This is a genomic window from Amycolatopsis sp. NPDC049252 (assembly GCF_043197175.1).
Taxonomy (GTDB): Bacteria; Actinomycetota; Actinomycetes; order Mycobacteriales; family Pseudonocardiaceae; genus Amycolatopsis.
On record NZ_JBICSQ010000003.1, the window covers coordinates 1 to 168,991 of the forward strand.

Genomic DNA, 168,991 nt, shown 5'->3' on the forward strand with positions numbered 1-168,991 from the left:
CCCAGCACACCCGTCGCCCCGATCACCATCACCCGCATGTCCCTGACTCCTCTCGTCAGGGCCTGGACGAGACGGCGCCCGGGAGTGTGACTAGCCCGTGAGCTTCCCCACCTGATCCGGCGACGGGGCCTGGACGTCGACCGGGCCGCCCCACTCCGTGTAGCGGGTGGTGATCTTCGCGCCCGAGCCCGCGAGGATCGGCGAAAGGTCGAGGACGATCTGCAGCGGCCGGTGCGCGTCGTCGAGCCAGAGCTCGACCGGGAACTTGCCGCCCAGCTGCCCTACCTCGTCCGCGGACAGGCCTGCGGGCAGGTCGGCGCCGAGCTTCGCCAGGTCGAGGTCGACGCGGTAGTGCTCCGCGGCCGTGCCGCCGAGGTCGGTGCGCTCGGCCGAGATGATCGTGCCCGCCGTCCGCACCTCGCCGAGCGTGTGCGCCGGGTCGTTCTGCGCCGCCAGCTGCCCGAGGCTGCCGCCGAGCACCTGGGAGAACGGGTCCGTGCCGTCCGGGGCCACCTCGGCCCACGGCTTCCCGGCGCCGACCTGGTCGCGTGAGCCCTCCGGCACCTTCGCGTACAGCTTCCCGGCCACCAGCCGCAGCTCCATCGGCTCGCCGATGAAGTCGGTCGTCATCACCTGGGACGTCCCGCCGGCGCCGAACCGCGCCTGGCCCTGGCCCTTCGACCGGACCGAGCCGACGGCGACGTCCGTGGCGAACTTCGCCGACCCGCCGCTCGTGGTGGCCGCCGTGGCGGCGTCGGCCAAAGCCCGCGCGTCGGTGAACGCGGGCGGAGGTGAAGCGGAGCTGTCGCACGCGCCGGCGAGCAGGGCGAGCAGCAGCACGACGGCGGCTTTGCGCATGCGCCCACAAAAACACAGCGGCTCCCCCGAACCCGTTCGGGGGAGCCGCTGCTACGCACAGTCGCTGTCAGCGGCCGCCCTTGAGCAGCTCGCCGAGGTCGGCCACCTGGTCGGCGGGCGGGGCCACGACGTCGACCTGGGTGCCCCAGTCGGTGTACTTCATCGTGAACTTCGAGCTGTCCGCGCCGGGCACGCCCATGGCCTGCATCAGCGGGCCCTGGTCCATCGTGACCTGTACCGGCAGGTTGTCCTTGTCGAGCCAAAACTCGGCCGGGATCTTGACGTCCTTGCCCTTGAGCGTCTCCGCGACCTTCGCGCGGGTGGCCTCCGGCATCGACTTCGTGAACTCGTCGACCGACTTGGCGACGTCCATCTCGACGACGTAGTGGTTGACCTTCTGGCCGTTCAGCTCGGTCTGGTCCGACGAGACGATCCGGCCGGTCTTCGAGACCTGGTCGAGGATCTTGCTAGGGTCGCTCTGCTCCGCGGACTGCGAGCTGCTCCCCAGCATCTGCGAAAACGGGTCGTCGCCGCCCGGCGCGAACTTGATCCACTGCTTGCCCGAACCGAGCTGCTTGGCCTGCTCGGCCGGCATCTTGATGTAGAACGCGCCGTCGAGGATGCGGATCTCGGTCTCCTGGCCGGCCGCGCTCGACGTCATCGACATCTTGGTGTTCGCGCCGTCGAAGCTCATCGCGCCCGAGGCGGTCATCGACTGGCCGCCGACCGAGCTCTCCATGGTGAACTTCGCGGACTTGGACTTCTCGGTGCCCTGCTTCGACGCCGACGCGAGCTTGATGGCGTCGGTGAACGGCGAGGCGAGGCCGCTGCCGCCGTCCGCCTGCGACTGGCCGTTCGCACCGGCGGGCTGGGCCGTGCCGGTGGCGGCGTTGCCGCTGCACGCGGTCAGCGTGAGCACCAGCGCGGCGCCCGCGGCGACCAGGGTGGTCTTGCGCATTCGAATCCCCTCAGAGTCGGATCTTCCGCTCGGCATATCGCCTGATCGGGTGATTGGTTACCGATGTGACGATGACGGCGCCGCGCCGGTTCCGGTTGTCTCAGTCCTCGGTGGGGCGGGTCACATCGAGGCCGCCGCGTGACGCCAGCAGCCGCCGCAGCGACCCGAGGCGCTCGGCGCCCGCGCGGCCCTCGGTGACGACGTCGTCGAGCGCGCAGTCCGGGTCCTCCGGCGGGCCCAGGTGCCCGCAGCCCGACGGGCACTCCTCGGCGGCTGCGGCGAACTCCTCGAAGGCGTCGACGATGTCGTCCGCCGTGACGTGCGCCAGCCCGAACGACCGGACGCCGGGGGTGTCGATCACCCAGCCGCCGTCGGGCAGCGGCAGCGCCACCGCGGCGACGGACGTGTGCCGCCCCTTCCCGACCCCGCTCACCACGCCGACCGCCAGGTCGGCGTCCGGCACCAGGCGGTTGACCAGCGTGGACTTGCCGACGCCGGAGTGCCCGACCAGAGCGGTCACGCGGTCCTTGAGCATCTCGGCGAGACCTTCGGGCGTTTCGTCGTACCGGGAGACGATCGCCGGGATGTCGAGGCCCGCGTAGCCCGCCAGGAGCTCGTCGGGGCTGGCCAGGTCGGCCTTCGTCAGGCACAGCACCGGCTCGACGCCGCCCGCGTAGCAGGCGACGATGCAGCGGTCGATGAACCCGGTCCGCGGCGGCGGGTCGGCGAGCGCGGTGACGATCAGCAGCCGTTCGGCGTTCGCGACGACCAGCCGCTCGAACGGGTCGGTGTCGTCGGCCGTGCGCAGCAGGGAGCTGCTGCGGTCGTCGACGCGGATGATCCGGGCGAGGGTGTCCGGCTTGCCCGAGACGTCGCCGACGATGCCGACCCGGTCGCCGACCACCACCGGCGTCCGGCCCATCTCGCGGGCCCGCATCGCGGTGATCACCTGGCCGGGGTCGGCGTCGATCGCGCAGGTCCAGCGGCCGCGGTCCTTGCCGATGACCATCGCGGAGACGGCGTCGGCGTGCTCGGGACGGCGCTTGCTGCGGGGGCGGGTGCCCTTGCCGGGGCGTACGCGGACGTCGGACTCGTCCAGCTTGCTCCAGTCGTTCCGCGCCAAACCGTCCGCCTCCTGTGCACCGGTGCCACCCGAATGATCCCATGCCGCTCGCCAGGGCCCTGGCCTGCGTGTAACGATGGCGTCCCATCCGGTACGAGGAGGTTGGCGATGTGCGGCCGCTACGCCGCCACGAAGGACCCGGCGAAACTGATCGAGGAGTTCGAGGCGATCGACCTCACCGAAGGCCGCGCCCGGATCGACCACAACGTCGCGCCGACGAAGAACGTGGTCACCGTCGTGCAGCGGCACCCGCGTGACGACGAGGGTCAGGTCCTCGAGGACGAGCCCGCCGAGCGCTCGCTGCGGCTGATGAAGTGGGGCCTGGTGCCGTTCTGGGCCAAGGACCCGTCCGTCGGCTCGCGGATGATCAACACCCGCGCCGAGACGGCCGCCGAGAAGCCGGCCTTCCGCCGCGCGCTGGTGTCCCGCCGCTGCCTGGTGCCCGCCGACGGCTGGTTCGAGTGGCGCCGCACCGGCAAGGAGAAGGAGCCGTTCTACATGACCGGCCCCGGCGACGAGTCGCTCTCGTTCGGCGGGATCTGGGAGAGCTGGCACCCGAAGGACGACAAGGACGCGTCCCCGCTGATCACGTTCTCGATCATCACGACCGACGCCGCCGGGCAGCTCACCGACATCCACCACCGGATGCCGCTGATCGTGCCCCGGTCCCACTGGGACGGCTGGTTGGATCCGGACCGCGACGACGTCACCGACCTGCTGGTGCCCACGCCCGACGACATCGTCGCGTCGCTGGAGCTGCGGCCGGTGTCGAGCCAGGTCAACAACGTCCGCAACAACGGCCCGGAGCTGCTGGACCGCGTCGACCCGCAGCACGAAGCCGCTCTGTTCGATCCGCCGAAGTCATGACGGCCCTGCCGATCGAGACCGCGTACGGCCCGGCCCGGGTCTACCTGCACTGCGCCGAGGAAGGCGTGGCCGTGCTGATGCTGGGCCACGGCGCGGGTGGCGGCATCGGCGCGAAGGACCTGGTCGCGGTGACGCGCGCGGCGACCGCGGCCGGGGTGCACGTGGCGCTGGTCGAGCAGCCGTACCGGGTGGCGGGCCGTCGCGCCCCGGCCCCGGCGAACCAGCTGGACGCGGCCTGGCTGACGATCGCCGACGAGCTGTCGGAGCGCTTCGACGGCCTCCCGTTCGTCTTCGGCGGCCGCTCGTCGGGGGCCCGCGTGGCCTGCCGGACGGCGTCCGCCGGGCAGGCGGTGGCGGTGCTGTGCCTGGCCTTCCCCGAGCACCCGCCGGGCCGCCCGGAGAAGACCCGGCAGCCGGAGTTCGACGCGGTGGAGGTGCCGACGCTGGTGATCCAGGGGGAGCGCGACCCGTTCGGCCGTCCGAAGCCGGGCCCGCACCAGGAGCTGGTCCTGGTGGACGGCGACCACAGCCTGGGCAAGGACCTGGAAGCGATCTCCCGGGCGGCGACGGAGTGGCTGTCCCGGGTGCTGCGCCCGCTGGCCTGAGCGCGTTCTCGTGGAGGAAATTCCGCTGACCGGCGGGAACATGAACGCCGGTGTCGTCCGGGTCGGCGACACCGTGCGCCGGCCCGCGGGTTCGTGGACGCCGTCCGTGCACGCCCTGCTCGCGCACCTGCACTCGGTGGGCTTCCGCGGCGCGCCCCGGCCGCTGGGCCTGGACGAGCGCGGCCGGGAGGTCCTCGAGTTCATCTCCGGCGAGGTGACCTGGCCCGGCCGGACCGACCTGCTGGAACCCGATGCGACGATGATCGCGGTCGGCCGCCTGGTCCGGGACTTCCACGACGCGGTCGCCGGTTTCGTGCCGCCGCCGGGGGCATCGTGGCAGGTGCTGATCCCCGCGGACGGAGCCGAGATCATCGCCCACCACGACCTCGCGCCGTGGAACCTCGTGGTGGACGGGCCGCGCTGGGCGTTCATCGACTGGGACACCGCGGCGCCCGGCACCCGGCTGTGGGACCTCGCGTACACCGCGCAGACCTTCGCGCTGCTCCCGGAAAGGGTGCTGCCGACCCAGGCCGCCCGCCTGCGGCTGCTGATCGACGCCTACGGCCTGGACGAACGGCAACGTCGCGAACTGCTGCGCCTGCTCGCCCCGCGCACCCGCTCGATGCGCGACTTCCTGGCCGTTCAGGCCGAGGCCGGGACCGAACCCTGGACGACGCTCTGGAACGAAGGCCACGGCGACGACTGGCAGGCCCAGGCCGACCACCTCGAACGGCACCACGAGACCTGGGAACGCGCGCTGCTCACCTGAGAGCCGAGTTGTCCACAACGCCCTCGGCTGTCCACAGATTTGCCGACGAGGCCTTTCGCGCGCCGAATCCGGATACGCTGGACAGGGGCCGCCCCCCGGGACGGGTGGGGGCTGCCCGGCGGCGGGCGTGATCGCATTTGTGCAGGTCAGGCCGCGATCGGGGCCACCACCGCGCCGGTCAGCCGGATCAGGTCGCCCGGTGCCAGCTCCACTTCCAGCCCCCGCCGGCCGGCCGAGCAGAACACCGTGTCGAACTTCTCCGCGGAGGCGTCGATCATCACCGGAAGCCGGCTTCGGTGGCCCAACGGTGAAATCCCGCCCAGCACGTACCCCGTGGCCCGCTGGGCTGCCGCCGGGTCCGCCATCTTCGCCTTCTTGCCGCCCGCGGCGGCCGCCAGGCCCTTCAGGTCCAGCTGGCCGGTGACCGGGACCACGCCCACCGTCAACCGGCCGTCGACGTCCGCGACCAGGGTCTTGAACACCCGGGCGCGGTCCAGGCCGAGGGCCTCCACCGCCTCCAGGCCGTACGACTCCGCGCGCGGGTCGTGGTCGTACGCGTGCAGCGTGTGCGCCACCTTCTGCTTCGTCAGGAGCGCGGTCGCCGGGGTGCCCTTGCCAGCCATGGCACGGAAGTCTAGGGAATGCCCGCGTAGTCCGATCGGTTGTACCGGACGTGACCACAACCCTCGCCACCACGCGCTCTCGCAGCAGCCGCCGCCCTGAGGCACCGGCGACCCGCGGCGTGCCCGGCCCCCGCGTAAACTCGACGTCGCCGTATGCGTACACGCGCATCGACGCCGAGCGGGAAGGGAACGGTTTGCCGAGCACGCAGAACTCAGCGCCGGAAGAAGCGACCGAGGCGGAGCGCGCGGAGCGCTTCGAACGGGACGCCATGCCCCTGCTCGACCAGCTGTACTCGGCCGCGATGCGGATGACCCGCAACCCCGCCGACGCCGAGGACCTGGTCCAGGAGACCTACCTGAAGGCGTACGCCGCCTTCGCGTCGTTCAAGGCCGGCACGAACCTCAAGGCCTGGATGTACCGCATCCTGACCAACACCTACATCAACGGCTACCGCAAGCGGCAGCGGCAGCCGGTCCAGCAGCCCACCGAGGAGATCACGGACTGGCAGATCGCCAAGGCCGAGGCCCACACCTCGAGCGGGCTGCGGTCGGCCGAGGTCGAGGCGATGGACAACCTGCCCGACACCGACGTCAAGGCCGCCCTGCAGAAGCTGCCCGAGGAGTTCCGGCTGGCCGTCTACCTGGCCGACGTCGAGGGCTTCGCCTACAAGGAGATCGCCGAGATCATGGACACCCCCATCGGCACCGTGATGTCCCGCCTGCACCGCGGGCGCGCCCAGCTGCGTGACCTGCTCGCCGACGTCGCTCGCGAGCGCGGGTTCATCCGGGGAGCCAAGGAAGAGGTGGCCGGGCGATGAACGACATGTGCGAAGGCGCGTCCGACAAGGTCCGCTGCGAAGAGGCGCTCGCCGACATCTACCTGCTCCTCGACCGCGAGTGCAGCCCGGAGCGGGACGCCGCGCTCCGCCAGCACATCGACGACTGCCCGCCGTGCCTCGAGGAGTACGGCATCGACGAGCACATCAAGCAGCTGCTGCACCGCAAGTGCGGGGGAGATCTGGCCCCGGACGAGCTGAAGACCCGGCTGCGCGCGTCGATCCGCCAGACCGTCGCGTCCCGCGGCGGGGTGACGGTCGAGCGCACCGAGATCAGCATCGAGCAGCGCTCAGAGTAGCGCCCGAGCACGACGAAGGCCCCCGCGCGAGAGTGCGGGGGCCTTTTGCGTGCCGACGCCGGGATTCAGGAGTTGGGCTTACCGCCGTGGTTCGCGCTGTTCTTCTTCCGGCTGCGACGCTTGCGGGCGCGCTTCGACATGATTACTCCTCGTCGTGAAAAGTGGCCACGGCCGCGGCGCTGGCGCCTGCCGGGCTGGGGTCAACCTCTCAAGTGTGTCATGGTGCGTGGTTCTGGTTGGATGGGGTGGTCCGGGCGAAGCGCGAGGAGGGTGTCGATGGCCGAGATCAGGGCCGAAATGGTCGGCACCGTGCTCCAGGTCGTCGCGGAGCCGGGCGCCGCGCTGGCCGCCGGCGACACCGTGGTGATCCTGGAGTCGATGAAGATGGAGCTGCCCGCGGTGAGCGAAAAGGCGGGCACGCTGACCAGCCTCGCCGTGGCGAAGGGTGACCGCGTCCAACAGGGCGACGTCCTCGGGACGGTCGAGTAACGGTGTCGACGCTCGCCGAACTGCTCGCCGACAACACCGGACTGCCCGGGGAGGCGGCGGACCACCTCCAGACCGTCGTCGCCGAATGGCAGCTGCTGGCCGACCTGTCCTTCGCGGACTTCCTGCTCTGGGTCCCGGTGAGCGAGGAGCTGCAGCCCGACGGCGGTGACTTCGTCTGCGTCGCGCACGCCCGCCCGACGACCGCGCCGACCGCGCACCCCGAGGACGTCGTCGGCACGCGGTTCACGGTCCAGGAGCACCCGCAGCTGGCGAAGGCCATGCGCGAGGTGCGGATCTGCCGCGAAGAGGACCCGCACTGGTACCGCGACCTGCCGATGCGCCGCGAGGCGATCCCCGTGCGCTTCCACGACGACGTCGTCGCCGTGATGAGCCGCGAGACGAACCTGGCCGCGCCGCGGGTGCCGTCGCCGCTGGAGATCGCGTACCTGGGCAGCGCCGGCGACCTGTGCCAGATGATCGTCGACGGCACGTTCCCGCCGAGCGGCACCAACGCCACCGACACCCACACGTCGCCGCGGGTGGGTGACGGCCTGATCCGCCTCGACTCGAGCGGCACGGTCGTGTTCGCCAGCCCGAACGGCCTGTCCGCCTACCACCGGATGGGGCACGAGTCCGACCTGGTCGGCACGCGCCTGGCGCCGCTGACGCGCTCCCTGATCCGCGACCCGTTCGACGCGACCGAGGTGTCGCACCGGATCATCGAAGCCCTCGACGGGAAGCCGTCGAGCCGCACCGAGGCCGATTCGCGGCGCGGCGCCGTGGTGCTGTTCCGGGCGCTGCCGTTGCGCCCGGCCGGGCAGGCGGCGGGTGCCCTGGTGCTCGTCCGCGACGTCACCGAGGTGAAACGGCGTGACCGCGCGCTGCTGTCGAAGGACGCGACGATCCGCGAGATCCACCACCGGGTGAAGAACAACCTGCAGACGGTGGCGGCATTGCTGCGCCTGCAGTCCCGGCGGACGTCGTCGGAGGAGGCGCGGCTCGCGCTCGCCGAGTCGGTGCGGCGCGTGACGTCGATCGCGCTGGTCCACGAGGCGCTGTCGATCTCGGTCGACGAGCGCGTCGACCTCGACAAGCTGCTCGACAACGTGCTGCCGATGGTCGGCGAGGTCGCCACGGCGGAGTCGCAGGTCGGGCTGTCGCGCAAGGGCTCGTTCGGGGTGGTGGTCGCGGAGATCGCGACGCCGCTGGTGATGGTGCTGGCCGAGCTGGTGCAGAACGCGATCGAGCACGCCTTCCCGGCCGGCCGGTCGGGCAAGGTCGAGCTGATCGTCGAACGTTCGGCGCGCTGGCTGGACGTCGTCATCCGCGACAACGGCCGCGGCCTGCCGTCGGGGTTCTCGCTGGAGCGGTCCGACGGCCTGGGCCTGCAGATCGTCCGGACCCTGGTGGAGTCGGAGCTGCGCGGCTCGCTTTCCCTGCGGAAGGTGCGCGTGGAGGAGTCGTCGACCCGGGTGACCGGGACGGAAGCCGCGCTGCGGATCCCCCTTTCGCGGCGCTTGTAGACCCGTCGCGTTTGGACTTGATCAACGCCGGGGTACTCCGGACACGATGAAGGCCCGGCACCTGGGTGCAGGTGCCGGGCCGTTCAGCGTCTCGCGGGAGGACTTGAAGTCCTGGTGAGGTTTCAGCACACCCGTCGCCAGGTGGTTTCGACTCACTTGTTAAACTTGAGCTGGGTAGGTATCACCCCAGAGGGCCTGGACACAACAGTGCCAGCCCGGGCGAATTGCCTACGGTGCTCAGGTGTAGCTTTACTTGTACGTCAGGCGTTGGTACGCGTGCCGATGTGCGTGCGGCGGCGCTTGACTGCGCGTCGCTCGTCCTCGCTCATGCCGCCCCACACGCCGGCGTCCTGACCGCTGGCCAGAGCCCAGGCCAAGCAGTCGGAAGCGACGGTGCAGCGGTGGCACACGGCCTTCGCCTGAGCTACCTGCGACAGAGCAGGACCGCTGGTTCCCACCGGGAAGAACAGCTCGGGGTCCTCGTCTCGGCAGGCCGCGTCGTGGCGCCAGTCCATGTTCGTGAGCTCCTTCATATGGCGCGGGAGAGAGCCGCGCCACAGTCGTCATGGCGGTCGTGTTCTTGGGTGCTTGTGAATGCTTTCACGAAGCACTGCGTTCGACAAGTGTTTCTTGAAGATCGGTGAGTCAGCTCACCCGGCTGAGCGACACGTCTGACCTGCGGTTTCTCTCCGAAACAGCCACCCGAAGGGAAGGCTGATGCGGTGAGTGGAGCTTCTGTGTCGACGAACGGCAGGTTGCACTTTGCCGCAGGCGATCAGCGGTCCGGTCGTCACACGATCACTGTGAGTGCATCCGGGACGCTGAAGAACTCGACTCTGGTCCGCTGGCCGACGAGGTCGCCGTCCACCTGGAAGTTTACCGGTTCAGCTGCGTCGATGCGGATCATCGGCAGGTCGTCGTGACGCACGAGACGTTTGCCCTTTTGGTTGCTCTTCGTAGCCAAAGCACGGCGTACATGCTTGAACACCGTGGGCAACCCCAGACCGTTCAACGCGAACAGACCCAATCCCGTCTCGAACGAGCAACCCGGGTTGAGGTGGACCGGACGCTCGCCCAGGTAGCTCCACGGATCGGTGTTGGACACGAAAGCGGTCAGCGCTTCGGCGGGTTCCGCACCCGGGATGCGGATCGTGAGGGCCGGCCGGCCCAGCGGCGGCCGGAAGTAGGAGCGGATCGCGGCTCTCATGTAGAGGCCCGCGGTCGTCTGCTTGCCCCGGCGCTTGGCGACCCGGCCGACGACGTCGGCGTCCCAGCCGAGGCCGGAGTTGAAGGTGAACCAGTGCCCGTCGGCCAGGCCGAGCCCGACCCGGCGGGAGCGGTCGTTCTCCAGTGCGTTGAGCAGCTGGTGGGTGGCCTCGACGGGATCGGCCGAAATGCCGAGGGCGCGGGCGAACACGTTGGCCGAGCCGCCGGGCACGACACCCAGGGCGGGAACGCGCCCGATCTGGGTGGGATCACCGTCGGCGTCGGCCAGCAGGCCGTTGACGACCTCGTTGACCGTGCCGTCGCCGCCGTGGGCCACGACCAGGTCGATGCCGTCGCGCGCGGCCGAGCGCGCCACGGCCATCGCGTGGCCGCGGTAGTCCGTCTCGACCACGTCGAGCTTGACCTGGCTGGCGAGGGCGTGCGCCAGGACGTCCCGGCCACCGGCGGTGGTCGAGGTGGCCTGGGGGTTCACGACGAGGATTGCGCGCACTACCGCAGGGTAGGTGACGCTCACCGCCCCGAGAACCTCTCGACGGCCCAAGGTGACCGGAAGCACCGGTCGCGGCGACCCATTCGAACAGCACCGGTAACCCTGTGGCGGGCGGCCCTCCTTCACGTGGCGAGTGTCCGCTCGTCGTGACAAGTGCACCCGGGCCGACCGCCCGCTCATCGACGACACCTGAATTCTCAGCGCCCGGGCGGTCCTGCGAAAACGGCCGACCGGGTGGCATACGATCGAATCAGCTCACGCACGGTGACTCGCCCTGGTGGAGTCCACTGTGCTCACGCAAAGCACCTCGGCAATCACCTCTGGAAGGTCCCCGCTGTGAAGCTCTCGCCCGCTCCCCGTGAGGTCCGGCTGGCCGGCGTGGTCACCGCGGTGCCGTCGCTGGCGCTGCTGGTGTTCGGGGTGGTCGTGCTGGTCAACGGCCTGGGGTCACCGGCGCAGCCGGGCAACAACGTCTACGTCGAGTCCGGCACGTTCATCGTGGTGGCGCTGGCGTTCCTCGCCGCGTCGGCCGGGCTGGTCCTCGGCCAGACGTGGGCGCGCTCGCCGGGCGTGGTGATCGCGCTGATCGTGGTCGGCCTCGGCTGGTACCTGCTCGGCCCGTCCGGCGAGCCGGCCTGGGGCGTGCCGATCGCCCTGTTCGGCATCGCGACGCTGGTGCTGCTGTTCCGGGCCCCGTCCCGCGCCTGGGCCCTGGGCCTGCGCGAGGGCGAGACGGAGACGGAAGCCGCCGAGCGAGGCGGCCTCGCCGGCCGGCGCGCGGAGCGCGAAGGCCAAGACGAAGACTGACCCCCGGGCTGCCGCTGCCGAGAAGCCGTGAAGGCCTCCTTCCCGGCTGTAAGGGCCGGTAAGGAGGCCTTCACGGCTTTGGGTCAGGGGGTGCGGGCGTCAGGCTTGGGCGGCGAGGGTGTGGAGGGGCGCGTCCGTGAGGCGGTTGACCGTCCATTCGTCCATCGGGACCGCGCCGAGGGCCTTGTAGAACTCCGTGGCCGGGTTCCAGTCCAGGACCGACCACTCCAGCCGGCCGTAGCCGTTCGCGACGCACTCCGCCGCGAGCGCCGCCAGCAGGGCCTTGCCCAGGCCCGAGCCGCGGTGGGCGGGCAGGACGAACAGGTCCTCCAGGTAGATGCCGTGCACCCCGCGCCAGGTCGAGAAGTTCAGGAACCAGACCGTGAAGCCGGCGATCTCGCCGTCCACTTCGGCCACGTGGCCGAACAGCTTGGGTGCCTCGCCGAACAGGGCCTCGTGCAGCTGGGACGCCGTCAGGTGACACTCGTCCGGCGCGCGCTCGTACTCCGCGAGGGCGTACGCCAGGGCGACGGCGGCCTCGACGTCCTCGGGCCGGATGCGGCGGATGCGGTCGTCGGGCACGTCAGTCCTCCAGCGATGGCGGCAGGTTGAGGTGTTCGATCTGCGGTTCGCCGCGCTCGTCGCCGAGCACCGCGATGCCGGCGGCGTCCAGTCCGAAGTGGACGCCGGACGTGGCGGGCAGGTCCAGCCAGCGGGCCACCATGACCCGGCTGAAGTGCCCGTGACCGACCAGGATCACGTCGCCGGCCTCGATGTCGCGCCGTGCTCGCGCGAGCACGCGGTCCGCGCGGGCGCTGACCTGTTCGACGCTTTCCCCGCCGGGCACGGGGTGCGTCCAGACCGTCCAGCCCGGCACGGTTTCGCGGATCTGGGGCGTGGTGATGCCTTCGTAGTCGCCGTAGTCCCACTCGGCGAGGTCCTCGGTGACTTCGTCGACGCGCAGGCCGGCCAGCGCGGCCGTCCGCAGCGCGCGCTTGCGCGGGCTCGAGAGCACCAGCGACGGCCCGCCGAGCAGGCTCCGGAGGGTGCCACCCGCCGCGAGGGCCTGGCCTTCGCCCGCCGGGGTCAGCGGGATGTCCGTGCGCCCGGTGTGCCGCCCGTCGACCGACCATTCGGTCTGGCCGTGGCGGAGGAGGAACAGCCGATTTGCCACGGGCCGACTATATGCGGCGGTTTGCGCCCCGGCCGGGCGCCTGGTTGGCTACTCGCCAGTAGGCAAGCCGAGGGAGACGCATGACCGAGACGCCGACGTTCGCGATGTGGCGCAAGCTGGCCGGCAAGCCGGGCGGGAAACGGCTGTTCAGCGCCGCGATGTGCCTGCGTGTGCCCTACTTCGGCACGGTGCTGCCGTCGGTGCGCGAACTGCGTCCCGGCCACTGCGAGGTGAGCGCCCCGAAGTGGTGGGGTGTGCACAACCACATCCGCACGTTCCACGCGATCGCGGCCTGCAACCTCGCCGAGATCGCGATGGGCATGCTCGCCGAGGCGACGGTCCCGCCGACGCACCGCTGGCTGCCGAAGGGCATGAACGTCCAGTACGTCGCGAAGGCCGAGACGGGCCTGCGCGCGGTGGCGTCGCTGCCCGAACTGCCGGAGTTCGGCGACGAGGGGTTCGAGCTCCCGGTCCCGGTGACCATTTCCGACCGGCGTGGCCGGCCGGTGGTCACCGGGACGATCACCATCTGGGTGACCCCGAAGCGTTAGAGCGGCTTGTACTGCACGTACGACGCCTGCTGGAACGTGTTCTCGCCGGACGGCGACGGCAGGCCCAGCTTCCGGTCGACGAGCCTGCCGAGCGGGCCGCAGCCGTGCGTCGCCGGCAGCGCCAGGTCGGCGTCGATGACGCCGCGGTAGGCCGTCACCGGGTTCTGGGAAATCACCTTGGGCGGGATCGCCGGGTCGTCGTGGACGACGGTGTGCAACGGCTTCGCCGCGGTGCCGATGCTGCAGTCCTTGCCCAGCAAGGGATGGCGGAGCACGGCGTAGACGTCCAGCTCGCCCCGGCGCTCGTCGTTGCTCTGGAAGTCCGAGAACCCGCCGTAGCGCAGCTGGATCGTGGTGCCGGCCAGGCCGGGGACGCGCACCGGATTGTGCCGCAGCGCGCCGAACTCCTGGGCGTACTGGCCGTTCACCTGGCCTTCGCTGAAGGTCAGCCGCACTTCGCCGAGCGGGATCTCCTGTCCGCCGATGGTGAGTTTTCCTTGGGAGACAAAGGCTTCGCAGCGCCACGTGCCCGGGTCGGCGTTCGCGGGCGGTGCCGGGCAGTCGGCGAAGTCGAACGTCGGCAGTTCGTCGGCGTGGGCCGGCGAGGCGAACGCGAGCGTGGACCCCAGTGCGGCCGCGGCGACCCCGGCCGCGGCCAGAACGAGAAGTTTCATGGCGTCAGCCTGGCGAGGACGTCCGCCGAGGACATCCGGGATCGCCCCCAGGGGAAGGCCCGAGATTTCGCTCGACCGGGTGAAACAAAGTCCATTTAGTTAACACTGTTCACTCGATCCGTCACGATCGTGATCATGTCCCCCTTCACCCGCCGCCGCTTTCTCGGCCTCTCCGCGCTCAGCTCCGCCGCCGCCCTCGGGCTGACCAGCGTCTCGACGCGGTCCGCGAGCGCCACGCCGCTGCCCGGGTACGTCCCGGCCGTGGTGATCGGCACCGGCTACGGCGCCGCCGTGACGGCGTTGCGGCTCGGCGAGGCCGGCGTGCCCACTCTGATGCTCGAGATGGGCAAGCTTTGGACCACGCCGGGCGCCGACGGCAAGGTCTTCTGCCCGATGCTCACCCCGGACGAACGGTCGATGTGGTTCAAAAACCGCACCGAAGCGCCGCTCGCGTCGTTCCTCTGGCTCGACCTCGCCAACCGCGACATCAAGCGCTACGCCGGAGTGCTGGACAGGGTGAGCTACGGCGACATGGCCGTGTACCTCGGCCGCGGCGTCGGTGGCGGTTCCCTGGTCAACGGCGCGATGGCGGTGACGCCGAAGCGGTCCTACTTCGAGGAGATCCTGCCGCGGGTCGACGCCGAAGAGATGTACGGCAAGTACTTCCCGCGCGCCCGGGCCGGGCTCGGCGTCAACGTCGTCGACCCGCGGTGGTTCGAGACGTGCCGGTCCTACCAGTACGCCCGCGTCTCGCGGAAAGCCGCGCGCAAGGCCGGGTTCGGCACGGTGTTCGTGCCGAGCGTGTACGACATGGACTACCTGCGCCGCGAAGAGGCGGGCACCGTGCCGCGCTCGGCCGACGCGTCCGAGGTCATCTACGGCAACAACCACGGCAAGCGCTCGCTCGACAAGTCCTACCTCGCCGCCGCGCTCGGCACCGGCCACGTGACCATCCAGACGCTGCACGAGGTCCGCGAGATCATCCACCAGCCCGGCGGCGCGTACACCCTGGTCGTGCGTGAGATCGACGAGCACGGCACGGTGCTCGCCACCAAGCACGTCACCACGAAGCACCTGTTCCTCGGCGCGGGCAGCCTCGGCTCGACCGAGCTGCTGGTGCGCGCCCGCGACACCGGACGGCTCCCGGCGCTCGACGAGCGGGTCGGGCAGGGCTGGGGTACCAACGGCAACGTCATGCTCGGGCGCGCCAACCACCTCTGGGACACCACCGGCAGCCTGCAGGCCGGGATGCCCGCGCTCGGCATCGACAACTGGGCCGACCCGGTGCACCCGGCGTTCGCCGAGATCGCGCCGGTGCCGGCCGGCATCGAGACCTGGGTGAGCCTCTACCTGGCGATCACCAAGAACCCCGAGCGCGGCCACTTCACCTACGACGCCGCGAGCGACTCGGCCAAGCTGCGCTGGACGGCGTCGCAGGGGCAGCCGTCGATCGACGCCGCGAAGGCGTTGTTCGACCAGATCAACCGGGCGAACCGGACGATCTACCGGTACGACCTGTTCGGCGACACGCGGCCGTTCGAGAACCGCTTCACCTATCACCCGCTGGGCGGGCTGGTGCTGGGTGAGGCGACCGACGACTACGGCCGGGTCCGGGGCTACCGGAACCTGTACGTCACCGACGGCTCGCTGATCCCGGGCAGCACCGGTGTCAACCCGTTCGTGACGATCACGGCGCTGGCCGAACGCAACATCGAGCGCGTCCTCGCCGAGGACGTCAAGGGCTGAGCTTCGCCAGTGAGTCGGTGAACTCACTGCCGACGCCGTCGAAGAACGACGCGTCGGCGGCCTCGACGTCTTTCAGCGCCTTCGCGACCAGCTCCAGGCCCGGCGCGGTGATCCGGAGCCGCTTCGCGCGGGCGTCGGCCGGGTCGTCCGCACGCTCCAGCAGCCCGCGTTCGGCGAGCTTGCGGACGACCTGGCTGGTCATCATCGTGTCGGTGCCGGCCTGCTCGGCCAGCTGCCGCTGGGTCGGTGCCTCACCGGAGCGGGTGAGCCACCACGTGGTGGTCAGCAGCACGAACTGGACGTGCGTGAGGTCGTGCGGGGCCAGCGCGGCCCGCATCGCCCGCTGCCAGGCCAGCGTCACGCGCCACAGCAGGAAGCCGGGGCTGCGGTCGGGGCCGGGCAGACGGGACTCGGGGGCGGTCATACCCGCGATGCTTCAGCAAGTCGGGCCAGCGCGCGCATCGCGTCCGGGGTGTCTTCGGTGACCTGCGGACCCAGCTCTTCCGGGCCGTCGATGGTGACGCGGTAGGTGATCTCCGTGCCGCCGCCGACCTCGGTGAGGACGTGCTCGAACCGCAGCAGCGCGTCCGGCAGGCGGGTCTCGTCGGTGAAGCTCCGGCCGCCGGTGACCTCGGTCAGGGTGAACGGGATGGGCGGCATGCCGTCCATCGTCATGGTGCCGCTGACGCCGGCCTCGAACGGACCGTCGAGGACGACCGAGCGGACGCCGGCGTCCCACTCCGGCCAGCGGGCGGTGTCGGCCCAGAGCGGCCAGATGGCGGCGGCGGGGGCGGTGGACGTCTCGGTGTGGGTGTACTCGTAAAGTGCCATGCGGGCAGACTATATGTGCGCATACTAAATCCGCAAGGTCTCCGCCCGAGGCGGCGCGAACGCGGTCAGCGGGCCGAGCGCAGCTTGTCGTAGTACGCGACGCAGTCGTCGTACGCCGGGAGCAGTCCCTGCTCCTGCGCCTCGGCCAGCGTCGGGGCGTTGCGGTCCTTCTCGGACAGGACGTGCGCGACGTCCGACGGCCACGGCAGGTCCAGCGCCGGATCGAGCGGGGTGATCCCGTGTTCGCCGCCCGGGTTGTAGGGCTCGGAGCAGAGGTAGGCCATCGCGGTGCCGTCCTCGAGCGCGATGAAGCCGTGTCCGAGGCCTTCGGCGAGGTACACGGCGTTGTACCGGTCGGCGTCGAGCCGCACGGCGTCCCACTGGCCGAACGTCGGCGAGCCCGCCCGTACGTCGACGATGACGTCGAGCAGCGAGCCGTTGGCGCAGTAGACGTACTTCGCCTGGCCCGGCGGGGTGTCGGCGAAGTGGACGCCGCGGATCGTGCCGCGGCGGGACACGCTGTGGTTGGACTGGCCGAGCCGGAGCGGGTGGCCGGCCGCCTCGCGGAAGGCGTCTTCCTGGAAGGGGGCGGTGAACAGGCCCCGGTCGTCGGGGAACGCCCGGGGGGTGAACTCGAAGGCGTCCGGGACGCGCAGCCGGCGGAATTGCATGGCTTCACCTTATCGGGCGCCAAGAAAACCGGACGGACGTCTTGGGAATTGGGGAAACCGGGGAATGTGTGACGTCAACCGCACCGAGGGGTCACCGGTGGCCGGGCTCCTGTCACAATGACGGGACCGCCGCGTCCGCGGCCATCGCCACACCCACGGCACCGATGGCCGACGAGACGCTTCGCCGACAGGCCGGCGCTACCGCGCTGGGCTGCCGTGCCGGAGGAGAACACCAGGTAGACAGGTGTTTCTTCGCCTGCTGCCTGGTCCCCCCGCTCGCAGGCCCAGGAGAATTCCAGTGACCCACGTTCGAACCGCGAGTTCCGTCATTCCCACTGAGGGAATGACGGAAACGACGACAGGAAACCCCATGAACGACCCCTCCGGCACCGTTGCGCCGGTCACCGACGAAGAGATCTTCACCGGGCACGAGGGCGGCAAGCTCTCGGTGGCGGCCACCCGCCCGATTTCCAGCCCGCGTGACCTTTCGATCGCCTACACCCCCGGTGTGGCGAAGGTGAGCCGCGCGATCGCCGAGGACGCGGCCAAGGCCAAGCGGTACACGTGGGCGGACCGGCTGGTCGTCGTGGTGAGCGACGGCACGGCGGTGCTCGGGCTCGGCGACATCGGCGCCAGCGCGTCGCTGCCGGTCATGGAAGGCAAGTCGGTCCTGTTCAAGACGTTCGGCGGACTCGACTCGATCCCGCTGGTGCTGGACACCACCGACGTCGACGAAATCGTCGAAACCCTGGTGCGGCTCCGCCCGTCGTTCGGCGCCGTCAACCTCGAAGACGTCTCCGCGCCGCGCTGCTTCGAGCTGGAGGACAAGCTCAAGGAGGCGCTCGACTGCCCGGTCATGCACGACGACCAGCACGGCACGGCGATCGTCACGCTGGCCGCGCTGCGCGGGGCGAACCTGGTGCTGGACCGGGCGATCGCCGACCAGCGCGTGGTCATCTCCGGGGCCGGCGCGGCGGGGGTGGCCTGCGCGCGGATCCTGCAGGAGGCCGGCATCGGCGACGTCACCGTGCTCGACTCGCGCGGCGTCCTCCACACCGGCCGCGACGGCCTGAACCCGATCAAGGCGCACCTGGCGCGGACGACGAACAAGGCCGGGATCCAGGGCGGCCTGGCGGACGCACTCGAAGGCGCGGACGTCTTCCTCGGCCTGTCCGGCGCGACGATCGACGAGACGCTGCTGGGCCGCATGGCGGGCGGCGGCATCGTGTTCGCACTGTCCAATCCGGACCCGGAGGTCCACCCGGACGTCGCGGCGCGCTACGCGTCGATCGTGGCGACGGGCCGCAGCGACTTCCCGAACCAGATCAACAACGTGCTGGCGTTCCCGGGTGTCTTCCGCGGCGCGCTGGACTCCGGCGCGCGGGCGATCACCGAGAACATGAAGCTCGCGGCCGCCGAGGCGATCGTCTCGGTCGCGATGGACGACCTGGGCCCGGACCGCATCGTCCCGAGCCCGCTCGACCCGCGCGTGGCCCCCGAGGTGGCGGCCGCGGTGGCGAAGGCCGCGGAAGCGGACGGCGTCACCGCCTGACGTTCGCGCTCGAAGGCGGCACTTTCCCGGGAAAGTGCCGCCTTCGGCGCGTTCAGAGGCCGAGCAGGGCGGGGAGGCGGTGGCGGGGGACGTCGACCAGGCGCAGGTCCTGCAGGTCTTCGGGGACGTCGAGGGAGACGTTCGCCAGGCGGGCGTGGGCTCGGGTCAGCACCTCGCTCTGGTGCTCCACCGCGTCCGCGACCACCACCGCGTGCCGGTTGTCCGGCGTGCTCCGCAGGTACCGCAGCGTGTACTTGCCCGCGACCAGCGCCGAAAGGGCCGTCTGGGACGCCTGGTCCGCCAGGTCCGGGTGCGCGTTCGGCAGCAGCATCGCGAGCCGCCGGGCGTTCGTGCCCAGGAGGGTGCGCAGCAGCCACGGGCCCGGGTCGGCCGAGAGGTCCATCGCGACCGCGTCCCCCTCGGGCCCGGAGATCGACCAGTCCACCGGGCGCGACTCGAACGACAGCCCGCCCGCGACGGCGATCTCCTTCAGCTTCTCCAGCAGCGCCGGTTTCGTCCCGGCCGCTTCGACCGATTGCGGTCCGTGCGTGTAGATCGCCTTGCCACTGCGGACTTTCTTGGCCTTCGCGGTCGGCTGGCAGACGTACAGGTCCGCCGCGCTGCCGATCGCCTGCGCGCCGAAGTAGCTGTTGAAGCCCGGCAGGATCGCCTCGAACGTCAGCCCGAGCGTCGCCAGCGAGCGCTGCACCTGCGCGCCCAGCGCCGGGTGCCGCGGGCTGTAGCCGTACGCGAACAGCAGCCGCCCCTCGCTCGGCTCCCGCAGCGCCTGCACCCCGCGCGCGGCGAACAGGCCCATGCCCTCCGGCGTGTACGGCGGGTCGCTGAACACCAGGTCGGCGCGGCCGGCCACGGCGGGCGGCAGGCCCACGCGCAGGTCCGCGTGCGCGGTCCTGATCTCCCCGGCGCCGCGGTCGTCCAGGTAGGCGAGCACGCGCTCGTCGAGGTCCACGACGGTCAGCGTCGCCGACGGGCAAACCGCCCGCACCGCCAGCGACGTCAGGTCGTGGTCGCCGAGGAACAGCAGGTTCGCCGACGCCAGGTCGTAGCGCGCGTCCAGCCACAGCGCGCGGCGCAGCACCGTTTCCGGGGTGGCCTGCACGTGGTCGAGCGCGGCCAGCGGCGGCGGCACCTCGGCCACCCACTCGGCGATCTTCGGCAGCAACTCGTGCGTGGCCACGGCTTCGTCGAGCGGGTCGGCGTAGCGGGGCGCGCTGTACCGCAGGTACGACGCGGCGACCCCCGGGGACAGGCGCAGCCGGTCGCCGCTGCGGTCGAGGTCGTCGCCCAACGCCGCGAGGACGTCCTCCACGCTGCGCCGCGGCGCGGCGCTCAGCCGGACCAGCTCACCGAGGTCGTGGTCGCCGGTGCGCAACAGGTCGATGACGCGGTACAACGGGCGGACGCCGACGCCGTGCGCGGCGAGGACGTCGTCGAGTGCCTTCACGGGCCACGAGCTTAGGCGCCCGCTCGCCACCTGCCGGAACAGCGTGCCAACCACCGCCGACTCGGCTACGGTCGATTGGACCTGACACGGGGAGTGGGCAAGTGACGATCGAATTCCGCGACGTGACCAAGCAGTATCCCGATGGGACGGTCGCCGTCGACAAGCTGAACCTGACGGTCGAGGACGGCACGATCACCGTGTTCGTCGGCCCGTCCGGCTGCGGCAAGACGACGTCGCTGCGGATGATCAACCGGATGATCGAGCCCACCGGCGGCCAGGTGCTGCTGGACGGCAAGGACGTCGCCGAGGGCGACCCGGCCCTGCTGCGCCGCGGGATCGGCTACGTCATCCAGCACGCCGGTCTCTTTCCACACAGGACGGTCCTGGACAACATCGCCACCGTGCCCCTGCTGTCCGGCTGGGACAAGGCGAAGGCGCGCAAGCGCGCGGCCGAGCTGCTCGAGACCATCGGCCTGCCGGTCGAGGTCGGCAAACGCTACCCGGCGCAGCTCTCCGGCGGCCAGCAGCAGCGTGTCGGCGTCGCCCGCGCGCTCGCCGCGGACTCGCCGGTGCTGCTGATGGACGAGCCGTTCTCCGCGGTCGACCCGGTGGTGCGCGAGGGCCTGCAGGACGAGCTGCTGCGGCTGCAGTCGCAGCTGGGCAAGACGATCGTGTTCGTCACGCACGACATCGACGAGGCCGTCCGGCTCGGCGACAAGGTCGCGGTGCTGCGGGTCGGCGGCGTGCTCGCCCAGTACGGCACCCCCGCCGACGTCCTGCGCCACCCGGTGGACGACTTCGTCGCGTCGTTCGTCGGCCGCGACCGCGGCTACCGCGGGCTGTCGTTCCTCTCCGCCGACGGCGTCGAGATCAAGGACCTCGAGCTGGTCGAGATCGGCTCCACGGTGTCCGCGAGCGACAGCTGGCGGCTCGTCGTCAACGCCGACAAGCAGCCGCGCGGCTGGCTGCCCCCGAACTCCACAGTGGACGGTGCGGTGTCCGAAGACGACCTCGTCGCCGGCGGCTCGCTGTGGATCCGCGGCACCCCGATCCGCGGCGCGCTCGACGCCGCGCTGTCGTCGCCCGCCAGCCTCGGCGTGGTCGTCGACGAAGACCACCGCGTGCTCGGCGGGGTGCTCGCTCGTCAAGTGCTCGACGTGATCGAGGCGACCCCGCAGGCGTCATGAGCTTCTTCGACGAGCTCGGGCGGTACCTGGGCAGCGGCAACAACCGCGAGCAGATCCTCGGCGACCTCGGCGACCACATCTACCTCGCGCTGCTCCCGCTGGTCGTCGGCATCGTGCTGGCGATCGCGGCCGGCTGGCTCGGGCACCGCTGGGCGCCGGCGCGGTCGGTGCTCATGGTGCTGGCCAACCTGCTCTACACGATCCCGTCGCTCGCGCTGTTCGTCGTCATCCCCGGCCTGATCGGGTCGAAGATCCTGGACAGCATCAACGTCGTCGTCGCGCTGACGATCTACACCACCGCGCTGCTGGTGCGCCCGGTGCTCGACGCGCTGGACGCGGTGCCGCCGTCGGTGACCGCCGCGGCCACCGCCGTCGGGTACAAGCCGGTGCGCAAGTTCTTCGCCGTCGAGCTGCCGCTGTCGGTCCCGGTCCTCGCGGCCGGCGTGCGGGTGGCGTCGGTCAGCAACATCAGCCTGGTCAGCGTCGGCGCGCTGATCGGCACCGGCGGGCTCGGCGTGCTGTTCACCGACGGCTTCCAGCGTGAGTACTTCTCGCCGATCGTCGTCGGCATCGTGCTGACCCTGGTGCTGGCCCTGGTCGTCGACCTGGTCCTGGTGGGGATCCGGAACCTGCTGACACCCTGGGAACGCGCCGGGAACACGGGGGTGGCCGTCGCATGATCACCGATCTCTTCCACTGGTTCGGCGATCCGGCGCACTGGTCCGGTCCGGACGGCATCCCGCAGCGGCTGCTGGAGCACCTCGGTTACACCTTGCTGGCACTGGTGATCGCCTTGGTGATCGCCGTCCCGCTGGGACTGTTCGTCGGCCACACGGGACGCGGCGGGGTCGCCTTGGTGAGTGCCGGCAACGCGATCCGCGCGCTGCCGACGCTGGGGCTCGTCACGTTCCTGTTCCTGCTCTTCACCGAGAGCGTCACCTCGACGATCATCGGCCTGGTCGTGCTGGCCGTGCCGCCGATCCTGGCCGGCACGTACGCCGGGCTGCAGGCGACCGACCACGGTGTCGTCGACGCCGCCCAGGGCATCGGGATGACCGGCTGGCAACGGCTCTGGAAGGTCGAGGTGCCGATCTCGCTGCCGCTGGTGCTGGGTGGCATCCGCAACGCCGTGCTGCAGCTCGTGGCGACCGCCGCGGTGGCCGCGTACGTCGGACTCGGTGGCCTGGGCCGGTTCCTGCTCGACGGACTGGCCATTTTGGACTATTCGGAGGTGATCGCCGGTGCGTTGCTGACCACGCTGCTGGCGATCGTGCTCGACGTCCTGTTCGCGCTGCTGAACCGCGCGCTGGTCCCCAAGGGGGTCCGGCTGGCGACGGCCGCGGCGACCGGCAAGAAGGTGGCGGCATGAAACGGCTGGCCGGTTTGATCGCCGTCGCGGTGCTGGTCGCGGGCTGCGGTAATCCGCTGGCGGGCGGGGGTGAGGGCGGCTCGAACGGCGACATCATCATCGGCGCGTCCGACGTCGGGGAAAGCCTGCTGCTGGCGCAGATCTACGCCGGGGCGCTGAAGAACGCGGGCGCGGAGAACGTCACCGTGCGGCCGCCAGTGGGCAGCCGGGAGGTCGTTGTCAAGGCGCTGCAGGACAAGTCGCTGTCGGTGGTGCCCGACTACAGCGGGAACCTGTTGCGGTACTTCGACAAGGACACCCAGGCGACCACGCCGCAGGACGTCTACGCGCAGCTGAAGCAGAAGGTGCCGGCCGGGTTCGAGGTGCTGGACCAGGCGCCCGCCGAAGACAAGGACCTGCTGGTCGTCGGGCCGCAGCTGGCGTCTTCCGGCGTCAAGACGTTCTCCGACCTGGGAAAGCGCTACCAGGACCTGGTGTTCGGCGGCCCGGGCCAGTGGAGCAGCCGCTGGAAGGACAAGATCAAGACGCTCTACGGCTGCGAGTTCAAGGAGATCCGGACCACCGACACCGGCGGACCGGTGACGGTGGCGGCGCTCAAGTCCGGCGACGTCCAGGTGGCGGACCTGTTCAGCACGTCGTCCACCATCAAGGCGAACGGCTTCGTCCCGCTCACCGACGACAAGAACATGTTCCCGGCGCAGAACATCGTGCCGCTCGTCGCGAAGGGAACGCTCTCCCCGGCGGAGGTGGCCGCGCTCAACCGCGTCTCGGCGGCGCTGACCACCGACCAGCTCACCCAGCTGAACGTGGAGTTCACCGAGGAGAAGCGCAACCCCCTCGACATCGCCGAGGACTTCCTGGCCCGCAACAACCTCAAGGCCTAGCGAACGCCGCTTCGTGCACGTCGTGGAGGTGCACGAGCAGGTCGTAGGACCGCGCGAGCGCGATGTCCGCCGGATCGACGGGGAACGCCGTCCCGATGTCGTAGGTCGGCCGGGCGACGTCCAGCCACGCACGGGCCGCGGCCGGCGCGGACCGCATGTCGAGGTAGTAGTCCTGGTACCGGACCTGGTCGAGGGTGTCCTCGTTCGATCCGGGGCCGGCGGCGCCGACCGTGAACTTCTGCCAGGTACCGGCTTCGTCCTGTGACAGGAACGAGCCGCGGTCGAAGGTGAAGCCCGTGGCGACGTAGTTCGTGCCCAGCGTGTCGCGCAGGAACGAACCCTGCGTCTTGGGGTACCGGGCGGGATCGCCGGAGACGTAGCCGACGTGGCCGTTGTGCGCGGACAGCAGGATCTTGTCCCCGGTGTGGCGCTGCCACCAGACGACGTTCTGCGCCATGACCTCGTCGCGGAAGCGCTGGGACGTCGCCACCGAAGCCGGATCGGCGAGGTCGATCGTGAGGAACTTAGCGGTCTGGGCGATGGACCGGGCGTCCTGTGCCACCCAGTCGTCACCGAAGCTCTGCACGAGTTCGAGGGCCTCTTGGGCCTGGGCCGCGAGCCGCTGCCGCTCCGCGAGCGGCTTGGCGAGGTAGGCGAAGACGTCGTCGATCGGGCGCAGGCCGGTGTAGAGCTCGTTCAGCCGGGCCAGTGACTCGGGGTGGGTCCGCTGGACGTAGCCGGTCACCCGGCCGAAGAACGCGTCGTCCACCGTCGGGGCACTGAGGTCGTCGCCGAGGAAGTGGACGGGCCGGGCGGGGTGGTGGCGGTTGTAGTCGCGCATCCACTCGACGAGGTGGACGAACTCCTCGCGGTCCCACGGCGAGCCGGCGAGCGCGGCCTTGGTGACCGTGCGCGCGTCACCGGTGCCGGTCTGGAGGAACTCGTCGATCCGGAGTCCCGCGGACCAGCTCATTTCGAGCGCGAAGGTGGTGAAGCCCTTCTGCTCGACGAGGTAGCGGAAGAGCCGCTCCTTCATGGCGAAGAACTCGTGGGAGCCGTGGGTCGCCTCGCCGAGGCCGGTCACCTGGGCGTCGCCGATCATCGCGCCGAGGGCCCGCAGGTCGGCGGTGTCCCGGCCGGGTTCGGTGGTGCGCAGGGGGTGCGCCGCCTGCGTCAGGGCGCGGACGGGGCCGGGCTGGGTCGCGTCGGCGGTCGCGGGGGCGAGGAGCGTGACGATGGCCGCGGCGGCGAGGACGGCGGTGGTTTTCCTGGTCATGACACGGATCCTGGCCGGGGCCCGGGCTCCGCACCCTGGGGCGGGCCGCCGGTTCGGGGGTAGCGCAGGCGCTACCCCCGGGTCAGTGGTCGAGGGCCAGCCGGACGCCGAGGCCGATGAAGACGCCGCCGGTGGTGACCTCGAGGCGCTGGCGGGCCCTGCGTTTGCGGCGCAGCCAGCCGCCGATGCGGCCGGCCAGGACGCCGACGGCGCCGTCGACGAGGAACTCGAACACGATCATGATCGCGCCGAGGATCGCGAACTGCAGCCATACGCGCCCGAGCGCCGGGTCGACGAACTGCGGGAGGAAGGCGATCGTGAAGGTGACCATCTTCGGGTTCAGCAGGTTGGTGAGCAGCCCCGAGAGGTAGGCGCGCTGGGTGCCGGGAGTGGTGTCGTCGGGGACGGCGTTGCGCTTCCGGATGGTCTGCACGCCGAGGTGGACGAGGTAGGCCGCGCCGACGACCCGCACGACGGTGAAGGCGACGGGCACGGCGGCGAACAGCGCGGCGAGCCCGGCCGCGGCGACCGCGACGTGGATCGCCTCGCTGGTGGCGACCCCCGCGGTGGCGAGCAGCCCGGCACGCGGGCCGCCGCGCATGCCGCAGCCGAGGACGAACAGCATGTCCGGCCCCGGCACGACCATCGCGACGATGGTGGTGAGGACGAAGGCCAGCAGCAGGTGCGGATCGACGGGCATGACCCGATCCTGACACGCGGCCCGCGCCCGGCGAACCGCTTTTCAGCCGGTCACGCCAAGGTCGATGACGACTTTGCCGTTTACATGTCGGCCGCCTGGAGTGCGGCTGTGTGGCGGAGGTCAATGGTGATGGTGCCGGGTATGCGTCGGCTGGTCTGCAGTTCGGTGGCGCGGCGGGTCTGTTCGATCGGGGCGTTCGCCGCCTACAAGTCGATGGTGATGGTGCTGGGTATGCGTCGGCCGGCCTGGAGCTCCGCGGCGCGGCGGATCTGTTCGATCGGGGCGTTCGCCGACTACAGGTCGATGACGACTTTGCCGTGTACGTGCCGGCCCGCCTGCAGCTCGGCCGCGGTGCGGATCTGCTCGATCGGGAAGCTCGCCGCGATGGGCACCCGGAGCCGGCCCGCCGCGACCAGGCCGGCTATCTCCTCCAGGGCGCCGGGAGCGGCGTTCGCGCCGTTGGCCCCCGAGACGCCGTCGATCTGCGCGGCGACCGTGCAGATGCGGCTGTCCGGGATGCCGAGTTCCCGTGCGGTGTGTGCGGTCTCCGTCCCGTGCAGGTCGATGGCGGCGGTGACCCCGCCGGGCGCGAGGGCCCGGACCCGGTCGGCCAGGCCGTCGCCGTAGGCCACCGGCTCGGCTCCGAGGTCACGCAGGAAATCGGCCGACGACGCCGATCCCGTGCCGATCACGCGCGCGCCCGCGATCCGGGCCAGCTGGACGGCGAACACGCCGACCCCGCCCGCCGCGCCGCCGATCAGCACCGTGTCGTCCGGGCCGGGGTCGATCACGGCGAGGGCGGCGGACGCCGTGCGGCCGGCGATCGCGAGGGTGGCGGCGGTGCGGTCGTCGACGCCGTCGGGGGTGTGGTGGGCCTCGTTCGCCGCGATCGCCCCGGCCGGGTCGATCACCACGAAATCGGCGACGGCACGGGACAACGCGCCCCCGAAGACCCGGTCACCGGGCGCGAAGCCGGTCACCCCGTCGCCGACCTGGTCGACCACTCCCGCGTAGTCGGTCCCGAACCCGGCCGGGAGGCTCAGGCCGAACCGGGCGGCCGTGTCCGCGTCGGCGGTCATGATCCAGTCCATCGGGTTCAGCCCGGCCGCGGTGACCCGCACGCGGACCTGTCCCGGCCCGGCCTGCGGAGCGGGAACCTCACGAACGTCCAGGACTTCGGGGCCGCCGAACGCGTCGAGCCGGACCGCCCTGCTCTGTTCCTGCATGTAGACCTGTCTCCTTGGCACCGAGAGAACATGAAACGGACTATGCTCCGTTTACCTGATCCACTTTAACACAACCGGAGCGTGATCCGTTTTGGCTGAGCCGGAGACGCGCGCGCCACGGGCGGACGCGACCCGCAACCGCGACCAGCTGCTCGCGGTGGCGACCCGCATGTTCGCGGCGGCCGACGCCGAGCCGTCGATGCGGGCGATCGCCCGCGAGGCCGGGGTCGGCATCGCCACGCTCTACCGGCACTTCCCGACCCGCGAGTCGCTGGTCGACGCGGTCTACCGCGACCAGGTCGTGCGGCTGACGACCGGCGCCCGCGACCTGCTCGGCCAGGTGTCCCCGGCGGCGGCGATGCGGCGCTGGATGGACCTGTTCGGGGACTGGATCGCGACGAAGAACGGCATGCTCGACACGCTGCTCGCGATGATCGAGTCCGGCGAGATCGCCCACGCGCGGACCCGGACCGAGCTGCTGACGGCCATCACCACGATCCTCGACGCCGGTAGCGCGGCCGGCGACCTCCGCTCCGACGTCACCGCCGACGACATCGCCGCGTCCCTCGTCGGCATCTTCACCGTGGCGCCCCGGCCCGAGCGGGAAGCCAAGGCCGCTCGCCTGCTGAACCTCCTGATGGACGGCCTCCGCCCGGCTGCGCCCTAGCGCAGAGCGGCCGCCACCCGGCCCGCGTCCTCGATGCCTCGCTCCGGCGGTTCCTCCGGCAGGGGCAGCAGCACCACCGAGCCGCTGCCGGCTTCGTGCAGCGCCCGGACCCGGGCCACACACGACGCCAGGTCGCCGCAGACAGCCAGCTGCTCGATCCACTCCGGGCGCAGCCCCGCCGCCAGCTCGTCCACTGTGGACGCCGAGTCGACCAGCTCGAGCAGCTCCGAAGCGAACGGCAACCCCTCGACCTGGACCCGCGCGCCCGGCGTCAGCGATTCCGCCACCGTCAACCGGGCCCGTTCCGGATCGCCCAGGGCGAGCCAGTTGTACGTCACGACGGTGTGGCTCGCCGGGGCGCCCGCCACCGAACGCCCGGGTTCGATGGCCGCGAGCGCCCAGCGGACGTACTCCGGGGGTGACGGCTCGGCGAGGATCGTGCCGTCCGCCGTCGCGCCCGCGATCGCCAGGGACTTCGGGCGCCGGACGCCCGCCACCAGCGGCGGCGCCTCGGCCGGCGGGAACACCAGCTCCACCTCGTCGAGCGAGACGTGCCGCCCGGACACCGAAACCCGGTCACCCGCCAGCAGGCGCCGGACCGCGACGAGCGTCTCCTCCAGGGCCGCCAGCGGGGACGCCGGGTACGCGCCGATCTGCTTCATCCACGACGGCACGCCGTGGCCGAACCCGGCGATCAGCCGACCCGGGTGCAGCTCCGCCAGCGCCGCGAGCTCCATCGCCGCGATCGCCGGGTTGCGCGCCACCACCGGCAGCACCCCGATGCCGACCTTGATCGTCGACGTCGTCTCCAGGGCCGTGGCGATCGTCGCGATCCCGGCCGCCCAGAAGCAGTCCTCGACCAGCCACAGCTCGTCGAGCCCGGCCGCCTCGGCCTGCCGGGCCAGCTCACGCAGCCGCGACGGCGGCTGCTCGCGGTTGATCCGGACACCGACCGACGAGCGGGGTTCGTACATGCGCGGGCTCCTGTTCAGATCCGGGAAAAGGCCGGCGCGTATTCGAACGCGCCTCGGTGCGCGGGCTGGTACGCCGTGAGCGTGCGCGCCTGGAAGTGCCGAGCCCACGCCGGATCCGGCGGCGTGACGCCGAGCGCGGACGTGAGGACGAACCCGAAACGCGAGTAGTAGCCCGGGTCGCCGAGGAGCACGACGAGGCCGTAGCCCAGGGCGTCCGCCGCGCCGAGAACCGTGTGCACCAGCGCGGAACCGACGCCGGTGCGGTGGTGCGCGGGCAGCACGCCGAGCGGGCCGAGGCCGACCGCGACGCCCGGGTCGTCGCCGAGCCGCGCCGTGCTGCAGCAGACGTGCCCGACGACCCCGCCGTCGCGGATCGCGACGAACGACAGCGCGCTGATCAGGTCCCCCTCGGCCCGAAGCTCGTCGACGAGCGGGGCCTCGACGGGCGTCACGCCCGCCTCACGGCGGAAGGCTTCGGCGTGGACGGTGTGGACGGCGGCGTGGTCGTCGGGCGACTCGCGGCGGATGAGCATGGGCGTCAGCATGCCCGCCCGCGCCGTCGTCCGAAACCGGATAACGCGCGAAGGCCCCCGCACCTCGAGGTGCGGGGGCCTTCGCCGTGGTCAAGCGATCAGTCGAACGCCTTCGAGATCAGCGCCTTCTGCTCCACCTCGTGGACCTTCGACGAGCCCGCCGACGGCGCCGCCATCGGACGCCGCGAGACGACCTGCAGGCCCGAGAGCACCTCCGGGAACTTCCGGGGCAGGTTCAGGCCGAAGAACGGCCACGCACCCTGGTTCTCCGGCTCCTCCTGGACCCACGCGACCTGCGTCGCGTTGGTGTAGCGCTCCAGCGCCGCCAGCAGCTTCTTCTTCGGCAGCGGGTAGTACTGCTCGATCCGCACGATCGCGACGTCGTCCGCCTCGCGCTTCGTCCGCTCGGCCACCAGCTCCCAGTACAGCTTCCCGGAGGTCAGCAGCACCTTGCGGATCTTCGCCGGGTCCGGCGTCACGTCGTCGATGACCGACATGAACCGGGACTGGCCGGTGAAGTCGCTGGTCGCCGACGTCGCGGCCTTGTTGCGCAGCATCGACTTCGGCGTGAAGACGACCAGCGGGCGCTGGATGCCGTCGAGGGCGTGGCGGCGCAGCAGGTGGAAGTAGTTCGCCGGGGTGGAGGGCACCGCGACGGTCATCGAGCCTTCGGCGCACAGCGCCAGGAAGCGCTCGATGCGGCCGGAGGTGTGGTCCGGGCCCTGGCCCTCGTGGCCGTGCGGCAGCAGCAGCACGACGTCGGAGCGCTGGCCCCACTTGGCCTCGCCCGAGGAGATGTACTCGTCGATGACGGTCTGCGCGCCGTTGACGAAGTCACCGAACTGCGCTTCCCACATCACGAGCGCCTCGGAGTTCGCCACCGAGTAGCCGTACTCGAAGCCGACGGCCGCGTACTCCGACAGCGCCGAGTCGTAGATCATCACGCGGCCCTGGCCGTCGGCCAGGTTCTGCAGCGGCGAGTACTCCTGGCCGGTCTTGCGGTCGATGAACACCGAGTGCCGCTGGGTGAACGTGCCGCGCCGCGAGTCCTGGCCGGACAGCCGGATGAGCCGGCCTTCCAGCGCGAGCGACCCGAACGCCAGCAGCTCGCCGAACGCCCAGTCGATGTCGCCTTCGCGGGACATCTTGTGGCGGCGCTCCATGACCGGCTTGACGCGCGGGTGCGGCGTGAAGCCCTCCGGCACGTTCACGAACGCGTCGCCGATGTGCTCCAGCGTCTCGCTCGAGATCGACGTCGTCACCTTCGCCGGGACCTGCTGCTCCTCCTCGACCGAGGGGCTCGCCTTCGCCGGGTGCTTCTCCAGCTCGCGGACCTCGTTGAAGACGTGCTCCAGCTGGCTCGAGAAGTCGCGCAGCGCGGCCTCGGCCTCCTCGACGGAGATGTCACCGCGGCCGATCAGCGATTCGGTGTAGCCCTTACGGACCGAGCGCTTCGTGTCGATGATGTCGTACATCGCCGGCTGCGTCATCGAGGGGTCGTCACCCTCGTTGTGGCCGCGGCGGCGGTAGCAGATCAGGTCGATCACGACGTCCTTGTGGAACGCCTGCCGGTATTCGACGGCCAGCTTGGCCACCCAGTGCGCGGCCTCGGGGTCGTCACCGTTCACGTGGAAGATCGGCGAGCCGATCATCTTCGCGACGTCCGTGGCGTACTGGCTGGAGCGCGAGTGCTCCGGCGCGGTCGTGAAGCCGACCTGGTTGTTGACGATCACGTGCACGGTGCCGCCGGTGCGGTACCCGCGCAGCAGCGAGAGGTTCAGCGTCTCGGCGACGACGCCCTGGCCCGCGAAGGCCGCGTCGCCGTGCATCAGGACCGGCAGCACGGTGTAGCCCTCGCCGCCCTTGTCCAGGAGGTCCTGCTTCGCGCGGACGATGCCCTCGAGCACCGGGTCCACGGTCTCCAGGTGCGACGGGTTGGCAGTCAGCGAGACCTTCGTCTCGCCGTCGCCGAACATCCGGAAGTACTTGCCCTCGGCGCCGAGGTGGTACTTCACGTCACCGGATCCGTGCGCCTGGCCCGGGTCGAGGTTGCCCTCGAACTCCTGGAAGATCTGCGAGATCGGCTTGCCGACGATGTTGGCCAGCACGTTCAGCCGGCCGCGGTGCGGCATGCCGATGACGACCTCGTCGAGCTCGTGCTCGGCGGCCTTGTCGAGCAGCGTGTCGAGCAGCGGGATCGCCGTCTCGCCGCCTTCGAGGCTGAACCGCTTCTGGCCGACGTACTTGGTCTGCAGGAACGTCTCGAACGCCTCGGCGGCGTTCAGCTTCGAGAGCACGTACTTCTGGACCGCGGGGTCCGGCTTCTCGTGCGGGATCTCGACGCGTTCCTGGATCCAGCGGCGCTCCTCGGGGTCGAGGATGTGCGTGTACTCGATGCCGACCGTGCGGCAGTACGAGTTGCGCAGCACGCCGAGGATGTCGCGCAGCTTCATCCGCTCCTGGCCGGCGAAGCCGCCGACCGGGAACTCGCGGTCCAGGTCCCAGAGCGTCAGGCCGTGGGACAGGACGTCCAGGTCGGCGTGGCTGCGCTGGCGGTAGTTCAGCGGGTCGGTGTCGGCCATCAGGTGGCCGCGCATCCGGAACGCGTCGATCAGCTCGATCACGCGGGCGGTCTTGTCGACCGGGCCCTCGGGGATGTCGGCGACCCAGCGGATCGGCTCGTACGGCAGGCGCAGGCTGGTGAAGACGTCGTCGTAGAAGCCGTCTTCGCCGAGCAGCAGCTGGTGGATGCGCTTGAGGAACTCGCCGGACTCCGCACCCTGGATGATGCGGTGGTCGTAGGTCGAGGTCAGCGTCATGATCTTGCTGATGCCGAGGTCGACCAGCGTCTTCTCGCTGGTGCCCTCGAACGCCGCCGGGTACTGCATGGCGCCGACGCCGATGATGGCGCCCTGGCCGGCCTGCAGGCGCGGCACCGAGTGGTTGGTGCCGATGCCGCCGGGGTTGGTCAGCGAGATCGTGGTGCCGGAGAAGTCGTCCGCGGTGAGCTTGTTGTTGCGGGCCTTCTTGACGATGTCCTCGTACGCCTGCCAGAACTGCAGGAACGACATGTCCTCGACGGACTTGACCGAGGCGACGACGAGGTTGCGGGACCCGTCCTTGCCCTTCATGTCGATGGCGAGACCGAAGTTGACGTGCTCCGGCGTGATCGCAAACGGCTTGCCGTCGATCTGCTGGTAGTGCCGGTTCATGTTCGGGTAGTTCTTCAGCGCCCGCACCATGGCGTAGCCGATGAGGTGCGTGAAGGAGATCTTGCCGCCGCGGGTGCGCTTCAGGTGGTTGTTGATGACGATGCGGTTGTCCGCCATCAGCTTCGCCGGCACCGCGCGCACGCTGGTCGCGGTCGGGACGGACAGCGACGCGTCCATGTTCTTGGCGATCGCCGCCGCGGCGCCCCGGAGCTGCTTCGACTCCGGCTCGTCCTTGGCCTGCGGCTTCGCTTCGGTCTTGGTGTCCGTCTTGGCGTCGGTCCGCGGGGCGGCCTTCGCGGCGGGCTTGGGAGCCGGCTTCGCGGGCGCGGCGGCCTTGGCGGCCGGCGACGACGTCTGCTTGGCGGCGGACTCGGCGTTCTGCACCGCCTTCGACGACGGCGCCGCTGCCTGGCCGTTGCTGGCGGGCTTGGCGTCGGCCTGCTTCTGCCGGGCGTTGTCCGCCTTGGCCTGAGCGTTCTGCGTCGGCTTGAAGTCCGCGAAGAAGTCGTGCCACGCGGCATCGACTGAACTGGGGTCTGCGAGGAACTGGTCGTACATCTCTTCGACCAGCCACTCGTTGGGGCCGAACTGTGACGCAGGGCTGCTGCTGGACACGGCTTGGGCTCGCCTCTATCCGTCTCGATCTCGATCTTGAATCCGTTGATGCGCCTACCAGGCTAACCCCCTCGGTGAGCGCGATGTGATGGAACCGGCCTGTGTGAGGCGTGGCGCACTAGGGCATCGGTCACTGACACGATCAAGATGTGCTAAGGGAACCTTAAGTCCTGGACCCGGTACAGGGTTTTCGCGGGGTTGTCCGGTTTGTCGCCGGGCGCTCCACGGCCGTTCACCCGGGTCGGTTCTCCTGGGTGGATGTGGCTGGTGGAATGTCCCTCGTTCTGGGACCAGGGCCTGGTCAGGCCGCTGGTGACCGAGTCCGGCGCGATCGTGCTGCGGTGCGATTCGTGCGAGGCCGTCTGGCCGACGCTCGCCGATTTCGAGGAGCAGGAGCACGTCGAGCCCGACGAGCCGGACTGGCTGGTCGGCGCCGGCGTGCACGTCCGGCCGGGGACGTTCCGCTGGGCGGGGCGCCCGGACGTCGAGGCGGCGGGACTGGGCGCGCTGCGGTGGCGGGCGCTCCCCTAACCGTCGGCGTCGATGGCCCGCGCGAGGTCTTCGGGGAGCTCGTACGGCGGCTCGTGCGGGACGAGTTTCACGGCCTTGTGCAGCTCGTGGTCCCGCAGGTGCCCGTGGATCTGCCGCATCACCGGCGTGACGTCGGTGATGGCCGTGATCCACTCGTCGACGTAGCGGTCGACGGCTTCGCCGCTCAGCCCGACCTGGATCGCGCGGAAGTTCAGCGCCTGGTGGTCGAGGTCACGTTCGGGGTCCCACTGGATCCGCACCGGACTGGTCTTGACCTGCTGTTCCCAGGCCTTCTTGTCCTGGTCACGGCGGGGATGGCTCAGCGCGGCGTGCGCCAGGGCCCACTCGAAGCCGTCGCGGGTGATGTCGATCGCCAGGACGACCTCCTGGCCGGGCTTGGTCCCGTAACCGCACCGGTAGGCCATCCACCGGAACGACGGCTTGATCCACGTCATCCGCTCCCGCTTGAACGGCGCGACGAAGGTCTGCTTCGCCAGCGCCGGCTCGGCGATCTCGGGTGAATAGGCCTGGTAGACCCGGACGGTGGTCTCGGTCTGCGCGGCGCGGATCTGCCGGTCGGGCGCCCGCTGTTGTTCGAACATCCCGCCATGCTCCCGCGCCCCGGCGGCCCCGGCGAGTCCTTTCCCGGCGGGCGAACCCGCACCTCGCGTGATTCCCGACGTAAGTCGGGTGATTCGAGCCGCAACTCACGTGATCGGGGCCGGAGCCGACTCTCCGGGTACGTGAGGCGACCGTTGCGGTACGGGTCAGCCGAGGGACCAGAGGCGGGCGTAGTGGCCGCCGGCCGCCAGGAGCTCGGTGTGGGTTCCGGTTTCGACGATGCGGCCGTGGTCGAGGACCACGATGCGGTCGGCGCGGGCCGCCGTGGCCAGGCGGTGGGCGACCACGAACGTCGTGCGGCGGCGGGCCAGGTGTTCCGTCGCGCGCAGGACCGCGGCCTCCGTCGACGGGTCGAGCGCCGCCGTCGCCTCGTCGAGCAGCAGGACGTCCGGGTCCACCAGCTCCGCCCGGGCCAGCGCCACCAGCTGGCGCTGGCCCGCCGACAGCGACCGCCCGCGTTCGCCCACCGGCTGCAGGAACCCGGCCGACAGGGCCGCGACGCCGTCGAACGCGCCCACCGCGCGGACCGCCTCCTCGACCTCGGCGTCGGTCGCCGCCGGGCGGCCGTACCGGACGTTGTCCGCCACCGTGCCCGAGAACAGGTGCGCCTCCTGCGGCACGACGCCCATCCGCTGGCGCAGCCCGGCGAGCTCGTACTCGCGGACGTCGGTGCCGTCGATCCGGACCGTGCCGCCCGTGGCGTCGTAGAAACGCGCGACCAGCTTCACCGCCGTCGACTTGCCCGCGCCGGTCGCGCCGACCAGCGCGATCGTCTCCCCGGCCGTGACGTCCAGCGTGAACTGCGCCAGCGCCTTCGCCTCCGCGCCGGCGTAGGCGAAGTCGACCTCCTTGAAGCTCACCTCGCCGCGCAGCCGCTCCGGGATCGCCAGCGGGTGGTCGGCCGCCGGGACGGACGTCGGCGTGCGCAGCAGGTCGCCGATCCGGTTCAGGCCGACGCGGGCCTGCTGGTACCCGTCGAACACCGACGACAGCTGCTGGATCGGCGAGAAGAACTGCTGCAGGTACAGCAGGAACCCGAGCAGCACACCGGCGGACAGCGTGCCCGCCGACACCCGGTTCGCGCCCGCGACCAGCACCGTCGTCGTCGCCAGGTCGGACATCAGCGCGACGAGCGGGAAGTACGTCGCCACGTACCGCTGCGCCCGCAGCCGCGAGCGGCGGTAGTCGTCGCTGCGCGAAGCGAACGCCGCGGCGGAGCGGTCTTCGCGGGTGTAGGCCTGGGCGACGCGCAGGCCGCTCATGTTCTCCTGCATGTCCGCGTTGACCAGGCTGACGCGTTCGCGGGCCTCGTTGTAGGCCTTCGACGCCGCCCGCCGGAAGATCACCGTCGCGACGGCCAGCACCGGCACCATCGCCAGCGCGTACAGCGCCAGCCCGGCGTCGGTGACCAGCAGCGCCACCGTGATCCCGGCCAGCGTCAGCGCGCTGACGACCGCGGTGGCCAGCCCGGTCTGCAGGAACGTCGACAGCGCGTCGACGTCCGTCGTCATCCGGGTCATGATCTTCCCGGACAGCTCCCGCTCGTAGTAGTCGAGCCCGAGCCGCTGCAGGTGCGCGTAACTGCGGACGCGCAGCGCGTACAGCACGGTCTCGCCGACCCTCGACGTCAGCCGGGTCTGCGCGAACACCACCACCCAGTCGGCCGCGATCACCGCGGCGCCGATGCCGGCGGCGAGCCAGATCATCCACTCCACGCCCGTGCGGACGCCGTGGTCGACGCCGAACTGGTAGAGCGCGGGCAGCGCGATCGAGGCCAGCGCGTCCGCCGCGACCAGGCCGATCACCACGGCCAGCGGCCAGCGGACCGGCCGCAGCAGCCCGGCCAGCCGGAACCGCGGGTCCGGCGCGGTGACGTCCACATCGGACAGCCGGGGCTCGTCCGTGGCGGGCGGCAGCTTCCGCACGCCCTCGATCAGCTCCGGTGTCGGCGGCACGTCGAGACCGGCACCGCCGCCGCCCCCGCCCCCGCCGACGAACCCGCTGCTGTTCGGGTTGGCGCTGCGCTGCTGCGCGGCCTCGGCCAGCGCGTCGACGTCGTCCTTGCTCTCGTCACGCGGCCAGAGCGCCGGGGTGACCCCCGCCGGGTTGCGGTCGAGGCCCTCGCAGCGGACCTTCTCTTCGACGTCGTCACCCGGGCCCGCGATCAGCTCGCGGAACAGCGGGCAGCGGGCCGTCAGCTCGGCCTCGGTGCCGACGTCGATCACCTTGCCGTCGTCGAGCACCGCGATCCGGTCGGCCAGCGCGAGCGTGGAGCGCCGGTGCGCGATCAGCAGGGTCGTGCGGCCGGCCGTGACCGAGCGCAGGGTGTCGTAGATCGCCGCCTCGGTGACGGTGTCGATCGCCGACGTCGCGTCGTCGAGGACCAGGATCCGCGGGTCGGTGATCAGCGCCCGGGCCAGCCCGAGCCGCTGCCGCTGGCCGCCCGAGAGGGTCAGCCCGCGCTCGCCGACCAGGGTGTCGTAACCGTCCGGCAGGTCGCGGATGAACTCGTCGGCCTCCGCCGCGCGCGCCGCCGCGAAGATCTCGTCGTCACTCGCGTCCGGCCTGCCGTAGGCGATGTTGTCGCGGATCGAGGTGGAGAAGAGGAACGCCTCCTCGAAGACGACGCCGATCGCCTGGCGCAGCTGCCGCAGCGGCACGACCCGGACGTCGAGGCCGCCGACGCGCACCGCGCCCGCGTGCACGTCGTAGAAGCGGGGCAGCAGCAGCGAGATCGTCGACTTCCCGGACCCGGCGGTGCCGACCAGCGCGAGCGTCTCGCCTGGCCGGGCCTCCACCGACAGCCCGTCGAGCACCGGCTCGCTGCGGGTGTAGCCGAACCGGACGTCGCTCAGCTCGACGCCGAGCGGTCCGCTCGGCAGCGGCCGCGCGTCCGGTGCGTCGACGACCTCCGACTGCGCGTCGATCAGCTCGTAGACGCGCTCCGCGCCGGCGCGGGTCAGCTGGGCCTGCACGACCAGCCCGGACAGCATCCGGGCCGGGCCGATCAGCGTGGCGAGGTAGGTCGCGAAGGCGAGGAAGGTGCCGAGCGTGATGGAGCCGTTCAGGGCGAGCACGCCGCCGATGCCGAGCACCGCGACCTGACCCGCGGCGGGCAGCGCCGCCGTGGTCGCCGTCGGTACCGCGGCCAGCTTCGCCGCGCGAAGGCGTTCGCCGAACAGCTTGCGCGCCGTCCGCTCCAGGCGGCCGACCTCACGCGACTCCTGGCCGAACCCCTTCACGACGCGCACGCCGGTGACGGTCTCCTCGACCTGCTGCGCGACGTCCGCCGCGCGTTGCTGCGCCGACCACGTGGCCGGGAACAGCCGCTTCCGGCTGCGGGTCACGACGATGCCGACCGCGGGCGTGACGACCAGCGCGATCAGCGTCAGCACCGGCGACATCCAGAGCATCGCGCCGAACGACAGCACCGCGAAGATCACCGAGCCGAACGACAACGGGATCTGCATCAGGATTCCGACGACCAGCTGCAGGTCCGAGATCGCGCGTGAGACGACCTGGCCGGTTCGCAGGGCGTCCTGCTTGCCGCCGTCGAGCCGGGACACCGCGTTGAACACCCGCTGCCGCAGGTCGTGCTGGACATCGAGGGCGAGCTTGCCGCCGAAGTACCGGCGCAGGAACGCCGTGGCGAACGCGACCAGCTGCAACGCCACCAGGAAGACCGCGATCCCGGGCAACGCCCCGGTCTGCCCGGCCACCGCGTCGTCCACCGCCGCGCGCACCAGCAGCGGGCTGGCGGCCTGCACGCCGACGCTGAACACGGCGGCGACCAGCGACAACACGACGGTCGCGCGGTGCTCCCACGCCGCGGCGGACAGCCTGCGGACCCAGCCGACGGTCTCGGCTGGTGGGAGCTCTTGACGGGGACGAGGCGGAGCGATGGTCACGTAGCAACACTAAGCGCCGCCACCGACAGAATATTTCCTCCAGCGCCGAGAGGGCCCCTTCCCGACGTCGGGAAGGGGCCCTCTCGGGATCGCTCGATCAGGTGATGTCGCGCTTCTGGTTGCCCAGCCAGCCGAAGCCGAAGAAGAGCATCGTCCACGCGAAGAAGATCAGCGCCGACGCCCACCACGAGAGCACGCCGGGCGCCGCCGCGGTGTACTGCAGCAGCAACTGCGCCCCCGTGTTGACGTCGGCGGGCAGGTTGAGCGAGTTGAACCCGAACGCGTCCGCGGCGATGCCGCCGACGATGCCGTTCGCGGTGCCGTTCGGCAGGATCCCGCCCAGGAGTGTCGTCTGGCCCCAGAACAGGATCACCACGACGTTCTCCACGATCAGGAACCACACCAGGAACAGCACCACCGCGAGCGGCACGTTGCGCAGCACCGCGCCGAACCCGATGCCGAACAACGTCACCAGTACCGCGGCCAGCACCGTCCCGCCGAGCGCGGCCAGCCACTGGCCCGCCGACGGCCAGCGGCCCGAGTCCACCGACGACATGACGGCGACCGCCGAGACACCGAAGCTGACCAGGCCGTAGATCGCGCCCCACCCGACGTAGGTGAGCATCTTCGCGGTCAGCGCCGAGAGCCGGTTCGGTGCGGTCAGGAACGTCGTCGTGATCGTCTTGCTGCGGTACTCGCCGGCCAGCGCGAAGATGCCGAACAGCCCGGGGACGAGCTGCGCGATGTTCACGCCGTGCGCCAGCGCGAGCAGCCCCACCGGCACCTGGTTCGGGTCCAGGCCGATCAACGTGGTGACCTGCCTGGCGTCACGGTCCGAGCCCAGGAAGTCCGCGAAGTCGTTGGTGATCTTGCCCCACGCGAACGTCAGCCAGAACGCCACCAGCGCCAGCGGGATGAGCAGCACCCACCACGTGTTCAGCGAGAGCGTCTTGCGGAACTCCGCCTTGACCAGGTTCCCCATCACTGCTGCGGACCTCCCCAGCCCTGCGGCGGACCTTGTTGGTACTGCTGCTGTTGCGGCCCGGACGGCGGGCCCTGCTGGTACTGCTGCTGTGGCGGCCCGGAAGGCGGGTAGCCGGGCGGCGGCGGGCCCTGCTGGTACGGCGGCTGCGGGGGATACCCCGGCGGCGGGCCCTGCGGCGGCATGCCCGGCGCACCGGCGAACTGACCCTGCGTCAGCTGGAAGAACATCCGCTCCAGGTCGGCGTGCTCCTCCTGCATCCCGTACACCGCGATCCCGGCCTTCGCGGCCAGGTCACCGATCTGCTGCACCGACGAGCCCGCGACGGCGACCCGGCCGTCCGGCGTCGGCGACACCTGCTGGATGCCGTTCTCCTGCAACGCCTTCACCAGTCCCGCCGGGTCCGCCGGCTGCACGAGCACCCGGGACTGCTGGCCCTTGCGCAGCTGGTCCAGCGACCCGTTGTAGCGCGTCACGCCCTGGCTGATGATGACCACCTGGTCGATCAGCTGCTCGACCTCGTTGAGCAGGTGGCTCGACACCAGCACCGTGCGGCGCTGCTCCCGGGCGTAGGCCCGCAGGAAGTTGCGCAGCCAGAGGATGCCCTCCGGGTCGAGGCCGTTCGTCGGCTCGTCGAGCACCAGCACCTGCGGGTCGCCCAGCAACGCCGTCGCGAGCGCCAGCCGCTGCCGCATGCCGAGGGAGAACCCGCCCGCCTTCCGGTCGGCGGCACTGCCCAGCCCGACCAGGCCCAGCACCTCGTCCGCGCGGGCGTCGGGCACGCCGATCGCCGCCGCGTAGACGCGCAGGTGGTTGCGCGCCGTCCGGCCCGGGTGGAAGCCCTCGTTCTCGAGCACCGAGCCCACCACCCGCGCCGGGTTGCCCAGCTGCGAGTGCGGCCTCCCGTTGATCGTCGCCGACCCCGAGGTCGGCGTCACCAGCCCGAGCAACATGCGGAGCGTCGTCGTCTTCCCGGCACCGTTCGGGCCGAGGAAGCCCGTCACAGAACCGGCTTCGACCGTGAAACTCAGGTTCTGCACGGCGTTCACCGTGCCGAACTGCTTGCTCAGGTTCTGCACCACAATCCGGCCACTGCCGTCGTGCATACCGTCCCCTTACGTTCCCGCTGATGGGCCGCATCCTGCCCTACCCGGGCGCCCCGCGCGCACGGAACGGGTGAACCGGCCGGGAGCGACTTTCGTCACGTTCCGCAACCGGTTCCGGCGACTGCCCGTAGTGGAGGCAGGCGTCTGACCAGAGGGTTTGTGGTGGGGGCCGGGGCGAGTTGATAAAGAATTTGCCAGACTTGCCGACCCGGTGCAGCAAAGTCGCTCGGAGCCCTCTAAGCTAGGTCTCGGCGGCCCGCTCCCAATGACCCCCAGGTTGGTTGAGCGGGCCGCCGCTTACGTTCACGCTCCCAGCGCGTCCCCGCGATCCCTGTGGCATCTTGGCTCGATGCGGATCTTGCTCGTCGAGGACGAGCGGCGGTTGGCCGAGGCCCTGCGGGCCGGGCTCAGTGCCGAGGGGTATGCCGTCGACGTCGCGCACAACGGGCGGGACGCTCTGTGGTTCGCCGGCGAACACCCCTACTCGGCCATCGTTCTCGACATCATGCTGCCCGGCCTCAACGGCTACCGCGTTTGCCGCCGGCTGCGGGACCAGGGTGACAGCACGCCCATCCTCATGCTCACCGCCAAGGACGGCGAGGACGACGAGATCGAGGCCCTCGACACCGGTGCCGACGACTTCCTGCCCAAGCCCTTCTCCTACGGTGTCCTGCTCTCCCGGCTGCGCGCTCTCATCCGCCGCGGCGGCGCCACCCGGCCGGGCGTCCTCAGGCTGGGTGATCTCGAACTGGACCTGGCGAGCCACACCTGCCGGCGTGGGGACGCCGGCATCACGCTCACCGGCAAGGAGTTCGCACTGCTCGCCTACCTCGCGCAGCGACCCGGGCAGGTCGTCACCAAGGCCGAGCTGCTCGACAACTTGTGGGACTTCGCCTCCGCGGCCACCGCCAACCTCGTCGAGGTGCACGTCAGCGCGCTGCGCCGGAAGCTCGGGAGCAAAACCATCCGGACCGTCCGCGGGGCGGGCTACCTCGTGGTGACGCCCGGTGCGTAGGTTCTTCCGCTCGACCCGCTTCCGCGTCGCGTTAACGGCCTTCGCGACCTCCGCCGTCGCGCTCGGGGCGGTGTCCGTTTGGTTCGTGGTGCAGTCCCAGAGCCGCCTCGAAAACGCCGCCCAGCAGCTCGCCGTGGCCCACGCGGAAGCGGTCGTCCAGCTGCTCAACACGGGCGCCAAGCCCGATGACCTGCGGCTCGTCCGGGATTCGATCTACGAGGTCACCGACCGGTCGGGGAACCGGCTGGCGTCCTGCCCGGTACTGCGCGGCGCGACGTTGGCCGCGTACGACGCCGACGTCACCGTGGGGCCCGGCGAGATCGACCGGGCCGACCAGGCGTCCGTCGGCTGCGCGCCCGAACTGGGCGGGCTCGACGACGACCTGACCGTGCACGTCATCCACGAGGTCAGCGGCGACAGCAAGTACGACGTCTACGCCGGGGTCCGGATCGACCCCGAGGGGCAGGCGGCGGTCGACTCGGCCCGCACCACGCTCACCGCCGGCGTCCCCGCCGTCGCGGTGCTCATCGGCGTGATCGCGTGGTTCGCCGTCAGCCGGTCGCTGCGGCCGGTCGAGGCGATCCGCGCCGAGGTCGCCGAGATCGGCGCGCACGACCTCGGCCGCCGCGTCCCTGCGCCGGGCAGCGCCGACGAGATCGCGCGCCTCGCCGAGACGATGAACTCGATGCTCGCCCGGCTCGACAACGCTGTCACGCGCCAGAGCCGGTTCACCTCCGACGCGTCGCACGAGCTGCGCACCCCGCTCGCCTCGATGCGGACGCAACTGGAGGTGCTGCTCGCGCACCCGGACCGGCTCGACTGGCGGGCCGCCTGCGAGAACGCGCTGCTCGACGTCACCCGGCTGCAGGACCTCGTCGCCGACCTCGTGCTGCTCGGCAAGCTGGACGCCGGGCCGGACCGCCTCGAACCCGTGGCACTGGCCGACGTGGTCGAGGCCGGGGTGGACGGCCGCGACGTCCACGTCGAGATCAGCGGGGCGCCCGTCGTGCGCGGCCACCGGTCACGGCTGGAGCGGCTGGTCCGCAACCTCGTCGACAACGCCGTCCGGCACGCGGCCTCCCGCGTCACGGTCGAAGTGTCCGTTGTGGACGGACAGGCCGTGCTCGCGGTCGGCGACGACGGGCCCGGCATCGCCGAGGCGGACCGCGAGCGCGTCTTCGACCGCTTCGTCCGGCTGGACGACGGCCGCGCCCGCGACGACGGCGGCGCGGGACTGGGGCTGGCCATCGTTGCCGACATCGCCCGCGCCCACGGCGGCACGGCCGAGGTCGAGCACGGGAGCCGGTTCGTTGTCCGGATCCCGGAGCTGAAGACGTCTTAAGGTCGCTTCAGCTCCGGTTCAGCGTCCGCGCCCGACGCTGCGACCATGATCGCTTCCTCCTGGTGGCGGCCGATCGGCCACGCCGAATACCGGGCGTCGTCGTGGTTCCCGGGCCTGACCGGCCTGCGTGCGCTCGCCGCCCTCGCCGTCGTGTTCTTCCACTACGGCGGCCCGGTCGTCGACCGGCTGCAGGGCTGGATCGCCGTGCAGCTGTTCTTCGTGCTGTCCGGTTTCCTCATCACGACGCTGGCCCTGCGCGAGGAAGACCGCACGGGCCGGATCTCCCTGCGCGACTTCTACGTCCGCCGGGTCTTCCGGATCATGCCGGTGTACTTCCTGCTGCTCGGGTTGACGGCGCTGGCCGTGACGCTCGCCGGGACCTACCACGCCAGCCGGCTCGCCGACGCGATGCCGTTCTACCTGACCTTCTTCAACGAGGTCGTCGACTACAACACGCCGTACCCGACGTCGTGGTCGCTGGGCGTGGAGGAGAAGTTCTACCTCGTCTGGCCCGCGCTGCTCGTGCTGACGTCGTTCGCGCGCAGCGGGAAAACCGCGCTGCGCCTGATGTTCGGTGCGGGCGTGGTGGTCGCCGTCCTCACGGTCCTGCCGCTGGCGCCGTCGGCGCAGTGGGCGAGCCTGAGCGTGCACTACGGCTCGCTCGTCATCGGCTGCCTGCTGGGGCTGGCGCTGCACCACCCGCGCGGGTTCGCCGTCTTCCGGCCGCTGACCAGCCCGGCCGCGGCGGTGCTGGTGGCCGCCGGGTTCGTCGTGCTGCAGCTCTCGGTCAAGCCGCTGGGGCAGCTGCTCGGCGGGCACTGGCAGTACGTCGTCCCGATCTACGCCGCCGGGTCGGCGCTCCTGCTCGTCGCGGTGATCGCGCGGAGTCCGGTCCGGCGGCTGCTGGCGAGCCGTCCGGTCACGTTCGTCGGGGACCGGTCGTACGCGCTGTACCTCGCGCAGACCGGCGCCGCGGGTGTCACCGGCCTCCTGCTGCCGACCGGGCTCGCCAAGGCCGCCGCGACGTCGGCCGTCGCGCTGCTCTTCGCGTGCGGGCTGCGCCGCTGGGTCGAGCTGCCGGCCATCGTGTACGGGCGGCAGCTGCTGGCCAAAGGAGAGCGGGCCCCTGCCGTAGAACGACAGGAGCCCGCTCGGGTGGGGTGATGGTCAGGCGAGGACGGTGGCCAGCGGGGTGTGCGGCAGGTCGTGGGCCAGCGCGACCGGGGCGTTGGTCAGGGCGCCGGCGTGGGTGTTGAGGCCCTTCGCCAGTGCCGCGTCCGCCTGCAGCGCCGTCTTCCAGCCGTGCTCGGCCAGCTGGACCGCGTAGGGCAGCGTGACGTTCGTGAGGCCGTAGGTCGACGTGCGGGGCACCGCGCCCGGCATGTTCGCGACGCAGTAGAAGACCGACTCGTGCACGGTGTACGTCGGGTCGTCGTGGGTGGTCGGCCGGGAGTCGGCGAAGCAGCCGCCCTGGTCGATCGCGATGTCGACGAGCACGCTGCCCGCCTTCATCCGCGAGACGAGCTCGTTCGAGACCAGCTTCGGCGCCTTCGCGCCCGGCACCAGCACCGCGCCGACGACCATGTCGGCCTGCAGCACGGCCTCTTCGACCGACAGCCGGTTCGACGTCACCGTGCGGATGCGGCCGCCGAAGTCGTTGTCGATCTGGCGGAGGCGGTCGACGTTGGTGTCCAGGATCTCGACGTCCGAGCCCAGGCCGAGGGCGACGCGGGCGGCGTTCAGGCCGGCGACACCGCCGCCGATGACGACGACGCGCGCCGGGTGCACGCCGGGGATGCCGCCGGGCAGCACACCGCGGCCGCCGCTCGGCTTCATCAGGGAGAACGCGCCGACCTGCGGGGCCAGCCGGCCCGCGACCTCGGACATCGGGGCGAGCAGCGGCAGCGCGCCGGTGGCGGTCTGGACGGTCTCGTAGGCGATCGCGGTGGTGCCCGCGGCCAGCAGCGCGTCGGTCAGCGGCCGGTCGGCGGCGATGTGCAGGTAGGTGAACAGCACCTGGTCGCGCCGGAGACGTCCGTACTCCTCGGCGATCGGCTCCTTGACCTTGAGCACGAGCTCGCCCTGGGCCCAGGTCTCGTCCGCGGTGGCGAGGATCTTCGCGCCGGCGGCGACGTACTCCTCGTCGGTGATCGAGGAACCGACACCGGCACCGGTCTCGACGAACACGTCGTGCCCGCGGCCGACCAGCTCGTGCACGCCCGCCGGGGTCAGCGCGACCCGGTACTCGTGCTTCTTGATCTCACGGGGAACGGCGATACGCACGGTCGGCCTCCTGGGTCGGTCTGCGTCCGGATTCGGTGCGGTGGTTCCCCTCACGGTGAACCACCCGGACGGCGGTGTCATCGTGCTGAGCGGACAGTTCTTCGACGCTTTCATGGTGCTCCGCCGACAGGCCGTTGACCTCGACCGGACTCGAAGTTGCAGCCTGTGCCGCATGCGCGTGGTGTGGATGAAGGAGTTCGGCGGTCCGGAAGTGCTCGTCCCGGGGGAGGCCCCGGACCCGGTCCCGGGGCACGGCCAGGTCGTGGTCGAGGTGGCGTTCGTGAACACCACGTTCGTCGAGACGCAGATGCGGTCGGGCGGCCCCGGGCCGTTCCGTCCCGAGCTGCCGATCGTGCCCGGCAACGGCGTCGGCGGCGTGATCAGCGCGGTCGGCGCGGGGGTGGACCCGGACCTCGCCGGGCAGCGGGTGGTGACCTCGACCGGGGGATCCGGCGGGTACGCCCAGCGCGTCGCGGTGGCCGCGTCGGCGGTGTTCCCGGTGCCGGACGGCTTGGCGCTCGACGCGGCGGTCGCGCTGCTCGCCGACGGGCGCACCGCGACCGCGTTGGTCCATGCGACCAGTGTCCGTCCGGGCGATCGAGTGCTGGTCGAAGCGGCGGCGGGCGGGGTCGGCGGCCTGCTGGTCCAGCTGACGAAGGCGGCGGGCGCGGTGGTGGTGGGCGCCGCGGGCGGTCCGGCGAAGGTTTCCCAGGTGCTCGGCGCCGACGTGGTCGTCGACTACCTGGCGCCGGACTGGACGTCTTCAGCGGGCGAAGTCGACGTGGTCTTCGACGGCGTGGGCGGCGAAATCGGCACGGCGGCGTTCGGCCTGCTGCGCCGCGGCGGCCGGATGGCGAGCTACGGCCTGGCGGGTGGGTCGTGGTCGGAAGTGTCCGAAGAGGACGCCGCGGCGCGGGGCGTCACGCTGGTCCGTTCGCTCGGCGGACCCGAGGACATGCGCACGTTCACGAAGTCGGCGTTGACGGAGGCGGCGGAAGGCCGCCTGGTCCCGCTGATCGGCCAACGCTTCCCGCTGGCCCAAGCGTCCGACGCCCACACGGCGATGGAATCCCGCACCACGGTGGGCAAAACCCTCCTGGTCCCGTGAAAAGCCGTGAATGGCACATTGAGGGACTCAGAGTCCCTCAATGTGCCATTCACGGCTTTGCGGGTCAGGCGCGGTAGGCCGACCAGGAGCTGGTCATCCGGGTGCCCTGGCCCGCGGTGAACTCGTACATGCAGCTGTCGTAGCTGTAGTCCATGAAGTTGTGGATCGGGTCGTTGCCCGCGGCCGAGCAGGTGTTCTTGCTCGCCGGGCAGCCGGACGTCGCCGTCGCTTCGGCCGGGGTGTCCGAGACGTAGTCGCCCGAACCGGAGCAGCCGCCCTGGAACGTGTGGTACAGCCCCATCCAGTGGCCGACCTCGTGGGTGGCCGTGTCGCCCTCGTTGTAGTTGGTCGCCGAGCGGCCCGGGAGGGACTCGTCGAGGATGACGACGCCGTCCAGCTTCGGCTGCGAGTTGTAGTTCCACGGGAACGTCGCCCAGCCGAGCAGGTCGTCGCCGAGGTTGGCGGTGTAGATGTTCAGCGCGTTCTTGCCGCCCTTGCGCAGCGCGTTCTTCATGTTGCGCTCGGCGGACGTGCCGTCGGTGATGCCGTTGTACCAGGTGGAGTTGTTCGTGTAGTCCGTGCTCACCAGGCTGAACGTGAAGCCCTTGCTCGAGTACGCGCCGTTCAGCACCGAGATCTGCTTGGTGATCGTGGCGGCCGGCAGGTTGCCGGTCGAACCGCTCGTGATCACGTGGAAGTACACCGGGATCGACACCGCCGCGGGCGCCAGCGCGGCGCGCCGGCCGGCCAGCTTGCTCTGCATGTCGGCCTCGACGCGGGCGGCTTCGGCCGGCGACAGGCTGTCGGCGTGGCCATCCTTGCTGCGGTCCGCGGACTGCGTCGGCGTGAAGCAGTCGCCGCTCGGCGCCGCGACGGTGCTGCCGGCCGTGGCGCTCGGGACGGCCAGGGAAACCAGGGAGAGCGCGGACACCGCGCCCAGCTTCAGGGCCCTGCGAAAACTCATGGACGACTCCTCTGCGACGACCCGGCCACCCCGGGTGGTGCAGCGAAAATGCGCCGCGAATCCCCCGGAATCCACCTTCTTTCGGCGGGAAAGGACATTCCGTACGTTCGGCGCGATCCATGCGGACCAGTGCATAAGCCAGAACGGCTCAGCTCCAGCGCAACGCCACCAGCTGGGTGATCAGGGCGAGCCGGACGTCGGGGTCGTCGAGGTCCAGCGGGACGAGCTCCAGCAGCTTCCGCATCCGGTAGCGCAGGGTGTTGGGGTGGATCCGCAGCTCCCGGGCCGCCGCCCGCGGGTCGCCGGGGTGCCGCAGCCACTCGTACAGCGTGTCGGCGTAGCCGGCCTTGCTCGTCTCGTCGTGGGCGCGCAGCGCGCCGAGCGGGCCGAGTTCCGCGACCTTCGCCGCGGCCGCCGCCGTCGCCCCGCGGTGCAGGGCCAGCGACGTCCAGGCCTCGTCGAAGGTGATCACGCGCTCGTCGAGGATTTCCGCGCGCAGCAGGCCGAGGGCTTCGTCGGCCTGGGCGCGCGACAGCGAGAGGTCGCCGATCTCGCCGGGGGAGCCCGCGGCGGCCCGCGGGGCGCCACCGCGCTTGGACGCCGGCTGCGTCACGAGCGCCTCGCGCAGCTCGGCCCAGCCGCCGGACCCGGCGCGGTCCGGGACCACCGCGTACAGCAGCCCGCCCAGCTCGGTCGCCACCGGACGGCGGCCGATGCCCTGGGAAAGCCGTTCCAGCAACGCGAGCCGCAGGCCTTCGGCGTCCCGGCCGTCGCCGCCGGTGACCTCGATGACGACCACGCGGTGCGGCTCGTCGGACAGGTCCAGCTCCGCCATCGCCTTGCGCGGGTTGGCCCGGCCTTCGAGCACTCCCCGCAGCAGTTCGGCGGACGCGCGGCGCTGCGCGTCGGTGTAGGCCCGCCGCCGCAGCAGGTGCAGCGCGACGACCGGGGCGGCGTCGGCGAAGGCGGCCGCGCGCTCGTCGGACACCGGCCCGGCGACCACCGCCCACATCGAGCCGAGCAGCTCGCCGCCCATCCGGATCGGCACGATCAGCCGCGGCAGCGTGCCGTCGCGCTGGGCGGGCACGAAGATCGTCTGCCGTCCGCGCGACAGTTCGCGGAAGACACCGCGCGAGCGGAACCGCGCGAGGACGTCGTCCGGGATGCGGCGGCCCATGATCGTGGCGACGCGCGCGGGGTCGGTGAGGTCCTGGCGGGCGGAGTAGGCGAGCACGCGCGAGTTGGTGTCCTCGATGGTCACCGGAGCGTCCACAACGGACGCGACGGCGTCGGCCAGCCGGAAGAGATCGCCGGAGCCGATGTCGTTCTCGAGGTTCTCGGACTCGTCGGCGAGCGCGTCGAGGACGGTCCGCAGCAGCCACACGAGCTGCGCCCACGACGTCGCGGCGTGCACCTGGATCAGCGCGATCCCGGCGGCCTTCGCGGCCCGCTTCACGGACGTCTTCCCCGCGACGGGCGGCTTGAGCAGCACCGCGGCGGCGCCCTGCCCGGCGCTCAGTTTCACCAGCTCGGCGGCGTCTTCGGGCCCGGTCGTGGCGACGCCGAGCACCAGATCACCCGCGGCCAGGGTGACGGCCCCGCCGGGCTCGGCGATGACGACGTCGGCGACGGCGGGCGAGTCTTCGGGCACCTGGAGCGCGTGGAGCAGCGTCGGCCCCACCCGGTCGACCACGCTGCGCACCGACACCACCGGCTCATTCTCGCCGAAAACGGATCGCCCGGCTCGCTAGGGTCGGAAGGGTGCGCGAACCCCGGGAGATCGTCGAATCCGGCTACGACAGCTCGGCGGAGCGCTACCTCGCGTGGAGCGCGCGGATCGCCGACGACCCGCGGCGGCGCTTCCTGGGGGAGCTGACCGACCGGCTCGACGACGGCGCCGCGGTGCTCGACCTCGGCTGCGGCGCGGGCGTCCCGTGCACGGCGCTGCTCGCCGAACGCCACGACGTCCTCGGCGTCGACCTCTCCGCGGCACAACTCGACCTGGCGCGGCGGAACGTCCCCGGTGCGCGGTTCGAGAAGGCCGACATGGCGGAGGTGTCGTTCCCGGGCGAGAGTTTCGACGCCGTCACCGCGTTCTACTCGGTGCTGCACGTGCCCCGCGAGCACCAGGGTGACCTCTTCGGGCGCATCGCCGGCTGGCTCCGGCCCGGCGGCTGGTTCCTGGCCGCGCTGGGCTGCAGCGAGGCGAACGGCGTCGAAGCGGACTGGCTCGGCACACCGATGTTCTTCAGCTCCCACAACGTGGCGGAGAACCGGCGGCTCCTCGAAGCCGCCGGTTTCACGCTGGTCGTCGACGAGCCGGTGACGATGCACGAGCCGGAAGGCCCGGCGACCTTCCACTGGGTGCTGGGGCAGCGTTAACGCGACAGAACCGCATCCAGGACCCGCTTCAGCTCGGCCGCCGGGTCCGCCAGCGGTTCCTTCGCGCGCCACGCGACGATGCCGTCCGGGCGGACCAGGGACGCGCCTCCCGGGGCCAGCCCGTACTTCGCCGCGAACTCTTCACCCTCGATGGCGTGACAGTCGACGTCGGCGGCGGACGTCCAGGCCGAACTGTCTCCGGCGCACAGCAGCACCCACGAGTGACCCAGTAAGTCCACTGTGGACGCCATGCCGGGCGCGCGGAACCCGGGCCGCCCGGTCGGCGCGTGGACGTCCTCGACCCGGGAACCGTCGTCGGGCTCCTCGGTGAGCACCGCCGTCGAGCGGTAGCGGAAGCCGAGGACGGCGGCCAGCGGGTCCTCGGCCTCGGTCAGTCCGGAGACGTCCAGGTCGGGGTGCATGCGCTGCTTGAGGTTGTGCAGCGACATGTCGACAATCATCCGGGCGATGGGTTTGCGTTCGGCCTCGTAGGTGTCCAGCAGTGCCTCGCCCGCGTCGCCGCGAAGGACCGCGGCGAGCTTCCACGCGATGTCCGCGCCGTCGCCGATCGCCGTGTTGCCGCCCTGCCCGCCCGACGGCGGTGTCACCTTCGCCGCGTCACCGGCCAGGAAGACGCGCCCGGACCGGAACCGCTCCGCGATCCGGGCGGCGATCTCCCACGAGCCGGTCCAAACGATCTTCGGGTCGAGGTCGGGCAGGTCGGTGGCGGTGCGGATCATCGCGACCAGCCGGTCGTGGCCGAAGTCGTCCGGGCTTTCGCCGCGTTCCGGGTGGTAGTCCGGGGCGAAGACGTACCGGCTGGCGACGTCGGTGTTCGACAACCCGGCCGTGAACTCCGGGTGCCGCAGGTAGAACAGGTCGGTCACGCCCGCTTTGACGCGGTCGCCGAGGTCGGCGTCGAACACCACGCCGAGGCAGTGGCTCAGCCCGTCCAGGCCCTCGGCCGGGATGCCCAGCAGCCGCCGGATCCCGCTGCGCCCGCCGTCGGCCGCGACGACGTAGTCCGCGCGCACCACCGTCTCCTCGCCGGAGTCGCGGTGCCGCAGCGTCGCGGTGACGCCGTCGTCGTCCTGCGCCAGCTCGGTCAGTTCGGTGCGGAACCGGACGTGCGCGCCCGCCTTCTCCGCGGCGGCCAGCATGATCGGCTCGACGACCTCCTGGCCGGCCATGCCGTGCGGCATCGTGGTCGTGGCCGAGACGTCGAACTCGCTGCCGTCTTCGGCGAGCCGGTGGAAAACCTGCCCGGCCAGGCTGGTCGCCACCGTGATCCGCAGGCCCTGTGACGCTCTCGGGCTCGCGTTCAGCACGTCGTCGTCGATGCCCGCCCAGTGGAACAGCTCCATCGTCCGCCAGTTCTGCCCGGCGGCCCGCGAGTGGACCGACGTTCCCGCGTGCCGCTCGACGGTCAGCACGTCCACTCCGTCCTGCGCCAGGAACATCGACGCCGACAACCCGCTCAGCCCGGCCCCCACGACCAGCACCTGCACCCGTTCCACGTTGTCTCCCTCAGTAGAAGTACCCCTGTAAAAAGTATCTTAGTTGCCGAGAGATTGAGTTTGCAAGACAGTTCTTGGCGGTAACCCCGCGTACCGTGTCTCCCAGGACGTGGGAACGGTTGGGTACTCCGTTCGGCCCAAGTAGCTTCGGACGAGCAGCCCTCCAGAACACCTTGAGCCGCAAGGAGAACCGATGAGCGCGGACGACACCTCGGCGTGGTCCTTCGAGACCAGGCAGATCCACGCGGGCGCCGCGCCGGATCCGGCGACGGGCGCCCGGGCGACGCCGATCTACCAGACGACGTCGTACGTCTTCCGCGACAGCCAGCACGGCGCCGACCTGTTCAGCCTCGCCGAGCCGGGCAACATCTACACGCGGATCATGAACCCGACCCAGGACGTCCTGGAGCAGCGGCTCGCGTCGCTCGAAGGCGGTGTCGCGGCGCTGGCGTTCGCCTCCGGCTCGGCCGCCACCACGGCGGCGATCCTCAACCTGGCCAACGCCGGTGACCACTTCGTCTCCAGCCCGTCGCTCTACGGCGGCACGTACAACCTCTTCCACTACACGCTGCCGAAGCTGGGCATCGAGGTCTCGTTCGTCGAGGACCAGGACGACCTCGAGCAGTGGCGCGCGGCCGTCCGCCCGAACACCAAGCTGTTCTTCGGCGAGACGCTGGCCAACCCGGGCAGCAACGTCCTCGACATCCGGGGCGTCGCCGACGTCGCGCACGAGGTCGGCGTGCCGCTGGTCGTCGACAACACCGTGCCGACGCCGTTCCTGCTGCGGCCGATCGAGCACGGCGCCGACGTCGTCGTCCACTCGGCGACGAAGTACCTCGGCGGCCACGGCACCACGGTGGCCGGCGTGCTCGTCGACGCGGGTACGTTCGACTTCGGCAAGGACCCGGCGAAGTTCCCGGGCTTCAACGAGCCGGACCCGAGCTACCACGGCCTCAAGTACTGGGAGGCGCTCGGCCCGGGCGCGTACGCGGCGAAGGCGCGCGTCCAGATCCTGCGTGACACCGGCGCGGCGATCTCGCCGCTGAACAGTTTCCTGATCCTGCAGGGCATCGAGACGCTGTCGCTGCGCATCGAGCGGCACGTCTCGAACGCGCAGGGGCTCGCCGAGTGGCTCGAGCAGCGCGACGAGGTCGAGAAGGTCTACTACGCCGGACTGCCGTCCAGCCCGTTCTACTCCGCGGCGCAGAAGTACCTGCCGCGCGGCGCGGGCGCGGTGCTCTCGTTCGACCTGCGCGGTGGGGTCGAGGCGGGCCGGAAGTTCGTCGACGGCACCGAACTGCACAGCCAGCTGGTCAACATCGGCGACGTCCGCAGCCTGATCGTGCACCCGGCGTCGACCACGCACAGTCAGCTTTCGCCGGAGGAGCAGCTGGCCAGCGGCGTGACGCCGGGCCTGGTCCGGCTCGCCGTCGGGCTGGAGGGCATCGAGGACCTCAAGGCCGACCTGGAAGCCGGATTCCGGGCGGCCAAGGCGGATCTGTGACGGCTGAGCCCGTCACCGGGGCCTGGCGGATCGGTGATCCGCCAGGCCGCCGCCGGTTCGTCACCGGCCCCGGGCTCGCGCTCGAGGCCGGTGGTGTGCTGCCCGGCTACACCCTGGCGTACGAGACGTGGGGGACGCTGAACTCCGACGCGTCCAACGCGATCCTCGTCGAGCACGCGCTGACCGGCGACAGCCACGCCGCCGGCCCGGCCGAGCCCGGGCACCCCAGCGCGGGCTGGTGGGACGGGCTGATCGGGCCCGGGAAAGCCTTGGACACCACGGAGTTCTTCGTCGTGGTCCCGAACGTCCTCGGCGGCTGCCAGGGATCGACCGGGCCGTCGTCACCCGATCCCGAGGGGACGCCTTGGGGCAGCCGCTTCCCGGTCGTGACGGTCCGGGACCAGGTCACGACCGAGGCCGTGCTGGCGGACGCGCTCGGGATCGCCCGCTGGGCGGCCGTGGTCGGCGGGTCGATGGGCGGGATGCGTGCGCTGGAGTGGGCGGTTTCGCTGCCTTCACGAGTGGCGACGGTGCTGGTGCTGGCGTCGACGGCACGCGCGTCCGCCGAGCAGATCGCCTGGGCGTCCCCGCAGCTGCACGCGATCCGCAGCGACCCGGACTTCCACGGTGGTGACTACTACTCGGCGCCGGCCGGGCCGTCCCGCGGTCTCGGCATCGCGCGGCGGATCGCGCACGTGACCTACCGCAGCGAGCCGGAGCTGGCCGAGCGGTTCGGCCGGACGTACCAGGGTGCCGAGGATCCGTTGCGGGGTGGGCGGTTCGCCGTCGAGTCCTATTTGGACCACCACGCGGAGAAGCTGGCCGGCCGGTTCGACGCGAACAGCTACCTGGTGCTGACGGAGTCGATGAACACCCACGACGTCGGCCGCGACCGCGGCGGTGTCGCGGCGGCACTGGGCCGGGTGACGGCTCGCGCGGTGATCGGCGGCGTCGACAGCGACCGGCTCTACCCGCTCTACCAGTCGGCGGAGATCGCCGCCGGGATCTCCGGCGGTCTGGAGCCCGCGGTGGTGTCGTCGCCGTACGGCCACGACTCGTTCCTCATCGAGACCGGCCAGATCGCGGCCCTCGTGAAGGCGCTGCTGGGCTAGCGACCCGTTCTCCCAGTCGTACCAGGCGTTCTGCCACCCGGCGGGACGCGCCCGCCGCGACGTCGCCCAAGCGTTCCGCCGCCTTGTCGGACAGCTTGGCCACCCGCCAGGCGACGTCGTCGGCGCGCTCGCCGGCCTCGTCGCCGGCGGTGCTGATCCGGTCGGCCAGCCGGCCGGTGCCGTTCGCGAGCAGATCCCTGATAGCCATGACTTCCCCTCGTTTCAGAGCATTCCGGCGCGGCGCCAGAGCACCGCGCTCGGCCCGCCGATCAGGTCGTTCTCCCGCAGGAACCGCACGAGCTTGCGGGCGCCGAAGGCAAGCGTCTCCCGCCGGTGCGCACTCGAGCGCGCGGCCGCGACCGCCGCCGCCGGGTCGATCCCGGCGCGCTGGTACTGCCGCGGCCGGGAGAGCAGTTGCGACATCAGCAGCGCCCCCGCGGCGACCACGACTCGTGCGAACTCCTTGCGCCACCACGGCGCGTGCGCCAGTTCGCGGACCAGGTCGTCCCGCGCGTACCGGACGTGCCGGGCCTCCTCGGTGACGTGGATCCGCATCACCGCGCGCACCACCGGCTGCACCGACTCGTCGTCGAGGTGCTCGCGCTGCAGCGCGTCGAAGATCTCTTCGCCGATCAGCGTCGCCACCCACATCGCGGGCCCGTGCAGGATCGACGGCAGCGCCTGCGCCGAGAGCTGCAGCCAGCGGTTGTTGCGGTACGGCCGGCCGCCGACGCGCTCGATCAGCGTCGCGAACATCGTGGAGTGCCGGCATTCGTCGGCGATCTCGGTCAGCGCGTAGTGCACGTGCCGCGTCGTCGGGTCCTGCCGGTAGGACGCGCGCAGCAGCATCTGCATCAGGATGATCTCGAACCAGATGCCGACGCTGACGGTGTTGACCAGCTCTTGGCGCGACAGCTCGATCCGCTGCTCGCGCGTCAGCGTGTCCCACAACGGCGTGCCGTACAGCGAAACCAGCCGTTCGGGGATGAAGAACTGGTCCTCGTTCAGCGGCGCGGCCCAGTGGACGTCGACGCCGGGGTCGTAGGAGAGCCGGGCGCTCGACCTGAGCAACCGTTCCGCCGTGGCTTCGCGATCGGCCATTCCGTGCCTCCCTGTGTCATGCAACACTAGAACGCATGAAACATTTCTCGTCAAGTTGTAAAGGCGCCTAGGGTCATCCCATGCGCAACCTCCTGCAGCACGCGCTCGACACCGAGCTGCCCGGTGACGAGACGTCCGAACGGATCATGGGCGCGGCGCTGACCCAGGCCGAGGACTTCGGGCTGCGCCGGTTCACCGTGGACGACGTCGCGCGCCGCGTCGGGTTGTCCCGGGTGACGATCTACCGGTACTTCCCGAAGAAGGACCAGCTGCTCAACGCGCTGATCCTGCGGGAGATGAAGCGGTTCCTGACGAAGGTCGACGCCGTCGTCGAGGCCCAGGACTCCCCGGAGGAGAAGCTCATCGAGGGGTTGAGCTTCTCCCTGGGGTACCTGCGCGGCCACCGGCTGCTCACCCGCCTGCTGCGCACGGAACCCGAGCTGATCCTGCCGCACCTGACCGTCCAGGCCGGCGGCCTCTTCGCGGCCGCGCGGGCGCGGATCGCGGAGCACTTCCGCGCGGAGATCGCCGCGGGGCGGCTGAGCCTGCCGGACGAGGACATCGACGGCATGGCCGAGCTGCTCATCCGGATCGTGGTCTCCCTGGTGCTCACGCCGGAGACGGTGCTCCCGGTGGACGACGACGTCGAACGCCGTCGCGTCGCGGAGCTGTACCTGACCCCGATCGTGCGATCCCTGCGGCCGCTCTAGTCCGAAACGGCTTCCGAGATCCAGGGCGCCACCGGCAGGTCGCGGTCCAGGCACTCCACCGACAGCCGGATCGTCCAGCGCAGGGCCTGCAGGACCAGGCTGTCGACCTCGTCCGGCGCCGCGTTGGCGAGCGCGATCTCGACCTGCTCCTGCGCGGCCGCCGTATTGCCGTGCACCTCGGCGAGCAGCGTCCGTACCGCGGTCCGCACCGGCGGGTCGGCCTGGTCGATCGACACCTCTTCGCCGTCCTCGTCGAAGACCTGGACCTTGACCGGCGCGCTGCCGCCGTCCCCGAGGGTGGAGACCATCGCGCTGCATTCGCCGAACAGCAGCAGCATCAGCGCTTTGGTCTCGTCCGCGCGGGCCTGCGGTTCGGCGGCCGTCGGAGCGACCTCGACGAGGGCCTCGGCGTCGTCGCCGACGCTCAGCGCGGTCAACGCGCGCTGGGCCTTCTCGACGAGCAGCTCGTTCCAGTCCGGGTCCACGTGCCCCATCAAACACCAGCGACGGCGCTCGTGGGGATACCTTGATCCGGGTCGGTCATCCGGCCGCGCGCAGAGCACCCAACGCGAGCCGGGAGAGCAGTTCGGCGAGTTCGCCGTCACCGAGATGGCGGTTGTACGGGGTCGAGTTGATCAGTCCGAACACGGCGTGTGCCGCCGAACGCGCCTGCCGTTCGCCCAGCTCCGGCATGGCTTCGCGAATCGCTCGCACCCACACTTCGACGTACTGGCGCTGCAGCGCGCGCACCTGCTTGCGGTCGGCGTCGGTGAGGTTCGCGAGGTTGCGCTCCTGGACGGTGATCAGCGCCGGGTGGTTGAGCGCGAAGCCGACGTGGAACGCGACGAGCCCGGCCAGTGTGTCGTCCGGGGTGCCGGGCCTGCCCGCCCACGTCGTGCCGCCGTCGAGCAGGTAGCGGCTGATCGAGTTCAGCATCTCGCCGAGGATCGCGTCCTTGCTCCGGAAGTGGCGGTAGAGCGCCGGGCCGGAGATGCCGACCGCGGCGCCGATGTCGTCGATGCCGACGCCGTGGAAGCCGTGGTGGGCGAACAGCTCGGCGGCCGCGGCCAAGATCTGTTCGCGTCTGTTCGCCTTCTCGCCGTTCACGAGTGGCGTCGGGTTCGCGGCCATCCGGCCATATTAGGGGCGACAGGTTAGCGAGCGCTAACAAGCAGGTCCGGGGTAACGGTTAGTGAACGTTAACCACCCGCCCGTCTTAAGTCGTGGGCCAAGAGAGTTACTTGCTGGTAGTCGCTCTTCCTTGTGAGGCCTTCACCTGGTGTGCTTTTCAGGTCGGTTCTGTCACAAAGGAGTGGCCCATGGGGGTTCCGATCCGCCTGTCCCGGCGATTCTTCCAGCGATCGATCACGGCTCTCGGCGCCGTCGTCCTGTCCACTCTCGGTGTCACGGGCCTCGCCCAGGCCGCCGGGACCGTCTACGCAGCGGTCGGTGACTCCTACTCTTCGGGAGTCGGCGCCGGCAGCTACGGCAGTTCCGGGAGCTGCTACCGCAGCTCCAACGCCTACCCGCAGCTGTGGGCCAACGCGCACAGCGGCACGTCGCTCACCTTCCTGGCCTGTTCCGGCGCCCGGACGGGTGACGTCATCAGCCAGGCCAACTCCATCCCCTCCAACGCGACTCTGGTCACGGTCACCGTGGGCGGCAACGACGCCGGCTTCAGCGACGTGATCCAGACCTGCACGCTCGGCAGCGACGCGGACTGCACCAACCGCGTCAACACCGCGAAGACCTACGTCAACAACACGCTCCCGGCGTTGCTGACGAACACCTACAACGCGATCAAGGCCAAGGCGCCGGGCGCACGCCTCGTCGTCCTGTCCTACCCGCGCTTCTACACCGTGCCCGGCTCCTGCTGGGTCGGGCTGAGCGACACCAAGCGCACGGCGATCAACTCCGGGGCCGACACCCTGGCGTCGGTCACCCAGTCCCGCGCGGCGTCGGCCGGCGCGACGTTCGTCGACGTCCGGCCGTCGTTCGTCGGGCACAACATCTGCTCCTCGGCCGGCGACTACCTGCACAGCCTCACGTGGCCGGTCATCGAGTCCTACCACCCGACCGTGGCCGGCCAGTCCGGCGGTTACTACGCCCCGCTGCGGGCGGCCATCGGCTGAACCCGGTCCCCTCCGGTCCGTGAAGGCCATCCCGGTGCGTCCGGGGTGGCCTTCACGGCATTCCGGAGACTGGACAGCCAGGTTAGCGGTCGCTAACATCGGATCGGAGGTTAACGACCGCTAACTTCGAGGGAGCCCATGGACACGCCGGCACTGGGGACGTCTGCTGCCCCGGACAGCGAGGCCTACGCCCGCAACGCGACATCGCATGCGGAGCTGGTCGAGGACCTCCGCAAACGTTTGGCGAGCACCCGGCTCGGCGGGCCGGAGAAGTCGCGGGTCCGGCACGTCGAGCGCGGCAAGCTGCTCCCGCGCGACCGCGTCGACACCCTGCTGGACCCGGGTTCGCCGTTCCTCGAGCTGTCGCCGCTGGCCGCGACCGGACTCTACGACGACGAAGCGCCGGCCGCGGGCATCATCACCGGGATCGGGCGCGTCTCCGGGCGCGAGTGCGTGGTCGTCGCCAACGACGCCACCGTCAAGGGCGGCACGTACTACCCGATGACGGTGAAGAAGCACCTGCGCGCCCAGGAGGTCGCGCTGCACAACAACCTGCCGTGCGTCTACCTGGTGGACTCCGGCGGCGCGTTCCTGCCCAGGCAGGACGAGGTCTTCCCGGATCGTGAACACTTCGGCCGGATCTTCTACAACCAGGCGACGATGTCGGCGCGCGGCATCCCGCAGATCGCCGCGGTGCTCGGCTCCTGCACCGCGGGCGGCGCGTACGTCCCGGCGATGAGCGACGAGGCCGTGATCGTCCGGAACCAGGGCACGATCTTCCTCGGCGGGCCGCCGCTGGTCAAGGCGGCGACCGGCGAGGTCGTCACGGCGGAGGAGCTGGGCGGCGGCGACGTCCACTCGCGCCAGTCCGGCGTTACCGACCACCTGGCCGACGACGACGCGCACGCCCTGCGGATCGTCCGCTCGATCGTCTCGACGCTCGGGCCGCGCACGCCACGCCCGTGGGACGTGCTCCCGGCCGAGGCACCGGCCGTCGACCCGGCCGAGCTGTACGGCGTCGTGCCGACCGACCCGCGCACCCCCTACGACGTGCGCGAGGTGATCGCGCGGATCGTCGACGGCAGCCGGTTCGGCGAGTTCAAGAAGGAGTACGGCTCGACGCTGGTCACCGGGTTCGCCCGGATCCACGGCCACCCGGTCGGCATCGTCGCGAACAACGGCGTCCTGTTCGCCGAGTCCGCGATGAAGGGCGCGCACTTCATCGAGCTGTGCGACAAGCGTTCGATCCCGCTGCTGTTCCTGCAGAACATCACCGGCTTCATGGTCGGCAAGGCGTACGAGGCCGGCGGCATCGCCAAGCACGGCGCGAAGATGGTCACCGCGGTCGCCTGCGCGCGGGTGCCGAAGTTAACGGTCGTTATCGGCGGCTCGTTCGGCGCCGGCAACTACTCGATGTGCGGCCGGGCGTACTCGCCGCGGTTCCTGTGGATGTGGCCGAACGCGCGGATCTCGGTGATGGGCGGCGAGCAGGCGGCGTCGGTGCTCTCGACGGTCCGCCGCGACTCGATCGAGGCCCGCGGCGGCGAATGGTCCACGGCGGACGAAGAGGCGTTCAAGGACCCGATCCGCGAGCAGTACGAGGCGCAGGGCAGCCCGTACTACTCCACCGCGCGGCTGTGGGACGACGGCGTCATCGACCCGGCCGACACCCGCACGGTGCTCGGCCTCGCGCTCTCGACCGCGGCGAACGCGCCCCTTTCCGATGTCAACTACGGCGTCTTCCGGATGTGATGATGTTCGACTCAGTGTTGGTCGCCAACCGCGGCGAGATCGCGGTGCGGGTCATCCGCACCTTGCGTGACCTCGGCATCCGCGCCGTCGCCGTCTACAGCGACGCCGACGCCGACGCGCGGCACGTCCACGAGGCGGACACCGCCGTCCGGATCGGACCCGCCGAAGCCTCGAAGAGCTACCTGTCCATTCCGGCCATCGTGGACGCCGCCGTGTCGTCGGGCGCGCAGGCCGTGCACCCGGGGTACGGCTTCCTGGCCGAGAACGCCGAGTTCGCGCGGGCCTGCGAGGTCGCCGGGCTCGTGTTCATCGGGCCGCCGGTCGACGCCATCGACGCCATGGGCGACAAGATCCGCGCCAAGGCGACCGTGTCGAAGGCCGGGGTCCCGGTCGTGCCCGGCGCGTCCGATGTGGACATTCCCGCCGGCGGGTTCGCCGCCGCCGCGGCGGGCGTCGGGTACCCGTTGCTGATCAAGCCGTCTGCCGGTGGTGGCGGCAAGGGCATGCGGCTGGTGCACGCCGAGTCCGAATTGGCCGAGGCCATCGAGTCCGCGCGACGCGAGGCCAAGAGTTCCTTCGGGGACGACACCCTGCTGATCGAGCGGTTCGTCACGACCCCGCGGCACATCGAGATCCAGGTCATGGCCGACCAGCACGGCCACGTCATCCACCTCGGTGAGCGGGAGTGCAGCCTGCAGCGGCGGCACCAGAAGATCATCGAGGAAGCGCCGTCGGTGCTGCTCGACGAGGCCACCCGAGACAAGATGGGCACGGCGGCCGCCGAGGCGGCGCGTTCGGTCGGGTACGTCGGCGCGGGCACCGTCGAGTTCATCATGTCGGCGCACAACCCGGACGAGTTCTTCTTCATGGAGATGAACACCCGGCTGCAGGTCGAGCACCCGGTCACCGAGCTGGTCACCGGCCTCGACCTCGTCGAGTGGCAGGTCCGCGTCGCGGCGGGGGAGCACCTTTCCGTCAAGCAGCCGGACGTGGTCTTGAACGGCCACGCCGTCGAGGCGCGGGTGTACGCCGAGGACCCGGCGCGCGGCTTCATCCCGACCGGCGGCACGGTGCTGGCGGTGCACGAGCCGTCCGGCGACGGTGTGCGCGTCGACTCGTGGATGACGCCCGGCGCGGTGATCGGCTCGAACTACGACCCAATGCTGGCCAAGGTCATCGCCTGGGGTCCGGACCGCGCGGCCGCGCTGCACCGGCTCGACCGGGCGCTGGCCGACACGGCGCTGCTGGGCGTCGGCACGAACACGGCGTTCCTGCGCGGGCTGCTGGCCGACGCCGACGTGCGTGCCGGCCGTCTCGACACCGAACTGGTCGACCGCCGGCTGTCCGAGTTGGTCTCTTCGGAGGTGCCCGCGGAGTTCTTCGTCGCGGCGGCTCTCGACCGTCTGCTGGAACTACAGCCGTCGGGGTCCATTGTGGACCCTTGGGACGTTCCGGACGGCTGGCGGATGGGCGCGTCCGGCGGAGTGGTGTTCCGGCTGAAGTCGGGTCAGACGTCGGCCGTGGTCCGGGTGGAAGGAACGCCTTCTTCCGCGAACGTTTTCGTCGATGACGCGGAGCCGGTGCACGTCTCGGCTCGGCGTGCCGGTTCCGTGCTGGAAGTCCGGCACGCCGGCCGGTTCGACCGCTACCGGCACGCGTCCGGTCCTGACCGGACGGTCTGGCTGGCCCGCGACGGCCTGAGCTTTCCCTTCGGGGAGCAGGAGTTCGTGCTGTCCGCGCGGGGCGAGGCCGCCGGGGCCGGCCCGGTCACCAGCCCGATGCCGGGCACGGTCCTCGTGGTGAAGGTCGCCGCGGGCGACGTCGTCCGCGCCGGGACGCCGTTGCTAGTGGTCGAAGCGATGAAGATGGAGCACACGGTCACCGCGCCGATCGACGGTGTGGTCAGCGAACTTCCCGTCCGGGCCGGCCAACAGGTCGCGCTGGACGAAACCCTTGCCGTAGTGACGCCCCAAGAGGAGCAGCAGTGATCGACTTCCGCCTGGACGAGGAGTACGAGGCCCTCCGCAAGACCGTCGAAGACTTCGCGCACGCCGAAGTGGCGCCGGTGATCGGCGACCTCTACGAGAAGGAAGAATTCCCGTACGCGATCGTCGCGAAGATGGGCGAGATGGGCCTGTTCGGCCTGCCGTTCCCCGAGGAGTTCGGCGGCATGGGCGGCGACTACTTCGCGCTGTGCCTGGCGCTGGAAGAACTCGCGCGCGTCGACTCGTCGGTCGCGATCACCCTCGAGGCGGGCGTTTCCCTCGGTGCGATGCCGATCTACCGCTTCGGCACGCAGGAGCAGAAGGAGCACTGGCTCCCGTCGCTCTGCGAAGGCACGGCGCTGGGCGGGTTCGGCCTGACCGAGCCAGGCGGCGGTTCGGACGCGGGCGCCACCCGCACGCGCGCCGCGCTCGACGGTGACGAGTGGGTCGTCAACGGCTGCAAGGCGTTCATCACGAACTCGGGCACGGACATCACGCGCCTGGTCACGGTCACCGCCGTCACGGACGTGATGGAGAACGGCCGCAAGGAGATCTCGGCGATCCTCATCCCTTCGGGCACTCCGGGTTTCGAGGTCGCTCCGAAGTACTCGAAGGTCGGCTGGAACTGCTCGGACACGCACGAGCTGTCCTTTTCGGACGTCCGTGTCCCGGTGGAGAACCTGGTCGGCGTGCGCGGCCGCGGTTACGCCCAGTTCCTGTCCATTTTGGACGAAGGCCGCATCGCCATCGCCGCGCTGTCGGCGGGCCTGGCCCAGGGCTGCGTCGACGAATGCCTGCAGTACGTCAAGGACCGCGTCGCGTTCGGCAAGCGCATCGGCGAATACCAGGCGATCCAGTTCAAGATCGCCGACATGGAGGTCCGCACGCACACGGCCCGCCTGGCCTATTACCAGGCGGCGTCCAAGATGCTGCGCGGCGAGCCGTTCAAGAAGGAAGCGTCGATCGCCAAGCTGGTGGCCTCGAACGCGGCCATGGACAACGCCCGCGACGCAACCCAGATCTTCGGCGGCTACGGCTTCATGAACGAGTACCCGGTGAGCCGGTTTTATCGTGACGCGAAGATCCTGGAGATAGGCGAGGGCACGAGCGAGGTCCAGAAGATGCTGATCTCCCGCCACCTCGGCGTGGGCTGACGTAACGCGCGACCGCGGCGGTCACCCTGGCCCGCCCAGCCCCGCGCCGACGACCTTCCCGGTCGGCCACCCCAAGGTGGTCCCGACGGGTTCGCTCCCGGCTCGGTTGCGGGAGAGGCACCGCGCCGACGGCGCGACCGAAGCCGTCCAGCTCGCCCCGGGCGTGTGGTCACCGGTCCAGGCGAGCGCGGCCCTCGTGGCAACCCCGCGTCCTCGACGGCTGCTGCGCTTCGGTCGAGGAGTTCGAGCGGCAGTACCGGGCCGGGCTCGAGTATCCCGGCACCTGCTGGTGACCCGCCGGCCTCGGGAAAGCGCGCCCACGCGTCCGCCTGGTCCGGTAAACAGGGGGCATGGACAACACCGTCATCCGATCGGGTGACCCCGGGGACGCCGACATACTGCTGCGCTTCTTCGACGAGGCCGTCGAGTGGCTGGTCGCCCGCGGCAGCTCCGGGCAGTGGGGCACCGAGCCGTGGAGCAACGTTCCGAAGCGCGTCGAGCGGGTCAACGGCATGGTCGCCGACCCCGGGCTGCGCATCGCGATGGTCGGCGGCGAGCCCGCCGGTGCCCTGATCGTCTCCGAGGAGCACGACCCGCACGTGCCGGCGGTCGACGAGCGTGAGCTGTATGTCCGATTGCTGATCACGTCGCGGCGGTTCACCGGGCAGCGCGTCGGCGGGCGGCTCGTCGAGTACGCGCTCGACGAGGCGCGGCGCCGGGGCATCGACCTCGTGCGCGTCGACTGCTGGGCCGGTGGTGACGGCGAGCTGCAGCGCTACTACGAGAGCCAGGGCTTCAGGCCGACCGTGCGGTTCACCGTCGACACCTGGGTCGGGCAGGTCCTCGAGCAACGCGTGGGGTAGCGCGATCGCGGCCGAAGAGTGACACTGTTGACGCGTTGCCAACAGACGAAGGAGTCGCCGTGGCCGAGAATCTCGCGGGCAAGGTCGTCGTCATCACCGGGGGCGGGCAGGGGATCGGCGCGGCGACCGCGTCGGCGCTGTCCCGGCTGGGCGCGCGGGTGGTGATCGGCGACCTCGACCACGTCCGGGCCGAGAAAACCGCCGGCGAGCTGGGCGCCGACGCGCTGCCGCTGGACGTCACCGACACCCGCGGCTTCACCGAATTCCTCGACGAGGTCGAACGCCGCCACGGCCGGATCGACGTGCTGGTCAACAACGCCGGGATCATGCCGCTCGCCGCCCTCGAGGAGGAGAGTGACGCGACGACCCGGCGCCAGCTGGAGATCAACCTGCACGCCGTCATCCACGGCACCCGCGAGGCCGTGAAACGGATGCGCCCGCGCCGCTCCGGCCACATCGTCAACATCGCTTCCTTCGCGGGCAAGGCCGGCTTCCCCGGCGCGGCGACGTACTGCGCGACCAAGCACGCCGTCGTCGGGCTGTCCGAAGCGGTGCACCTGGAACTGCACGGCAGCGGCGTCCACGTCTCGTGCGTGATGCCGGGCATCGTGCGCACCGAGCTCGCGAGCGGTCTCGGCGAGGCGAAGATGTTCAAGTCCGTGCGCCCCGAGGACGTCGCCGACGCCATCGTGAGCACCTTGCGCAAGCCGCGGTTCGACGTCTTCGTGCCCCGGTCGCTGGGCACTATGGGCAAGCTCACCCGGCTGCTCCCGCGCAAGGCGGGCGAAACGCTCGCGCGGGCGCTGAGGGCGGACCGGCTTTTGGCTTCGGCGGCCCATTCCCCGGCCCGCGCGCGGTACGAAGCGCGGGCCGCGGAGAGCGCTCCCGGGGCGGGCGCGGAGTAACTCGGACGGCCTAGCGACTGTCCGAATTGGACGTGCTTGCCGGGTGCTTGCAGGTGTGCCGATGTTGAGTCGCGTGCGCCCGCACTGGCAAGATTGCCTGGAGTTCGCCGGGAACCCCCAGGAGGCAGCAGAAATGGTTTCACCGCCCGCACGGCTGGCCGCCGCGGCGTCGAACGTGGTCGGCAAGGTGCTGCACGGCGGTGTCGCCGATCTCCGCCCGATGCCCCGGGTGCTGGTCGACCAGGGCCCCAACCGCTCGCTGTACCGCATGACGCACCGCGGCGGCGCGGTGTCCGGGCCGCCGGTGCTGCTGGTGCCGCCGCTGGCCGCGCCGGCGATCTGCTTCGACCTGCGCCGCGGCTGCAGCCTCCTCGAGCACCTCGTCGACGGCGGCCGCAACGCCTACCTCGTCGATTACGGCATGGTCGCGTTCTCCGACCGGCGCCTGGGCATCGAGCACTGGATCGACGAGGTGCTGCCGCGGGCGATCCGCAAGGTCAGCGCCGAAAACGGCGGACAGGCCGTGCACCTGGTGTCATGGTCGCTGGGCGGGATCTTCTCGCTGCTGGTGAACGCCGACCAGCCGGACCTCCCGATCGCGTCGATCACGGCGATCGGCTCCCCGGTGGACTTCACGGCGATCCCGATCGTCGCGCCGTTCCGCCCCCTGGTCGACCTGACGGGCGGCCACCTGCTGACACCGATCTACCGCGCGTTCGGCGGCGCACCGTCCTATTTGGTCAGCCGCGTCTTCCGCGCGACGGGTATCAGCAAGGAGATCACGAAGCCGATCGCGATCCTCTCGCACCTCGACGACCGCGACTACCTCGCGCAGATCGAGGCGGTGGACCACTTCATGAGCAACATGTACGCCTACCCCGGGCGCACGTTCGGCCAGCTGTACCACCGCCTGTTCCGCACGAACGACCTGGCGGAGGGCAAGGTGGACCTCAACGGCCGCGTCATCTCGCTGTCATCGGTCCGCGTCCCGACGTTGGTGGTGGCGGGCGAGAACGACACCATCGCGCCGCGGGCTTCGGTGGAGCGCGTGGTGGAACTGCTGGACAACGCCCCCGAAGTCCGCTTCAAGACGGCGCCGGGCGGTCACCTGGGCGTCCTGACCGGCCGCAAGGCGCGCGGGACGACGTGGCGCTACCTGGACGAGTTCCTCGACGACCAGATCTCTTGAACGCACTGAGGGCCGCCCCTCGCGCGGGACGGCCCTCAGCACGTCTTACTTCAGTTCGGCGGACGACTTCCCGAGGATCCGGCGAGCCACGATGAGCTGCTGGATCTGCTGCGTCCCTTCGAAGATGTCCAGAATCTTCGCGTCCCGAGCCCACTTCTCGAGCAACGACTCCTCGCCGTAAGCCCCGGTCAGCTCGACGCACTTCAGCGCGATGTCCACCACCGAACGCCCGGCCTTGGCCTTGGCCATCGACGCCTGCAGGGAGTTCGGCTTGCGGTTGTCGGCCATCCACGCCGACTCCAGCGTCAGCAAGTACGCCGACTCGTAGTCCGCCTCCAGGCGAAGGAACTCCGCCGCCGCCGCGTGCTGGGAGTTCGCCGGGCGGTCGTAGTCGATGGTGACGCCGGCTTCGGTGAGAATGCGGCGAGTCTCCTCCAGGGCCGCCCGCGCGACGCCGATCGCCATCGCCGCCACCAGGGGACGCGTGTTGTCGAACGTCTGCATGACGCCCGCGAAACCCTTTTTGGTGTCGATCTCCGGCGAACCCAGGAGATTCTCCTTCGGGACGCGGCAGTTCTCGAAGCGCAGCACCGCCGTGTCCGAAGCGCGGATGCCGAGCTTGTGCTCGGTGCGCACCACCTCGAATCCCGGCGTGCCCTTCTCCACCACGAACGACTTGATCGCCGCGCGGCCCTTGGACTTGTCGAGCGTCGCCCACACGACCACCGCGTCCGCGCGCTCGCCCGACGTCACGAAGATCTTCTCGCCGTTGAGGACGTAGTGGTCGCCGTCGAGGCGGGCCGTCGTGCTGACCGCCGCGGAGTCCGAGCCGAACGACGGCTCGGTGATCGCCATCGCCGCCCACATGCCGGAGAAGCGCTCCAGCTGTTCGTCCGTCGCGACGGAGCCGATCGCCGCGTTGCCGAGGCCCTGGCGCGGCATCGACAGCAGCAGGCCGACGTCACCCCAGCACATCTCGATCGTGCCGAGCACGACGTTCAGGTTCGCGCCGTTGCGGTTGCCCTTCTTGTCGTCCTCGGAGCCGGAGCGGCGGACGCCGGCCGCGCCCGCGCCGCCCTCGCCGGAGGAGTTGAGGCCGTCCAGCAGCGCCGCGAACATGTCCAGCTCGGCCGGGTAGGTGTGCTCCGCGCGGTCGTACTTGCGCGAGATCGGCCGGAACACCTCGGCCGCGGCCTGGTACGCCTGGTTGATCAGCGCGCCGGCCTTCTTGGGAGCTTCCAGGTTAATCATCGTTAACGCCTTTCACGAAAGCCTAGAGAAGGACGGCGCCTTCCATGACGCCGATGGCACGCAGGTCCCGGTACCAGCGCTCGACCGGGTGCTCCTTGACGAAGCCGTGCCCGCCGAGCAGCTGCACGCCCGCGTTGCCGATCTGCATGCCCTTGTCCACGGCCAGCTTCCGGGCCAGCGCGACCTCGCGGGCGTAGGGCTTGCCCTGCTCGGCGCGGGACGCGGCGCGCAGCGTGACCAGCCGCAGGCCTTCCAGCTCGATCGCGATGTCGGCGACGGAGAACGCCACGGCCTGCCGGTGGCTGATCGGCTCGCCGAACGCGACGCGCTCGTTGACGTAGGGGACGACGTAGTCGAGGACGGCTTTCGCGGTGCCGGCGGCCAGCGCCGCCCAGCCCAGCCGCGATAGCCGGACGAGCTCGGTGAAGACGTCGAGCTTGCCGCCGCCGAGCAGCGCGCCCGCGGGCAGGTTCACGTGCTCCAAATGCAGCTTGCCGGTCGCGGCGCCGCGCAGGCCCATCGCCGGCTCGGCCTCGATCGTCACCCCGGCGGTCGACGACTCGACGAGGAACAGCGCCGGGCCGCGGCCTTCGAGGTCGGCCGACACGATGAACAGCTCGGCCTGCGCCGCGCGCGGGACCAGCGACTTGACGCCGTCGAGCTGGTAGCCCTTGGGCGTGCGGCGGGCCTTCGTCGCGGGCTTGAACGGGTCGTACAGCGCCCGCTGCTCCTGCAGCGCGAGCGCCGCGGCGGGCACGTTCTCGCCGACGAACGCCGGCAGGTAGTCCGCCTGCTGCTGCTCGTCACCCCAGCTGACCAGCGCGGTGCTGACCGCGGACGGCGCGAGCACCGCCACGGCGAGTCCGAGGTCGCCGTGCGCGAGGGCCTCGGCGACCAGGGCGTTGGTGACGATCGAACGTTCGGTGCCGACGCCGCCCAGCTCCTCGGGGATGCCGACCAGGCTGATGCCCAGCTCGGCGGCCCGGCTGAGCAGGCCCTCCGGGGCTTCGAGCTTGGCGTCGGCGTCCGCGGCGGCCGGGCGCAGCTGCTCGGCGGCGAACTCCGTCACCGTCTCGACGATGAGCTGCTGGTCCTCACTCGGGGTGAGATCGAACAGCCCGGTGTCGGACGTCGGCGCGAGCCGGGCGGGCTTGCCCAGCTTCTGCACCGACTTGAACGACCGGGTGGCCGCGCCCGCGGCGCGGAAGCCGTTGCGCGTCCCCGCGGTGACCAGGCCTTCGATGGGCTTGCGCAGCCCGGCCCGATCCACGACTTTGCTCCCGGCCAGCCGGGTCAGCGCGGACAGGCCCCAGCCCATCGCGTCCCGTTTCCTTGGCGCAGCCATTGTGGCCCTCCATCCGCGTTACCTACTCGTGAGTAGGTTAACCCGGTATCCGCCGCGGCGCCAGTGTGGGGTCACTTACGAGTGGTCGGCGTGCACCTGCTTCCGCCATTCCGCGAACTGGAGGCGTTCGAAGGTGATGAGTCCGAGCACCGCGACGGCGACGACGAGGACCAGCACGGCGGCGGGTACGTGTTCCAGCAACGGCGTCGCGGCGAGCACCACAACGGCCAGGACCAGCCGCTGGTAGTTCCAGCTGCCGAGGTTGCGCTTGCGCAGGGAGCTCAGCGCGACCAGGTAGAGCGCGAGCCCGCCGGTCAGCGTCCAGACCGGCACGCCGTGCAGCGCCTCTCCGGGGACGTGGTGGTCGGTGTCGGCGACGTACAGCAGGGCCTTCTTGAGTCCGAGGGCGACCAGCACGATCCCGGCGATCAACGGCAGGTGCAGGAACGTGTAGGAGTCGGTGGCGAGCTTCGCGCGCTCACGCCCGGTGGCCCGCGTCAACCGGTGCTCGGACACCCGCGCGACGACGTCGAAGTAGGTCCACCACATCCCCGCGGCCAGCGCGAGCCCGCACACGGCCGCCCCCGCGACCGGCCACGACATCGGCAGCGCCCCGATCCCGATCCCGATCGCCACGATCGACTCCCCGAGCGCGATGATCACGATCAGCCCGAACCGCTCGGCGAAGTGCGCGGGCGAGTTCAGCCGCCAGCCGTCAGGCCCGGTGAGGTAGACGTTGAGGTAGTCGATGAGCAGCGCGACCACCCACAGCCCCAGCTGCCAGGGCCCGGTCAGCATTGTGCTCACAGCAAGCAGCACCACACTCGGCAGCAACCCGACGAACATGCGCAGCAGCACCCGCCTGAGCCCCGGATCGTGCCGCGCGGCCCCCAGGTAGGCGACGAGGTGCAGCAACCGCACGAGCGCGTAGCAGGCAACGAATAGCACAGGCGCGAACAGCCCGCCGGGGTGATCGACGAAGGCCTCGGGAATGGTGAGGGAGACGAGGAACATCACGGCCATCGCCCCGAACATCGCCAGCCGCGCGACCCCGTGGTCGACGTGGATGGTCGTCCCGAGCCAGGCGTAGGAGCACCAGCACCACCACAGGACGGCGAGCATGGCCAGCCCCTGCCCGACCCCGAGCAGGCTCAGGTGGTCGGCCATCAGCTGAGTGGTCTGGGTGATGGCGTAGACGAAGACCAGGTCGAAGAAGAGCTCGATGGTGGAGACGCGGTGGTCCTCATCCGCGCTCACCAGGTGCAGGCGTCTCGTTGGCACGCCGAATTATGGCCGCCGCACCACCGCCGGCGTCGCGTTTCGGAGTAACGCCCTGCGCGAACATGGCCGAGCGTGCATACGTCTGGGACAATGAGCCCGGGACGTGGGGAGGTGGGCCGTGCATTCCTATCCGGCCGCGCTGCACAAGACGATCATGGCCGTGGACATCGCCGGCTACAACAACCCGAGCCGAACCATGGCCCACCTGCGCGAGGTGCACGAGGGCCTGTGGCGGGTACTGCGCACATCATTTGCGGAGACCGGTATCCCCTGGGACGCCTGTTTCGTCGAGAACACCGGCGACGGCGCGATGATCTTGCTGCCGCCGGAAATCGCGAAGGCGGACTTGGTCGCCGAGCTCCCCAACCGGGTGCGCGACGAGCTGCGGCGCTACAACTACGTCCGCTCGGCGGAGGCGCAGGTCCGGCTCCGGATGGCCTTGCACGCCGGCGAAGTCGCCCAAGGCAGTCACGGCTCGATCAGCCCGGCCGTGAGCTTCACGTTCCGCATCCTCGAAGCACCAGAGGCCAAGGCGGCGCAGAAGGAGGCGAAGGCCGACCTCGCTCTCATCGCTTCGGAGTTGATCTACCGCGACGTCGTGGACCACGACCCAGCAGCCGATCCGGTGTCTTACCGCCGGATCCCGGTGAAGGTCAAAACCGGCGAGCGCCCCGCTTGGGCCTGGCTGCGTCTGCTGGGTGCGGTGAACGGAACGCACGTCGCCGCGCCGAAGGCGGTGAAGCTCGAGGGGTTCCCGGCGTTGGTCGAAGCGCTGCTCGCGGTGCCGTGCGTGCGTCGGGCCGAAAGCCGTCGGTTGCTGCTGGACTTGTTCCCCAGACGGGAAATCGCCGACGTGGTTCCCTATCATGCCGAAGACCGCCTGCACGTCATCGCGCTGGCGCGCACGTGCCAGCGCTTCGACGGTGGTCTCGGCGACCTCCTCGGCGCGGTTCGGACCATTGAACCGGAATCACCGCAAGTCACGGCCCTGGCCGCGATCATCGACGACTGGCACGAGGGAAGGACGTCCTGACCCTCGTTCGCGCCGGAGGTTTGCCGACCGTGTCAAGTTTCTGCCCTTTTGCGATTACGCCGAACAGGTAAACTCACGATCTTCGGTGCGCTTCTCAGGGCGGGGGAGGTAGTGCTTCAGGTGGTGAGGCAGCGGCAGTCCGGCCCGGGAATCGCGGTCCGCAAAGCTGTAGTGGACGTGCTGGTGGTGGCCGGTTTTGCCGACGACAAATCGATCCGGAACCTTATGGTGACGGAACTGCGGGAAGCGCTCGACCATCCGTTCAGCTTTCCGGATCAGCTGACCGGGCGTGATCAGCTGATCGAGATCGTTTCCGCGTGCAGCCGCCTCGCCGACGGCCTGGACGTGCTGGCCCGGGTGATTGAATTCCTCCGGCCCGGCAGCAAGGAATACGCCGAGGTGCGCACCCTCGTGTCCTCGGTGCGGATGCACGAGGTCGTGCCGGAATCCGAACAGGAAAAACTGCGCGAGCGGCTGATCGGATTCGCGCCGCCGGGGCTCGACCTGGCCGTTCGCCGCGCGGCGAGGTACGTTTCGCCGCCTCCGCGCTACGAGGACGCTTCGGAGGCGTTCTCCGGCCTCGCTGATTTCAACGCCGGTCCCGGCGAGCTTCCTCCCTTGCTGATCTTCGTCGAATTGATCGCCGCGGAATTCGACAACCGACTCGCCGCGGAGCTGCGCGCGTGGTCGGACGGGCAGGTCCGGCGGCTTCGGCTGGGGGACGCGCTGGACCAGTTGCGGCAGGAGCTGACTCCGCCGAGCCCGCCCGGCACTCCGGGCCACCCGTCTCCGGCCCGGCAGCCGCAGGCGAAGTTGTACCTCTTGATCGTCGTGCGGCCGGACTCCATCGACGACGACCTGTACGAAGTGTCCTGCTGGCGGCAGGACGACCCGCGGGACTGGCCGCCCGCCAGGGGTGAACCCGCGCTGGTTCGGGAAAGCGACCTCGAAGACCACGTCGACGTGCTGGTCGCCGAAGCCGAAAGGGCGTGGTCCGGGGCGTCCGTCGACGCGGTCGTCGAATTCGTCCTGCCGCGTGCGCTGCTGAGCCTGCCGGTGCACTCGTGGGCGACCGAGCGCGCCTCCGGCGTACCCAAGCCGCTCTACCTCAGCTACCCGACGGTCGTGCGCTCACTGGAACGGATGAGCTCCCCGCGCTGGCACCGGGTCTGGCGCCGGCGGTGGGAGTCGTGGATTGGCGACCCTTCGATCGAACGGGTGTATTTCTGCCGTTCCGGCGATGGTGCGGATCGGAACCGGCTCGAGGCGATATTGTGCGACGATCAATGGGCGATGACGGTGCTGACCGAATCACCGCCGGTCAGCGCGATTCCGGGCCAGGACGAGCTTTTGCCCGCATTGCGAACCGGGGTACCCGTTATCGTCTGGAACCCCAATGCCCCTTCGGAAGTCGTTCGCGAAGTGGTAGCCTGGCTAGCTGAAAGCAGGGGTGGATTGGGGGATTTGCCCGCGCTGGCCAGGGAGTCTCGGCTGGACGTACTTCGGAAACCGCCGTCGTCGGGTGAAGGCGGCGCACTCACGGACCTGGTGGTGCTATGGGACGACCCCAACCGGTTGCTTCCCCTGACCGAAACCGGGATCATCGGGCACCCCGAAGGAGGTGCCGAGCGTGACTGAGCTTCCTGACAGCCGGGTCGGTGGCCCGCGGCACCCGGACAGTCCTCCCGACTGGTGGATCTACCGTGGTACCGGCAGGCCGCTGCACGACGTCCGGTTGGCCGACCGGCTACCGGACCCGCCGCCGTGGCGCACGTTTCGGGGCGCCACGCTCCCGGAGCGCGACACGTTCCCCCCCGACGACGGGGAAATCGAGCGCAAGCTCGGGACCGAATTGAGTTATTCGGCCCGCGACGTCGACGAACACGAAGTCGAGATGGTCAACGCGGCGCTGTACCTGCGACGACCCCTGCTGGTGACGGGCCGTCCGGGAAGCGGCAAGTCGAGCCTGGCCTACCGCGTTTCGCGGGAACTGGGGCTCGGCCGGGTACTGCGCTGGGCCATCACTTCCCAGACGACGCTCAAGTCGGGGCTGTACGACTACGACGCGATTGGCCGCGTGCAGGCCGCTGCCACCGGGAAGGAGTTCGCCCGCGCCTCCACCGGCGCGGGAGCGCCGGTGGAGGCCCCGATCGGCGAGTTCGTCCGGCTGGGTGAACTGGGTACGGCCTTCCTTCCGCGTCGGCTGCCGCGGGTCCTCCTGGTCGACGAACTGGACAAGTCCGAGTCGGACCTGCCGCATGACCTGCTGGGCTTGTTCGAAGACGGCGAGTTCGTCATTCCCGAGCTGGCCCGCGATGCGCGTCGCTCGGCCTCGGCCGAGGTGTTCACGGCGGACCCCGGCTACACCGCCGAGGTCGAGCATGGCCGGGTCCGCTGCGCAGCGTTCCCCTTCGTCGTCATCACCAGCAACGGCGAACGGGAATTCCCGCCCGCCTTCCTCCGGCGGTGCCTTCGCCTGGAAACCCGCGAGCCGGATGCCGAGCAACTCGCCGCGATGGTCGCGGCGCACGCCTTGGATCCGCGGAGCGAGCAGTCCGGGCTGATCGAGGAGTTCGTCGCGCGCAGCGCCGCCGTCGGTGGACTGCCCGCGGACAAGCTGCTCGACGCGATCTTCCTGGCCACCTCCGGTGGGTACCGGCCCGAAGGCGAAGCCTGGTCAAGGATGGTTGATTCCTTGTGGCGCCAGCTCAACCAGCAGGTGTCGTGACATGCCGGAGCGGCCTGACCCCACCGCGGGTGACAACGACCTGACGTGGTCCGAGTTCGGCGACGGCCTGTGGCTGATGGCGGCCATCGACGGCACCGCGGCACCGGCTTCCCGTCCACCGCAACCGCCGGCCCGGCCGGAACGCCAGCGGCCGACGGATACGCCAAGCCGGCGGGAAAGCGGGAGACCGGCGCCGCGCGACGCCCCGGTACCGCCGGCTGCCCACGCAGAGGACGGGAGTGAGCCGGATCGCGATCCACCGCCGGGCGATCGATCCGTGTTCACCGAACGGACCAACGGAGCCGGTGGCCTGCTCACCTCCACGCCGGAAGACGACCGGCCGGACGTGGACCTCACTGAGGCCGCGGCCGTTCCGATCCTGCCCGGCGCAGTCGGGCTGGTCCGTGCATTGCGCCCGTTCAAGCGGAAAGTCGTCTCGAGCGCGGCCGACGTGGAGCTCGACGAGGACCGCACGGCGGAGGAAGCGGCCCAGACGGGGGTGTGGCTGCCGCTCACCCGCCGGCGGCGTGGCCGCTGGCTCGATCTGACACTCGTCATCGACGCCACGCCGTCGATGGCGCTGTGGACCCCGACGGTCAGCGCCTTCGTCCGGCTGGTGGAATGCCTGGGTGCCTTCCGGTCCGTTCGCGTCCGGCTGCTGGAGACCGGCAAGACCGGGCCCGCCGAAGGGGGAGAGGTGCTCGGCCCGACCCTGCGCGGCGGGACGGCAGACGCCCCGGCGAGGGGCGCCGGCGAGCTGATCGGTTCGGCCGGCCGGAGCCTGCTCCTGCTGGTGACCGACGGCGTGAGCGACGCGTGGCACCGGGACCTGGTCTCCCCGATGCTCGCCCGTTGGGGCCGAGCCATGCCGGTCGCGATCGTGCACCTGCTGCCCCAGCGGCTCTGGCCGCGGGGCGGGATGGATATCCACCAGACGGAACTGACCCCGCCGGGACCGCTGCGCCCCAACGGAACCTACGACGTGCGCTCGGCGGACGTGCTGCTGAACGCGGCCGAAGCGGCGGAGGTCACCGCGGGCGCGGTGCCGATCCCGGTCATCGAGCTGCAGGACCGCTGGTTCGGCTGGTGGGCGTCGCTGGTCACGGGGGTGGGCGGCACCGCGCGGAAGGCCGCCGTCGTGCTCGCCCGCGATGAACCGCGGCCGCCCGACCACGAGGCCGGTCCCGCGATCGAACGGTCCGCGGGGGAAAAGGTGAAGCATTTCCACAGTTCGGCGTCGCCGTCGGCGTTCCGCCTGGCAACGCTCCTGGCCGCGGTGCCGGTGGACGTGGGGGTCGCCCGCGCTTTGCAGGCCGAACTCGTTCCGGGATCGGGCCCCGACCACCTCGCCGAGGTCTTCACCAGCGGGTTGCTCGAGGGTGTCCGAGACGGAACCCCTTGGGACCGGGCACAATGGGACTTCGCCGGACACGTGCGGCAGTTGCTCTTGCGCGGTGCCCGGCGCTCGGACACGGCGCACGCCGTGATCAGCGCTTCGAGGCGATTCGGCGACCGGAAACCGGTGCTCGTGCGACTGCAGGCCGCGCTGGCCGCGCCGGACGCCACACCGGATCCCGTTCTGCCGGCCGCGACGCCGGCTGAGATAGCGTTGGAACGTGACTTGATGCGGGCGTTGTCCGGTCCATATTTGTCACGTGCGGACAGATTGGAAAGCAGACTCGCCGGTATTGGTCAACTTCAGGAGGCTCTGGCGATGTCCGCGCGCGAGAGTAGGATAGGGGCTGGGCAGTCGCTGGATCGACCCACTACCATCCCGGCGGTGAGCGAGACTATGTCGCAGGAACTCAAGCCGATGGGTTCCGCAAGCGAACCTGCAGCCGGCGTCCACTCCGATGACGGTACCGCCGGTGATTCCCCCTTACCAGGCGAGGCGGTAGCGGCCTCGCAGACGAGAGTCGTCCGTGAAGTGGCCGACTCGACGATCCGGAGTGAACGCCGTACAGGCGACGAAGCACCACCCGTCTGGGGTACCGTTCCGCCCAAGAATCCGAATTTCACCGGAAGGCGTGAACTGCTCGATCAATTGGGTGAACGCCTTGGTGCGGGAACGACCGCTGTGCTGCCTGCGGCATTGCACGGAATGGGTGGGATCGGCAAAACGCAGATGGCGGTGGAATACATCTACCGGCACCTGAAGGATTACGACATCGTCTGGTGGATCCAGGCCACCCGGGACACGCAGATCCGAAAATCGCTCACCGAACTCGCCCAGCACTTGCGGCTGCCCGGCGCCGATGAGGCCATCACCGCCGTGCCTGCGGTCCGCGAGGCGCTGCGGCTGGGTCGCCCCTACAAGCGCTGGCTGCTGGTCTTCGACTCCGCCGAGGACCCGGCCATGGTCCGCCCGTTCTTCCCGGTGGACGGGCCGGGGCAGATCCTCGTCACCTCGCGCAACGCCGGCTGGGCCGGCATAGCGCGGCCGCTGGAGGTCGCGGTCTTCCAGCGCGACGAAAGCAAGAACCTGCTCAGCCTGCGTCGTTCGGAACTCGCCGACGCCGACGCCGACCTGATCGCCGAGAAACTCGGCGACCTGCCGCTGGCCATCGAGCAGGCGGCCGCCTGGCTGGCCGAGACCGGCATGCCGGCGCGGGACTACCTGCAGCTCTTCGACAACAAGGTGACCGAAATCCTCGACACCTCCGCCCCGAGCGACTACGAGGTGTCCGTCGCCGCGGCGTGGAACGTCTCCTTCGACGAGCTGAGCAACCGCAGTCCGGCAGCTCACCAGCTGCTTCAGGTTTGCGCCTTCTTCGCGCCCGAACCGATCTCGCGCAGCCTGTTCACCGGGGTGCGGGAGGTTTCCATCGCTCCGGAGCTTGACGCGGCGCTGCGCGACCCCATGCGGCTGGGCCGGGCGATCCGCGACGTCAACCGCTACAGCCTGGCGAAGATCGACCACCGCAGCAACACGCTGCTGCTGCACCGCCTCGTCCAATTGGTGCTGCGCGAGCGAATGGGCGAGCAGCACCGGCTCGAAATGCGCCACGGCGCTCATCTTCTGCTGGCGAAACTGGACCCGAACGACCCGGCATCACCGCAGACCTGGTCGCGGTACCAGGAGATCCTGCCGCACATTTATGACGCTGAGCTGACCGAATGCACCGATTCCTGGGCACGCCAGCTGGTGGTCAACCTGTTCTCGTTCCTCTACCACTGGGGTGACCACGAGGGCGCGCTCTCCCTCGCCGAGCGGGCGGTCAAGACCTGGGCGGCCGACCGGGAGGAGCGGTTGGTGCGCGGCGAGGAACTGGCCGAGGATCCGCCGCTGCTGGAACTGGGCGCTGCCGAGCGGCTGGCTTTCTTCTACTGGGTGGTGGGGCGTTACCAGGAGGCGGCCGACGTCGCGAAGGAGATGCTGAGGCGCTACACGGAAGCCCTGGGTCCCGACCGCGAGGAAACGTTGAACGCGCAGCTCACCTATGCGCTCGTTCTGAAGGCGCGAGGCGACTTCTCCGACGCCCGGCGTCGCAACGGGGAAATCTACGTCAACGCCCGTGGCCTGTTCGGCCACGACGACCCGATCACCCTCGGGGCCGCACACGACTTCATCGTCGCACTGCTGCTGACCGGAGAATACGAAGAAGCCCGTGAGCTGGCGGAAAAGACCTACTCACGTCGGGTCGAAATTTTCGGCTTCGACAACGTCAACACCATCGGCACGCAGGTGTTGTTCGTGCTCGCGCGTCGCGAACTCGGGCACTATCCGTGGGCACGCATCGAAATGGAACGCATCGCGGAGCGGGCCGAGCAACTCTACGGCAGTGACAGCGTCGGCACGCTCCGGCGCCGCTATTTCCAGTCGGTGTCGTGTCGCAAGGACGGTGACCACGACACCGCGCTCGAACTGTCGAACGACGCGCTGCGGAAGTTGCGCGCACGCTACGGCAGCAGTCACCCGAACGCCATGGCCTGTGCGCTCGGACATTCCATCGACCTCCGGCATGCGCGGAAGTTCACCGACGCTCGCGAGCTCGGTGAAGAGGTGTTCAACCTCTACCGCGAAAACCTCGGGGAAAGCCACCCGCACACGTTGTCCGCCGCACTGGACCTCGGTGTGACCCTGAGGCTCAGCGGAGACCCGTCGAGCGCCCGCGTGATCGACGAACGGTCGCTGGAGCAGTTCCGCGAGAAGCTCGGCGAAGACCACCCGCACACGATCGTGTGCGGGATCGACGTGGCGAGCGACTTGTTCGCGCTGGACCGGGTGACCGAGGCTGCGGCGCTGGACGCCGACTTGCTGGACCGGGCTCGTCGGGTCCTCGGTGAGGACCACCCGACGACGCTGGCCGCGCAGCTCAACCGTTCGCTCGACCTCCGGGCACTCGGCGAGACCGCCGAGGCGGATGGGTTGTACGAAGACGTGGTGACGCGGTATCGCCTGGTGCTCGGGGAGAACCACCCGGGAACCGAGTCGGCGGCGCGGGGCGTCCGCGCGGACTGCGACATCGACCCGATGCCGTTGTAGGCAGCTCTCGCTAGTTGTTCAGTGGGTGAACCGGCCCAGCCAACCGGCGACCGCTTCCACGGAGGGGGTCGTTCGCGGCTCGTCGCGCAGAAGCCGATGCACCGCCCGGACCAGTTCCGGGCGGTGCAGCAGCGCTCGGGACGCTGGTCCGGTGCTCCGGACGGCGAGGGCGAGACCCAGGCCGGCCAGCGCCGCCGGGTCGTCCGGGTTCGCGGTCAGCGCGCGCCGGTAGACAGCCGCCGCCTCCAGTGGTCTTCCGGCCACGAACTGCAGGTCGGCCTCGGTCGCGCCGGGTACCGAAGCGCCGTGCCCGGCGAACCGCTCGGCACCGTCCGGACCGAGGCGGAGCCGGATCAGGTCGGTGCGGGCATCCTGCCAGTCCCCATCCGGTACCGGGGTCACCGTCTGCGGCACTGCTGAAGCCGTCAACGCGGATCGCGGCCGGGAGGCCCCCGCTCGCCAGGCCGCCGCCAGTTCCCCGACCGTGCTCGGGTCAGGCCGCAAGTGCCGAGCCCTCCAGACCGCGTAGTGGTCTTCGGCCGCGAAACGAGCCCACACGCGGGAGCTGGAGGCGACCGGCTCGTGTTGCCACGGCTGGATTTTCGCGCCGATGCCGTCGAGGAACCGGCGTCCGGCCGGTGTGAGGCTCCCGTCGGCGCGGATCGCGGTGAGGGTGTGCCACACCTGCCCACGCCACAGCGCGAATTCGAAGGCGGCGAGCTCGTGATCCGGTTCAGCCACGGCGAGTGCGCGCCAGAAGGACGTCACGCCGAAGAAGGCATAGATACCGTGCACCACTCCGCCGACAGGTCGTGGGTCCGGGCGCCAAGGTGCGTACAGCCGCTCCCGGGGGTCGTCCTCGCTGAGCCGAGCGAGATGGAGCAAGCCGCCCAGCTGGATGTGCTGGAACTCGTGGACGAGAGCGGCCGCCAGCGTAGCCGGATCTTCGCCGTACGCCACGATCGCGCTGCCGAAAGCTTCACCGGTCGACGCGCTCGGCAGCCGGAACGGAACCGCGGGTTCGGGAACCAGCGAGTCCAGTCCGACGGGAAGGGCTTCCGCGACCGCGGGCAGGTGTCTGGTGAGCAGTTGCCAGGCGCCGTCCAGCACCGTCCGCCACGATTCGACTTCGACGGGCTCCAGGCGCTCCGGCGGAATCGGCTCGTACAGGCCGCGGTACGGGTCGACGTCGTCGAGCCGGACGGCGAGCCGCCGATCACCTGACCAGCAGACGACTTCCCTGATCCCGGACCAGCCCGGTGCGTCCGCGGACAGGAGAGTGGGCAGGCGAACGGCCGAGTGCGGATTGCGGATCTCGACGACGCCGTCTCCGCTCCGGATCGTGGCAACGGAAAACGGTGCTTCGGCTCGCAGGCGCGCCAGCCCGAGCGTCGGGAGGGCGACTTTGCCTTGCCAGACCGGAATCTCCGCCTCGAACGGGATTCCGGCACGCACGGCGGCAGCAGCGGCCAAGCAGTGCACGTGCCCCACGTGGACCCACAATGGGCAGACGCCGGTGACGTCCTGCCGGTACAGCCGCGTCGTGTACCCGACCCAGGTTCCAGTGTACGGATGGGCAAGAATCGCCTCGAGTGCCTCCGGTGCCGCTCGTTCGACCCGAGACAGCAATTGCCACGCTGTTTCGGGCGAGGGCAGCGGGTGGTAGAGGTCCGCCGATTTGGTGACCACCTCGACGAGGCTCCGCATGAGCAGCAGCCGTCGGCTTCGCTCAGCTGATCGCAGTTTGCGCAGCTGGTCAGGATCTCCTTCGCTGCGGGCCAGTGCGTCGAAGTCTGACCAGAGCAGCTGATGCCGGCGCAACTCCGCGGCCAAGTCGTCGGTTTCGGGCGAAGCCATGATCAGTCGATTCGCTTCGCCCCTTGGGTTCCACTCGCGGTTACTTGCACGTGCGCGGCCCGTTCGACCACATGCCGCAGCGCTTTACGCATTTCGCTGCTGTCCAAGGTGCGCAACCTGGTGAGGGACACGCTGCCGAGGTCGAGGAGTTCGGATTCGATTCCGCCTTCTGCTCCGGAACGAGCTGCCTGCATCGCGCTTTTCCCCTTTCGCAGGGAGCGGACCCCATCGGCCCAGAAACATTGTCTCGCATTCCCGCCGATTGCGACAGGGACCGACGCAGTGCGCCGATCAGGCGATGCCGAGCACGATGTGCAACAACGTCGTCAGCTCGGCCTCGAAGGTCGGTCGGGCCGCCACCCTGCGCGTGCGGGCCAGGTCGTTCGCGATGGTCAGCGCCGCGTGGACCGTGATCTTCGCTTCTCGCGCAGGCAACTCCGGACGCACCGCCGAAAGCAGCGTCGCCCACTGGGCGACGTAATCTCGCTGCACGCGCAGGAGTCCGGCCTTGTCCCGGTCCGGCATCGTCACGCGGTCCGCCGAGAACGACACCAGCAATTCCGGCGTGTGCAGGATCGTGTGCACGTACGACGCTGCCAACCGGCGCAAGGCGGAAAGCTCGTCCGACGTCTGCATCGCCCGCTCGGCCGCCAGCGCCAGCCGGTCTGCCGCCCGGTGGCCGATGGCCACCATCAGTGCCGCCTTGCTCGGGAAGTGGCGGTACACGCTCGGGCCCGCTATGCCCGCCGCCGCTCCGATGTCCTCCATGCTCACGTCGTGGAAGCCTCGCTGGGCGAACAGCCCCGTTGCCGCCGCCAGGACCTGCTCGCGGCGGGATGGCGTGCCGAGGCTCACCGTCGGCGCGGAAGGCGGCGACGAGGGCGTCGGCAGTGTGGCGTTCAGCACACCGTCGGCCAGTTCGACCAGCAACGCGGCGAAGCGACGGCGCGCTACCGACGTGTGGTGGACCGACACGCTGCCGAACACCGACAGCGCTGCCCAGCACAGCAACTCGGCGTCCTCGGCGGGCAGTTCCGGCCGCTGGACGAGCAGCGCCTTCGACCACGACGCCAGTGCCAGCGCCGATCGGCGGGCGATCTCCCGCTGGTCTTCCTTCGGGAGGTGACGGCCTTCCCAGCGCCACAGCGCCGCGATCTCCCGGCGCTCGACGGCTTGGGCCGCGAGACGGGTGAGCAGGGCTTCCAGCTGGTCGGCGGGCGGAACGGAGTCGGACAGGGCCTCCGCCGTCGCCGCCTCCAGGTCCTCGAAACCGCCGAGGACGACGTACGCGAGGATCGCCTGCTTGTCCGCGAAGTGCCGGTACAGCGCCGGGCCGGTGACGCCCGCCGCGTCCGCGATGTCCTTGATGCCGACGCCCGGGAAGCCGCGCGCACGGAACAGCTCCGCGGCGACCGCGGCCAGCTGGGCCTTGCGGTCGCGCGGTCGCGCAGAGCGCACGGAGTCGGTCATGGTGAGTCGACGATAGCGGTTAACGGCACACCTGCAACCCATTGACACCATGGGGTTATCCGGCGATATGTTAATGGCCATTAGCCCTACTGGCCGGTATCGTCGGCCACGGAACGACGACGTCCACCGCTCGCGAGGAGAGGTTCTGTGAGTAGCGAGGCCTACATCTACGAGGCGATCCGCACGCCTCGCGGCAAGAACAAGGGCGGTGCCCTGCACGGCACCAAGCCGGTCGACCTGGTGGTCGGCCTGATCAACGAACTCAAGGTCCGTCACCCGAACCTCGACCCCGCCGTGATCGACGACGTCGTGCTCGGCGTCGTCTCGCCGGTCGGCGAGCAGGGCGCGGTCATCGCGCGCACCGCCGCGCTGAACGCCGGTCTGCCCGAGACCGTCGCCGGTGTGCAGCTCAACCGCTTCTGCGCCTCCGGCCTGGAAGCCACCAACACCGCCGCGCAGAAGATCCGTTCCGGCTGGGACAACCTGATCATCGCCGGCGGTGTCGAGTCGATGTCGCGCGTGCCGATGGGCTCCGACGGCGGCGCGCTGTTCATGGACCCGGCCACCGCGTACGACAACTACATCGTCCCGCAGGGCACCGGCGCCGACCTGATCGCGACCATCGAGGGCTTCTCGCGCGAAGACGTCGATGCGTGGGCCGTGCGCTCGCAGGAGAAGGCCGAGGCGGCCTGGTCCGGCGGCTACTTCGCCAAGTCCGTCGTCCCGGTCAAGGACATCAACGGCGTGACCGTCCTGGACCACGACGAGCACCGCCGTCCCGGCTCCACCGTCGAGGGCCTCGGCAAGCTCAAGCCGGCCTTCGCGGGCATCGGCGAGCTGGGCGGCTTCGACGCCGTCGCGCTGCAGAAGTACCACTCGGTCGAGAAGATCAACCACGTCCACACCGGCGGCAACTCCTCCGGCATCGTCGACGGCGCCGCGCTGGTGCTGGTCGGTTCCGAGCAGATCGGCAAGACCTTCGGGCTGACGCCGCGCGCCCGGATCGTGGCGACCGCGTCGATCGGCTCCGAGCCGACGATCATGCTCACCGGCCCGACCCCGGCCACCGAGAAGGTCCTGAAGACCGCGGGCCTCAAGCCCGAGGACATCGACCTGTGGGAGCTCAACGAGGCGTTCGCGTCCGTCGTGCTCAAGTGGATCAAGGACCTGCACCTCGACGAGGAGAAGGTCAACGTCAACGGCGGCGCGATCGCCATGGGTCACCCGCTCGGCGCCACCGGCGCGATGCTGGTCGGCACCGTGGTCGACGAGCTCGAACGCCGCCAGGCGCGTCGCGCCCTGGTGACCCTGTGCATCGGCGGCGGCATGGGCGTCGCCACCATCATCGAGCGGGTGTGAGGACACTAATGGCTGAGAGCAAGACCATCCGCTGGGAGCAGGACGAAGACGGCATCGTCACCCTGACCCTCGACGACCCGAAGCAGTCGGCGAACACGATGAACGCCGACTTCCGCGAGTCGCTCGGCGTGACCGTCGACCGCCTGGAGGCCGAGAAGGACTCCATCACCGGCGTCGTCATCACCTCCGCGAAGAAGACCTTCTTCGCCGGCGGCGACCTGAACGACCTCATCCAGGCCAAGCCCGAGAACGCGGTCGAGTTCACCGAGTCGTCCGGCCTGATGAAGGGCCAGATGCGGCGGATCGAGCAGCTGGGCAAGCCGGTCGTCGCGGCGATCAACGGCGCCGCGCTCGGCGGCGGTCTGGAGATCGCGCTGGCGACGCACCACCGCATCGCGGCCGACGCCAAGGGCAGCCAGATCGGCCTGCCCGAGGTGACGCTGGGCCTGCTGCCCGGCGGCGGTGGCGTTGTGCGCACTGTCCGATTGCTGGGTATCCAGAGCGCGCTGCTGAACGTTCTGCTGCAGGGTCAGCGCCACCGTCCGCGCAAGGCGCTGGAGCTGGGCCTGGTCCACGAGGTCGTCGACACCGTCGAGGAACTCGTCCCCGCCGCTAAGGCGTGGATCAAGGCCAACCCCGAAGGCGGCGTCCAGCCCTGGGACGTCAAGGGCTACAAGATCCCGGGCGGCACGCCGTCCAACCCGAGCTTCGCGGCGAACCTGCCCGCGTTCCCGGCGAACCTGCGCAAGCAGATCAAGGGCGCGAACATGCCGGCGCCGCGGGCGATCCTGGCCGCCGCCATCGAGGGCTCGCAGGTCGACTTCGACACCGCGATCACCATCGAGACGCGCTACTTCATCAGCCTCGCCACCGGCCAGGTCTCGAAGAACATGACGAAGGCGTTCTTCTTCGACCTGCAGACGATCAACTCCGGTGGCTCGCGGCCGGATGGCTTCGAGAAGTACACGGCCAAGAAGGTCGGTGTGCTCGGTGCCGGGATGATGGGCGCCGCGATCGCGTATGTGTCGGCGAAGGCCGGCATCGACGTCGTCCTCAAGGACGTCTCGCTCGAGGCGGCCGAAAAGGGCAAGGGTTACGCGGCCAAGATCGAGCAGAAGGCCCTTTCGCGCGGCAAGACCACGCAGGAGAAGTCGGACGCGCTGCTGGCGAAGATCAAGCCGACCGCCGACCCGGCCGACTTCGCGGGCGTCGACTTCGTGATCGAGGCCGTGTTCGAGAGCGTCGAGCTGAAGCACAAGGTGTTCGGCGAGATCGAGAGCGTCGTCAACGCCGACGCGGTGCTGGGTTCCAACACCTCGACCCTGCCGATCACCACGCTCGCCGAGGGCGTGCAGCGGACCGAGGACTTCATCGGGATCCACTTCTTCTCGCCGGTGGACAAGATGCCGCTGGTCGAGATCATCTGCGGGGAGAAGACGTCGCCGGCGACGCTGGCGAAGGTCTTCGACTACACGCTGCAGATCAAGAAGACCCCGATCGTCGTCAACGACAGCCGCGGCTTCTTCACCTCGCGCGTCATCGGCACTTTCATCAACGAGGCCGTCGCCGCGCTGGGCGAGGGTGTCGAGCCGGCGTCGATCGAGCAGGCGGGTTCGCAGGCCGGGTACCCGGCGCCGCCGCTGCAGCTGATGGACGAGCTGACGCTGACCCTGCCTCGCAAGATCCGCAAGGAGACCCGCGAGGCCGTCGAAGCCGCGGGCGGCGTGTGGAAGGCGCACGCGTCGGAAGGCGTGATCGACCGCATGGTGGAGGAGTTCGACCGCAAGGGCCGCTCGACGGGCGCGGGCTTCTACGAGTACGGCGAGGACGGCAAGCGCACCGGTCTGTGGCCGGGCCTGCGTGATGCCTTCAAGTCCGGTTCCGCCGAGGTGCCGTTCGAGGACCTCAAGGAGCGGATGCTGTTCGCCGAGGCGCTCGAGACGGTCAAGTGCTTCGACGAGGGCGTGCTGACGTCGGTCGCGGACGCCAACATCGGCTCCATCTTCGGCATCGGCTTCCCGGCGTGGACGGGTGGCGTCATCCAGTACATCAACCAGTACGAGGGTGGCCTGCAGGGCTTCGTCGACCGTTCGCGCGAGCTGGCCGCTCGCTACGGCGACCACTTCGAGCCGCCGGCTTCGCTGGTGGAGAAGGCCGCCAAGGGCGAGATCTACGAATAAGCGCTGACGTCGGAGGCCGTCACCGGGAGTTCTCCGGTGGCGGCCTTCGGCGTGTCCGCCTGTTTGTCCGCTCCAGTTCGCCCAAAGGCCATCGGACGCGGTTAATCTCCGCCCATGCGCCGTCCTGTCACGGTGGTACTCGCCGCCGTCCTGTTCGCCTCGAGTCTGACAACGATGTCAGCCGCCTCCGGGCTGAGTCCTGCCGACTTCGTCGATCCCCTCATCGGCTCCGCCGGGGACGGCAACACCTACCCCGGCGCCACCGCGCCGTTCGGGATGCTCGCCTGGAGTCCGACCAGTACGCGCGGGGACCAGACCAGTACCGGCGCCGCCAACGGCTACCAGTACGACACCACCCGGATCCGTGGCCTGAGCCTGACCCACGTCAACGGCGCGGGCTGCAACCCGGGCGCCGCGGGGGACGTGCCGATCCTGCCGTTCGCCGGCGACGTCACCTCGTCGCCGACCGCCGACACCACCGACGCGATCTACGCGAGCAACTTCAGCCACGCCGACGAATCGGCGACGCCGGGTCGCTACAAGCTTGGTCTCGCGAACGGCGTCACGACCGACGTCGCCGCGACCGAACGCACCGCGATCGGCGCCCTGCAGTACCCGGCGGGCAAGCCCGCCAGCCTGCTCTTCCGGACGTCGAACTCGCTCAACGGCAGCGAAGACGCCGAGACGCACCTCGATCCGGCCAACCGCAAGGTCACCGGGTCCGTGCTCACCGGCGCGTTCTGCGGCCGCCGGGCGAACGGTGGGGTCAACAACCGCAAGTCCTACTACCGCCTGTACTTCACCGCGCAGTTCGACCAGCCGTTCGCGGGCACCGGGACGTGGAAGGACGCGACGCTGCAGCCGGGCGGCCTCGACCAGACCGGCGGCGAGGGGTACGCGACCGGCGCCGACCGTGCCGGCCGGGGTTCCGGCGGGTACGTCACCTTCGCGCCCGGCAGCAAGGTCACCATGCGGATCGCGATCTCGTACGTCTCCCTCGACGGCGCGGAGCGCAACCTGCGGGCCGAGCAGCCGCCGACGTCCACGGTGGACAGCGTCGCGGCCGCGACGAAGAAAGCGTGGAACACCGAGCTGAGCCGCGTGGACGTCAGCGGCGGCACCGCCAACCAGCAGATCACCTTCTACACCGCGCTCTACCACGGCCTGCAGCAGCCGAACCTCGTGAGCGACATCGATGGCCAGTACCTCGGGATGGATCAGAAACCCCACCGCCTCGCCCGCGGTCAGGACGCGCAGTACTCCAACTTCTCCGGCTGGGACCAGTACCGCGCGCAGGTGCAGCTCCTAGCGCTGCTCGAACCCCGCGTCGCCGGGAACTTCGCGCAGTCGCTCTACAACTACGCGCAGCAGAACGACGGCGTCTGGGACCGCTGGGTGCACGTCAACGGCGCGACCCACGTGATGACCGGCGACCCGACGGCGGCGACGCTCGCGACGTTCTACGCGATGGGCGTCCGCAACTTCGACTACCGCGGTGTGTTCGACTCGCTGTACAAGCAGGCGACCGTGCCGCGCCCGGAGGGACTGCAGGACGGCGGTTGCCCGGGGCAGTGCGTCGGCCAGCGGCCGAACCTCGCGCAGTACCTGACGTCGCACTACGCGCCCAACGACGTCTGCCACTGCTGGGGCGGCGCCGCGGAGACGCTCGAGGACGCGGTCGCGGACTTCGCAATCGGACATTTCGCGGAGCTGCTGGGTCGTACTCGCGAAGCCGCGGAGCTGCATGCCCGGGGTGCTTACTGGCGCAACGTGTACAACCCGGAGACCGGCTACATGCAGGCCCGCAACGTCGACGGCGGCTGGGTGACGCCGTTCGACCCGGCCAGCGACCGTGGTTTCGCCCAGGGCAGCGCGGCGGCGTACACGTGGATGGTCCCGCAGGACGTCTCCGGCCTCGCCGACGCGATGGGCGGCAAGGCGAACGCCGTCACCCGCCTTGACGGCTTCTTCCACGACGCGAACGGGAACTGGCAGCTCAAGGGCGGCGGCCCGCTCAAGTACGACCCGACGAACGAGCCCGACATCCACGCGCCGTGGTTGTACAACGAACTCGGCCAGCCGTGGAAGACGCAGGAAACCGTCCGGCAGCTGGTGAACTCGGTGTACGGGACCGGACCGTCGGGCCTGCCCGGCAACGACGACCTCGGCACCATGTCCGCCTGGTACGTCTTCGCCGCGCTCGGCATCTACCCGCGCACGCCGGGATCGGGCGAGCTGCTGCTGTCGAGCCCGCTGTTCCCGAGCGCCGTGATCCGCCCGGCGGCCGGGGCACCGATCCGGATCACGACGTCGGGCAGCGGCAAGTACGTCGCGGACGTCCGGCGCGGTGGACGTCCGCAGCGGGACTGGAAGCTCGACGCGTCCTTCCTGCGCACCGGCAGCTCCCTGGATGTCCGATTGTCGGAAACGCCCACGTTGTGGGGGACTTAGGGTTCCAGCGCGACGTGCGGGAGGCGGCGGTCCAGCCAGTTGGGCAGCCACCACGCCCGCGCGCCGAGCAGGCGCATGATCGCCGGGACGAGCAGGCAGCGGATCACCAGTGCGTCCAGCAGCACCGCCACCGCCAGGCCGAGCCCGAACTGCGTCAGCATCCGCGACGGGTCGAGGAGGAACGCGCCGAACACCAGCACCATGATCGCGCCGGCGGCGGTGATCACGCCGCCGGTCGCGGCCAGGCCTTCGCGCACCGCGAGCCGCGTGTCGCCGGTGCGCCGCCACTCCTCGTGCATCCGCGACACGAGGAACACCTCGTAGTCCATGGACAGTCCGAACACGATGGCGAAGATCATCACCGGCACGAACGCCTCGATCGGGCCCGGCTGCGCGCCGAACCAGCCGTCGCCGAACACGAGCGTCATCACGCCCAGCGAGGCGCCGATGCTCAGGAGGTTCAGCAGCGCCGCCTTGAGCGGGATCAGGACCGACCGGAAGACGACCATCAGCAGCAACGCCGACAGCCCGACGACCACCAGCACGAACAACGGCAGCCGGTCGGCGACGGCGTCGGCGAAGTCCGTCGCGGCCGCGACCGAACCCCCGACCAGGTAGCGGCCGGGCAGTGACGGCAGGACTTCGGTGCGCAGGCGCGTCACCAGTTCGGCGGTCGCCCCGTCCTGCGGTGACGTCGTCGGGAATGCGAGCACCGTCGGGCCCTTCGGCGGCAATGCGCGGGCGATCCCGGGTGTGGACGCAAGTCGTTGCTGCAGCGCGACAGGATCACCGTCTTCGGTGACGACGGCGAGCGGTCCGCTGAAACCCGGGCCGAACCCTTCGGCCATGAGGTCGTACGCCTTGCGCGTCGTCGACCCCACAGGGTCGGTGCTCGAATCGGCGAACCCGAGCCGCATGCCCCCCGCCGGTATGGCCAGTCCGACGAGAACGATCAGCCCGATCGCCAGCGGCGCGAGCGGCCGACGCTGGACGCCGTCCGCGAGCCGTCGCCAGGCCTTGCCGTGCTCGCGCTTGATCGCGTGCTTCCGGATTCCGCGTTCCAGCCGCTTGCCGAACAGGGACAGCAGCGCGGGGAGCAGCGTCACCGAGGCGAGCATCGTCATGAGGACGGTGAGCGCGACGGCCAGCGCGACGCCCTGCAGTCCGCCGAGCCCGAGGGCGAGCAGGCCGAGCAGCGCGATGATCACCGTCGTTCCGGCGAACAGCACCGAGCGCCCGGCGGTGTCGAGCGCGCGCCGCGCCGCCGTGTCGCGGTCGTGGCCGTCGAGGATCTCGCCGCGGTAGCGGGAGAAGATGAGCAGCGCGTAGTCGACGCCGACACCGAACCCGACCAGCATCATCAGGGGCGATGTGTAGCTCGCGATGTCGACGTAGTGCGAGACGATCGTGATCGCGCCGAGCGTGCTGCCGACCGCGAACACCGCGGTGATGACCGGCAGGCCCGCCGCGAGCAGCGAGCGGAACAGGAACACGAGCACGACCAGGGCGCCCAGCAGCCCGACGCCTTCCGCAGGCCCGCCGCCCTTCGAGATGCGCTCGATCGGGTCGCCGGCCAACGCCACTTCGACCGGTCCGGCCTGTTTCGCGGCGGCGGCGAACTTGACGATGTCGTCGTACGGAAGATCGGCCGAGGCCGCGTCGAAGGTGACGGTCGCGTAGCCGATCCGGCCTTCGGGCGACAGCGTCTCGAAGGGCCCGGTCACCGCCCGCACGTGGGGCTGCAATCGGACATTTCCCAGAACTTCGTCGACTGCAGCTCGCTGCGTGGCAAGCCCGGGTTCGGCCTTCAGGACGATCTGTGCGGTCGCTCCGGACTGCGCGGTGTTCTTCAGGAGGTCGACGACCTGCTGCGACTCGGTGCCCGGGGGGGGGGGGGGGGGGGCTTTGTCGTCGTGGAAGGCGCTCCCGGTGAGCCGGGAGGTGAATGTGACGGCGAGGAGGACCAGGGCCCAGAGGGCGACGGCGAGCCACCGGTGGCGTTGCGCCCAGCCGGCCAGGCGCGCCAGCCGTCCGCCGGAGATGAGAGTGATGGTGTCCATGGCGGACAAGAATCCGCGAGAGCTGCACTACTCCGCGTCGCGCTCCGGAGGGCACTTCGGGTGCTCCCAGCGGTGTCCCTTAAGGCCTTTCCCGTACTCCCGCGGGGGTAGGGCTCAGGGGGTGAGCCAGCGCGGCGTCACCGCGCCGGACTCGTACGCGAGCACGACGAGCTGGGCGCGGTCGTGGGCGCCGGTCTTCGTCATGATGCGGCTGACGTGCGTCTTCGCCGTCGCCGGGCTGAGCGTGAGTTCGCGGGCGATCTCTGCGTTCGACAGCCCGGCCGCGACCAGGGACAGCACCTCGCGTTCGCGATCGGTGAGCCGGTCCAACGCCGGCGACGGCGCAGGGCGGGTGACGCGCGCGGCGAATTCGGAGATCAGCCGCCGCGTGATGGACGGCGCCAGCAGCGCATCGCCACGCGAGACGACGCGCACGGCGTGGATCAGCTCCATGGGCTCGGTGTCCTTGACCAGGAACCCGCTGGCGCCGGCGCGCAGCGCGCCGTAGACGTCTTCGTCGAGGTCGAACGTGGTGAGGATGACGACCTTCGTGCCGGCCGTCGTCGGGTCTTCGAGGAGGTAACGGGTGGCGGCCAGGCCGTCGAGCACCGGCATCCGGATGTCCATCAGCACGACGTCCGGCCTGTGCTCGCGAGCGGCCTGCAGAGCTTCGCGCCCGTCCGCGGCTTCGGCAACGACGTCGATGTCGGCTTCACCGTCCAAAATGGACCGGAAGCCGGCGCGGACCAGCCGCTGGTCGTCGACGAGCAGGACGCGGATCATCGGCCCATCATCGCACCGGCAGCCGGGCACGCACCCGGAAACCGCCGCTTTCGCGCGGTGCGGCAGTCACTTCGCCGCCGAGCGCACGCGCGCGTTCGGTCATACCGCGGATCCCGTTGCCCGCCGGGGCAGAGCCGCCCCGTCCGTCGTCGTCGACCTGCACCGACAGCTCGGTTTCGCCGTATCCCAGCCGGACGACGACGGTCTCCGCGGCGGCGTGCTTCGCGACGTTCGTCAGAGCTTCCTGCACGACCCGGAACGCGGCGTGCTCGACGTCCGGCGGCAGGTCCCGGGCGACGCCGTCGATCTCGGTGCGCACGGTCAGCCCGGACGCGCCGGCCGATTCAGCCAGCTCCGCGACGCGGGAGAGCGCGGGCGCTCCGGTCCGGCGCAGCATGCCGAGGGTCGCGCGCAACTCCTGGAGTGCGGTCTTGCTCGCGTCCTTGATCGCCCCGAGTGCTTCCTCCGCCTGCTCCGGGTCACGGCGATGCAGTGCAGCTCCGGCCTGCACGTTGATCAGCGCGAGGTGGTGACCCAGCGCGTCGTGCAGCTCTCGCGCGATGCGGAGACGTTCGTCGGCCCGCGCTTCGGCTGCTTTGGTGCGCTCGGCCGCAGCGCGGAAATGCACGACCGCGCCGCCCGCGACGAGCGCGACGAACCAGCCGGTCATCAGGAAGAACGCGAAGTTGTCGACGTGCCGCCCGGTCCGCGAGCTGATTTCGCCGACCACGACACCCGCCATCGCCGCGACGACCAGCAGCGCGGCGCCGCGGATCCGGCCGGCCGCGGCGGCGGTGTAGAGCGTGTAGGCGAAGGCGAGCAGCACCAGCCCGTCCGGATCGGTCAGCGGGTAGTAGAGCGCGCAGCAGACCAGCGCGAACCCGGCGACGGCCAGTGGATACCGGCGGCGCAGGAACAGCGCGGCGCAGCAGGCGACCGTCAGGACCCAGCCGAGCACGACGTGGTTCCCGGGTTCGGCGGTGTCGCTCAGGACGGCGAACAGCGAACCCGCGAGCACGGCGACGGTGACCGCGAGTTCCGCGGCGTACGGCCGTAACCAGGACATACGGCGAGTCTAGGACGCCACGCGCGGGTGGATGGCGCGACGGGACGGGATTTGCCCACAATGCACTGGGTTCCGACCGCGATTTTCCTTTGTAACAAACGATTTCCGGTCACCGACTAGGCGGCATTGGTTCGCTTGGCTAAGGAGTGGTCGTGGGTAAGAAGCTCGGGTTGATCCTGGCGGCAGGCCTGCTGGTCGCGGGCTGTGGTGTCGGTTCGCCCCAGGTCAAGGAAGCCGGCAACGTCGGTGTCGTCGAATCGCCGTCGTCGACGTATTCGACGCCCGCGTATTCCGTTCCGGTCACGACCGCGGCGCCCACCACGTCCGAAGTGCCGGTCGCCACGACGGTTCCGGCCGCGCCGCAGACGACCGCACCCAAGGCTGTCGCACCCAACGCCGTCACGCCGAAGACGACCGCGGCGAAAGCTCAGGCGCCGAAGACCACGGCCAAGCCCGCGCCGCAACCGGCCGCGTGCGGTGCCGACTACTACCGGAACTCGGACGGCACCTGCGTGCACCGGCCGAGCACCAACCCGTCCGGCGCGACCGCCCTCTGCAACGACGGCAGCTACAGCTACAGCCAGCACCGTTCCGGCACCTGCTCGGGGCACGGCGGAGTGCGCACCTGGCTGTGAGATGTGCGGCATCAAGCACGATTCGATCGGAAACCCCCATCGCGTAGGTACAGTGCATGAAGTTGCATGATGCGTACTAAATACACACTGGGGGTGTGGTGTCCCGTCCCGAAGGGGCCAGCCGCGCGATCGTCGTCGTCCTCGCTTCGTGCGGCCTGGTGGCGTCGTTCATGCAGACCCTGGTCGTGCCGCTGATCCCGGTGTTCCCGAGGCTGCTGCACGCCTCGGCCGCCGACGCGTCGTGGGTGGTCACCGTGACGCTGCTCGCCGCGGCGGTGATCACCCCGGTCAGCGGGCGGCTCGGCGACCTCTACGGCAAACGGCGGATGATCCTCGTCAGCCTCGCCGTGCTCATCGTGGGTTCCGTCGTTTCCGCGACGACCAGCGCGCTCGCGTTCCAGATCCTCGGCCGCGGCCTCCAGGGCTGCGCGATGGGCGTCATCCCGCTCGGCATCAGCATCATGCGCGACGAACTCCCGCCCGAACGCGTCGGCGGCGCGATCTCCCTGATGAGCGCGACGCTCGGGGTGGGCGGCGCGATCGGCCTGCCGGTCGCGGCCATCGTCGCCGAGAACGCCGACTGGCACGTCCTGTTCTGGACGGCCGCCGGGCTCGGGCTGGCCTGCGCGCTGCTGATCCTCACCGTGGTGCCGGAGTCGCCGGTACGCACGCCCGCACCGTTCGACTACTTCGGCGCGTTCGGCCTCGCTGCGGGGCTGCTCTGCCTGCTGATCCCGGTGGTGAAGGGCGGCACGTGGGGCTGGGCCAGCCTGCCGACGCTCGGGCTGGCCGCGCTGGCCGTCGTCATCCTGCTCGGCTGGGGCGCCTACCAGCTGCGCAGGCACGATCCGCTGGTCGACCTGCGCGTCTCCTCCCGCCGTCCGGTGCTGTTCACGAACCTGGCGTCGATCATGGTCGGCTTCGCGTTGTACGCCATGGCGTTGTCGTTCCCGCAGCTGCTGCAGGCGCCGTCGTCGACCGGCTACGGCCTCGGTCAGTCGATGGTCGAATCCGGGCTCACGCTCGCGCCGAACGGCCTGGTGATGATGCTGCTCTCGCCGGTTTCGGCGCGGCTCATCAACCGGTTCGGCCCGCGTCCGACGCTGATGACCGGCGCGCTGGTGATCGCGGTCGGGTACACGTTCGCGATCGTCCTGATGGACAACGCGCTCGAGCTCATCACGGCGTCGGTGATCATCGGCGCCGGCGTGGGGATCGCGTACGCGGCGATGCCCGCGCTGATCATGGGCTCGGTGCCGGTCACCGAAACCGCGTCCGCGAACGGCCTGAACGCGCTGATGCGGTCGGTCGGCACGGCGGTCTCGAGCGCGGTGATGGCGGCGATGCTGGCGCAGCTGACGATCAGCGTCGGCGGCCTGGCGGTGCCGTCACTGGCCGGCTTCCGTGCGACGTTCGCGGTGGCCGCGTGTGCAGCTCTGGCCGGTGTCGCACTGGCCGCGTTGGTGCCGAAGCGACGCCCGGCGCCGGCCCTGGTCGGCGTCGTGTAACCGCGTCTGCGTGTGAAGGGGCCGTCAGTTCTTACGCGCCACCAGGGCCAGACCGCCGCACGCCGACGGGTCCGCCGGCACGTCCTCGGGCGAGTCCGGGCGCCACTCCGGGATGAACACGATCCCGGGGTCGACGATCTCGAAGCCGTCGACCAGGGCGCGGAGCTCGTCCGCCGAGCGCGGGATGACCGGGTTGGAGCTCTTCTTGTACATCGCCACCGCGCGCGCCGTCTCGTCGCTCTGCCGCTCGTGCGTGGCGGACGACAGCGCCAGGTAACTGCCGGGCGCGAGCGCGTCGCGGTAGGCCCCCAGCAGCCGGGCGGGGTCGCGCTCGTCCGGGATGAAGTGCACGAACAGCGCCATCACCACCATCACCGGCTGGTCCAGGTCCAGCATCATCTCGGTGGTGTCGTGCTCGAGGACGTCGTCCGGGAACTCGGCGTCGGCGAACACCATCGCCGCGTTCTCGTTGTCCTCCAGCACGATCTCGCTGTGCGCCACGGCGACCGGCTCGTTGTCGACGTAGACGACCCGGGACGTCGGGTCGGCGGCTTGCGCCACCTCGTGCACGTGCCCGACCGTCGGCATGCCCGAGCCGATGTCGAGGAACTGCCGGATGCCCTGGTCCATCCCGAACCGGATGGCGCGGCGCAGCCACTGCCGGTTGAGCTGCGCCCGCTCCCGCGCGTTCGGCTGCGCCGTCAGCACCTGCTCGGCGAACATCCGGTCGACGGCGTAGTTCAGTTCGCCGCCGAGGATGTAGTCGTACACGCGCGCCGCGTTCGGCTTGTCGAGGTCGATGCCGCGCCTAGCGAGTTCGTCTTCGGTCATCCGCCGCTCCCGGGCTGAGGTGTGAGGCGAGAATAGCCGGACACCCGGTCAGGCCTTGCGAGCGACCAGGGCCAGCTGGCTGGCCAGCTCCGGGTGCTCGCCGACCTCGTCGGGGTCGTCCGGTCGCCACTGCGGCGTGAACACGATGCCCGGCTCGACGAGCTCGAAGCCGCCGAGGAGCGCACTCAGCTCGTCACGGGACCGCGCGACCACGTTCGTGCCGTTCTTCTGGTACAGCTCGGCCGCGCGGCGCACCTCTTCACCCTGCCCCTCGAACGTGCCCGACGACAAGGCCAGGTAGCTGCCGGGCGCCAGCGCGTCCCGGTAGGCGGCGATCAGGCCGGCGGGGTCGCGCTCGTCCGGGATGAAGTGCACGAACGCGGCCATGATCAGCATCACCGGCTGGTCGAAGTCCAGCATCATCTCGGTGGTGTCGTGCTCGAGGACGCGGTCCGGGAACTCGGCGTCCGCCTGCACCATCACCGCGTTCTCGACGTCCTGCAGCACGATCTCGCTGTGCGCGACGGCGACCGGCTCGTTGTCGACGTAGACCACCCGCGACTTCGGGTCGATCGCCTGGACGACCTCGTGGACGTGCCCGACGGTCGGCATGCCCGAGCCGATGTCCAGGAACTGCCGGATCCCCTGCTCGGCGCCGAACCGGACGGCGCGCCGCAGCCACTTCCGGTTCATCAGGGCCAGGTCCTTGGACTCCGGCCGCACCGCGAGGATCTTGTCCGCGAACATCCGGTCGATGGCGTAGTTGAGCTTGCCGCCGATCAGGTAGTCGTACACGCGCGCCGCGTTCGGCTGGTCGAAGTCGATGCCGCGCTGCGCGTGCTGGTCGGTCATGGCCGCTCCTCGCCGTCGATGTGACGGCGAGGATAGCCGGATTCACAGCAACGGCGGCACCACGGCATCGATGAGGTGCGGCCCGGGTTCGGCGAACGCGCGCTGCAGCTGTTCGGCGAGTTCCTCGGCGGTCGTCGCGCGGGTCGCGGGTACGCCCATGCCCTCCGCGATCTTCACGAAGTCCATGTCCGGGCGCGAGAGGTCGAGCAGCTCGTTCGCCTTCGGGCCGCCCTGCGCCCCGACGCGCTGCAGCTCCAGCCGCAGGATCGCGTACGCGCGGTTGTTGAGCAGCACCGTCGTGACGTTCAGATTCTCCCGCGCCTGCGTCCAGAGCGCGGAGATCGTGTAGAGCGCGCTGCCGTCGGACTGCAGGTTCAGGACGGGACGGTCCGGCGCCGCCACGGCCGCGCCGGTCGCCACCGGCATGCCGTAGCCGATCGCTCCGCCGGTCAGCGTCAGGACGTCGTGGCGCGGCGCGCCCGCCGTCGCCGCCGGCAGCATCAGGCCGGACGTGTTGGCCTCGTCGGCGATGATCGCGTTGTCCGGCAGCGTCGCGCCGATGACGTCGACCCAGTTCTGCGGGGTCAGCGGGCCGCTCGGCAGTGCGGGCCGGGACGCCTGCTGCAGCGCCGGCTCGGTGTCCGCGGCGACGAGCTCGGCGACCTCGTTCAGCGCGCGCGTGACGTCCTGCCCGACCGACGCAAGCGTGTGCACCTGGGCACCTTCCGGCACCAGGTCGCTCGGCTTGCCCGGGTAGGCGAAGAACGACACCGGCGCCTTCGTGCCGGCGATGACGATGTGCTTGATCCCGCCGAGCTGGTAGGTGACCTGCTCGGCGAGGTACCCGAGCCGCTCGATCGTCGGCAGGCCCTCGCCGCGCTCGAGCCGGGACGGGAAGGTCTCGACGAACGCCTTCGCGCCGGTCGCGGCCGCGATCCGGCTGGCCGCGCGCAGTCCTTCTTCGCGGCACGCGCCGCCGCCGATCAGGAGCGCGACCGGTTCGCCGGTGCCGAACACCGCGGCGACGTCCTTGACGGTGGTCGCGTCGACGGCCTGCGGCACGCGCGGCGGAATCGGCGCGCACGTCTCGCCGCCTTCGCCCCACGAAGCGTCGGCGGGGAGGATCAGCGTCGCGACCCGGCCGGGCGCGTCCTGCGCGGCGGCGACCGCGGCGGCGGCGTCCGCGCCGACGTCCTTGGTGTGCTCGGAGCGGCGCACCCAGCCTTCGAGCGAGCTCGCGATCGACTCGATGTCCGACTCGAGCGGCGCGTCGTACTGCTTGTGGTAGGTCGCGTGGTCGCCGACGACGTTGACGATCGGCGTGTTCGCGCGGCGCGCGTTGTGCAGGTTCGCCAGGCCGTTGCCAAGCCCGGGGCCGAGGTGCAGCAGCGTCGCGGCGGGCTTGCCGGCGATGCGCGCGTATCCGTCTGCAGCTCCGGTGACGACGCCTTCGAACAGCGCCAGCACGCCCCGCATCTCCGGGACGGTGTCCAGCGCGGCGACGAAGTGCATCTCCGACGTGCCGGGGTTGGCGAAGCACACTTCGACGTCGGCGTCGACCAGGGTGCGGATCAGGGACTGGGCGCCGTTCAGCTCGCTCATGCGGTTCCTTCGGTGAAGAGAACGCCGGGGTTGAGGATCCCGGCGGGGTCGAAGCTCTGCTTGATCCGGCGCATCAGCTCGATCTTCGCCGGGTCTTCGAGTTCCTGGTAGTAGGCCGCCTTGGTGCGGCCGAGGCCGTGCTCACCGGAGATCGCGCCGCCCAGCTGCATCGCGTGGGCAAAGATGTCGGTGAGCAGCTGCTTGCGCTTGTCCGTGTCCTTGCAGAAGATCCCGAGGTGCACGTTGCCGTCGCCGGCGTGCCCGCAGCCGATCGCGCCGCCGCCCGCGGCCATCGCGAGCTCTCGCGCCTTCCTGATGAACTCCGGCATCGCGGTGCGCGGCACGACGACGTCGATCACGTCGTCGGCGCCGGCCGCCTTCGCGGTCCAGAAGGCCTTCTCGCGGGCTTCGATGAGCTTGCGCGCGGCACCTCCGTCGAGGACGTAGACATCGGTCGCGCCGAGCTCGCCGAGCAGTTCGCCGACGGTCTCGACGTCCTGCTCCAGCCGCTCGCCCTCACGGTTCTCCAGCGCCACGACGAGGTAGGCCTCGGTCGCCTCGCGGATCTTGTCCGGGACACCCAGCTCGAGCTTCTCGTTGTAGACGATCGCCGCCATCGTCAAGTTGTCGATGTACTCGAGGATGTGCGGCGCGAGCCCGCTGGAGACGATCGCCGGCACGGCGGCCATCACCTGGTCGAAGTCACCGAACGGGGCGAGCACGGTGGCGCCGTGGGTGAGCCTCGGGTGCAGCTTGACGATGATCTCGGTGGCCAGCGCGAGGGTGCCCTCGGAGCCGATGATCAGCTGGGTGAGGTCGTAGCCGGTCGACACCTTGGACGTCTTGCCGCCGGTGCGGACGACCTCGCCGGTCGGCAGCACGGCCTGCAGGCCGAGGACGTTGTTGCGGGTGACGCCGTACTTCACCGCGCGCATCCCGCCGGCGTTGGTGCCGACGTTCCCGCCGACGCTCGCGCTCAGCTCGCCGGGATAGACGGTGTAGCTGAGCCCGGCTTCGGCCGTCTTGACGTCGAGTTCGGCGAGCGTCACCCCGGGCTGCACGACGGCGACGTGGTTGCCGGTGTCGACCTCGAGCACGGCATTCATGCGCTCGAAGGAGATGACGAGCCCGTCTGCACGCGGCCGCGCAGCGCCGGACAGACCGCTGCCAGAACCGCGCGCCGTCACCGGGACGCTGTGCTCTGAAGCGGCCTTCAGCAACTCCGCGACTTCTTCGGCCGTAGCCGGCTTCGCGACGTACGCGGGCATCTGCGGCTCCGCGGTCAGCGCTTCGTCGTGCGCGTAGTCCTCGGAGATCGCCTCGCCCGTGAGCAGGTTCTTGTCCCCGACGATCTCGGCCAGCCGTGCCGCCACGTCGCCCATCGAGAGTCTCTCCTCCGCGCCGTTGCTGTGGTGACCGCAGCGTAGTACGTACCGCCAGTACGCCGCCATGAAGATGTTTCACATTTGGCGGGCGAATCAGGATTTAGCTCAGGCTAAATCTCTGGCGGGTGACGGCGGCCGGGGTGAGGCTTCCGGCATGACATCGACGTACACCTTCGAAGACGGCTTTTCCGTGCGCCGCCTGGGGTTCGGCGCCATGCGGCTGACCGAGTGGGACCACGTTCCGCCCGGAGCTGCGGCCGTCGCGCGCCGGGCCGCCGAGCTCGGCGTCACCTTCTTCGACACCGCCGACGCCTACGACCTGGGCCTGAACGAGGAGCTGCTCGCGGAGGCGCTCCACCCGTATCCGGAGCTGCTCGTGGCGACGAAGTGCGGGCATGCGCGCCCGAGCCGCGGCGAGTGGGTCCCGCTCGGCCGGCCCGAGTACCTCCGGCAGCAGGCGGAGCTCTCGCTGCGACGCCTGCGCGTCGACCGCCTCGACCTGCTGCAGCTGCACCGGCTCGACCCGCAGGTGCCGCTAGCGGAGCAGGTCGGCGCGCTTGTCCGATTGCGGGAGGAGGGCAAGGTCGCGCGGATCGGGCTGTCCGAGGTCAGCGTCGCGCAGCTCGAAGAAGCGCGGACGGTCGCGCCCATCGCGAGCGTGCAGAACCGCTACAACCTGACCGACCGGGCGTCCGACGACGTCCTTGATCACTGCGAGCGCGAGGGGATCGCGTTCATCCCGTGGCTGCCGATCGCGAACGGTGGTCACGCGACGGCCGGTGGCGTGCTCGGAAAGGTCGCGGCCGATCTCGGCGCGACACCCGCTCAGGTGTCCCTCGCGTGGCTGCTGCGCCGTTCGCCGGCGGTCATCCCGATTCCCGGCACGTCGTCGCTCGCGCACCTCGAAGAGAATTGCGCTGCTGCGGAGCTGACGCTTTCCGGCGACGATTTCGCGCAGTTGTCCGAAGTCGCGTGAAACGGCCCGGCCGCGGTTTCCCGCGACCGGGCCGTCTGTCTCACCTAGGTCAGACCAGCCAGCCGAGGACGTGCGCCAGGTGCGCGAGAACGCCCGTGAGGATGTCGTGGGCGTGGTGCGCGTGCTGGGCGAACATCTGCATGGAAAGGCTCCTTAATGAATATTTCCTGATTCCCTGGAGTTGCTCTCGCGAGGAGCTGAATCAGGTTTTCACCGTGCTGGCGAACTGTCAAAGAGTCCATTCCGGGGAATCCCGCCGCCGCGGAATCTTCCCATGCTAAACACGTAATCCCTTCGTGTTTGACGCCGGGGTGCCCTGGTTGGCGGTCAGCCACTCTGGGTAGCAACCAGGACGTTGATCACTGTCGGTAATTCCCACCTTGATCCGGCATCCTGGGCAGTCGCGTAGCTCGATCTGGTGATCACCGGCCACGAAAGGTGAAACTCCGACGATCACCCTTTCGAGTGATGGAAGGCATGAAAAGGGAACGCCGGGTGCGGTAATCGCACCCGGCGTCCCCTTGACGGGTAAGGGTTTCAGGCTCGGGCGAACGAGAGGGTCTCGCCCTCGACACCCCGTAGCCAGAGGTCCTGCGCGGCCGCGGCCATCTCGGCCAGGCCCTCCTCGATCGTGGCGAACACGTTGCCGGGCACCCAGCCCGCGTCGCCGTTGATCAGCAGGTTGTTGCGCCCGTAGAAGATCGCGAGGTCGGTGGCGCCCTGGTCGCTGTGGGCCTCGCTGCCGTCGTCGTAGCCGTACGCGGGATTGCCGATCTCCCACGGCTCGAACCCGAAGTACACGACGTCGCCGGGGATCGGCGTGATCGTCGGGTTCTCCCGCCCCGGCTTCGGCTCCGCGAACGGCGGCACGAGCGTGTAGACCTCGTTGCGCGCGTACTTCGCGTGGTAGGCGGAGCCGCTCTGCGGCAGCGCGTCCCACACCGCTTTGCAGGTGCGCGGCGCCTCGTCGTCGAGCAGCCGCGCCCGGCAGGAGATCCCGCGCTTGTCGAGGGTGATCGTGACGTACCGGGCCATCCTCAGCTCCCCGTGACGGACGCGACGACCTCGCTCCAGATGCGCAGCGCGTCGTCGACCTGCTCGGCGGTGACCACCAGCGGCGGCACCATCCGGACCACGTTCATGTACGGCCCGCACGTGAGCAGCAGCAGGCCGTTCTTGGCCGCGGTCTGCTGCGCGGCCGCGGCGGTCGCCGGGTCCGGCTCGCCGTCGGCGGTCGTGAACTCCGAGCCGACCAGCAGCCCGAGCCCGCGCACCTCGCCGATCGCCGGCGTCTTGTCCGCGATCAGCCGTGCGCCGTCGAGCAGCTGCTGCCCGCGCTCCGCGGCGTTCTCGACGAGGTTCTCCTGCTGGATCACCTCGAGCGTCGCGATCGCGGCGGCGCACGAAACGGCGTTGCCGCCGTACGTCCCGCCCTGCGAGCCCGGGAGTGCCTTCGCCATCAGCTCCTGCGAAGCGGCGATGCCGGACAGCGGGAAGCCGCTCGCCAGGCCCTTCGCGATGAGCACGATGTCGGGGGAGACGCCGAAGTGGTCGTGCCCCCAGAACTTCCCGGTGCGGCCGAAGCCGGTCTGGATCTCGTCGACGACCAGCAGGATCCCGTGCCGGTCGGCGCGCTCGCGCAGCCCGGCCATGAACTCGGTGTTCGCCGGGACGTAGCCGCCCTCGCCGAGCACCGGCTCGACGAACATCGCGGCGGTCTCGTTCGGCGCGCTGACGGTCTGGAACAGGTAGTCCAGCTCGCGCAGCGCGAACTTCGTCGCGGTCTGCTCGTCCCAGCCGTAGTGGTAGGCGTACGGGAACGGCGCCACGTGCACGCCGGACATCAGCGGGCCGATGCCCGCGCTGAACCGCGTCCCGGACGTCGTCATCGACGCCGCCGCGACGGTCCGGCCGTGGAAGCCGCCCTGGAAGACGATGACGTTCGGGCGTTTCGTCGCCTGCCGCGCGAGCCGTAGCGCGGCCTCGACGGCCTCGCTCCCGGAGTTCGCGAAGAACAGCGAGTCGAGACCGCTCGGCAGGACGTCGCCGAGGCGCTTCGTGAGTTCGAGCAGCGGCTGGTGCATCACCGTCGTGTACTGCCCGTGGACGAGCTTGCCGATCTGCTCCTGCGCCGCCCGCACGACGTGCGGGTGACAGTGCCCGGTGCTCGTGACGCCGATGCCGGCGGTGAAGTCGAGGTGGCGTTTGCCGTCGACGTCGTAGAGGTAAACCCCTTCACCGTGGTCGACCACGACGGGCGTTGCCTGCTTGAGCAGCGGAGATAGCTGGGCCATGGCAGCGTGCTCCTTGGTCGGTTGAGCGGGTTGTCGATTGTTGACAATATCCATAGCATGGCCCTCGGGACAACACGTGAGGAGCAGTCGGGATGAGCGCGAGCACCGAGTCCGGCGTCGTCGACGCGGTCGGCAAGGAACTGTTCATCGGTGGCAAGTGGGTCACCGCCGAGGCCGGGAAGACCTTCCCGGTCCTGGACCCGGCGACCGGCAAGGAGCTGTGCCAGGTCGCCGACGCCTCCCCGGCGGACGGCGTCGCCGCCCTGGACGCCGCGGTCGCCGCGCAGGCGGATTTCGCGAAGATGGCGCCTCGCGAACGCGGCGAAATCCTGCGCCGGGCGTATGAGCTGCTGATGACGCGCCAGGACGAGCTCGCCCTGCTCATGACGCTCGAAATGGGCAAGCCGCTGGCGGAGTCGAAGGGCGAGATCGCCTACGCCGCCGAGTTCTTCCGCTGGTTCGCCGAGGAGGCCGTCCGGATCGAGGGCGGTTACGCGACCGCGCCCAACGGTTCGGGCCGCTTCCTCATCACCAAGCAGCCGGTCGGCCCGACGATCCTGATCACGCCGTGGAACTTCCCGATGGCGATGGGCACCCGCAAGATCGGCCCGGCGATCGCCGCGGGCTGCACCTCGGTGATCAAGCCAGCCGCGCAGACACCGCTGTCGATGCTCGCGCTGGCGGGCATCCTCGCCGAGGCCGGGCTGCCGGAGGGCGTGCTCAACGTCGTCACGACCACCGACTCCGGCGGCGTGATGGAACCCCTGATCCGCGACGGCCGCGCCCGCAAGCTCTCTTTCACCGGCTCCACCGGCGTCGGCCGCAAGCTGCTTGAACAGTGCGCCGACAAGGTGCTGCGGACGTCGATGGAGCTGGGCGGGAACGCACCGTTCCTGGTCTTCGAGGACGCCGACATGGACGCCGCCATCGAAGGCGCGATGCTCGCGAAGATGCGCAACATCGGCGAGGCGTGCACCGCGGCGAACCGGTTCTACGTGCAGCGCGGCGTCGTCGAAGAGTTCTCGCGGCGGCTGACCGAGCGGATGCAGGCGCTGCCGATGGGCCGCGGCACGGAGAAGGACGTCGTCGTCGGCCCGCTGATCGACGAGGCCGCCGTCACCAAGGTGACCGAGCTGGTCAAGGACGCCACCGACCGCGGCGCGAAGGTGCTCACCGGAGGTGCCGGCGTCGACGGCCCGGGCCACTTCTACCAGGCCACGGTCCTCACCGACGTCCCGCAGGAAGCGCGACTGACGCACGAAGAAATCTTCGGCCCGGTCGCGCCGATCACGGCCTTCGACACCGAAGAAGAAGCGGTGGCGAAGGCCAACGACACCGAATTCGGCCTGGTCTCCTACCTCTACACCAGCGATCTCAAGCGCGCGCTGCGCGTCTCCGAGGCGCTCGAAGCCGGCATGATCGGCCTGAACCAGGGCATCGTGTCGAACCCGGCGGCGCCGTTCGGCGGGATCAAGGAGTCCGGGCTCGGCCGCGAGGGTGGCTCGTTCGGCATCGACGAGTTCCTCGAGATCAAGTACATCGCGGTGGCCCTGTGACCTCGTACCGCATCGCGAGCATCCCCGGCGACGGCATCGGCGTCGACGTGACGGTCGAGGCCCGCAAGGTCCTCGACGCCGCGTCGGCGAAGTTCGGCTTCTCCTTGGAATGGGCCGAGTTCGACTGGAGCTGCGAGCGCTACGCCCAGCTCGGGTCGATGATGCCGGACGACGGCGTCGCGCAGCTCTCGGCGTTCGACGGGATCCTGCTCGGCGCGGTCGGCTTCCCCGGCGTCCCGGACCACGTTTCCCTGTGGGGCCTGCTGATCCCGCTGCGGCGCGCGTTCTCCCAGTACGTCAACCTGCGCCCGGTGCGGCTGCTGCCGGGCACGACGTCGGTGCTGGCCGGGCGTAAAGCCGAAGAGCTGGAACTGGTGATCGTCCGGGAGAACTCCGAAGGGGAGTACTCCGCGATCGGCGGGCGGCACAACGCCGGGCGGCCGGACGAGTTCGTGCTGCAGGAGTCGGTGTTCACCCGCGTCGGCGTCGAACGGATCATCCGCTACGCCTTCGAACTCGCGCGGACGCGGTCTTCGCGCGTCTGCTCGGCGACGAAGTCGAACGGGCTCATCCACTCGATGCCGTTCTGGGACGAGATCTTCGCCGAGGTCGCGGCCGAGTACCCGGACGTCCACAGTGAACAGATGCACGTGGACGCCTTGGCGGCGCGCATGGTCCAGGCGCCGGACCGGCTCGACGTCATCGTCGGGTCGAACCTCTTCGGCGACATCTTGAGCGACCTCGCGGCCGCGATCACCGGCGGCCTCGGCATGGCACCGTCCGGCAACATCAACCCATCGGGTGAATCTCCGTCGATGTTCGAAGCGGTCCACGGGAGTGCTCCGGACATCGCCGGCCAGGGTATCGCCAACCCCGTGGCGCAGATTCTGGCGGCCGCGATGCTGGTCGAACACCTGGGCGAAACCGTTGCCGCGCAAGCAATCCGCGCCGCGGTGGACCGGGTGCTCGACGAGGGCCGGGTGCGCACGCCGGACCTCGGCGGCAGCGATACCACAGAACGGCTCGGCACGGCAGTGGCCGAAGCGCTGGGCTGAGTTTTTGTCGGTGCTCCCCGGCACGGTGGTCGCAAGTCCACCGAGGGGGAGGAAACACCGATGTGTCAGCAGTGCGAAGACCCGGACAGATCCGGGTACCTGGCACGGCTCCGGGAAGGCGTGGCCGACCGGGGCTGGCTCGTGCAGGGCGTGGAAGGCGCCGGGCCGTACCCGCCATGGGCCTACACGATCGGGCTCAGCGGGTACGGCCTGCCCGAGCTGGTCGTGACCGGGCTTCCGTTGGGAGCGGCGGCAAACCTGCTCAACGACCTGGCGAGCCATTCCCTGCACGCTTCGCCACCCGAGCCCGGCGAACGGATTCCGCTGCGCGGCGGCCCGCTGATCGAGGTCGTCCCGCTCGCGGAGCCGTCGGCGCACCTCGTGTTCGCGGTCGCGTTGTACGGCCCGGAAATCCGTGCGTTGCAACTGGTCCACGCGGACGACCAGGGCCGCTGGCCGTGGTCGTCCGACTTCCGCGACGGCTTCGGCGGTCAGCCGGTCCTGGGGGTGCGTCATGGCCACTGACTGCCGCTGCGCGGTGCCGGTCGGCTGCTTCCCGGTACCCGTGCCGTCCGTCCAGGTACGCGTGTCGTCCTTCCGGACGCCCGAGCCGCCCGGCCGGGAAAGCGTGCCGCCCCTTCAAGCACGTGTGTCGGCTGGTCGATCACGTGTGCCGACTCTGCGGTCACGCGCGTCGGCGCTCCGAGCACGGGCGTCGACGGCGCGGGCAAAGGGAAGCCGCGTGCTCGGACGGGCGGCGGGTGTGCTCGGCCGGGCGTCAGGGCACCGGTGGCGCGTGTCCGTCCACGAGGCTGGTGCCCGGCGCGAGTCGCTGCACCGCGTCCTCCATGTGGGCGTCCAGGAGGGCCAGCGCCGTCTCCTCGTCGCCCTCGCGGAGGGCGTGGATGAGCTTCGTGTGCTCGTCCACGCGTTCCTCGACCCGTTGGTAGGTGCCCTGCAGCGCGGTCAGGCACATCCGGGTCTCGATGAGCAGGGTGCGGGCCATGCGGACGAGCCGTTTGCTGCCGGAGGCGTTGATCAGGGCCTCGTGGAACTTCAGGTCCGCCGTCGAAAGCGCGCTCGGGTCGTCGTCGCTTGCGGCCGCCGCCATCTCGACGACGGTCCGCTCGAGCACCTCGGCGATCCGGTCGCGTTCCCCGCCGCGGATGGCGCGCAGCATCGCAGCGCGCTCGATCGCCGAGCGAGCTGCGTAGATGTCGTAGACGTCGCCGGGCTCGAGGTCGATCACGAACAGGCCGCGGTGCCGTTCACTGCGCAGCAGTCCCTCGGACACCAGATGCTGCATGGCTTCCCGGAGCGGCCCCCGTGACACCTGGAACCGGGCGGCCAGCTCGGTCTCGCCGAGCTGGGTGCCCGGCGGCAGGGCGCCGGTCATGATCGCGTCGCGTAGCTGGCGCGCGATGACCGCGGCCGTCGACTCGCGGCTGACCGGTTCGATCTCGGGCAGCATGCCCGGTGGCAGAGCCATGTCAGGCGCCTCCGCCCGGCAGATGCCGGAACAGCGCACCGAGCGAGCGGACGAGGCGGTGCCGCCCGGTCAGGCGCAGGCCCTCCCAGACGGTGACCTGGTTGGCGGTCAGCACGGGCTTCTTCAGCGCGGCTTCGACGGCGTTGATCTCCTGAAGCGTCCGCATCGCGGTGTCCGGCACCAGCACGGCGTCGGCGTCCGGGTGGTCGTTGCTCACGGCGAGCCGGACGACGGCCTCCGAGGTCAGTGCGCCGACCTCGGCCGCGGTGACGATGTCGGCGCTGGCCATCGAGACGACCTCGATGCCGCCGGCCTTGAGGAAGTCGGCGAACAGCAGGGCGATGTCGTCCGGGTAGCTCGCGGCGACGGCGACCCGCTTGACGTCGAGGGCGCGCGCGGCGTGCACGAACGCGAAGGAGGTGCTCGAAGCCGGCACGCCGGCGACGGCTCTCAGTCGGTCGATCTGATCCTGGGCACCGTCCCAGCCGTAGACGAAGCTGCCACTGGTGCAGGCCCAGATGACCGCGTCGGGCTCGTGCTTCTTGAGCAGGGAGGCGCCTTCGGCGAGGCGACTTTCGCTGCCGAGGTCCAGCAGTTCGGCGACCGCGTGCTTGTCGGTGCCGTAGATGTGCTCGACCGCGAGGCGGATGTCGCCTTCGTCGGCGGCCATCCCGCCGAGCAGCTGCTCGGCGAGCGGGTAGTCGTCTTCGGCCGCGTGGTCGGGGTAGATGAAGCCGATCGTGGTCACGGAACCTCCGGAGGGACGCAAATTGTCGACAACCCTAGAGGGAAGGTCAAGGAAACCCTTCACGACACGTCACGAAGCCACTTCCCGGGTCCGACGATGGGAAGGTTCATGCGGCGAAGGCATGCCCACATGGTCAGCTGGTTGGCTGTGAGCACCGGTTTGCCGAGGGCGGTTTCCAGGGGCTCGATCAGGTCGTAGGTCGGGAGGTTGGTGCAGCTGACGAAGATCGCTTCGGCCTCACCGTGGTCGGCGGCGAGGATGCGTTCGGCGATGGTCCGGTAGCTGACCTTCCAGATTCCGCCGCCCAGCCCGAGGTGGTCGCTCGCGACGGTCTCGACGTTCAGCTCGCCGAGGAAGTCGTGCAGTGCCTGGGTCAGGTCGGCGTCGTACGGCGTGAGCACCGAGACGCGGTGCAGGTCGAGGTGGTGCAGCACCTCGGCCAATGCGCCCGAGGTGGTGACGGCGTCCGGCGCGCCGGCGTCGCAGATCGCCTTGGTCAGTGAGCGCTCGTAGTCGACGCCGTTGACGAAGCTGCCCGACGTGCAGAGGTAGGCGACGACCTCCGGCTCGACGTGCAGCACGTCGCGGGTGGCGCTGGCCAGGTGGTGGCTGTCGCTGACGAGGCGTGCCATCTCCATGCTGACCGGCACCGGCTCGTACGGCGTGCGGGCGAGGTGCAGCGACACCTCCATCGGCACCCACCGCCAGAGCTCGCGTTCGAGGGCGAGGTCGAAGGGGGCGATCACCCCGATGCCGCGTTGCGCCAGCGGGCCTTCGAACGCCAGGAAGTCGAAATCCAAGGCTCAGCCTCCGGAATACGTCTGAACTTGATGACACGTCCGGTGCTCCGGGGGTCGTTCCTCGGATTGTTGACAATCATACGAGCCGCTTTTACCGTGTCAACGTGATCGCCTCGGAAAACCGGGAAACTCCCGTCTTGGCCGTGCTCTGCGGCGAGCACCGTCCACCGGACATGCGTGCTGTCGAATCCGGGGCGGTCGTGCGTTACACGGACGCGGCCGGGCTGCCGGAAGCGCTGGCCGGAGCTGACGCGCTCTTCGTCTACGACTTCCTCTCCACCGCCGTGCCGTCCGCCTGGTACGCGGCCGACCGGCTGCGCTGGCTGCACATCGCCAGCGCCGGTGTCGACCCCGTGCTGTTCCCGGGGCTCGTGGAGAGCGACGTGGTCCTGACCAACTCGCGGGGGGTCTTCGATGACGCCATCGCGGAGTACGTGCTGGGTGTCGTGCTCGCGTTCGCGAAGGGCTTCGCGCGCTCGCACGACCTGCAGCGCGAGCGTCGTTGGCAGCACCGCGAGAGCGAGCGGATCGCCGGGCGTACGGCGGTGGTCGTCGGCACCGGGCCGATCGGGCGGGCCATCGCCCGGCTGCTGCGCGCGGCCGGGATGCGCGTCAGCGGCGCCGGCCGTCGCGCCCGCATCGGTGACGCCGACTTCGGCGTCGTGCACGACTCCGCGCAGCTCACCGAGTACCTGCCCGAGGCCGACTACGTCGTCGCCGTCGCGCCGCTGACCGAGAACACCAAGGGCATGTTCGACGCGCGCGCGTTCGCCGCGATGAAGCCTTCGGCCCGGTTCGTGAACGTCGGGCGGGGCGAGCTGGTGGTCACGTCCGACCTGGTCGCGGCCCTGGCCGACGGTGCCATCGCCGGAGCTGCGCTCGACGTGTTCGACACCGAGCCGCTGCCGCCCGAAAGCCCGCTGTGGAGCATGCCGGACGTGCTGGTCTCGCCGCACATGTCCGGGGACTTCATCGGCTGGCGGAACACGCTGGTCGAGGTGTTCACCGAGAACTTCCGCCGCTGGCGCGCTGGGGAGCCGCTGCGCAATGTCGTCGACAAGTCGCTCGGCTACGTGCCGTCGGGGAACCAGGGAGCCGGATGAACGACAGGATGCTGACCGCCAGCGAGCTCGTCGCCGCCTACGCGACCGGTGAGCTTTCACCGATCGAGGCGACGCAGAACGCGCTGCAGGCCATCGAGGAGAGGGACGGCGAGTGCAACGCCTACACCCTCGTCGACGCCGACGGGGCGCTGGAACAGGCCAAGGCGTCCGAGATCCGCTGGCGCGACGGCAACCCGATCGGCCTGCTCGACGGGGTGCCGTCGTCGATCAAGGACATGTTCCTGACCCAGGGCTGGCCGACCGTCCGGGGCTCGAAGAGCATCGACCCGAACCAGCCGTGGGACGTCGACAGCCCGGTCGCGGCGCGGATGCGCGAGGCCGGCCTCGTCCTGCTGGGCAAGACGACCACGCCGGAGATCGCCTGGAAGGGCGTCACCGACAGCCCGCTGCAGGGCATCACGCGCAACCCGGTCGACCCGTCGAAGACGTCCGGTGGTTCGAGCGGCGGTAGCGCGGCGGCGGTGGCTGCGGGGATGGGCGAGCTGTCCGTCGGCACCGACGGCGGTGGCTCGGTGCGGATCCCGGCGTCGTTCTGCGGGATCGTCGGGCTCAAACCGACGCACGGCCGCATCGCGCTGTACCCGGCGAGCCCGTTCGGCCCGCTGTCGCACGCCGGCCCGATGGCGCGGTCGGTGGACGACACCGCGATGTTGATGGACGTGCTGTCGATCCCCGACTACCGCGACCCCGCCGCACTGGCGCCGCCCGTGGCGTCGTTCCGCGAGGCGGTCCGGCGGGACGTGCGCGGCCTGATCGCCGCGTTCTCCCCGACGCTCGGCTACGTCGACGTCGATCCGGAGGTGGCCGCGGTCGTCGCGGCGGCGGTGCGCGCGCTCGGAGATGCAGGGCTGCGCATCGAAGAGACCGACCCCGGGTTCGCCGACCCGAAGGGGGCGTTCGACGTGCTGTGGTCGTCCGGTGCGGCGAAGCTGCTCGACTCGTTCCCGCCGGGTTCCGAGGACCGGACCGATCCCGGCCTGCGCAAGGTCTGGGAGCTGGGCAAGACGTGGTCGGCGAGCGACTACCTCGACGCGACCGCCGAGCGCGCCGCGCTGGGCATCCTGATGGGCGAGTTCCACACGCGCTACGACGTGCTGATCACGCCGACCGTCCCGATCCCCGCGTTCGAGGCGGGCCACAACGTGCCGCCGGGCAGCGGGATGAGCGAATGGCCGGAGTGGACGCCGTTCACCTACCCGTTCAACATGACCCAGCAGCCCGCGATCAGCGTGCCGGCCGGGAAGACGTCGGCGGGGCTGCCGGTCGGCCTGCAGATCGTCGGGCCGCGGCATTCGGACGATCTCGTGCTGGCCGTGGCGAAGCTGCTGGAGGAAGTGCGGCCCTGGGCACCCGCCTGACCACTTAAGGGTGAAACCCCGGCCGCGGCAGGGAAAGCTGTGCCACTGTCGGCCGGGTGAACGCTCAAGGCTGGCGGTACGAACGAGCTATTCCGACCGTCGACGTCGCCGGGGAACCGACCAGGGTGGTCGTCGGACTGATCGAGCAGGGTGACCGGCTGGCCGCCGCCTTGAGAGTCGACGACGGCCCGGCCGCGCTGGTCCCGTTGGAGACGGGCGGCGAACTGCTGAAGGCCCTGCGCGAAACGCTCGAGAGCTGGTGGCGCCTGGAGGGGCACCGCGACCTGACCCCGGAGCCCCGCGCGGGGCGGTAGCGCAGGCGGCGGCCGTCAGCTGATCTCGAGCTCGGCGAGCCTGCAGGCGTCCCGGTCCGGTGATCCGCAGCGTCCGGCCGCCCGGGCGGCGACACACCCAGCCGTCGGCGAGGAAGGCCGTGAACAACGCGGCTCCCAGGGCTCCGGCGAGGTGGACGGTGCCGTGCGACCAGTCGAGGCACGCCCGCACGCCGGGGCGCGCGGCCGGCAGCGCGGAGATGCAGAGGGCGATCAGCAGCGGGTGGTCGAAGGTGTGGACGGTGCCGGATTCGCCCGGGGCGAGGTCGTCGATCACGCCGTCCTCGCGTAGCCGGGCCGCGACGTCGGCGCCGAGCTGTCCGCCCACGTGTCCGTAGCAGGCCCGGGCCTGCAGCAGCGGTCCGGAGGGCGGGTCGGGCTGCAGTCGCTCCGGCAAACGCGGTGGGGCGAGCGCGGTCAGAGCTTCGACGAGCTGCGCGACCTCCGGACCTGCGAGCCGGTGCAGCCGTTGCCGGCCTGCTTCCGTGGCGTGCACGAGGCCGGCGTCGCGGAGCCGGCGCAGGTGCGAGCTCGCGGTGGACGGCGCGATCCCCGCCACCGTTGCCAGGGCGCGAGCGGAGTGCGCGTCGCCGTCCATCAGCTGCAGGAGCATCGCGGCCCGCGCCGGTTTGCCGATCGCCTGCGCGACCGAGGCGATGTCGGGTTCGCCGGGCATGGTGCCGACCTTGACCGGGGACCGTTCGCTCCGGATCGAAGTGTTCTTGTGGCACGCTGCGGCCATGACGACCGAGTTCGCCACGCCGATCGGCGAGCGCTACTTCGCGGACTACGTCCCCGGCGCGACCTACGATTGCGGGAGCGTCGAGGTGACCGAGGCCGAGATCCTGGAGTTCGCCCGGCGGTACGACCCGCAGAGCTTCCACGTCGACCCGGCTGCCGCGGCCGCCGGCCCGTTCGGCGGGCTGATCGCCAGTGGCTGGCACACGGCGAGCCTGATGATGCAGCTCTACGCGGCGCACTACTTGTCCACTGTGGCCAGTCTGGGCAGCCCCGGGGTGGACGAGCTGCGCTGGCCGAGTCCCGTCCGGCCGGGTGCGGTGCTGCGGCTTCGCGCGACCGTGGCCGAGGCGCGGGTCTCGCGCTCGAAGCCGGACCGGGGCGTGCTGCGCACCCGTGTCGAATTCGTCGACGACGGTGACGCCGTGGTGTTCAGCGCGAGTCTGGTGAACCTCCTCCTGGTGCGACCGGCGTCCGTCTGACCAGGCCGCGGATCTGCGGGCTGCACAACACGAGCCCGGTCGTGACGACGATCAGGATCGCGCCGCCGATCAGCGTCGGCTCGCGGCCGGCGTGCTCGGCCAGCGGGCCCGCGCTGATCTGGCCGAGTGGCAGGGCGAGGAACGAGCCGAGCATGTCGTAGGAGTACACGCGGGCCAGTTTGTGCGGCGGGATGTTCTCCTGCAGCGACACGTCCCACGCGACGGAGAACTGCTCGATCGCGATACCGCCGAGGAACATCGCGAGCAGCAGCGGCGCCAGGTACGGCGTCACGCCGAGCGCGATCATCGGGAGCGCGTCGACCACGACCAGCGCGACGCCGAGGAACAGCATCCGGTGGGGCCGCCAGTGGGCCGCGATGACGCCGCCGAGCAGCGCGCCGGCGGTGTGGACCGCCAGGGCGAGGCCCCAGCCGGTGCGGCCGAACGTGTCGTCGGCGACCAGCGGGCCGATCACCACGATCGCGCCCGAGTTGACCGCGTTGACGAGCATGAACTGCAGCACGACCAACCACACCCAGGACCGGGCGCGGAACTCGCGCCAGCCCTCGGCGAGTTCGGCGAGGGGGTGGCTGCCGGGGATGCGGTCGCCGCCCGGGAGACGGATGCGGTGGTAGGACAGGGCGGCGGCGACGAACAGCAGCGCGTTGCCGGCGAGTGCCCAGCCGGAACCGGCGACGGCGACCAGGATCCCGGCGAGACTGGCGCCGGCGATCCGGCCGACGTTCGACAGGAGCCGGACCAGTGCGTTCGCCTGGGTGAGGAGGGTGGGGGGCACGGTCAACGGCGTGAGCGAGGCGGCCGCGGGCAGCGAGATGGCCGAGACGGCGCCGTTGACCAGGCTGAGGCCGACCAGCAGCGGCACCGAGGCGAATCCACAGAGGACACTCGCGGCGATGGTGGCCTGGGTCAGCGCGGCGGCGGTCTCGGTGCCCTGCAGGATCACCGACCGCGGCAGCCGGTCGGCGAGCATGCCGCCGAACAGCACCAGCAGGATGTTGGCGACCGACCGCGCCCCGACGACGATCCCGAGGTCGACGGCCGACCCGGTCAGGTCGACCACGGCGAAGGCCAGCGCGAACGGCGCGACGGCGTTGGCGAAGTCGGCGAAGGTCCGGCCGGTGACGAGGGCGCGGAACCGGTGCTCCCGCAGCGGAGCGAGCAACGGCAGGCTCATCGCGAGCTCTCCGCCGGCGGGGCGGCGTTCGCGGGAGGCGGGCTCATCTCTGCCGGGGGCGTGGCCGGGGTTGGTGAGCACGGCATGGCGTTTGTGAATGGCGGGCTCATCGCGCCTCTTCCGCCGGTGGCCCGTTCTGCGCCGAAGTCAAGTTCGCCATCCACAGGCCGGGAGTTGTCCACAGATTCCCGCGTCACCCGATTTCGCAGGCAGGCAGCGGTAAGCTGGGTTCGGGGTCGCCCCCCGGGAAGGGTGGGGGCTGCCGTTCGGGGCTGGGTGGGGCTGGTGTTCACGGGGTTTCTCCCGGCTTCAGCTCGAAGAGTGCCATGCTCACGCTGACTCGGACTGTTCCTGGAGTTCGCGGGGCCTGGGCCGCGGTGTGGAGTTCGTGGCTCAGTTTTTTTGCGCGGGCCAGTAGATCCGACCACACCTCGGGGGCCACCCACAGTTCCGCGTCCGACAGGGATGCCGGGCGGCCCGAGGCGCGTGACTCCGCTCGGCGGAGCAGTTCGCTCGCTATCGCCCTCGTCAGCATCTGTTCCTCGACCGGGGCGCGGGACGTGAGGCGACGGCCGGAGTCCGGGTCGTGGCGGTAGCGCTTGGCCCGGCCGCCGCGGATGCGGACTTCCTCCGTGACGTCCAGCAGGCCTGCGTCGTGCAGGCGGCGGAAGTGGTAGCTGATGTTCGCCTGGGTTTCGCCCAGTTCGCGAGCTGCCTCCGCCGCGCTCATCGCCGTGCCCGTCAGCAGCGAAAGGATTCGCATGCGTAGCGGGTGAGCCAGGACCCGGAGGTCGTCTAGGGACATGGTCTGAGTCTTGACCAACGGCCGACGACTGTCAAAGAGTTATTTGGGGGTTTCGCTCGCCGGGAAGATCGGTGCAGTGGTCGGACGTCTGTGTTGTGCTGGACGTATGCGTACGACGGTCTTGGGCCGCAGCGGCCTCGAAGTCTCGAAGATCGCCTTCGGGACGTGGCAGCTCGGCGGCGACTGGGGCGCCTTCGACGAGGACACCGCGATCGCGGCGATCCACCACGCCCGCGCGCTCGGCGTGAACTTCTTCGACACCGCGCAGGCGTACGGCCGCGGGCGGTCCGAGGTGCTGCTCGGGCGGGCGCTGCGGAACGAGCAAGACGTCGTCGTCGCCACCAAGGGTGGGATCAACCCGCGCGCGGAACGGCCGCGCGACTCCCGGCGCGCGTGGCTCACCCGGGGGCTCGACGAGAGCCTGCGCAACCTCGGCCGCGAGTACATCGACGTGTACCAGGTGCACTGGCCCGACCCGGACACCCCGGCGGCCGAGGTCGCCGGGCTGATGCAGGAGTTCGTCGACGCCGGGAAGGTCCGGCACGTCGGCGTGTCCAACTACAACGCCGCGCAGCTGGCCGCGTTCGACGAGACGCGGCCGGTCGAGACGCTGCAGCCGCCGTACCACCTCTTCCGCCGCGGCATCGAGACCGACCCGCTGCCCTACGCCCGCACGCACGACATCGGCGTGTTCGTCTATAGCCCGCTCGGCAGCGGCCTGCTGACCGGCGCGTTCACCCCGGACAGCACGTTCGAAAGCGCCGACTGGCGGTCGAGGTCGAGTGCGTTCCAGGGAGACAACCTGCGCCGCAACCTGAAGATCGTCGACGAACTCCAGGCCTTCGCCGCGCAACGGGACATCAGCGTCGCTCAGCTCGCCATCGCCTGGACGCTCGCGCGGCCCGGCGTGCACGCCGCCATCGTCGGGGCGCGCGAGCCGCAGCACATCGAGGCGAGTCTCGCCGCGGCCGACATCACGCTGACGTCGGACGACTTGGCCGAGATCGACCGCATCACCGCCGACGCCGTGCAGATCGCCGGCGCCGCGCCGGAGGGCGTCGCCTAGTCCACTTCGGACAGACCTACTTGACGGCGGCTTCCAGCTCCACCAGCGCCGTGTCGAGGTGCGTCAGGATGCGCTGCAGGTGCGGGACGCTGCGGCGGCAGCCGGTGATGCCGAAGTCGAGGTTGTCGCCGTTGCTGGTGAGCGTGATGTTCACGGCCTGGCCGTCGAGCAGCACCGACGCCGGGTAAATGCCGTCGAGCTGCGCGCCGTTCCAGTACATCTGCTTGCGCGGGCCGGGCACGTTCGAGATCACCAGGTTGAACGGCGGCCGCGTGTTGTTCACGACGCCGGGTATGGGCGAAACGCCCAATTGCGCCACGTTGATCCCGGACAGCAGCAACGTCTGCAACGGCGTCAGCTCCGAGAACAGCCGCTTGCCGTTGCGCATCGACTGGTGGATCGCGCCCAGGCGCTTGCCCGCGTCCGGCAGGTCGGTGGCCAGGTTGCACAGCAGCGCGCCGATGTTGTTGCCCGTCGCCTCACCCGGGTCGGTCTTGCGGCGCAACGAAACCGGCACCATCGCGATCATCGGCGCGTCCGGCAGCGCGCGCTGCTCGATGAGGTAGTCCCGCAGCGCGCCCGAGCACATCGCGAGCACGACGTCGTTGCGCGACACCCCGGCCGCGCTGGCCACCTGCCGCACGCGGTCGAGCGACCACGACTGCGCCGCGAACCGGCGCGCGCCGCCGATCGGCACGTTGAACATCGTCCGCGGTGCCTGGCCCGGCAGGGTCACCGTGTGCTCGCTGAACGCCTCCCTCGCCACCTTCACCGCGGCCGGCGCCAGGCTCGCGATCTGGTTGACCGTCCTGCCGGCGGTGTCCAGCAGCGACCGCGGGTGCCTGGTGCGGCCTTCGCCCGGTTTGCGCCGGGTGCCCCACCAGGGCGGGCAATCCATGTCCGACGGGTCGTCCGACAGCGTGCCCTGCAAGTGGCGCAGCGCCGAGACGCCGTCCATCAGCGCGTGGTGGACCTTGGTGTAGACGGCGAACCGGCCGTCGGCCAGGCCTTCGACGAGGTGGATCTCCCACAGCGGCCGGTGCCGGTCGAGCAGGGTGCCGTGCCACCTCCCGGCGAGCTCCAGCAGCTCGCGGATCCGGCCCGGCTGCGGCAGCGCGGAGTGCCGGAAGTGGTAGTCGAGCTCGAGCTCGGCGTCGGTCGACCAGGCGACGTGCCCGAGCGTGTTCACCGGACGTGCCGGGCGGCGGCGGAAGATCGGCCGCATGTTGTCCGAATCGAGCAGGTTCCGGCGGAGGCCGCTCAAGTAGTCCGGGCCGGCGCCGTCCGGTTTCTTGAACAGCTGCAGGCCGCCGACGTGCATCGGGTGCTCGCGCGACTCCACCAGGAGGAACATCGAGTCGGTCACCGGCATCATCGGCATCGGGTACCACCTTCCGCGCGCGGAGCGTCGCTGCCCCGGTGGGCCGACTCTACGCGTTCGGGTGCCACCGGTGGATCACGTTCTACATTGGCGAGTATGACCGTCCGCCGCGCCGGGGAAACGTCCCTGCCACAGATGGCCGAAGCCGTGGTGATCGGCGGCGGGGTGATCGGGGTGAGCTGCGCGTTCCGGTTGGCCGAGGTCGGCGTCGACGTCCTGCTGCTGGAACGCGACGGGCTGGGTGGGGGCTCGACGGCGAAGGCCGCGGGCGGCATCCGGTCGTCGTTCACCAAGCCCGTGAACGTCGAGCTCGGGCTGCGCGGGCTCGCGGAATACAGCGCTTTCCGGGAGCGGTTCGGCACCGAGATCGACTTCCGCCGCGACGGTTACCTCTACCTGATCACCGACCCGGCGGACGTGCCCGCAATCGGACATTGCGCGGAGCTGCAGCGCGCGCACGGCGTCCGGAGCTACCTGCTCGACCCCGCGGAGGTGCGGGACGTCCTTCCGCTCCTCGAACCGGAGGGTGTCGTCGCGGCGCTCTGGTCGCCGGACGACGCGAAGGCGACGCCGGACGCGGTCGTCCAGGGGTATGCCGGAGCTGCACGCGCCCGCGGCGCGCAGCTCCGGACCGGCGTCGAGGTCACCGGGATCGAGCGGGACGGTGACACGCTGACCGGCGTGCGCACGACGGCGGGGTTCGTGCGGACCGGCGCGGTGGTGTGCGCGGCGGGGGCGTGGTCGGGCCGGGTCGGGGAGCTGGCCGGGCTGGAGCTGCCGGTGCGTCCTTTCCGGCGGCAGGTCGTGTTCACCGGACCGGTGCCCGGGCTGCCGGAGTCGGTGCCGCTGACCATCGAGCTGCCGTCGGCGTTCTACTTCCACCGCGAAGGTGCAGGTCTGGCGATGTCCTATTGCGAGGACGACGGCTTCCCGGGCTTCGGCACGCACTACGAGGCGGGCGAGTGGCTGCCGCGGCTGGCCGAGCTGGCCGGGCGGCGGATCCCGGCCGTGCTGGGCGCCGGCATCCGCACGGCCTGGGCCGGGCTGTACGAAATGACGCCGGACCGCAACCAGATCATCGGGGAAAGCGTCCTCCTGTCGCGGTTCTTCTACGCGACCGGTTTCTCCGGCCACGGCTTCCAGATGGGCCCGGCCACCGGGGAGCTGATCCGGGACCTCTACCTGGGGCGGCCGACGTCGGTGGACATCGCCGAGCTGGACGTCCGCCGGTTCGCGGCGGCCGATAGCGCACCGGCGGAGCACCACATCGTCTAGGGGCTGATTGCCAGATCGTTCAACGATCTGGCAGTATCCGGGCCGTGGCTGTGAGTGGTGCGCGGGAGCTGGCGGACGCGCTGAAGGCGCTGGGAACGGAGATCGCCTTCGGCCTGCCGGGGGTGCACAACCTGCCCTTGTGGGAGGCGTTCGCCGAGGTCGGCATCAAGCTCGTCGGGGTCCGCCACGAACAGACCGCCGGATACGCCGCCGACGGGTACGCCCGCGCCACCGGGAAGCTCGGCGTCGCGCTGGTCACCACCGGGCCCGGCGCCGCCAACACACTCGGGGCGGTCGGCGAGGCCATGGCGTCCGCCGCTCCGGTGCTGGTCATCGCCACCGACATCCCCTCGACGCTGCGGCGCCCCGGCGTCGTGCGCGGGGTGCTGCACGAGACGTCCGACCAGCAGGCGATGTTCGCGCCGATCACGAAGGGCGGCTTCACCGTCCGCGCGGCCGACCAGATCGGGACAACCGTGCACCGCGCGGCGCGCCTCGCGCTGCAGCCCCAGAGCGGCCCGGTGTACCTCGGCGTGCCGACCGACTACCTGCGCGAGTCCGTGCCGCACCGGCGGCCGCCCGCGCCGCACCGCAAGCCCGAGAGCGACGTTCCCGACCTCGCCCGCGCCGAGGCGCTGCTGTCGGATGCGCGGCGCCCGCTGATCTGGGCCGGCGGCGGCGCGCTGCGTTCGGGCGCGGGCGAAGCGATCGGGGCGCTCGCGGAGAAGCTGGCCGCGCCGGTGATCACCACGTTCGCCGCCCGCGGCCTGCTGCCGCTCGACCACCCGTGCCTGGCGCCGAACCCGGTGCACACGCCGGAGGTCGGCGAGCTGTGGGACGAGGCCGACGTCGTGCTCGCCATCGGCACCGACTTCGACGGCCTGATGACGCAGAACTGGCTGATGCCCCAGCCGCCCCAGCTCATCGCGATCAACGTCGACGCCGACGACGCCGCCAAGAACTACCCGCCGGACCTGACGCTGGTCGGGGACGCGCGCGCGATCGTCGAGCGGCTGCTGCCGAAGCAGCGGGACGGCCTCGACGACATCACGCTGCGGCTGGCCGGCATCGGGCGCCGGGTCCGCCAGCGGATCCGCGAGGAGGAGCCGCAGGCCTTCGACCTGCTGTCCACTTTGGACGAGGTGCTGCCGACGGACGCGGTACTGGTGTCCGACATGTGCGTCGCCGGTTACTGGGTCGGCGGCTTCCACCGGGTGCGGGCGCCGCGCAAGCTCGCCTACCCGATGGGCTGGGGCACCCTCGGTTACGGCTTCCCGGCGTCGCTCGGCGCCGCCGCGGCCGGCACCGGCCGGGCCATCTGCATCACCGGTGACGGCGGTTTCCTCTACGCCTGCGGTGATCTCGCGACGCTCGCGCAGGAGCAGCTGCCGGTCACAGTGGTCGTGGTCGACGACGGCGGTTACGGCATGCTGCGCTACGACCAGGAGCGGGAAGGCCTGCCGCGCCGCGGGGTCGACTGGGACAGCCCCGACTTCGTCGGCCTGGCCCGCTCCTTCGGGGTGCACGCCGACCGCGTGTCCGGTTTCGGGCGCGCGTTCCGGCGGCTGCTCGGGGAGTTCGTCGAGTCGGACGAGCCGAACGTGCTGGTCGTGAAGGCCAAGCTGAAGCCGCCGCTGAACACTTCGCCGCGGTGGTACCGGAAGTGAAGGTCGGCGTCGACATCGGGGGCACGTTCACCGACCTCTGCGCGGTGGACGGCACCGGGATCGTCGCCGTCGGCAAGGTGCTGACCACGCACGACGAGCCGGCCCGCGCGGTCGAGGAGGGCCTGGCCGCGCTCTTCACCGGCGCCGGGATCGCCGCGAGCGACGTCGAGCAGGTCGTGCACGGGACGACCCTGGTGACCAACGCGCTGATCGAGCGCAAGGGCTCGCGCACCGCACTGCTCGCGACCGCCGGGTTCCGCGACGTCCTCGAAATGCGCCGCGAGCACCGGTACGAGCTGTACGACCTGGCCATCGAGCTGCCCGAGCCACTGGTTCCGCGGCACCTGCGCTTCGACGTCCCGGAACGGATCCTCGCCGACGGGTCCGTCCACATCGGACTCGATGAAGGGTATACGAGAAAGCTCGGGCGCGAGCTGGCGGCCCGCGGGATCGGTGCGGTCGCGATCTGCTTTCTGCACGCTTTCACCAACCCGGCTCACGAACGGCGCGCGGCCGAGGTGCTCGCCGAGGTCGCGCCCGGGCTGCGGGTCGCGCTGTCGTCGGAGGTCGTGCCCGAGATCCGCGAGTTCGAGCGCACGTCGACCACGGTCGCGAACGTCTACGTCCAGGACCTCACCGAGCGGTATCTGCGCGATCTGGAACACCGGTTGCGCCGCCTCGGTGTCACCGGCGCGCCGCACATCATGCTGTCCAACGGCGGTCTGGCCACTGTGGACACCGCGGCCCGGTACCCCATCCGCATCCTCGAGTCCGGGCCGGCCGGCGGCGCGATCGCCGCCGCGTCGCTGGGGCCCGCCGACCTGCTGGCCTTCGACATGGGCGGCACCACCGCGAAACTCTGCCTGATCGCCGACGGCGCGCCGCTCGTGACGCACCAGTTCGAAGTGGACCGGAAGTACCGGCTGCTGCCCGGGTCCGGGCTGCCGGTGCAGGTGCCGGTCATCGACATGATCGAGATCGGTGTCGGCGGCGGGTCGATCGCCCGGATCGACGCGCTCGGGCTGCTGACCGTCGGCCCCGACTCGGCCGGGTCCGAGCCCGGGCCCGCGTGTTACGGCCGCGGTGGCACCGAGCCCACGGTCACCGACGCCGATCTGGTGCTCGGTTACCTCGACCCGGCGTACTTTCTCGGCGGCGGCATGACGCTCGACGCCGCAGCGGCGCGTGAAGCGATCGGCCGCATTGCCGAAAAGTTGGGCGTCAGCGTCGAAGAGGCCGCGTGGGGCATCCACACGAGCGTCAACGAGGACATGGCGAACGCCGCGCGCGTGCACGCCGTCGAGCGCGGGCAGGATCCCGCGAAGCTGCCGATGTACACCTTCGGCGGCGCGGGTCCGGTGCACGGCGCCGGTGTCGCCCGCGCGCTCGGAGCGCCGTCGATCGTCGCGCCGCCGGCGGCCGGGGTGCTCAGCGCGGCCGGGTTCCTCACCGCGCCACTGGCGTTCGACTTCGTGCGGTCGGCCCGCGCGGCCGTGCACGACCTGTCGTGGGAGCAGGTCGACACGCTGTTCGCGGAGATGGAGGCCGAAGGTGCGGCGCTGCTCGCGAAGTCCGGTGTGGACGACGTGACGCACCGGCGGATCGCCGAGATGCGCTACTCCGGGCAGGGGTACGAGATCCGCGTTCCGGTGCCCGGCGGCAGCTGGCCGGACACCCTGATCGACGAGTTCACGGCGACCTACCGCGCGCTCTACCGGCGCTCCGGGCCCGAGGTCGGCGTCGAGGTGCTGAACTGGCGGGTCGTCTCCAGCGGGCCGGCCCCGGACGTCACCCTCCGGCTGGCCTTGACCAAGTCTGCGGGGAATGCCCGCAAGGGCAGTCGTAAGGCCTACTTCCCGTCGGCGGGTGGATTTGTCGACACGGCCGTGTTCGACCGGTACCGGCTCGAGCCCGGTGACCGCGTCGACGGTCCGGCCATCGTGGAGGAACGTGAGTCCACAGTGGTCGTCCCACCCGGTGCCTGCTGCGTCGTCCGAGGTGACGCGGGGCTGGAGGTGACGGTGTGACCGTCGATCCCATCCTCGTCGGGCTTTTCGCCAACCGGCTGCACTCCATCCTCGCCGAACAGCAGAACGCGCTCGTCAACACGGCCTTCTCCGCGGTGGTCCGCGAATCGCTCGACCTGGCGTGCGCGGTGTTCGACTCCCGCGGCGAGATGATCGGGCAGTCCGTCGGCGGCACTCCCGGCCACATCAACGCGATGGCGACCGGGATGCACCACTTCGTCGCCGCGTACCCGCCGGACCAGCTCGAGCCCGGCGACGTGCTGCTCACGAACGACCCGTGGCAGACCGCCGGGCAGATCAACGACATCACCGTGGCGACGCCGGTGTTCCTGCGCGGCCGGCTGGTCGCGTGGTTCGCGTCGTGCTGCCACGCACCCGACATCGGCGGCCGGCTCGTGTCCGCCGAAGCGCACGAGGTCTTCGAAGAGGGACTGCGCCTGCCGATCCTCAAGTTCCTCCGCGCGGGTGAGGTCAACGCGGACCTGGAACGGCTGATCCGCGCCAACGTGCGCACGCCCGAGGAGACCATCGGCGACCTGTACGCGCAGGTCACCGGCAACGAGGTCGGCGCCGCGAGCCTGCTCCGGCTGCTGGACGAGTTCGGCCTGACCAGCCTCGACGACGTCGCCGCCGAGATCATGAACCGCTCCGAAATGGCCCTGCGGGACGCGCTGCGGGAGCTGCCCGACGGGACGTACACCAACAAGATCGTCACCGACGGCTTCGACGACGAAGAGATCGTCCTGTGCGTGACGGCCACCGTGGCCGGTGACGAGATCCACCTCGACTTCGCGGGCTCGTCGCCGCAGAGCCGGCGCGGGATCAACGTCGTGCTCAACTACACGCGGGCGTACGCGTCGTTCGCCGTCAAGGCGGCGATCTCGCCGGAGGTACCGCACAACGCCGGGTCGTTCCGGCCGGTGCACGTGTCCGCGCCCGAGGGGTCGGTGCTGAACTGCCGGCCGCCGGCGCCGGTCGCGTCGCGGCACCTGATCGGGCACTTCCTGCCGTCACTGCTGATCGGCGCGCTGCCCGGCACCGCGATCGCGCCGAGCGCGGACGCGCTGTGGATGACGATCTGGCGTGGTCCGGGGTTCATGCTCAACGTCTTCCAGACCGGCGGCATGGGCGCGCGGGCGGACAAGGACGGCTTGAACACCACGGGTTTCCCGAGTGGACTCCGCTCGACGCCCACCGAAGTCATCGAGACGATGGCGCCGCTCGTGCAGCGCTCTCGTGAGCTGCGCGTGGATTCCGGTGGGGCGGGACGGTGGCGCGGCGGCCTCGGACAGGTGACCACGATGGTGGCGCGCGACGTGGATTCCTGGAGCGTCAACGGGAACGTCGATCGCGTGCGCGCGGCGGCGTCCGGTGTGGACGGTGGCGGCGCGGGCTCACCCGGACGGTTCGGCTTGCCCGGCGGAGCCGACCTCCCGGCCAAGAGCCGCGTTACCCTCGCCGCGGAGTCCGTTGTGGACGTCACGCTCCCCGGCGGTGGCGGCTACGGGCCGCCGCGCGAACGGCCCGTGACGGCGGTGCTCACCGACGTCGTCGAGGGGTACGTCTCGGTGGCGGCGGCGCGCGAGGTGTACGGCGTCGAAGTGCGGTACCTCGGGGATGCGGACACACTCGTCCGGATGCCTGAGGACTACGCGGTGGACGAAGAGCAGACAGCACGACTGAGAGCGGGTAAGTGATGGGTCGGTTGGCCGGCAAGGTGGCGGTCGTCTTCGGCGGCGCGCGGGGGATCGGCCTCGCCACGGTGAAGGAGTTCCTCGCCGAAGGCGCGACGGTGTTCGCCGCCGACATCCGCGAGCCCGCCGAGGACGTCGACGGCTACCGGCACGAGATCGTCGACGCCACCGACGAGAAGCAGGTCGACGCCTTCGTCGACGGTGTCCTCGCCGAGGCCGGGCGGATCGACGTGCTGGTCAACAACGTCGGCATCCACCTCGGCAAGCCGCTGGCCGACACGACGCTGGCCGAGTTCGACAACATCTTCGCGCTCAACGTGCGGGCCGCGTTCCTCGGCACCCGCGCCGTGCTGCCGCACATGATCGAGCGCAAGGCGGGCAGCATCGTCACGACGTCGTCCAACGGCGGCGTGATGGGCCGCCCCGGCGACCCGGTGTACAACGCCACCAAGCACGCGCTGGTCGGGCTGACGAAGTCGATCGCCGTCGCCCACGCGCACCAGGGCATCCGCGCCAACACGGTGAACCCGGGCGCGATCGACACCGACATGCTGCGCGGCACGCTCGCCTCGCCCGAGGAGTTCGAGACCAAGCAGCACCAGCTCGTCGCGAGCACCCCGGCGGCCCGTGTCGGCGAGGCGTGGGAGGTCGCGAAGGCCGTGGTGTTCCTGGCCAGCGACGAATCGAGGTTCGTCAACGGGGTCGTGCTGCCGATCGACGGCGCGAAGGCCGCGGGTGCGATGCCGGGCAACCGCTACAGCCTCGACTTCGAACTCGGCGTCAGGTAGCGGTGCCGGGATGTCCACTGTGGACGCCTCGGGGCTGGAGCGCGAGCGGCACCTGCTCGAGCGCAGCGGCACGGCCGAGCGGGTCGCGGCGATCCTGCGCCAGTACATCACCGACGGTGTTTTCGCCCCCGGTGAACGGCTTTCCGAGCCGGTGATCAGCTCGGCGCTGGGCGTCTCGCGCAACACACTGCGCGAGTCGTTCCAGCTGCTGGCCCACGAACGGCTGGCCGTGCACGAGCTGAACCGCGGCGTGTTCGTGCGCGAACTGACCACGGAGGACATCGAAGACCTCTACGTCGTGCGCCGGGCCACCGAATGCGGGGCCCTGCGGCGCGCGGCCGAGTTGTCCACTGTGGATCTTTCGGCGGCCGAGGCGGCGCTGCGGGACGGCCGCGAGGCGGCGGAGACGTCCGACTGGCCGGCCGTCGGCACGGCGAGCATCCACTTCCACCAGGCGCTGGCCGACCTCGCCGGCAGTGAGCGGATCTCCGCCACGATGCGTCAGGTGCTCGCGGAGACCCGGTTGTTCTTCGTGCTCAACGAAAACACCCGCGAGTTCTACGAGCCGTTCCTGGGGTGCCACGAGCAGATTCTGCGCGACCTGAGGCGCGGCCGGTTCGACGTCGCGGAGGCGGCACTGGACCGCTACCTCCGCGACGCCGAAGCGCTGCTCATCGACCTCAGTGAGTGAGGCCTGATTCCGTTTCTCAGCAGGTGATCGTGGCGTTCGCCCAGTCGGCGTGGTCGTTGGTGTTGCCGTCGCCGGCGTCGTTCACCGACAGTTCCAGCACCTGGACGCCCGACAGCTGCGCCGACAGGGGCTGGGCCTGGTCGCCGCGGTGCATGACGCCGGTGGCGGCCAGCTCCTTGCCGTCGCCGAGCAGGCGGAACCCCACGCTGCCGCCGGAGTTCTCGTCGTCCATGCCGACCAGCGCGCTGACCGACGTGCAGCCCGCACCCACGTAGACCCGGACGCTCGACGGGGCGTGGGCGCCGATCCCGTCGTCGTACGCGGTGCCGGCGATGGTGATCTTGTGGCCGTCACCCGCGTCGGCCTCGCCGTTGCTCGTGCCGCGTTCGACCGGGCCCCAGCCGTTGTCCGACGACATCCACGGCGCCTTCGACAGCGCTGTCGTGCCCGCCGGCGGCCGTGAGACGAGCGGCGACATGCCTTCCGAGGTCAGTTCGCGCTTGCCCCACAGGGTCAGGTAACTCGCCTTCGCGGTGAGCGTGACGTGGTCACCCGACGGGGAGACCGGCTTGAAGGTGACCTGCTTCTGCCAGCTCTTGCCGGGCAGGACGACCGGCGTCGTGAACGAGCCGGGGCCGTCCAGCTTCCAGCCCGCGGGCGCCGTGACGGTGGTCCGGACGTCCGCGATCGGCGTGCTGCCGTCGTTGGTCACCTTCAGGGTCGTCGTCAGCGGGCGGTCGGCGGGCACGTAGTCCGGGCTCGGCAGGGCCAGCGTCGTCATCGGCGCGGCCGCCGGGTGCGTGGCCGGCCAGACGCGGAACACGGCCGAGCCGTGGGACGGGACCGCTGCGCGGAGAGTTCCGGTGGTCTCGGTTTCGGTGCCGCTCCAGAGGTCGCGGACGCGGTAGTCGCGCCCCTTGAGGCCGAGGTCCTTCGCCGTCGTGCTCATCGCCGCGGTCGCCGAGCCGCGGTTGAACAGCACGACCGTGGCCGAGCCGTCGGACATCGGCTTGGCCCAGACCTCGGTGTCGCCGTCGTCGCGGATCTTGTGGCCCTGGGTGCCCGCCCAGTCCTGGTCGAGCGCGATGACGTCCTTGTTCTCCAGGATCGTCTTGTTCGCCGCCGACATCGCGGGCAGGTCGTTCCCGGCCAGCAGCGGCGCGTTCAGCAGCGCCCAGAGCGAGAAGTGCGAGCGGTACTCGGCGTCGGTCATGCCGCCGTTGCCGACCTCGAGCATGTCCGGGTCGTTCCAGCCGCCGGGCCCGGCGTACTTCTCCAGGCCGACCTGCTGGTCGAGGATGCCGGTCATGCTGCCCCAGTTGTCGCTGATGTCGCCGGTGGTGCGCCAGAGCTGCGCACCCGCGTCGCGGCCCCAGGTCCAGGGCTGGTTCTCGCCCCACTCGCAGAGCGCGTAGATCATCGGGCGGCCGGTCTTCTTGATCGCGTCGCCCATCTTCGTGTAGCGCTCGATCGCCGGGCGGCCCTGGTTGTTGCAGTTGTCGTACTTGAGGTAGTCGACGCCCCAGTCGGCGAACGACTGCGCGTCCGCCTCCTCGTGGTCGAGCGCGCCGGGCATGGTCTTCTGGCAGGTCAGCGTGCCCGCGCTGGTGTAGATGCCGAGCTTGAGGCCGAGCCCGTGGACGTAGTCGGCGAGCGCCTTGATGCCGTGCGGGAACTTCTCGTGGTTGGGTTCGAGCTTGCCGTCGGCCGTGCGGTTCTGTTCGGCCCAGCAGTCGTCGATGTTGACGTACTGGTAGCCCGCGTCCTTCATGCCGGAGGACACCAGCGCGTCGGCGGCGCCGCGGATCAGGTCCTCGTTGATGTCGCAGCCGAACTTGTTCCAGCTGTTCCAGCCCATCGGCGGGCGCTCGCCGATCCGCTGGGCGGCGAAGTACTGGGGTTCCGCGGCCGCGGCTTGAGTGATCGTGACCATCGAGGTGCAGACGGCCAGCACGGCCGCCATCCCCACAAGACGACGCATCGTTCCCTCCCGGAGTGCGCAACTCTGCACAAACTCACTCAACAATCAACACGACGGGAGTGATCGCCGTCTACGTCCGTTAGTAGGAAACTCGTTCCCGGGTGCGCGAGGTAGAAAGGGGGACGGACGCCGAGCCCGACGAGGAGCCGTTGATGCCCCCTGCCCCTGACGGATTCCGGCCGCTGGACGGGATCAAGGTCGTCGACCTCTCCCGCATCCTCGCCGGGCCGTACTGCACGCAGTACCTCGGCGAGATGGGCGCCGACGTGGTGAAGGTCGAGCCGCCGGGCCACGGTGACGACACCCGCGGCTGGGGGCCGCCGTTCGTCGGCGACGAGGCCGTCTACTACCTGGCGGCGAACCGGAACAAGCGCGGGATCGTGCTCGACCTGAAGAGCGAGCGGGGCCAGGACGCGCTGCGCCGGCTGGTCGCCGGCGCCGACGTGCTCGTCGAGAACTTCCGGCCGGGGACGCTGGAGAAGTGGGGGATCGGCCACGCCGCGTTGTCGGCGGTGAACCCGCGGCTGATCCACGTGTCGATCACCGGGTTCGGGCAGACCGGGCCGTACCGCGACCGCGCGGGCTACGACCTGGTCGCGCAGGCCCTCGGCGGCGTCATGTCGCTGACCGGCGAGCCCGACGGCGCGCCGGCGAAGGTCGGGCTGCCGGTGGCCGATCTGAACGCCGGGACGTGGGCGATCATCGCGGTGCTGATGGCGCTGCAGGCCCGGCACACCACCGGCCGCGGCCAGTACCTCGACGTGTCCCTTTTGGACAGTCAGCTGGCGTGGCACGTCTACGCGGCGGGTGCGGTGTTTTACGACACCCCGCGGCCGCGCCGGATGGGCTCGGCGCACCCGAGCATCGTCCCGTACCAGGCGTACCACGTTGCGGACGGCTGGCTGATCATCGCCGTGGGCAGCGAGAAGCTGTGGCACGCGTTCTGCGGGGTGCTGGGCCTGGACATCGCCGCGGACCCGCGGTTCTCGTCGAACGCCGCGCGGGCGGCGCACCGGGACGCGGTGAACGCGCTGCTGGAGCCGGTGCTGCTGACCCGCGCGGCGGCGGACTGGCTGAAGGCGTTCGACGACGCGGGCATCCCGGCGGCCCCGATCAACGAGATCGACGACGTGTACGCGGATCCGTGGACCGCGGCGCGGGACCAGGTGGTGCGGTTGCCGCATCCGACGGTGGGGACCTACGTGGGTAACGGGTTTCCGGTGAAGGCGTCGGACACGCCGGCGCGGCCGACGTCCGCGCCGCCGACGCTGGGGCAGCACACTTCGGAGGTGCTGGCGGAGCTGGGTTACTCGGAGGCGGAGATCGCGGAGTTCCTGGAGTGAGGGTCAGTTCGTGCCGGGCGGTTGCCAGCGGAGGTAGTCGGCGACCGTCCGCCGTTTCGCGGCCAGCCAGATCAGGCGCAGGCTGAGAACGGTCAGCACGACACCGATCGCCCACGCGGCGAGACCGGGCGCGAACGCCGGGTCGGACCACGCGTGGCGCTGCAGGAGGAACCACCACGCGACGGTGCCCAGGGCCAGCACCGCGAGTGCGGGGAAGGCGAGCACCGTCGGGCTGGTCTGCGCCTGCCGGAGCAGCCGGCGGACGCCGATCGGCTCGACGGCTCCCCGGCGCAGCCACTTCTCGTAGCCGATCCCGCCGGGGACGTGCGGGTCGAGCTCGGTCCGGATGTACAGCGAGACCCGCTCGATGAGCTGGTGGCACCCCACCCACTGGGAAGCCAGGATGTTGCTGCTGAACGGGATGATCAGCAGCAACGGCAGCCGGCCCGCCGAGGTGAAAGCGAAGCCGAACACGGCGCCGCTCGTGGTGATCAGGAAGGCCGTCACCTTCCACTGCTGGGCCATCAGGCGGCTGATCTCGGCGCGCAGGGCCGTGTACTCCGCGAGCGGGCCGAGGTGGGCGTCGTCGCTTCGTCGGCTGAAGGGGATGCGCACGTCCACCAGGTCGGCTGGGCGGCGCCGCTGTTACAGGTCGTCCTGCCGTTCCGGCCAATCCGGGAGCTGGAACTGTGCACGATGGAGTGTTCGCGTTGACTGCTTCGCCCTGGTAAGGATGGGGGCGGGACCTGAGGAGGACCGATGTCAGCACAGCCGAAGCACGCCCTCTGGCACCCGTTCGCCGACATGGGGGCCGTCGACGGGGATCGGATGGTCATCACCCGTGGGGCGGGCTCCTACGTCTGGGACGACGGCGGGCGGCGGTACTTCGATGCCACCGCGTCGCTCTGGTACGCCAACTTCGGGCACGGGCGGCCGGAGATCACCGAGGCCGTCGGCAAGCAGCTGCAGGCGCTCGACTCGTACAACCTGTTCGGCTACAACGCGAACGAGCCGGCGATCGAGCTGGCCGACCGCGTGGCCGAGCTGGCGCCGACCCCCGGGTCGAAGGTGTTCTTCGGCTCCGGCGGCGGGGACGTCATCGACACCGCCGTGAAGCTCGCGCGCGCCTACTTCGCGCAGACCGGACGGCCGGAGAAGGCGCACGTCATCGGCCGGACGCAGGGGTACCACGGCACGCACGGGTTCGGCACCGCCGTCGGCGGCATTCCCGCCAACGCCGCCGGGGTCGGGCCGCAGCCGCCGGAGTTCTCGCACGTTCCGTTCGACAGCGCGGACGCGCTCGAGGCCGAGATCCAGCGCGTGGGCGCGGACCGGGTCGCGGCGTTCTTCTGCGAACCCGTCATCGGCGCGGGCGGGGTGCTGCTGCCGCCGGACGGGTACATCGAGGCGGTCGCGGAGATCTGCCGCCGCCACGACGTGCTGTTCGTCGCGGACTGCGTGATCGCCGCCTGGGGCCGGCTCGGCACCTGGTTCGGCATCGACCGGTGGCCGGTGCAGCCGGACATGATCACGACGGCGAAGGGCATCACCGGCGGGACCATCCCGCTCGGCGCGCTCATCGTGGCCCCACGCGTGGCCGAACCGTTCTTCACCGGGGCGCCGGGCGCCCCGATCTTCCGCCACGGCCCGACCTACGCCGGGCACCCGGTCGCCTGCGCGGCCGGCCTCGCCACGCTGGACATCTACGAGCGCGACGGCCTGATCCCGCGCGGCCGCGAACTCGAGAAGCCGCTCGCCGACGCCGTTGCGGGGGTCGGCGACCACCCGCTGGTCAAGGAGGTCCGCGCCGGACTGGGCTTCCTGGCCGCGGTGGAGCTGACGGCCGAGGTCATGGACGCCGACCCGGGTGCCCCGGTGAAGCTGCAGCGCGCGTGCCGGGACGAAGGGGTGATCGTGCGCAACCTTGGACGCGGCATCGCCGTGTCACCGCCGCTGGTCGCGGCCGAACCGGAACTCGACCTGCTGGCCACGGCGTTGCCGAAGGCCCTGGACCGCCTGCGCTGAACCGGTGCCCGGCTCATTCCTGTCCTCCGACGGCAGGAATGAGCCGGGCACCGTCACCGGTCACGACACGCAGAACTCGTTGCCCTCCGGGTCCGCGACCGTCACCCAGCTGTGCGGCCCCTGCTGCCCGCGGTGCAGGAACTTCGCGCCCCGCGTGGTCAGCTTCTCCACCGTCGCGTCGACGTTGGCCGCGCCGACCCAGACGTCGAGGTGGAGCCGGTTCTTCACGGTCTTGGGCTCCGGGACCAGCTGGAAGAGCACCCGCTTCGGTGGACCCTCCGGTGGAGAGTCCGGGTGCCGGATGGCCGCACCCGTCCTCCACACCAAGGCCCCGTTGTGTGTCTTCGTCTCCGCGTCGCTCGCGTAGCCCTTCGCGATCATCTCGCGGATGAAGTCCTCATCGGTCGGTTCCACGGTCCAGCCGAGCGTCTCGGCCCACCAGTCGGCGAGCACGTGCGGGTCGGCCGAGTCCACGGTCACCTGGAAGTCATACGCCATACCGGCACGTTAACGACCGAGTCCGACATTTTCCGGAGCGCGAGGTCTTCGGGCACCACCGTGAACCGCCACTTGTCGACGCCGCCGCCCATGATTTCGGCGTACCGGCGGGCGCCGTCCGCGTTCGCGAAACGCACTTGCTGGCCGTTCGTCAGGTGGGTGATCTTGACCGCCACGCTGCCTCCTCAGACTCCCCGAAAAGATTGGGCCGGCCCGCGGAGCTTCCCCCTCCGGGACCGGCCCGCACAGTAGAACACATGTTCGACTGGTCGCGCCAGTGGATCCCCCAGGAAGGGGAGAAAAGGGCATTTTCGCAGGTCAGATGGGTCGGATCAGTGCGACGCGCGGCCAGGCGTCCAGGCCGCGGGCGGCTTCGGAGCGACGGATGTCACGCAGGCCGTCACCGATCTCGGCGTCCTCGAGAACGCGGAACCCCAGCCGCTCGTAGTAGGGCGCGTTCCACGGCACTTCGGTGAACGTCGTGAGCGTGAGCGCCGGCAGCCCGCGCTCCGCCGCCCACGCGGCGAGCGTGTCGATGAGCGCGCTGCCGAGGCCGCGCCGCGCGTGGCCGGGCCGGACCGAGACCTGCTCGATGTGCGCGTGCCCGTCGACGACGTCGGCGAGGAGGTAGGCCACCGGGCGCCCGCCGTCGTCGACGCTCACCCAGGCGCGGCCGTCGGCCTGGTAGACCGACAGCTCCGCCACCGAACCCGGGTCGTCGTCGGCGATCGCGGTCATGCCGACGTCGCGGAAGAGGCTCCCGGCTTCGGCTTCGACGTCGATCAGAGCGGGCAGGTCGTCGGGTCGCGCGAGCCGGATCACCCGCACATTCCTACCCGCGCCCCGACTTCGGCGCGCGCGATTTTTCTACAGCGAGTACGACGAAATCGTCCGCTCGATGCGGGTCGCGTACCCGCGCAGGGCGGTGATCGCCGTTTCCCGGGCGGCTTCGGAGATCCGCGCGGCGGGGCCGGCCATGGTCAGCACCGTCGGCCGCTTGCCCATCGCCGGCACCGGCACCGAACACGCCCAGACGCCTTCGTCGATTTCGCCGGAACTGACCGAAAACCGGTTCTCCTGCGCGAATTTGAGCTCGTCGGTCACCGCGGTGCCGTACTGGTCGAGGATCGGCGGCAGGCGCCGGTCGCGCTCGATCTCCGGCAGCAGCGCGAGCAGCATCTTGCCGGACGCGCCGAGACCCAGCGGTACCGAATGGCCCGGCTCGAAGGTGAAGCGCATGGCGCGGTCGCACTCGACGCGGTCCGCGCACACCGCGGCGTCGCCGAACTGCTGGAAGAGCATCACGGTCTCGCCGAGCTCGCGCGCGGCTTCCTCCATGGCCGGCCTGGCCAGCCGGACGAGGTCGTTCGCCAGCTGCGCGGCCCGCGCCAGCGGCATCACCTGGCTGGTCAGGTGGTAGTGCCCGGCGGTGCCCTCTTCGAGCAGCTGCAGTTCCTTGAGCAGCGCGACGTAGCGGTAGGTCGTCGCGACCGGGGTGCCGATCGTGGCGGCGAGCTCGGCGACGCTGGCCTCCCACCGGCGCTCGGAAAACGCCAGCAGCAGCTGGAGGACCTTGCGGGAGCTGCTGGCGCCGGGGGTGCGGCGCGGGGAAGTGGTGGCGGGACCGTCGACGGCACTGACGGCAGGCGTCATCATGACCTCTCGGTGAGACAAAAACGACCTTCGCTATCACACGGGGTGAATAAATTAGCACGGTCCGTGAAACGAAGGCCAGCATTCCGGTGACCGGTTCTCCTCGCGGGGGCTCAGTGTCGTTATGAGACAGGTAGTTCGCGGTCGTCGACCGCACTGTCGTTGGTCATGGGCCGACGCGACGAAAGGTGATTGCGCGGTTCGAATCGGTTTCCCGATCGTCGACGGCAAATGGGGTAACAGATCCTCCAAGTGCCGTATTTCGATCTGATTTCCCCCGGTCGCACCGGGGACCGCCGATCGGCATCCCGAGGTCAGCGCTCCAGGAACGGCGCCAGCAGGCCCGGCGCGGCCCGGTCCGCCAGGTCCAGGCCGTCCACCTCGCCGACGTCCAGCACCTTGTAGTGCCCCTTGCCCGCGGCCACCGGGACGATCAGCGTCACCAGGCCCGCCCGGCGCTGGAAGAACGAGCGCTCGACGACGATTCCCGTCATCCCGTCGCGCTGGACGACCGCCGTGCCGCGGTCGAGCGAACCCGAACGCGTCACCAGGTAGCGGCCGGTCAGCGCGTGGCCGAGGCCGCGGTAGCGGTCCCAGCCCACCAGCACCGCGAACGGCAGCAGGACCAGTGCCACCTGCCACGGCCAGTCCGGCAGCGCGCCCAGCCACGACAGGCCGTAGAGCGCGGCCGCCAGGACGAGCACGCCGGCGATCGCCCGGGACAGCCGGCGGTAGAGCGCGCGGCGCGGGTGGCGCGTCAGGGGCGTCGCCGTGGGGTCCTCGCCGAGCACCGACGCGACGACCTCGTGGACCCGGGCGACCGGGGCCGGCGGCAGCAGGAGGCCGCCGCCCTTGTCCGCGCCCTTGCCCTCGCGCAGGCCGCCCGCGATGGCGACGCAGCGGGCGCCGCCGGCCAGGCGCAGCGGGAGGGGCTCGCGGACCTCGACGCCGCGCAGGCGGTCCTCCTCGATCGAGACCGAGCGCGTCGTGATCAGGCCGCGCCGGATGTGCAGGGTGCCGGCGGGCTCACGGGTGAGCCGGAAGTTCCAGAACGACAGGATGTACCCGCCGACCGACAGGATCGACACGAGCACCAGCAGCCCGACGGCGGCGAGCACCAGGCTGACCCACGTCGGTGTGTCGGCGAAGTGCCCGACGACCGTCCGGACCAGCGAGAACTGCACCGGGTCGAAGTGCAGCTCGTGCGCGAAGTGGTACACGGTGCCGACCGCGGCGCCCACCACCGCCAGCCCCGACAGCGTGAACGGCGCGTACCGCAGCCAGCGCTTGTCGACGGCCGCGACGAGCTGCTCGGCCGGGGCCGCGGGCTCCTCCGCGGCCGCTTCCGACGCCGTCGGCACGGCCTTGCGGTGCAGCAGCAGCGTCCGCAGCCGCTGGGCTTCGGCGACCGTGACGGCGTCGAGCACCAGCTCGTCCTTGTTCGGCCCCTTGCCGTGGTTGTGCCGCCCGGTGCCGATCCGCGCCGCGGCCAGCGAGAACAGGCGGTGCTTCGGCTCGGAGGTGACGTCGACCGTGCGGATCCGGTCGCGCGGGATGGCCCGCTGCTTGCGCAGCAGCAGCCCGGTGTGCCACTCGACCTGCGACTCGGTGATCCGGTAACGCGAGGTCAGCACGTGCGAGACGCCGGTGAACACGGCGATCGCGGTGAAGGCCAGGCCGATCCACTGCCACGGCTCGCCGTGGCCGAACAGCAGCGCGCCCAGCAGCACCGGCAGCGACTTCGCCAGGTCCAGCACCGGCCGGATGAGCAGCATGCGCCGGTCCAGGTGGTGCCACGGCGCGTCCTGCGTGCCTTCGGCGGGCAGGATCACGACGGCTTCGGTGCTCATGCCGCCTCCGCGGGAAAAAGTACGTCGGCGGTGCTCACGTTGCGTCCCCCCGGATCGCCTGCGTCGTCTTGGTCAGCTCGTCGGCCAGCTCCAGCGCCCGGGTGTGCGTGAGGCCCGAGATGCGCAGCGGGCCCGCCGCGGACGCTGTCGTCACAGTGATCTTCGCCAACCCGAAGAGCTGCTCGAAGGGGTCACGCTCGATGTCGACGGTCTGGATCCGCGAGATCGGCGCGATCCGCCACTGCTGCTTCAGCCAGCCCGCCTGCGTGTAGACGGCTTCGCCGGTGACCTCCCAGCGGTGCACGCGGTAGCGCCACTGCGGCATGACGATCAGGTGCAGCGGGCCGAGCACGCAGGAGACCACGAGCGTCACGCTGAGGAACGCGGGCGCGTCGTCGCTGGTCAGGACGATGAGCGTCTGCACCCCGATCAGCACGATCCAGAGGATCGCGGCGGTCGTCGTCCAGTAGCCGATGGCCCGGGGGCTGACCCGGTGTGCCGGCGGCCGCAGCCGCAGGGCCGTACTCTCGGTGTGTTCGCTCACCGCTTCAGCGTGCCCGATCGGTGGCTTGCGCGCCCACGACAAGTGTCACGATGCCGATCCGGTCCGGCCTCGATCGCATGGCGTTACGATCCCCGGCACAGCCGGTGGAATGGAATCCCCGTCGGGGTGTGTTGTGCTTGAAGGATTCGCATACGTGTCGGAGAGCAGCAGGAGGATCCGGTGGGATTCGATCCCGACGACCTGTACGAGGTGGACTCGGACGTCCCCGACCTGACGGGGGCGGTGTTGCTGCACCACTTCGAAGGGTTCATGGACGCCGGCTCGGCAGGGCGCCTGCTGGCCGAGCACCTGCTGGGCGGTGCCCACCGGGTGGTCGCGCGGTTCGACGTCGACCGCCTCATCGACTACCGGTCGCGGCGCCCGACGATGACCTACGCGGTGGACCACTGGGAGGACTACGACGCGCCGGAACTGGTCGTCCACCTGCTGCACGACGCCGACGAGACGCCGTTCCTGATGCTGTCCGGCCCGGAGCCGGACCACGACTGGGAGCGGTTCTGCGCCGCGGTCCGCAACCTCGTCGAACGCTGGGGCGTCCGGCTCACCGCCGGGTTCCACGGCATCCCGATGGGCGCGCCGCACACCCGACCGCTCGGCGTCACCGCGCACGCCACCCGCCAGGACCTGGTCGGCGAGCACCAGCCGCTGCCGAACCGGATGCAGGTGCCGGGCAGCGCCGCGGCGCTGCTGGAGTACCGGCTCGGCGAGTGGGGGCACGACGCGGTCGGTTTCGCCGCGCACGTGCCCCACTACCTCGCCCAGTCGACCTACCCGGCCGCGTCGCTCAACCTGCTCGACGCGCTGGGCCGCGCGACCGGGCTGAACCTGGAGGTCGGGGAGCTGCGCGAAGCGGCGGACCTCGCCTCCGCCGAGATCGAACGGCAGATCGCCGCGTCCGACGAGAACGCCGCCGACGTCGTCCGCGCGCTGGAGCGGCAGTACGACGCGTTCGTCGAGGCGACCGAGAAGGGCAGCCTGCTCGCGGAGTCCGTCGAGCACATGCCGACCGCCGAAGAGCTCGGGACGCAGTTCGAGCGGTTCCTCGCCGAGCAGAACGGCGGCGACACCCCGGAGCGTTAGGCCACGGCCAGGAGCACCCGCGAGTGCTTCGGCGTCGTCGCCTCGTCGACCAGCGCGAGCGCGAAGTCCGCGTAGGTGAACGACTCCGCCGGGACGAGCGTGGTGACGGCGGTGCGGTAGGAGCCCGTGCCGTCGCCTTCGCCCAACACGACCGGCGGCGGTGCGACGACCAGCCAGTCCAGGGTGCTCTCACGCAGCACGGCCAGCTCGGCCGTGTGCCCCAGCGAGAACTCCCGGTGCTCGGCCGGGAAGCCCGGGGCGTCGTGGACCGCGACACCGGGCGCCGTCTCCAGAGTCGTGCCGATCCCGGCGACGACCAGCCTGCTCACCCCGGCGCGGGTCAGCCCGCCGACGAGGGCGCGAGCGGCGGCTGGAAAGAAGTCGGCCGATGCTGTTCCGGCGGCGTACGCGACGCTGACGACCGCGTCGTGCCCGGCCACCGCCGCCGCGACGCTGTCCGCGTCGGTGACGTCGGCCCCGTCGCGCCGCCCCGCCGCGGTGACCTGGTGGCCTCTCGCCGTCGCTTCGGCGACGACCCGCCGTCCGGCCCGGCCGCCGGCGCCGAACACGATGATCCTGCTCATGGAATCCCCTTCCGTCACCGGGGAAACTAGGCTCGGGGGTGCCGGTTACCGCAACGAAATCGGCGGCGAACTGGGGGTGGGATGACCGCTTACGACAAGATCGGCGTCGGGTACGCCCTGGGCAGGCGGACCGACCCGCGCTGGCTCGCGCCGCTGCTCGACGCGCTGGGGGACGCGCGCACGGTGCTCGACGTCGCTCGGGCACCGGGTCCTACGAGCCGCCCGGGCGGCGGGTCGCGGCGGTGGAGCCGTCCGCGGAGATGATCCGGCAGCGTCCGCCCGGTGCCGCGCCGGTGGTGCGCGCGGTCGCGGAGGCGCTGCCGTTCGCGGCGGGCACGTTCGACGCCGCGCTCGCGGTGCTGACCGTGCACCACTGGCCGGACTGGCGGCGCGGCCTCGCCGAGCTGCGGCGGGTGGCGCGGCGGCAGGTCGTGCTGGCCTACGACACCGCGCGCCACAACGACTTCTGGCTGGTGCGCGAGTACGTGCCGGAGGTGGCGGAGCTGGAGCGGTTCCGCCCGTCGGCGCCGGACGTCGCGGCTGCGCTGGGCGCGGCGAGCGTCGTCCCGCTGCCGGTGCCGTGGGACTTCACCGACGGCGTCTTCCCGGCTCACTGGCGGCGCCCGGAGGCCTACCTCGATCCGGTCGTGCGGCAAGCGTGTTCGGCGCTGGCGCAGACGGCGCCCGGCGCCGTGGCGCGCGGGATGGCCCGGCTGCGCGCGGACCTGGAGTCCGGCCGCTGGCACGAGGAGCACCGGGACCTGCTGGAGCTGCCGGAGTGGGACGCGGGGTTCCGGCTGATCACGTCGTGAATCCGGCATCGGGTACCGTCCCGGGATGAACCAGACGGGAACCCGTTCGTCCGCAACGAAGACCTTGAGGCGCACGCTGGGCCGGGTGTTGTTCCGGGTGGCCTCGAAAGTGCACGACCCGTACACCGATCAGCTGAACCGGATGAGCGCGGAGCTGCGCGAGGAGATCGTCCGCCAGGGTGACCGGCTCCTCGATCGGGTGGTGGAGTTCGAGATCCGCAGCCGCCGCGACATCGTCTACGCCGGCGACCAGGACGCCGCGCTGGAGAGCAACGTCTTCGCCCGCGAGAACCTGGTCGGCGCCCGGCACTTCGGCCGTCCGAAGGAGACGCTCGAGTACGCGCTTTCCCTGGCGCCGCAAGGCGGGATGGCGCTGGAGTTCGGCGTCGCGTCCGGCAACACGCTGCGCACCATCACCCGCGCGCGCAACAGCGAGCAGGTCTACGGCTTCGACTCCTTCGACGGCCTGCCCGAGGCGTGGCTCAACGGCATGCCCGCCGGCGCGTTCGCCCGTGACGACCTGCCGGACGTCCCGGGCGCCGAGCTGGTCGTCGGCCTCTTCGCCGACAGCCTCCCCGGCTTCCTGGAGCAGCACCCCGGGCACGTCGACTTCCTGCACGTGGACGGTGATCTCTACAGCTCCGCGAAGACCGTCCTCGACCTCTGCGGGCCGCGGCTGCGCGCCGGCAGCATCGTGCACTTCGACGAGTTCTTCAACTTCCCCGGCTGGAAGCGGCACGAGTACCGCGCCTGGACGGAGTACGTCGAGCGCACCGGCGTCGAGTTCGAGTACCTGGCCTACACCTACAACGACAACCAGGTGACGGTGAAGATCACGAAGGTGTAGGCGGTCCTTCGGCGATCTCGCGCAGCTCCAGCGTGCCGGCCTCGGCCCACGGGTGCCGCGAAGCGGCTTCGACGGCCGTTTCGCGGTCCTGGCACTCGAGGATCACGTAACCGCCGATCTGCTCCTTGGTCTCGGCGAACGGGCCGTCGGTGAGCAGGACGTCGCCGTCGCGCACCCGCAGCGTCTTCGCCTCGGACGGCGGCCGCAGGCCGGTGCCGGTCTGCCGGATCCCGCGCCGCGCCAGCTCGGCGCCCCATTCGTGGCAGCGCCGGGCCATTTCCGGGCCGGCGGCCTCGTCCGCGGTGTCGTCGCCGCAGAGCAGGAGCAGGTATCGCATGCGGTCAGCATGCCACGCTCAGCCGAAGCAGCCCTCTTCGTTGAGCGGCCCGAACGACGGCAGCAGGAGCCCGCACAGGTAACCGTCGACCCACCGGCCGTTGCCGGTGAGGTTGACGGCCAGGCGGACCAGGGGCGCGAAGCCGCGGATCCCGGCGGCGAGGGCGTCCTGGTTGCGCTGCAGCATCGACGTCAGCTGGTCGAGCTGGGTGAGCAGCGGCCCGAGCCGGCCCTCGTTGTCGGTGATCAGCCCGGAGAGCTCGGTGGCCAGCTGCCGCGAGCCGTCGAGCAGGGACGTGATCGCGTCTTCGCGGCGGCTCACCTCCTCGAGCAGCTGGTTGCCGTCGTCCAGGATCCGCTGCACGGCGGCGTCGCGGTCGACGAGCGTCCGCGAAACCGTCCGGGTGTTGGCCAGCAGCGTCGAGAGCTGGTTGTCGCGGGAGGCGAGCGTGTCCGAAAGCCGGGACAGCCCGGTGAGCGCCGCCCGCACGCTCTCCGGTGTGTTCGCCAGCGTCGCCGACAGCGTGTCGAAGCTCTTCGCCAGCTGCGCGGTGTCGATCCGGTCCACTGTGGACGAAAGCTCGCCGAACGCGGTGAGGACGTCGTACGGGACGGTCGTCCGTGAGCGGGGGATCGGTGTGCCCGGGTCGAGGGTGCCGTCACCCTGCGGGTCGAGCGCCAGGAACTTCTGGCCCAGCACGGTTTTCAGCCGGATCGCTGCGCCCGTCGTGTCGCCCAGCCACGCGCCCTTCGCCTTGAACGACACCAGGACGTGGTCGCCGCGCAGCCGGATGTCCGACACGCGGCCGACCTGCACCCCGGCGATCCGGACGTCGTTGCCCTCGAAGAGTCCCGCGGCTTCGCTGAATTCGGCGGAATACGTGGTCCCGTCGCCGATCACCGGCAGGGACCGGGCGTTCATCGCGGTCACCACGCCCAGCCCCAGCACCGCCAGGCCGACGAGCGCCGTCCTGACCGGGGCGTCGTGGGCCCGGCGTATCGACATGGCGGCAAGGGTGACGTACCTCACGCCGGGCCGCCAGCCGGATCCCCCGAAGAGACGAAGATCGCCGCGTCACGCCGAGGTGAGCACCGGGTATTCGCGGTACTCCAGCGCGTTGGCCGCCCGGTCGGTCATCCGCAGGAAGATTCCGCCGAACAGCCGGGTGCTCAGCATCTTGTACGCGCGGTTGCGGTTGCGGATCTTCGCGGCCGTGCGCGGCGCGAGGAAATTGCCCGAACCCTTGCCGTTCTTCTGCCCGACCGCGGCCGGCTTGCGCAGCCGCTGCTCGTACTTCTCGAACGCCGTCACGTGGTCGCCGCCGGCCGCGGCCAGCTCCCCGGCCAGCACCTGGGCGCCCATCATCGCCAGGCCCGTGCCGGAGCCGCCCGGCCCGGCGCACCACGCGGCGTCGCCGAGCAGCACGACCCGGCCCTTCGACCAGCGGCCGAGGTGGATCTGGCTGATCGAGTCGACGTACAGGTCGGTGGCCGTGGGCAGCGCTTCGAGCAGCTTCGGCGTCTCCCAGCCGGTGTTCGCGAACAGCTGCGCGACCAGCGCCCGCTGCTCGTCGGTGGTGCGGCGGCGGAACTCGACGCCGTCGGCGGCGAAGACCAGCCCGACGTGCAGCCGGTCGGCGTGCCGGTGGCTGCCGACCATCAGGCCGCGGCCGGGCTCGTTGTAGAGCACGCTCGTGTGGTCCAGCCCGAGGTGGTTGGGCGCGGTGAACCCGGCGATGCCGAAGCCGAGGTCACGGCGGAAGTCCGCCTCCGGCCCGAACGCCGCGGCCCGCACGCCCGAGTGCACGCCGTCCGCGCCGACGACCAGGTCGAACCGCCGCGGCGCCCCGCGGGAGAAGGTGACGTCGACGCCGCCGGCGGTCTCGGTCAGGCTCGTGACGCGGTCGCCGAAAACGTACTCGGTGTAGTCCTTGGTGTGGTCGTAAAGGATCCGCGCGAGGTCGCCGCGCAGGATCTCGACCTCCCCGCTCCAGGCGGCGCCGGCCACGGTCAGCTGCGGCTTCGCGTCCAGGCCGAGCACGGTCTGGTCGCCCATCGCCGTCTCGTACTTTCGGACGTCGCCGAGGATGCCCATCGCGGTCAGCAGCTTCACCTGCTCACCCCGGAAGTCGACGGCCTGGCCGCCGGGCCGCAGCTCCGGCGCGGTCTCGACGACGGTCACGCGGTAGCCGTGACGGTGCAGCCAGAAGGCCGCGGACGGGCCGGCGATGCTGGCCCCGGACACGAGCACGGTCTTGGCGGTCATCGGAGGTTCCTCTCGGTCGGTGGTGATGACCGAAGACTGCCGGGGGCCGCTGACGGGTCCCGCACCGTTCACTGACGGTGGCGCCACTCGCTGGGCAGCACGCCGTAAGCCGCGCGGAACCGGCGCGTGAAGTGGGTCGGGTCCTTGAAACCCCAGCGGCGGGCGACCGCGGCGATCGGGAGCTGGGCGTGCCGCGGGTCGGCCAGGTCGGTGCGGGCGCCCGCCAGCCGGGCCGTGATGATCCACTGCTCGAGGCGGACGCCCGCGGCCGCGCAGGCGCGGTAGAGCTGGCGCGGTGACACCGAGAGCGCGGCGGCGATCGACGCGGCGGACAGGCCGGGGTCGCCGAGGTGGTGCCGCACGTGGGTCCGCACCTGGGCGAGCAGCGCCGGCTCCTCGCCCGCCGCGCTCACCAGCAGCGCCCGGACCAGGTCGACGCAGACGCGGCCCAGCGCGTCCGCCGAGGGCGTCGCGCTGAGGGTGCCGGCGTCGCGGGCCAGGTCCTGGACGTGGTGCGCGACCAGCCGGTGGAGCGGGCTCGCCGCCAGCCGGGGTCCGGCCCGGCGCACGGTCGCGGCGGGCAGGCCCAGCTCGTCGGGCGGGACGTGCAGCGTCCGCGAGCCGCCGGGGCCCACCCAGACGAACGTGACCGGCCGGGGGGTGGCGATCAGGCTCAGCTCGCCGGGATCCGCCCCGCGCGGCAGGGGGATTCCGGCCGGTTCGACGCGGGACAGCGTCAGCGGCCCGAACGACCACCAAGCGAGCTGCGGGTGCTTCGTGTCCGGAACCACGGCCATGCCGTCAGTCAACCCGACCGCGGGCCCCTTCGACAGCGCCGGACCTCGCAATCGCGTGGCGCGGACGGCCGAGGGCCGGGCACCGAGAGCCGATCCGGCGCGCGCCGGGCGCTCATAGGCTCGGTTCTCCGGCAGAAAAGAGGTCGTGATGCCTTACGCCAGCACTTCCGATGGTGCCGAGATCTTCTACAAGGACTGGGGTTCCGGGCCGCCGGTGGTGTTCAGCCACGGCTGGCCGCTGAACGCCGACGCCTGGGACCCGCAGCTGAACCTGGTGGCGTCGCACGGTTTCCGGGCGATCGCGCACGACCGGCGCGGCCACGGCCGGTCCAGCCAGACGTGGACCGGCAACGACATGGACACCTACGCCGACGACCTCGCCGCGGTCGTCGAGTCGCTGGACCTGACCGGCGTCGTGCTCGTCGGGCACTCCACCGGCGGCGGTGAGGTGACGCGCTACCTCGCCCGGCACGGCACCGGCCGCGTCCGCAAGGCCGTGCTGCTGAGCGCGGTGCCGCCGCTGATGCTGCAGACCCCGGCCAACCCGGGCGGCCTGCCGCTGGACGCGTTCGACGGCATCCGCGCCGGCGTCGCGGCCGACCGGTCGCAGTTCTACCAGGACCTGTCCGCGCAGTTCTACGGCGCCAACCGGCCGGGTTCGACGGTCTCGCAGGGCCTGCGCGACCAGTTCTGGCGCCTCAGCATGCAGGTCGGCTACAAGGCGGCCTACGACTGCATCGCGCAGTTCTCCGAGCAGGACTTCACCGACGACCTCGGCAAGATCGAGATCCCGGTGCTGGTGGTGCACGGCGACGACGACCAGATCGTCCCGATCGGCGCGGCGGGCCGTCGCAGCGCCGAGATCCTGCCGAACGCCACCCTCGTCGTCCACGAGGGCGCGCCGCACGGCCTGTGCGGCGACCACGAAATCCGGTTCAACGCCGAGCTGCTCGAATTCATCCGGGAGTGACCATGACCGTCCCCGCACCCACCGCCCAGGAACTGGCCGAGGTCGAGCGGGCCAACAGCTCCGGCAAGCAGCCGGTGGTCTTCGTCCACGGCCTCTGGCTGCTCGACACCAGCTGGGACCGCTGGGCCGAGTTCTTCGAGGCCGCCGGCTACGCCGCGGTCACACCGGGCTGGCCCGACGACCCGGCCACCGTCGAGGAGGCCAGGGCGAACCCGGACGTCTTCGCCAACAAGAGCGTCGGCGACGTCGCGGCGTACCAGCAGGCGATCGTGGAGAAGCTGGACCGCAAGCCGGCGATCATCGGGCACTCCTTCGGCGGGCTGCTCGTCCAGATGCTCGCCGGGCGCGGGCTGTCGGCCGCGACCGTCGCGATCGACCCGGCGCCCTCGCGCGGCGTGCTGCCGCTGCCGGCCAGCGCGCTCAAGGCGTCTTCGGCGGTGCTGACCAACCCGGCCAACCGGCACCGGGCGGTGGCTTTGACCTTCGAGCAGTTCAAGTACGGCTTCGCCAACGCCGTCAGCGACGAGGAGGCGCACGAGCTGTACGAGAAGTTCCACGTCGCCGGCTCGGGCGTGCCGATCTTCCAGGCCGCGTTCGCCAACATCAACCCGCGCACCGAGGTCAAGGCCGACAACCTGCACCCCGGCCGCGGGCCGATGCTCGTCATCTCCGGCGAGTACGACCACCAGGTGCCGCACGCGATCGCGCACGCCACCTACGAGCGGCAGCGGAAGAACCCGGGGGTCACGGAGTTCGCCGAGCTCCCCGGCCGCGGTCACTCACTGACGATCGACAGCGGCTGGCGGGAAGTGGCGGCCACCGCGCTCGACTTCGTCGGCCGGTTCGTCAAGTAACCGCTGGTCACGCCGGTATGCCACCGGTTGGCCGGTGATGTCTGGTTCAAGTGGCTAGCATGGCGCGGTGGACCGTTCCGCCGCAGGCCGGATCCAGCAGGACGACGACGCCGTCGAGGCACGCATTCTGGACGCCGCCGCGCACGTCATCGCCGAAGAAGGCTTCGGCCGGATGAAGCTCGGCGGCGTCTGCGCCCGGTCCGGTTACGCGAAAACCGTGATCTACCAGCACTTCGGTGACAAGGACGGCCTCGGGCAGCGGCTCGTGGAGCACGCCGTCGAGGAGTTCACCGACGCCTACAGCGAAGCGGTGGCGGCCCGGACCGGGTCCGCCACCGCGACGCCGATGGACATGCTGCGGGCGCTGCTGGACATCATCTTCGAGCTGATCCGGACGATGCCGACGCTCAACCACGCCTTCCTGGCGCTCTGGGGCGACGCGTCCGCGGAGAGCTCGGCCATGCGCGGCGCCCTGACCGAGGCGGACCGCCGGTTCCGCTTCGCCATCGCCCAGACCGTCGCCAGCGGGGTCGCGGACGGCTCCATCACCGGCGTCCGCGACGCCGACGGCTACGCGTCCGCGCTGCTCGCGCAGCTGCGGGGCATCTCCATGCAGGCCCTGATCGACCCGGACGGCATCGACCTGGGCGCGGTGCGCGCCGAGCTGGAGCGCGGGGTCGACCGGTTGTCCGCCGGGTTCCGCGGCTCGCTACAGGCCGAAGGCGATTGACCGCAGCACCAGCACGGCGACGAACACCAGCGTGAAGGCGAGATCGAGGGAGATCCCGCCGAGCCGCACCGGCCGCACCACGCGCCGCACCGGCCCGATGACCGGCTCGGTCGCCGCGTAGGCCAGCCCGCGGGCCCGCCGCGTCCACGGCGGACTGTCGGCCAGCATGCCGACCCAGTCCAGCACCATCCGCGCGATCAGCACGAGCATGTACAGCGTCAGCGCGAACCCCAGCAACGTTCCCAGCGCACCCATCGGTCCTCCTCTGGCTACCTGGAGAACGGCCAGGCGTGCCGGAGAGTGCCGGGTGTGTCCGTTTCACAGCTTTTCGACAGGAACCCGGCCAGTCAATCAAGTAGATGATTGACATAGTGATGTGAACTATTGATTATGGAGGGTGTCCCGCTCCAGCAGACGAAGGTGGTTCCACCATGACCGGACCGCACGACCACGAGACCTCGGTGCTCGTCGCAGGCGGCGGCATCACGGGCTTGTCAGCGGCCTTTTTCCTGGCGCGGCAAGGAGTCGGGGTGACGCTCGTCGAGCGGCACCCGTCGACGGCGATCATGCCGCAGGCGCGGGCGTTCAACGCCCGGTCGCTCGAGATCTTCCGGACCTTCGGGCTCGAGGAGGAGATCCTCGAGCGCCAGTCGATCCTGGCCGGCCTGCCGGAGATGATCGGTGCGGACACCCTGGCCGGTGCCGAGCGCTTCCGCGTCGACATGCTCGCCCGGGTCCGGCCCGGCGGGATCAGCCCGGCCGGCTGGGCGATGATCGACCAGGACGAGCTGGAGCGCGTGGTGCGCGCCCACGCCGAGGACGCCGGCGCCGAAGTGCGCTTCGCCACCGAGCTGGTGTCGTTCGAGAACGCCGGCGAGGGCGTCACGGCCACGGTCCGGGACCTCGGCACCGGGACCGAATCCCGGATCCGCGCCGGCTACCTGATCGCCGCGGACGGCAATCGCGCGGGCGTCCGGCACCGGCTCGGCGTCGAAGCGGACGGCCCCGGCGTCCTGGGCCACGCCGCGCACTTCCTCTTCGACGCCGACCTCGACGGCGTGCTGCGGGACCGCCGCTTCCTGCTCGCCTACTTCGACCGGCCGAGGACCGGCACGGTGCTCTGCCCGCTGGGCCGGCCCGGGCGGTGGATGCTGGGGGTGCCGTTCCAGGCCGGCGAAAGCCTCGACGACTTCACCGAGGAGCGCTGCGCCGAGCTGGCCCGCGCCGCGGCCGGCATCCCGGACCTCGAGCTCACCCTGGTGCCGCCGGTGCCCGGGTGGAGCCGGCTGCCGGTGGACGTCCGGATCGGCGCGATGGTCGCCCGGAGCTACCGCGCCGGCCGGGTGTTCTTCGCGGGCGATTGCGCGCACGTGGTGCCGCCGACCGGGTCGTTCGGCGCGAGCACCGGCATCGCGGACGCGCACAACCTGGCCTGGAAGCTCGCCGCCGTGCTCCACGGGCAGGCCGGGCCGGGCCTGCTGGACACCTACGAGGCCGAGCGCCGCCCGGTCGCGCGGGCCACGATGGACACCGCGCTGCGGATCCTCGACGCCCGCCACGCCGGCGAAGGCGAAGACGCGACGCGGATCGACGAGGTGACCATGGCCCACGGCTACCGGTACCGGTCCGCGGCCGTGTGCACCGAACCGGGGACGCCGGACTCGCCGGTGGAGGACCCGCGGACCCCCACCGGCCGGCCCGGGCTGCGGGCACCGCACGTGTGGCTGGAGCGGGACGGGCGTCGAGTGTCTACTTTGGACCTCGGCGCCGGTTCCTTCACGGTGCTGGCCGGCGCCGAGGGTGCGTCCTGGGTCGCCGCGGCGGCGACCGTGGCGCCGGAGCTCGGCATCGACCTCCACGCCTGGCGCATGGGCGACGACGTCCAGGACCCGGAGAAGCGGTTCCCGGAGGCCTACGGGATCAGCGCCACCGGCGCGTCCCTCGTGCGGCCGGACGGGTTCGTCGCCTGGCGCGCCGTCGAAACCGCCGCGCGGCCGGAGCGGGAGCTGAGCCGGGTGCTGCGGGAAGTTCTCGCCCTCGTTCCGGGAAGCGGCGTCGCGAACAACCACCTGCGTGGTCAAGTCAATTCACCGGGTACTTGATCTCGTTCAGGAAGCTGGTGACACCGTCAGGCGCGGGTATCATTGCGCCGTGCCTCAGCCCAAGCCGCGCCGCTCGCCCAAACCACAGGAACGCCAACGGGATCCGGAACGCACCCGGCGGCTCATCGTGGACGCGGCCGTCGCGGAGTTCGCCGAATACGGCTACGCGGGCGCCCGCACGAGCGCGATCGCGGCCAGGGCCGGAGTCAACCAGCAGCTGATCTCGTACTACTTCGACGGCAAGAAGGGCCTGTACCAGGCGATCTCGGAACGCTGGCGGGAGCGGGAAAAGGAACTCCTGCCCGAGAAGGGAACGCTGGCCGACGAGATCAGGCTGTACGCGCTCGAAGCGCTGAAGGATCCCGAAGGGGTCCGGCTGATGGCCTGGGGCGGCCTCGAGTACTCCGGGCCGGAGAGCGACCTCGACCACGCGCCCCGGGCGGAGCGCCTGCAGCACACCGTTGACCGGCTCCGCGGCCTCCAAGCCGCGGGCAAGCTGGCCCCCGAGGTGGACCCGGCCTGCCTGACGATCACGCTGATGGCCGCGGCGATGGCGACCACCACGCTCCCGCACGTCATCGAGGGCCTGTGTGGAGCCGACCCCCGCTCGCCCGAGTTCATCGAGCACTACGCCGAGCAGGTCGGCGTCCTGGCCCGGCTTCTCGGGCTCGACGACGGCCCGGAGGACTGAACGCCGGATCCACTCGTGACCGTCCGATGTGGATGATCGACCGCCGGGGTTTCCGATCCTGAGGCGGATCCGCTCAGCCGCGCAGCAGAGCGTTGAGCCGTGCGGCCTGCCGGGTGAGGTGGTCGCGTTCCGGGACGCTGGCCGCCGCGCGGGCCGCTTCGGCGTAGAGCCGGGCCGCGAGCGCCGGGTCGCCGTCGCGCTCGTGCAGGTACGCCGCGACGGCCTTGTAGCGGGGCAGCGCGGGGTCGAGCTCGGCCAGTGCGGCCAGCCCGGCCCGCGGTCCGTCGGCCTCGCCGACCGCGACGGCCCGGTTGAGGCGGGCCACCGGGTTGCCCGTGAGGCGCACGAGTTCGTCGTACCACTCGACGATCTGCACCCAGTCGGTCTCGTCGGCGGTCTGGGCGTCGGCGTGCAGCGCGGCGATGGCCGCCTGGGCCTGGAACTCGCCGAGGCGGTCACCGGCCAGCGCCGTCTGAAGGATGTCGACGCCTTCGGTGATCAGCCGGGTGTCCCACAAGCCGCGGTCCTGCTCGGCCAGCGGCACGAGGCTCCCGCCGGGGCCGGTCCGCGCGGGGCGCCGCGCGTGGTGCAGCAGCATGAGCGCGAGCAGACCCGCGACCTCGGCGTCGTGGGTCCGGACCGCCAGCTGGCGGGTGAGCCGGATCGCCTCGGCGGCGAGGTCGACGTCACCGGAGTAACCCTCGTTGAAGACCAGGTAGAGCACGCGCAGCACCGTGGCGAAGTCACCGGGCTCGGCGAACCGGACCCCCGACACGGTCTTCTTGGCCCGGCTGATCCGCTGGGCCATGGTCGCTTCCGGGACGAGGTAGGCCTGCGCGATCTGCCGCGTGGTCAGGCCGCCGACCGCGCGCAGGGTGAGCGCGACGGCCGAGGCCGGCGTCAGGGAGGGGTGCGCGCACAGGAAGTACAGCTGCAGCGTGTCGTCCACCGGCTCGCCCGGGCCGGGCGCGGGCTCGCTCTCGACGCGCACCTCGCGCCGCAGCCGGGAGGTGTCGGCGCGGGCGGCGTCGAGGAACTTGCGCCAGGCCGTGGTGACCAGCCAGCCCTTGGGGTCCCGCGGCGGATCGTCCGGCCACACGCGCACGGCCTCGACCAGGGCGTCCTGCACGGCGTCCTCGGCCGACGCGAAGTCGGCGCCCCGGCGCACGAGGGCGCCGATCACCTCGGGGGTGAGGGTCCGCAGCAGGGTTTCGTCCACCGCGTGTCACTCGGTGATGGTCGGGGGAACGGTCATGACCGGGCGCACCTCGAGCCACTCCTGGACCGGCTTCCCGCCCGCTCCCGGAGCCGCGGACAGCTCGCCGGCCAGCTCGATCGCGCGCTCGTAGCTGTCGACGTCGATGATCGTCCAGCCGGCGATGAGGTCCTTGGTCTCCGCGAACGGGCCGTCGGTCACCGGCGGCCGCCCCTCCCCGTCGGACCGGACGAACGTGCCGTCGGGGGACAGCGGCCGGTGCTCGACGAACTCGCCGGTGGCCTCCAGCCGTTCGGCGAAGTCCTGCATGTACTTGACGTGGGCGGTGACCTCGTCGGTCGTCCACTGGTCCATCGGGACGTCGTTCACCGAGGCCGGCGCGCCGCGGTAGTGCTTGAGCAACAGGTACTTGGCCATCGTCGTTCTCCTTCTCGGGGCTATTTTGACGGATCGGGGGGACTCAGGCGCTCTGACGCGCGGCCCGCCGGGCGGCGAGTTCCTCGACGGCGCTGGGCAGCGTCGTCTCGAAGTCGATCAGCTTCACCCAGGTCGGCGTCACGACGATCCGCACCATGCCGTCGTAGAGCGACCGCACCTCGGCCTCCCACTCGACCCGCTGCTCCGGCGTCATCTCGTAACTGCCGTTCATCTGCAGGTACTCGTCGGGAATGCCGTCGACGACGTCCAGTTCGGCGGTCCCGCGGACGAGCAGGATCTTGGGCGGGTGCACCTCGGTGTCGATGGTGAGCGCGACCGCCGGGTTCGCGCGCAGGGCGTGCAGCTTCGGCGCGTTCGTCGACGTGCACAGGACGATTTCCGAGCCGTTCCAGGTGAAGGCGATCGGAACGGACCGCGGCGTCCCGTCCTTGGCGACGTAGGCCAGCCGGGTCAGGTCACGCTCCAGCAGCTCCCGGCTGATGGGCCGGTTCAGGATTTCGGTGATGGTGTTCTGGTCCATGGTGGTTCCTCCCGGAGCGTCGTAACCGCTGACACCCCTGGGACGGAGCCGTCGCCGGGTTCTCGACATCCGGCGGGAAGAAACTTTTCCGCTCACCGGCGGGTGCGGACATGAATCGGCCCCTACCGCGTGTTCGCTGGTAGGGGCCGGTTTTTCGCAATCGAACTGGGTGCCCTCGGCAGGATTCGAACCTGCGACACCTGCCTCCGGAGGGCAGTGCTCTATCCCCTGAGCTACGAGGGCCCATCGCTGGGCGACTCCGAAAGCTTAGCGCATCCCCTGCAGCCTGCGCGGGCAGGGCGGGGCAAACCGTATCCGCTGGTCAGTGTCGGAAAGTTGATCGATTCGCCCGGCAGTCGTTAGCGTGGAGGGCCCACCTGAAGGAGCTGTCGTGGTTGAGCCGTTCCGGGTCCCGCTCGATGAGGCCGACGTCGCGGATCTTCGTGAGCGGCTGCGGCTGACCCGCTGGCCGGAGGCCGAGACCGTCGACGACTGGTCGCAGGGCGCGCCGCTGGCCTACGTGCAGGACCTCTGCCGGTTCTGGGGTGAGGAGTACGACTTCGGGTTCGCCGCGCGGGTCAACGCCTTCCCGCAGTTCCGGGCCACCGTGGACGGTGTCGGCGTGCACTTCCTGCACGTCCGCTCGCCCGAACCGGACGCGCTGCCGCTCGTGTTGACGCACGGCTGGCCCGGGTCGGTGCTCGAGTTCCTCGACGTCCTCGGGCCGCTGACCGACCCCCGCAAGCACGGCGGGGACCCGGCCGACGCCTTCCACGTCGTCGCGCCGTCGCTGCCCGGGTTCGGGTGGAGCGACAAACCCGCCCTGAAGATCCCGCGCGTCGCCGCGTTGTGGGACGAGCTGATGACCTCGCTCGGCTACGACCGCTACGGCGCCCAGGGTGGTGACTGGGGTGCCGCCGTCACGAACGCCCTCGCCGGCGTCGCGCCCGAGCGGGTCGCCGGGGTGCACGTCAACTTCGTGCCCGTGCGGATGGGGCAGGACGACCCGACGCCGGAAGAGCGCCGGGCCTACGCCGACCTGGAGGAGTTCCGGCGGACCGGCAGCGGCTACTCCGCGCAGCAGGGCACTCGGCCGCAGACGCTCGGGTACGGCCTGACCGACTCGCCGGCCGGCCAGGCCGCCTGGATCGCCGAGAAGTTCTGGGCCTGGACCGACCACAAGGGACACCCGGAGGACGCCGTCGCCCGCGAGAAGCTCCTCGACGCGATCTCCGTCTACTGGTTCACCGCGACGGCCGCGTCGTCGGCGCGGATGTACTGGGAGAACAACGACCGCGACCTGTCCCGGATCACCGTGCCCGCCGGGATTTCCGTGTTCCCCCAGGAGATCGTGCGGCCGTCGCGGCGGCAGGCGGAGCAGCGCTACGCCGACCTGCGCTGGTTCGAGACCCCGCCCGTCGGCGGCCACTTCGCCGCGCTCGAGCAGCCCGGACTCTTCGTCGAGCAGGTCCGCGGTTTCTTCCGGCTGGTGCGCTAGCCGGCGTCGCAGTGTGACCGGTCCGACTGGCGGGAAACCCCTCCTGGTGGATTGGTCCGTGCGGGTGGGCGGAGTAGCTTTCCGAGGGTGAACTTAGGGTGCCCTGTATTGCACATATGCGCATCCGACTATATGTTTGCTCTCGACGGCGAACCCGGAGCGGAGGCGAAATGGGGCACGGACACGGGCACGGCCAGCCGGTCACGCCGGCGAGCGCGTCGGGCAGGTACACCCGCAGCCTGACGATCGCCCTGTGCGTCGGCGCCGGGTTCATGGTGCTGGAGTTCGTCGTGGGCTTCACGACCGGCTCGCTGGCCCTGATCTCGGACGCGGCGCACATGTTCACCGACGTCCTCGGGGTCGGCATGGCCCTGGCCGCGATCATCCTGGCCCGCCGCTCCGGGCCCACGGTCAGCCGCACGTTCGGCCTCTACCGCGCCGAGGTGCTGGCCGCGCTCGGCAACGCGATCCTGCTGTTCGGCGTCGCGGCCTACGTCCTGATCGAGGCCGTCGGCCGGATCAGCGACCCACCCGCGGTGCCCGGCCTGCCGGTCCTCCTGGCCGCGACGGCCGGCCTGGTGGCGAACCTCGTCTCGTTCGCGGTGCTGCGCTCGGGCGCGAAGGAGAGCCTCAACGTCCGCGGCGCGTACCTCGAGGTGCTGGCCGACCTGATCGGCTCGGTCGGCGTCCTCCTCAGCGGTGCGCTGACCCTGCTCACGGGCTGGCGCTACGCCGACCCGATCATCGGTGTGGCGATCGGCCTGTTCGTACTGCCCCGCACGTGGACCCTGGCCCGGCGGGCCCTGCGCATCCTCTTCCAGCACGCCCCCCAGGGCGTCGACGTCGGCGCGATCAGCGCGGAGCTGTCGGCGCTCCCGGGCGTCGCGGACGTGCACGACCTGCACGTCTGGACGCTGACGTCGGGCATGGAGGTGGCCTCGGCGCACTTGACGCTGGCCCCGCCGGCGCAGCAGTCGGACGTGCTGACCGAGGCCCAGAACCTGCTCTCGACGCGGTACGCGATCGAGCACGCGACCCTGCAGGTGGAGGCGCCCCACTGCGCGCGCCGCTGCCAGGAACTGTCCTGGTAATCAGGGCAGCGGCTGGGCGCCCCGGCCGGTGAGCATCAGCTTCATCTGGTCCATCTCCGCGCCCTGGGACGTGAGGATGCTGTTCACCAACGCCTTGAGGGCCGGCAGGTTCGAGTGCTGCGACGCGTACTGCGCCATCGACGTGCCGCCCTGGTGGTGGCGGAGCATCAGCTGCAGGAAGTAGACGTCGAACGCGCGGCCCGACAGCGACCGCAGCTTCGTCAGCTCGGTGTCCGTCGCCATGCCCGGCATCAGCGCGCCGCCGGAGGGGGAGACCGACTGCGGGGCCATCGACATGCCGTCGTGGCCCGACATCGGTTCCGTCATCCACTTCATCGGCGCGCCGATCGACTGCTCGGGCTGGTCCCACAGCATGAGCCAGCCCTTCATGCGGCCGACCTGCTCGAGCTGCGTGCGCTCGATGTCGAACGCGAGCTGCTTGATCTCCGGGTCGGTCGTGCGGTCCCGGGCGATGCCCGACATAGTGACCGCCTGCAGGTGGTGCGTCGACATGTCCTGCGCGAAGCCGACCTCGACCGAGTCGCGGGCCGGGGTCGCCGTGGCCGCCGGGTCGTCGACGGCGCGGGTGACGAACATCCCCGCGACGCCGCCGATCAGCAGGACCGCCAGCAGCGTCCCGCCGATGATCACCCAGCGCGACCACGTCGGCTGCTCGATGACCTCATCCGAGTCCGAGTCGGGGTCGAGGTCGGCTTCGGAACTCACTGCGACGGCGCGCCCGAGGCCGGGGCGGAAGCGGGCGCGGACGGCATGCCGCCGGGGGCGCCCTGCTCACCCTGTGCGGCGGTGCTGCCCTTGTAGTCCATCGGCTTCGCGTCCGGGCCCGGCTTCGACGGGTCGAACGGCGGCGGGTTGTCCGGGTCGAACGAGCCCGGCACCGCGTCGCAGGACGCGCCGACCTCGGGGTAGACGCCGTTCGGGTTGGACCGCAGGGCCGCGATGAACTCGTCGATCCGCTGGTCGCCGGCGCTGTCCAGCTTCAGCTGGTGGCCCCAGGACTGCAGGGAGATCGGCTTGTCGAGACCGGGGTAGGGCGACAGCATCGTGAACGGCTTGTCCTTGGCGCGCACGCTCAGCAGGTTCAGCGCGTCACCCGAGATCTGCTGCGGGTTGTAGGCGATCCACACGGCGCCGTGCTCGAGCGCGTGCACCATGTTCTCGGTGCGGACGGCGTTCGGGTAGACGATGCCGGTGCAGGTGGCCCACGTCTGGTCGTGCGGGCCGCCGAACGGCGGGGTCTTGTCGTAGGCGACGCGCTCGGTCGGCAGCACGTGCACGCTGCCGGTGTAGGTCGCGGTGATCACGCCGGGGATGCGCTTCGACGGGTCCGGGTCGGACGCGGTCGGCGCGAACGAGGCGGCGGCCTCTTCGCGGCCGGCCTGGTCACGCTTGGGCGCCGACGCGATCATGTAGTAGGTGATCACGGAGGCAGCCAGGGCGACGATGGCCACGACCGCGATGATCGTGCCCCACGGCGTGCCCTTCTTGCTCACGACGGACCCGCGGGCCGCCTTCACGGCCGACCCCTTTTTCCGAGTTGTCCGGTTCGCCATGGCTCCCGCGTTCTCCCTCTGGTGACTGCGGACGGATTCCCGCCCGGGCCAGTGTAGAGACCACGCGTCTGATCACCGTTAACACCTCACGGAGTAGCCGCCGAGGGCCGGGGGCTCCGCCACCCGGACCCCCCGGAAAGCCGTTCGTGGATCGCGCCCGTGACGTGGCCGAGACCGCCGAAAGCTTCCGACCAGAGCGCACCTAGAATTCGCGGAGTGACTCCCGCAGCTCTCGCCGACCTGGTCCGCAGCTCCGCCGTGCAGGTACTGACCGCACGCGGCATCGACGACGCCGTGCTGCCGGAGCAGGTGACCATCGAACGCCCGCGCAACCCCGACCACGGCGACTACGCGACCAACCTGGCCCTGCAGGTGGCCAAGAAGGCGGGGCTGAAGCCGCGCGAGTTCGCCGAGGCGCTGGCCGAAGCGGTCGCGGCCACCGACGGTGTCGCCTCCGCCGAGGTGGCGGGCCCGGGCTTCCTCAACTTCCGCCTGGCCGCCGCGGCGCAGGGTGACATCGTGCGCCAGGTCCTCGACGCCGGTGACGCCTTCGGCCGCGGTGACGCGCTGGCCGGCACCAAGATCAACCTGGAGTTCGTCTCGGCCAACCCCACCGGCCCGATCCACCTGGGCGGCACGCGCTGGGCCGCGGTCGGCGACGCGCTGGGCCGCGTGCTCGGCGCGCAGGGGGCCGCGGTCACCCGCGAGTACTACTTCAACGACGCCGGTGCCCAGATCGACCGGTTCGTCCGGTCCCTGATCGCCGCCGCGAAGGGCGAGCCGGCCCCGGAGGATGGCTACGCGGGTGGTTACATCAACGACATCGCCGCCGAGGTCATCAAGGCCGAGCCGAGCGCGCTGTCGCTGCCCGAGGACGAGCGCCACGAGACGTTCCGCCGGATCGGCATCACCCTGATGTTCACCGAGATCAAGCAGAGCCTGCACGACTTCGGCACCGACTTCGACGTCTACTTCCACGAGAACTCGCTGCACGAGTCGGGCGCGGTCGACGCCGCCGTCCAGCAGCTGAAGGACTCCGGGAACCTCTACTTCGAAGACGGCGCCTGGTGGCTGAAGTCGTCGGAGTACGGCGACGACAAGGACCGCGTCGTCATCAAGCAGGACGGCAACCCGGCCTACATCGCCGGTGACCTGGCCTACTTCAAGGACAAGCGCAACCGCGGCTTCGACCTGTGCATCTACATGCTCGGCGCGGACCACCACGGTTACATCGCCCGGCTCAAGGCCGCGGCCGCCGCGTTCGGCGACGACCCGGCCACGGTCGAGGTGCTGATCGGCCAGATGGTCAACCTGGTCAGCGAGGGCAAGCCGGTGCGGATGTCCAAGCGGGCCGGCACCGTGATCACGATGGAGGACCTGGTCGAGGCCGTCGGCGTCGACCCGGCCCGCTACGAGCTGATCCGCTACTCCGTGGACTCCACTTTGGACGTCGACCTGGACCTGCTGCGCAAGCACTCCAACGACAACCCGGTCTACTACGTCCAGTACGCCCACTCCCGGATCCGCTCGATCGAGCGCGCGGCCGCCGACCTCGGCCTGAAGTCCGATGTGGACGTCGACTTCGGACTCCTGACGTCGGACGCCGAAGGCGACCTGATCCGCACCGTCGGCGAGTTCCCGGAAACCGTGCGCCGGGCCGCCGACATGCGGGAGCCGCACCGGATCGCGCGCTACCTCGAAGAACTCGCGGGCGCCTTCCACAAGTCCTACAACTCGAGCCGCGTGCTGCCGATGGGCGACGAGGAGGCCACCCCTCTGACGTTCGCGCGGCTCGCGCTCTACCAGGCCGCACGTCAGGTGCTCGCCAACGGCCTCGCGCTGCTCGGCGTCACCGCACCGGAACGGATGTAATCGATGGCGCACCCCGCGGGCCCACGGCACGCCGACGTCTACCCCCACGCCGACTCCTCCGGGTTCCCGCCCGCGAGCGGCGACGAGCTCGACCGGCTCTACCCGAAGGTCTGGCCCCGCAACACCTTCCGCGGCGCCGGCGGCGTCGTGCGGATCGCCGGGGTCGACGTGCGCGAGCTGGCCGAGCAGCACGGCACGCCGCTGTTCGTGGTCGACGAGGCCGACTTCAAGTCCCGCTGCGCGGACTACGCCGAGGCGTTCGACGACCCGGCGCTCGTGCACTACGCGTCCAAGGCGTTCCTCTCCATCGAGATCGCCCGCTGGGTGGCCGAGCAGGGGCTGAGCCTGGACGTCTGCAGCGGCGGCGAGCTCGCCGTGGCGCAGCGCGCGAACTTCCCGGCCGAGCGGATCACCTTCCACGGCAACAACAAGTCGCCGGCCGAGCTCGAGGCCGCGGTCGTCGCGGGCGTCGGCACGGTCGTGCTCGACTCGTACTACGAGATCGCCCGGCTGGCCGACATCGCCGCGCGCCACGACGTCGTGCAGGCGGTGCTGATCCGGGTGACCGTCGGCGTCGAGGCGCACACCCACGAGTTCATCGCGACCGCCCACGAGGACCAGAAGTTCGGCTTCTCCCTGGCCGCGGGCGATGCCGCCGAGGCGGTGCGGCGGGTGCTCAACGCGCCGTCGCTGAAGCTGGCCGGCCTGCACAGCCACATCGGCTCGCAGATCTTCGACGCCGACGGCTTCGAGGTCGCCGCCCGCCGCGTCGTCGGCCTGCTCGCCGACCTGGCCAAGGAGCACGGCCCCGAGCTGCTCGACCAGCTGAGCCTGGTCGACCTCGGCGGCGGCTTCGGCATCGCCTACACCGACAAGGACAACCCGCCGCCGCCGGCGCAGATGATCACGCAGATCCGCGAGATCGTCCGCAAGGAGTGCGCCTACGCCGGGCTCCCGGTGCCGCGCATCGCCGGCGAGCCGGGCCGCGCGATCGCCGGTCCCGGCACGATCACGCTCTACGAGGTCGGCACCATCAAGGACGTCGCGCTGGGCGACAACGCGGTGCGCCGGTACGTGAGCGTCGACGGCGGGATGAGCGACAACATCCGGACCGCGCTCTACGACGCGGTGTACGACGTCCGGCTGGTGTCCCGCTCCGCGAGCGACAACGAGCAGCCGGTGCACGCCGTGCTGTCCCGGGTCGTGGGAAAACACTGTGAGTCCGGCGACATCGTCGTACGAGACTGCTGGCTGCCCGACACGCTGGCTCCCGGCGACCTGCTGGCGGTCGCGGCGACCGGGGCCTACTGCTACTCGATGGCGAGCACGTACAACCGGCAGCCGCGCCCGGCCGTGGTCGCCGTGCGCAACGGCGGCGCCCGGCTGCTGCTGCGGCGCGAGACGACCGACGACATGCTGCGCCTGGAGGTCTGAGAAACCGTGTCTGCTCCTGCTGAACCCCGTCCGATCAGGGTCGCTCTGCTCGGCTGCGGGACCGTGGGCGGCGAGGTCGCCAGGTTGCTCACCGAGCAGGCCGGCGAGCTGGCCGCCCGGGCCGGCGTGCCGGTCGAGCTGGCCGGCATCGCGGTCCGCCGCCCGGACAAGCACCCCGAACTGCCGCCGGAGCTGCTGACCGCCGACGCCGAGAAGCTCGTGACCAGCGACGACGTCGACGTCGTGGTCGAGCTCGTCGGCGGGATCGAGCCGGTGCGCAGCTGGCTGCTCGCCGCGCTGAAGGCCGGCAAGTCCGTGGTCACCGCGAACAAGGCGCTGCTCGCCGAGCACTCCGCCGACCTGTTCGAGGCGGCCGACGCCGCCGGGGCCGACCTCTACTTCGAGGCCGCGGTCGCCGGGGCCATCCCGCTGCTGCGCCCGCTGCGCGAGTCGCTGGCCGGTGACCGGATCACCCGCGTGATGGGCATCGTCAACGGCACCACGAACTACATCCTGTCCGCGATGGACTCCACGGGCGCCGGTTACGCCGAGACGCTCGACGAGGCCAGCCGGCTCGGGTACGCCGAGGCCGACCCCACCGCCGACGTCGACGGCTACGACGCCGCGTCCAAGGCCGCGATCCTCGCGTCGCTCGCCTTCCACACCCGGGTGACGGCCGCGGACGTGCACCGCGAGGGCATCGCCGACGTCACCGCGGCCGACCTCGGCGCGGCCCGCCTGCTCGGCCGCACGGTCAAACTCCTGGCGATCTGCGAGCGGGTGGCCGACGACGACGGCGTCGAGTCGGTGTCCGCCCGCGTGCACCCGGTGATGATCCCGCGCAGCCACCAGCTGGCCGGTGTCGGCGGCGCGTTCAACGCCGTCTACGTCGAGGCCGACGCGGCCGGCGAGCTGATGTTCTACGGCCAGGGCGCGGGCGGCGCGCCGACGGCGAGCGCGGTGCTCGGCGACCTGGTCGCGGTGGCCCGCAACCGGGTGGCGGGCGGGCGCGGCCCGCGCGAGTCGGCGCACGCGGCCCTGCCGGTGCGGCCGATGGGCCAGACCCCGACCCGGTACCACGTAAGCCTTTCCGTGGCCGACCGCGCCGGGGTGCTCGCCCAGGTGGCGCAGGCGTTCGCCGCGCACGGCGTGAGCATCGCGGCGGTGCGCCAGCTCCACGTCGCCGACCGCGCGAGCCTGGTCGTCGTGACGCACCAGGCCCCGGACGCGGCCCTGCAGTCCACTGTGGACGAGATCGCGAAGCTCGACGTCGTCCACGAAGTCGTGAGCGTGATGCGCGTGGAAGGCGAGGACGCATGATCAGCCAGCCGTGGCCGGGAATCATCGAGGCCTACCGGGACCGCGTCCCGGTGCCGGACGGTGCGCGGGTGGTCACCCTCGGAGAGGGCAACACCCCGCTGCTGCCCGCCCGGTACCTGTCCGAGCTGACCGGCTGCGACGTCTACCTCAAGGTGGAGGGCGCGAACCCGACCGGCTCGTTCAAGGACCGCGGCATGACCGTGGCCATCACGCACGCGCTCGCCAGCGGCCTCAAGGCGGTGATCTGCGCGTCGACCGGCAACACCTCAGCCTCGGCCGCGGCCTACGCCGTGCGCGCCGGGCTCACCTGCGCCGTGCTGGTGCCGCAGGGCAAGATCGCCATGGGCAAGCTCGCCCAGGCGGTGCTGCACGGCGCGCGGATCCTGCAGGTCGACGGCAACTTCGACGACTGCCTCGAGCTGGCCCGCAAGACCGCGGCCGACTACCCCGTCACCCTGGTCAACTCGGTCAACCCGGTGCGCATCGCCGGGCAGAAGACCGCCGCCTTCGAGATCTGCGACGTGCTCGGCGCGGCCCCGGACATCCACTGCCTGCCGGTCGGCAACGCCGGCAACATCACCGCCTACTGGGCGGGGTACGCGGAGTACGCGGCCGACGGTGTGGTGAAGAACACCCCGCGGATGTTCGGCTTCCAGGCGGCCGGCGCGGCCCCGCTCGTGCTCGGCGAGCCGGTGGCCGAGCCGGACACGATCGCGACCGCGATCCGGATCGGCAGCCCGGCGTCGTGGACCGCCGCGGTCAAGGCGAAGGAGGAGTCGAACGGGCTCTTCGAAGCCGTCACCGACGAGAAGATCCTCGAGGCCTACCGGCTGCTGGCCGGGCGTGAAGGCGTGTTCGTCGAGCCGGCGTCGGCCACCAGCGTGGCCGGCCTGCTCGCGACGGCCGCCGACGGCCGGCTGCCGGAGGGCGCCACGGTCGTCTGCACCGTCACCGGCCACGGCCTGAAGGACCCGCAGACCGCCCTGGCGGGCAACGTCGAGGTCGAACCGCTGGCGGTGGACCCCTCGGCGGTCGCGGCGGCGCTGGACCTGCGGTGAGCGGGTTCCGCGTGACGGTCCCGGCGTCCACTGCGAACCTGGGCCCGGGCTTCGACGCGTTCGGCCTGGCGCTGGCGCTCTACGACGTCGTCGAGGTGCAGGTCACCGACGCCGGCCTCAAGGTCGAGGTGATCGACGCGGGCGCGGGCGGCGTCGCCGACGTGCCCACCGACGAGACCCACCTCGTGGTGCGGGCCATCCGGCGGACCTGCGCGCACCTCGGCGTCGAGCCGCCCGGCCTGCACCTGCGCTGCTTCAACGCGATCCCGCACGCGCGCGGGCTGGGGTCCTCGGCGGCCGCGGTGGTCTCCGGGGTCGCCGCCGGGTACGCACTGGCCGGCCGGGAAATCGACGAGTTCGACGCGCTGCAGCTGGCCGCGGGCTTCGAGGGCCACGCCGACAACGCGGCGGCGAGCCTGTTCGGCGGGCTCGTGCTGGCCTGGTGCGCGGGCGGGGAGTTCCACGCCGAGCGGCTCACCCCGCACGCCGCCATCCGGCCGGTCGTCGCGGTCCCGGCGGTCCGCTCGGCCACCGCGACCACCCGCGGCCTGCTGCCCTCGACCGTGCCGCACGCCGACGCCGCGCACAACGCCGGCCGCGCCGCGCTGGCCGTGCACGCGCTCACGGCGAAACCGGAGCTGCTCCTGGCGGCCACGGAAGACCGCCTGCACCAGCACTACCGCGCGCCCGCCTACCCGGCGAGCACCGGGCTGGTGGACACGCTGCGTGCACGGGGCGTGGCCGCGGCGGTCTCCGGCGCGGGCCCGACGGTGCTCGCACTGACCACGACGGGAATATTGCCGCCAGAGGTGGGTGTTGAAGGCTTCGACGTCTACGAGCTGCCCGCGGATCTCGCGGGTGTGCAGGTTGCGGCTCAGTAAAGGCTGGGTCACGTGCCTGCGGTGGGGCCCGCCACGCGGGGGGTGGTTGTTGCACCCGGCACCGCCGCGGTCTACCCTCGGGGGCGTTCGATCACCGTGCGTTTCCGCACCCGGTGCCGGTCCTGGGAGCTTTCCCGGATGGCATCCTTCGTCGATCCGCCAGATCCGCACCGCCTGGCAAGCGGGGTAACGCGGAGGGACGCAGGCGGGTTTCCGGTTTCGGCGGTGCCGAATTTCGTGTCCTCCGAATGGAGGACGCAAACCCCTGTGGTGGAGGCGCTCCAGCTGTGTTTCGCACGGCCGAAGAGCTCATCTCCCGTATCGGGGGGCAGTTACGCCGGTTCGCGATCAGAAGCGAGCGGCAGTCCGCTGATCCGCCTGGAGGCGTGGATCGGTCAGGAAGGACATGTGTGAGCAACACCGATCTTTTGAGCGACGTGGGTAGCAGCGCCGCGGAGTCGAACGGCACGGCCCCCGCTCCCAAGAAGACGGTCGGCGGGTTGACCGGCAAGACTGTGGCCGAACTGCGTTCGCTGGCTGGGGAGCTCGGCGTCGGGGAGACGACGGGCATGCGCAAGGGCGACCTGATCGCCGCGATCCGTGAGCGTCAGGGCAAGTCTCGCAAGCGTGCGGCGAACGAGACCCTGCCACTGGAGGGCGTCGGCGAACCGCCGAAGGCGTCCCCGAAGAGCGAGCCCAAGGCCGCCGCCCCAGCTCCGGTCGAGACGAAGCCGGAGCCGAAGAAGGCCGTGGCCGCGGAGGCTTCCGTCGAGGCGCCGGCCGCGCCGGCGGACACCCAGCCGCAGGCCGAGCGCCCGCAGCAGGACAAGCAGGACGGTCAGCAGGGCCAGGACGGCGCGCCCGAGGAGGGCGGCCGCAGCCGGCGTCGCCGCGGTTCCAACCGCGCCGCCGGTGCGCCCGAGAGCCAGAACGGCGCCGACCGCCAGAACGACCGCCAGCAGGGTGGTGACCGCCAGAACGGCGGCGACCGCCAGCAGGGCGAGCGTCAGGGTGGCGGCGACCGGCAGCAGGGTGGCGACCGCCAGCAGGGCGGCCAGCGCGACCGGGGTCAGGGCAACCGGAACGACAACCGGCAGGGCCAGGACGGCAACCGCCAGCGCAACCAGCAGGACGGCGGCAGCCGCGGCGGCCAGGACAACCGCGACAACCGCGCCCAGCAGCAGCAGGACGACGACGAGGAAGGCGGCCGTCGCGGCCGTCGCTTCCGCGACCGTCGCCGTCGTGGCAGCGGGGGTGGCCAGCGGGACGCCGGTTCGCCGGACACCGAGATCCGCGAGGACGACGTCCTGCTGCCCGTCGCGGGCATCCTGGACGTGCTCGACAACTACGCGTTCGTGCGCACCTCGGGCTACCTCGCCGGGCCGAACGACGTGTACGTCTCGCTTTCGCTGGTCCGCAAGTACGGCCTGCGCCGCGGTGACGCCATCACCGGTGTCGTGCGGCAGCCGCGCGAGGGCGAGCAGCAGCGGCAGAAGTTCAACCCGCTGGTGCGCGTCGACTCGATCAACGGCCTGGAGCCGGACGAGGCCAAGCGTCGTCCCGACTTCACCAAGCTGACCCCGCTGTACCCGAACGAGCGGCTGCGCCTCGAGACCGAGTCGCACAAGCTCACGACCCGCGTGATCGACCTGATCATGCCGGTCGGCAAGGGACAGCGCGCCTTGATCGTGTCGCCGCCGAAGGCCGGTAAGACCACGATCATGCAGGACATCGCGAACGCGATCTCCACGAACAACCCTGAGTGCCACCTGATGGTCGTCCTGGTCGACGAGCGTCCGGAAGAGGTCACGGACATGCAGCGCTCGGTGAAGGGTGAGGTCATCGCCTCCACCTTCGACCGGCCGCCGGCGGACCACACCTCGGTCGCGGAGCTGTCGATCGAGCGGGCCAAGCGCCTGGTCGAGATGGGCCACGACGTCGTTGTGCTGCTCGACTCGATCACGCGTCTCGGCCGCGCGTACAACCTGGCGGCCCCGGCGTCCGGCCGGATCCTGTCCGGTGGTGTCGACTCGACCGCGCTCTACCCGCCGAAGCGGTTCCTCGGCGCGGCGCGCAACATCGAGAACGGCGGCTCGCTGACCATCTTCGCCACGGCGATGGTGGAGACCGGGTCGACGATGGACACGGTCATCTTCGAAGAGTTCAAGGGCACCGGCAACGCGGAGCTCAAGCTCGACCGCAAGATCGCCGAGCGCCGGGTGTTCCCGGCCGTCGACGTCAACCCGTCGGGTACCCGCAAGGACGAGCTGCTGCTCAACCCGGACGAGCTGGCCGTGACCGTGAAGCTGAGCCGGGTGCTGCACGCGCTCGACTCGCAGCAGGCCATCGACCTGCTGATCTCGCGGCTGCGCAAGACGAAGACGAACACCGAGTTCCTCATGCAGGTCTCGAAGACCGCCCTCGGCGGCAACGAGGACGACTGAGTCTCGTGTTGAAAGGGCCCTCCCGACTCGTCGGGAGGGCCCTTTTCGATCTTCTGGCCGCTGGGAATACCAGGTCAACGGGGTCTGTTCAAGTAGTCGTCAGCCTGTCTGGCAGAATTACCCGCTGAAGTCCGGCGCCGGTTCACCCCGCTCGAAGACTGGGGACCCGGAGCCAACGAGAGAGGACACCATGAAGAGCGGTATTCACCCCGAGTACGTGGTCACGAACGTCGACTGCGACTGCGGTAACACCTTCACGACGCGCAGCACCAAGACCAGCGGCAGCATCCACGTCGAGATCTGCTCCAACTGCCACCCGTTCTACACGGGCAAGCAGAAGATCATGGACACCGGTGGCCGCGTGGCGCGCTTCGAGGCTCGCTACGGCAAGCGTCAGAAGAAGGACGCCGACGCCAAGTAGCTTTTTTCACGGCGCCCACCCGCACGCGCGGGTGGGCGCCGTTCTTTTTGTACGGGCACGGCGTGCCGAACCGAGCTGAGAGGTGGCAGAGGTGGATTCGAGCTCGCTCAAGGGGCTGCTCGCCGAACACGCGAAGCTGGAGACCGAGCTGGCGGACCCGGCGGTGCACGCCGACCAGGCGCGCGCCCGCAAGCTCGGCCGCCGCTACGCCGAGCTGACGCCCGTGGTGCGGGCCGTCCACGAGCTCGACACCACCCGTGACGACCTCGCGGCGGCGAAGGAGATGGCCTCGGAAGACGCGGAGTTCGCCGCGGAGGCCGAGGAGCTGAGCGCGCGGATCCCCGACCTCGAGTCGAAGCTCACCGAGCTGCTGCTGCCGCGCGACCCGTACGACGGCTCCGACGTCGTGATGGAGATCAAGTCCGGCGAGGGCGGCGAGGAGTCGGCGCTGTTCGCCGGCGACCTGCTGCGGATGTACCTGCGCTACGCCGAGCGGCACGGCTGGAAGGCCGAGGTGCTCGACTCGGTCGACTCCGACCTGGGCGGCTTCAAGGACGTCACCCTCTCGATCAAGACCAAGTCGGCGGTCGTCGACGGCGTCTGGTCCCGCCTGAAGTTCGAGGGCGGCGTGCACCGCGTTCAGCGGGTGCCGGCGACCGAGTCGCAGGGCCGGATCCACACGTCGGCGTCCGGGGTGCTGATCTACCCGGAGCCCGAAGAGGTCGAGGTCGAGATCGATCCGAACGACCTGCGCATCGACGTCTTCCGCTCGTCGGGCCCGGGCGGCCAGAGCGTCAACACGACCGACTCGGCGGTGCGGATCACCCACCTGCCGACCGGCATCGTCGTCTCGTGCCAGAACGAGAAGTCGCAGATCCAGAACCGCGCCCGCGCGCTGCAGGTGCTGCAGGCCCGCCTCCAGGCGGTCGCCGAGGAGGAGGCCGCGGCCAAGGCGTCCGACGCCCGCCGCTCCCAGGTCCGCACGGTCGACCGCTCGGAGCGCATCCGCACGTACAACTTCCCCGAGAACCGCATCTCGGACCACCGGGTGAACTACAAGGCGTACAACCTGGACCAGGTCCTGGACGGTGACCTCGACGGCGTGCTGGACGCCCTGGCGACGGCGGACCGCGAAGAACGCCTGGCCTCCCAGTCCGGCTGACCCCCCCCGAAACGACCGAAGGCCGTGCAGCTCAGCTGCACGGCCTTCGGTGTGTCTGCGCCGAGGCTCAGCCCGCCCAGTTGCCCGAGACGAAGCGGAGGAAGATCGCGCCGCAGATCAGCGAGTTCGCGTAGAGGACCACGTGCACGGTGCCGCGCAGCTGCGGGCGGCGCTCGCCGAACAGCACCAGCGCCACGTACATCACCAGGCACGGCAGCAGGTAGCGGTGCACCGACACCACGTTGCTGTTCATCGTCAGCATCACGATCGACGCGAACCCGAACAGCGCCAGCGGGACGCCCTTCGAGCGCAGCGCGACCAGGACGTACACCGACGACACGAAGAGCAGCACCAGGCCGATGAGGGGCAGGACGTGGCTCATCAGCGTCCACGAGTCCATCCGGGTGTCCCCGAGCAGCGCGTGGCCGGTGATCTTGCCTTCGGTCCAGAGCGTCTTGACGATGTTCGGGTCGAAGTGGTGGTACGACCAGCTCGCCACGCCCTTGAGCGCGTTGAAGCTGGCGAACGCGCTGCCCGTCTGGACCTTCATGTACGCCATCACGGCGCCGAGCCCGAGGAACGCGGCCGGGAACCACAGCAGGTGCCACGAGAGCAGGCCTCGCAGCTTCCAGTCCTTGGACCGCCAGAACTCGAGGAAGCACAGGCCGACGAACACCGCCGCGGTGACGCGCGAGGCGGTCAGCGGGATCAGGGTCAGGCCCATCCACAGCCACTGGCGGCGCAGCGCGAACAGGTAGGCCCAGAAGCCCAGCGCGCAGAACACCGCTTCGCTGTAGAACGAGTGCAGGAAGAACGCGGTGGGTGCGGAGAGGAACGCCGCGACGACCAGCCACGGGGCCCGCTCGCCCGCGAAGAAGTGCCGTCCGATCTGGAGCAGCGCCACCGCGGCCAGCCAGGTGGCCACCACGTTGACCAGGAACCCGGCGGCGAGCAGGCCGAGCGTGCCGAAGCTGATCGTCTGCACCAGCCAGACCAGGATCGGGAAAACCGGGTAGAACGCCCGGGTCGGCACGTAGCTGCCGGTGTAGGCGTGCGCGGCGATCTCGCCGTAGTTGCCGGCGTCCCAGCGGTAGGTGTGCGACAGCAGGCTCAGCGTCGAGCCGACCCCGGTCTTCGGGATACCCTCGCTGGCCGGGGTGGAGGGCCCGAACAGCCACGCCACGGCGATCAGCACCACGTTCCAGGCCAGCACGATGGCCAGGACGCGGGCGTAGTCGCCGCGCAGCCAGCCCCAGCGGTTCCCGCGGGCGGGTTCCGCGGTCTCCGGCTCGGCCGCTTCGGCCGCCCGGGCCGGGACGGCGGTGCTAGTCATGCGAGACCTCCGGGACCGGCGCCTCGGCCGCCGAGGGCCGCTGCCGGAAGACGACCTTGTGGTATAGCACGTAGTTCCAGACCAGGCCGACCGCGATCCCGGCGAACTTCGGGATCAGCACGTGCACCCCGGGGAACGCCTTGGTGACGGCCAGGATGATCAGCGCCTGCACCACCCAGAGGCCGAACGCGGTGACGGCGAAGAACAGCAGCGCCTGGCGGCGGACGTCGCCGTCCTTCGCGCGGAACGTGAAGTTGCGGTTCAGGCCGAAGCTGAGCAGCATGCCCGCGGTCGTCGAGATGAAGTTCGCCACGAACAACGGGACGCCCAGCGTCACCAGCAGTGCGTAACCGAGCGCGTCGACCAGCGTGTTCGCCACGCCGACGACGGCGAAGCGGAGCTGGGTGGGGGTGATCAGCTTCACCGGGTGCCGCTTCCCGCGTCGGCGCCTTCGCGGGCCGTGGCCGGCTCGGCCCGGCCCGTGCGCACCGACGCGACACCGTACAGCGGCCGGTTCTGCACCTGGGAGTACGTGCGGCCGATGTAGCTGCCGAGCACGCCGAGCATGATGATCTGGATCCCGCCGAGGAAGAACATCGCGACGCCGAGGAACGCCCAGCCGGGCACCGCGGTCTCCGGCGCGAACAGCTTGACCCCGCCGACGTAGAGGATCCCGAGGAAGCTCAGGAACGAGATCAGGTAGCCGAAGCGGGTGATCATCCGCAGCGGCGTGACCGAGAAGCCGAGGATGCCGTCGGCCGCGAAGCGCAGCATCTTGCGCAGCGGGTAGCCGGTCACGCCCGCGTGCCGCTTGTCGCGGTCGAACAGCACGGCGGTCTGCTTGAACCCGACGTAGCTGACCAGCCCGCGCAGGAAGCGGTCGCGCTCGCGGTACTTGCGCAGCTCGTCGACGACCTTGCGGTCGACGAGCCGGAAGTCGCCGGTGTTCTTCGGGATGTCGACCGCGGCCATCTTCCGCAGGAACCAGTAGAACGCCCCGGCGGTGAACTTCTTGAACGCCGAGTCCTGGCGCGAGCGGCGCTGGGCGTAGACGACGTCGAAGCCCTCTTCCCACTTCTCGATCAGCTCGAGCGCCACCCGCGGCGGGTCCTGCATGTCGCTGTCCATGATGACGGTGGCGTCCGCGTCGACCAGGTCGAGCCCGGCCGTGACGGCCATCTGGTGCCCGAAGTTGCGGGACAGCTCGACCACCGTGACCCGGTCGTCCCGGGCGCCGAGCTCGGTGAGCTTCTCCAGCGAGCGGTCCCGGCTGCCGTCGTCGACGTAGATGAAGCTGAAGGCGTACCGGTCCGCCAGGGGCGCGGTCACCTCGTCGACCGTCCGGTGCAGCAGGTCGATGTTCTCTTCCTCGTTGTAGATCGGGAAGATGAACGCCACCCGGCGGGTGATCGGCTCAGTGGGCACTGCGGGGCTCCCCGGAGTTTCGGTGCGAAGGTGCGGGCGGCGCCGTGGAGCAGGCGATTCCCCGACCCGGTGCCCTGCATCCTAGGAGATCGGACCGGCCGCCACGCCGGGGCCCGGTCAGCCCGCCGCGGCGGCGAGGGCGCGCATCCGGCTTTCGCTGCCCTCCTCGCCGCCGAAATGGACGGCCACGGCGTCCGCACCGGCGTCCCGGTAGGCACGCGCTTCGCCGGCGGTCGTCCCGGCGTCGTCCCGCCACTGCATCCGCGCGGTGGCCCGGACGGGCCGGTCGCCGGCCAGCGCCCGCAGGGTCGCGGCGCGCTCCCCGAAGTCGGCGGGGGCCAGGCCCGCGCTCTGCCAGGCCGAGCCGATCCGGGCGGCGCGCCGCAGCGCGGCCACGGAGTTGCCCCCGACGGTGATCGGCACCGGGCCCGCCGGCCGCGGCTCGAAGTACCCGCCGCCGGGACCGCGGCCGGTGCGGAACAGCTCCCGGAGCAGGTCGAGGGTGGCGTCGGTCCGCTTGCCACGGGCCCCGAAATCGGCCCCGACCTCGGCGAACTCGGGCTCGTTCCAGCCGGTGCCCACGCCGAGGTCGAACCGGTGCCCGGCCAGCCGGTCGAGCGTCGCGACCTGCTTGGCCAGCGCGTACGGCTCCCGCAGCGGCACGATCAGCACCGACGTGCCGAGCCGGATCCGGCTGGTCAGCGCGGCGATGTGGGCGAGGGTCACCAGCGGCTCGTAGACACCGCCGAAGACGTCGCCGAACGCGCCGGGCGGGATCAGGTGGTCGGGCAGCCACGCGGTGCGGTAGCCGAGGTCCTCGGCGACGCGGGCCAGCTCGGCGGGGCGGCCGGGCGGCAGGTCCGGCCGCTCGTTCGGCAGCACGACTTCCAGGTCCATCAGATCCTCCCGGGGAAATGTTCGGTCGTGCCGGCGACGTTAGGTCTTCACATCGGTGTGAAGGTCAACCTCGGGGGTCACGTGCGGATCGGCGAGCTCGCGGAACGGACGGGCGTCAGCACGCGGTTGCTGCGCTATTACGAGGAGCAGGGCCTGCTGGCGGCGTCACGCGACGGCAACGGCTACCGCTGCTACGACGAGGACGCCGTCGTCCGGGTGCGGCAGATCCGCCGGCTCCTCGCGGCGGGGCTGAACACGGAGGTCATCGGGTCGGCCCTGCGGTGCGCGCGCGGTGAGGAGGCGCACCTGGACCTCTGCCCGGAGCTGGCGCAGGTGCTGCACCGCGAGCTGACGGCCATGGACGACCGGATCGGCGTGCTCCAGGCGCGGCGCACGACGCTGGCCGGGTACCTGACCGAAGAGGGCGCGTGACCGCCCGCTCGATACGCTGGACGGCGTGGGACCGGCGCGTGTCCTGACGGGGGAGTTCCGCCTGGTGTGCCAGGCTTGACGAGGTGAAGGACGACGAGTGAATCGGCAGCCGCTGCGCCTGGCCATCATCGAGGCCACCCGCATTCTCGAGCGCGCGGGTGTCTCCTCGCCGCGGTTCGACGCCGAGGTGATCGCCGCGCACGTGCTCGGGGTCGAACGCGGACGGCTGCCGATGGTGCCGCTGGTCGACCCGCCGGTCATCGAGGCCATCGGGCAACTCGTCCAGCAGCGCGCGAAGCGGATCCCGCTGCAGTACCTCACCGGCTGGGCCGCGCTGGGTGACATCACCGTCGCGGTCGGGGCCGGCGTGTTCGTGCCGCGGCCGGAGACCGAGCTGCTGCTCGAATGGGGCGTCAAGTTCCTGCAGGGCCGGGAGTTCCCGGTCGTGGTCGACCTGTGCACCGGCTCCGGGGCGCTCGCGCTCGGCGTCGCGCACGCGCGCCCGGACGCGGTCGTCTACGCGGTGGACGTCGACCCGCAGGCGCTGGCCTGGGCGCGGCACAACGCGGACGTCCACGCCGACGCCGGCGACACCCCGATCCGGCTGTACTCCGGCGACATCGCCGACCCGACGATGTTCGCCGAGCTCGACGGCCTGGTCGACCTGGTGCTGTGCAACCCGCCGTACGTCCCGGACGGCACGCCGGTGCCGCCCGAGGTCGCCGAGCACGACCCGCCGCGCGCGGTGTTCGCCGAGGAGAGCGGCCTGGCGGTGATCCGCCACGCGATCGCGGCGGGCGCGCGCCTCCTGCGCCCGGGCGGCGGCCTGGCCATCGAACACGACGACACGCACGGCTCGGCGGTCCCGGCCCTGGTCCGCGCCCGCCGGGTGCTGACGGGCGTCGAGGGCCACCTGGACCTGGCAGGCCGCGCCCGCTTCGTCACGGCGCGACGGCTGGGCTGAGCAGCCCCGTTTTCCACGCTACCGGCGGCCACCGACAGTTCCCGGTGCTCGCCGTGCCCGCGGCCGGAGTTGTCCACAGCGCCGGTCGGGCCTGACAAAGCGGCCAGACTTTCGTCGTGGGGCAAGCGGGTAGATCCTCGCTTCGAGGCAGAAGGCAGACAGCGCGGCTCAATACGGTCGATCACGGGAAACCGCCACCCCGCCGGTTCCCAGTGAAGGAGCCGCAGATGCGCGCCAGAACCCCGAAAGCGCTCGCCCTGCTCGCGGCCGTCGTCGTGCTGTCCGGACTCGGTGCCGGGACCGCCGCCGCCGAGCCGCTCACCCGTGACTGGCCCGCCCCGATCGACGCCGCGCACTGGGAGAACCAGGACCACATGACGTGGTCCGACTACAAGAAGGTGCCCGGGACGAACTGGGCCGATCCCTCGCTCGAACCCACCCAGCGCACTTTCAAGGGCGCCGTCGTCCTCGCCGACTACCCCGACCAGGACTTCGTCGTCACGAAGGCGCCGAACTCGACCGTGTTCGGCAACCCCGGTCCCGCCGCCGCGAACATCCCGCGCGCGAACGTCGCGCAGTACTACCAGGACTTCCTGAACAAGCCCGAAGCCCTCAACCACGGGCACACCATCAACGAGTACTGGATGGAGGACTCGGGCGGCCGCTTCGGCGTGCAGCTGACGGCGTTCGGGCCGTACCGGATGCCCGGCCAGTCCTACGAGTACGGCATGGAGTTCCAGCCGGGTGCTTGCCCGCCGTCGGCGAACTGCGACCGGGACATCCGCACGGACGCCGGGAACGCCTGGCGCGCCGACGTCGGCGACGCGGCGAACCAGTTCGACTTCGTCTTCTACCTGTCCGCCGGCCAGGACGAAAGCTCGACCTGGCAGGAGTTCGGCGAGATGAAGTTCGGCACCAAGGAGAACGTCCCGGACGCGTTCGGCCCGCCGAACCACGACCTGCCGAACTACGCCGCCACCCGGTACGTCCCGTGGACGTCGTGGGCGTCGGCCGCCAGCATCTGGCCCAACGCCGGGAACGGCAGCTCGGTGCAGGCCGAAAGCTCCGGGCAGTCGACCTACGCCCACGAGTTCAGCCACATCCTCGGCATCGGCGACAACTACAACAACCCGTTCGGGATCCCGCCGTCCCGCAGTTACAGCGGGCCGTGGGACATGCTGTCGCGCGGCACGTTCAACGGACCGGGCGGGCCGCACACGCGCTGGCAGATCCCGGCGACGCAGGGCAGTTCGATGGGCGCGCAGCACCAGCTGCGCAACAAGCTGAAGCTCGGCATAGTCGACCCGGCGGACGTGCTGCAGCTTGACCGTAACCAGCTGGCGGCGTCCGGCCCGGTGTCGGCCCGCTTGACCGCCCGCGAGACCGAAGCGCAGCCGGGCGCGTTCACCGGGCTGAACATCAAGCTCACCGGCGGCGACAAGAGCCCGAAGTGCGATCGCGCCAAGGACCCGTTCTGCGACGGCGGCGGCTACGACAACTACACCGTCGAGGTCGTCGACCGGATGGGTGCGGACTCCTTCGCACCGGACTCGGGTGTCATGATCACCAAGACGAAGAACCAGGACAACGCGCCGTTCGACTGGGTGATCGACGCCAACCCGGCCGACATCGGCATCACCGACTACACCAAGCCGGACGGCACCCCGGTGAAGATCACCATCGGTGACTACCGCCAGCTCAACGACGCGCTGTTCAAGGCGGGCACCGAGGCGGCGAGCCCGTACGAGTACACCGACCAGGCGAACCGGCTGAAGTTCCTGGTCACCGACCTCGCCCGGGACCGCAAGGGCGTGCTCTCGTACACCGTCACGGTCGCTTCGCTCGACGGCGCGGGCAGCCAGGCGCGGGGCGCCGCGGTGACCCCGGCGCCGCCGGCGTTCGCTCGCGGCGGGCTCGCGACCTGCGACTTCGGCCTGTTCAACACGGGTTCGGCGAAGGGCGCGAAGGCGCCGTACGACACCGACACCTACCGGCTGAGCGTGGCGACCGACGCCAAGGGCTGGCAGGTCCGCCTGCCGAACGAGCTGGCGACGGCGAAGTTCGGCCAGCACGTGACGGTGCCGGCCTACGCCAAGCGCGGCCCGGGCGGTGACCTCGCGGCCCGCGTCAAGCTGACGGCGACGTCGGTGAGCGACCCGTCGAAGACGGCCACCGCGAGCTGCCCGGCGTTCGGCTTCTGACCCCGGCCCTGGGGGGTGGTGTGGGGGGGGTGGGGCCGCCCCCCCACACCCCCGGGGGGGGGGGGCGCCCCGGGCGGGGGGCCCGGGGGGGGGGCCCCTTCCCGGGCACCGGCCCCCCTCCGCGGTGAGGGAGCCGGTGGCGTGCAGGGTCCAGTCGGCGTCCTGCTCCCGGGAG

Annotated in this window: 151 protein-coding genes, 1 tRNA gene and 3 pseudogenes; 79 read left to right on the top strand and 76 right to left on the bottom strand. The window is 70.8% G+C overall.

Annotation, left to right across the window (positions count from 1 at the left end; genetic code table 11):
• Window positions 1-90: 90 nt before the first annotated feature.
• From ACGFMK_RS05415 to rsgA, 3 genes are all read right to left on the bottom strand, one after another.
• The gene (locus ACGFMK_RS05415; protein WP_392758663.1) at window positions 91-858 is read right to left on the bottom strand and encodes a hypothetical protein; all 768 of its coding nucleotides are present in this window, start codon (window positions 856-858) and stop codon (window positions 91-93) included.
• 67 nt (window positions 859-925) lie between these two features.
• On the bottom strand, window positions 926-1,816 hold the full coding sequence (locus ACGFMK_RS05420; RefSeq protein ID WP_392758665.1) for a hypothetical protein: 891 nt from the start codon (window positions 1,814-1,816) through the stop codon (window positions 926-928).
• Window positions 1,817-1,916: 100 nt separating this feature from the next.
• Entirely contained in the window at window positions 1,917-2,939 is a 1,023-nt protein-coding gene (gene rsgA / locus ACGFMK_RS05425) for a ribosome small subunit-dependent GTPase A (RefSeq protein ID WP_392758667.1), read from the bottom strand.
• A 108-nt stretch (window positions 2,940-3,047) separates the two neighbouring features.
• On the opposite strand from rsgA, the gene ACGFMK_RS05430 reads away from it, so the two are divergent.
• The 3 genes from ACGFMK_RS05430 to ACGFMK_RS05440 are packed head-to-tail and all read left to right on the top strand — an operon-like array spanning window position 3,048 to window position 5,180.
• Window positions 3,048-3,806, top strand: coding sequence for an SOS response-associated peptidase (locus ACGFMK_RS05430; protein ID WP_392758669.1), 759 nt, complete (start codon window positions 3,048-3,050; stop codon window positions 3,804-3,806).
• Window positions 3,803-4,411 carry an alpha/beta family hydrolase gene (locus ACGFMK_RS05435; protein ID WP_392758670.1) on the top strand — a complete coding sequence of 203 codons (609 nt, stop codon included), beginning with the start codon at window positions 3,803-3,805 and terminating at the stop codon, window positions 4,409-4,411. Before ACGFMK_RS05430 ends, ACGFMK_RS05435 begins: the two co-directional genes overlap by 4 nt.
• A 10-nt stretch (window positions 4,412-4,421) precedes the next feature.
• Window positions 4,422-5,180 carry a phosphotransferase gene (locus ACGFMK_RS05440; protein ID WP_392758671.1) on the top strand — a complete coding sequence of 253 codons (759 nt, stop codon included), beginning with the start codon at window positions 4,422-4,424 and terminating at the stop codon, window positions 5,178-5,180.
• 146 nt (window positions 5,181-5,326) lie between these two features.
• Here the strand turns inward: ACGFMK_RS05440 and ybaK are convergent, their stop codons facing one another.
• Window positions 5,327-5,803 (bottom strand): Cys-tRNA(Pro) deacylase, encoded by a 477-nt coding sequence (ybaK, locus tag ACGFMK_RS05445; RefSeq protein WP_392758674.1) that lies wholly within the window; start codon window positions 5,801-5,803, stop codon window positions 5,327-5,329.
• 194 nt (window positions 5,804-5,997) lie between these two features.
• On the opposite strand from ybaK, the gene ACGFMK_RS05450 reads away from it, so the two are divergent.
• Together ACGFMK_RS05450 and rsrA are read left to right on the top strand one after the other, a co-directional pair.
• Window positions 5,998-6,621, top strand: a complete 624-nt coding sequence (locus tag ACGFMK_RS05450; protein WP_323325613.1) for a sigma-70 family RNA polymerase sigma factor — start codon at window positions 5,998-6,000, stop codon at window positions 6,619-6,621.
• Complete coding sequence (rsrA, locus tag ACGFMK_RS05455) at window positions 6,618-6,938, top strand: mycothiol system anti-sigma-R factor (RefSeq protein WP_323323223.1); 321 nt, start codon at window positions 6,618-6,620, stop codon at window positions 6,936-6,938. Before ACGFMK_RS05450 ends, rsrA begins: the two co-directional genes overlap by 4 nt.
• 65 nt (window positions 6,939-7,003) lie before the next feature.
• On the opposite strand, the gene ACGFMK_RS05460 is transcribed toward rsrA, so the two are convergent.
• Entirely contained in the window at window positions 7,004-7,078 is a 75-nt protein-coding gene (locus ACGFMK_RS05460; protein WP_371827656.1) for a 50S ribosomal protein bL37, read from the bottom strand.
• A 136-nt stretch (window positions 7,079-7,214) separates the two neighbouring features.
• Between ACGFMK_RS05460 and ACGFMK_RS05465 the strand changes: the two genes are divergently transcribed.
• Window positions 7,215-7,427, top strand: a complete 213-nt coding sequence (locus ACGFMK_RS05465) for a biotin/lipoyl-binding carrier protein (RefSeq protein ID WP_392758676.1) — start codon at window positions 7,215-7,217, stop codon at window positions 7,425-7,427.
• Window positions 7,428-7,429: 2 nt separating this feature from the next.
• Window positions 7,430-8,950, top strand: coding sequence for a sensor histidine kinase (locus ACGFMK_RS05470; RefSeq protein ID WP_392758678.1), 1,521 nt, complete (start codon window positions 7,430-7,432; stop codon window positions 8,948-8,950).
• 260 nt (window positions 8,951-9,210) lie between these two features.
• Here the strand turns inward: ACGFMK_RS05470 and ACGFMK_RS05475 are convergent, their stop codons facing one another.
• Both ACGFMK_RS05475 and ACGFMK_RS05480 read right to left on the bottom strand, forming a co-directional pair.
• On the bottom strand, window positions 9,211-9,465 hold the full coding sequence (locus ACGFMK_RS05475) for a WhiB family transcriptional regulator (protein ID WP_284744379.1): 255 nt from the start codon (window positions 9,463-9,465) through the stop codon (window positions 9,211-9,213).
• A gap of 275 nt (window positions 9,466-9,740) precedes the next feature.
• Entirely contained in the window at window positions 9,741-10,667 is a 927-nt protein-coding gene (locus tag ACGFMK_RS05480; protein ID WP_392758679.1) for a diacylglycerol/lipid kinase family protein, read from the bottom strand.
• A 336-nt stretch (window positions 10,668-11,003) separates the two neighbouring features.
• Between ACGFMK_RS05480 and ACGFMK_RS05485 the strand changes: the two genes are divergently transcribed.
• Entirely contained in the window at window positions 11,004-11,474 is a 471-nt protein-coding gene (locus ACGFMK_RS05485) for a hypothetical protein (RefSeq protein ID WP_392758680.1), read from the top strand.
• A gap of 99 nt (window positions 11,475-11,573) precedes the next feature.
• Here ACGFMK_RS05485 and ACGFMK_RS05490 read toward each other — a convergent pair whose 3' ends face one another.
• Together ACGFMK_RS05490 and ACGFMK_RS05495 are read right to left on the bottom strand one after the other, a co-directional pair.
• A complete protein-coding gene (locus ACGFMK_RS05490; protein WP_392758681.1) occupies window positions 11,574-12,056 on the bottom strand; it encodes a GNAT family N-acetyltransferase in 483 nt (160 codons plus the stop codon).
• A 1-nt stretch (window position 12,057) separates the two neighbouring features.
• Complete coding sequence (locus ACGFMK_RS05495; RefSeq protein WP_392758683.1) at window positions 12,058-12,648, bottom strand: acid phosphatase; 591 nt, start codon at window positions 12,646-12,648, stop codon at window positions 12,058-12,060.
• Between the two features lie 80 nt (window positions 12,649-12,728).
• Here ACGFMK_RS05495 and ACGFMK_RS05500 point away from each other — a divergent pair, with 80 nt between their 5' ends.
• Complete coding sequence (locus tag ACGFMK_RS05500; RefSeq protein ID WP_392758685.1) at window positions 12,729-13,199, top strand: hotdog fold domain-containing protein; 471 nt, start codon at window positions 12,729-12,731, stop codon at window positions 13,197-13,199.
• Here the strand turns inward: ACGFMK_RS05500 and ACGFMK_RS05505 are convergent.
• Complete coding sequence (locus ACGFMK_RS05505; RefSeq protein WP_392758687.1) at window positions 13,196-13,873, bottom strand: hypothetical protein; 678 nt, start codon at window positions 13,871-13,873, stop codon at window positions 13,196-13,198. The two genes, ACGFMK_RS05500 and ACGFMK_RS05505, sit on opposite strands and share 4 nt — an antisense overlap.
• A gap of 135 nt (window positions 13,874-14,008) precedes the next feature.
• Between ACGFMK_RS05505 and ACGFMK_RS05510 the strand changes: the two genes are divergently transcribed.
• Window positions 14,009-15,619: a GMC oxidoreductase gene (locus ACGFMK_RS05510; protein WP_392758689.1), complete on the top strand. Its 1,611-nt coding sequence runs from the start codon at window positions 14,009-14,011 to the stop codon at window positions 15,617-15,619.
• On the opposite strand, the gene ACGFMK_RS05515 is transcribed toward ACGFMK_RS05510, so the two are convergent.
• The 3 genes from ACGFMK_RS05515 to rfbC all read right to left on the bottom strand — a co-directional run bounded on the left by ACGFMK_RS05515 (window position 15,609) and on the right by rfbC (window position 17,121).
• Complete coding sequence (locus ACGFMK_RS05515) at window positions 15,609-16,043, bottom strand: MarR family winged helix-turn-helix transcriptional regulator (RefSeq protein WP_392758690.1); 435 nt, start codon at window positions 16,041-16,043, stop codon at window positions 15,609-15,611. The two genes, ACGFMK_RS05510 and ACGFMK_RS05515, sit on opposite strands and share 11 nt — an antisense overlap.
• A complete protein-coding gene (locus ACGFMK_RS05520; RefSeq protein WP_392758691.1) occupies window positions 16,040-16,450 on the bottom strand; it encodes an SRPBCC family protein in 411 nt (136 codons plus the stop codon). Before ACGFMK_RS05520 ends, ACGFMK_RS05515 begins: the two co-directional genes overlap by 4 nt.
• 65 nt (window positions 16,451-16,515) lie before the next feature.
• Window positions 16,516-17,121, bottom strand: a complete 606-nt coding sequence (gene rfbC / locus ACGFMK_RS05525; RefSeq protein WP_392758693.1) for a dTDP-4-dehydrorhamnose 3,5-epimerase — start codon at window positions 17,119-17,121, stop codon at window positions 16,516-16,518.
• A 370-nt stretch (window positions 17,122-17,491) separates the two neighbouring features.
• On the opposite strand from rfbC, the gene ACGFMK_RS05530 reads away from it, so the two are divergent.
• Complete coding sequence (locus ACGFMK_RS05530; protein ID WP_392758695.1) at window positions 17,492-18,673, top strand: NADP-dependent malic enzyme; 1,182 nt, start codon at window positions 17,492-17,494, stop codon at window positions 18,671-18,673.
• A 52-nt stretch (window positions 18,674-18,725) separates the two neighbouring features.
• Here ACGFMK_RS05530 and ACGFMK_RS05535 read toward each other — a convergent pair whose 3' ends face one another.
• Entirely contained in the window at window positions 18,726-20,138 is a 1,413-nt protein-coding gene (locus ACGFMK_RS05535) for a bis-aminopropyl spermidine synthase family protein (RefSeq protein ID WP_392758696.1), read from the bottom strand.
• A gap of 101 nt (window positions 20,139-20,239) precedes the next feature.
• Here ACGFMK_RS05535 and ACGFMK_RS05540 point away from each other — a divergent pair, with 101 nt between their 5' ends.
• Genes ACGFMK_RS05540 through ACGFMK_RS05555 form a run of 4 tightly spaced genes read left to right on the top strand, consistent with a single transcriptional unit; the run spans window position 20,240 to window position 23,578 of the window.
• Window positions 20,240-21,325, top strand: a complete 1,086-nt coding sequence (locus tag ACGFMK_RS05540; RefSeq protein WP_392758698.1) for an ABC transporter ATP-binding protein — start codon at window positions 20,240-20,242, stop codon at window positions 21,323-21,325.
• A complete protein-coding gene (locus ACGFMK_RS05545; protein ID WP_392758701.1) occupies window positions 21,322-22,005 on the top strand; it encodes an ABC transporter permease in 684 nt (227 codons plus the stop codon). The genes ACGFMK_RS05540 and ACGFMK_RS05545 overlap by 4 nt, the downstream gene beginning before the upstream one ends.
• Complete coding sequence (locus ACGFMK_RS05550) at window positions 22,002-22,694, top strand: ABC transporter permease (RefSeq protein WP_392758703.1); 693 nt, start codon at window positions 22,002-22,004, stop codon at window positions 22,692-22,694. Before ACGFMK_RS05545 ends, ACGFMK_RS05550 begins: the two co-directional genes overlap by 4 nt.
• Window positions 22,691-23,578: an ABC transporter substrate-binding protein gene (locus ACGFMK_RS05555; protein WP_392758705.1), complete on the top strand. Its 888-nt coding sequence runs from the start codon at window positions 22,691-22,693 to the stop codon at window positions 23,576-23,578. Before ACGFMK_RS05550 ends, ACGFMK_RS05555 begins: the two co-directional genes overlap by 4 nt.
• Here ACGFMK_RS05555 and ACGFMK_RS05560 read toward each other — a convergent pair.
• The 3 genes from ACGFMK_RS05560 to ACGFMK_RS05570 form a co-directional block, all read right to left on the bottom strand.
• Entirely contained in the window at window positions 23,568-24,854 is a 1,287-nt protein-coding gene (locus tag ACGFMK_RS05560) for an erythromycin esterase family protein (RefSeq protein ID WP_392758707.1), read from the bottom strand. The genes ACGFMK_RS05555 and ACGFMK_RS05560 overlap by 11 nt on opposite strands.
• A gap of 82 nt (window positions 24,855-24,936) precedes the next feature.
• Window positions 24,937-25,554, bottom strand: a complete 618-nt coding sequence (locus tag ACGFMK_RS05565; RefSeq protein ID WP_392758708.1) for a LysE family translocator — start codon at window positions 25,552-25,554, stop codon at window positions 24,937-24,939.
• Window positions 25,555-25,847: 293 nt separating this feature from the next.
• Window positions 25,848-26,780 (bottom strand): NADP-dependent oxidoreductase, encoded by a 933-nt coding sequence (locus ACGFMK_RS05570; RefSeq protein ID WP_392758710.1) that lies wholly within the window; start codon window positions 26,778-26,780, stop codon window positions 25,848-25,850.
• Between the two features lie 91 nt (window positions 26,781-26,871).
• On the opposite strand from ACGFMK_RS05570, the gene ACGFMK_RS05575 reads away from it, so the two are divergent.
• Window positions 26,872-27,447 (top strand): TetR/AcrR family transcriptional regulator, encoded by a 576-nt coding sequence (locus ACGFMK_RS05575; RefSeq protein WP_392758712.1) that lies wholly within the window; start codon window positions 26,872-26,874, stop codon window positions 27,445-27,447.
• Here the strand turns inward: ACGFMK_RS05575 and ACGFMK_RS05580 are convergent.
• The 3 genes from ACGFMK_RS05580 to ACGFMK_RS05590 form a co-directional block, all read right to left on the bottom strand.
• Window positions 27,444-28,421, bottom strand: a complete 978-nt coding sequence (locus ACGFMK_RS05580) for an LLM class flavin-dependent oxidoreductase (protein ID WP_392758714.1) — start codon at window positions 28,419-28,421, stop codon at window positions 27,444-27,446. The genes ACGFMK_RS05575 and ACGFMK_RS05580 overlap by 4 nt on opposite strands.
• A gap of 14 nt (window positions 28,422-28,435) precedes the next feature.
• On the bottom strand, window positions 28,436-28,954 hold the full coding sequence (locus tag ACGFMK_RS05585; RefSeq protein ID WP_392758716.1) for a GNAT family N-acetyltransferase: 519 nt from the start codon (window positions 28,952-28,954) through the stop codon (window positions 28,436-28,438).
• Between the two features lie 98 nt (window positions 28,955-29,052).
• Window positions 29,053-32,781, bottom strand: coding sequence for a multifunctional oxoglutarate decarboxylase/oxoglutarate dehydrogenase thiamine pyrophosphate-binding subunit/dihydrolipoyllysine-residue succinyltransferase subunit (locus ACGFMK_RS05590; RefSeq protein WP_392758718.1), 3,729 nt, complete (start codon window positions 32,779-32,781; stop codon window positions 29,053-29,055).
• Between the two features lie 258 nt (window positions 32,782-33,039).
• On the opposite strand from ACGFMK_RS05590, the gene ACGFMK_RS05595 reads away from it, so the two are divergent.
• Window positions 33,040-33,312 carry a hypothetical protein gene (locus ACGFMK_RS05595; RefSeq protein ID WP_392758719.1) on the top strand — a complete coding sequence of 91 codons (273 nt, stop codon included), beginning with the start codon at window positions 33,040-33,042 and terminating at the stop codon, window positions 33,310-33,312.
• On the opposite strand, the gene ACGFMK_RS05600 is transcribed toward ACGFMK_RS05595, so the two are convergent.
• The 4 genes from ACGFMK_RS05600 to ACGFMK_RS05615 all read right to left on the bottom strand — a co-directional run bounded on the left by ACGFMK_RS05600 (window position 33,309) and on the right by ACGFMK_RS05615 (window position 39,929).
• Window positions 33,309-33,914: a DUF4291 domain-containing protein gene (locus tag ACGFMK_RS05600; RefSeq protein ID WP_392758721.1), complete on the bottom strand. Its 606-nt coding sequence runs from the start codon at window positions 33,912-33,914 to the stop codon at window positions 33,309-33,311. The two genes, ACGFMK_RS05595 and ACGFMK_RS05600, sit on opposite strands and share 4 nt — an antisense overlap.
• A 165-nt stretch (window positions 33,915-34,079) precedes the next feature.
• On the bottom strand, window positions 34,080-37,841 hold the full coding sequence (locus ACGFMK_RS05605; protein ID WP_392758723.1) for an ABC transporter ATP-binding protein: 3,762 nt from the start codon (window positions 37,839-37,841) through the stop codon (window positions 34,080-34,082).
• A 97-nt stretch (window positions 37,842-37,938) separates the two neighbouring features.
• On the bottom strand, window positions 37,939-38,823 hold the full coding sequence (locus ACGFMK_RS05610; protein ID WP_392758724.1) for an ABC transporter permease: 885 nt from the start codon (window positions 38,821-38,823) through the stop codon (window positions 37,939-37,941).
• On the bottom strand, window positions 38,823-39,929 hold the full coding sequence (locus ACGFMK_RS05615; protein ID WP_392758726.1) for an ABC transporter ATP-binding protein: 1,107 nt from the start codon (window positions 39,927-39,929) through the stop codon (window positions 38,823-38,825). Before ACGFMK_RS05615 ends, ACGFMK_RS05610 begins: the two co-directional genes overlap by 1 nt.
• 349 nt (window positions 39,930-40,278) lie before the next feature.
• Here ACGFMK_RS05615 and ACGFMK_RS05620 point away from each other — a divergent pair, with 349 nt between their 5' ends.
• Genes ACGFMK_RS05620 through ACGFMK_RS05630 form a run of 3 tightly spaced genes read left to right on the top strand, consistent with a single transcriptional unit; the run spans window position 40,279 to window position 43,450 of the window.
• Entirely contained in the window at window positions 40,279-40,944 is a 666-nt protein-coding gene (locus ACGFMK_RS05620; protein WP_392758728.1) for a response regulator transcription factor, read from the top strand.
• Complete coding sequence (locus ACGFMK_RS05625; protein WP_392758729.1) at window positions 40,937-42,286, top strand: ATP-binding protein; 1,350 nt, start codon at window positions 40,937-40,939, stop codon at window positions 42,284-42,286. Before ACGFMK_RS05620 ends, ACGFMK_RS05625 begins: the two co-directional genes overlap by 8 nt.
• A 45-nt stretch (window positions 42,287-42,331) precedes the next feature.
• On the top strand, window positions 42,332-43,450 hold the full coding sequence (locus ACGFMK_RS05630) for an acyltransferase family protein (protein ID WP_392758730.1): 1,119 nt from the start codon (window positions 42,332-42,334) through the stop codon (window positions 43,448-43,450).
• Between the two features lie 3 nt (window positions 43,451-43,453).
• Here the strand turns inward: ACGFMK_RS05630 and ald are convergent, their stop codons facing one another.
• A complete protein-coding gene (ald, locus tag ACGFMK_RS05635; RefSeq protein ID WP_392758732.1) occupies window positions 43,454-44,569 on the bottom strand; it encodes an alanine dehydrogenase in 1,116 nt (371 codons plus the stop codon).
• Window positions 44,570-44,741: 172 nt separating this feature from the next.
• Between ald and ACGFMK_RS05640 the strand changes: the two genes are divergently transcribed.
• On the top strand, window positions 44,742-45,677 hold the full coding sequence (locus ACGFMK_RS05640; protein ID WP_392758734.1) for a zinc-binding dehydrogenase: 936 nt from the start codon (window positions 44,742-44,744) through the stop codon (window positions 45,675-45,677).
• Window positions 45,678-45,741: 64 nt separating this feature from the next.
• Here ACGFMK_RS05640 and ACGFMK_RS05645 read toward each other — a convergent pair whose 3' ends face one another.
• Complete coding sequence (locus ACGFMK_RS05645; RefSeq protein WP_392758736.1) at window positions 45,742-46,641, bottom strand: zinc metalloprotease; 900 nt, start codon at window positions 46,639-46,641, stop codon at window positions 45,742-45,744.
• Between the two features lie 148 nt (window positions 46,642-46,789).
• Complete coding sequence (locus ACGFMK_RS05650; RefSeq protein ID WP_392758737.1) at window positions 46,790-48,352, bottom strand: PucR family transcriptional regulator; 1,563 nt, start codon at window positions 48,350-48,352, stop codon at window positions 46,790-46,792.
• A 50-nt stretch (window positions 48,353-48,402) separates the two neighbouring features.
• Here ACGFMK_RS05650 and ACGFMK_RS05655 point away from each other — a divergent pair, with 50 nt between their 5' ends.
• The gene (locus tag ACGFMK_RS05655) at window positions 48,403-49,023 is read left to right on the top strand and encodes a class I SAM-dependent methyltransferase (protein ID WP_392758739.1); all 621 of its coding nucleotides are present in this window, start codon (window positions 48,403-48,405) and stop codon (window positions 49,021-49,023) included.
• Here the strand turns inward: ACGFMK_RS05655 and rdmE are convergent.
• Window positions 49,020-50,540: an aklavinone 12-hydroxylase RdmE gene (rdmE, locus tag ACGFMK_RS05660; protein ID WP_392758741.1), complete on the bottom strand. Its 1,521-nt coding sequence runs from the start codon at window positions 50,538-50,540 to the stop codon at window positions 49,020-49,022. The two genes, ACGFMK_RS05655 and rdmE, sit on opposite strands and share 4 nt — an antisense overlap.
• 193 nt (window positions 50,541-50,733) lie before the next feature.
• Here rdmE and ACGFMK_RS05665 point away from each other — a divergent pair, with 193 nt between their 5' ends.
• Together ACGFMK_RS05665 and ACGFMK_RS05670 are read left to right on the top strand one after the other, a co-directional pair.
• A complete protein-coding gene (locus tag ACGFMK_RS05665; RefSeq protein ID WP_392758743.1) occupies window positions 50,734-52,044 on the top strand; it encodes a bifunctional o-acetylhomoserine/o-acetylserine sulfhydrylase in 1,311 nt (436 codons plus the stop codon).
• Complete coding sequence (locus ACGFMK_RS05670) at window positions 52,041-53,156, top strand: homoserine O-acetyltransferase (RefSeq protein WP_392758745.1); 1,116 nt, start codon at window positions 52,041-52,043, stop codon at window positions 53,154-53,156. Before ACGFMK_RS05665 ends, ACGFMK_RS05670 begins: the two co-directional genes overlap by 4 nt.
• A 222-nt stretch (window positions 53,157-53,378) precedes the next feature.
• Here the strand turns inward: ACGFMK_RS05670 and ACGFMK_RS05675 are convergent, their stop codons facing one another.
• On the bottom strand, window positions 53,379-54,257 hold the full coding sequence (locus ACGFMK_RS05675) for a diiron oxygenase (protein ID WP_392758746.1): 879 nt from the start codon (window positions 54,255-54,257) through the stop codon (window positions 53,379-53,381).
• Window positions 54,258-54,337: 80 nt separating this feature from the next.
• Here ACGFMK_RS05675 and ACGFMK_RS05680 point away from each other — a divergent pair, with 80 nt between their 5' ends.
• Complete coding sequence (locus tag ACGFMK_RS05680) at window positions 54,338-54,967, top strand: TetR/AcrR family transcriptional regulator (RefSeq protein ID WP_392758748.1); 630 nt, start codon at window positions 54,338-54,340, stop codon at window positions 54,965-54,967.
• Here the strand turns inward: ACGFMK_RS05680 and ACGFMK_RS05685 are convergent.
• Both ACGFMK_RS05685 and ACGFMK_RS05690 read right to left on the bottom strand, forming a co-directional pair.
• Window positions 54,964-55,461, bottom strand: coding sequence for a hypothetical protein (locus ACGFMK_RS05685; RefSeq protein ID WP_392758750.1), 498 nt, complete (start codon window positions 55,459-55,461; stop codon window positions 54,964-54,966). The two genes, ACGFMK_RS05680 and ACGFMK_RS05685, sit on opposite strands and share 4 nt — an antisense overlap.
• 46 nt (window positions 55,462-55,507) lie before the next feature.
• Window positions 55,508-56,098 (bottom strand): TetR/AcrR family transcriptional regulator, encoded by a 591-nt coding sequence (locus ACGFMK_RS05690; RefSeq protein ID WP_328449322.1) that lies wholly within the window; start codon window positions 56,096-56,098, stop codon window positions 55,508-55,510.
• Window positions 56,099-56,286: 188 nt separating this feature from the next.
• Here ACGFMK_RS05690 and ACGFMK_RS05695 point away from each other — a divergent pair, with 188 nt between their 5' ends.
• From ACGFMK_RS05695 to ACGFMK_RS05725, 7 genes are all read left to right on the top strand, one after another.
• Window positions 56,287-57,099 (top strand): SGNH/GDSL hydrolase family protein, encoded by an 813-nt coding sequence (locus tag ACGFMK_RS05695; RefSeq protein ID WP_392758752.1) that lies wholly within the window; start codon window positions 56,287-56,289, stop codon window positions 57,097-57,099.
• A gap of 138 nt (window positions 57,100-57,237) precedes the next feature.
• Window positions 57,238-58,851 (top strand): carboxyl transferase domain-containing protein, encoded by a 1,614-nt coding sequence (locus tag ACGFMK_RS05700; RefSeq protein ID WP_392758753.1) that lies wholly within the window; start codon window positions 57,238-57,240, stop codon window positions 58,849-58,851.
• A gap of 2 nt (window positions 58,852-58,853) precedes the next feature.
• Window positions 58,854-60,839: an acetyl-CoA carboxylase biotin carboxylase subunit gene (locus ACGFMK_RS05705; protein ID WP_392758755.1), complete on the top strand. Its 1,986-nt coding sequence runs from the start codon at window positions 58,854-58,856 to the stop codon at window positions 60,837-60,839.
• The gene (locus ACGFMK_RS05710) at window positions 60,836-61,990 is read left to right on the top strand and encodes an acyl-CoA dehydrogenase family protein (RefSeq protein WP_392758756.1); all 1,155 of its coding nucleotides are present in this window, start codon (window positions 60,836-60,838) and stop codon (window positions 61,988-61,990) included. The genes ACGFMK_RS05705 and ACGFMK_RS05710 overlap by 4 nt, the downstream gene beginning before the upstream one ends.
• A 350-nt stretch (window positions 61,991-62,340) precedes the next feature.
• On the top strand, window positions 62,341-62,853 hold the full coding sequence (locus tag ACGFMK_RS05715) for a GNAT family N-acetyltransferase (RefSeq protein WP_392758758.1): 513 nt from the start codon (window positions 62,341-62,343) through the stop codon (window positions 62,851-62,853).
• A gap of 59 nt (window positions 62,854-62,912) precedes the next feature.
• Window positions 62,913-63,758 (top strand): SDR family oxidoreductase, encoded by an 846-nt coding sequence (locus tag ACGFMK_RS05720; RefSeq protein ID WP_392758759.1) that lies wholly within the window; start codon window positions 62,913-62,915, stop codon window positions 63,756-63,758.
• Window positions 63,759-63,891: 133 nt separating this feature from the next.
• Window positions 63,892-64,947: an alpha/beta hydrolase gene (locus ACGFMK_RS05725; protein ID WP_392758761.1), complete on the top strand. Its 1,056-nt coding sequence runs from the start codon at window positions 63,892-63,894 to the stop codon at window positions 64,945-64,947.
• A 45-nt stretch (window positions 64,948-64,992) separates the two neighbouring features.
• On the opposite strand, the gene ACGFMK_RS05730 is transcribed toward ACGFMK_RS05725, so the two are convergent.
• From ACGFMK_RS05730 to ACGFMK_RS05740, 3 genes are all read right to left on the bottom strand, one after another.
• Complete coding sequence (locus ACGFMK_RS05730; protein WP_392758763.1) at window positions 64,993-66,198, bottom strand: acyl-CoA dehydrogenase family protein; 1,206 nt, start codon at window positions 66,196-66,198, stop codon at window positions 64,993-64,995.
• Between the two features lie 22 nt (window positions 66,199-66,220).
• The gene (locus tag ACGFMK_RS05735; RefSeq protein ID WP_392759347.1) at window positions 66,221-67,516 is read right to left on the bottom strand and encodes an acyl-CoA dehydrogenase family protein; all 1,296 of its coding nucleotides are present in this window, start codon (window positions 67,514-67,516) and stop codon (window positions 66,221-66,223) included.
• 102 nt (window positions 67,517-67,618) lie between these two features.
• Window positions 67,619-68,824: a low temperature requirement protein A gene (locus ACGFMK_RS05740; protein WP_392758765.1), complete on the bottom strand. Its 1,206-nt coding sequence runs from the start codon at window positions 68,822-68,824 to the stop codon at window positions 67,619-67,621.
• A 154-nt stretch (window positions 68,825-68,978) separates the two neighbouring features.
• Here ACGFMK_RS05740 and ACGFMK_RS05745 point away from each other — a divergent pair, with 154 nt between their 5' ends.
• From ACGFMK_RS05745 to fxsT, 4 genes are all read left to right on the top strand, one after another.
• Window positions 68,979-69,857 (top strand): hypothetical protein, encoded by an 879-nt coding sequence (locus tag ACGFMK_RS05745; protein ID WP_392758767.1) that lies wholly within the window; start codon window positions 68,979-68,981, stop codon window positions 69,855-69,857.
• Between the two features lie 171 nt (window positions 69,858-70,028).
• Window positions 70,029-71,495: a hypothetical protein gene (locus ACGFMK_RS05750; protein WP_392758769.1), complete on the top strand. Its 1,467-nt coding sequence runs from the start codon at window positions 70,029-70,031 to the stop codon at window positions 71,493-71,495.
• On the top strand, window positions 71,488-72,585 hold the full coding sequence (locus tag ACGFMK_RS05755; protein WP_392759349.1) for an AAA family ATPase: 1,098 nt from the start codon (window positions 71,488-71,490) through the stop codon (window positions 72,583-72,585). The genes ACGFMK_RS05750 and ACGFMK_RS05755 overlap by 8 nt, the downstream gene beginning before the upstream one ends.
• Window position 72,586: 1 nt before the next feature.
• Entirely contained in the window at window positions 72,587-77,071 is a 4,485-nt protein-coding gene (fxsT, locus tag ACGFMK_RS05760) for an FxSxx-COOH system tetratricopeptide repeat protein (RefSeq protein ID WP_392758770.1), read from the top strand.
• Between the two features lie 18 nt (window positions 77,072-77,089).
• On the opposite strand, the gene ACGFMK_RS05765 is transcribed toward fxsT, so the two are convergent.
• A complete protein-coding gene (locus ACGFMK_RS05765) occupies window positions 77,090-78,928 on the bottom strand; it encodes an HEXXH motif domain-containing protein (protein ID WP_392758772.1) in 1,839 nt (612 codons plus the stop codon).
• Window positions 78,929-79,219: 291 nt separating this feature from the next.
• Entirely contained in the window at window positions 79,220-80,398 is a 1,179-nt protein-coding gene (locus ACGFMK_RS05770) for a TetR/AcrR family transcriptional regulator (protein ID WP_392758773.1), read from the bottom strand.
• A gap of 147 nt (window positions 80,399-80,545) precedes the next feature.
• On the opposite strand from ACGFMK_RS05770, the gene ACGFMK_RS05775 reads away from it, so the two are divergent.
• The 3 genes from ACGFMK_RS05775 to ACGFMK_RS05785 all read left to right on the top strand — a co-directional run bounded on the left by ACGFMK_RS05775 (window position 80,546) and on the right by ACGFMK_RS05785 (window position 86,388).
• Window positions 80,546-81,757: an acetyl-CoA C-acetyltransferase gene (locus tag ACGFMK_RS05775; RefSeq protein ID WP_392758775.1), complete on the top strand. Its 1,212-nt coding sequence runs from the start codon at window positions 80,546-80,548 to the stop codon at window positions 81,755-81,757.
• An 8-nt stretch (window positions 81,758-81,765) separates the two neighbouring features.
• Window positions 81,766-83,937 (top strand): 3-hydroxyacyl-CoA dehydrogenase NAD-binding domain-containing protein, encoded by a 2,172-nt coding sequence (locus tag ACGFMK_RS05780; protein WP_392758777.1) that lies wholly within the window; start codon window positions 81,766-81,768, stop codon window positions 83,935-83,937.
• A gap of 114 nt (window positions 83,938-84,051) precedes the next feature.
• A complete protein-coding gene (locus tag ACGFMK_RS05785) occupies window positions 84,052-86,388 on the top strand; it encodes a GH92 family glycosyl hydrolase (protein ID WP_392758778.1) in 2,337 nt (778 codons plus the stop codon).
• Here the strand turns inward: ACGFMK_RS05785 and ACGFMK_RS05790 are convergent.
• The 3 genes from ACGFMK_RS05790 to ACGFMK_RS05800 form a co-directional block, all read right to left on the bottom strand.
• Window positions 86,385-88,448, bottom strand: a complete 2,064-nt coding sequence (locus ACGFMK_RS05790; protein ID WP_392758779.1) for an MMPL family transporter — start codon at window positions 88,446-88,448, stop codon at window positions 86,385-86,387. The genes ACGFMK_RS05785 and ACGFMK_RS05790 overlap by 4 nt on opposite strands.
• A 114-nt stretch (window positions 88,449-88,562) precedes the next feature.
• Complete coding sequence (locus tag ACGFMK_RS05795; protein WP_392758781.1) at window positions 88,563-89,231, bottom strand: response regulator; 669 nt, start codon at window positions 89,229-89,231, stop codon at window positions 88,563-88,565.
• A 7-nt stretch (window positions 89,232-89,238) separates the two neighbouring features.
• Window positions 89,239-90,297: a sensor histidine kinase gene (locus ACGFMK_RS05800; protein WP_392758783.1), complete on the bottom strand. Its 1,059-nt coding sequence runs from the start codon at window positions 90,295-90,297 to the stop codon at window positions 89,239-89,241.
• A 152-nt stretch (window positions 90,298-90,449) separates the two neighbouring features.
• On the opposite strand from ACGFMK_RS05800, the gene ACGFMK_RS05805 reads away from it, so the two are divergent.
• Together ACGFMK_RS05805 and ACGFMK_RS05810 are read left to right on the top strand one after the other, a co-directional pair.
• A complete protein-coding gene (locus ACGFMK_RS05805; protein ID WP_392758785.1) occupies window positions 90,450-90,932 on the top strand; it encodes a DUF3761 domain-containing protein in 483 nt (160 codons plus the stop codon).
• 98 nt (window positions 90,933-91,030) lie between these two features.
• Window positions 91,031-92,440, top strand: coding sequence for an MFS transporter (locus tag ACGFMK_RS05810; protein ID WP_392759351.1), 1,410 nt, complete (start codon window positions 91,031-91,033; stop codon window positions 92,438-92,440).
• Window positions 92,441-92,464: 24 nt separating this feature from the next.
• Here ACGFMK_RS05810 and ACGFMK_RS05815 read toward each other — a convergent pair whose 3' ends face one another.
• From ACGFMK_RS05815 to ACGFMK_RS05830, 4 genes are read right to left on the bottom strand one after another with little or no spacing between them, the layout of a single operon-like run.
• On the bottom strand, window positions 92,465-93,271 hold the full coding sequence (locus ACGFMK_RS05815; RefSeq protein ID WP_392758786.1) for an SAM-dependent methyltransferase: 807 nt from the start codon (window positions 93,269-93,271) through the stop codon (window positions 92,465-92,467).
• A gap of 48 nt (window positions 93,272-93,319) precedes the next feature.
• Window positions 93,320-94,123 (bottom strand): SAM-dependent methyltransferase, encoded by an 804-nt coding sequence (locus ACGFMK_RS05820; RefSeq protein ID WP_392758788.1) that lies wholly within the window; start codon window positions 94,121-94,123, stop codon window positions 93,320-93,322.
• A 42-nt stretch (window positions 94,124-94,165) separates the two neighbouring features.
• Entirely contained in the window at window positions 94,166-95,725 is a 1,560-nt protein-coding gene (locus ACGFMK_RS05825) for an acetolactate synthase large subunit (protein ID WP_392758790.1), read from the bottom strand.
• Window positions 95,722-97,107, bottom strand: a complete 1,386-nt coding sequence (locus ACGFMK_RS05830) for an FAD-binding oxidoreductase (RefSeq protein WP_392758791.1) — start codon at window positions 97,105-97,107, stop codon at window positions 95,722-95,724. Before ACGFMK_RS05830 ends, ACGFMK_RS05825 begins: the two co-directional genes overlap by 4 nt.
• Window positions 97,108-97,264: 157 nt before the next feature.
• Between ACGFMK_RS05830 and ACGFMK_RS05835 the strand changes: the two genes are divergently transcribed.
• A complete protein-coding gene (locus ACGFMK_RS05835; RefSeq protein ID WP_392758793.1) occupies window positions 97,265-98,086 on the top strand; it encodes an aldo/keto reductase in 822 nt (273 codons plus the stop codon).
• A gap of 537 nt (window positions 98,087-98,623) precedes the next feature.
• Here the strand turns inward: ACGFMK_RS05835 and ACGFMK_RS05840 are convergent.
• Together ACGFMK_RS05840 and ACGFMK_RS05845 are read right to left on the bottom strand one after the other, a co-directional pair.
• Window positions 98,624-99,121, bottom strand: a complete 498-nt coding sequence (locus ACGFMK_RS05840; RefSeq protein ID WP_392758795.1) for a DUF3830 family protein — start codon at window positions 99,119-99,121, stop codon at window positions 98,624-98,626.
• A 2-nt stretch (window positions 99,122-99,123) separates the two neighbouring features.
• The gene (locus ACGFMK_RS05845; protein WP_392758796.1) at window positions 99,124-100,380 is read right to left on the bottom strand and encodes an aspartate aminotransferase family protein; all 1,257 of its coding nucleotides are present in this window, start codon (window positions 100,378-100,380) and stop codon (window positions 99,124-99,126) included.
• Window positions 100,381-100,472: 92 nt separating this feature from the next.
• Between ACGFMK_RS05845 and ACGFMK_RS05850 the strand changes: the two genes are divergently transcribed.
• Genes ACGFMK_RS05850 through ACGFMK_RS05860 form a run of 3 tightly spaced genes read left to right on the top strand, consistent with a single transcriptional unit; the run spans window position 100,473 to window position 103,516 of the window.
• Window positions 100,473-101,936, top strand: a complete 1,464-nt coding sequence (locus ACGFMK_RS05850; RefSeq protein WP_392758797.1) for an NAD-dependent succinate-semialdehyde dehydrogenase — start codon at window positions 100,473-100,475, stop codon at window positions 101,934-101,936.
• Entirely contained in the window at window positions 101,933-102,991 is a 1,059-nt protein-coding gene (locus ACGFMK_RS05855; RefSeq protein WP_392758799.1) for a tartrate dehydrogenase, read from the top strand. The genes ACGFMK_RS05850 and ACGFMK_RS05855 overlap by 4 nt, the downstream gene beginning before the upstream one ends.
• A gap of 60 nt (window positions 102,992-103,051) precedes the next feature.
• Window positions 103,052-103,516 (top strand): DUF4262 domain-containing protein, encoded by a 465-nt coding sequence (locus ACGFMK_RS05860; RefSeq protein WP_392758800.1) that lies wholly within the window; start codon window positions 103,052-103,054, stop codon window positions 103,514-103,516.
• A gap of 253 nt (window positions 103,517-103,769) precedes the next feature.
• On the opposite strand, the gene ACGFMK_RS05865 is transcribed toward ACGFMK_RS05860, so the two are convergent.
• The 3 genes from ACGFMK_RS05865 to ACGFMK_RS05875 are packed head-to-tail and all read right to left on the bottom strand — an operon-like array spanning window position 103,770 to window position 106,028.
• Window positions 103,770-104,480, bottom strand: coding sequence for a GntR family transcriptional regulator (locus ACGFMK_RS05865; protein ID WP_323323064.1), 711 nt, complete (start codon window positions 104,478-104,480; stop codon window positions 103,770-103,772).
• A gap of 1 nt (window position 104,481) precedes the next feature.
• Window positions 104,482-105,228, bottom strand: coding sequence for a maleate cis-trans isomerase (locus tag ACGFMK_RS05870; RefSeq protein WP_392758802.1), 747 nt, complete (start codon window positions 105,226-105,228; stop codon window positions 104,482-104,484).
• A 59-nt stretch (window positions 105,229-105,287) separates the two neighbouring features.
• Entirely contained in the window at window positions 105,288-106,028 is a 741-nt protein-coding gene (locus ACGFMK_RS05875; protein ID WP_392758804.1) for an Asp/Glu/hydantoin racemase, read from the bottom strand.
• 104 nt (window positions 106,029-106,132) lie between these two features.
• Here ACGFMK_RS05875 and ACGFMK_RS05880 point away from each other — a divergent pair, with 104 nt between their 5' ends.
• From ACGFMK_RS05880 to ACGFMK_RS05890, 3 genes are read left to right on the top strand one after another with little or no spacing between them, the layout of a single operon-like run.
• On the top strand, window positions 106,133-107,131 hold the full coding sequence (locus ACGFMK_RS05880; RefSeq protein ID WP_392758806.1) for a D-2-hydroxyacid dehydrogenase: 999 nt from the start codon (window positions 106,133-106,135) through the stop codon (window positions 107,129-107,131).
• Entirely contained in the window at window positions 107,128-108,510 is a 1,383-nt protein-coding gene (locus ACGFMK_RS05885) for an amidase (protein ID WP_392758807.1), read from the top strand. Before ACGFMK_RS05880 ends, ACGFMK_RS05885 begins: the two co-directional genes overlap by 4 nt.
• A gap of 56 nt (window positions 108,511-108,566) precedes the next feature.
• A complete protein-coding gene (locus ACGFMK_RS05890; RefSeq protein WP_323323055.1) occupies window positions 108,567-108,824 on the top strand; it encodes a hypothetical protein in 258 nt (85 codons plus the stop codon).
• A gap of 520 nt (window positions 108,825-109,344) precedes the next feature.
• Here the strand turns inward: ACGFMK_RS05890 and ACGFMK_RS05895 are convergent.
• Window positions 109,345-109,584: pseudogene (locus ACGFMK_RS05895) on the bottom strand (ArsR/SmtB family transcription factor); the annotation flags it as partial.
• On the opposite strand from ACGFMK_RS05895, the gene ACGFMK_RS05900 reads away from it, so the two are divergent.
• Entirely contained in the window at window positions 109,583-110,062 is a 480-nt protein-coding gene (locus ACGFMK_RS05900; RefSeq protein ID WP_392758809.1) for a MaoC family dehydratase, read from the top strand. The pseudogene ACGFMK_RS05895 and the gene ACGFMK_RS05900 overlap by 2 nt on opposite strands.
• Here the strand turns inward: ACGFMK_RS05900 and ACGFMK_RS05905 are convergent.
• Together ACGFMK_RS05905 and ACGFMK_RS05910 are read right to left on the bottom strand one after the other, a co-directional pair.
• Entirely contained in the window at window positions 110,013-111,257 is a 1,245-nt protein-coding gene (locus ACGFMK_RS05905; RefSeq protein ID WP_392758811.1) for an MFS transporter, read from the bottom strand. The two genes, ACGFMK_RS05900 and ACGFMK_RS05905, sit on opposite strands and share 50 nt — an antisense overlap.
• Before the next feature lie 289 nt (window positions 111,258-111,546).
• Complete coding sequence (locus tag ACGFMK_RS05910) at window positions 111,547-112,062, bottom strand: ArsR/SmtB family transcription factor (RefSeq protein WP_392758813.1); 516 nt, start codon at window positions 112,060-112,062, stop codon at window positions 111,547-111,549.
• A gap of 106 nt (window positions 112,063-112,168) precedes the next feature.
• Between ACGFMK_RS05910 and ACGFMK_RS05915 the strand changes: the two genes are divergently transcribed.
• On the top strand, window positions 112,169-113,128 hold the full coding sequence (locus tag ACGFMK_RS05915) for an aldo/keto reductase (protein ID WP_392758814.1): 960 nt from the start codon (window positions 112,169-112,171) through the stop codon (window positions 113,126-113,128).
• A 16-nt stretch (window positions 113,129-113,144) separates the two neighbouring features.
• Here the strand turns inward: ACGFMK_RS05915 and ACGFMK_RS05920 are convergent, their stop codons facing one another.
• Window positions 113,145-114,509, bottom strand: a complete 1,365-nt coding sequence (locus ACGFMK_RS05920; RefSeq protein WP_392758816.1) for a wax ester/triacylglycerol synthase family O-acyltransferase — start codon at window positions 114,507-114,509, stop codon at window positions 113,145-113,147.
• Between the two features lie 96 nt (window positions 114,510-114,605).
• Here ACGFMK_RS05920 and ACGFMK_RS05925 point away from each other — a divergent pair, with 96 nt between their 5' ends.
• The 6 genes from ACGFMK_RS05925 to ACGFMK_RS05950 are packed head-to-tail and all read left to right on the top strand — an operon-like array spanning window position 114,606 to window position 122,651.
• On the top strand, window positions 114,606-115,784 hold the full coding sequence (locus ACGFMK_RS05925; RefSeq protein WP_392758817.1) for an NAD(P)/FAD-dependent oxidoreductase: 1,179 nt from the start codon (window positions 114,606-114,608) through the stop codon (window positions 115,782-115,784).
• Between the two features lie 44 nt (window positions 115,785-115,828).
• Window positions 115,829-117,451 (top strand): thiamine pyrophosphate-binding protein, encoded by a 1,623-nt coding sequence (locus ACGFMK_RS05930; protein WP_392758819.1) that lies wholly within the window; start codon window positions 115,829-115,831, stop codon window positions 117,449-117,451.
• Window positions 117,448-119,478 (top strand): hydantoinase/oxoprolinase family protein, encoded by a 2,031-nt coding sequence (locus ACGFMK_RS05935; protein ID WP_392759353.1) that lies wholly within the window; start codon window positions 117,448-117,450, stop codon window positions 119,476-119,478. Before ACGFMK_RS05930 ends, ACGFMK_RS05935 begins: the two co-directional genes overlap by 4 nt.
• Complete coding sequence (locus tag ACGFMK_RS05940) at window positions 119,475-121,175, top strand: hydantoinase B/oxoprolinase family protein (protein ID WP_392758821.1); 1,701 nt, start codon at window positions 119,475-119,477, stop codon at window positions 121,173-121,175. Before ACGFMK_RS05935 ends, ACGFMK_RS05940 begins: the two co-directional genes overlap by 4 nt.
• Window positions 121,175-121,960: an SDR family NAD(P)-dependent oxidoreductase gene (locus ACGFMK_RS05945; protein WP_392758823.1), complete on the top strand. Its 786-nt coding sequence runs from the start codon at window positions 121,175-121,177 to the stop codon at window positions 121,958-121,960. The genes ACGFMK_RS05940 and ACGFMK_RS05945 overlap by 1 nt, the downstream gene beginning before the upstream one ends.
• Window positions 121,961-121,970: 10 nt before the next feature.
• Window positions 121,971-122,651 carry a GntR family transcriptional regulator gene (locus tag ACGFMK_RS05950; protein ID WP_392758825.1) on the top strand — a complete coding sequence of 227 codons (681 nt, stop codon included), beginning with the start codon at window positions 121,971-121,973 and terminating at the stop codon, window positions 122,649-122,651.
• Between the two features lie 16 nt (window positions 122,652-122,667).
• Here the strand turns inward: ACGFMK_RS05950 and ACGFMK_RS05955 are convergent, their stop codons facing one another.
• Window positions 122,668-124,632, bottom strand: a complete 1,965-nt coding sequence (locus tag ACGFMK_RS05955; protein WP_392758827.1) for an NPCBM/NEW2 domain-containing protein — start codon at window positions 124,630-124,632, stop codon at window positions 122,668-122,670.
• Between the two features lie 152 nt (window positions 124,633-124,784).
• Here ACGFMK_RS05955 and ACGFMK_RS05960 point away from each other — a divergent pair, with 152 nt between their 5' ends.
• A complete protein-coding gene (locus ACGFMK_RS05960; protein WP_392758828.1) occupies window positions 124,785-125,975 on the top strand; it encodes a CaiB/BaiF CoA transferase family protein in 1,191 nt (396 codons plus the stop codon).
• Between the two features lie 3 nt (window positions 125,976-125,978).
• On the opposite strand, the gene ACGFMK_RS05965 is transcribed toward ACGFMK_RS05960, so the two are convergent.
• A complete protein-coding gene (locus ACGFMK_RS05965) occupies window positions 125,979-126,590 on the bottom strand; it encodes a hypothetical protein (RefSeq protein ID WP_392758830.1) in 612 nt (203 codons plus the stop codon).
• A 144-nt stretch (window positions 126,591-126,734) separates the two neighbouring features.
• Between ACGFMK_RS05965 and ACGFMK_RS05970 the strand changes: the two genes are divergently transcribed.
• Window positions 126,735-128,000, top strand: a complete 1,266-nt coding sequence (locus ACGFMK_RS05970; protein WP_392758831.1) for an aspartate aminotransferase family protein — start codon at window positions 126,735-126,737, stop codon at window positions 127,998-128,000.
• 60 nt (window positions 128,001-128,060) lie between these two features.
• Here the strand turns inward: ACGFMK_RS05970 and ACGFMK_RS05975 are convergent, their stop codons facing one another.
• The 6 genes and pseudogenes from ACGFMK_RS05975 to ACGFMK_RS06000 form a co-directional block, all read right to left on the bottom strand.
• The gene (locus tag ACGFMK_RS05975; protein ID WP_392758833.1) at window positions 128,061-128,498 is read right to left on the bottom strand and encodes a VOC family protein; all 438 of its coding nucleotides are present in this window, start codon (window positions 128,496-128,498) and stop codon (window positions 128,061-128,063) included.
• Window positions 128,477-128,674 carry a hypothetical protein gene (locus ACGFMK_RS05980; protein WP_323323023.1) on the bottom strand — a complete coding sequence of 66 codons (198 nt, stop codon included), beginning with the start codon at window positions 128,672-128,674 and terminating at the stop codon, window positions 128,477-128,479. Before ACGFMK_RS05980 ends, ACGFMK_RS05975 begins: the two co-directional genes overlap by 22 nt.
• A gap of 142 nt (window positions 128,675-128,816) precedes the next feature.
• Window positions 128,817-129,347 (bottom strand): annotated as a pseudogene (locus tag ACGFMK_RS05985) (GNAT family N-acetyltransferase); the annotation flags it as partial.
• An 18-nt stretch (window positions 129,348-129,365) separates the two neighbouring features.
• Window positions 129,366-130,151 (bottom strand): IclR family transcriptional regulator, encoded by a 786-nt coding sequence (locus tag ACGFMK_RS05990; RefSeq protein ID WP_392759355.1) that lies wholly within the window; start codon window positions 130,149-130,151, stop codon window positions 129,366-129,368.
• A gap of 314 nt (window positions 130,152-130,465) precedes the next feature.
• Window positions 130,466-132,001 (bottom strand): PH domain-containing protein, encoded by a 1,536-nt coding sequence (locus ACGFMK_RS05995; protein WP_392758835.1) that lies wholly within the window; start codon window positions 131,999-132,001, stop codon window positions 130,466-130,468.
• 34 nt (window positions 132,002-132,035) lie between these two features.
• Complete coding sequence (locus tag ACGFMK_RS06000; RefSeq protein WP_392758836.1) at window positions 132,036-132,587, bottom strand: PH domain-containing protein; 552 nt, start codon at window positions 132,585-132,587, stop codon at window positions 132,036-132,038.
• Window positions 132,588-132,725: 138 nt separating this feature from the next.
• Between ACGFMK_RS06000 and ACGFMK_RS06005 the strand changes: the two genes are divergently transcribed.
• Window positions 132,726-133,646, top strand: coding sequence for a proteasome assembly chaperone family protein (locus ACGFMK_RS06005; protein ID WP_392758838.1), 921 nt, complete (start codon window positions 132,726-132,728; stop codon window positions 133,644-133,646).
• Here ACGFMK_RS06005 and ACGFMK_RS06010 read toward each other — a convergent pair.
• Window positions 133,643-134,230, bottom strand: a complete 588-nt coding sequence (locus ACGFMK_RS06010) for an NAD(P)-dependent oxidoreductase (RefSeq protein ID WP_392758839.1) — start codon at window positions 134,228-134,230, stop codon at window positions 133,643-133,645. The two genes, ACGFMK_RS06005 and ACGFMK_RS06010, sit on opposite strands and share 4 nt — an antisense overlap.
• An 81-nt stretch (window positions 134,231-134,311) precedes the next feature.
• On the opposite strand from ACGFMK_RS06010, the pseudogene ACGFMK_RS06015 reads away from it, so the two are divergent.
• Both ACGFMK_RS06015 and ACGFMK_RS06020 read left to right on the top strand, forming a co-directional pair.
• Window positions 134,312-135,042 (top strand): annotated as a pseudogene (locus tag ACGFMK_RS06015) (class I SAM-dependent methyltransferase).
• 25 nt (window positions 135,043-135,067) lie between these two features.
• Window positions 135,068-135,889 (top strand): class I SAM-dependent methyltransferase, encoded by an 822-nt coding sequence (locus ACGFMK_RS06020; RefSeq protein ID WP_392758841.1) that lies wholly within the window; start codon window positions 135,068-135,070, stop codon window positions 135,887-135,889.
• On the opposite strand, the gene ACGFMK_RS06025 is transcribed toward ACGFMK_RS06020, so the two are convergent.
• From ACGFMK_RS06025 to ACGFMK_RS06040, 4 genes are all read right to left on the bottom strand, one after another.
• Complete coding sequence (locus ACGFMK_RS06025; protein ID WP_392758842.1) at window positions 135,876-136,226, bottom strand: YciI family protein; 351 nt, start codon at window positions 136,224-136,226, stop codon at window positions 135,876-135,878. The genes ACGFMK_RS06020 and ACGFMK_RS06025 overlap by 14 nt on opposite strands.
• 18 nt (window positions 136,227-136,244) lie before the next feature.
• Window positions 136,245-137,231, bottom strand: a complete 987-nt coding sequence (locus ACGFMK_RS06030; RefSeq protein ID WP_392758844.1) for an MCE family protein — start codon at window positions 137,229-137,231, stop codon at window positions 136,245-136,247.
• Between the two features lie 69 nt (window positions 137,232-137,300).
• Window positions 137,301-138,491 (bottom strand): FAD-dependent monooxygenase, encoded by a 1,191-nt coding sequence (locus ACGFMK_RS06035; RefSeq protein ID WP_392758845.1) that lies wholly within the window; start codon window positions 138,489-138,491, stop codon window positions 137,301-137,303.
• A gap of 68 nt (window positions 138,492-138,559) precedes the next feature.
• Window positions 138,560-139,288, bottom strand: coding sequence for a helix-turn-helix domain-containing protein (locus tag ACGFMK_RS06040; protein WP_392758847.1), 729 nt, complete (start codon window positions 139,286-139,288; stop codon window positions 138,560-138,562).
• 148 nt (window positions 139,289-139,436) lie between these two features.
• On the opposite strand from ACGFMK_RS06040, the gene ACGFMK_RS06045 reads away from it, so the two are divergent.
• From ACGFMK_RS06045 to ACGFMK_RS06055, 3 genes are all read left to right on the top strand, one after another.
• Complete coding sequence (locus tag ACGFMK_RS06045; protein ID WP_392758848.1) at window positions 139,437-140,258, top strand: alpha/beta fold hydrolase; 822 nt, start codon at window positions 139,437-139,439, stop codon at window positions 140,256-140,258.
• Window positions 140,259-140,260: 2 nt separating this feature from the next.
• Window positions 140,261-141,112 (top strand): alpha/beta hydrolase, encoded by an 852-nt coding sequence (locus ACGFMK_RS06050; RefSeq protein WP_392758850.1) that lies wholly within the window; start codon window positions 140,261-140,263, stop codon window positions 141,110-141,112.
• 67 nt (window positions 141,113-141,179) lie between these two features.
• Complete coding sequence (locus ACGFMK_RS06055) at window positions 141,180-141,842, top strand: TetR/AcrR family transcriptional regulator (RefSeq protein ID WP_392758851.1); 663 nt, start codon at window positions 141,180-141,182, stop codon at window positions 141,840-141,842.
• Here the strand turns inward: ACGFMK_RS06055 and ACGFMK_RS06060 are convergent.
• The gene (locus ACGFMK_RS06060; protein ID WP_392758853.1) at window positions 141,822-142,097 is read right to left on the bottom strand and encodes a YggT family protein; all 276 of its coding nucleotides are present in this window, start codon (window positions 142,095-142,097) and stop codon (window positions 141,822-141,824) included. The genes ACGFMK_RS06055 and ACGFMK_RS06060 overlap by 21 nt on opposite strands.
• Window positions 142,098-142,273: 176 nt before the next feature.
• On the opposite strand from ACGFMK_RS06060, the gene ACGFMK_RS06065 reads away from it, so the two are divergent.
• Together ACGFMK_RS06065 and ACGFMK_RS06070 are read left to right on the top strand one after the other, a co-directional pair.
• Window positions 142,274-143,944, top strand: coding sequence for an FAD-dependent oxidoreductase (locus ACGFMK_RS06065; RefSeq protein ID WP_392758855.1), 1,671 nt, complete (start codon window positions 142,274-142,276; stop codon window positions 143,942-143,944).
• 49 nt (window positions 143,945-143,993) lie between these two features.
• Entirely contained in the window at window positions 143,994-144,635 is a 642-nt protein-coding gene (locus ACGFMK_RS06070; protein ID WP_392758857.1) for a TetR/AcrR family transcriptional regulator, read from the top strand.
• Between the two features lie 73 nt (window positions 144,636-144,708).
• Here ACGFMK_RS06070 and ACGFMK_RS06075 read toward each other — a convergent pair whose 3' ends face one another.
• The 4 genes from ACGFMK_RS06075 to ACGFMK_RS06090 form a co-directional block, all read right to left on the bottom strand.
• The gene (locus tag ACGFMK_RS06075) at window positions 144,709-145,854 is read right to left on the bottom strand and encodes an RNA polymerase sigma factor (RefSeq protein ID WP_392758859.1); all 1,146 of its coding nucleotides are present in this window, start codon (window positions 145,852-145,854) and stop codon (window positions 144,709-144,711) included.
• 6 nt (window positions 145,855-145,860) lie between these two features.
• The gene (locus tag ACGFMK_RS06080; protein WP_392758861.1) at window positions 145,861-146,268 is read right to left on the bottom strand and encodes a YciI family protein; all 408 of its coding nucleotides are present in this window, start codon (window positions 146,266-146,268) and stop codon (window positions 145,861-145,863) included.
• Window positions 146,269-146,311: 43 nt separating this feature from the next.
• Window positions 146,312-146,809 carry a pyridoxamine 5'-phosphate oxidase family protein gene (locus ACGFMK_RS06085; RefSeq protein WP_392758863.1) on the bottom strand — a complete coding sequence of 166 codons (498 nt, stop codon included), beginning with the start codon at window positions 146,807-146,809 and terminating at the stop codon, window positions 146,312-146,314.
• Between the two features lie 170 nt (window positions 146,810-146,979).
• Window positions 146,980-147,052: transfer RNA gene (locus ACGFMK_RS06090), tRNA-Arg, on the bottom strand.
• 148 nt (window positions 147,053-147,200) lie between these two features.
• On the opposite strand from ACGFMK_RS06090, the gene ACGFMK_RS06095 reads away from it, so the two are divergent.
• Both ACGFMK_RS06095 and ACGFMK_RS06100 read left to right on the top strand, forming a co-directional pair.
• Window positions 147,201-148,307 (top strand): epoxide hydrolase family protein, encoded by a 1,107-nt coding sequence (locus tag ACGFMK_RS06095; RefSeq protein ID WP_392758864.1) that lies wholly within the window; start codon window positions 147,201-147,203, stop codon window positions 148,305-148,307.
• Window positions 148,308-148,477: 170 nt separating this feature from the next.
• Window positions 148,478-149,398, top strand: coding sequence for a cation diffusion facilitator family transporter (locus ACGFMK_RS06100; protein ID WP_392758865.1), 921 nt, complete (start codon window positions 148,478-148,480; stop codon window positions 149,396-149,398).
• On the opposite strand, the gene ACGFMK_RS06105 is transcribed toward ACGFMK_RS06100, so the two are convergent.
• The gene (locus ACGFMK_RS06105; RefSeq protein ID WP_392758867.1) at window positions 149,399-150,124 is read right to left on the bottom strand and encodes a DUF305 domain-containing protein; all 726 of its coding nucleotides are present in this window, start codon (window positions 150,122-150,124) and stop codon (window positions 149,399-149,401) included.
• Window positions 150,121-150,936, bottom strand: coding sequence for a DUF3105 domain-containing protein (locus ACGFMK_RS06110; RefSeq protein WP_392758869.1), 816 nt, complete (start codon window positions 150,934-150,936; stop codon window positions 150,121-150,123). Before ACGFMK_RS06110 ends, ACGFMK_RS06105 begins: the two co-directional genes overlap by 4 nt.
• Window positions 150,937-151,188: 252 nt before the next feature.
• On the opposite strand from ACGFMK_RS06110, the gene argS reads away from it, so the two are divergent.
• The 8 genes from argS to prfA all read left to right on the top strand — a co-directional run bounded on the left by argS (window position 151,189) and on the right by prfA (window position 161,564).
• On the top strand, window positions 151,189-152,844 hold the full coding sequence (gene argS / locus ACGFMK_RS06115; protein WP_392758871.1) for an arginine--tRNA ligase: 1,656 nt from the start codon (window positions 151,189-151,191) through the stop codon (window positions 152,842-152,844).
• A gap of 3 nt (window positions 152,845-152,847) precedes the next feature.
• Complete coding sequence (lysA, locus tag ACGFMK_RS06120) at window positions 152,848-154,278, top strand: diaminopimelate decarboxylase (protein WP_392758872.1); 1,431 nt, start codon at window positions 152,848-152,850, stop codon at window positions 154,276-154,278.
• Between the two features lie 6 nt (window positions 154,279-154,284).
• Window positions 154,285-155,598 (top strand): homoserine dehydrogenase, encoded by a 1,314-nt coding sequence (locus ACGFMK_RS06125; RefSeq protein ID WP_392758874.1) that lies wholly within the window; start codon window positions 154,285-154,287, stop codon window positions 155,596-155,598.
• On the top strand, window positions 155,595-156,656 hold the full coding sequence (gene thrC, locus ACGFMK_RS06130; protein WP_392758876.1) for a threonine synthase: 1,062 nt from the start codon (window positions 155,595-155,597) through the stop codon (window positions 156,654-156,656). The genes ACGFMK_RS06125 and thrC overlap by 4 nt, the downstream gene beginning before the upstream one ends.
• Entirely contained in the window at window positions 156,653-157,537 is an 885-nt protein-coding gene (gene thrB / locus ACGFMK_RS06135; protein ID WP_392758878.1) for a homoserine kinase, read from the top strand. The genes thrC and thrB overlap by 4 nt, the downstream gene beginning before the upstream one ends.
• Before the next feature lie 410 nt (window positions 157,538-157,947).
• Window positions 157,948-159,981: a transcription termination factor Rho gene (gene rho / locus ACGFMK_RS06140; RefSeq protein ID WP_392758880.1), complete on the top strand. Its 2,034-nt coding sequence runs from the start codon at window positions 157,948-157,950 to the stop codon at window positions 159,979-159,981.
• Between the two features lie 190 nt (window positions 159,982-160,171).
• The gene (rpmE, locus tag ACGFMK_RS06145) at window positions 160,172-160,402 is read left to right on the top strand and encodes a 50S ribosomal protein L31 (protein WP_323322847.1); all 231 of its coding nucleotides are present in this window, start codon (window positions 160,172-160,174) and stop codon (window positions 160,400-160,402) included.
• A gap of 91 nt (window positions 160,403-160,493) precedes the next feature.
• The gene (prfA, locus tag ACGFMK_RS06150; protein ID WP_392758882.1) at window positions 160,494-161,564 is read left to right on the top strand and encodes a peptide chain release factor 1; all 1,071 of its coding nucleotides are present in this window, start codon (window positions 160,494-160,496) and stop codon (window positions 161,562-161,564) included.
• A 67-nt stretch (window positions 161,565-161,631) separates the two neighbouring features.
• Here prfA and ACGFMK_RS06155 read toward each other — a convergent pair whose 3' ends face one another.
• The 4 genes from ACGFMK_RS06155 to ACGFMK_RS06170 all read right to left on the bottom strand — a co-directional run bounded on the left by ACGFMK_RS06155 (window position 161,632) and on the right by ACGFMK_RS06170 (window position 165,219).
• Window positions 161,632-162,897, bottom strand: a complete 1,266-nt coding sequence (locus ACGFMK_RS06155) for a hypothetical protein (protein WP_392758884.1) — start codon at window positions 162,895-162,897, stop codon at window positions 161,632-161,634.
• Window positions 162,890-163,321, bottom strand: coding sequence for a GtrA family protein (locus tag ACGFMK_RS06160; protein ID WP_392758886.1), 432 nt, complete (start codon window positions 163,319-163,321; stop codon window positions 162,890-162,892). The genes ACGFMK_RS06155 and ACGFMK_RS06160 overlap by 8 nt, the downstream gene beginning before the upstream one ends.
• A complete protein-coding gene (locus ACGFMK_RS06165) occupies window positions 163,318-164,322 on the bottom strand; it encodes a glycosyltransferase family 2 protein (protein ID WP_392758888.1) in 1,005 nt (334 codons plus the stop codon). Before ACGFMK_RS06165 ends, ACGFMK_RS06160 begins: the two co-directional genes overlap by 4 nt.
• 117 nt (window positions 164,323-164,439) lie before the next feature.
• Window positions 164,440-165,219 (bottom strand): TIGR03619 family F420-dependent LLM class oxidoreductase, encoded by a 780-nt coding sequence (locus ACGFMK_RS06170; RefSeq protein ID WP_392758890.1) that lies wholly within the window; start codon window positions 165,217-165,219, stop codon window positions 164,440-164,442.
• Window positions 165,220-165,300: 81 nt separating this feature from the next.
• On the opposite strand from ACGFMK_RS06170, the gene ACGFMK_RS06175 reads away from it, so the two are divergent.
• The 3 genes from ACGFMK_RS06175 to ACGFMK_RS06185 all read left to right on the top strand — a co-directional run bounded on the left by ACGFMK_RS06175 (window position 165,301) and on the right by ACGFMK_RS06185 (window position 168,816).
• Window positions 165,301-165,651 carry a MerR family transcriptional regulator gene (locus ACGFMK_RS06175; RefSeq protein ID WP_392759356.1) on the top strand — a complete coding sequence of 117 codons (351 nt, stop codon included), beginning with the start codon at window positions 165,301-165,303 and terminating at the stop codon, window positions 165,649-165,651.
• 97 nt (window positions 165,652-165,748) lie between these two features.
• Window positions 165,749-166,615, top strand: coding sequence for a peptide chain release factor N(5)-glutamine methyltransferase (prmC, locus tag ACGFMK_RS06180; RefSeq protein WP_392758892.1), 867 nt, complete (start codon window positions 165,749-165,751; stop codon window positions 166,613-166,615).
• Window positions 166,616-166,842: 227 nt separating this feature from the next.
• Window positions 166,843-168,816 carry a M6 family metalloprotease domain-containing protein gene (locus ACGFMK_RS06185; protein WP_392758894.1) on the top strand — a complete coding sequence of 658 codons (1,974 nt, stop codon included), beginning with the start codon at window positions 166,843-166,845 and terminating at the stop codon, window positions 168,814-168,816.
• Window positions 168,817-168,991 lie beyond the last annotated feature (175 nt).

Excerpts from the sequence above, each read along its gene's own strand:
- ybaK (WP_392758674.1), bottom strand. The coding sequence starts at position 5,803 with ATGGCTGGCAAGGGCACCCCGGCGACCGCGCTCCTGACGAAGCAGAAG.
- ACGFMK_RS05680 (WP_392758748.1), top strand. The coding sequence starts at position 54,338 with ATGCGCAACCTCCTGCAGCACGCGCTCGACACCGAGCTGCCCGGTGAC.
- ACGFMK_RS05845 (WP_392758796.1), bottom strand. The coding sequence starts at position 100,380 with ATGGCCCAGCTATCTCCGCTGCTCAAGCAGGCAACGCCCGTCGTGGTC.
- ACGFMK_RS05885 (WP_392758807.1), top strand. The coding sequence starts at position 107,128 with ATGAACGACAGGATGCTGACCGCCAGCGAGCTCGTCGCCGCCTACGCG.
- ACGFMK_RS05645 (WP_392758736.1), bottom strand. The coding sequence starts at position 46,641 with ATGAGTTTTCGCAGGGCCCTGAAGCTGGGCGCGGTGTCCGCGCTCTCC.
- ACGFMK_RS05530 (WP_392758695.1), top strand. The coding sequence starts at position 17,492 with ATGAACGACCCCTCCGGCACCGTTGCGCCGGTCACCGACGAAGAGATC.
- ACGFMK_RS06050 (WP_392758850.1), top strand. The coding sequence starts at position 140,261 with ATGACCGTCCCCGCACCCACCGCCCAGGAACTGGCCGAGGTCGAGCGG.
- ACGFMK_RS05430 (WP_392758669.1), top strand. The coding sequence starts at position 3,048 with ATGTGCGGCCGCTACGCCGCCACGAAGGACCCGGCGAAACTGATCGAG.
- ACGFMK_RS05690 (WP_328449322.1), bottom strand. The coding sequence starts at position 56,098 with ATGGCCGCGAACCCGACGCCACTCGTGAACGGCGAGAAGGCGAACAGA.
- rpmE (WP_323322847.1), top strand. The coding sequence starts at position 160,172 with ATGAAGAGCGGTATTCACCCCGAGTACGTGGTCACGAACGTCGACTGC.
- ACGFMK_RS05850 (WP_392758797.1), top strand. The coding sequence starts at position 100,473 with ATGAGCGCGAGCACCGAGTCCGGCGTCGTCGACGCGGTCGGCAAGGAA.
- ACGFMK_RS05465 (WP_392758676.1), top strand. The coding sequence starts at position 7,215 with ATGGCCGAGATCAGGGCCGAAATGGTCGGCACCGTGCTCCAGGTCGTC.
- ACGFMK_RS06025 (WP_392758842.1), bottom strand. The coding sequence starts at position 136,226 with ATGCGATACCTGCTCCTGCTCTGCGGCGACGACACCGCGGACGAGGCC.
- ACGFMK_RS05415 (WP_392758663.1), bottom strand. The coding sequence starts at position 858 with ATGCGCAAAGCCGCCGTCGTGCTGCTGCTCGCCCTGCTCGCCGGCGCG.
- ACGFMK_RS05925 (WP_392758817.1), top strand. The coding sequence starts at position 114,606 with ATGACCGTCCGCCGCGCCGGGGAAACGTCCCTGCCACAGATGGCCGAA.
- thrC (WP_392758876.1), top strand. The coding sequence starts at position 155,595 with ATGATCAGCCAGCCGTGGCCGGGAATCATCGAGGCCTACCGGGACCGC.
- ACGFMK_RS05975 (WP_392758833.1), bottom strand. The coding sequence starts at position 128,498 with ATGGCGTATGACTTCCAGGTGACCGTGGACTCGGCCGACCCGCACGTG.
- ACGFMK_RS06080 (WP_392758861.1), bottom strand. The coding sequence starts at position 146,268 with ATGGCCAAGTACCTGTTGCTCAAGCACTACCGCGGCGCGCCGGCCTCG.
- ACGFMK_RS05900 (WP_392758809.1), top strand. The coding sequence starts at position 109,583 with ATGACGACCGAGTTCGCCACGCCGATCGGCGAGCGCTACTTCGCGGAC.
- ACGFMK_RS05550 (WP_392758703.1), top strand. The coding sequence starts at position 22,002 with ATGATCACCGATCTCTTCCACTGGTTCGGCGATCCGGCGCACTGGTCC.
- ACGFMK_RS05830 (WP_392758791.1), bottom strand. The coding sequence starts at position 97,107 with ATGGGCGACGTGGCGGCACGGCTGGCCGAGATCGTCGGGGACAAGAAC.
- fxsT (WP_392758770.1), top strand. The coding sequence starts at position 72,587 with ATGCCGGAGCGGCCTGACCCCACCGCGGGTGACAACGACCTGACGTGG.
- ACGFMK_RS06010 (WP_392758839.1), bottom strand. The coding sequence starts at position 134,230 with ATGAGCAGGATCATCGTGTTCGGCGCCGGCGGCCGGGCCGGACGGCGG.
- ACGFMK_RS05825 (WP_392758790.1), bottom strand. The coding sequence starts at position 95,725 with ATGAGCGAGCTGAACGGCGCCCAGTCCCTGATCCGCACCCTGGTCGAC.
- ACGFMK_RS05770 (WP_392758773.1), bottom strand. The coding sequence starts at position 80,398 with ATGACCGACTCCGTGCGCTCTGCGCGACCGCGCGACCGCAAGGCCCAG.
- ACGFMK_RS05560 (WP_392758707.1), bottom strand. The coding sequence starts at position 24,854 with ATGACCAGGAAAACCACCGCCGTCCTCGCCGCCGCGGCCATCGTCACG.
- ACGFMK_RS05665 (WP_392758743.1), top strand. The coding sequence starts at position 50,734 with ATGAGCGCGGACGACACCTCGGCGTGGTCCTTCGAGACCAGGCAGATC.
- ACGFMK_RS05615 (WP_392758726.1), bottom strand. The coding sequence starts at position 39,929 with ATGCACGACGGCAGTGGCCGGATTGTGGTGCAGAACCTGAGCAAGCAG.
- ACGFMK_RS05795 (WP_392758781.1), bottom strand. The coding sequence starts at position 89,231 with ATGATCCGCGTCCTGCTCGTCGACGACCAGCGGCTGGTCCGCGCCGGC.
- ACGFMK_RS06060 (WP_392758853.1), bottom strand. The coding sequence starts at position 142,097 with ATGGGTGCGCTGGGAACGTTGCTGGGGTTCGCGCTGACGCTGTACATG.
- ACGFMK_RS05785 (WP_392758778.1), top strand. The coding sequence starts at position 84,052 with ATGCGCCGTCCTGTCACGGTGGTACTCGCCGCCGTCCTGTTCGCCTCG.
- ACGFMK_RS05815 (WP_392758786.1), bottom strand. The coding sequence starts at position 93,271 with ATGACCGAAGACGAACTCGCTAGGCGCGGCATCGACCTCGACAAGCCG.
- ACGFMK_RS05620 (WP_392758728.1), top strand. The coding sequence starts at position 40,279 with ATGCGGATCTTGCTCGTCGAGGACGAGCGGCGGTTGGCCGAGGCCCTG.
- ACGFMK_RS05565 (WP_392758708.1), bottom strand. The coding sequence starts at position 25,554 with ATGCCCGTCGATCCGCACCTGCTGCTGGCCTTCGTCCTCACCACCATC.
- ACGFMK_RS05780 (WP_392758777.1), top strand. The coding sequence starts at position 81,766 with ATGGCTGAGAGCAAGACCATCCGCTGGGAGCAGGACGAAGACGGCATC.
- ACGFMK_RS05420 (WP_392758665.1), bottom strand. The coding sequence starts at position 1,816 with ATGCGCAAGACCACCCTGGTCGCCGCGGGCGCCGCGCTGGTGCTCACG.
- ACGFMK_RS05745 (WP_392758767.1), top strand. The coding sequence starts at position 68,979 with ATGGCCGTGGACATCGCCGGCTACAACAACCCGAGCCGAACCATGGCC.
- ACGFMK_RS05700 (WP_392758753.1), top strand. The coding sequence starts at position 57,238 with ATGGACACGCCGGCACTGGGGACGTCTGCTGCCCCGGACAGCGAGGCC.
- ACGFMK_RS05990 (WP_392759355.1), bottom strand. The coding sequence starts at position 130,151 with ATGACGCCTGCCGTCAGTGCCGTCGACGGTCCCGCCACCACTTCCCCG.
- ACGFMK_RS05600 (WP_392758721.1), bottom strand. The coding sequence starts at position 33,914 with ATGTTCGAACAACAGCGGGCGCCCGACCGGCAGATCCGCGCCGCGCAG.
- ACGFMK_RS05735 (WP_392759347.1), bottom strand. The coding sequence starts at position 67,516 with ATGGGCTGGGGCCTGTCCGCGCTGACCCGGCTGGCCGGGAGCAAAGTC.
- ACGFMK_RS05520 (WP_392758691.1), bottom strand. The coding sequence starts at position 16,450 with ATGGCACTTTACGAGTACACCCACACCGAGACGTCCACCGCCCCCGCC.
- ACGFMK_RS05510 (WP_392758689.1), top strand. The coding sequence starts at position 14,009 with ATGTCCCCCTTCACCCGCCGCCGCTTTCTCGGCCTCTCCGCGCTCAGC.
- ACGFMK_RS05585 (WP_392758716.1), bottom strand. The coding sequence starts at position 28,954 with ATGCTCATCCGCCGCGAGTCGCCCGACGACCACGCCGCCGTCCACACC.
- ACGFMK_RS05920 (WP_392758816.1), bottom strand. The coding sequence starts at position 114,509 with ATGCCGATGATGCCGGTGACCGACTCGATGTTCCTCCTGGTGGAGTCG.
- ACGFMK_RS06085 (WP_392758863.1), bottom strand. The coding sequence starts at position 146,809 with ATGGACCAGAACACCATCACCGAAATCCTGAACCGGCCCATCAGCCGG.
- ACGFMK_RS05630 (WP_392758730.1), top strand. The coding sequence starts at position 42,332 with ATGATCGCTTCCTCCTGGTGGCGGCCGATCGGCCACGCCGAATACCGG.
- ACGFMK_RS06035 (WP_392758845.1), bottom strand. The coding sequence starts at position 138,491 with ATGACCGCCAAGACCGTGCTCGTGTCCGGGGCCAGCATCGCCGGCCCG.
- ACGFMK_RS05695 (WP_392758752.1), top strand. The coding sequence starts at position 56,287 with ATGGGGGTTCCGATCCGCCTGTCCCGGCGATTCTTCCAGCGATCGATC.
- ACGFMK_RS05865 (WP_323323064.1), bottom strand. The coding sequence starts at position 104,480 with ATGGCTCTGCCACCGGGCATGCTGCCCGAGATCGAACCGGTCAGCCGC.
- ACGFMK_RS06065 (WP_392758855.1), top strand. The coding sequence starts at position 142,274 with ATGACCGGACCGCACGACCACGAGACCTCGGTGCTCGTCGCAGGCGGC.
- ACGFMK_RS05905 (WP_392758811.1), bottom strand. The coding sequence starts at position 111,257 with ATGAGCCTGCCGTTGCTCGCTCCGCTGCGGGAGCACCGGTTCCGCGCC.
- ACGFMK_RS06040 (WP_392758847.1), bottom strand. The coding sequence starts at position 139,288 with ATGGCCGTGGTTCCGGACACGAAGCACCCGCAGCTCGCTTGGTGGTCG.
- ACGFMK_RS05860 (WP_392758800.1), top strand. The coding sequence starts at position 103,052 with ATGTGTCAGCAGTGCGAAGACCCGGACAGATCCGGGTACCTGGCACGG.
- ACGFMK_RS05595 (WP_392758719.1), top strand. The coding sequence starts at position 33,040 with ATGTGGCTGGTGGAATGTCCCTCGTTCTGGGACCAGGGCCTGGTCAGG.
- ACGFMK_RS05910 (WP_392758813.1), bottom strand. The coding sequence starts at position 112,062 with ATGTCCCTAGACGACCTCCGGGTCCTGGCTCACCCGCTACGCATGCGA.
- ACGFMK_RS05555 (WP_392758705.1), top strand. The coding sequence starts at position 22,691 with ATGAAACGGCTGGCCGGTTTGATCGCCGTCGCGGTGCTGGTCGCGGGC.
- ACGFMK_RS06185 (WP_392758894.1), top strand. The coding sequence starts at position 166,843 with ATGCGCGCCAGAACCCCGAAAGCGCTCGCCCTGCTCGCGGCCGTCGTC.
- ACGFMK_RS05570 (WP_392758710.1), bottom strand. The coding sequence starts at position 26,780 with ATGCAGGAACAGAGCAGGGCGGTCCGGCTCGACGCGTTCGGCGGCCCC.
- ACGFMK_RS05705 (WP_392758755.1), top strand. The coding sequence starts at position 58,854 with ATGTTCGACTCAGTGTTGGTCGCCAACCGCGGCGAGATCGCGGTGCGG.
- ACGFMK_RS06020 (WP_392758841.1), top strand. The coding sequence starts at position 135,068 with ATGAACCAGACGGGAACCCGTTCGTCCGCAACGAAGACCTTGAGGCGC.
- ACGFMK_RS05580 (WP_392758714.1), bottom strand. The coding sequence starts at position 28,421 with ATGTACGAACCCCGCTCGTCGGTCGGTGTCCGGATCAACCGCGAGCAG.
- ACGFMK_RS05500 (WP_392758685.1), top strand. The coding sequence starts at position 12,729 with ATGACCGAGACGCCGACGTTCGCGATGTGGCGCAAGCTGGCCGGCAAG.
- ACGFMK_RS05765 (WP_392758772.1), bottom strand. The coding sequence starts at position 78,928 with ATGGCTTCGCCCGAAACCGACGACTTGGCCGCGGAGTTGCGCCGGCAT.
- ACGFMK_RS05995 (WP_392758835.1), bottom strand. The coding sequence starts at position 132,001 with ATGAGCACCGAAGCCGTCGTGATCCTGCCCGCCGAAGGCACGCAGGAC.
- ACGFMK_RS05800 (WP_392758783.1), bottom strand. The coding sequence starts at position 90,297 with ATGTCCTGGTTACGGCCGTACGCCGCGGAACTCGCGGTCACCGTCGCC.
- ACGFMK_RS05835 (WP_392758793.1), top strand. The coding sequence starts at position 97,265 with ATGACATCGACGTACACCTTCGAAGACGGCTTTTCCGTGCGCCGCCTG.
- ACGFMK_RS05610 (WP_392758724.1), bottom strand. The coding sequence starts at position 38,823 with ATGGGGAACCTGGTCAAGGCGGAGTTCCGCAAGACGCTCTCGCTGAAC.
- rsrA (WP_323323223.1), top strand. The coding sequence starts at position 6,618 with ATGAACGACATGTGCGAAGGCGCGTCCGACAAGGTCCGCTGCGAAGAG.
- ACGFMK_RS05915 (WP_392758814.1), top strand. The coding sequence starts at position 112,169 with ATGCGTACGACGGTCTTGGGCCGCAGCGGCCTCGAAGTCTCGAAGATC.
- ACGFMK_RS05685 (WP_392758750.1), bottom strand. The coding sequence starts at position 55,461 with ATGGGGCACGTGGACCCGGACTGGAACGAGCTGCTCGTCGAGAAGGCC.
- ACGFMK_RS05970 (WP_392758831.1), top strand. The coding sequence starts at position 126,735 with ATGTCAGCACAGCCGAAGCACGCCCTCTGGCACCCGTTCGCCGACATG.
- ACGFMK_RS05960 (WP_392758828.1), top strand. The coding sequence starts at position 124,785 with ATGCCCCCTGCCCCTGACGGATTCCGGCCGCTGGACGGGATCAAGGTC.
- ACGFMK_RS05730 (WP_392758763.1), bottom strand. The coding sequence starts at position 66,198 with ATGATTAACCTGGAAGCTCCCAAGAAGGCCGGCGCGCTGATCAACCAG.
- ACGFMK_RS06030 (WP_392758844.1), bottom strand. The coding sequence starts at position 137,231 with ATGTCGATACGCCGGGCCCACGACGCCCCGGTCAGGACGGCGCTCGTC.
- ACGFMK_RS05820 (WP_392758788.1), bottom strand. The coding sequence starts at position 94,123 with ATGACCGACCAGCACGCGCAGCGCGGCATCGACTTCGACCAGCCGAAC.
- ACGFMK_RS05790 (WP_392758779.1), bottom strand. The coding sequence starts at position 88,448 with ATGGACACCATCACTCTCATCTCCGGCGGACGGCTGGCGCGCCTGGCC.
- ACGFMK_RS05945 (WP_392758823.1), top strand. The coding sequence starts at position 121,175 with ATGGGTCGGTTGGCCGGCAAGGTGGCGGTCGTCTTCGGCGGCGCGCGG.
- ACGFMK_RS05545 (WP_392758701.1), top strand. The coding sequence starts at position 21,322 with ATGAGCTTCTTCGACGAGCTCGGGCGGTACCTGGGCAGCGGCAACAAC.
- lysA (WP_392758872.1), top strand. The coding sequence starts at position 152,848 with ATGGCGCACCCCGCGGGCCCACGGCACGCCGACGTCTACCCCCACGCC.
- ACGFMK_RS05725 (WP_392758761.1), top strand. The coding sequence starts at position 63,892 with ATGGTTTCACCGCCCGCACGGCTGGCCGCCGCGGCGTCGAACGTGGTC.
- ACGFMK_RS05950 (WP_392758825.1), top strand. The coding sequence starts at position 121,971 with ATGTCCACTGTGGACGCCTCGGGGCTGGAGCGCGAGCGGCACCTGCTC.
- ACGFMK_RS05675 (WP_392758746.1), bottom strand. The coding sequence starts at position 54,257 with ATGGCCGATCGCGAAGCCACGGCGGAACGGTTGCTCAGGTCGAGCGCC.
- ACGFMK_RS06170 (WP_392758890.1), bottom strand. The coding sequence starts at position 165,219 with ATGGACCTGGAAGTCGTGCTGCCGAACGAGCGGCCGGACCTGCCGCCC.
- ACGFMK_RS05475 (WP_284744379.1), bottom strand. The coding sequence starts at position 9,465 with ATGGACTGGCGCCACGACGCGGCCTGCCGAGACGAGGACCCCGAGCTG.
- ACGFMK_RS05515 (WP_392758690.1), bottom strand. The coding sequence starts at position 16,043 with ATGACCGCCCCCGAGTCCCGTCTGCCCGGCCCCGACCGCAGCCCCGGC.
- ACGFMK_RS06045 (WP_392758848.1), top strand. The coding sequence starts at position 139,437 with ATGCCTTACGCCAGCACTTCCGATGGTGCCGAGATCTTCTACAAGGAC.
- rfbC (WP_392758693.1), bottom strand. The coding sequence starts at position 17,121 with ATGCAATTCCGCCGGCTGCGCGTCCCGGACGCCTTCGAGTTCACCCCC.
- ACGFMK_RS05435 (WP_392758670.1), top strand. The coding sequence starts at position 3,803 with ATGACGGCCCTGCCGATCGAGACCGCGTACGGCCCGGCCCGGGTCTAC.
- ACGFMK_RS05640 (WP_392758734.1), top strand. The coding sequence starts at position 44,742 with ATGCGCGTGGTGTGGATGAAGGAGTTCGGCGGTCCGGAAGTGCTCGTC.
- ACGFMK_RS05840 (WP_392758795.1), bottom strand. The coding sequence starts at position 99,121 with ATGGCCCGGTACGTCACGATCACCCTCGACAAGCGCGGGATCTCCTGC.
- ACGFMK_RS05505 (WP_392758687.1), bottom strand. The coding sequence starts at position 13,873 with ATGAAACTTCTCGTTCTGGCCGCGGCCGGGGTCGCCGCGGCCGCACTG.
- ACGFMK_RS06100 (WP_392758865.1), top strand. The coding sequence starts at position 148,478 with ATGGGGCACGGACACGGGCACGGCCAGCCGGTCACGCCGGCGAGCGCG.
- ACGFMK_RS05715 (WP_392758758.1), top strand. The coding sequence starts at position 62,341 with ATGGACAACACCGTCATCCGATCGGGTGACCCCGGGGACGCCGACATA.
- ACGFMK_RS06155 (WP_392758884.1), bottom strand. The coding sequence starts at position 162,897 with ATGACTAGCACCGCCGTCCCGGCCCGGGCGGCCGAAGCGGCCGAGCCG.
- ACGFMK_RS05955 (WP_392758827.1), bottom strand. The coding sequence starts at position 124,632 with ATGCGTCGTCTTGTGGGGATGGCGGCCGTGCTGGCCGTCTGCACCTCG.